General features: G+C 68.6%; 210 protein-coding genes, 4 tRNA genes and 1 pseudogene (1 of these 215 cut by a window edge). 72 read left to right on the forward strand and 143 right to left on the reverse strand.

Annotated features, from left to right (window positions below):
- Positions 1–159 precede the first annotated feature (159 nt).
- Entirely contained in the window at positions 160–2121 is a 1962-nt protein-coding gene (locus ACWEWT_RS09280; protein WP_452557824.1) for a 2-oxoacid:acceptor oxidoreductase subunit alpha, read from the forward strand.
- Positions 2118–3206 (forward strand): 2-oxoacid:ferredoxin oxidoreductase subunit beta, encoded by a 1089-nt coding sequence (locus ACWEWT_RS09285; RefSeq protein ID WP_452557825.1) that lies wholly within the window; start codon positions 2118–2120, stop codon positions 3204–3206. Before ACWEWT_RS09280 ends, ACWEWT_RS09285 begins: the two co-directional genes overlap by 4 nt.
- A 114-nt stretch (positions 3207–3320) precedes the next feature.
- Here ACWEWT_RS09285 and ACWEWT_RS09290 read toward each other — a convergent pair whose 3' ends face one another.
- The gene (locus ACWEWT_RS09290; RefSeq protein WP_452557826.1) at positions 3321–3965 is read right to left on the reverse strand and encodes a hypothetical protein; all 645 of its coding nucleotides are present in this window, start codon (positions 3963–3965) and stop codon (positions 3321–3323) included.
- Between the two features lie 323 nt (positions 3966–4288).
- Positions 4289–5548, reverse strand: coding sequence for a histidine--tRNA ligase (hisS, locus tag ACWEWT_RS09295; protein ID WP_452557827.1), 1260 nt, complete (start codon positions 5546–5548; stop codon positions 4289–4291).
- A gap of 192 nt (positions 5549–5740) precedes the next feature.
- On the opposite strand from hisS, the gene ACWEWT_RS09300 reads away from it, so the two are divergent.
- Entirely contained in the window at positions 5741–6634 is an 894-nt protein-coding gene (locus ACWEWT_RS09300; protein ID WP_452557828.1) for a peptidylprolyl isomerase, read from the forward strand.
- A 322-nt stretch (positions 6635–6956) separates the two neighbouring features.
- Entirely contained in the window at positions 6957–7550 is a 594-nt protein-coding gene (locus ACWEWT_RS09305) for a hypothetical protein (protein ID WP_452557829.1), read from the forward strand.
- Positions 7551–7620: 70 nt separating this feature from the next.
- Here ACWEWT_RS09305 and ACWEWT_RS09310 read toward each other — a convergent pair whose 3' ends face one another.
- The 23 genes from ACWEWT_RS09310 to yajC form a co-directional block, all read right to left on the reverse strand.
- Positions 7621–8046 carry a DUF4913 domain-containing protein gene (locus ACWEWT_RS09310; RefSeq protein ID WP_452557830.1) on the reverse strand — a complete coding sequence of 142 codons (426 nt, stop codon included), beginning with the start codon at positions 8044–8046 and terminating at the stop codon, positions 7621–7623.
- Positions 8043–10016: a type IV secretory system conjugative DNA transfer family protein gene (locus tag ACWEWT_RS09315; RefSeq protein ID WP_452557831.1), complete on the reverse strand. Its 1974-nt coding sequence runs from the start codon at positions 10014–10016 to the stop codon at positions 8043–8045. The genes ACWEWT_RS09310 and ACWEWT_RS09315 overlap by 4 nt, the downstream gene beginning before the upstream one ends.
- A 28-nt stretch (positions 10017–10044) precedes the next feature.
- The gene (locus ACWEWT_RS09320; protein WP_452557832.1) at positions 10045–10557 is read right to left on the reverse strand and encodes a hypothetical protein; all 513 of its coding nucleotides are present in this window, start codon (positions 10555–10557) and stop codon (positions 10045–10047) included.
- Between the two features lie 89 nt (positions 10558–10646).
- Complete coding sequence (locus ACWEWT_RS09325) at positions 10647–12272, reverse strand: peptidoglycan DD-metalloendopeptidase family protein (RefSeq protein WP_452558086.1); 1626 nt, start codon at positions 12270–12272, stop codon at positions 10647–10649.
- 67 nt (positions 12273–12339) lie between these two features.
- Complete coding sequence (locus ACWEWT_RS09330) at positions 12340–12648, reverse strand: transposase (RefSeq protein WP_452557833.1); 309 nt, start codon at positions 12646–12648, stop codon at positions 12340–12342.
- A complete protein-coding gene (locus ACWEWT_RS09335; RefSeq protein ID WP_452557834.1) occupies positions 12645–14684 on the reverse strand; it encodes a hypothetical protein in 2040 nt (679 codons plus the stop codon). The genes ACWEWT_RS09330 and ACWEWT_RS09335 overlap by 4 nt, the downstream gene beginning before the upstream one ends.
- Positions 14685–14691: 7 nt before the next feature.
- Complete coding sequence (locus ACWEWT_RS09340) at positions 14692–16182, reverse strand: SCO6880 family protein (RefSeq protein WP_452557835.1); 1491 nt, start codon at positions 16180–16182, stop codon at positions 14692–14694.
- Entirely contained in the window at positions 16179–17741 is a 1563-nt protein-coding gene (locus ACWEWT_RS09345) for a hypothetical protein (RefSeq protein WP_452557836.1), read from the reverse strand. The genes ACWEWT_RS09340 and ACWEWT_RS09345 overlap by 4 nt, the downstream gene beginning before the upstream one ends.
- Before the next feature lie 5 nt (positions 17742–17746).
- Positions 17747–18556 (reverse strand): hypothetical protein, encoded by an 810-nt coding sequence (locus tag ACWEWT_RS09350; RefSeq protein WP_452557837.1) that lies wholly within the window; start codon positions 18554–18556, stop codon positions 17747–17749.
- Positions 18553–19203, reverse strand: a complete 651-nt coding sequence (locus tag ACWEWT_RS09355; protein WP_452557838.1) for a hypothetical protein — start codon at positions 19201–19203, stop codon at positions 18553–18555. The genes ACWEWT_RS09350 and ACWEWT_RS09355 overlap by 4 nt, the downstream gene beginning before the upstream one ends.
- 31 nt (positions 19204–19234) lie before the next feature.
- On the reverse strand, positions 19235–19504 hold the full coding sequence (locus ACWEWT_RS09360) for a hypothetical protein (RefSeq protein ID WP_030521531.1): 270 nt from the start codon (positions 19502–19504) through the stop codon (positions 19235–19237).
- A 7-nt stretch (positions 19505–19511) separates the two neighbouring features.
- Complete coding sequence (locus tag ACWEWT_RS09365; protein WP_030521532.1) at positions 19512–19811, reverse strand: hypothetical protein; 300 nt, start codon at positions 19809–19811, stop codon at positions 19512–19514.
- A 96-nt stretch (positions 19812–19907) separates the two neighbouring features.
- A complete protein-coding gene (locus ACWEWT_RS09370) occupies positions 19908–20561 on the reverse strand; it encodes a hypothetical protein (protein WP_452557839.1) in 654 nt (217 codons plus the stop codon).
- A 250-nt stretch (positions 20562–20811) separates the two neighbouring features.
- Positions 20812–21678 (reverse strand): MinD/ParA family ATP-binding protein, encoded by an 867-nt coding sequence (locus ACWEWT_RS09375; protein WP_452557840.1) that lies wholly within the window; start codon positions 21676–21678, stop codon positions 20812–20814.
- A gap of 14 nt (positions 21679–21692) precedes the next feature.
- A complete protein-coding gene (locus tag ACWEWT_RS09380) occupies positions 21693–22625 on the reverse strand; it encodes a hypothetical protein (protein WP_452557841.1) in 933 nt (310 codons plus the stop codon).
- Between the two features lie 57 nt (positions 22626–22682).
- Positions 22683–24329 carry a cutinase family protein gene (locus ACWEWT_RS09385; protein WP_452557842.1) on the reverse strand — a complete coding sequence of 549 codons (1647 nt, stop codon included), beginning with the start codon at positions 24327–24329 and terminating at the stop codon, positions 22683–22685.
- Positions 24330–24948: 619 nt separating this feature from the next.
- The gene (locus ACWEWT_RS09390; RefSeq protein WP_452557843.1) at positions 24949–27345 is read right to left on the reverse strand and encodes a RelA/SpoT family protein; all 2397 of its coding nucleotides are present in this window, start codon (positions 27343–27345) and stop codon (positions 24949–24951) included.
- Positions 27346–27522: 177 nt separating this feature from the next.
- On the reverse strand, positions 27523–29100 hold the full coding sequence (locus ACWEWT_RS09395) for an ABC-F family ATP-binding cassette domain-containing protein (RefSeq protein ID WP_452557844.1): 1578 nt from the start codon (positions 29098–29100) through the stop codon (positions 27523–27525).
- Between the two features lie 199 nt (positions 29101–29299).
- Complete coding sequence (locus tag ACWEWT_RS09400) at positions 29300–29806, reverse strand: adenine phosphoribosyltransferase (protein WP_452558087.1); 507 nt, start codon at positions 29804–29806, stop codon at positions 29300–29302.
- A gap of 97 nt (positions 29807–29903) precedes the next feature.
- A complete protein-coding gene (locus ACWEWT_RS09405; protein WP_452557845.1) occupies positions 29904–31589 on the reverse strand; it encodes an ABC transporter substrate-binding protein in 1686 nt (561 codons plus the stop codon).
- Positions 31590–31607: 18 nt separating this feature from the next.
- Positions 31608–32816 carry a protein translocase subunit SecF gene (gene secF / locus ACWEWT_RS09410; RefSeq protein ID WP_452557846.1) on the reverse strand — a complete coding sequence of 403 codons (1209 nt, stop codon included), beginning with the start codon at positions 32814–32816 and terminating at the stop codon, positions 31608–31610.
- Between the two features lie 2 nt (positions 32817–32818).
- Positions 32819–34693, reverse strand: coding sequence for a protein translocase subunit SecD (gene secD, locus ACWEWT_RS09415; RefSeq protein WP_452557847.1), 1875 nt, complete (start codon positions 34691–34693; stop codon positions 32819–32821).
- 103 nt (positions 34694–34796) lie between these two features.
- Entirely contained in the window at positions 34797–35189 is a 393-nt protein-coding gene (gene yajC, locus ACWEWT_RS09420) for a preprotein translocase subunit YajC (RefSeq protein WP_452557848.1), read from the reverse strand.
- Between the two features lie 179 nt (positions 35190–35368).
- On the opposite strand from yajC, the gene ACWEWT_RS09425 reads away from it, so the two are divergent.
- Entirely contained in the window at positions 35369–35614 is a 246-nt protein-coding gene (locus ACWEWT_RS09425; protein ID WP_452557849.1) for a DivIVA domain-containing protein, read from the forward strand.
- A 58-nt stretch (positions 35615–35672) separates the two neighbouring features.
- On the opposite strand, the gene ruvB is transcribed toward ACWEWT_RS09425, so the two are convergent.
- The 4 genes from ruvB to ACWEWT_RS09445 all read right to left on the reverse strand — a co-directional run bounded on the left by ruvB (position 35673) and on the right by ACWEWT_RS09445 (position 38555).
- Positions 35673–36761 carry a Holliday junction branch migration DNA helicase RuvB gene (gene ruvB, locus ACWEWT_RS09430; protein WP_452557850.1) on the reverse strand — a complete coding sequence of 363 codons (1089 nt, stop codon included), beginning with the start codon at positions 36759–36761 and terminating at the stop codon, positions 35673–35675.
- Between the two features lie 6 nt (positions 36762–36767).
- Positions 36768–37370, reverse strand: coding sequence for a Holliday junction branch migration protein RuvA (gene ruvA, locus ACWEWT_RS09435; RefSeq protein ID WP_452557851.1), 603 nt, complete (start codon positions 37368–37370; stop codon positions 36768–36770).
- A complete protein-coding gene (gene ruvC, locus ACWEWT_RS09440; protein WP_452557852.1) occupies positions 37367–37936 on the reverse strand; it encodes a crossover junction endodeoxyribonuclease RuvC in 570 nt (189 codons plus the stop codon). The genes ruvA and ruvC overlap by 4 nt, the downstream gene beginning before the upstream one ends.
- A gap of 94 nt (positions 37937–38030) precedes the next feature.
- A complete protein-coding gene (locus ACWEWT_RS09445) occupies positions 38031–38555 on the reverse strand; it encodes an O-acetyl-ADP-ribose deacetylase (RefSeq protein WP_452557853.1) in 525 nt (174 codons plus the stop codon).
- Between the two features lie 119 nt (positions 38556–38674).
- Between ACWEWT_RS09445 and ACWEWT_RS09450 the strand changes: the two genes are divergently transcribed.
- Together ACWEWT_RS09450 and ACWEWT_RS09455 are read left to right on the forward strand one after the other, a co-directional pair.
- Positions 38675–39073, forward strand: coding sequence for a metalloregulator ArsR/SmtB family transcription factor (locus ACWEWT_RS09450; RefSeq protein WP_452557854.1), 399 nt, complete (start codon positions 38675–38677; stop codon positions 39071–39073).
- A complete protein-coding gene (locus ACWEWT_RS09455; protein WP_452557855.1) occupies positions 39070–39564 on the forward strand; it encodes an SRPBCC family protein in 495 nt (164 codons plus the stop codon). The genes ACWEWT_RS09450 and ACWEWT_RS09455 overlap by 4 nt, the downstream gene beginning before the upstream one ends.
- Here the strand turns inward: ACWEWT_RS09455 and ACWEWT_RS09460 are convergent.
- From ACWEWT_RS09460 to ACWEWT_RS09470, 3 genes are all read right to left on the reverse strand, one after another.
- Entirely contained in the window at positions 39561–40316 is a 756-nt protein-coding gene (locus tag ACWEWT_RS09460) for a YebC/PmpR family DNA-binding transcriptional regulator (protein WP_452557856.1), read from the reverse strand. The genes ACWEWT_RS09455 and ACWEWT_RS09460 overlap by 4 nt on opposite strands.
- A 12-nt stretch (positions 40317–40328) precedes the next feature.
- A complete protein-coding gene (gene pdxT / locus ACWEWT_RS09465) occupies positions 40329–40988 on the reverse strand; it encodes a pyridoxal 5'-phosphate synthase glutaminase subunit PdxT (protein WP_452558088.1) in 660 nt (219 codons plus the stop codon).
- Between the two features lie 97 nt (positions 40989–41085).
- Positions 41086–41904, reverse strand: a complete 819-nt coding sequence (locus tag ACWEWT_RS09470; RefSeq protein ID WP_452557857.1) for an acyl-CoA thioesterase — start codon at positions 41902–41904, stop codon at positions 41086–41088.
- 95 nt (positions 41905–41999) lie between these two features.
- Between ACWEWT_RS09470 and ACWEWT_RS09475 the strand changes: the two genes are divergently transcribed.
- Positions 42000–42614, forward strand: coding sequence for a hypothetical protein (locus ACWEWT_RS09475; RefSeq protein WP_452557858.1), 615 nt, complete (start codon positions 42000–42002; stop codon positions 42612–42614).
- Between the two features lie 197 nt (positions 42615–42811).
- Here ACWEWT_RS09475 and pdxS read toward each other — a convergent pair whose 3' ends face one another.
- From pdxS to ACWEWT_RS09530, 11 genes are all read right to left on the reverse strand, one after another.
- Complete coding sequence (gene pdxS, locus ACWEWT_RS09480; RefSeq protein WP_452557859.1) at positions 42812–43732, reverse strand: pyridoxal 5'-phosphate synthase lyase subunit PdxS; 921 nt, start codon at positions 43730–43732, stop codon at positions 42812–42814.
- Positions 43733–44116: 384 nt separating this feature from the next.
- Complete coding sequence (locus ACWEWT_RS09485) at positions 44117–45163, reverse strand: NUDIX hydrolase (RefSeq protein WP_452558089.1); 1047 nt, start codon at positions 45161–45163, stop codon at positions 44117–44119.
- On the reverse strand, positions 45163–46287 hold the full coding sequence (locus tag ACWEWT_RS09490; protein WP_452557860.1) for a glycosyltransferase family 4 protein: 1125 nt from the start codon (positions 46285–46287) through the stop codon (positions 45163–45165). The genes ACWEWT_RS09485 and ACWEWT_RS09490 overlap by 1 nt, the downstream gene beginning before the upstream one ends.
- Positions 46284–47255, reverse strand: coding sequence for a phosphatidylinositol mannoside acyltransferase (locus ACWEWT_RS09495; protein ID WP_452557861.1), 972 nt, complete (start codon positions 47253–47255; stop codon positions 46284–46286). Before ACWEWT_RS09495 ends, ACWEWT_RS09490 begins: the two co-directional genes overlap by 4 nt.
- Complete coding sequence (gene pgsA / locus ACWEWT_RS09500) at positions 47252–47920, reverse strand: phosphatidylinositol phosphate synthase (RefSeq protein WP_452557862.1); 669 nt, start codon at positions 47918–47920, stop codon at positions 47252–47254. The genes ACWEWT_RS09495 and pgsA (ACWEWT_RS09500) overlap by 4 nt, the downstream gene beginning before the upstream one ends.
- Before the next feature lie 240 nt (positions 47921–48160).
- A complete protein-coding gene (locus tag ACWEWT_RS09505) occupies positions 48161–48760 on the reverse strand; it encodes an HIT family protein (RefSeq protein ID WP_452557863.1) in 600 nt (199 codons plus the stop codon).
- A 36-nt stretch (positions 48761–48796) separates the two neighbouring features.
- Entirely contained in the window at positions 48797–50869 is a 2073-nt protein-coding gene (gene thrS / locus ACWEWT_RS09510) for a threonine--tRNA ligase (protein ID WP_452557864.1), read from the reverse strand.
- A 248-nt stretch (positions 50870–51117) separates the two neighbouring features.
- A complete protein-coding gene (locus tag ACWEWT_RS09515; protein ID WP_452557865.1) occupies positions 51118–51819 on the reverse strand; it encodes a (2Fe-2S)-binding protein in 702 nt (233 codons plus the stop codon).
- Positions 51792–52223 carry a TIGR02611 family protein gene (locus ACWEWT_RS09520; RefSeq protein WP_452558090.1) on the reverse strand — a complete coding sequence of 144 codons (432 nt, stop codon included), beginning with the start codon at positions 52221–52223 and terminating at the stop codon, positions 51792–51794. The genes ACWEWT_RS09515 and ACWEWT_RS09520 overlap by 28 nt, the downstream gene beginning before the upstream one ends.
- 146 nt (positions 52224–52369) lie before the next feature.
- Complete coding sequence (locus ACWEWT_RS09525; RefSeq protein ID WP_452557866.1) at positions 52370–54679, reverse strand: SulP family inorganic anion transporter; 2310 nt, start codon at positions 54677–54679, stop codon at positions 52370–52372.
- Between the two features lie 491 nt (positions 54680–55170).
- Positions 55171–57480: a SulP family inorganic anion transporter gene (locus ACWEWT_RS09530; protein ID WP_452557867.1), complete on the reverse strand. Its 2310-nt coding sequence runs from the start codon at positions 57478–57480 to the stop codon at positions 55171–55173.
- A gap of 683 nt (positions 57481–58163) precedes the next feature.
- Here ACWEWT_RS09530 and ACWEWT_RS09535 point away from each other — a divergent pair.
- A complete protein-coding gene (locus tag ACWEWT_RS09535; RefSeq protein ID WP_452557868.1) occupies positions 58164–58688 on the forward strand; it encodes a hypothetical protein in 525 nt (174 codons plus the stop codon).
- A gap of 149 nt (positions 58689–58837) precedes the next feature.
- Here the strand turns inward: ACWEWT_RS09535 and ACWEWT_RS09540 are convergent, their stop codons facing one another.
- Genes ACWEWT_RS09540 through ACWEWT_RS09565 form a run of 6 tightly spaced genes read right to left on the reverse strand, consistent with a single transcriptional unit; the run spans position 58838 to position 64299 of the window.
- Positions 58838–60208 carry an AMP-binding protein gene (locus ACWEWT_RS09540; RefSeq protein WP_452557869.1) on the reverse strand — a complete coding sequence of 457 codons (1371 nt, stop codon included), beginning with the start codon at positions 60206–60208 and terminating at the stop codon, positions 58838–58840.
- Positions 60201–60803 carry an energy-coupling factor transporter transmembrane component T family protein gene (locus ACWEWT_RS09545; RefSeq protein WP_452557870.1) on the reverse strand — a complete coding sequence of 201 codons (603 nt, stop codon included), beginning with the start codon at positions 60801–60803 and terminating at the stop codon, positions 60201–60203. The genes ACWEWT_RS09540 and ACWEWT_RS09545 overlap by 8 nt, the downstream gene beginning before the upstream one ends.
- A complete protein-coding gene (locus ACWEWT_RS09550; RefSeq protein ID WP_452557871.1) occupies positions 60800–61480 on the reverse strand; it encodes an energy-coupling factor ABC transporter ATP-binding protein in 681 nt (226 codons plus the stop codon). The genes ACWEWT_RS09545 and ACWEWT_RS09550 overlap by 4 nt, the downstream gene beginning before the upstream one ends.
- Entirely contained in the window at positions 61477–62604 is a 1128-nt protein-coding gene (locus tag ACWEWT_RS09555) for a thiolase family protein (RefSeq protein ID WP_452557872.1), read from the reverse strand. The genes ACWEWT_RS09550 and ACWEWT_RS09555 overlap by 4 nt, the downstream gene beginning before the upstream one ends.
- The gene (locus ACWEWT_RS09560) at positions 62601–63722 is read right to left on the reverse strand and encodes an AMP-binding protein (protein ID WP_452557873.1); all 1122 of its coding nucleotides are present in this window, start codon (positions 63720–63722) and stop codon (positions 62601–62603) included. Before ACWEWT_RS09560 ends, ACWEWT_RS09555 begins: the two co-directional genes overlap by 4 nt.
- Positions 63715–64299, reverse strand: coding sequence for a biotin transporter BioY (locus tag ACWEWT_RS09565; protein ID WP_452557874.1), 585 nt, complete (start codon positions 64297–64299; stop codon positions 63715–63717). The genes ACWEWT_RS09560 and ACWEWT_RS09565 overlap by 8 nt, the downstream gene beginning before the upstream one ends.
- Positions 64300–64532: 233 nt before the next feature.
- Between ACWEWT_RS09565 and ACWEWT_RS09570 the strand changes: the two genes are divergently transcribed.
- Positions 64533–66869 (forward strand): molybdopterin-dependent oxidoreductase, encoded by a 2337-nt coding sequence (locus ACWEWT_RS09570; RefSeq protein ID WP_452557875.1) that lies wholly within the window; start codon positions 64533–64535, stop codon positions 66867–66869.
- A gap of 1839 nt (positions 66870–68708) precedes the next feature.
- Here ACWEWT_RS09570 and ACWEWT_RS09575 read toward each other — a convergent pair.
- Positions 68709–68780: transfer RNA gene (locus ACWEWT_RS09575), tRNA-Val, on the reverse strand.
- A gap of 310 nt (positions 68781–69090) precedes the next feature.
- Between ACWEWT_RS09575 and ACWEWT_RS09580 the strand changes: the two genes are divergently transcribed.
- From ACWEWT_RS09580 to ACWEWT_RS09590, 3 genes are all read left to right on the forward strand, one after another.
- Positions 69091–69163 (forward strand) — tRNA-Gly (locus tag ACWEWT_RS09580).
- Between the two features lie 44 nt (positions 69164–69207).
- A tRNA-Cys gene (locus ACWEWT_RS09585) sits at positions 69208–69278 on the forward strand.
- Position 69279: 1 nt separating this feature from the next.
- A tRNA-Val gene (locus ACWEWT_RS09590) sits at positions 69280–69354 on the forward strand.
- 63 nt (positions 69355–69417) lie between these two features.
- Here ACWEWT_RS09590 and ACWEWT_RS09595 read toward each other — a convergent pair.
- Positions 69418–70632: a baeRF11 domain-containing protein gene (locus tag ACWEWT_RS09595; protein ID WP_452557876.1), complete on the reverse strand. Its 1215-nt coding sequence runs from the start codon at positions 70630–70632 to the stop codon at positions 69418–69420.
- Between the two features lie 363 nt (positions 70633–70995).
- Between ACWEWT_RS09595 and ACWEWT_RS09600 the strand changes: the two genes are divergently transcribed.
- Entirely contained in the window at positions 70996–72216 is a 1221-nt protein-coding gene (locus ACWEWT_RS09600) for a hypothetical protein (protein ID WP_452557877.1), read from the forward strand.
- A 44-nt stretch (positions 72217–72260) separates the two neighbouring features.
- Here ACWEWT_RS09600 and ACWEWT_RS09605 read toward each other — a convergent pair whose 3' ends face one another.
- The 3 genes from ACWEWT_RS09605 to ACWEWT_RS09615 all read right to left on the reverse strand — a co-directional run bounded on the left by ACWEWT_RS09605 (position 72261) and on the right by ACWEWT_RS09615 (position 76862).
- Positions 72261–73142 (reverse strand): hypothetical protein, encoded by an 882-nt coding sequence (locus ACWEWT_RS09605; RefSeq protein ID WP_452557878.1) that lies wholly within the window; start codon positions 73140–73142, stop codon positions 72261–72263.
- Positions 73143–73324: 182 nt separating this feature from the next.
- The gene (locus ACWEWT_RS09610) at positions 73325–74278 is read right to left on the reverse strand and encodes a LysR family transcriptional regulator (protein ID WP_452557879.1); all 954 of its coding nucleotides are present in this window, start codon (positions 74276–74278) and stop codon (positions 73325–73327) included.
- 7 nt (positions 74279–74285) lie between these two features.
- Entirely contained in the window at positions 74286–76862 is a 2577-nt protein-coding gene (locus tag ACWEWT_RS09615) for an FAD-dependent oxidoreductase (RefSeq protein WP_452557880.1), read from the reverse strand.
- Between the two features lie 176 nt (positions 76863–77038).
- On the opposite strand from ACWEWT_RS09615, the gene ACWEWT_RS09620 reads away from it, so the two are divergent.
- Positions 77039–77572: a GNAT family N-acetyltransferase gene (locus ACWEWT_RS09620; RefSeq protein WP_452557881.1), complete on the forward strand. Its 534-nt coding sequence runs from the start codon at positions 77039–77041 to the stop codon at positions 77570–77572.
- A gap of 27 nt (positions 77573–77599) precedes the next feature.
- Here ACWEWT_RS09620 and ACWEWT_RS09625 read toward each other — a convergent pair whose 3' ends face one another.
- Entirely contained in the window at positions 77600–78409 is an 810-nt protein-coding gene (locus tag ACWEWT_RS09625; RefSeq protein WP_452557882.1) for a tyrosine-protein phosphatase, read from the reverse strand.
- A 160-nt stretch (positions 78410–78569) separates the two neighbouring features.
- A complete protein-coding gene (gene zapE / locus ACWEWT_RS09630) occupies positions 78570–79586 on the reverse strand; it encodes a cell division protein ZapE (protein ID WP_452557883.1) in 1017 nt (338 codons plus the stop codon).
- Positions 79587–79621: 35 nt separating this feature from the next.
- Here zapE and ACWEWT_RS09635 point away from each other — a divergent pair, with 35 nt between their 5' ends.
- From ACWEWT_RS09635 to msrB, 4 genes are all read left to right on the forward strand, one after another.
- Entirely contained in the window at positions 79622–80386 is a 765-nt protein-coding gene (locus tag ACWEWT_RS09635; RefSeq protein ID WP_452557884.1) for a pyrimidine reductase family protein, read from the forward strand.
- A 94-nt stretch (positions 80387–80480) separates the two neighbouring features.
- Positions 80481–82031, forward strand: a complete 1551-nt coding sequence (locus ACWEWT_RS09640; protein ID WP_452557885.1) for an alpha/beta hydrolase — start codon at positions 80481–80483, stop codon at positions 82029–82031.
- A gap of 107 nt (positions 82032–82138) precedes the next feature.
- Positions 82139–83485, forward strand: a complete 1347-nt coding sequence (locus ACWEWT_RS09645) for a glycosyltransferase family 87 protein (RefSeq protein WP_452557886.1) — start codon at positions 82139–82141, stop codon at positions 83483–83485.
- Positions 83486–83520: 35 nt separating this feature from the next.
- Positions 83521–83973, forward strand: a complete 453-nt coding sequence (gene msrB, locus ACWEWT_RS09650; RefSeq protein ID WP_452557887.1) for a peptide-methionine (R)-S-oxide reductase MsrB — start codon at positions 83521–83523, stop codon at positions 83971–83973.
- Positions 83974–84063: 90 nt separating this feature from the next.
- Here msrB and hemQ read toward each other — a convergent pair whose 3' ends face one another.
- The 3 genes from hemQ to hemE all read right to left on the reverse strand — a co-directional run bounded on the left by hemQ (position 84064) and on the right by hemE (position 87451).
- Entirely contained in the window at positions 84064–84759 is a 696-nt protein-coding gene (gene hemQ / locus ACWEWT_RS09655) for a hydrogen peroxide-dependent heme synthase (RefSeq protein WP_063061043.1), read from the reverse strand.
- A 94-nt stretch (positions 84760–84853) separates the two neighbouring features.
- Positions 84854–86212 (reverse strand): protoporphyrinogen oxidase, encoded by a 1359-nt coding sequence (locus tag ACWEWT_RS09660; protein ID WP_452557888.1) that lies wholly within the window; start codon positions 86210–86212, stop codon positions 84854–84856.
- Between the two features lie 183 nt (positions 86213–86395).
- Positions 86396–87451 (reverse strand): uroporphyrinogen decarboxylase, encoded by a 1056-nt coding sequence (gene hemE / locus ACWEWT_RS09665; protein ID WP_452557889.1) that lies wholly within the window; start codon positions 87449–87451, stop codon positions 86396–86398.
- Between the two features lie 307 nt (positions 87452–87758).
- Here hemE and ACWEWT_RS09670 point away from each other — a divergent pair, with 307 nt between their 5' ends.
- Together ACWEWT_RS09670 and ACWEWT_RS09675 are read left to right on the forward strand one after the other, a co-directional pair.
- Positions 87759–88310: a DUF3000 domain-containing protein gene (locus tag ACWEWT_RS09670; protein ID WP_452558091.1), complete on the forward strand. Its 552-nt coding sequence runs from the start codon at positions 87759–87761 to the stop codon at positions 88308–88310.
- Between the two features lie 38 nt (positions 88311–88348).
- Positions 88349–89716, forward strand: a complete 1368-nt coding sequence (locus ACWEWT_RS09675) for an HRDC domain-containing protein (protein ID WP_452557890.1) — start codon at positions 88349–88351, stop codon at positions 89714–89716.
- Between the two features lie 47 nt (positions 89717–89763).
- On the opposite strand, the gene dxs is transcribed toward ACWEWT_RS09675, so the two are convergent.
- A complete protein-coding gene (gene dxs, locus ACWEWT_RS09680; RefSeq protein ID WP_452557891.1) occupies positions 89764–91662 on the reverse strand; it encodes a 1-deoxy-D-xylulose-5-phosphate synthase in 1899 nt (632 codons plus the stop codon).
- Between the two features lie 231 nt (positions 91663–91893).
- Here dxs and ACWEWT_RS09685 point away from each other — a divergent pair, with 231 nt between their 5' ends.
- Positions 91894–92559, forward strand: a complete 666-nt coding sequence (locus tag ACWEWT_RS09685) for an SIMPL domain-containing protein (RefSeq protein ID WP_452557892.1) — start codon at positions 91894–91896, stop codon at positions 92557–92559.
- Between the two features lie 23 nt (positions 92560–92582).
- Here the strand turns inward: ACWEWT_RS09685 and ACWEWT_RS09690 are convergent, their stop codons facing one another.
- Positions 92583–93977: a class I SAM-dependent RNA methyltransferase gene (locus ACWEWT_RS09690; protein ID WP_452557893.1), complete on the reverse strand. Its 1395-nt coding sequence runs from the start codon at positions 93975–93977 to the stop codon at positions 92583–92585.
- 6 nt (positions 93978–93983) lie between these two features.
- The gene (locus ACWEWT_RS09695; RefSeq protein ID WP_452557894.1) at positions 93984–95972 is read right to left on the reverse strand and encodes an APC family permease; all 1989 of its coding nucleotides are present in this window, start codon (positions 95970–95972) and stop codon (positions 93984–93986) included.
- A 185-nt stretch (positions 95973–96157) separates the two neighbouring features.
- Between ACWEWT_RS09695 and ACWEWT_RS09700 the strand changes: the two genes are divergently transcribed.
- Positions 96158–96823 carry a potassium channel family protein gene (locus ACWEWT_RS09700; RefSeq protein ID WP_452557895.1) on the forward strand — a complete coding sequence of 222 codons (666 nt, stop codon included), beginning with the start codon at positions 96158–96160 and terminating at the stop codon, positions 96821–96823.
- 2 nt (positions 96824–96825) lie between these two features.
- Positions 96826–97548: a potassium channel family protein gene (locus ACWEWT_RS09705; RefSeq protein ID WP_452557896.1), complete on the forward strand. Its 723-nt coding sequence runs from the start codon at positions 96826–96828 to the stop codon at positions 97546–97548.
- 53 nt (positions 97549–97601) lie between these two features.
- Here the strand turns inward: ACWEWT_RS09705 and shbA are convergent, their stop codons facing one another.
- The 3 genes from shbA to ACWEWT_RS09720 form a co-directional block, all read right to left on the reverse strand.
- A complete protein-coding gene (shbA, locus tag ACWEWT_RS09710) occupies positions 97602–98225 on the reverse strand; it encodes an RNA polymerase sigma factor ShbA (RefSeq protein WP_452557897.1) in 624 nt (207 codons plus the stop codon).
- Between the two features lie 144 nt (positions 98226–98369).
- Positions 98370–99095, reverse strand: coding sequence for a DUF3159 domain-containing protein (locus ACWEWT_RS09715; protein ID WP_452557898.1), 726 nt, complete (start codon positions 99093–99095; stop codon positions 98370–98372).
- A gap of 3 nt (positions 99096–99098) precedes the next feature.
- Positions 99099–99503 carry an OB-fold nucleic acid binding domain-containing protein gene (locus tag ACWEWT_RS09720; protein WP_449904135.1) on the reverse strand — a complete coding sequence of 135 codons (405 nt, stop codon included), beginning with the start codon at positions 99501–99503 and terminating at the stop codon, positions 99099–99101.
- Between the two features lie 90 nt (positions 99504–99593).
- On the opposite strand from ACWEWT_RS09720, the gene ACWEWT_RS09725 reads away from it, so the two are divergent.
- A complete protein-coding gene (locus tag ACWEWT_RS09725) occupies positions 99594–100325 on the forward strand; it encodes an alpha/beta fold hydrolase (protein ID WP_452557899.1) in 732 nt (243 codons plus the stop codon).
- 40 nt (positions 100326–100365) lie between these two features.
- Here ACWEWT_RS09725 and ACWEWT_RS09730 read toward each other — a convergent pair whose 3' ends face one another.
- The gene (locus ACWEWT_RS09730) at positions 100366–101280 is read right to left on the reverse strand and encodes a DUF3710 domain-containing protein (RefSeq protein ID WP_452557900.1); all 915 of its coding nucleotides are present in this window, start codon (positions 101278–101280) and stop codon (positions 100366–100368) included.
- A gap of 1 nt (position 101281) precedes the next feature.
- On the reverse strand, positions 101282–101776 hold the full coding sequence (dut, locus tag ACWEWT_RS09735; RefSeq protein ID WP_452557901.1) for a dUTP diphosphatase: 495 nt from the start codon (positions 101774–101776) through the stop codon (positions 101282–101284).
- Positions 101777–101930: 154 nt separating this feature from the next.
- On the opposite strand from dut, the gene ACWEWT_RS09740 reads away from it, so the two are divergent.
- Positions 101931–102368, forward strand: a complete 438-nt coding sequence (locus ACWEWT_RS09740; protein WP_452558092.1) for a DUF3093 domain-containing protein — start codon at positions 101931–101933, stop codon at positions 102366–102368.
- A 13-nt stretch (positions 102369–102381) separates the two neighbouring features.
- Here ACWEWT_RS09740 and ACWEWT_RS09745 read toward each other — a convergent pair whose 3' ends face one another.
- Complete coding sequence (locus tag ACWEWT_RS09745; RefSeq protein WP_452557902.1) at positions 102382–102684, reverse strand: DUF4193 domain-containing protein; 303 nt, start codon at positions 102682–102684, stop codon at positions 102382–102384.
- A 393-nt stretch (positions 102685–103077) separates the two neighbouring features.
- On the opposite strand from ACWEWT_RS09745, the gene cei reads away from it, so the two are divergent.
- Complete coding sequence (gene cei, locus ACWEWT_RS09750) at positions 103078–103758, forward strand: envelope integrity protein Cei (protein WP_452557903.1); 681 nt, start codon at positions 103078–103080, stop codon at positions 103756–103758.
- 24 nt (positions 103759–103782) lie between these two features.
- Here cei and ACWEWT_RS09755 read toward each other — a convergent pair whose 3' ends face one another.
- Positions 103783–104694, reverse strand: coding sequence for an inositol monophosphatase family protein (locus tag ACWEWT_RS09755; protein ID WP_452557904.1), 912 nt, complete (start codon positions 104692–104694; stop codon positions 103783–103785).
- A 210-nt stretch (positions 104695–104904) separates the two neighbouring features.
- Between ACWEWT_RS09755 and ppgK the strand changes: the two genes are divergently transcribed.
- Positions 104905–105663: a polyphosphate--glucose phosphotransferase gene (gene ppgK, locus ACWEWT_RS09760; protein WP_452557905.1), complete on the forward strand. Its 759-nt coding sequence runs from the start codon at positions 104905–104907 to the stop codon at positions 105661–105663.
- Positions 105664–105831: 168 nt separating this feature from the next.
- Positions 105832–107220 (forward strand): RNA polymerase sigma factor, encoded by a 1389-nt coding sequence (locus ACWEWT_RS09765; RefSeq protein WP_452557906.1) that lies wholly within the window; start codon positions 105832–105834, stop codon positions 107218–107220.
- 78 nt (positions 107221–107298) lie between these two features.
- Here ACWEWT_RS09765 and eutC read toward each other — a convergent pair whose 3' ends face one another.
- Both eutC and ACWEWT_RS09775 read right to left on the reverse strand, forming a co-directional pair.
- On the reverse strand, positions 107299–108105 hold the full coding sequence (gene eutC / locus ACWEWT_RS09770; RefSeq protein ID WP_452557907.1) for an ethanolamine ammonia-lyase subunit EutC: 807 nt from the start codon (positions 108103–108105) through the stop codon (positions 107299–107301).
- A gap of 59 nt (positions 108106–108164) precedes the next feature.
- The gene (locus tag ACWEWT_RS09775) at positions 108165–109586 is read right to left on the reverse strand and encodes an ethanolamine ammonia-lyase subunit EutB (protein ID WP_452558093.1); all 1422 of its coding nucleotides are present in this window, start codon (positions 109584–109586) and stop codon (positions 108165–108167) included.
- A 238-nt stretch (positions 109587–109824) separates the two neighbouring features.
- Between ACWEWT_RS09775 and ACWEWT_RS09780 the strand changes: the two genes are divergently transcribed.
- Complete coding sequence (locus ACWEWT_RS09780; protein ID WP_452557908.1) at positions 109825–111045, forward strand: sensor histidine kinase; 1221 nt, start codon at positions 109825–109827, stop codon at positions 111043–111045.
- Positions 111042–111704: a response regulator gene (locus tag ACWEWT_RS09785; RefSeq protein ID WP_452557909.1), complete on the forward strand. Its 663-nt coding sequence runs from the start codon at positions 111042–111044 to the stop codon at positions 111702–111704. The genes ACWEWT_RS09780 and ACWEWT_RS09785 overlap by 4 nt, the downstream gene beginning before the upstream one ends.
- Before the next feature lie 22 nt (positions 111705–111726).
- Here ACWEWT_RS09785 and ACWEWT_RS09790 read toward each other — a convergent pair whose 3' ends face one another.
- The gene (locus ACWEWT_RS09790; protein WP_452557910.1) at positions 111727–112086 is read right to left on the reverse strand and encodes a DUF952 domain-containing protein; all 360 of its coding nucleotides are present in this window, start codon (positions 112084–112086) and stop codon (positions 111727–111729) included.
- Positions 112087–112355: 269 nt separating this feature from the next.
- On the opposite strand from ACWEWT_RS09790, the gene ACWEWT_RS09795 reads away from it, so the two are divergent.
- Positions 112356–112550, forward strand: a complete 195-nt coding sequence (locus tag ACWEWT_RS09795; RefSeq protein ID WP_030521621.1) for a DUF7455 domain-containing protein — start codon at positions 112356–112358, stop codon at positions 112548–112550.
- A gap of 87 nt (positions 112551–112637) precedes the next feature.
- On the opposite strand, the gene ACWEWT_RS09800 is transcribed toward ACWEWT_RS09795, so the two are convergent.
- On the reverse strand, positions 112638–113375 hold the full coding sequence (locus ACWEWT_RS09800; RefSeq protein ID WP_452557911.1) for a TetR/AcrR family transcriptional regulator: 738 nt from the start codon (positions 113373–113375) through the stop codon (positions 112638–112640).
- Positions 113376–113602: 227 nt separating this feature from the next.
- Between ACWEWT_RS09800 and ACWEWT_RS09805 the strand changes: the two genes are divergently transcribed.
- Together ACWEWT_RS09805 and ACWEWT_RS09810 are read left to right on the forward strand one after the other, a co-directional pair.
- Positions 113603–115357, forward strand: a complete 1755-nt coding sequence (locus tag ACWEWT_RS09805) for a DEAD/DEAH box helicase (RefSeq protein ID WP_452557912.1) — start codon at positions 113603–113605, stop codon at positions 115355–115357.
- The gene (locus ACWEWT_RS09810; RefSeq protein WP_452557913.1) at positions 115357–115917 is read left to right on the forward strand and encodes a hypothetical protein; all 561 of its coding nucleotides are present in this window, start codon (positions 115357–115359) and stop codon (positions 115915–115917) included. The genes ACWEWT_RS09805 and ACWEWT_RS09810 overlap by 1 nt, the downstream gene beginning before the upstream one ends.
- A gap of 93 nt (positions 115918–116010) precedes the next feature.
- Here the strand turns inward: ACWEWT_RS09810 and ACWEWT_RS09815 are convergent, their stop codons facing one another.
- On the reverse strand, positions 116011–117015 hold the full coding sequence (locus ACWEWT_RS09815; RefSeq protein WP_452557914.1) for a tyrosine-type recombinase/integrase: 1005 nt from the start codon (positions 117013–117015) through the stop codon (positions 116011–116013).
- 253 nt (positions 117016–117268) lie between these two features.
- Here ACWEWT_RS09815 and ACWEWT_RS09820 point away from each other — a divergent pair, with 253 nt between their 5' ends.
- Positions 117269–117913 (forward strand): class I SAM-dependent methyltransferase, encoded by a 645-nt coding sequence (locus ACWEWT_RS09820; RefSeq protein ID WP_452557915.1) that lies wholly within the window; start codon positions 117269–117271, stop codon positions 117911–117913.
- Between the two features lie 512 nt (positions 117914–118425).
- On the opposite strand, the pseudogene ACWEWT_RS09825 reads toward ACWEWT_RS09820, so the two are convergent.
- Together ACWEWT_RS09825 and ACWEWT_RS09830 are read right to left on the reverse strand one after the other, a co-directional pair.
- Positions 118426–121443 (reverse strand): annotated as a pseudogene (locus tag ACWEWT_RS09825) (Tn3 family transposase).
- A 320-nt stretch (positions 121444–121763) separates the two neighbouring features.
- A complete protein-coding gene (locus tag ACWEWT_RS09830; protein WP_452557916.1) occupies positions 121764–123506 on the reverse strand; it encodes a DEAD/DEAH box helicase in 1743 nt (580 codons plus the stop codon).
- Positions 123507–123692: 186 nt separating this feature from the next.
- On the opposite strand from ACWEWT_RS09830, the gene ACWEWT_RS09835 reads away from it, so the two are divergent.
- Entirely contained in the window at positions 123693–124784 is a 1092-nt protein-coding gene (locus tag ACWEWT_RS09835) for a YihY/virulence factor BrkB family protein (protein ID WP_452557917.1), read from the forward strand.
- Between the two features lie 144 nt (positions 124785–124928).
- Here ACWEWT_RS09835 and ACWEWT_RS09840 read toward each other — a convergent pair whose 3' ends face one another.
- Complete coding sequence (locus ACWEWT_RS09840) at positions 124929–125165, reverse strand: DUF3039 domain-containing protein (protein WP_452557918.1); 237 nt, start codon at positions 125163–125165, stop codon at positions 124929–124931.
- Positions 125166–125374: 209 nt separating this feature from the next.
- On the opposite strand from ACWEWT_RS09840, the gene ACWEWT_RS09845 reads away from it, so the two are divergent.
- From ACWEWT_RS09845 to ACWEWT_RS09855, 3 genes are all read left to right on the forward strand, one after another.
- Positions 125375–125815, forward strand: a complete 441-nt coding sequence (locus tag ACWEWT_RS09845) for a DUF3099 domain-containing protein (RefSeq protein ID WP_452557919.1) — start codon at positions 125375–125377, stop codon at positions 125813–125815.
- A gap of 63 nt (positions 125816–125878) precedes the next feature.
- Positions 125879–127402, forward strand: a complete 1524-nt coding sequence (locus tag ACWEWT_RS09850; RefSeq protein ID WP_452557920.1) for a DUF7782 domain-containing protein — start codon at positions 125879–125881, stop codon at positions 127400–127402.
- A 176-nt stretch (positions 127403–127578) separates the two neighbouring features.
- Positions 127579–128547, forward strand: coding sequence for a sigma-70 family RNA polymerase sigma factor (locus ACWEWT_RS09855; RefSeq protein ID WP_452557921.1), 969 nt, complete (start codon positions 127579–127581; stop codon positions 128545–128547).
- A 221-nt stretch (positions 128548–128768) separates the two neighbouring features.
- Here ACWEWT_RS09855 and ACWEWT_RS09860 read toward each other — a convergent pair whose 3' ends face one another.
- The 3 genes from ACWEWT_RS09860 to ACWEWT_RS09870 all read right to left on the reverse strand — a co-directional run bounded on the left by ACWEWT_RS09860 (position 128769) and on the right by ACWEWT_RS09870 (position 133337).
- Entirely contained in the window at positions 128769–128951 is a 183-nt protein-coding gene (locus tag ACWEWT_RS09860; protein ID WP_452557922.1) for a hypothetical protein, read from the reverse strand.
- Positions 128952–129379: 428 nt separating this feature from the next.
- Positions 129380–132079 carry a bifunctional acetate--CoA ligase family protein/GNAT family N-acetyltransferase gene (locus ACWEWT_RS09865; RefSeq protein WP_452557923.1) on the reverse strand — a complete coding sequence of 900 codons (2700 nt, stop codon included), beginning with the start codon at positions 132077–132079 and terminating at the stop codon, positions 129380–129382.
- Positions 132072–133337: an acetoin utilization protein AcuC gene (locus tag ACWEWT_RS09870; protein WP_452557924.1), complete on the reverse strand. Its 1266-nt coding sequence runs from the start codon at positions 133335–133337 to the stop codon at positions 132072–132074. Before ACWEWT_RS09870 ends, ACWEWT_RS09865 begins: the two co-directional genes overlap by 8 nt.
- 183 nt (positions 133338–133520) lie before the next feature.
- On the opposite strand from ACWEWT_RS09870, the gene ACWEWT_RS09875 reads away from it, so the two are divergent.
- Together ACWEWT_RS09875 and galE are read left to right on the forward strand one after the other, a co-directional pair.
- Positions 133521–134210 carry a metal-dependent transcriptional regulator gene (locus tag ACWEWT_RS09875; RefSeq protein WP_452557925.1) on the forward strand — a complete coding sequence of 230 codons (690 nt, stop codon included), beginning with the start codon at positions 133521–133523 and terminating at the stop codon, positions 134208–134210.
- 3 nt (positions 134211–134213) lie between these two features.
- Positions 134214–135194: a UDP-glucose 4-epimerase GalE gene (gene galE / locus ACWEWT_RS09880; protein ID WP_452557926.1), complete on the forward strand. Its 981-nt coding sequence runs from the start codon at positions 134214–134216 to the stop codon at positions 135192–135194.
- A 17-nt stretch (positions 135195–135211) separates the two neighbouring features.
- Here galE and ACWEWT_RS09885 read toward each other — a convergent pair whose 3' ends face one another.
- Positions 135212–136342, reverse strand: coding sequence for a DUF4192 domain-containing protein (locus ACWEWT_RS09885; protein WP_452557927.1), 1131 nt, complete (start codon positions 136340–136342; stop codon positions 135212–135214).
- A 667-nt stretch (positions 136343–137009) separates the two neighbouring features.
- Between ACWEWT_RS09885 and ACWEWT_RS09890 the strand changes: the two genes are divergently transcribed.
- The 3 genes from ACWEWT_RS09890 to speD all read left to right on the forward strand — a co-directional run bounded on the left by ACWEWT_RS09890 (position 137010) and on the right by speD (position 140960).
- Complete coding sequence (locus ACWEWT_RS09890) at positions 137010–137948, forward strand: PAC2 family protein (RefSeq protein ID WP_452557928.1); 939 nt, start codon at positions 137010–137012, stop codon at positions 137946–137948.
- 73 nt (positions 137949–138021) lie between these two features.
- On the forward strand, positions 138022–140520 hold the full coding sequence (locus ACWEWT_RS09895) for a DEAD/DEAH box helicase (RefSeq protein ID WP_452557929.1): 2499 nt from the start codon (positions 138022–138024) through the stop codon (positions 140518–140520).
- 35 nt (positions 140521–140555) lie between these two features.
- Positions 140556–140960 (forward strand): adenosylmethionine decarboxylase, encoded by a 405-nt coding sequence (speD, locus tag ACWEWT_RS09900; protein WP_452557930.1) that lies wholly within the window; start codon positions 140556–140558, stop codon positions 140958–140960.
- On the opposite strand, the gene ACWEWT_RS09905 is transcribed toward speD, so the two are convergent.
- The gene (locus tag ACWEWT_RS09905) at positions 140942–141583 is read right to left on the reverse strand and encodes a DUF5134 domain-containing protein (protein ID WP_452557931.1); all 642 of its coding nucleotides are present in this window, start codon (positions 141581–141583) and stop codon (positions 140942–140944) included. The genes speD and ACWEWT_RS09905 overlap by 19 nt on opposite strands.
- Positions 141584–141749: 166 nt before the next feature.
- On the opposite strand from ACWEWT_RS09905, the gene hrpA reads away from it, so the two are divergent.
- Complete coding sequence (gene hrpA / locus ACWEWT_RS09910) at positions 141750–145934, forward strand: ATP-dependent RNA helicase HrpA (RefSeq protein ID WP_452557932.1); 4185 nt, start codon at positions 141750–141752, stop codon at positions 145932–145934.
- Positions 145935–145944: 10 nt separating this feature from the next.
- Here hrpA and nrdR read toward each other — a convergent pair whose 3' ends face one another.
- Together nrdR and ACWEWT_RS09920 are read right to left on the reverse strand one after the other, a co-directional pair.
- Complete coding sequence (gene nrdR, locus ACWEWT_RS09915) at positions 145945–146412, reverse strand: transcriptional regulator NrdR (protein WP_452557933.1); 468 nt, start codon at positions 146410–146412, stop codon at positions 145945–145947.
- A 203-nt stretch (positions 146413–146615) separates the two neighbouring features.
- Positions 146616–147074 carry a hypothetical protein gene (locus tag ACWEWT_RS09920; protein ID WP_452557934.1) on the reverse strand — a complete coding sequence of 153 codons (459 nt, stop codon included), beginning with the start codon at positions 147072–147074 and terminating at the stop codon, positions 146616–146618.
- Between the two features lie 257 nt (positions 147075–147331).
- Between ACWEWT_RS09920 and lexA the strand changes: the two genes are divergently transcribed.
- Together lexA and ACWEWT_RS09930 are read left to right on the forward strand one after the other, a co-directional pair.
- The gene (lexA, locus tag ACWEWT_RS09925; RefSeq protein ID WP_452557935.1) at positions 147332–148066 is read left to right on the forward strand and encodes a transcriptional repressor LexA; all 735 of its coding nucleotides are present in this window, start codon (positions 147332–147334) and stop codon (positions 148064–148066) included.
- A 73-nt stretch (positions 148067–148139) separates the two neighbouring features.
- Positions 148140–148823: a histone deacetylase gene (locus tag ACWEWT_RS09930; RefSeq protein ID WP_452557936.1), complete on the forward strand. Its 684-nt coding sequence runs from the start codon at positions 148140–148142 to the stop codon at positions 148821–148823.
- 79 nt (positions 148824–148902) lie between these two features.
- Here ACWEWT_RS09930 and ACWEWT_RS09935 read toward each other — a convergent pair whose 3' ends face one another.
- Complete coding sequence (locus ACWEWT_RS09935; protein ID WP_452557937.1) at positions 148903–149775, reverse strand: helix-turn-helix domain-containing protein; 873 nt, start codon at positions 149773–149775, stop codon at positions 148903–148905.
- A gap of 103 nt (positions 149776–149878) precedes the next feature.
- On the opposite strand from ACWEWT_RS09935, the gene ACWEWT_RS09940 reads away from it, so the two are divergent.
- A complete protein-coding gene (locus tag ACWEWT_RS09940; RefSeq protein ID WP_452557938.1) occupies positions 149879–150670 on the forward strand; it encodes an SDR family oxidoreductase in 792 nt (263 codons plus the stop codon).
- Between the two features lie 10 nt (positions 150671–150680).
- Positions 150681–151760 carry an NAD(P)H-dependent amine dehydrogenase family protein gene (locus ACWEWT_RS09945; protein WP_452557939.1) on the forward strand — a complete coding sequence of 360 codons (1080 nt, stop codon included), beginning with the start codon at positions 150681–150683 and terminating at the stop codon, positions 151758–151760.
- Between the two features lie 44 nt (positions 151761–151804).
- On the opposite strand, the gene ACWEWT_RS09950 is transcribed toward ACWEWT_RS09945, so the two are convergent.
- The 8 genes from ACWEWT_RS09950 to ACWEWT_RS09985 all read right to left on the reverse strand — a co-directional run bounded on the left by ACWEWT_RS09950 (position 151805) and on the right by ACWEWT_RS09985 (position 160160).
- A complete protein-coding gene (locus tag ACWEWT_RS09950) occupies positions 151805–152452 on the reverse strand; it encodes a hypothetical protein (protein ID WP_452557940.1) in 648 nt (215 codons plus the stop codon).
- A 166-nt stretch (positions 152453–152618) separates the two neighbouring features.
- Positions 152619–153764, reverse strand: coding sequence for an acyl-CoA dehydrogenase family protein (locus ACWEWT_RS09955; RefSeq protein WP_452557941.1), 1146 nt, complete (start codon positions 153762–153764; stop codon positions 152619–152621).
- Positions 153765–153936: 172 nt separating this feature from the next.
- Positions 153937–154839 (reverse strand): lysophospholipid acyltransferase family protein, encoded by a 903-nt coding sequence (locus ACWEWT_RS09960; RefSeq protein ID WP_452557942.1) that lies wholly within the window; start codon positions 154837–154839, stop codon positions 153937–153939.
- A gap of 122 nt (positions 154840–154961) precedes the next feature.
- Positions 154962–156521: a GTPase HflX gene (gene hflX / locus ACWEWT_RS09965; protein WP_452557943.1), complete on the reverse strand. Its 1560-nt coding sequence runs from the start codon at positions 156519–156521 to the stop codon at positions 154962–154964.
- Positions 156522–156581: 60 nt separating this feature from the next.
- On the reverse strand, positions 156582–157463 hold the full coding sequence (dapF, locus tag ACWEWT_RS09970) for a diaminopimelate epimerase (protein WP_452558094.1): 882 nt from the start codon (positions 157461–157463) through the stop codon (positions 156582–156584).
- An 89-nt stretch (positions 157464–157552) separates the two neighbouring features.
- Positions 157553–158386 carry a TrmH family RNA methyltransferase gene (locus ACWEWT_RS09975; RefSeq protein ID WP_452557944.1) on the reverse strand — a complete coding sequence of 278 codons (834 nt, stop codon included), beginning with the start codon at positions 158384–158386 and terminating at the stop codon, positions 157553–157555.
- Positions 158383–159366 carry a tRNA (adenosine(37)-N6)-dimethylallyltransferase MiaA gene (gene miaA / locus ACWEWT_RS09980; protein ID WP_452557945.1) on the reverse strand — a complete coding sequence of 328 codons (984 nt, stop codon included), beginning with the start codon at positions 159364–159366 and terminating at the stop codon, positions 158383–158385. The genes ACWEWT_RS09975 and miaA overlap by 4 nt, the downstream gene beginning before the upstream one ends.
- Entirely contained in the window at positions 159363–160160 is a 798-nt protein-coding gene (locus ACWEWT_RS09985; RefSeq protein ID WP_452557946.1) for a hypothetical protein, read from the reverse strand. Before ACWEWT_RS09985 ends, miaA begins: the two co-directional genes overlap by 4 nt.
- Before the next feature lie 378 nt (positions 160161–160538).
- Here ACWEWT_RS09985 and ACWEWT_RS09990 point away from each other — a divergent pair, with 378 nt between their 5' ends.
- On the forward strand, positions 160539–161927 hold the full coding sequence (locus ACWEWT_RS09990) for a DUF349 domain-containing protein (RefSeq protein WP_452557947.1): 1389 nt from the start codon (positions 160539–160541) through the stop codon (positions 161925–161927).
- 68 nt (positions 161928–161995) lie between these two features.
- Here ACWEWT_RS09990 and ACWEWT_RS09995 read toward each other — a convergent pair whose 3' ends face one another.
- Both ACWEWT_RS09995 and miaB read right to left on the reverse strand, forming a co-directional pair.
- On the reverse strand, positions 161996–162718 hold the full coding sequence (locus ACWEWT_RS09995; protein ID WP_452557948.1) for an Rv2732c family membrane protein: 723 nt from the start codon (positions 162716–162718) through the stop codon (positions 161996–161998).
- On the reverse strand, positions 162706–164259 hold the full coding sequence (miaB, locus tag ACWEWT_RS10000) for a tRNA (N6-isopentenyl adenosine(37)-C2)-methylthiotransferase MiaB (protein WP_452557949.1): 1554 nt from the start codon (positions 164257–164259) through the stop codon (positions 162706–162708). The genes ACWEWT_RS09995 and miaB overlap by 13 nt, the downstream gene beginning before the upstream one ends.
- Before the next feature lie 355 nt (positions 164260–164614).
- On the opposite strand from miaB, the gene ACWEWT_RS10005 reads away from it, so the two are divergent.
- The 4 genes from ACWEWT_RS10005 to ACWEWT_RS10020 all read left to right on the forward strand — a co-directional run bounded on the left by ACWEWT_RS10005 (position 164615) and on the right by ACWEWT_RS10020 (position 168045).
- Entirely contained in the window at positions 164615–165343 is a 729-nt protein-coding gene (locus ACWEWT_RS10005) for an amino acid ABC transporter ATP-binding protein (protein WP_452558095.1), read from the forward strand.
- A 72-nt stretch (positions 165344–165415) separates the two neighbouring features.
- A complete protein-coding gene (locus ACWEWT_RS10010; protein WP_452557950.1) occupies positions 165416–166255 on the forward strand; it encodes a glutamate ABC transporter substrate-binding protein in 840 nt (279 codons plus the stop codon).
- Between the two features lie 84 nt (positions 166256–166339).
- Positions 166340–167020, forward strand: coding sequence for an amino acid ABC transporter permease (locus tag ACWEWT_RS10015; RefSeq protein ID WP_452557951.1), 681 nt, complete (start codon positions 166340–166342; stop codon positions 167018–167020).
- Positions 167021–167154: 134 nt separating this feature from the next.
- Entirely contained in the window at positions 167155–168045 is an 891-nt protein-coding gene (locus tag ACWEWT_RS10020) for an amino acid ABC transporter permease (protein ID WP_452557952.1), read from the forward strand.
- A gap of 165 nt (positions 168046–168210) precedes the next feature.
- On the opposite strand, the gene recX is transcribed toward ACWEWT_RS10020, so the two are convergent.
- From recX to ACWEWT_RS10045, 5 genes are all read right to left on the reverse strand, one after another.
- A complete protein-coding gene (recX, locus tag ACWEWT_RS10025) occupies positions 168211–168861 on the reverse strand; it encodes a recombination regulator RecX (protein WP_452558096.1) in 651 nt (216 codons plus the stop codon).
- A gap of 79 nt (positions 168862–168940) precedes the next feature.
- Positions 168941–169978 carry a recombinase RecA gene (recA, locus tag ACWEWT_RS10030; protein WP_452557953.1) on the reverse strand — a complete coding sequence of 346 codons (1038 nt, stop codon included), beginning with the start codon at positions 169976–169978 and terminating at the stop codon, positions 168941–168943.
- 151 nt (positions 169979–170129) lie between these two features.
- A complete protein-coding gene (locus ACWEWT_RS10035) occupies positions 170130–170579 on the reverse strand; it encodes a nuclear transport factor 2 family protein (RefSeq protein ID WP_452557954.1) in 450 nt (149 codons plus the stop codon).
- A gap of 14 nt (positions 170580–170593) precedes the next feature.
- Positions 170594–171478: a pyridoxamine 5'-phosphate oxidase family protein gene (locus ACWEWT_RS10040; RefSeq protein ID WP_452557955.1), complete on the reverse strand. Its 885-nt coding sequence runs from the start codon at positions 171476–171478 to the stop codon at positions 170594–170596.
- A 13-nt stretch (positions 171479–171491) separates the two neighbouring features.
- Positions 171492–171953 (reverse strand): VOC family protein, encoded by a 462-nt coding sequence (locus tag ACWEWT_RS10045; protein ID WP_452557956.1) that lies wholly within the window; start codon positions 171951–171953, stop codon positions 171492–171494.
- Between the two features lie 151 nt (positions 171954–172104).
- On the opposite strand from ACWEWT_RS10045, the gene ACWEWT_RS10050 reads away from it, so the two are divergent.
- On the forward strand, positions 172105–172620 hold the full coding sequence (locus ACWEWT_RS10050) for a CGNR zinc finger domain-containing protein (protein WP_452557957.1): 516 nt from the start codon (positions 172105–172107) through the stop codon (positions 172618–172620).
- 22 nt (positions 172621–172642) lie between these two features.
- Here ACWEWT_RS10050 and ACWEWT_RS10055 read toward each other — a convergent pair whose 3' ends face one another.
- The 9 genes from ACWEWT_RS10055 to pgsA (ACWEWT_RS10095) all read right to left on the reverse strand — a co-directional run bounded on the left by ACWEWT_RS10055 (position 172643) and on the right by pgsA (ACWEWT_RS10095) (position 178996).
- Positions 172643–172837 carry a DUF3046 domain-containing protein gene (locus ACWEWT_RS10055; RefSeq protein WP_452557958.1) on the reverse strand — a complete coding sequence of 65 codons (195 nt, stop codon included), beginning with the start codon at positions 172835–172837 and terminating at the stop codon, positions 172643–172645.
- Positions 172838–172926: 89 nt separating this feature from the next.
- On the reverse strand, positions 172927–174090 hold the full coding sequence (locus ACWEWT_RS10060; RefSeq protein ID WP_452557959.1) for a glycosyltransferase: 1164 nt from the start codon (positions 174088–174090) through the stop codon (positions 172927–172929).
- Between the two features lie 77 nt (positions 174091–174167).
- Positions 174168–174881 (reverse strand): PIG-L deacetylase family protein, encoded by a 714-nt coding sequence (locus ACWEWT_RS10065; protein WP_452557960.1) that lies wholly within the window; start codon positions 174879–174881, stop codon positions 174168–174170.
- Positions 174882–174977: 96 nt separating this feature from the next.
- Entirely contained in the window at positions 174978–175151 is a 174-nt protein-coding gene (locus ACWEWT_RS10070; RefSeq protein WP_452557961.1) for a hypothetical protein, read from the reverse strand.
- Between the two features lie 108 nt (positions 175152–175259).
- The gene (gene pspM, locus ACWEWT_RS10075) at positions 175260–176207 is read right to left on the reverse strand and encodes a phage shock envelope stress response protein PspM (protein ID WP_452557962.1); all 948 of its coding nucleotides are present in this window, start codon (positions 176205–176207) and stop codon (positions 175260–175262) included.
- Positions 176208–176236: 29 nt separating this feature from the next.
- Positions 176237–177070 (reverse strand): phage shock protein PspA, encoded by an 834-nt coding sequence (pspA, locus tag ACWEWT_RS10080; protein ID WP_452557963.1) that lies wholly within the window; start codon positions 177068–177070, stop codon positions 176237–176239.
- A gap of 224 nt (positions 177071–177294) precedes the next feature.
- Entirely contained in the window at positions 177295–177726 is a 432-nt protein-coding gene (locus ACWEWT_RS10085) for a helix-turn-helix domain-containing protein (RefSeq protein ID WP_452557964.1), read from the reverse strand.
- A 125-nt stretch (positions 177727–177851) separates the two neighbouring features.
- Positions 177852–178367: a CinA family protein gene (locus ACWEWT_RS10090; protein ID WP_452557965.1), complete on the reverse strand. Its 516-nt coding sequence runs from the start codon at positions 178365–178367 to the stop codon at positions 177852–177854.
- A complete protein-coding gene (pgsA, locus tag ACWEWT_RS10095) occupies positions 178364–178996 on the reverse strand; it encodes a CDP-diacylglycerol--glycerol-3-phosphate 3-phosphatidyltransferase (RefSeq protein ID WP_452558097.1) in 633 nt (210 codons plus the stop codon). Before pgsA (ACWEWT_RS10095) ends, ACWEWT_RS10090 begins: the two co-directional genes overlap by 4 nt.
- Positions 178997–179127: 131 nt before the next feature.
- Here pgsA (ACWEWT_RS10095) and ACWEWT_RS10100 point away from each other — a divergent pair, with 131 nt between their 5' ends.
- Entirely contained in the window at positions 179128–179679 is a 552-nt protein-coding gene (locus tag ACWEWT_RS10100; protein ID WP_452557966.1) for an amino-acid N-acetyltransferase, read from the forward strand.
- Between the two features lie 75 nt (positions 179680–179754).
- Positions 179755–180039: a YciI family protein gene (locus ACWEWT_RS10105; protein ID WP_452557967.1), complete on the forward strand. Its 285-nt coding sequence runs from the start codon at positions 179755–179757 to the stop codon at positions 180037–180039.
- 48 nt (positions 180040–180087) lie between these two features.
- On the opposite strand, the gene ACWEWT_RS10110 is transcribed toward ACWEWT_RS10105, so the two are convergent.
- The 3 genes from ACWEWT_RS10110 to ACWEWT_RS10120 form a co-directional block, all read right to left on the reverse strand.
- The gene (locus ACWEWT_RS10110; RefSeq protein ID WP_452557968.1) at positions 180088–181092 is read right to left on the reverse strand and encodes a TerC family protein; all 1005 of its coding nucleotides are present in this window, start codon (positions 181090–181092) and stop codon (positions 180088–180090) included.
- A gap of 127 nt (positions 181093–181219) precedes the next feature.
- Positions 181220–183853 carry a DNA translocase FtsK gene (locus ACWEWT_RS10115; protein WP_452557969.1) on the reverse strand — a complete coding sequence of 878 codons (2634 nt, stop codon included), beginning with the start codon at positions 183851–183853 and terminating at the stop codon, positions 181220–181222.
- A gap of 227 nt (positions 183854–184080) precedes the next feature.
- A complete protein-coding gene (locus ACWEWT_RS10120; RefSeq protein ID WP_452557970.1) occupies positions 184081–184704 on the reverse strand; it encodes a TIGR03085 family metal-binding protein in 624 nt (207 codons plus the stop codon).
- Positions 184705–184828: 124 nt separating this feature from the next.
- Here ACWEWT_RS10120 and ACWEWT_RS10125 point away from each other — a divergent pair, with 124 nt between their 5' ends.
- Positions 184829–185224: a DUF4189 domain-containing protein gene (locus ACWEWT_RS10125; RefSeq protein ID WP_452557971.1), complete on the forward strand. Its 396-nt coding sequence runs from the start codon at positions 184829–184831 to the stop codon at positions 185222–185224.
- A gap of 67 nt (positions 185225–185291) precedes the next feature.
- Positions 185292–185852: a hypothetical protein gene (locus ACWEWT_RS10130; RefSeq protein WP_452557972.1), complete on the forward strand. Its 561-nt coding sequence runs from the start codon at positions 185292–185294 to the stop codon at positions 185850–185852.
- A gap of 73 nt (positions 185853–185925) precedes the next feature.
- On the opposite strand, the gene ACWEWT_RS10135 is transcribed toward ACWEWT_RS10130, so the two are convergent.
- Together ACWEWT_RS10135 and dapA are read right to left on the reverse strand one after the other, a co-directional pair.
- Positions 185926–187899: a ribonuclease J gene (locus ACWEWT_RS10135; RefSeq protein WP_452557973.1), complete on the reverse strand. Its 1974-nt coding sequence runs from the start codon at positions 187897–187899 to the stop codon at positions 185926–185928.
- Complete coding sequence (dapA, locus tag ACWEWT_RS10140) at positions 187896–188804, reverse strand: 4-hydroxy-tetrahydrodipicolinate synthase (protein WP_452557974.1); 909 nt, start codon at positions 188802–188804, stop codon at positions 187896–187898. Before dapA ends, ACWEWT_RS10135 begins: the two co-directional genes overlap by 4 nt.
- Before the next feature lie 149 nt (positions 188805–188953).
- Here dapA and ACWEWT_RS10145 point away from each other — a divergent pair, with 149 nt between their 5' ends.
- On the forward strand, positions 188954–189406 hold the full coding sequence (locus tag ACWEWT_RS10145; protein WP_452557975.1) for a hypothetical protein: 453 nt from the start codon (positions 188954–188956) through the stop codon (positions 189404–189406).
- A 24-nt stretch (positions 189407–189430) separates the two neighbouring features.
- On the opposite strand, the gene ACWEWT_RS10150 is transcribed toward ACWEWT_RS10145, so the two are convergent.
- From ACWEWT_RS10150 to ACWEWT_RS10180, 7 genes are all read right to left on the reverse strand, one after another.
- Positions 189431–190447, reverse strand: coding sequence for a hypothetical protein (locus ACWEWT_RS10150; protein ID WP_452557976.1), 1017 nt, complete (start codon positions 190445–190447; stop codon positions 189431–189433).
- Entirely contained in the window at positions 190440–191741 is a 1302-nt protein-coding gene (locus ACWEWT_RS10155) for a sensor histidine kinase (RefSeq protein ID WP_452557977.1), read from the reverse strand. Before ACWEWT_RS10155 ends, ACWEWT_RS10150 begins: the two co-directional genes overlap by 8 nt.
- Entirely contained in the window at positions 191741–192436 is a 696-nt protein-coding gene (locus tag ACWEWT_RS10160; RefSeq protein WP_452557978.1) for a helix-turn-helix transcriptional regulator, read from the reverse strand. The genes ACWEWT_RS10155 and ACWEWT_RS10160 overlap by 1 nt, the downstream gene beginning before the upstream one ends.
- Before the next feature lie 111 nt (positions 192437–192547).
- Positions 192548–193000 (reverse strand): flavodoxin family protein, encoded by a 453-nt coding sequence (locus tag ACWEWT_RS10165; protein ID WP_452557979.1) that lies wholly within the window; start codon positions 192998–193000, stop codon positions 192548–192550.
- A gap of 118 nt (positions 193001–193118) precedes the next feature.
- Positions 193119–193628 (reverse strand): hypothetical protein, encoded by a 510-nt coding sequence (locus tag ACWEWT_RS10170; RefSeq protein WP_452557980.1) that lies wholly within the window; start codon positions 193626–193628, stop codon positions 193119–193121.
- Entirely contained in the window at positions 193625–194377 is a 753-nt protein-coding gene (gene dapB / locus ACWEWT_RS10175) for a 4-hydroxy-tetrahydrodipicolinate reductase (protein ID WP_452557981.1), read from the reverse strand. The genes ACWEWT_RS10170 and dapB overlap by 4 nt, the downstream gene beginning before the upstream one ends.
- Positions 194378–194758: 381 nt before the next feature.
- Positions 194759–195859 (reverse strand): alcohol dehydrogenase catalytic domain-containing protein, encoded by a 1101-nt coding sequence (locus ACWEWT_RS10180; RefSeq protein ID WP_452557982.1) that lies wholly within the window; start codon positions 195857–195859, stop codon positions 194759–194761.
- 136 nt (positions 195860–195995) lie between these two features.
- On the opposite strand from ACWEWT_RS10180, the gene ACWEWT_RS10185 reads away from it, so the two are divergent.
- Positions 195996–196391: a VOC family protein gene (locus ACWEWT_RS10185; protein ID WP_452557983.1), complete on the forward strand. Its 396-nt coding sequence runs from the start codon at positions 195996–195998 to the stop codon at positions 196389–196391.
- Between the two features lie 3 nt (positions 196392–196394).
- On the opposite strand, the gene ACWEWT_RS10190 is transcribed toward ACWEWT_RS10185, so the two are convergent.
- Entirely contained in the window at positions 196395–197594 is a 1200-nt protein-coding gene (locus ACWEWT_RS10190) for an MFS transporter (RefSeq protein WP_452557984.1), read from the reverse strand.
- 90 nt (positions 197595–197684) lie between these two features.
- On the opposite strand from ACWEWT_RS10190, the gene ACWEWT_RS10195 reads away from it, so the two are divergent.
- The gene (locus tag ACWEWT_RS10195; protein WP_452558098.1) at positions 197685–198026 is read left to right on the forward strand and encodes an ArsR/SmtB family transcription factor; all 342 of its coding nucleotides are present in this window, start codon (positions 197685–197687) and stop codon (positions 198024–198026) included.
- Between the two features lie 26 nt (positions 198027–198052).
- On the opposite strand, the gene ACWEWT_RS10200 is transcribed toward ACWEWT_RS10195, so the two are convergent.
- The 4 genes from ACWEWT_RS10200 to ACWEWT_RS10215 form a co-directional block, all read right to left on the reverse strand.
- Positions 198053–199468 (reverse strand): M16 family metallopeptidase, encoded by a 1416-nt coding sequence (locus tag ACWEWT_RS10200; RefSeq protein ID WP_452557985.1) that lies wholly within the window; start codon positions 199466–199468, stop codon positions 198053–198055.
- Positions 199443–201740 (reverse strand): polyribonucleotide nucleotidyltransferase, encoded by a 2298-nt coding sequence (locus ACWEWT_RS10205; RefSeq protein ID WP_452557986.1) that lies wholly within the window; start codon positions 201738–201740, stop codon positions 199443–199445. The genes ACWEWT_RS10200 and ACWEWT_RS10205 overlap by 26 nt, the downstream gene beginning before the upstream one ends.
- A 400-nt stretch (positions 201741–202140) precedes the next feature.
- Positions 202141–202410, reverse strand: a complete 270-nt coding sequence (gene rpsO, locus ACWEWT_RS10210) for a 30S ribosomal protein S15 (protein ID WP_030521700.1) — start codon at positions 202408–202410, stop codon at positions 202141–202143.
- A gap of 185 nt (positions 202411–202595) precedes the next feature.
- Complete coding sequence (locus ACWEWT_RS10215; RefSeq protein ID WP_452557987.1) at positions 202596–203561, reverse strand: bifunctional riboflavin kinase/FAD synthetase; 966 nt, start codon at positions 203559–203561, stop codon at positions 202596–202598.
- Between the two features lie 363 nt (positions 203562–203924).
- Here ACWEWT_RS10215 and ACWEWT_RS10220 point away from each other — a divergent pair, with 363 nt between their 5' ends.
- The 5 genes from ACWEWT_RS10220 to ACWEWT_RS10240 all read left to right on the forward strand — a co-directional run bounded on the left by ACWEWT_RS10220 (position 203925) and on the right by ACWEWT_RS10240 (position 208681).
- Complete coding sequence (locus tag ACWEWT_RS10220; RefSeq protein ID WP_452558099.1) at positions 203925–204632, forward strand: metal-dependent transcriptional regulator; 708 nt, start codon at positions 203925–203927, stop codon at positions 204630–204632.
- Positions 204633–204868: 236 nt separating this feature from the next.
- A complete protein-coding gene (locus ACWEWT_RS10225) occupies positions 204869–206116 on the forward strand; it encodes an aspartate aminotransferase family protein (protein ID WP_452557988.1) in 1248 nt (415 codons plus the stop codon).
- Positions 206117–206174: 58 nt separating this feature from the next.
- Positions 206175–206669: a DUF3830 family protein gene (locus tag ACWEWT_RS10230; RefSeq protein WP_452557989.1), complete on the forward strand. Its 495-nt coding sequence runs from the start codon at positions 206175–206177 to the stop codon at positions 206667–206669.
- Between the two features lie 181 nt (positions 206670–206850).
- Positions 206851–207489, forward strand: coding sequence for a TetR/AcrR family transcriptional regulator (locus ACWEWT_RS10235; protein ID WP_452557990.1), 639 nt, complete (start codon positions 206851–206853; stop codon positions 207487–207489).
- 70 nt (positions 207490–207559) lie between these two features.
- The gene (locus ACWEWT_RS10240) at positions 207560–208681 is read left to right on the forward strand and encodes an acyltransferase family protein (RefSeq protein ID WP_452557991.1); all 1122 of its coding nucleotides are present in this window, start codon (positions 207560–207562) and stop codon (positions 208679–208681) included.
- 127 nt (positions 208682–208808) lie between these two features.
- On the opposite strand, the gene ACWEWT_RS10245 is transcribed toward ACWEWT_RS10240, so the two are convergent.
- Complete coding sequence (locus tag ACWEWT_RS10245) at positions 208809–210212, reverse strand: amidase (protein ID WP_452557992.1); 1404 nt, start codon at positions 210210–210212, stop codon at positions 208809–208811.
- Between the two features lie 14 nt (positions 210213–210226).
- The gene (locus ACWEWT_RS10250) at positions 210227–211192 is read right to left on the reverse strand and encodes a D-2-hydroxyacid dehydrogenase (RefSeq protein ID WP_452557993.1); all 966 of its coding nucleotides are present in this window, start codon (positions 211190–211192) and stop codon (positions 210227–210229) included.
- Positions 211193–211299: 107 nt separating this feature from the next.
- Between ACWEWT_RS10250 and ACWEWT_RS10255 the strand changes: the two genes are divergently transcribed.
- Genes ACWEWT_RS10255 through ACWEWT_RS10265 form a run of 3 tightly spaced genes read left to right on the forward strand, consistent with a single transcriptional unit; the run spans position 211300 to position 213463 of the window.
- Positions 211300–212019, forward strand: a complete 720-nt coding sequence (locus tag ACWEWT_RS10255) for a maleate cis-trans isomerase family protein (RefSeq protein WP_452558100.1) — start codon at positions 211300–211302, stop codon at positions 212017–212019.
- A 45-nt stretch (positions 212020–212064) separates the two neighbouring features.
- On the forward strand, positions 212065–212796 hold the full coding sequence (locus ACWEWT_RS10260) for a maleate cis-trans isomerase family protein (RefSeq protein ID WP_452557994.1): 732 nt from the start codon (positions 212065–212067) through the stop codon (positions 212794–212796).
- Entirely contained in the window at positions 212783–213463 is a 681-nt protein-coding gene (locus tag ACWEWT_RS10265; RefSeq protein ID WP_452557995.1) for a GntR family transcriptional regulator, read from the forward strand. Before ACWEWT_RS10260 ends, ACWEWT_RS10265 begins: the two co-directional genes overlap by 14 nt.
- Before the next feature lie 10 nt (positions 213464–213473).
- On the opposite strand, the gene truB is transcribed toward ACWEWT_RS10265, so the two are convergent.
- From truB to rimP, 11 genes are all read right to left on the reverse strand, one after another.
- The gene (truB, locus tag ACWEWT_RS10270) at positions 213474–214373 is read right to left on the reverse strand and encodes a tRNA pseudouridine(55) synthase TruB (protein WP_452557996.1); all 900 of its coding nucleotides are present in this window, start codon (positions 214371–214373) and stop codon (positions 213474–213476) included.
- The gene (gene npt / locus ACWEWT_RS10275; RefSeq protein WP_452557997.1) at positions 214373–215041 is read right to left on the reverse strand and encodes a 4'-phosphopantetheinyl transferase Npt; all 669 of its coding nucleotides are present in this window, start codon (positions 215039–215041) and stop codon (positions 214373–214375) included. The genes truB and npt overlap by 1 nt, the downstream gene beginning before the upstream one ends.
- Before the next feature lie 121 nt (positions 215042–215162).
- Positions 215163–216122, reverse strand: a complete 960-nt coding sequence (locus ACWEWT_RS10280; protein WP_452557998.1) for a metallophosphoesterase family protein — start codon at positions 216120–216122, stop codon at positions 215163–215165.
- Positions 216123–216192: 70 nt separating this feature from the next.
- Complete coding sequence (locus ACWEWT_RS10285) at positions 216193–217542, reverse strand: MATE family efflux transporter (RefSeq protein WP_452557999.1); 1350 nt, start codon at positions 217540–217542, stop codon at positions 216193–216195.
- A 98-nt stretch (positions 217543–217640) separates the two neighbouring features.
- Positions 217641–218648, reverse strand: coding sequence for a DHH family phosphoesterase (locus tag ACWEWT_RS10290; RefSeq protein ID WP_452558000.1), 1008 nt, complete (start codon positions 218646–218648; stop codon positions 217641–217643).
- Between the two features lie 12 nt (positions 218649–218660).
- On the reverse strand, positions 218661–219101 hold the full coding sequence (gene rbfA / locus ACWEWT_RS10295) for a 30S ribosome-binding factor RbfA (protein ID WP_452558001.1): 441 nt from the start codon (positions 219099–219101) through the stop codon (positions 218661–218663).
- Positions 219102–219193: 92 nt separating this feature from the next.
- The gene (locus ACWEWT_RS10300) at positions 219194–219484 is read right to left on the reverse strand and encodes a DUF503 domain-containing protein (RefSeq protein ID WP_030521718.1); all 291 of its coding nucleotides are present in this window, start codon (positions 219482–219484) and stop codon (positions 219194–219196) included.
- 122 nt (positions 219485–219606) lie between these two features.
- Complete coding sequence (gene infB / locus ACWEWT_RS10305; protein WP_452558002.1) at positions 219607–222579, reverse strand: translation initiation factor IF-2; 2973 nt, start codon at positions 222577–222579, stop codon at positions 219607–219609.
- A gap of 108 nt (positions 222580–222687) precedes the next feature.
- Positions 222688–223179, reverse strand: a complete 492-nt coding sequence (locus tag ACWEWT_RS10310) for a YlxR family protein (RefSeq protein ID WP_452558003.1) — start codon at positions 223177–223179, stop codon at positions 222688–222690.
- A complete protein-coding gene (gene nusA / locus ACWEWT_RS10315) occupies positions 223176–224204 on the reverse strand; it encodes a transcription termination factor NusA (protein ID WP_452558004.1) in 1029 nt (342 codons plus the stop codon). The genes ACWEWT_RS10310 and nusA overlap by 4 nt, the downstream gene beginning before the upstream one ends.
- Positions 224201–224824: a ribosome maturation factor RimP gene (gene rimP, locus ACWEWT_RS10320; RefSeq protein ID WP_452558005.1), complete on the reverse strand. Its 624-nt coding sequence runs from the start codon at positions 224822–224824 to the stop codon at positions 224201–224203. The genes nusA and rimP overlap by 4 nt, the downstream gene beginning before the upstream one ends.
- 159 nt (positions 224825–224983) lie before the next feature.
- Here rimP and ACWEWT_RS10325 point away from each other — a divergent pair, with 159 nt between their 5' ends.
- Both ACWEWT_RS10325 and ACWEWT_RS10330 read left to right on the forward strand, forming a co-directional pair.
- Entirely contained in the window at positions 224984–225547 is a 564-nt protein-coding gene (locus tag ACWEWT_RS10325; RefSeq protein WP_452558006.1) for a hypothetical protein, read from the forward strand.
- The gene (locus ACWEWT_RS10330) at positions 225544–225978 is read left to right on the forward strand and encodes a ferritin-like domain-containing protein (RefSeq protein ID WP_452558007.1); all 435 of its coding nucleotides are present in this window, start codon (positions 225544–225546) and stop codon (positions 225976–225978) included. Before ACWEWT_RS10325 ends, ACWEWT_RS10330 begins: the two co-directional genes overlap by 4 nt.
- 13 nt (positions 225979–225991) lie before the next feature.
- On the opposite strand, the gene ACWEWT_RS10335 is transcribed toward ACWEWT_RS10330, so the two are convergent.
- The 4 genes from ACWEWT_RS10335 to ACWEWT_RS10350 form a co-directional block, all read right to left on the reverse strand.
- Positions 225992–226870, reverse strand: coding sequence for a hypothetical protein (locus ACWEWT_RS10335; RefSeq protein WP_452558008.1), 879 nt, complete (start codon positions 226868–226870; stop codon positions 225992–225994).
- Positions 226871–227260: 390 nt separating this feature from the next.
- The gene (locus ACWEWT_RS10340; protein WP_452558009.1) at positions 227261–229162 is read right to left on the reverse strand and encodes a hypothetical protein; all 1902 of its coding nucleotides are present in this window, start codon (positions 229160–229162) and stop codon (positions 227261–227263) included.
- A 159-nt stretch (positions 229163–229321) separates the two neighbouring features.
- A complete protein-coding gene (locus ACWEWT_RS10345) occupies positions 229322–229510 on the reverse strand; it encodes a hypothetical protein (RefSeq protein ID WP_452558010.1) in 189 nt (62 codons plus the stop codon).
- A gap of 114 nt (positions 229511–229624) precedes the next feature.
- A protein-coding gene (locus ACWEWT_RS10350) for an NAD(P)H-dependent amine dehydrogenase family protein (protein ID WP_452558011.1) crosses the window boundary here: on the reverse strand, positions 229625–230686 show its 3' portion. 15 nt of this gene lie beyond the right edge of the window; 1062 of the gene's 1077 nt are visible here — the last part of the coding sequence; the start codon falls outside the window, past its right edge — the gene reads right to left on this strand; its stop codon occupies positions 229625–229627.

Consider the following 230686-nt stretch of genomic DNA (forward strand, 5'->3'; position numbering starts at 1 on the left):
GGTACGCCTATTCTGGTAGGTACCACACACACAATGCGCACGAGCATCTCGTTGTGCTCCCGCCGCCGACTCGGCCCCGCGCTTTTCCGGCGCGGCGACCCCGCACCGGGGTAGGTTGACGGCTGGCAGCTCATTTCGACGAGGAAGTGAAGCACGCGTATGGTTTCGCACCACGACAGCATCGGCCGCCCCGATACCGCATCCACCGGAAACGACTCCGGCACAGCAGTATTGGACCGCGTCGTCATCCGTTTCGCGGGCGATTCCGGCGACGGTATGCAACTCACCGGCGACCGGTTCACCCACGAGGCGGCGGCCTTCGGCAACGATCTCGCCACTCAGCCCAATTTCCCGGCCGAGATCCGGGCGCCGCAGGGGACGCTGCCCGGTGTGTCGTCGTTCCAGATCCAGATCGCCGACCACGATATCCTCACCGCCGGTGATCAGCCGGATGTGCTGGTCGCGATGAACCCGGCCGCGCTGAAGGCCGATCTTGGCGAGTTGCCGCGTGGTGGCACCGTCATCGTCAATACCGACGAGTTCACCAAACGCAACCTCACCAAAGTCGGTTACGCGGCCGATCCGCTGGCCGACGGCAGCCTCGATGAATTCGTCGTCCATCAGGTGCCGATGACCTCGCTCACGCTGGCCGCGACCGAATCCACCGGAGTCGGCAAAAAAGACGGACAGCGCGCCAAGAACATGTTCGCGCTGGGGCTGCTGTCCTGGATGTACGGGCGACCCATCGGCGGGACCGAGAAGTTCCTGCGGGAGAAATTCGCCGCGAAACCGGATATCGCCGAGGCCAATATCCTGGCTTTCCGGGCCGGCTGGAACTACGGCGAGACCACCGAGGCCTTCGCGACCACCTACAGCATCGCCCCGGCCGCGCTCCCGGCCGGCACCTACCGGCAGATCACCGGTAACACCGCATTGGCATACGGCCTGATCACAGCCGGTTCTCTGGCGGGTCTGCCGCTGTTCCTGGGCACCTATCCGATCACCCCGGCCTCCGATATCCTGCACGAACTGAGCAAGTACAAGAACTTCGGTGTCACCACGTTCCAGGCGGAGGACGAGATCGCCGGGATCGGCGCGGCGCTGGGGGCGTCCTTCGGTGGCGCGCTGGGGGTGACCAGTACCTCGGGTCCCGGCCTGGCGCTGAAGAGCGAAACCATCGGGCTGGCCGTGATGACGGAACTGCCGCTGGTGATCGTCGACGTACAGCGCGGCGGCCCGTCCACCGGATTGCCCACCAAAACCGAGCAGGCCGATCTGCTGCAGGCGCTCTTCGGCCGAAACGGCGAATCCCCGGTAGCTGTCCTGGCGCCGCGCTCCCCCGCCGATTGCTTCGCCACCGCGGTGGAGGCCGCGCGGATAGCGCTGACCTACCGGACGCCGGTACTGCTGCTCTCCGATGGTTCGATCGCCAACGGGTCCGAACCGTGGGCCATTCCTTCGGTAGCGGAGCTCGCCCCGATCGACCCGGGGTTCGAAACCGGCGACGAGGACGACTTCCGGCCCTATGCCCGTGATCCGGAAACGCTGGCGCGTCCACTCGCGGTACCGGGCACGGCGGGCCGGGCGCACCGCATCGGCGGTCTGGAGAAGGCCGATGGTAGTGGCGATATCTCCTACGACCCGGCCAACCACGATCTGATGGTGCGGTTGCGGCAGGCCAAGATCGACGGGATCGAGGTACCCGCCGCCGAGGTGGACGACCCCGACGACGCGGCCGAGGTGCTGCTGGTCGGCTGGGGTAGTTCTTACGGGCCGATCGGCGAGGCGTGCCGCCGGGTACGGCGCCGCGGCGTATCGGTGGCCCAGCTGCATCTACGGCACCTGAACCCGCTACCGCCCGATCTGGGCGAGGTCCTGCGGCGTTATCCCACGGTGGTGGCACCGGAGATGAACGGCGGCCAGCTGGCGATGCTGTTGCGCGCGAAATACCTGGTGGACGTCCAGCCATGGACCAAGGTCGCCGGTACGGCGTTCTCCGCCCAGGAACTCGTCGGTGTCATCGACGCGGCGCTGGACGGCACCCTGGCCGGTCTCGAACAGGACAAGGCGCGCGCCGCGCGGGCCCGGGCCACATATCGCACGAACGGGGGCGCAGTATGACCATCGTCGAAACATCGCTGACCGGAACCGAACTCGGGCTCACACCCGTATCCGGCCTCTCCGGGGTACCGACCGCGGACGGCCCGCAGAAGGCCAAGGACTACACCTCCGACCAGGAGGTGCGCTGGTGCCCGGGCTGCGGTGACTACGTCATCCTCGCGACTGTGCGTGGTTTCCTGGCCGATCTCGGCCTGCGCCGGGAGAATCTGATGTTCGTCTCCGGGATCGGCTGTTCGAGCCGGTTCCCGTACTACCTCGACGCCTACGGTATCCATTCCATCCACGGCCGCGCCCCGGCGATCGCCACCGGCCTCGCGGTGACCAGGCCGGATCTGTCGGTCTGGGTGGTCACCGGAGACGGCGACGCGCTCTCCATCGGCGGCAACCATCTGATCCACGCGCTGCGCCGCAACGTCAATATGACGATCCTGCTGTTCAACAATCGGATCTACGGCCTGACCAAGGGGCAATACTCCCCCACCTCCGAACCGGGCAAGGTCACCAAATCGACCCCGATGGGTTCGGTCGACCACCCGTTCAACACTCTGTCGGTAGCTCTCGGCGCCGAGGCGACCTTCGCCGCCCGAGCGCTGGACTCCGACCGCACCGGCCTGAACGAGGTGTTGCGCGCGGCCGCCGAGCACCGGGGCACCTCGTTCGTGGAGATCCTGCAGGACTGCCCCATCTTCAACGACGGGTCCTTCGATGTGCTGCGCCGCGGCGACAGCGAATCGCGATTGATCCGCCTACGCCACGACGCCCCGCTGCGGTTCGGCGCCGAGAACGAATACGCGGTGGTGCGAAGAGGATTCGGGCTGACGGTGGTACCCGCGGCGAATATCCACGACGACGAGGTCATCGTCCACGACGCGCATACCGACGACCCCGCGTACGCCTACGCGCTCTCCCGGCTCTCCGATCAAGACCTCGACCATGTGGTGACCGGCGTTTTCCGGTCGGTGGACCGGCCCACCTACGACGACGGTGTGCGCGCGCAGACCGCGGCGGCCCGGGAGCGGTTCCCGATGGGCCCCGATTCGCTGCAGAACCTGCTCACCGGTTCCGAGACCTGGACGGTGGGCTGACACACTGCACGATCCGACAACGACCGTCCCGAGGCTTCCGGTCGGCTGTATCCCACGGCCGGAGGGCCCCGGCGGCGGCCACCGCCGAGATCCCGGAGCACTCGGCGGCCGCGGTCAGTACAGCGTCGTGATCTCTTGATCGGTGAGCACGATCGGCGCCACATAGTCCTTGGCCCGGGTCAGTGTGACCGCCCGGTACAGCGGCCGTTCCGGAAGCGGCGCGTCGCGCGCCTCCGCGCGTAGTTGATGGACGAGCAGATCGGCCACCGCGAGTGCCGCGGGGAGTTCACTGCGCGCCAGCGCGTCGGCGAGCCGACGCAGCCCCAGCAGATGCAGTTCCCGGCCGCTCCCGGCGTCGGTGTACATGGCCAGTGGCACGATCTGGCGATCGGGGCCGGCGGTGAGCCGCAGGACCAGGCGGCTCAGCCGGCCGGGGTATACGAGCAGTTCGGCCCCGCTGACCGCCGGAACCTCCAGCGACCGGGTATGCAGCAGGGTACGGGCGGCGATTGTCGTACCGCGGAGCCACAGCCGGCGCCGCCGGACCGACGCGACGTATCCCACGGCCGGTACCGCCACCACCGCTACCGCCACCAGACCCGCGACCGGACCGAACAGAAGACCGGCGAGCGCGCCGATACCGAGCGCCAGGCCGACCGTGACCAGCGCCAGCCGCCGCAGCACCGGGGCATAGACCTCGGGGGCGACGAGGTCCAGCCCGATCGGCTGGTCGGCATCGGGCGGGGGTTCATCGGTCACGGCAGGCGCATTTCGATCCGGGAACAGGGTCGCACCGGACAGTACTAGGCCGCGCCGGACAGGGCGCGTTTCACAATGGAGCAGCGACACCCCCGGGAGCGTCGGACCATCCGGCCGCCGGTCGGCCGGCGAACTGTGTGCACGGTTCGTTCGGTGCGGGAGTACCGAAGCGTTCGGTGGCGTTCGGCGTTCGTCGAACGCCACCGGCCGCTACCGATGTGGCTCCGGTAGCGGATGGCCGCAAGGTACCGGGCGGACGCCGGAAGGGTTCTCCGCGACGCTCCGCTCACCCGTGCCCGCCTGTTCGGCGGCAGGAACGAGCACTATGCGGTCAGGGTGGCGACGATATCGTCGAGCGGGATCTGGCGCTGGTCACCGGTCCGCATATCCTTCAGCCCGATGGTCCCCTCGGCCAGATCACGGTCGCCCAGGATCAGGGTGTACCGCGCGCCCGACCGATCGGCGGCCTTCATACCGCCCTTCACCCCGCGATCGCCGTAGACCAGGTCCACCCGTACGCCCGCCGCCCGCAGCTCGCCCGCCAGCACCACCATCCGCTGTTTGGCGGACTCACCGAGCGGAACACCGAATACTTCGCAGCGAGCCGGATCGCCGGCCGTGACACCTTCGGCCGCCAGCGCCAGCACGGTGCGATCGACACCCAGACCGAACCCGATACCGGACAGGGCCTGCCCACCGAGTTCGGCCATGAGACCGTCGTAGCGGCCGCCCCCGCCGATACCGGACTGCGCCCCCAATCCGTCGTGCACGAATTCGAAGGTCGTCTTGGTGTAGTAGTCCAGGCCGCGCACCATGCGCGGATTCAGCACATAGGGCACGCCGAGTGCGTCCAGGTACGCGAGAACCTGCTCGAAGTGGGTTTTCGCGGATTCCGACAGGTGGTCGATCATCAGCGGCGCCGCCGCGGTCATCTCCCGTACCTCGGGCCGTTTGTCGTCGAGCACCCGCAGCGGGTTGATCTCGGCCCGGCGCCGGGTCTCCGCGTCGAGGTCCAGTCCGAACAGGAACTCCTGTAGCCGCTCACGGTACTGCGGACGACAGGTCTCGTCACCGAGCGAGGTGATCTCCAGACGGAACCCCGTCAGGCCCAGACTCCGGAAACCCGTATCGGCGACCGCGATGACCTCGGCGTCCAGCGCCGGGTCGTCGACACCGATTGCCTCCACCCCGACCTGCTGCAGCTGCCGGTACCGGCCCTTCTGCGGCCGCTCGTACCGGAAGAACGGACCGGCGTAGCTCAGTTTCACCGGAAGCTGGCCCCGGTCCAGACCGTGTTCGATCACCGCGCGCATCACCCCGGCGGTGCCTTCCGGCCGGAGCGTGACGCTGCGTTCACTGCGATCGGAGAAGGTGAACATCTCCTTGCTCACCACATCGGTGGATTCACCGACACCCCGGGCGAACAGTTCGGTGTCCTCGAAGACCGGCAGCTCGATATGCCCGTACCCGGCGAGTCGGGCGGCGCGGAGCAGGCCGTCGCGTACCGCGACGAACTCGGCCGAACCGGGCGGAACGTAATCCGGGACCCCCTTCGGGGCGGAGAAGCTGCTGGTCTTGGTCACGGTGAACCAGTTTCCCCCACCCGGCCCGGTCGAGTCCAACCGGTTACGCCACGACCCTGCCCCGAGCGGCCGGTCCGCGCGATATCCGGGACCGGCGCGCCGGAGATGGCAGACTCTAGAGCCGGAAGCAACAGACCAGCCGCGACCGGCCGGACCTGCCGGGTCCGGCCGCCGCACGGGAGGAACGTGGTAGTGCCCAGCAACGAACAACGCCGAGCGGCGGCGAAACGCAAGCTGGAACGACAGCTCGCCAACCGGGCCGAACGCACACGCAAACGTAAGCAACTGACCATCGCCGGATCGGCGCTCGGAGTCGTCGTGGTGATCGCCGCGGTGACCGGGGTGTATTTTCTGACCCGCGGCGGCGACAACGCCGATACCGCGGCCCAGAGCAGCGCCTCGCAGACACCGGACGCCTCGCTGTCCAGTACACCGGGCGCGGCCCCGCCGCCGCCCGCGGCCGCCAAACCGGCCAGTGTGAACTGCACCTACCGCGACAGCGCCGAGCCCGCGGCCAAACCGGTGCAGAAACCGCGCACCGAGGGAATCGCGACCGGTGACGGCAACTCCTCGCTGAGTATCAGCGTGGACAGCAATCAGGGGCCGATGGGGCTGACCCTGAACAACGCGCAGTCGCCCTGCACGGTCAACAGCTTCGCCAGCCTCGCGGGCCAGGGATACTTCGACGGCACCGACTGCCACCGGCTCACCCAGGGTGAGGGGCTGAAGGTGCTGCAGTGCGGTGACCCGACGGCCACCGGTAGCGGCGGTCCGGGCTACGAATTCGACAACGAATACCCCACCGATCAGTTCGCGCCGAACGACCCCGCGCTGCAACAGCCGATCAGCTATCAGCGCGGTGTGCTGGCCATGGCCAACGCCGGACCGGGCACCAACGGCAGCCAGTTCTTCATCGTGTACGGCGATTCGATGCTGCCGCCGAACTACACGATCTTCGGCACGGTCGACGAGGGTGGACTGGCGACGCTGGACAAGATCGCCGGTCAGGGCCAGGACGAATCCAACGGGCCCGGCGACGGTAAACCCACGCAGCCGGTCACGCTGAATTCGGTCCGGATCGACTGAGCCGGGACCATCGGCCGTCCGGCGAGTTCCGCTCACCTCGGTTTCCGGCGATATATGCTGGTCGGCGCAACGTTGCGAAGACTGTGCCCCCATTTCTCGGGTAATCTCGAAAAAGGGAGTGCGCGTGACCGAGTCGTGCTCATCGGCCGCAGTTTCGGGCCGAGGCGCCGTTCGCGGGTTCTCCCGGTGTTCGCGTCGCGCCGGGCAGACCTTCGCCGGGCGGTTCGCGGGCCGGGCGGCGGGTTCCGATCCGCCGGTTCGGGCCGCTACGCCGGGGCACCACAACATCCAATAGTGCACACCGCAGTATCGGGGAGCAGCCATGTCCGAGGAACTGGACGACATCGGCCGGGAGACCGCGGCCATGATGAAGACGATGTTGCAGATCGCGACACTGGTCGCACTCAAGGCCCGCGAACGCGGTCAACGTGAGGCCGAGATGCGCGTCAAGATGACCGAGGCCCGGGTGAAAGAGGCCCGGGAGCTGCAGATCCGCGAGGCGCGTGACGCCAAGTCCAAGGATCCGCGCAATCTCGCTCTGTCCCAGACCATCTCGCGGTCGGTCGCGGAAGTCGGGCCACCGGGTGTCGCGGTGGCGCAGCGCGATGCGCCGGGCTATCGCGGGGTGCAGCTGGAGAAGGATCGCTTCTCCATCAGCTCGTTCGCCGAGAAATCGGAGCAGGCGAGCACTGTGGCCGACGCGGTGCGCTACGACTCGGTGGAGAGACGCGCGGCCCTGGCCGCACATCTCGCCAAGATCGGTGTCGCACCGGAACTGGCGGCGGCGCGGATGCTGGTCGAGGTGGGTCAGGCCACGCCGCCGAGCGAGGCGGTACGCACCCGGCCCGATCTGGCACCGTCGGTACAACGCGCCCGGGAACAGGAGCTGGCCCGCGGCCTCGAACGCAGTCGCTGAGCCGGATTCACGGAAAACGCCCGTCCGTCGGACGGGCGTTTTCCGTATCCGCTGCCGGTACGGCAGGTATTCAGTGCTGCAGCTCGCCGGCGGCCGACCGGAGGTCCGCGGACTCCTCGCCGTTGTCCGCGGGATCGCTGAACATGCCCTGTGGCGGAGCCGTCAGCGGGAGCGGGACGAGCATATCCTTGTGCCCGTTGCGCACACTGCAGTATTTGAACGGGCCCTTCGGATCGAGCAGCACGGCCATATGCTGGTCGGCGTGGTCGAGGAACCACACACTCATACCGGTGGCGCCGTCCTGGCGGAGATGCTCCCAGGCCCGCCACATGGCGTCGAGTCGCGCGATCGCTTCCGTATGCTTCCACCATTCGGGGCACCACACGGTATCGCTGAGATCACTGACCTGCCGGCGATAGACCACGCTGAGGTAGTTCTCGACGAACTCCACCACGTTCCTGTAGGTCGGTATCTGCTGTCGGGAAGTATCGGTCACCGCGGTCGAACCTCCTGCCTCTCTCCCGGCCCGTTCTCCGGACCAGGGGGTGTTGCGCCCGGACCGTTATCCGGTTCCGTGCCTGCCGGCTTCTTGTCCAGCGTCATGGGTGCGCCGACCGGCTCCTTGTCGAGCTCGGTGGGTGCGCCTGCCGGACCGTGGTCCGGTTCCGTGGCCGGCTGTTTGATCAGCGCCGGCGACCCGATGAGATCGGTCACCAGCGTTTTGCGTTGTGGATCGTGCTGTTCGATGGATTTCTTCACCGCGGACGAGTACTCACCCTCCCACCAGGGCACCGTGCGCACCAGAACCGGCGGGGCGCCGGAGGAGAACACGATGGCCCGGCCGCGCGGCAGGGTCGCGAGGGCCTGCACGGTGAAGGTCTTCGAGGAACCCAGCGAACGCGAATAGCTCTTACCGCCCTTGGATTCCGATACCGAGGCCGAGATGGCCGAATGCTCTCCGATGGCTTCCGAACGCTCCCGCAGGAAGTTCGTATCGTCGACACCGCTGCCCAGCACTTTGATATTGGCGGCCGACCACAGTGCGTTCATCCCGTCGTCGCCCCAGCACCGGGCGCCCTGCGCCCACGACTGCAGCACCGTCATGACCACGATGCCGCGGGAGCCGAAGTGGCTGTACTGCTTGGGCAGATCCTTCCACCGGACCACATTCGCAGCCTCGTCCAGTACCGCCAGCAGCGGAATCGGCAGCCGCCCGAATGCCGAACGCGACGCCTTGCGCATGGCCACATCGATCACGGCCTCGGTGAGCGCGCTGACCAATGGCGACGCCGAACCGCGGCCCTCCAGTGACAAGCTGTAGAGGGTTCCGTTCTTCTCGATGAACTCCAGTTCGTCGAACTGGACCCGCGGCAGATCCACACCTTCCCGGTGCGGCGTAACCCATTTGTGGACATTGCGCAGTTTCAGGCAGCGCACCATCTTCTTGGCGGTACCGAAGATACCGCTGCGGGTCCGCGGATCGGCGTTGTACTGCGCGGCCAGACCGGAGGCGGAGAAGTCGTGGCCCGCGTCGCGCAGGAACTGGATGGGTTCGATGTTCTGCGGTTCGGTCACCCATTCCCAGATCTGGGTGATCGGTTTGTGCGCGATAGCGGCGGCCAGGAAGAGCCCGGCCAGCAGATCCTCGGCCTCCGGATCGAAGAAGGCGTCGTTCCGCGAATCGGAACCGCTGTCGCTGTCGGCGAAATGACCGGCCAGGCGCGCGGCGCGCATCTCGCACCCGTCGCTGTTCGCATCCACCCAGGCCAGCGGATTCCAATACCAGGTGGGATCTTCGGCGGCCACGCCCTGCGGGTCGAAGACGAAGGTACGACTGCCCTTGGCCTCGCGCACATCGCGGGTCGCGTCCACCACATCGCGTTTGTTCGAGGTGGCCAGGACCGGACCGATCGCGGTGAGGATCGCCGGGATCACCCGTGAGGTCGATTTGCCCTGGCGCGGACCCCAGATATCGAGGTGCAGATCCTCATAGGAGCCGTACAGCATCGTGCCGTCGGCGACGGCGACCCCGATCGGCACTCCCGGCGCGTCGTTGTAGCCGAGCTTCACGCCCATGTTCTGGGCCTTCTCCCGCACGCCGGCTTCGGTCAGCGCGGCGATGGCGCCACCGTTGCCCATCACATCGGCTTTGTCGTCGACGGCGAGCCGGCCCACCAGGCGTTTGGCGGTCGACCGCCGCCGGTACAGGACGAACAGGGCCAGCGCGAGCAGTACGAACAGCAGGATCACCGTGGTGCCGGTGGGCCAGTGCACCTCGCCCTTGACCATTTTCGCCACGATATCGATCGGATTGACCGGCATGTCCTGCTTCTGCAGCGAGAGCATATTGCCCAGATGCAGGGCCACCCAGAGGGTTCCCAGAACGGCGCCGCCGACGTAGATCGCGATGAGGGTCAGATCGGGCCCGACCGCGGCCGGATCCTTCACCGGTTTCTTCTTCGCCATTCCTGCCTCCTGAATGATGCCTGCCGGGTCACCGGTAGCCGTCGAGACGCCAGCCCTGGGGCGTACGTACGACGGTCGCGATAACGGTGGACGGCGCCAGGGGTTCCTCGCGGCCGCCCGGGTAGACGACGGTCTGCTCTATTCCGATCTTGAACTGCGCAACGGCGGGATCCGGGCCGGCCGGAGGGCGGTCCCCGGACGCGAAGGTGAACGCCTCCACCCGCGCACCCGCGGCGGCCCAGTCACCCCACTGCAGCGAGACGGCCGGCGCACCGGTGGTGGCCGTCGACGCGTCCAGTACTCGGACCAGACTCGGACCCAGCCATTTCCGTGCCCGCTCCAGCGAATCACCCGATTTCTCGGTGGCGGGTTCCCACTGATAGATCTCACGCAACGCCGCCACCGCGACCCCGTCGGGGGTCACCGGATCCGGGGCGGGCACGGCCTCGAGCCGCCGGGGGGTCGAAGTGGCCGCTGCACCACTCGATCCCACGTCCTCGCCACTGCCGCCGCATCCACTCAGTACCGTGATGGCCAGCATCAGCATCACCACCAGTCCCGCACCAGCACTCGTCTTCTCGTTCCAGGCTAACCGCCCGGGCCTCGTAAACGGCGCCGATCCGCGCGTGTTCACAGCACCCTCCTCGCCCGGGCGTCACCGGGTACCGCGGTTTCGGCGACTCCACCGGGCGAATCCGCGGTCAGTGCGGGAGCCGCCTGGATCATCTGCCCGTTCCCGGTGTAGATCCCGACCCGCCCCGGACCGCGTGGGCCGAACTCGCTGAACACCAGATCTCCCGGCCGGACGTTGGCCACCGGTACCTCGGTCCCGGCCTCCCACTGCTGCTCGGCGGTACGCGGCAGGGATACCTCGCCGGCGGAAGCGGCGAACACCGCGGCCGAGGTCAGGCCCGGGCCGTCGAGCCCGCCCCCGCTGGGACCCTGCGGACCGCCACCGCCCCACACATACGGTGTGCCCAGCCATTCGTGCGCGGCCTGGACCACCTGGTCACCCGCCGACCCCTCGGTATCGGGTGTGAAACGGCCCGCGGCTCCGGGAGCGCGGTATTCCGCTTCCATGGCCAGGATGTTCGTGACATAGGGCTGGGTTTCGGAGTAGTGCGCGGCCACCTGGTTCGGCATCCCGCCGGAGGCCAGTACCGCTCCCTCGCCGGCGTTGTAGGCCGCCAGCGTCAGTGCCACCACATCGCCCTGAACCTGCCCCTCACCGATCCAGCCGTTGATCTTGTGCGCGATCGCGCACATGTACCGGCCCTGTCCCACGATGGCATCACCGTCGTCCCATACGCTGGCCACACCGTTGCCGTCGGCGTCGATGACATAGGGCTGACCGTCGTCCGGATTGATACTCGCGGCGGTACCGGGCAGGAACTGCGCCAGCCCCTGTGCGCCGGCCGGCGAGGTGAGTCCCCGCCGGAAACCGGACTCCTGGCGCCCCTGCGCGGCCAGCAACGACGGTGTGACCTCGGGGCACAGCGACCCGGCGCGGCGGTACCAGATCTCCAGTTCCGGCGGCACTTTCCCGTCGGCCAGGGAACCGCCCTGGGTACCGAAACCGCGCACGCATTCCGGATCGGTCGAATAGGCGCGGGCGCCACCCAGATCGGGGGTGGGCGCGCCGTCGAGCCAGGGCATCGGATCGATCTGCCGGCCACCGGTGAAACGGCCACCCGGCACGATCTCGAAATGCAGGTGCGGACCACTGGATTCACCGGCCGACCCGACCGCGCCGATATGCTGTCCACCCCGGACGACTTGACCGACCCGGACCAGTACACCGCTGTCCCACATATGTCCGTACACCGCGGAATACGCGCGCCCGTTGCCCGGATCGACCGAATCGATGACGATCCAGTTGCCGAAACCCGAGGCAGGACCCGCGGCCACCACGATCCCGTCGGCCACCGAGAAGATCGGCGTACCGTCGGGGGCCGCCAGGTCGACACCTTTGTGCCCGCCCCCACGGGAACCGAAGACATCGGATACCGAATATGTCCCGGCGGCCATCGGCCAGGTACGGCCCAGCGGTCCCGCCCCGGCGGCCAGCGACGGTGTAGCGGTCAGCGTGGGGTTGGTGGCCGAACCGTCCGGCGTTCCGCTTTCGCCCGCGGCGCGTGGATCACCGGGCGGGTAACCGCCCAGCGGCGGCAGGGTGGTCTGGTTCGGGTCGAGTACCGAACCGCCCTCACAGGGATCGTCCACCGCCGGCATCACGATGACGAGGATGACCGTCATCAGGCCGAGTACCAGGCCGAGGCAGGTCCACAGCACGGTTTTCGCGTTCACCGGGCTCCCGCGGGGTTCACGTGTCGCGCCGGGTGTCGTTCAGAGTGTCGGCCAGAGCGCGGTTCACCTCGGCTGCGGCGGCCAGTTGCTGCTGCAGCAGGGTGACCTTGCGACGCAGCGCGGCTGCGTCCATTCGTTCCAGGCTCGGTCCTTCGGCGGCCCGCACCCAGTTGCGCACCGAATTGGTGTGCACGCCGATCTGTTCGGCGACCAACCGGCACGCTTCCGACTCACTGCGCAACTTGCCGGTCAGAGCTTGGACCTGTTCCACCGCCGCGGCCCGGACCTCCGGCGAGACCCGGCGATAGGACCGATGCGGCATCATGAATCGCTCCCGCCTACCGGTCGTGAACTGTCCGGGGCGGCGGCCCGCTCGGCGGCGTAGCGGCCCGGGTAGGAGGTGAATTCCTCGAAGCGCTGGTTGGTGTCGTGGATCCCGCTGAGCTTCTCGGCGGGAGTGAACTCCATATGGAAGGGAATGCCCGGCCGGCGGTCCTCACCGATCTTCAACAGGAATTTGCCGGTACCCGGCGGGGAAGGTCTGACCTGGCCGGGTCTGAGCGCCTCCCCGGTCAGAGCCTGCGGTGCCGACCAACTGGTCACCATATCTTCTTCGGCCGCGGTGAACGGGACTGTACTGTCCAGCCGTTTGATCTCCTCGGCAGGCAGGGCGCCGAAGATCTTGGCCCGCGCCCGCTCCAGGAAACCGAGAGCCTTGGCGATGGCAGCTTCCGAACCCAGCGACTGCAGATCCTTGATCGTATGGCTGATCATGATCAGCGCGGTCGCGATACCGCGCTGCAGACGGGTCAGTTCGTCGACCCGGTCGACCATGAAATCCCCCAGGCCCAGCACTTGCCACAGCTCGTCCATCACGACCTGGAAGTAACGCTGCGGCGCCATCCCCGCGTCGGTGAGGGTATGCGCTGCCTCGACTGCGGCGAAGCCGTCTGCCCAGCAGGCCAGCATGACGGCGGCCTTGAGTTTCTTGTCCCCGTTGGGGATATGCGAAACATCGATGCACACCGCCACCGAATCGGTGTCGATCGGCACTGATGTCTGCCCGTTGAACACCGCGCCGAACGGGCCCTGGGTAAGGGCGCGCAGCGAACGCCGCAACCCGCGGATCGCCTCATGGTATTCGGTGGGGCTGTCGGCGCCGGCGTCGAGCATCATCTCCTCGCCGCCGGCGACGATGACTTCCAGCAGATTCTCCATGATCGGCGGCTGATCCGGGGTGTAACCGCTGCCCGGCCGGTAGAGGATGCGCAACGCCGTGGCGATGAGTGTCTCCTCGTAATCGCGAACCCTGGCCCCGCGCACCAGTTCCACCAGACCGGCGATCAGCGTGACCTGGCGGGCCCGCAGATCCTGCAGCACCTGGCGCTGCAACTCCGGGTGTTCCTCCAGACGCGGCACGATATCGCCGAGTACCCCACCGGCGAGCGGATTCAGTTTGCCGTGTCCGTAGCCCAGGTCGATGACCTGGCCACCGACGAGTTCCACCAGGCGGCGGTAATCGGGTTTCACGTCGGCGAGTACCAGCGGGGTGATGTTCTGTGCCACCCCGCCGAGCACGATCCGGCGCACCAGCGACGATTTACCGAAACCGTTGAGCCCAAGCACGAAAAGGCTGGGCGCGGTGATGAAACTACCGCGCATGAACCAGTTCATCGGATCGAAGCACACCGGCGAGCCGGTGTGCAGATGAGAGCCGAGCGGGGTACCGATCAACGGTGCGCCGGCGCCGACCGACCACGGCCACAGGCCCGCGACCTGCGCGGTGGTGGCACGATACTCGACCGGCCGGCCAACTACGTTCATCCGGCCGCCGCCGGCCCCGGCGAATCCGCGTTCGGTCAGCTGGGCGGTCTGCCGGTCGAATCCGTCCTGGTACTCCTGCTCGGCGCGGGCGGCGTAATTACGGCGGCGGATATCGTCGGTGCGGACCCGGAAGGTGGCCCAGGCCGCACGGATACCGGTGCCTTCCCGGCTGACTTCTTCCAACCGGGATCGGGTGGCGGGGTCCAGGAGCTGCGGGCCCGATTGCCGGCGCTTCTCGGCCCGCACTTTCGCCCGGCGGGCCGCCTTGTCGAATTCCGGCGTGCCCATTGCCCGGTCGGCGGCCGTATCGACCCGGTTGCGGCGTGTACGCTCCCGGCCGCCTGGTTCCCCGGACCGCGCGGTACGGGTCCGGCGACCGGCACGCGAACGTTCCGAATCGCCCCGTTCGGGGCCACCGGACATATGTTGCCCGTCCCGGACGCGTCGATCGTCGTCCCGGCCCGGATGCGCTCGATCGCCGGTGGCGACCCGGGTTCTGTTGCGCTCCCGTACGGGTGGCTCGTGCTCGCGTGCCATCAGTAGTTCACCCCGCCAATGCCTTGGGAATGGTCGCGTGCTCGGGCAGGATCACCCCGCAGCCGAGCGACGCCGCGAAGGCCGCCGCCTGGTAGCGGTAGCAGCGGCGGATCTTGAGCCGGGCCTGCGTGGACAGGTCCCGGGTGATCGCCTCGATCCGCGGCAGATCACCACGGTGCGGTTCGGTGATGGTGACCAGCGCGCCGAAACGGGTCACACCGTGACCGCGCGCTTGTTCCTCCCGCGCCTGCTGGGTCGCGCCGACCCGCAGAGTGGCCGACGCCGATACGACACCTCGTTCGCTCTGCTGGGCGACCAGGGCGTTCTTGAAATCGTCGTCGACGATCTCGGCCGCGTCGGCTGCCGAATGCGGCCGGTACACAATGGCGATCCGCTTACGCGGGACCTCCGGATTCGGCGCCAGCAGCCGCTGCAGCACTCGCTCGTCCACCGCGCCCTCCGGGGCGGTGTCCATTTCCCAGGTGACCGATCGGCCGCCGTCGTGCACGAGGTGGTCCCATTTCTCGTCGTGCGATACCGGACCGGCGTCGGCCCAGTCCAGGCCGTGCCCTTCCGGTTCGCCGGCCGCCACCTCGAGATCGGCCTGCGAGGCCGGGTCGTAGCTGCGCCGGATGAACGAGATCACCTCGTCGGCCGACATCGGCTGAGCGCGGACCCCCGCTTCGGCGAGCGCCGCGCAGATCCCCGGGAGCCGGCGACCGATTTCGACTGCTTCCTCGGCCGGGTTCTTTCGGCGTTCGGCCGTGGTGGCCTTGAACGTGATCGCGACCCGGGGCAGCAATTGCACCCGTTCCTGCGGCAATTCGGTGGCCAGTTCGTACATCACCTGCTGGGCCAGATCCGGCGCTTCCGGGCGGGTGATCGTGGAAACCTCGGTGAGCAGCCTGTTTCCGGTCTCCGGGACGGTATCGATCACCGGGACGACGGCGACGATATCGCTGGTCTGGCCGACCGAGGCCAAGAAGGTGCCCCACGCCGACACCCAGCGGTCGATCACCGGTTGATCCACCGCCTCGTGGCCCTGGGGCCACGCCCGCAGCACCACGGTGTACTGCGCGAACTGCGGAAGGTGGATCATGCCGAAGCTATAACCGCCGGCATCGATCCCCTCGTAGAGTTTGGAGGGAGCGAGCAATCCCGGCAGCCGGGTGAAACCACCCGGCACCCGGGAGAACCGGCCACCGCGGTACACGTGCTCACCGCGGCTACGCGAACGCATCCAGTGGAACATCATCAATCCCGTCTCGTAGCCCGATCGCCCACCACGTCGCATGACCAGGGGCGCCATGATCACCACACCGACCCCGCCCACGATGGCGCCCCACTGGAAACCGCCGATCATGGCGGTGAGCAGCGCGGTGATGACCACGGCGAATCCGAGTACGGTCTCTTCCCACCGCAGCCCGAAAAGACCGGCGCTACGGGGCTTCTGCCATAGGCCGTAGGAGCGGCGTTCGTAGGTTTCGGTGCTGGTCATCGTGGGATGGTGCTCCTACCGAGGTCGGGGGAACGGTTGGTCCAGCCGTCACCCGCGACATCGCCCATGGCCTGGTCCGCGCGGGTCATCCCGGAAGTCGCGGCGCGGGTTGCGCCCATTCTGTTGACCGCACGGGACGCACCGGACGGTACACCGCCCGTGGACCCGCTCGATCGAGGTCCCTGTCCGCCGGACGGCGCGCCGCCACCGCCACCGCCTCGCGGTGGGGGCATCGGCCGTGGTGCGCCCCCACCGCGACTGCCACCGGGCGGCGGCGGACCGGCCGCACCACCGACATAACCGGCGCGACCGGGCGCGGCCGCGCCCTTCGCTCCGACGGCCTTGGTACCCATGGCACCCAGACCGGCTGCCGCGATGAGGGTTCCACCGGTCGCGGTGAGACCGGAGCCGCCGCTGCCGACGATGGCGACAGCCGGCGTCACCAGTCGCATCAGGGCCGGCAGGACGAACGCGACACTGCACAGCAGCACGATCGCGACCAGCATGCGCTGAGCTTCCTCGGCCTCGGGCAGTCCACCCGCGGGGGTCATCTCGTCCACGTGCCCGGCGGTGGTGAACGCGATCATGTACACGATCGCCGCCACCGGCTTCCACAGCATGAAGGCGATGATCCAGCCGACCAGCTTCTGGTACGACTGCTTTCCGGTACTCATCCCGGAGGCCGCGGCCGCCAGCGGCAGCACGCCGGCGGCGATCACCAGCAAGCCCTGCCGAACGATCGCCAGCACGATCTGAGCCAGGGCGCCGAGCAGTCCGACAATGGCGATTATCAGCACCAGACCGGGCGAGAAGGCCTGCAGCTTACTGGTTTTCACCATGAGTTCGGCCATGTTGCGGGCATTGCCGTCGGTCGAGTCCTGGATGATCCACTCGGCGAATCGGTCCGAGGCCACGGTTCCGGCCACGATGACCGCGCCCAGCATCCAGGAACTGAACACCACCCGGGTGAACATGCGGAACGATTCCGCCGCCTCCTGCATGGCCCCACCGCGTCTGGCCTCGGCCAATCTGAGGCCGGTGATGATGATAGAGGCCATCAGCAGCAGTATCTGTATCTGATACGTGTAGTCGTTGATCTTGGTGAACAGCGAACCGGAATCGCTGGCCACCTCGTTGGGCACCTTCATCCAGAACGTGAGCGCCAGGATGATGGCCTCGCCCAGGCCGTTCATCAGCGAATCGACCACTTTGCCGAAGGTCGAATCCCACGCCTTGTCCTTGACCGCGGTGGCCGCCTCACCCGGATGCGTGGCGGCGTTGCCCGCCTTGCAGACCGCCGAGGCGGCGTCACCGAGCGAGATCCCGGGAATACCGAGCTCGTCCAGGGCGTCGTGTATCTCGTTACAGGTCTCGTCGAACCCGTAGGACTGGCCGTAGGCCACGACCGGTGTCGCCATCGATACGGTGAAGATCACCGCGAGGATGGTGACGAGCCGTCTGGCCAGCGATACCCGGTGCGATACCGCGGGGTTTCGCTCCCCGCGCTCGGACGGGCCGTCTTCGCGCACTACCTGAGCTTCCACATTTCGTCCCAACATCGGAATCACCATCGAGTCCACCCCTCGAGCGATTCGACATACTCGGTCTGTGTGTTCGGCGAAGTGGTCGGCTTGAGCCGCCAATCCCCCGCGTCCCACACCATGATCAGCCGCAATGTCACCCACACCGGCTTCGCGTCGAGCGCCGGAGCACGCAACGCCAACCGCACGATCGCCATATCGTCCGCGTAATCGTCGATCTTGAACGCATCGGATGCGACCAGGTACCGGGTCACCGATTCGGGCTGCTGTTCGGGCAGCCGATCCGCTTCCAGAGCCTGGTCGTAGGCCGCGATCTGCTGTGCCGAAACCCGTACCTGCCGGACATAGAGATCACGGTCCGCCGGCCGGGCGTTGAGCCGATAGGTGATCTGCGCCGCGGCCAGCGCGGCCCCCTGCGGGGTATGCGAATACCCCACGGCCAGACCGTCTTCGATCCGCAACGGGCCGTCGGAGCTGGAGAACGGCACCGACGCGCCGTACACGCGCTGCCAGCCACGCGGGTCGGTGGTGCCCTTCGGAGCGGCGGTCAGCCAGTCCGGGTCCGTCTGCTTACGCTGCGGGGACGGATCCTGGGGAAGGACCTGTCCGGCCGGGTTGTTGGGGATATCGATGCGCCGGTTGAACACATCCACCTCCGGATCGGCAAAACCCTCGCCCACCGCCGCTGCCGGCGCCGGACCCGATTGGGGCCGCTCATCGTCCCGACCCGTCCACATGACGACGCCGACCACCACGATCAGCGCGAGAACGGCCGCGGACGCCACGACGCCGAAGGAGACGCGGTCACGCTGGTAGGTCTCCTTCCCGCTCACTTCGGCGCCTCCAATTTCACAGTGTCACTCGGTAATTCGGTTACGGAATCGATCGGTCGCGTGGTCGATTGTGGATCCGGCAGCCGTAACCTCCAATCCTGCGCGAACCACTCCACGGTCGTGTGGTTCACCGCTTTCGAGCTGTCCGAGTACTCGGTGTACACATCCACCGTCGCGCGCTGATCGCTGTAATCGGTGATCCGGTACCCCAGCAGCCGGGGCGCGTAGACCGGATCCGCGGGCCCGGTGATGGACAACTGCACCCGGTTCACCGCCCATTCGTCCTTCGCCGGGCCCGGAACCACTTCCCGGGCCGCGATACTCGACCACTGTCCGTCATCGGCGATCGACAGGCGCACGGCGTGCACCACCGCGGCCACCCCGGCGCCGGCCGGAGTCTGCTCGAAACCCGTTGCGGCACCGCCGGTTTCCGCTGTCGGACCCTGATCGGTATGAGGTAACGATACGCCCTGGAACGGCACCCAGCGCACATTCGTCGGCGGCGCGGACAGATCGGGCGGTGCCGCGGCCTCCCCACCGCCGCAGCCCGCGGCGCCGGTCAGTAATGCCACGGACAGCAGTCGGGCAGCCCAGCGGGCAGACGGCCGGCCGGTCCGGCGGACAGCCGGAATCACGGTCGAATTCATGCGCAGGTCGTTCTCCTCGCCTCGCCCCGGCTCATCCGGGCAGGAATGCCAGGGCGATACCGGAGGCGCCGCTGGCCACGATCGCGCCGAGCAAGCTCATGAGCACACCGTGTGACGCGTCGTTCATCGCCAGATCGCCCTTGAAGGTCAACCACAGCTTTCCGGCCGAAACGATCATCCACGCCAGACAACCCATGAGAACGAACCACAGCAACCAGTTCAGCAACTGCATCAACGGTTCCAACACTTCGGCCGGCATCTGCTTGTACGCCAGAACACCGGCCGCCCCGACCAGATCCATCACAACCTCACGTTCCGATGACAGCGTTCATGATGGTGCCGGCACTTGTCGCGACCACGCCGCCGATCATCGCCCCGGCCACCATCTTCGGGGACTCCAGCCCGCCGCCGGTCCATTTTTCCCACGCGAACTTGCCGCCCGCGTAGATGATGCCGCAGATCCCGGAGAGCAGCACGAACCAGGTCAGATACCGGACCAGCTGCAGGATCTTCTCCGACCCGGGCGGTGCCTCGGGCGTCGGATTGCCCACCTGGGCCACAACAACGGTGTCGTAGACCTGGTGAACCGCAAGAAGTACGGTGCTCATCGGGTGCCTTTCTCGATAGCTGAGGTGCAACATTCGGTCCGCGCGTGCGCGGGGAGCACGACACGGTTCACCTGCTCGACGGCGGCGATCACGGCATCACTCCTCTACGAATCTCGATCGGCCCCGGGCGGGGGCGGCCTCCGATTCCTCCAGCGCGGCCCGGGCGGCCGCGACGATTTCCGAACCGAGCTCCCGGATATCGAGCGGGACCTCGTCGAGTGGGTCGATCCGGCGGCGGCGCTGTACGGAGGTCGCGACTCCCGGCGTCCACACCGGCAATTTCTCCGGTTCGACCAGCGTCCACTCCTCGTACCACGGCACCTGCCACACCTGTCCGGCCAGCGAGGCGACCACCTCCCGGTAGCGCCGGATCTCCGGCGCCATCCGGCCCGGCCGCGCCGCCACCGTGACCAGGCCGAGTACCTGGCTGGGCCCGGCGAATCCGGAATGATGCTGGCGCAGCAGATCGTGCGCATGGGTCAGTCCCGCGATGGTCTCCCGCGCCACCAGTACGACGAACGGCGATTCGCGATCGAACACACCGGGCCAGCGCCGGCCCGAATCCGCGGCCGGCGCCAGCACATGGGCGAGCGAACTCGCCCCGGCACCACCGTGGACACCCAGCAGCCACACCAGTGGCGCGCGACCGGCGCCCGGAACAGGACGGTCCCAGACCGCGGCACGGCGTGATTCCGGCGGCGGTACCACTCCGGCAACAGCGTTACGGTCGGGTCGGCGAGGAAGATTCATAGCAACAGACATTTTGCCTCCCCCCGAGACGGGGCGGGTAATCCACGGAGCCCGGAGCCGGAGCGCCGCATCCGGCCCGCGGAGCTCGAAACGAACCCGACCGCAGGCGATCCGCGGAGCGCGGAGCGATCGAGCCGCATACGATCCGCGGAGCCCGGAGCGAAGGCGACTGCATACGATCCCGCGGAGCTCGAAGCGAGGCCGATCGCATGCGTTCCGCGGAGCCCGGAGCGAAGGCGGAGGGATCGCATCATGAGGCCATCCCGGCGAGTAGGCGCTCGTAGGTCTGGCGCGTCTCGTCGGCGAGTGCGATGTGCCGGACCAGTTCGCCACGCGCCAGATGCGGGTCGTAGGGCACCTCGACGATATCGCGGACCCATCCGGACAGATGCTCTCGCAAATGATCGGCGACCCGCGAATCGGCACCGCGTTGCTGATGGGAGACCACGATGGTGGTGTCGCCGACGATACCGCCGCCCATCGGCTCCGACGCGTCGCCGTACTCGTCGTCGAGCCATTCGAGCGTCACCCGCAACCGGTTGGCCGCGTCGACCCGCGCCGGGATGGTCAGGACCAGTGCGACATCCGCGTCGTCGAGCAGCGGCCGCAACTGCCGGCTCGCGATCGGGTTCCCGCCGTCGTAGACCCCGGTGTACCCGGCCTGGTCCACCGCCCGGGCCACCGTGAGATAGCTCGCGCGGCGGCGCAGCGGCGCGGCGTCACGCCACAGCAGGCCGATACCGGATGTCGCCCGCGACATACATTCCTTCAAGGGGGCCGGTTCGTCGTCGCCCCGGCCGTACAGCCATTGCTGCATGCTGATCGGGTGCAGATGCTCGTCGGCGCCGCGCAGCGCGAGATCGCCGCCCGCCGGAGTCGCGTCCACCGCGACCGTTGCCGCCCCGGAGAGACCGAGTTCGCCCGCCAGGCCCAGCGCGGTGGTCGTGGTCCCGGCTCCCCCGCAACCACCTACCACCAGGATCGGCCGGGGCGCACCGGCCGCACGGGTCCGGGCACCGCCCGGCAACCGCACCACCCGCGCCTTCCGGTCTCCGTCGGTCCCGTCCGCGGCCGAATCCGGCCCCGTATCGAGCCAGCGGCTCCAATCCTCTCCCATCGCTGCACTCTCCTCTATCCGGCCGAGATACCCGTGATGAGGGTGCGGCCGTCGATCACCGCGGTGGTGACCGTTTGCCTGCTGTAGGTCGCGGGTTCGCCACCGGGCCGGAACTCGGTGACCTCGACCGTGTACCGGCCGTCGGCCACGGTAACGATCCGCACGCAGTGCGCGGTTCCGGGCGCGACGCTGTCGATACCGGCCTGGATGATCTCGGGGGCGGATACCGGTGCGTCGGGCGCGACCGCCGCCCGTGCCTCGGCACCGGAACGCTGCACGTAGTAGGCGTATTGGAAACGCAGGATGGCTTCGGGTCCGGAAGTCGTTCCGCCGGGCCCCGCCCCGCTCACCACCTGGGCAGTCTGTTCGGCCGGGCACGCCGCGGCGGTGGGATCGGTCCCGGTGCTGCCCGCGGTGAAACGTAGTCCGGCACCGCCGTCCGGCGCCCCACCGGAACCGGCGACACCGGGCGTACCCGGTGCCAGCAGGTACAGGACCACGGCCGCGGCGATACCGAGCAATACGACGGCGGCGACGAGGACACCGGCTGTCCGCCGCCGACGGGCACCGTCATCGGGTCCGGCGTCGCGCAGCCGGGACGGAGCACGGCCTATCCGGGCCGGTTCGGCGAGTTCGTCATCGGCGTCCGTCCAGGGGAACCGGACCAGCTCCGCATCGCGGTCGTCGTCCGGCACATCCACCCAGTCCGACCAGCCGCCGGTGAACTCGGTGCGCCGCCCGGAGAGTTCGGCGGGCGCCGGGTCGGGCCGTGCGGATGCGCTTGCGGCCCCGGCGATGTAGTCGGGGTACCTGGCAGGGCCGTCATCGGCCCCCGGCACGTCCTCACCGGTCGATTCGGGCGCGCTCGCCGACACGTTCGTATCGCGCGCCCCGTCCGGCTCCAACGGGTCGTACCATCGATCGAGCTTATTGTAGGACTTCAACATTCCCCCATTCCCGTGGCGCCGGGCGCGTGATCTGGCATCATCGATCCCTCTCGGCGATCAGTTCACGGAGAACGAGTCGGTTTCGGTTGTACCGGGAGCGGGAGCGGTGGCCGCCGGACCTTCCGGGGCACCATTGTTCACTCCTGTCCCAAATGGGAATTGTCCCGTACCGGAGGGAGCGGGCGCGGGAGACGCGCCGGGGTCGGAACCTGAGAATCCACCGGGAGCGGGCGATCCTCCGTCCGGCATGCTTCCGACCTGCGGCGCCGCCTTTTCCGGGGCGGGTTCGTTACCGCTGCCGTGGACGGCGGCGAGATCCCGCGCGGCAGCGGCGAACCAGTCGGCGATGAAGCGGGTGGGCGCATCGCCGGTGGCCGAAATGGCCGCGTTGCCATAGGCCTGGTGCCGCTGGATGGTGTCCCAGTACCGGACCCAGGTCGTAGTATCGAGCAGCGCGTGATTGTCGGTGATGTTGTCGATCACCGCGTTGAAAGACTGACTCACCAGCCGGATACCGGTGGTGGGCGGCACGAGCTGCGGAATCGCTCCGAGCAGTTTGACTCCCAGCATCAGCAGCGCCGCCGGTGGATTCGCCAGGCCGGCCGTCGCCAATTCGGCGATCGCCGTGGGGTTCAGCACCGTCCGGACCACCGTGACCACGGCGTTCAGCCCGATCATGCCCACTTTGAGCAGTGCGCGCATGGCACCCGGGATATCCAGCGGAGTGCGCGGATCAGCGGCGTCGGCGAGCCGCTCGGAGATGGACTTCTTGGGTGAGATGTTCAGTGTCGCCAGTGAAGTGCCCTGGACATCCTCGTTGACCACCTTGGTGGCGGTTTTGATCGAGGTGAAGGCGAGCGCCTGCGCGATCGAGGTGAGCGAGGCGATCGGATCGCCGCCGCTGAGTTTCATCTGCCCGACGACACCGGCGACCGCCTTGAGGATCGGTGCGCCCTCGGGTGCATCGCAGGCGAGATCACCCGCGGCACAAAAGCTGGCCACACGGCCGGTGAGCTCACCGAAATTCTCCGCGGTATCGCGGTCCGGCGCGATACCACCGCCGGTGGCGGGCGTCTGGTTCAGCGCGGCGATATGCCCGATCTCGGTGCCTTCGGTACCGGGTGCGGGATCGGGATTGGCCTTACCGGGCGAACCGGGGAACAGCGGCGCGCCCGCATTACGGGTGGGGTCGCCGATCAGGGCCACGGCGGCAACCTTTTCGGCGGGCAGTGCGCCCTGCCCCTGGCCTACCTCCTGTGCGAACACCGACGCCACATGTGCGCCCTGGGAATACCCGACGATCGCGAAGCGGGTCTCCGGGCAGCGCTGCGCCACCGAGTTCGCCATGCTGCGCAGCCGGATCAGGCCGCCTTTCACCGAATCCGAATACGGTGTGGCGCTACCGCCGTCGACCCCACCGAAACTGGATTCGTAGGGCACATACGCCCGCTCCACGAGCCCCTGCTCGGGTGCCGCCGCCATCAGCGGCCGGAACACGGTGGACAGCATGCCGGTATCGGTCGTCGGCGCGGCATCAGGGGACGATTCCCCGGTGCCCTGGATCCCCAAGGCGTACAGTGCCGGACACGATGTCACCGCGAGTTCGGTGGACGGGCCCGCCGAATTGGGTGATTGAGCGTACGCCGGGGCGACGAGTGTGCCCGCTGTCGCCGTCGCCACAGCGACGGTGAGTGCGATCAGCATCCCCGAGAATCTTGTGTATCCAGCCATAGCGACCCGCAATCAGTCCTACGCAGTTACCGAACGCGACGAAACGCAGTAAACGGTAACAGATTCCGGCTATGACCGCTGAAGCGGCGAAGAGTTTACGCGACCCGCCGGGCACATCCGTACGTGACGCGGCGCGCCGAAGCCCGAACGTTATATATTTCCGACAGACCCGGATCGCCTGCCAAGCCCCCGAAACACTCCCGTGGACAGGGTCGAACCGTGGGCGTATCCGCAGTCCGCGCACGGCCGAGGCAGAGGCCCCCAGGCGGAGCGAACGGGCAGGTGCACAGAGGACGCGGCTGGAACCGACGCGGAACTACGCGGGAAGGGTTCGAACGGAGCGAACACGGAGCTATGTGGCAACGCGGACAGCCGGACCGGAGGTACGCGGGCGGGGTGGACGGTGGGTACGCCGGACGCGCACGACCGGAGCGAAAGAGTGGGTACCCGTGAAGCGCACGACCGGCGCCGACCACCCGGGTACGCACGACGCGCACTACCAGAACGAACCCCGAGGTACGCACAGAGCGCAGGCCGGAGCGAACGCGGAGGTACGCACGAAGCGCAGGCCGGAACGAATGCGGAGGTGCGCTCAGGCCGCTGAGGTGATCCGGTACACGTCGTAGACGCCCTCGACATTGCGGACAACGTTCAGCAAATGCCCGAGATGCTTCGGGTCACCCATTTCGAAGGTGAATTTGCTGATCGCGACCCTGTCGCCGTGGGTGGCCACCGACGCGGACAGGATGTTGACCTTCTCGTCGGCGAGAACCTTGGTGACATCGGAGAGCAGGCGGGTGCGGTCCAGCGCCTCGATCTGGATGGCCACCAGGAACACCGAATGCGGTGACGGCGCCCACTCCACGTCGATGATGCGTTCGGACTGCGCGCGGAGCGAATCGGCATTGGTGCAGTCGATGCGGTGCACACTGACCGACCCGCCGCGGGTGACGAATCCCATGATCTCGTCGCCCGGTACCGGGGTACAGCATTTGGCCAGTTTCGCGACGGTGCCCTCGGCGCCGGGGATCAGGACACCGGCATCGCCGGTGAGCCGCTGCCGCGACGGTGTGGTCGACGGTGTGGACCGTTCGGCGAGTTCGTTCTCGACATCGCCGATACCGCCCAGCTGGGCCATCAGCCGCTGCACCACATGGTGGGCGGAGACCTGATGCTCGCCCACCGCGGTGTAGAGGGTGGAGATATCGCCGTAGTGCAGTTCGTGGGCGACGGCGGTCATGGCGTCGACGTTCATCAGCCGCTGCAACGGCAGACCGACGCGTTTGACCTCCTTGTTGATCTGCTCCTTACCGCTCTCCAGGGCTTCTTCGCGGCGTTCCTTGGCGAACCACTGCCGGATCTTGGCCTTGGCGCGCGGCGAGACGACGAAGGTCTGCCAGTCCCGGCTGGGCCCGGCGTTGGGCGCCTTCGAGGTGAAGACCTCGACGACCTCGCCGTTCTCCAGCTGGCGTTCCAGCGCGACCAGTCGCCCGTTGACCCGGGCACCGATGCATTTGTGCCCGACCTCGGTGTGTACCGCGTAGGCGAAGTCCACCGGCGTCGATTTCTGGGGCAGCGTGATCACATCACCCTTGGGGGTGAAGACGAAGATCTCCGGCGCCTTGAGGTCGAACCGCAGTGATTCCAGGAACTCGGCGGGGTCGGCGGCCTCCCGCTGCCAGTCCAGCAGCTGCCGCATCCACGCCATATCGTCGACCTCGGCGGCATCGCCGGAGTGGCGGCCCTTGGTCTCCTTGTAGCGCCAGTGCGCGGCGATACCGAACTCGGCGGTCCGGTGCATATCGTGCGTGCGGATCTGCACCTCGAGCGGTTTACCGTCCGGGCCGACCACGGTCGTGTGCAGCGACTGGTAGACGCCGTAGCGGGGCTGGGCGATGTAATCCTTGAAGCGGCCGGCCATCGGCTGCCACAGCGAATGCACCACACCGACGGCGGCGTAGCAGTCGCGCACCTCGTCGCACAGGATCCGGATACCCACCAGATCGTGGATATCGTCGAAATCCTTCCCCTTGACGATCATCTTCTGATAGATCGACCAGTAGTGCTTGGGTCGGCCCTCGACGGTGGCGGGTATCCGGGACGCCGCGAGGGTGTTGACGATTTCCGCGCGCACCTTTGCCAGGTAGGTGTCACGTGACGGCGCCCGGTCGGCGACCAGGCGGACGATCTCGTCGTACTTCTTGGGATGCAGGATCGCGAACGCGAGGTCCTCCAGCTCCCATTTGACGGTCGCCATACCCAGCCGGTGCGCCAGTGGCGCGATCACCTCGAGGGTTTCGCGTGCCTTCTTGGCCTGCTTCTCCGGGGGCAGGAACCGCATGGTCCGCATATTGTGCAACCGGTCGGCCACCTTGATCACCAGGACACGCGGGTCCCGCGCCATCGCGATGATCATCTTGCGGATCGTCTCGGCTTCGGCGGCCGCGCCGAGGTTGACCTTGTCCAGTTTGGTGACGCCGTCGACCAGGTGGGCGACCTCGGACCCGAAATCGGCGGTCAGTTGCTCCAGCGAGTACCCGGTGTCCTCGACGGTGTCGTGCAGCAGGGCGGCCACCAGGGTGGTGGTGTCCATACCCAGTTCGGCGAGGATGTTCGCGACCGCCAGCGGATGGGTGATGTAGGGGTCACCGGATTTCCGGAACTGGGTCGCGTGCCGTTCGTCGGCGACATCGAACGCGCGCTGCAACTGGGTGAGGTTGGCCTTCGGATACAGCTCCCGGTGCACCGTGGCCAAGGGTTCGAGCACCGGCTTCACCGCAGGTATGCCGCGCTGGCCGGTCATCCGCCGGGCCAGCCGGGCGCGCACCCGCCGCGAAGCCGAACTGGGCACCGCACCGGACGAGCGGACACCGTCGGATTCGGGCGCGGTCTCCGGGCGCGAACCGGCGGCAGGGGCGGGGGTGGCGGCACCGTTCGACTGCGAGCCGGACGTCTGCTCGACATTCGCCTCGCCCAGATGCTGAGTCATGCCACCACCTCTCCGTGCCGCGGCCGATCACCGCAACGTTCCAGACCACCAACTTTAACCCCCACAGCACCGTGGGAAACCCCCACCGCAACACCATCGACATCTCTCGATATACCCGGCTACCCGGTAGAACGCCAGACCACCCTCCCACGTTCCCCGGGCGGGCGGGGCCCGGATTCACCCCATCAGTCCGGCCGGGGTCAGTTCCAGCTGCCGGGTGACCCCTATCTCGTCCAGAAACCGCTGATCGTGGCTCACCACGACCAGCGCTCCCCGATACGCGGCGAGCGCCTGGCCGAGATGGCCGAGACTCACCAGATCGAGGTTGTTCGTGGGCTCGTCCAATATCAGCAGTCCAGGCGCCGGCTCGGCGAGCAGTAATACGGCCAGCGCGGCCCGTAACCGCTCACCGCCGGAGAGCGCCGCCGCCGGCACATCGGCGGCCGTGCCACGGAACAGGAACCGGGCGAGCTGGGCCCGGATCCGTTCCGGTTCGGCGTGCCGGGCGGCCGCGGCGACATTCTCGTAGACGGTCCGGTGCTCGTCGAAGATATCGAGGCGCTGCGGGAGCGCGCGCCACGTCACGCGCGGTGGTTCGGCGGTGATCCGCCGCAGCAGGGTGGTCTTACCCACCCCGTTGCGGCCGGTGATCGCCAGTCGCTCCGGCCCCTGGACGGTGAGCGATACCAGCGGCCCGTTGGCCAGCCTGACCTCGTGCAGGTCGATGACCTGCTGCCCCGGATACAGACGGGTACCGGGCAGATCGATGCGGATCTCACGATCGTCGCGCAGCATCTCCTCGGCCTGTTCCAGCCGGTTCCTGGCGTCTTCGACCTTCTCGAGATGGTTGTTGCGCAATTTGCCCGCCGCGACCTCGGCCTGCCGTTTGCGCTGCCCCATGATGATCTTCGGCTCACGCTTGTTCTCGAACATCTTCTGCCCGTAGCGCTGTCGTCGATCGAGCTTGATCCGCGCCTCCACCAGCTCCCGCGACTGTTTGCGCACATCGCTGCGGGCGTCACGGATTGCGGCGCGAGCGGTCTGCTGTTCCTGCGCGACGGTCCGTTCGTAGTCGCTGTAGTTACCACCGAACAAACGCACCGCGCCGGCACGCAATTCGGCGATGGTGTCCATTCGTTCCAGTAGATCGCGATCGTGGCTGACCACCACGACGGTTCCGGTGAACTGCGCCACGACTTCGTAGAGGCGGGTGCGGGCAGCGCGATCGAGATTGTTGGTGGGTTCGTCGAGCAGCAACACGTCCGGTTCGGCGAGCAGTTGCGCGACCAGACCCAGCAGGACGGTTTCACCGCCCGACAGTGTGTCCAGCCGGCGATCGAGTTGCCGCACCGTACCGGTCAGGTATCCGAGACCGAGCCGTCCGAGCAGCGCCACCGCGCGCTCCTCGATATCCCAGTGCGTCCCGACGACCTCGAAATCGGTATCGGTTCCACCACCGGACTCGATGCGGTGCAGCGCTTTTCGTATCTCGTCGATACCGAGCACTTCATCGACACGGTGACCGGCGGCGAGACCGAGATCCTGGCGCAGATAGCCCAGTTCTCCCGTCACCGTGATCGATCCGCGTGCGGGCACCAGATCGCGTGCGATCAGCCGCAGCACAGTGGACTTCCCGGCACCGTTGGCTCCGACGAGTCCGATATGGCCCGGGCCCAGGACCGCGTCGAGCCCGTCGAACACCGGAGTCCCGTCCGGCCAGGTGAAGGTGAGATCGGAAAAGGAAATATCTGCCACGGCTGCCCCTGGAGGTATCGATACGGAAGCGACGCGCTGACGCGGGCCGCACGAGCGACTACCTCATGAGAGCAACGGCAGCTCCGATCCTCGGGAACAAGACCCCGGCGACGATACACCCCTGACCACCGGGAACACCAGGACATTATGTACCAGGTCACATCCGGGGTCCGGTGACCGGCCCGATGAGATCGGGAGGCTACACCGTCACGATCGACGTGACCGGGTAGCCGCCCTGCCGGGCACGGCCCTCCAGCGCCGCGAGTTCCAGGACGACCGCGGCCGCCACCACCTCGGCCCCGGCACTGGCGAACAGATCGGCCGCAGCGGCCAGCGTGCCGCCGGTGGCCAGCACATCGTCGAGCAGCAGGACCCGTCGACCCCGCAGCGCCACACCGGTGGCCGGGATTTCCAGGGCCGCCGTACCGTATTCGAGTTCGTATTCGCGGGTGACCACGGGCGGCGGCAGTTTGCCGCGCTTACGGACAGCGAGGACGCCGGTACCCAGAGTGGCGGCGACGCCCGCGCCGAGTAGAAAGCCCCGGGCATCCACTCCGGCGACCAGATCGGCGTCCGGTACCAGCGCGGCCAGGCAGTCGACCACGGTCCGGAAACCTTCGGGATCGGCGAAAACCGGTGTGAGATCGGCGAATCGGACGCCGGGCTCCGGGAAATCGTCGGCCCAACGGGTGTATCTGCGTACCATCGCGGCGGCCTGGTCGCTACGTTGGGCGACCGTGCCCGCGGCTTCGACCGCCGCATGCTTGCTCATCGAAACCTCCATCATCGGCAACCCGCGCAGCTCAGCGCTGCAGGACCCACTTGTCCATATTCCAGCCGGATCCGGCCCGGGTGGGCCCCGCGACAGCGTTCTGCAGACCACCGCCGAAAGCGATGGTGCGCGGAGTCGCGAACAACGGAACACTCGGCAGCTGAGCCCACAGCAGGTTCTCCGCTTCGGTGAGCAGATTCAGCTGATCTGTCGAGTTGTCGTCGGCCGCAAGCTGATCCGTGATCGCATCGTAGCGGCCGTTGCGGAATTGACCGGCATTGAGTCCGCTACCGCTGCGCAAACCACTGACCGCGGCGACCCCGTCGAGCGAACCGGAGGGACCGGGCAGTCCGCCCGGACCACCGAGGACGGCGTCCACGGCACCGCCGGCCAATTGCGCGGAACCGAAATCCGGGGTGCTCGCATCCTCCACCGTGATTCCCGCCTGTTTACACGAATCGGCGATCATCGAGACCGTGCGCGCGCGCCGGGCATCCGGGGCGAGATAACCGACCCGGACGGTGAGCTGCTTCTTCCCGGTATCGGCGAGCGCGGATTTCGCGCCGGCCACATCGCCGCCGGCGAACTGATCGGCAGCACCGGTGATCGACGGATAGTAGGCCGAATCGGGCTGTACGGTCCGCGAATCCGACAGACCCGAACCGAGCCCGGTCTCCGGTGCGTCGGTCACCCGGCCGAGCTGATCGAACAGCGCCTGCCGGGGGACGCACAGCGCGAACGCGCGCCGCGCGGCATCCGATTCGAAGACCCCGCCGGTGCTGAGCACCAACTGTTCGACGCCGCGGCTGGGCAATTGCTGGACCGCGAACGCGTCCAGATTCAGCTCGGGCAGCGAACCGGTACCGATATCGACCACCGCGACCGAACCGTCCTGGATATGCGCGGCGAGATCGGCCGGCTTCGGGTACACGACGACCCGGCCGGTGGCGGGCGCGTTCCCCCACCAGCGTTCGTTGGCGACCAGGACCAGACCGTCGTCGAGATCGAAGGATTCGATCCGGTACGGGCCCGATGACGGGAACGCGGTGATATCGAGATCACCGGGCGCCAGATTCCAGCCGGTGTTCCAGAACTGGGCGAGCCGGTCCAGCGCGGGCCGGTCGTCGTTCTGGACGGCGGCGACGATATCGGGCACATTCGCCGCCTGAGTGGCCACGTGCGCGGGCATCAGTTCACCGGCGCCGAACAGGGTACGCCAGGGCAGATAGCGGCGACCCGGCCGAAACACCACGGTGCCGTCCTTGGAACCGGGCTGGCATTCCACCCGCTCGATATCCTCGTAGCCGGCTGTGCTCGCCGAATCGAACCCGGGGAACCGGCCGCTGCGCGCGGCCCAGGTGAACACCAGATCGTCGCACGAGGTGGGGACACCGTCGGAGTAGACGCCGGCGGGGTTGAGCCGGTACTGGATGGTCTGCGCCTCCCCGGGAACCTCCTTGGCGGTCCCGGTATCGGAATCGGCGACCGGCTGACCGTTCGGCCCGGTGTAGAAGAATCCGGTGAGTACCCGGCCGAACACCGCCTGCGCCGCGGCCGCGCCCGCGGTCGTCCCGCCGTTGTAGCTGGTGACGGTGGTGTCGACGGCGTACCCGATCGAGGGCACCTTGTCCTTGCCGGAACATCCGGCCGCCAGTGCGGCAGCCGCGGCAGTCGCCGCGAGCAGCGCGATCGTCCGGCGCAGAGATGAGTGTCGCATCGAACTACCCCTCGTCTGTCAGTGCCGCCTCTGTCGTTTTCCGGTGGGGCGGGCGCCGGGCGGAGGTCCGCCGGGCCCGGTCCTGCGTGGGTTGCGCTGTTCCCGGTCGTCGACGACGCCCGCGGGACGCCGTCCGGGGGCCGCCGCGGCCCGATCCGGGCCGGGGACGGGTCGTCCGCTCACCTGCGCGGCACGACGCGCGTGCACCTTCTTGGTATGCGCCGCCACCGGGCCCCAGCGTTCCTTGATACTCACCAGCAGCGGGGTCGCGAAGAAGATCGACGAGTAGGCGCCGACCAGTGTCCCGACGAGCTGGACCAGCGCCAGATCCTGCAGGGTGCCGACACCCAGCATCCATACCGCGATCACCATCAGGCCGATGATCGGCAGCGCACCGATGAGGGTGGTGTTGATGGAACGCATCAGGGTCTGGTTGATGGCCAGGTTCGCCTGTTCACCGTAGGTGCGCCTGCTGGTGTGCAGGACACCGCGGGTGTTCTCCTCGACCTTGTCGAAGACGACGACCGAATCGTAGAGCGAAAAACCGAGAATGGTGAGCATGCCGATCACCATCGCGGGTGTCACCTCGAAACCGACCAGCGAGTAGACGCCGGCGGTGACCAGGAGGTCGAAGACGAGCGCGGCCAGCGCCGCCAGCGCCATATCCCGTTCGTAGCGGATACCGATATAGACGCTGACCAGCACCAGGAACACCGCCAGCGCGATCAGCGCCTGCCTGGTGATCTGACCGCCCCAGGTCTCGCTCACATCCGAGGCGCTGATGGCGTTACGGCTCGGATTCCCGCTGTCGTCGCGCGGCTGGAACTGGTCGAACAGCGCGGTCTGCAGCGCACCGAGCTGCTGGGCGTCCAGGGTCTCCGAGCGGATCAGGATGGTCTTGCCGTCACCGGTACCCACGGTCTGCACCGATTCCGGATCCGAACCGATGGTGTCGCTGTAGACCTGCTCCACCTGCTCGGTGCTGACATCACCGGCCGGCAGCTGGATACGGGAACCACCGACGAAATCGATACCGAAGGTGAAACCGCGCACCGCCATGCTGATCAAGCAGACCAGCACGATCCCGGCGGTGATCAGGTACCAGCGGCGGCGGTTGCCGACCACGTCGAGTACACCGGTGCCGGTGTAGAGGCGGTTCAACCAGCTGTGCCGGGCGCCGGACGGGCGCGGCGCGGCGGGTTTGTCCATCGTCACGGGGCTGTTCATGGTCACGCCTTCCCGACCGCGGCCTCGGCCGCCTTGCGTTCACGGGCGAGCTCCTGCATCGCGCCGAGCCCGTTCACCGACGGTTTGGCCCAGAACGTGGACCGGGACGCCAGATGGACGAGCGGCGCCGTGACCAGGACCACGACCACCACGTCGAGGATGGTGGTCAAGCCGAGCGTGAACGCGAAGCCGCGCACCTGGCCGACCGCCAGCACGTACAGCACGGCGGCGGCGATGAAGCTGACGGCGTTACCGGACAGAATGGTCTTGCGGGCACGCTGCCAGCCGCGCGGGACCGCCGACCGGAAACTTCGGCCCTCCCGCATCTCGTCCTTGATGCGTTCGAAGAACACCACGAACGAGTCGGCGGTCATACCGATACCGATGATCAGACCGGCGATACCGGCCAGGTCCAGCGTGAACCCGATCCAGCGGCCGAGCAGGACCATGATCCCGTACACCGCGAAACCCGATCCGATCAGCGACAACGCTGTCAGGAACCCGAGCATGCGGTAGTAGACCAGGCAGTAGACCAGCACCGCGATCAGGCCGACCGCACCGGCGAGCAGACCCGCCTTCAGCGAGGAGAGACCGAGCGTAGCGGAGACCGTCTCGGCCTCGGAGGTCTGGAACGACAGCGGTAGCGAACCGTACTTCAGGGTGTTCGCGAGTTCTTTGGCGCTGGCCGCGTTGAAATCGCCGGAGATCGAGGTACGCCCGCCCAGCTGGGGCCCCTGCTGGACCACCGGTGCGCTGACCACCTCGGAATCCAGTACGAAGGCGACCCGCTGCTGTACGTACTCACCGGTCAGCGAGGCCCAGGCATCACTACCGCTGCCCTTGAACTCGAGATTCACTTCGTGCCGGGCCTGCTCGGTGTTCAGGCCGGAGGTCGCGTTCGCGATCTCCTGCCCGTCGATCCGGCTCTTGTCGAGCAGGAACACCTCTTTACCGTCGGTGGAGCAGGTGACCAGCGGCAGGTTCGGATCGTCGTTACCGGCCAGCGGATCGGCCGCCGCGCAGTCCAGGGAGGCCATGGCGAGCTGCTGGGTGGTGGGATCTGCGCTCTGCCGGATGGCCTTGGCCATCTCGATCTCCTGCTGTGCCTGCTCCTGCGGCGTCAGCGACCCTTCGGCGGGCGGCTGCTGGGCACCCGGATCCTGAGGTGCCGGAGCCGGGGTCGTCTCCGCGGGTGCCGAAGGCTCGGCAGGCGGTTCGCCGGGAGCCTGGGCCGGATGGACATCGATCTCGCTCTCCGGCAGGGGCGCGGCGGCGGGTGTCTCCTCGACCGCCCCGGCATCGGGCGATGTGCCGTCCCGAGCGCCGGTATCGGGGGTGGTACCCGCATCGGGAGCCGTACCCGTATCCGCGCCGGCGCCGGGGGCCGTGCCCTCCTCGGTCGCGGGAGCGGTGGGCGCCGGCGCGGGGGCGGTACCACCCGGAGCCGGGGTGCCGGCCGGAGCCTGCTGCCCCGGGGCGGCCTGCTGTGCGCTGGGCGCCGGGGCGGAGTTCAGGACCGGCCGGATGTAGAGCTTGGCGGTACTGGCCAGGGTGCGGGCCTGCTGACTGTCCTCACCCGGGACGGTGATGACCAGGTTGTCCCCGTCGATCACGACCTCGGAACCGGAGACGCCGAGACCGTTGACGCGGTTCTCGATGATCGCCTGGGCCTTGGTGAGACTGTCCTTGCTGGGCCGGTTCCCATCGGGCGTTCGCGCGGTCAGGGTGACCCGGGTACCACCCTGTAGGTCGATGCCGAGTTTGGGTGTCGGTGATTTGTCACCGGTGAAGAACACCAGCGCGTAGATCGCGGCCACCAGCACGCCGAACAAGGCGAGCCAGCGGAGTTGGTGCGCCGATCCCTGGGACGGTGGCACAGGTCGTCATCTCCTAGGCGGAAGTTCTGGGTGGAACGGCCACGGCACATGCCTATACCACCGGTCGCCCGGGATATCCGGTCCGGTGGCCGGGCCGTGGTGATCAGTCCTTGGTCAGCCGGGTTTCGGTCTGCTCAGGGGTCTCCTCGGCGGCGGGGGCGGTCGGCGAGTCGGTGGACTCGGCGCCCTCGGCATCCGTACCGGGAGTCCCCTCGGCGTCACCGGTGGCCTCGGTGGCCTCGTCGTCGGTCCGCACATCGCGGATCGCGGCGCGCAGCCAGGTCGTCACGACATCCTCGGCGATCTCGAGATCGACGCTGGTGTCGTCGGCCTCGACCACGGTGCCGTACAGGCCCGAGGTGGTGGTGACCCGGTCACCGACCTTCAGACTGTCCTGCATCTGGGCGACTTTGTCGGCCTCTTTCTTCTGGCGGCGCATGCCGAGGAACATCGGCACCAGCAGCGCGACCAGTATGAGCGGAAACAGCAGATCCATGGTCGAAGTCAGTTCCTGATCTGGGTGAGGAGGGGATAGGTACGAACACAGTCTGCCAGTTCTTCGGATCCGCGCCACACCCGCACGCCCGAACGAGCCGTGTCCGGGCGGGCCGGTGGTAGTGGTCACCCGCCCGCAAACCGGTGTCGGCGTGGATACATCTTCGCGATAATCGGCCGATGACTCCCGAAGATATTCATCAGATCGCTTTCGCGCGAGCACCATTCGGACGCCGCGGGTATCGGGAGCAGGACGTCGACGAATTGCTCGACCTGATCGCGGCGGCCCTCGCCGGACGGGCGACGCTGACCTCCGAAGATCTGCGACGCGGTGTGCGGACGGCGCCGAGTGTGTTCCAGCGCGGCTACCACCCCGACGAGGTCGACAGTTTCCTCGAACAGGTACGCCGCCGGTTCGGCCTGTAGACCGGGCCCCGGCTCAGCTGCGCCGACCGCCCCGTCCGGAGAGCCCCGCGACCGACACTCAGTCGAACAGGTCGAGCGTCGGCTGGGGTTCACGCCCCCGCACCTCGAGCGCGCCGAACGCGAGGTCGGGTGGCGGTGTCAGCCCCAGATGCGACCAGGCGGCGGCGGTGGCGACCCGGCCGCGTGGGGTACGGGCCACCATGCCCGCGCGCACCAGGAACGGTTCGCACACCTCCTCGACCGTGGCCGGCTCCTCACCGACGGCCACCGCCAGCGTCGATACCCCGACCGGTCCGCCGCCGAAGCCGCGGACCAGGGAACCCAGCACAGCGCGGTCGAGCCGGTCCAGCCCCATCGGATCGACGTCGTAGACCTCGAGCGCGGCCCGGGCGACGGCCAGTGTGATCAACCCGTCCGCCCGGACCTCGGCGTAATCGCGGACCCGGCGCAGCAGGCGGTTGGCGATACGGGGCGTCCCGCGGGAGCGGCCGGCGATCTCGGCCGCGGCATCGGTATCTATCGCCACGCCCAGGATCTGCGCGGAGCGCTGCAGGATCAGCAGCAGTTCGGCGGGTTCGTAGAAATCCATATGCGCGGTGAAACCGAACCGATCGCGCAGCGGGCCGGTCAGCGCGCCGGACCGGGTGGTCGCTCCCACCAGTGTGAACGGCGCGATATCGAGCGGGATCGAGGTCGCACCCGGTCCTTTGCCCACCACCACATCGACGCGGAAATCCTCCATCGCCAGGTACAGCATCTCCTCGGCCGGCCGGGCCATCCGGTGGATCTCGTCGATGAACAACACGTCCCCGGGCACCAGATTGCTGAGCATGGCGGCCAGATCCCCGGCCCGTTCCAGTGCCGGGCCGGAGGTGATCCGCAATGCGGTGCCCAGCTCACCGGCGATGATCATCGCCAGGCTCGTCTTGCCCAGGCCCGGCGGGCCGGACAGCAGGATGTGATCGGGGGTACCGCCGCGCGCCTGGGCGCCGCGCAGTACGAGCGCCAGCTGTTCGCGCACCCGCGGCTGGCCGATGAACCCGTCCAGCGAGGTGGGCCGGAGCCCGGAGTCGGCGTCGCCGTCGGAGGCCAGGTAGCCGGCGCTGACCGGGGATTCCGCGGAATCCGGGGTGTCGTCGTAGTCCATGGCGGCCTAGCGGTTCTTGCCCAGGACCGCGAGCGCGGCCCGCAGCGCCACCGAATTCCCGGCATCGGGGTTCTCGGCCAGCACGGCGTCCACGGTCGGTTCGGCCTGTTTGAGCGGGAACCCGAGACCGGTGAGCGCTTCCACCACCTGATCACGCACCGGAGTCCGCACCGGCGTGACGGTGGCTGCGCTGTCCGCCGGTACCGGGACCAGGTTCACTTTGTCCCGCAGTTCCACGACCATCCGTTCGGCCCCACGTTTCCCGATCCCCGGCACGCGGGTGAGCGCCGCGATATCCCCGGCCGCCAGCGCCTTGCGCAGCGCCTCGGGTTCCAGCACCGCCAGCACGGCCATGGCCAGTCGCGGGCCGACCCCGGATACGGTCTGCAGCAGGCCGAACAGATCGCGGGCCTCGGTATCGGCGAACCCGTAGAGGGTCATCGAATCCTCGCGCACGATCAACGCCGTATAGAGCCGGGCCTCTTCGCCACGGGTGAGCCCGGCCAGGGTGGCCGGAGTCGCGTTCAGCTGGTAGCCCACGCCCGCGGCCTCCAGCACCACATGATCGAGGGCGAGTTCGAGGACTTCACCGCGAATGGACGCGATCACCCGCGCACCGCCTTCCGCTGCTGTTCCAGTCGTTGTGTGTACTGCTGCCGCGCCTGCTCGGCCAGGGCCTCGGCCCGCGCCATCCGCTCCAGCAGCGGCGCCCGCCAGCAGTGACAGATGGCGAGCGCCAGTGCGTCGGCGGCGTCGGCCGGTTTCGGAGGTGTCGCGAGCCCGAGGATCCGGGTGACCATCGCGGTCACCTGTTTCTTGTCCGCGGTACCGCTACCGGTGACGGCCGCTTTCACTTCACTGGGAGTATGGAACATCACCGGGATCTCGCGGCGCGCGGCCGCCAGTGCGATGACCCCGCCCGCCTGCGCGGTACCCATGGCGGTACGGACATTGTGCTGCGCGAACACGCGCTCGATCGCCACGACTTCGGGCCGGTGGGTCTCCATCCATTCCTCGGCGGCGTCGGAGATCCGCAGCAGGCGCCGGGCCAGATCCATCTCGGCGGGAGTGCGGACCACATCGACCGCGATCGCCCGCACAGTGCGCCCCGCTCCCCCGACCACCATGCTCACCCCACACCGGGTGAGCCCGGGGTCGACGCCCATCACCCGCACCGACTGATCCCTTCCCAGAACGAACAGTTGTTCGAAGTCTAGTGCAGGACCGAATATCTCGGCGCCAGTGACACGGACCCCGCTCGCCGGGCCCTCAGCCAGCCAGTTGCGCTGCGAAGATGTCGTAGGCGGACGCGTCGTACAGCACGAACAGCACCTCGGCTACCCGCGTCTCGGCGGTACGGACCGTATCGAGGGCGATCCGCGCCCCGTCCTCCATCGGCCAGCCGAACACTCCGGTGGAGATCGCGGGAAAGGCGACCGTACGCGCACCCAGTTCGTCCGCGATCCGCAGCGACTCGCGATAGCAGGAGGCCAGCAGCGGAGCGAGTTGCGCCGCCCGGTCACCGCGGGCCGACCACACCGGGCCGACGGTATGGATGACCCAGCGGGCGGGTAACTCACCGGCCGTGGTCGCCACCGCCTGCCCGGTGGGCAGGCCGCGGGGGTAGTCGGTTTCCCGTAGCCGCCGGCATTCGGCCAGGATCGCGGGCCCACCGCGCCGATGGATCGCACCGTCCACCCCGCCGCCACCGAGCAGTTCCGGGTTCGCGGCGTTCACCACCACGTCGACCTGCTGTTCGGTGATATCCCCGTGCACGAGTGTCACAGCGACCATATCGCCATTGTGCCGCCGACCGGCGGGCCTTCCCCGTCGGCGCGCCCACGCTCTCCCGATCGAGACCTCGGGTCCGGGAAGTGTGGACAAACGCGTAACCACATGGTTACGCTTTTGCCGTGGACGAAGTGGCCGCGGCGATAGCCGACCCGGTACGGCGGGAGATCCTGGAGATGTTGCGCGGTACCCGCCACACCGCGGGCGCGATCGCCGCGAGATTCCCGATCAGCCGGCCTGCCATCAGCCGTCACCTGCGAGTTCTGCGCGACAGCGGCCTGGTCCGCGACGAGCTGGTGGGCAGGCAGCGGTACTACACGCTGGACACCCAGCCACTGCGCGGACTCCGCGCCTGGCTGGCGACTCTGGACGCACCGGCGGCCTGGGAACACCGTCTCGACGCGCTGGCCACCGAAGTCCACCGGACCCGGCGGGACCGCCGGTCCGCCGACCACCGGCCGGAGACAGGCCCTCCGGCTCCCGGTCACCCGATAATTCACGACGAGGAGAACACCGCATGAGCATTCGCCCCACCGGACGCCTGGAACCCACACCGACCGGACACGATCTGGTCCTCACCCGGACCTACCGCGCGCCCATCGAGGACGTCTGGGCCAGTGTCACCGAATCGGAACGCACCGCACGCTGGTTCGGGCCGTGGGAAGGCGCTGGGGGAACGGGCGCGACGATCCGGGTGAAACTGTCCTACGAAGAAGGGCAGCCGTGGAGCGAGTACACCGTCGACACCTGTGAGCCGCCACGCCGGCTCGCCCTGCGCACCGTCGACGAGTCCGGCAGCTGGCATCTCGAGGTGACACTCACCGAGCGGGACGGGCAGACCGAGCTGGTCTTCGTCCACCATCTGGATTCGACCGATCAGCTCCCCGATATCGGGCCGGGCTGGGATTACTACCTGGACGCGCTCGGGGCGTCGCGTACCGATACGCAACGCCCCGATTTCGACGACTACTACCCCGCGATGCGGGACTACTACACGAAGCTCACCGGCTAGTCGGCGTCCAACTCGGCGAGTACCTCGTCGGAGATGTCGACATTGGTGTAGACGTTCTGGACATCGTCACTGTCCTCCAGCGCGTCGACCAGTTTGAACACCTTGCGGGCACCGTCCGCGTCGACCGCGACGCTCACCGACGGCTGGAAACCGGATTCGGCGGAGTCGTAGTCGATATCGGCGGCCTGGAGCGCCTTGCGAACATCGATCAGGTCACCGGGCTCACTGATGACCTCGAACGATTCGCCGAGGTCGTTGACCTCTTCGGCACCGGCGTCCAGGACCGCCATCAGGACATCGTCCTCGGAGAGGCCGTTCTTCTCCAGGGTGACGAGGCCCTTGCGGTGGAACAGGTAGGCGACCGAGCCCGGGTCGGCCATGTTCCCGCCGTTACGGGTCATCGCGACGCGCACCTCACCGGCAGCCCGGTTGCGGTTGTCGGTGAGGCATTCGATCAGGACGGCCACCCCGTTGGGGCCGTAGCCCTCGTACATGATGGTCTGCCAGTCCGCGCCGCCGGCTTCCTCGCCGCCGCCGCGTTTACGTGCCCGCTCGATATTGTCGTTGGGAACCGAGGACTTCTTGGCCTTCTGGATGGCATCGAACAGCGTCGGGTTGCCTTCCGGATCGCCACCGCCGGTCCGGGCCGCCACCTCGATGTTCTTGATCAGCTTGGCGAAGAGCTTGCCACGCTTGGCATCGATCGCTGCCTTCTTGTGCTTGGTGGTGGCCCATTTGGAGTGGCCGCTCATTCCCTACTTCCTTCAGGTCGATGGCACGGTATCGGTCGATAACGCTACGCCACGCACGAGATCGACGAACATTCGGTGCACACGGTGATCACCGGTCACTTCCGGGTGAAAGGCCGTGGCCACGACCCGGCCCTGCCGTACGGCGACGATCCGGCCCGCGGCCGGACCGCCGGGGATCCGGGCCAGCACCTCGACTCCGTCGCCGGCCCGCTCGACCCACGGCGCGCGGATGAACACCGACCGGACCGGGCCACCGGGCAGGCCGGCGAACTCGATATCGGTTTCGAAAGAATCCACCTGACGCCCGAAGGCGTTGCGGCGCACCGTCATATCGATACCGTTCAGATGCCGGGCATCGGGCCGGGTATCGAGTACCTCGCTGGCCAGCAGGATCATTCCGGCACAGGACCCGAACGCGGGCATACCGTCACGCAACCGGGCACGCAGCGGCTCCAGCAGTTCGAAGATCTCGAGCAGTTTGCTGATCGCCGTCGACTCCCCGCCGGGCAATACCAGCGCGTCGACCGCGGCCAGTTCGGCCGGCCGCCGGACCAGTACCGGGCGGGCTCCGCATTCGGCGAGAACCGCGATATGTTCCCGGACATCCCCCTGCAGGGCCAGCACGCCGATGGTGGGCCCGGCGGGAGCGGCACCGGTATCCGGTGCGGCCACCGATTCCGGGGAAACCGCAGACTCGTTCACCCGTGCGAGCTTACGAGCCGGGCCGGTGTGCCCGGGGTCACCCCGGTCTCCGGTACGCACGGCCGGGTCACGTACGGAGATTCCGGATCAGCCCCTCCTGAACCACGGCGGCGACGAGACGCCCACCGCGATCGAAGATCTTTCCCCCGGTCAGTGCGCGCCCGAAACCCGCCGACGGCGAGGACTGGTCGTAGAGCAGCCAATCGTCGGTGCGGAACGGGCGCAGGAACCACATCGCGTGATCGAGCGAGGCGTTCTGAGTGGGCTCGTCGGGGTGGGTGACCTTCGAGGAGCCGAGCAGCGTCATATCGCTCATATACGCGAGCGTGCACACATGGAACAGCGGATCGTCGGGCAGCGGATGCCGATAGCGGAACCACACCTGCTGCGGGGATACCACGCCGGGGCGCCGGGTCACCTGTTCCTGCGGTACCGGGCGGATATCCCAGTGCTCCCATTCCCGCATGGCCCACAGCCGCTCCGGGTCCATCGAGGTCTTGGCATCGGGAAGATCGTTCGGCGGCTCAACATCGGCCATCTCGTCCTGATGCGAAGGCCCTTCGTCACCGATATGGAAAGAAGCCGACATGGTGAATATCGCGTCACCGTCCTGAACCCCGGTGACCCGGCGCGTGCAGAAGGACCGGCCGTCGCGGATCCGATCGACCATGTAGACGGTGGGCTCGGCCGGGTTCCCGGGCCGCAGGAAATATCCGTGCAACGAATGCACCTGGAACCGCGGCTCCACCGTGCGCACCGCCGAGACCAGTGCCTGGCCCGCCACCTGGCCGCCGAAAGTGCGCGGCAGCTGGGTCTTGGTGGACGCGCCGCGGAAGATATCCCGCTCGAGGCGTTCGAGCTCCAGTGCCTCTTCGATAGTCGCCATCCGCTGAGATTAGCCCGGACCGTCCGTTTTCCCTCGACCCGGTCGGGAGTGATCCCCGTCGCCGGAGCCGGCATCGGAACTGCTGTGATGGTCCGGTGCCGCGTTTCTCCCCGACCACCCCCGATGCGCTCGCCGATCTCGTGACCCGGAGTCTGCGACCGCTGGACGGCCGGCGGGTGGTCGGGATAGACGGGGCCGACGCGGCGCACCCGCTGGAGTTCGCGCACCGCGCCGCCGACCGGGTCCGGGCCGACGGCCGTCCGGCGGATACGGTCTCGCTACACGATTTCGTGCGGCCGGCATCGCTGCGGATGGAGTTCGGCCGCGACGAGACCTCCTACCGCACCGGCTGGTTCGACTACGCGGCGCTGCGACGCGAGGTACTGGATTCGGTCCACCACGCCGGTACCTGGCTACCCGCGCTGTGGGACGAGAGCACCGACCGGTCCGCACGGGCGGCCCGGCGCCCGGCGTCACCCGCGACCGTGCTGTTCGTCGCGGGCCCCATGCTGCTGGGGCGCGGACTCCCCTTCGACCTCACCGTCCGGCTCGACCTCAGCGCCGCCGCACTCACCCGCGGCACCCCGGACGAGGACGCCTGGACCGTACCGGGCCTGCTCGCCCACGATCTGGCGAACTCCGAGACACCGCAGTACTTCGCCCGCTGGGACCACCCCGACCGTCCCGCCCTGCGAATCGGCACCGACTGACCGGGCGGCAGCGAACGACTCCGCCGAACCCGGAGCCGGGCGGCGCCGGATTCGGGCCGGGCGGCGGCCACCGTCCGCGTGCAGAGCGGTTCCGGTACGCCCGGGATCCGCAGCGCCGCTCCCGCCGGGTCAGCTCGGTCCGGCGTCCGCGTAGAACCAGTGGGGCAGCCCGGTGGGGCCGCAGCTCTCCGCGCGGATCACCAACCGCGTTCGGCGAGCCGATGCGGCTGCGGGATCTCGTCGACATTGATACCGACCATCGCCTCCCCCAGGCCGCGCGAGACCTTGGCCAGCACATCCGGGTCGTCGTAGAAGGTGGTCGCCTTCACGATCGCGCTCGCGCGCTGCGCGGGGTTACCGGATTTGAAGATGCCCGAACCCACGAATACGCCCTCGGCGCCGAGCTGCATCATCATCGCGGCATCCGCGGGGGTGGCGATACCACCGGCGGTGAACAGCACGACCGGCAGTTTTCCGGTTTCGGCGATTTCCTTGACCAGTTCGTAGGGCGCCTGCAGTTCCTTGGCGGCGACGAAGAGCTCGTCGGCGGGCAGCGAGGCCAGCCGGGTGATCTCCTGCCGGATCTTGCGCATATGTGTAGTGGCGTTGGAGACATCTCCGGTGCCGGCCTCACCCTTGGAACGGATCATGGCCGCGCCCTCGGTGATCCGGCGCAACGCCTCACCGAGGTTGGTGGCACCACAGACGAACGGCACCGTGAAGTTCCATTTGTCGATGTGGTTGGCGTAATCGGCCGGGGTCAGCACCTCGGATTCGTCGATATAGTCCACCCCGAGGCTCTGCAGCACCTGAGCCTCGACGAAATGCCCGATCCGGGCCTTGGCCATCACCGGGATGGACACCGCTTCGATGATCCCGTCGATCATGTCCGGGTCGCTCATCCGCGATACCCCGCCCTGGGCACGGATATCGGCGGGCACCCGCTCCAGCGCCATCACCGCGACCGCGCCGGCGTCCTCGGCGATCTTGGCCTGATCGGGGGTGACGACATCCATGATCACCCCGCCCTTGAGCATCTCGGCCATACCGCGCTTCACGCGGGCGGTACCGGCCTCGCGGGTCGCCTCGGGGGTCTGGGTGGTCTCGGGCGTGGTCACGGCAGCTCCTGTGTCTGTTGCCAGGTGTGGATCGTCGATGAACACCACGATTCTAGGTGGGGCCGGAAACCGCCTTCATAGCCAGTTGGAGCGCACTGGACTGGTCTCAACCTGCGATTATCCGCCCGCCTCCGGACACTGGACCGGAAGACGGCACCGCCGGACCGGTGGGACACCGGCCCGGCGGGCACTTCGACACCGAATCAGATCGGGTTGACCACCAGCAGCTTCGCCCAGTATTCGGCGGCGCCGGGACCCAGAATCGGCAACAGGTAATCGAACAGGATGTAGGACACGTACTCTTCACCTCCACACACCGAATCGACACAACCTCGGTGTGTCAAACCGCCTGCGACCCTATCACGCCAGTGAGCCCGGTCACATTCAACGGATGGAGCGGACCTCCGGATCGCCCGCGGCGTCGGCCGCCCCCGCCGCCTCCGCCAGCAGTTCGTCCAGGTGGTAGGGATAGACCAGCTCACCTGCCGCGACCTGGGCCCGGATATCCTCCGGGTCGCACCATCTGTTGCCGGTGATGGACCGTTGCTCCACATAGGTCAGATCGGCCGCGTCCGGTTCGAATCGCGGTACCCGCAGTGCGAAGAAGAGCTCCTCCGAGCGGATCAGATCGCCGTTGAACGGGAACACCGCTACCCGCCGCCAGATCGGGCCGCGCAGCGCGGACGGATCAGCGGTGAGGCCGGTCTCCTCGTACAGCTCGCGCACCGCGGCCGCACGCAGGCTCTCTCCCGGTTCCACACCGCCGCCGACGGTGAACCAGAACGAGACCGCCGGAGCCAGTGGATCGTGTCCGCGCATGAGCAGGATCCGGTCCTGCTCGTCCAGGAGCGCGATCCGCGCCGATACGCGTGTGGTGTCCACCTCCAGGCCGGTCGACGCCGCGGGCGTGGCACGTTCGGCGATCTCGAAGTATGTGGGCATGGGCGCGGTACCGCCCAGATGCAGCCAGCGCACGGGGCGGCGGGTCCGCAACGCGAGGGTGTCGCGGACGGCATCGTTGTGGAAGCGGCGGGCGATCAGCACCCGGGCTTCGGCATCGGCCAGCTCCGCGACCTGCTGGGTCGGCAACCGGGCGATATCGACGGCCGACAGCGCCGCCGCCAGCTGGTTCTCCACGGTCTCCCGGTCCGCGCGACCGGTGCGCTCGGCGCGGTCGGCGAGTGCGGTGAGCCGCCGGGCCGATTCGCCGGTGCCCGCCTCCGGACCGGCTGCCGCGGACAGCGATACCGCGACCGCGCGGGCCACCACGGCTCGGCGGGCCAGGGCCGCCTCGAGCGCATGCCAGGCCAGATCGGTGCGCACGTGCAACCGGTCCAGCCGGTTGGCGGTGGAATACGCCCACACACCCAGTGCCACCACGAGCGCGGCGATCAGCGCGAGAACGAGGACCGTGGTCGCGGAGAAGGTGATCATCCGGCCACCCGGACCCGCAGATCGCCGACCACCACGGTTTCGTAGACGCGCAGGATCTGTTCGGCCACCACCGGCCAGTCGTAGGTGCCGACCACCTGTGTCGCGGTCCGCACCAGATCGGTGCGCCGCACCTCGTCGGTGAGCACCGTGTCCAGAGCATCGGCCAGAGCCGCGGAATCGCCGATCGGGACCAGCAGCCCGGCCGCACCGTCGCGCAGCACCCGCCGGAAGGCGTCCAGTTCGCTGGCGACCACCGCGGTACCGGCGGCCATGGCCTCGATCAGGATGATCCCGAAACTCTCGCCGCCCAGGTTCGGCGCCACGTAGACATCGGCGCTGCGCATGGCCGAGGCCTTCTCCGCGTCGGAAACCTGTCCGAGGAAACGCAGATGCCGGACCAGCGGACCGGCTTCCCGGCGCAACCGGTCCTCGTCACCGCGGCCGACCACCAGGACTTCCACCTCGGGATGGCGGGCGACCAGCGCCGGCAACGCCCCCAGCAACACCTGCATTCCCTTACGGGGTTCGTCGTAGCGGCCGAGGAACAGCACCGTGCCGCCGGGTCGCGGGTAACCGGCCAGCCGGGGTGCGCGCGCGAAAGCTTGTACATCGACCCCGTTCGGGATCTCCACCGCATCGGACCCGAGCGCCTCCACCTGCCAGCGGCGGGCCAGCTCCGAGACCGCGATCCGGCCGCTGATCTTCTCGTGATAGGGCCGCAGCACTCCCTGGAACGTCGCCAGCACCAGGGATTTCGTGGTGGAGGTGTGGAAGGTGGCGACGATCGGGCCCTCGGCGATCTTCAGAGCCAGCATGGACAGGCTGGGCGCGTTGGGTTCGTGGATGTGCAGGACGTCGAACTCGTTGCTCTCGATCCACCGGCGGATCCGGGTGTAGGCGGTCGGCCCGAAGGAGAGCCGCGCCACCGAACCGTTGTAGGGAATCGCCACCGCGCGACCGGCCGAAACCACGAAATCGGGGAGTTCGGTCGTCTCCGCGGCCGGCGCCAGCACACTCACCCGGTGCCCGCGTTCCCGGAAGACCTGGGCCAGTTCCACCACATGCGCCTGGACGCCGCCCGGTACGTCGAACGAGTAGGGACAGACCATGCCGATTCTCATGGGGCGCGGTCTCCACCGGCGTCGACGGGATGGATACCGCGCCGCGCCTGTTCGGCGTGAATCCGGTCCAGCCGCGCCTCGGACAGATCTGTTTCCCACAGCGGCTGCAACATATGCCAATCGGCCGGATGCTCGGCGATCCCGGCGGCGAAACAATCCGCCAGGGCCTGGGTGGCCGCGGCGACCCCGGCGGAGACGTCCAGCGGCTCCTGGGTACGCACCATCCAGCTTTCACGGCCCTGCTCGTCCACGGTGAACCAGACATGCACCGGCATCAGCGCGGCACCGGTCTCCACGGCGAGCGCGGCCGGGCCGGCCGGCATCCAGGTCCGTTCGCCGAAGAAGGTGACCGGTACACCGCGACCGGTGAGGTCGCGCTCCCCCAGCAGGCAGACGATCTTGTTGTCGCGCAACCGCTGCGCCAGCGCGGTGAACGGCGGCTGCTCACCCCCGGTCAGCGGGAACACCTCGAAGCCCAGACTCTCCCGGTAGGCGACGAACCGTTCGAACAGCGATTCCGGTTTCAGTCGTTCCATGACGGTGGTGAACGTGCCGTAGTTCTGCACCAGCCAGGTACCGGCCATATCCCAGTTGCCCGAATGCGGCAGGACGAACACCACCCCGCGGCCACGGTCCAGGGCGGCGTCCACATGTTCCAGCCCGATCACCGAGATCCGGCCCGACCGGACCAGCTCGGCGTGATCCATCGCCGGGAGCCGGAACGCCTCCCGCCAGTACCGGGCATAGGAACGCATACTCGCCCGGACCAGTTCGTCGGAGACTGCCTCGGCGGGCAACCCGACCACCCGGGCCAGATTGCGCCGCAACTGGAGTGGGCCCCCGTTGCGGGCCGCGAAATCGCCGCCCCGGTCGAACAGAGTGCGCGCCACCCGGTCCGGGAGGGCGCGCACCACCCGCCAGCCCGCGGCATATCCGCGATCGCTCACGTTCGCCCGCCACCCCGTCACGACGGCTGCTCCGTTCCCTTGTCCGCCGTACCCAGGATTTCGCGGGCGCCCGGCGAGTTACGCACCGCCAGCACCCGCTGCCCCACCGTCACGATGCTCAGGACCGCCAGGATCCACATCGCCACGTGCACGGCCCAGGTAAGCCATTCGATACCCCAGTAGCCGCCGATACCGGTCAATCCGGCCCCCACCAGCACGATGACCAGGCGGTCGGGGCGTTCGATCAGACCGCCGTCGGCGGACAGGCCGCTGGCCTCGGCACGGGCCTTGGCATAGGAGATGACCTGTGAGGTCACCAGCACCACCAGCGTGGCGACGAACAGCGGCCTGCTCTGTTCGTGGTAGACCGCCCACCATGCCAGTGAGCCGAAGATGGCGCCGTCGGCGACGCGGTCACAGGTGGCGTCGAGGACCGCGCCGTAGCGCGTACCACCGCCCCGTGCCCGGGCCATGGCGCCGTCGAGCATATCGAACATGACGAACAGCCAGATGAGGATCGTGCCCCAGAACAGGTGACCGGTGGGGAACAACGTGACCGCGGCGGCGATCGAGGCGGCGGTGCCGATCAGGGTGACCGCGTCCGGCGTGAGGCCGGTACCGACCAGTGCCCGGCCCAGTGGGGCGGTGGCCTTGGCGAAGGTCGCCCGCCCGAAGATGCTCAGCACCTACCCCTCCTCTGCCCTGTGATATCCGCGTACCGGGCCGATTCCGGCGTTCGAGAAGGAGCAGGCGTCACGAATCCCGGACCGGAATTCCACCCGGTGACGCGCGGTGCGCGTGCGGGGGAGGCTGCCGCGCATCTACCCCTCCCGCTCGGTCCGGCGGGAAGCGGCGCACGGCCGCGACGAGATACGCACCCGAATCCGGACAGGCCCGGCGCGGGTGGGAAGCGGACAGCCACCCATCTAAGCCTCCTCCCAGGCAGACGCGAGCAGCGCCCGCGTCTCACGCAACAACTGCGGCATCACCTTGGCGCCACCGATCACCGTGATGAAGTTCGCGTCACCACCCCAGCGCGGCACGATGTGCTGGTGCAGATGGTCGGCCAGGGAGCCGCCCGCCACCCCGCCGAGGTTCAGGCCCACATTGAAACCGTGCGGCCGCGACACCTTCTTCATCGTCCGGATGGCCCGCTGCGTGAACTCCATCAACTCGGCCGATTCGGCGGTGGTGAGATCCTCCAGGTTCGCGACCCGGCGGTAGGGCACCACCATCATGTGCCCCGGGTTGTACGGGTACAGGTTCAGCACCGCGTAGACCTGTTCGCCCCGGGCGACGACCAGCCCGTCCTCGTCGGACATGGTGGGAATATCGGTGAACGGATGCCCGGTCGCGCTCTCGGTCGCGGCCGTGGCGGCCTCGGCGATATAGGACATCCGATACGGCGTCCACAACCGCTGCAACCGATCCGATTCGCCCGCACCGCGATCCACGATCTCGCCGGCCCGCCGGTCGGTCGTCCCGGACTCCTCGGCCAGACCGTCCGGCACCGTGCGCTCACTCATGTTCCATACCCTTTCCCCGCCCGGGCCGACCCGGAATCACTCGGGCGCACCACCTTCACCGTCCACCAGGGGGCGAACCGTTTCCGCGGTGGGCGAGGAATTGTCGCGGCGGCGGACCCACTCCACGACCGTTCGCACCGCGTCGCCCACCGGCACCCCGTTGACCTGGGTGCCGTCCCGGAAGCGGAAGCTCACCGCGCCGGCCTCCACATCCCGCGCGCCGGCCAGCAGCATGAACGGCACCTTCTGCGCGGTGTGGTTGAAGATCTTCTTCTGCATCCGGTCGTCACTGCGATCGACCTCGGCCCGCACACCGGCCGCGCGCAGCTGCGCCACCACCGCGTCCAGATGCGGAACGAAGGTGTCGGCCACCGGGACGCCCACGACCTGTACCGGCGCCAGCCAGGCCGGGAAAGCGCCCGCGTAGTGCTCGGTGAGCACACCGAAGAAACGCTCGATCGAGCCGAACAGCGCCCGGTGGATCATCACCGGCCGCTTCTTGGTGCCGTCGGAGGCGGTGTACTCGAGTTCGAACAGATCCGGTTCGAAGAAATCGAGCTGGATGGTCGACATCTGCCAGTTACGGCCGAGCGCGTCCCTGGTCTGCACCGAGATCTTCGGGCCGTAGAAAGCGGCGCCGCCGGGATCGGGAACCAGTTCCAGCCCGGATGCCTCCCCGACCCGGCGCAGGGTTTCGGTGGCCTCGTCCCACAGTTCGTCGGAGCCGACGTACTTGTCCGGATCCTTGGTGGACAGTTCCAGATAGAAATCGTCGAGACCGTAGGCCTTCAGCAGATCGAGCACGAACTGCAGGGTGCCGGTCAGTTCCTCGACCACCTGCTCCTGGGTGCAGTAGAGGTGCGCGTCGTCCTGGGTGAAACCGCGGGCGCGGGTCAGGCCGTGCACCACACCGGACTTCTCGTACCGGTACACCGAGCCGAATTCGAACAACCGCAGCGGCAGTTCCCGGTACGACCGGCCACGAGACCGGTAGATCAGGTTGTGCATCGGGCAGTTCATCGGTTTGAGGTAGTAGTCCTGCCCGGGCTTGCGCACGGTGCCGTCCTCGTCGAGTTCGGCATCGAGGTGCATGGGCGGATACATACCGTCGGCGTACCACTCGAGGTGCTTGGAGGTCTCGAACAGATGCGCCTTGGTGATGTGCGGAGTGTTGACGAACTCGTAGCCCGCCGCCACATGCTGCTGACGCGAGTAGTCCTCCATCTCCTTGCGGATGATGCCGCCCTTGGGATGGAAGACCGGCAGACCCGAGCCCAGTTCGTCCGGGAAGGAGAACAGATCGAGTTCCAGGCCCAGTTTGCGGTGGTCGCGCTTCTCGGCCTCCGCGAGCATGTGCAGGTAGTTGTCCTGCGCCTCGGTGGACTCCCAGGCGGTGCCGTAGATCCGCTGCAGACCCTCACGGTTCTGGTCACCGCGCCAGTACGCGGCCGAACTGCGGGTCAGTTTGAAGGCCGGGATGAACTTGGTGGTGGGGATGTGCGGACCGCGGCACAGATCGCCCCACACCCGTTCGCCGGTGCGCGGGTCGAGGTTGTCGTAGATGGTCAGCTCGTTACCGCCGACCTCCATGATCTCCGGATCGTCGATCCCGGATTTGTCACCGATCAGTTCGAGTTTGAACGGTTCCTTCGCCAGTTCGATCCGCGCCCGGTCCACCTCGACCACCCGGCGGGCGAACCGCTGCGCCCCCTTGACGATCTTCTTCATCCGCGATTCCAGTTTGACCAGATCGTCGGGGGTGAACGGACGGTCGACCCGGAAGTCGTAATAGAAACCGTCCTTGATCGGCGGGCCGATACCCAGGACCGCCTCGGGGAACTCCTGCTGGACCGCCTGGGCGAGGACGTGCGCGGCCGAATGGCGGATCACGCTACGGCCGTCCTCGGTATCCGCGGCGACCGGAGTGACCTCGGTATCGAGTTCCGGGGTCCAGGAGAGGTCGCGCAGCTGCCCGGCCGCATCGCGGACGACGACGACGGTATCGGGGCCCTTGGTGGGCAGGCCCGCCTCACGCACCGCGGCACCCGCCGTCGTCCCGGCAGGCACCCGGACGAGGGTGGCTGGGCTGCGGGGGGCTGTGGTGGTCACGGTTGCGCTCTCCTCGGGGTCTGCACGGCCGGTTCCGTTCCGGCTCGTTCGGGCTTCGGACCGCCGGCATCACACCGGCTCGGTCCGGTTCGGTGACGGTTCGATCCGTCTGTCGGTGACCGGGCACAGCCCGGCCGCGACCATGCTATCGGCACCGCCGGACACGCGTGTCGATGGACCGGGCGAGGTCGCTCGCGGCCCCCGGACGCTCGCCCGGCCGACGGCCGCCGCGCGGCGGTACCGGTTCCTCACCCACGCCGCGCGTAGTCCGCGAGCAGCGCTTCGCGCTCCGCCGGGCGGCGTTTGGGGCAGCTCACGCATTTCTCGCAGCCCGGCGCCTCGTACACCAGGCAGCAGGAGGCACGGCGGACGAACGTCCGGCCGCCGATCTCGACGAAGCGGGGTTCGGGCAGTACCGCACCGATGGCGTCGGCCAGCCGCCGTCCGACGACCGGTCGGCCGGCATCGACGGCCCAGCTGGCCACCACATCGGTGACCACCGCCCACAACGCGGCTTCCCGGACACCCGATACCGCCGCCAGCCGGCCGATCACCGTGGTGAGGGTCTCCCGCAATACCACCGCGATATCGGCCGCGGCGGCCGCGGCGTCGGAGCCGGTCCCGAGCTCCGCGTCGGGTACCGCGCTCGACCCGGTCGCCTCGATCCCGACCCGTTCCACCGTTCCGTCGGCGCGCAGGGTCAGCGCGAGCCGGTCCAGGGTGGGCGCCGGTATCCGACGGTCCTGCGCCAGCGCTCGCACCACCTGCTCGACCAACGCCGAAGCGGTCATACACCACCACAGCGTCGCGCCCACCCGCAGCGAATCGGTCCGCCAGGAGGCATTGAGGTCCGCGATACGCGCCGCGAGCCACGATTCGTCGGTGAGCATCCGGCCGCGCACCGGGTTCACGACATCCGGGTTCACGACATCAAGGGGCTGTGCAACCACTGCCAATCGACTCCGATCAGGTCACCGACGAATCCGAACGTCCCGAGCACCCACAGGGTGGCCACCACGAGTGCGCAGGTCGCCAGGAAGGCGATCACCTGCACGAGCGGCCCGCGCGAGATGTACCAGGCCATCCCGCGCCGATATTTGTCCCGTAACCACACCAGCGCACGCCGCGCCACCGCGAATTCGGTGGCGAGGATGCCGATACCGGCGAATACCAGCGCCCACCCGGGGCCGGGGAACGGAATGGTGATCACCCCGACCACGAACACCGCGGTACCGACGACAGCCACCCCGACCCGGTAGACGAGCTCGAGGGTAGGGCGTCGCGCGATCCGGTCCCGGTAGGCACGCCAGAAGGCAGGACCGGACCCCGCGGAGTCCTGGGGGTCGGTGGCGATATCGACCTGTGCACCGTTTTCGGCTCCGGGACGATCCGCGACGGAATCGGAACGACTTTCCACGGAAACCAGCCTACGAGGAGCCGGCTCCGGCACACGCGAAGATGACCCGCCCGGGGCATCCGGGCGGGTCATGTTCGGGTACTTCACCGGGAACTCTGCGCCGGTGCTCTCTGTAACTGCGCCAGTAAACCGTCGTTGTCCTCGATGGGGGCGATCCCGTCGTCCCGGACCTCGATCACCCGGGCGCTGGCGATATCGAAGAACAGACCGGAGACAGTGAGCCCACGCTCCGCGACGGCCCGGCGGACCGAGGGATGCCGCCGCAGGTTCTCCAGCTGTACCGCGATGTTCACCATGCTCAACTGCTCGACCGGACCGAATCCGGCGGCTTCGGCGGCACAGCCGACCACATGTCCGGCCCGGTACTGCTCCATACTCGGCTGCCCGTGTTCGAGCCACCGGTCGATACCCGGCCCCGCGGACTCACCCGAATGCAGCGCGCCCATGGCCCCGCAGGAGGAGTGGCCGCAGACGACCACGGACCGCACATTGAGCTTCTCCAGCGCGAAGACCAGTGCCGCCTCCACCGAGGCGTCCCCGTGCTCGGGCACCAGATTGCCGACATTGCGGACAGTGAACAGATCTCCCGGACCGCTGTTGGTGATCACATTCGGCACGATCCGCGAATCCGAGCAGGTCAGGAAGAAGGAATCCGGATCCTGTCCGTCCCGCAGCTCGTCCAGGTGCGGCCGCACCAGATGCGCGGCGCTGCGGTGGTACGCGGCGATACCGCTGACGAGCGGATCGCTGCTGTCTCCCGGTCCGTCCGTCGAGCCGTTGCGATCGACCTGCCACGGCCCGAGGACACCGTCGAGGGCGACCCGGCTCATACTGCGCGAAGGCGGCGCTGCCTCCACGTTCGCCATGCGCGCGGCTCCGATCTCCACGAAATCGACAGTGCCACCGTTGCTCTCGTGCTGGCGTGCCCATTCGGTGATGGCGTCGTAGGCGGCGTGATCGAGGAAATCGACCGTCATCTCCACAGTCACCGGGATACCCTGCGGAACCTTCGCGAAGGTGGCGGACAGCTTCGGCAGCGACAGGAACGTGCACGATCCGTCGACCTGGATGAGCCAGCGATCGGTGCCGCCGAGCGGTTCGGCGGTGATCGTGACCCGGACCACCCGCCAGAGCAGGAGCGCGAACGCCAGCGCCAGGCCGATGAGCACGCCTTCGAGCAGGTTCAGGAACACCACCGCGGCCAGCGTCACCGTGTAGACGAAAAGATCACCGGTACGGTGCGCGAGCCGGATATGCGCCATTTTGACCAGTTGTACGCCGATGACGATCAGCAGGCCGGCCAGTGCGGCGAGCGGGATCTGCTCCACCAGTGCCACCAGGGCCACCGAGAAGACCAGAATCCACACACCGTGCAGTACCGCCGAGGCGCGACTGCGCGCACCGGCCGCGACATTGGTGGAGCTGCGCACGATGACGCCGGTGACGGGCAGGCCACCGAGCAGACCGGACAGTACATTCGCCGAACCCTGACCGATCATCTCGCGGTCGAAATCGGCACGCGGCCCGGTGTGCATCTTGTCGATCGCGACGGCCGACAACAGGCTCTCCACGCTGGCGATGAGGGCGAAGGTGAGGATCATCATCGCGACCCCGGCCCAGTCACTGCGGGGCAGTTCGGGCAGCCCGATCGCGTCGAACAGCGAACCGTCGATGCTGACCCGTTTGACATCGAGCGAGAACACCAGGGACAGCACTGTGGCGACCACGATCGCGGCCAGGGCACCGGGGACGACCTTGACCCGTTCGGGCAGGTACTTCCAGCCGAGCATGATGGCGATGACGACCACGCCGAGCAGGACGGCCGGCCCGTGCAGCGATGCCAACTGGGCGGGCAGTTCGGTGATGTTGATCCACGCGGTGCTGTTGGATTCGCCACCGAGCAGTACGTGCAACTGCTGCAGCGCGATGGTGATACCGATTCCGGCGAGCATGGCGTGCACCACTACCGGTGCCACCGCCAGTGCCGCTCTGGCGATCCGGCTCAAGCCGAACAGGATCTGCAGGACCCCGGCCGCGACGACGATGAACCCGGTTACTCGCCAGCCGAATTGATTGATCGATTCGGCGACGATCACGGTGAGACCCGCGGCCGGGCCGCTCACCTGGAGGACGGAGCCGCCGAGCGCGCCGGCGACCACACCGCCGATCACGGCGGCGATGAGGCCGGCGGCCACCGGGGCACCCGAAGCGATCGCGATACCGATGGACAGGGGAAGCGCGACCAGGAAGACCACGATCGAGGCCGGTACGTCGTGACGCAGGACCGAGGTCAGCCAGGCCGGGCTGGGTCTTTGTCCGGACTCGGCGGGTTCACGCCCGTCCGAGTCCGAACCAGCATCCGGCGCAGTGGAATTCGTACTCTGGGTTGCCATCGTTCTCCTTCGCGAGCCCGGCCGGAGCCGAGGTCGGTTGACGATCAACATGTCGACGTGGACACAGACCGCGAACCGGCATCTCGCGGTGAAGTAGGTACCCGGCACAGCAACGGGCCGAGTCGTAAACCGTTCCCATGGTAAGGGTAATGACTTATCAAAGTCTGAGAGCCACCCCCACCGCTGGCGATAACGACCCGACCACGTCGTCCGATCGCTTCCCGACCCGGATCAGCGACGAAAAACGCTGCGGAGCGGAAGATTACGAGTGCCGTCCGACAGCGCCGGAACGACCGGCCGGAATCCGCCGGCCGTTGCACCGGCGGACCGATCCGGGCCTCGAGTTCGGTGCATCCGGTATCCCGCACCCGATGATGCCGCGCCGGTCGGCACGGCGTCCTCCCCATCGCCACCGGGGAGCCGAGCGGGCCGGGGCGCGGCCGTACCACCTGCACCGCACCACCGACCCTGCACGACATCACGCCTACACCTCACGCAGTCCCCGCCGACGCCGGTTCGCGCTGCAATTGCGCCAGCAGCCCGTCCGCGTCCTCGATCGAAGCGATCCCGTCCACCCCGACCTCGATCAGCCGGGCGCTGGCGATATCGAAGAACAGACCGGAGACAGTGAGCCCACGCTCCTCGATCGCCCGGCGGACCGACGGATGCCGCCGCAAATTCTCCAGCTGCACCGCGATATTCACCATGCTCAACTGCTCCACCGGACCGAAGCCGGCCGCCTCCGCCGCGGCGCCCACCACATGTCCGGCCCGGTAGCGCGCCAGGCTCGGCTGCCCGTACTCGAGCCACCGGTCGATACCCGGACCCGCCGATTCACCCGCGTGCAGGGCGCCCATCGCCCCGCAGGACGAATGGCCGCAGACCACCACCGTACGAACGTTGAGTTTCTCCAGCGCGAAGACCAGCGCGGCCTCCACCGAGGCGTCACCCTGCTCCGGCACCAGATTGCCCACATTGCGCACCGTGAACAGGTCACCCGGCCCACTGTGGGTGATCACATTCGGCACGATCCGCGAATCCGAGCAGGTCAGGAAGAAGGAATCCGGATCCTGCCCCTCCCGCAACTCGTCCAGATGCGACCGCACCAGATGCGCACGGCTGCGATGGTAGGCGGCGATACCGCTGGCCAGCGGACCACCTTTGGTATGGGAACCTTTCGACGCACCGTTTCGATCGAATCGCCACGGCCCGAGTACATCGTCGAGCGAGACCCGGCCCATCCCCCGCGAGGGCGGAGCCTCCTGCACATTCGCCATCCGGGAGGCACCGATCTCCACGAAATCGACAGTGCCACCGTTGCTCTCGTGCTGCCGGGCCCAATCGGTGATGGCGTCGTAGGCGGCATGGTCGAGGAAGTCCACGGTGAGTTCCACCGTCACCTCGACCCCCGGTGGGACCTCGGCGAAGGTGCTGGACAGTTTCGGCAGGGAGAGGAACGTACAGGACCCGTCGATCCGGACCAGCCAGCGATCGGTGCCGCCGATCCGCTCCGCCGTCACCGCGACCCGTACCACCCGCCAGACCAGCAGCGCGAAAGCCAGCGCCAAACCGATCAGGACCCCTTCGAGGAGATTCAGGAATACCACCGTCACCAGGGTGACGACATAGACGAGCAGATCGCCGGTGCGGTGCGCGAGCCGGATATGCGCCAGTTTGACCAGCTGCATACCGATGACGATCAGCAGGCCGGCCAGTGCGGCGAGCGGGATCTGCTCCACCAGCGACACCAGGGCCACCGAGAAGACCAGCACCCACACACCGTGCAGGATCGACGAAGCCCGGCTGCGGGCCCCCGCGGCCACATTGGTGGAGCTGCGCACGATGACACCGGCAACGGGCAGACCGCCCAGCAGGCCGGTCAGCACGTTCGCCGAACCGAGGCCGATCATCTCGCGATCGAGGTCTGTCCGCGGACCGGTGTGCATCTTGTCGATCGCGACGGCCGACAGCAGACTCTGCACACTGGTGATCAGCGCGACGGTGAGGATCATCATGACCACGGCGGCCCAATCACCGTGCGGCAGTTCGGGCAAGCTGATCGCATCGAACAACGAACCGTCGAGCGCGACCCGCTGCACGTCCATCGAGAAGGCCAGGGAGAGCCCGGTCGCCACCACGATGGCCCCCAGCGCGCCGGGCACCACTTTGACGCGCTCGGGCAGATAGTTCCAGCCCAGCATGATGACGATAACGGTCACCCCGAGAAACGCCGCGGGAGCGTTCGCGGAGCCGATCCGGCCCGCCAGTTCGGTGATGTTGTCCCAGGCGGCGCTGCTGGATTCACCGCCGAGCAGGATATGGAGCTGCTGGAGCGCGATGGTGATCCCGATACCCGCGAGCATGGCGTGCACAACCACCGGCGCCACCGCGAGCGCCGCGCGAGCGACCCGGCTCAAGCCGAACAGGATCTGCAATACGCCGGCGACGGCGACAATGAAACATGTTACGCGCCAACCGAATTGATGAATCGACTCGGCGACGACCACGGTGAGACCGGCCGCGGGGCCGCTCACCTGCAGGGCGGAGCCGCCGAGCATACCGCCCACGATACCGCCGACGACCGCGGCGATGAGCCCCGCGGCCACCGGCGCACCCGAGGCGATCGCGATACCGATGGACAGGGGTAACGCGACCAGGAAGACCACGATCGAGGCCGGAACATCATGGCGCAGGATCGATTTCAGGTCCAGCGAGGGTAGGCGGGATCCGGGCCCGGCCGTAGTTACGGACGAACCCGATCCAGGCGGTGACGCAGCGGAATTCGGGCTTGTGGTTGCCATTGGTCTCCTTCGCCGACTCGGCACGGGCCGAGGTCGGTTGACGATCAACATGTCCAGTCGGGCACAGACCGCGAACCGGCATCTCGCGGTGAAGCAGCTCCTCGGCACGGCAACGAGCCGAGTTTCAAACCATCGCTATGGTATTGGTAAAGACTTAGCAAAACCTAAGAACAGCCGTCCCTGTCGGCGACAGCGCCACCACGAAGACCGAGTGGCGGCGATCCCGCCGTCGAGTCCGCCGCTATCGAACGGTCTCGACTATCAGAATACTGTTGAAAACCCATGCAGGACAGCTGATCGAAGCTCGGCCGACAGTGAGCGGACGCACTCTTCCCGTTCACCGTCACAACCTTGCCCGTGACGTCCCATCGATATGAGATGCCACAGTCCGGCTCCACATATAGTAAAGAACTACCCAAACTCGGCAATAGAGGTAGTGAGACGAAAACGACAATCGCTACCCAATCGATACGTGTCATTGAGACTCGGTAAACCACACCGTCCCGCGACCACTCCCGTGTGGCCGGGCCATCGCTGCGATCGACTCGCCTCGATGGATACGCACGACTCTATCGAAGATCGCCACGCGTTGACCAGCGGAAACACAATGTTTACCGAGGTTGCGGGTCCGGCGGACATCTCCCGGACGGGGAGCGTAACCTCCCGGCGATATCCTCCGCGCAATGTCGGACCGGGGCATAGAGTTCGAGCCGGATATCGGCGATCCGTTCCGCGTGAAGCCGACTTCCGGACTGCCGGAGGATGTTTCACGGGCGGAGATCTCCTATCGAGTGAAGGGCGGCCTCCGGGGCACCCGTGCGGTGCGCCGCTCCGGCGCCGAGTTCGCCCAGCTGCGCACCGCCGCCCGGAGCGGCTACAGCGGATGGGGCACCCCCGAACAGCTGACGCTCCGCGGCGCGGAGCACTACCTCGAACAGGTCCGGAAGCGAATACAGGAGCAGGACAACGAGATCCGCCGGATCTGTGCCTCGATCGACCTCGGCTGCCCCTGGTGCGAACGGGAACGGACCTATCTCGGCGTACTCGGCTTCATGACCGGGGTCGCGGGCATACTCACCGACCGCCCCGCCGAATGGGGCCCGGAGTTGATCCATCAGCACGCCTACCGCTGCGATCGATGCGGCTCGATGCAGTACTTCGCCGACGGATACCTGACCCGTCCGCTCCCCGGTCGGCCCCGGGCCTGAGCCGGACCGCGTCGACCTGCTCGGCCCGGCTACCCGGGCGACTCCGGATCCCTGCGCGCCGGCCGGACACACCCCTGGTTCACGAGCCCGATACAAGTGGCCGCGTCCGGCCCCACCCCGGAGTGCCGGGCAGCCGCGATACCGTCGGATCAGCCGAACAAGGTGGTCAGCGCACTGCGGTCCACTTTGCCCCGGGGCGTACGCGGCAGTCGCTCCAGCATCATGATCCGATCGGGCAGGCTCGGGCTCGGCAGTACCGCGCGCAGTCGCTTCCGGATCTCCGCGGGGCCGACGGCATCGTCGGTCACCACGACGGCGGCCACCGGGACCTGCCCCCAGCGCTCGTCGGCGATCCCGATACACGCGGCCTCGGTGACCCCGGGGATCGCGGCCAGCGCGGCTTCCACCGCCGCCGGTTCCACATTCAGACCACCGCGGATCAGCATTTCACCGTCGCGGCCGAAGAGACGTAATCTGTTGCCCGACAGTGTTCCCCGGTCACCCACCGAGAACCACCCGTCGACCGGACCGTCCACCACACCGGCCTCGGTCAGGTAACCGGTGAAGACCATATCGCTGCGCACCTGGACGATACCGTCCCGGATCCGCACCTCGACGCCGTCGAACAACTCACCCGCCGAACTCTCGTCACACTCGCCGAGGCCGCGATCGAACGAGACGAAACTCAACTCCGAAGCGCCGTAGAAATGAGTGAGCGTGGCGTTCGGCAGTACCTCCCGCAATGCCACCCGCCCCGGCCGCGGCCAGCGGGCCGCGGAGGACAGCACCTCGCGTACGCTGCCGATCGGCCCGGCCCCCGCCCGCACCACCTCCCAGGCGATGGCGGGCACCGAGTACAGATGTGTCGGGCGATCGGCCAGCGCCACGGTGACCGGACGCAGGTCGACCGCCGCGCCTCGGGTGAGCGCGTGCAACGCGCCGTACAGGAAGTGCGTGTGGTCGAGCACGCCCGGCGCCGAGACCCGGTCCCCCGCCCCGATATCGAATGTCACGTCGGACCGGTCGAGGGTCGCCGCCCACGAGCGTTGATCACGGACGAACAGTTTCGGTTCACCGGTGGTTCCCGATGTGATCCCGGCCAGGAGTTCGCTGCCGGGCCGGGCCCGGCCGGCCGGACCGGCCGATTCCAGATCCACGGCAGTGCGGATCGGACCCGCCCAGCCGAGCCGGCGCAGCAGCCGATGATGCCGGCCGGCGGCACACACCTGCGTCGGCCGGCTCAGCGTCAGCACCCGGTCCAGCTGCCGCGGCAGCAGATGCCGGTGCAGCAGCACCACACCGACCCCCGCGTACATCGCCGCCGCCACCGTGACCAGCGAGTCGATATCGGAGGTGGGCAGTACCGCCACCCGGTTCGCGCCGCCGAGCCCGGCGGCGGTACGGCCGACCCGGTCCCAGAACTCGCCGTAGGCGATCCGGTCCCGGGTGTCGACGACGGCCGTCGCCGACGGGTACCGCGCCGCCTGCCCCGCGATCCGGTCGGCGAGCAGTTCAGTCATCGTCCACCCCGCGGGCGGCGAGCGCGTCACCCATCGCGTCGGCGGTGCGCAGGGCCCGGACCAGTACCGGGGTCGCGAGCGCGGTCACCGACCACTGCAGACCGCGGGCCCGCCGGGCGTCGGCGACCTCCCGGACTATCCCGGCCAGCAGCGGCACACAGCGGATGGCCAGCGCCAGCATCAGGCCGATCCGCTCCGGGTCGGCACCGAGATACCGCAGCGGGCCGAGCGCGCGGGTGACGGCGTCCAACATATCGGTCACCCGGGTCGTCAGGGTGACCAGCGCGGCCAGCGCGACGGAGAGCAACAACAGTCCGCAGACCACCGCGGCACGCGCGGGTGAGGTCGTCAGCACCTGCACGACGGCGATCAGCGCCAGCATCCAGACCACCGGCCGCAACTGTGCCAGGGCGACCCGCCACGGGATCCGGGCGAGCCCGAACAGTCCGGCGACGACAACCGCGAGGATTCCGATCTGTACGGGGGTCCGTACGAGAACGGTGGCCGCCACGATGGCCGTGACGAGCGACAGCAGTTTCACACCGGCGGGGATCCGGTGCAGCAGCGAGCGGCCGGGAAAGTACAGCCCGATCACTCGATCAGCTCCCGATAGGCCGGTACCGCCGCGGCGGGGGTGCCGTCGAATACCACCGCGCCCTCGTCGACGACGATCACCCGTTCGAAACTGTTCAGCAGGCCGAGCTGATGGGTCACCACGATCACCTGCTGGTCCACCGAATCCAGCGCGGCGGCGACAGCACGCGCGTTCCGCAGATCCAGCAGGGTGGTCGGCTCGTCGGCGACGATCACCTCTGGATGCCGGATCAGTACGGCGCCCAGCGCCAGCAACTGTTTCTGCCCACCCGACAGCAGATGGGACGGATGTTCGGCGTGCGCGGCCAGCCCGAACCGGTCGAGCGTCCCCGCCACCCGCTCGGCGACCTCGGCTCGGCTCAGCCCGGTACGCCGCAGCGAGAACGCCAGATCCTCGGACACCGTCGGCATGACGATCTGGGAATCCGGGTCGGTGAAGACGAAGCCCACTTTGCGGCGGACCTGGGCGCCCTTCTTCGAGGCGTCGATACCGTCCACGGTCACGGTGCCCGAGCTCGGGGTCAGCAGGCCGTTGATCATCCGGGCCAGCGTCGATTTACCCGACCCGTTGGCGCCGATGATGCCGACCCGGCGTTCGGTGATCCGCAGATCCACCTCGCGCAGTACCCGGCGCTCGCCGTAGCGGTGACTCACTCCGTCGAAAACGATCTCGCTCATCCTGCCCGCTCCACGAGTACGGCGATTCCCTGCCCACCACCGATGGCACAGGCCGCGAGTCCGAGCGCGGGCCCATCCGGCCGCAACATCTGGCTCGCCAGCCGCACCAGCAGCACCGCGCCCGACGCACCCCAGGGATGGCCCATGGCGATCGCGCCGCCCTCCGGGCAGAGCACGGATTCGTCCAGGCCCAGCTCGTCGGAGACGGCCAGCACCACCGATGCGAAGGCCTCGGTGATCTCGACTATCCCGAGATCACCGACCGAACAGCCGGTGCGCCGCAGCACTTTCCGGATCGCCGGGACCGGCCCCAGTCCGGGCAGCGCGGGATCCGAACCGCAGACCGCCGAACCGAGTACCCGGAGCGCGGGCAGTCCGGCCGCCCGCTGTTCGCTCGTCACCGCCAGAACGGCCGCACCGTCGGAGATACCGCACGAGTTACCCGCCGTCGCGGTTCCCTCCGGTCCGAAACTGGGCCGCAACCGGGCCAGCCGCTGCGCGGTCATCCCCGGGCGGATGCGCTGATCGCGGCTCACCCCGGCCACCGGTACGATCTCGGCGCCGAAATCGGCGGCCGCGGCGCGGGTATGCGATCGGGCCGCGTAGGCGTCCTGGCGTTCCCGGCCGATACCGCGGATCCGCGCGAGGTCGTCGGCGGCGGCACCCATATCGGGGTCCGGGAACCCCTCGGGAGCGAAAGGGGCCCGCGTGTAGCGCACGGGCTCGTGCTCGGGCTCCGGCGGCCAGAATCGCCACGGCGCGGTACTGGCGGATTCGACACCACCGGCCAGGATCAGTTCGTCGCCGCCGCCGCGCACCCGTAGCGCCGCCTGCATCACCGCGTCCAGCCCGGAACCGCACTGCCGGTCCACCGTCACTCCGGGCACCTGCACCCCGAGCCCGGCCCGCAGCGCCGCCACCCGCGCCGGATCTCCACCGGGACCCAGACAATTGCCGAGCACTACATCGTCGATCTCGTCGTCCACCCCGGCCGCGCGCAACGAACCGGCCACAGCTTCCAGCACCGGGGCGGCCAGATCGATCACTGTCGACGCGGCGAACCCGTGACCGGCTGTGCCGATCGGGGTGCGTCGCGCGGCGACCAGAACAGGAGCGGTATTCACGCCAGCAAGTCTTTCAATCGGCCGCGTGCGACCTTTCCCGCGGTCGTGGTGGGCAGCTCACCGACCCGGACCCAGCGGCGCGGTACCGCTTCGCGGCTCAACAGCCCGCGCGCCCGCCGCCGTACGTCCTCGATTTCGATACCGTCCAATTGCACTGCCGCCGTAATTGTTTCACCGAGCACCGCATGCGCGGACCCGATCACCGCGGCCGCCACTACACCGTCTATACCACCGAGCACCCGTTCCACATCCTCGGCGACGACGGTGGTGCCTCCGACATTGATCGCCGCCTCGCCCCGTCCACGAACCTCGAGTTCGCGGTCGTCGCCGAGCACGGCCAGATCGCCGACACAGAACCATTCGGGCGCGCCGAGCACGGTGTAGGGCGATCGGACGTAGAGCAACCCGGCGCGGATCTCGGCGTCCACCTCGTCGAGCAGACGCAGTGGACCGGGTACGTGGCGCGCCGCGACCAGCGAGACCTCGGAGGAACCGTAGTACTCGACCACACGTAGCCGGTGGGCCGCCGCCAGCGCCCCGGGGTCGGGAGCGATCCCGGCGACGACAGCGGTACGCAGCTCGGGCGCAGCGCGCACCACCTCGCGCAGCACCGCCGGTACGGCGTGCACGACGGTGGCGTGCCGCGGCTCGTCGGTCACACAGGCACCGCGCCAGAGTGCGTGCAGGGCGCCGAACAGATGCATGGTCGCGTGCAGCGGGCCGGTGAGCAGGACTCGATCAGTGGCCGTCACACCGGTGATCGCGGTGAACGCCGGGAAACTGTCGTACCAGGAGGCCGCCGTACGGGCCAGCGGGCGGGGCCGCCCGGTCGACCCCGAGGTGGCGACCAGCAGGAACGCGGTGTCCGGCCATTCGGTCCGGACCGGCCGCGCGACAGGGTCCTCGACGGCCACCGGGACACCGCGACGGGCGGCCGCGCAGATACAGACCAGCGCCTCGGCGAGCGGCAATGTCGAGGCGTCGTATCCGGCCGGGCCCGGTTCGAACCGATCGATCCAGCGGTCCACGGCGCGATCGAGTCCGGCGTAGGTCAGGACCCGCCCGCCGATATCGAGTGCGGGCGCGGCGGCGGCCCCGCCGAGTTCGCGACTAGGCACGGATCAGCCCGGGATAGGCACGGTGTACGCCCTGGGCCACCACCGTCGCGACGACCACCTTGAGCGAATCCCCCGGCAGGAATACCCCGTTAGAGGCGATCGCCGACCACAGCCCGAGATCGGTGCGCAGCAGCAGCCCCACAGTGCCGAACGAGTAGATGACCACAATGCCGCCGATCGCGTTGATCACCAGCGCCGGCATTACCGGATACTTCGGCATGATCCGGGTCGTGCACAGACCGATGAACAGCGCCGCGGGGATCCAGCCCACCAGATATCCGGCACTCGGACCGGCCAGTGCGGTCAGCCCGGTCCGCCCGCCCGACAACAGCGGCAACCCGATGATCGTGAGCGCGACGAACACCGCGACGGCGGCCGTGCCCTTACGCGGCCCCAGGATCGCTCCGGCCATGATGACACCCAGGGTCTGCACGGTGATCGGCACCGCGCTGAACCCCAACGTGACGGCACCCGGTAACCCGAGCGCCGCGATCAACGCGGCGAACACCGCGATCTGTGCCATATCGCGCGCGGTGACACCGGCCCGCGGCATCCGCTCGTTTTCGACACCGCTCACCGCGATACCTCCGCCACACCAAGACTTGAACGACGTTCAAGATAGCAATCGCCTCGACCGGCTCACTCGGGCGCCCCCGGCACTCCCCGCACCGGTACCCCCACGTCGCGACGCCAGGGGCGCGCGAACTCCGCAGCACACCGGTTCCCCGACCCGTGCCCGCCCTCGACACACCGCCCGGTCGTACCGTGATCGGTGACCGGGATCGCCGAAAGACCGCTGGAAGGAACACGATGCCGCAGCCACTGCCGACCGCGACGCATTGGGGGAACTTCCTCATCGATCGCGACACCTCGGGTGAGATCCGCGTCACTCCGTCCGGGCACGATCCCGATCCCTCGCCGATCGGCCGTTCGCTGAGCGCGCTACACGACCCCGACCATCGCGTCGCCCGCCCCGCGGTCCGGCTCGGCTACCACCGGGACCGCGAGAACAGCGATACCTCGCGACGGGGCCGGGAACCGTTCGTCGAGGTCGACTGGGACGAAGCGCTCGATATCACCGCCGGCGCGCTGCGGTCGGCACAGCAGCGCGCGGGCAACCGCGCGATCTACGGCGGCTCCTACGGCTGGGCCAGTGCCGGCCGGTTCCATCACACACAGGGACAGATCCATCGCTTCCTGCGCATGTTCGGCGGCTACACCGCGTCGGTGGACACCTATTCCTTCGCCGCCGCCGAGGTGACGATCCCGCATATCCTCGGCATGAACGCCTATTTCGCGGCCCGGCAGTCGCCCACCACGGACGAGATCGCCCGGCACTGTGCCCGCATCGTCTTCTTCGGCGGCGGGGCTGCCCGGAACTCGCAGGTCAATCCGGGCGGTTACGGTGCCCACCGCTACCGCGACCAGCTCGCGACCCTGCGCGCCGCCGGAGTCGGCACCATCAATATCGGCCCCGTCCGCGACGATCTCGACCCGGCCCCGGCCGCCCGCTGGATCCCCTGCCGGCCGGGCACCGATACCGCGATCATGCTGGCGATGGTGCACACCCTGGTGGTGGAGGATCTGCACGACCGTGCCTTCCTCGACCGCTGCACCACCGGTTTCGACCGCTTCGCCGATTACGTGACAGGTCGCGCGGACGGTGAACCGAAAACCCCGGAATGGGCGGCCGCTCTGTCGGAGGTGCCCGCGCACGAGATCCGCGACCTGGCCCGGCTGCTGGCCCGCGAACGCTGCCTCATCGGCCTGCCCTACGCGTTGCAACGGGCCGAACACGGCGAACAGACCTACTGGGCCGCTTGGGCACTCGCCGCCGCATTGGGCCATATCGGGCTGCCCGGCGGCGGTGTGCTGATGGGCACCGGCGTCGGGATGACCAACAGTATGCAGCGCCGCTACCCGCCGTTCGAGATCGCCGCCCTACCGCAGCCCGCGAACCCGGTCTCGGATGTGGTGCCGGTGGCACGGCTCACCGAAATGCTGGAACGCCCCGGCGAAACCGTCGACTACAACGGCCGCGTCCTCACCTACCCGGAGATCGACCTCATCTACTGGGCCGGTGGTAATCCGTTCCATCACCACCAGGACCTCAACCGGCTGCGCCGGGCCTGGGCGCGGCCCCGCACCGTGGTGGTCAACGAGATCAGCTGGACCTCGACCGCCCGCCTGGCCGATATCGTGCTACCCAGCACCGCCGCCGCGGAACGCGAGGATTTCGCCGCCTCCCGCACCGACCACTGGCTCTCCCCCATGCCTCCGGCTCTGCCGCCCTACGCGCAGGCACGCGACGACTACGCCGTCTTCGCCGCGCTCGCCGACCGGCTCGGGTTCGGGGCACGGTTCACCGAGGGACGCACCGCGCGCGAATGGGTGGAACACCTGTGGCAGGTGACCGCGGAGAACGCGGCGGCAGCCGGTACAGCCCTCCCCGGCTACACCGAGTTCCGGTCCGGGCAACCGATCGATCTACGACCGTCGCTGCCGGAGAGCCGTCATGTCCTCGAACGGTTCCGCGACGATCCGGACCGCCACCCACTCGCCACACCGTCGGGGCGGATCGAGATCTTCTCCGAAACCGTCGCGGCTTTCGGCTACCCCGACGCTCCCGGCCATCCCGCCTGGTTCCCCGCCCGCGAATGGCTCGGCAGCCCACGCGCACAACGCTTTCCACTGCACCTGCTGTCCCACCAGCCCGCGACCCGCCTGCACAGCCAGCTCGACTACGGCGTCACCAGCCGGGAATCCAAGATCCGCGACCGCGAACCCCTGCGCATGCACCCGGCCGACGCCGCCACTCGCGGCCTGCACGACGGCGATATCGTCCGCGTCTTCAACGACCGCGGCGCCCTTCTCGCGGGCCTCCGGCTCACCGACGCCGTCCGGCCCGGAGTCGTGCAGATGGCCACCGGCGCCTGGTACGACCCCCTGGACCCCGCCGACCCGGATTCACTGGATGTACACGGCAACCCGAACACCGTCACCAACGATATCGGCACCAGTTCACTGGCCCAGGGCCCCTCGGTGAACAGCTGCCTGGTCGAGATCGAACGCTACGACGAGGAACTCCCACCTGTACGCATTCACCGGCTGCCGGAACTGCTCGAGGCGGACGCCCGCCGTCGCTGACCGATCGGTCGTGCCGGAGCCGGAGGCCACAGCTCACGGCGCGACCACCCACGAGTCGAACACGATATTGTCCGCTCGCGGTGGCGAGTTGGTCGAACCACTCGTCCGGATCCGCGTACCGCAGCCTGTTGTACGGCGGGGAGTACTCCGTGTAGTGGAACATCGCCCGGAAAGCGTCGGGATCGAGGCGGTCCCGGATGGGACCGAGAACCCGCTCTCCGTAGGCGACTCCGGACTCGTTGGTCGGGAAATGCGGGAATCCGTTCCGGATGGGCAGGTCCGCCACCTGTCCCACATTCGGATCGAACGCCGACGATCGCGTTAGTTCGCCTGTCCCCCAACGTATCTTGTCCTGTGCCCGAACCAGGCTTTCGGTCGACTTCCGCAATCCGCCGCCGAAGCCCTCGGCCCGCTCGCGCTCGGCCACCACTCGAAAATCTCCGGCGAGCCGGGCGGCGATCGCCCGAAAATCCGCCGCGGCTTTCATCTATCCGGCCGTGCCATCGAATGCGGCGACGCGCACGGAGCGTCCAGCCGACGGCCCACGGGTGCGCGTTCCCGGCTCCGGACAGTGTGAGCCCCAGTGCACTCGAGGAGTACAGGCCGGAATCACACCATCCCATCGGGTTCGTGGCCGACGGTGACAGCGTGCGTCGGCTCCCTCGGCCACGGCGACACCCGCTACCGAACGCGGACACCCCGCGCTTCCGAATCCGACCATGCCGCGCACGCACCCGCGGGGGCAACGGGCCCGCGAGATCCGGCGGCCCGGCGGAGTCCGGCCCGGGTCCGTCCACGCCCGGTGTCCGGCGACGATTCCGGCCGGGTGCCGCGCCGGAGGCACTGCTCGACGTGGCAACCTGTCATGGCCTCGGCCGGCCGGTGGCGCCGAGACCTGAATATCGGTACGGCGACCGCGGCCCGGCCAACAGTGGGAAATTGTCGGCGCTGAAGAAATAGGACTTTCGGGATACCCTGTTCCGTGGTGGACAAATTGTGCGATCAGATCCCACATCTTGTAGACCGCCCCCGGAGCACCGGCGCACAGTTATCGCCGGTGGCCATTCCTGTTCCCGAAGGGAAATGAACATGATCCGTACCGTTGTAAAATTCGTCGGTCTCCCGATAGTTGTCGCTTCGGCTGCAGTCGCTCTTTCGGCAACTACAGCCTCCGCGCAACGCCACGATATCGCCCCGCCGCGCCCCGACCTTGCTACCGTCGCCGGTCAGTGTGTACTCAAAGCAGCAGGTCACAGCCCATTCCAGGCTTGCGTTATCGCGGCGCTCGAGTCCTGAGGGTAGTCACTGCGGCGCGCGCCCGAAGACTCGCCGGAAGCTTCGGGCGCGCGCGTCCCATGCAAACCGGAAACGCATCGAATCTCCCGACGACACGTCGAAGGCGACCGCGTCCGACAGTCCGGTGGTAAATCATGGATCGGGTCCGTACCCCGACAATCCTCCGAGACAATATAATTTTTACAAATAGTTCACCGGATATATCCATCGACATGTGCAGATGTCACAATTCGCAGAATTGACATTGTTCCCGATGCACAAATAATGAATAGCCGAAGCAGAAACTGTTCGTCGCGGACTGCGCGCCCCGACGAGCCGACCCGCAGCGGTAGCGCGCCGGCGCGGAGGCAACCGAGATCGGGCCTGCACAGCGACCGACCCCGGCAATGCCCGTGCCGCGAGCCGACCCGCGGCGAATCCGCGTGCGACACACATACCACCGAGGCCGGACCTCGGCGGTATCCGGCGGCCGATCCCGTTCTCCCAGCCGGGGCGGACACGAAAAAATCCCCCTGACCCGCATACGGGACAGAGGGATTTCAGTGGTCCCAGCTGGGATCGAACCAGCGACCTTCCGCGTGTGAGGCGGACGCTCTCCCGCTGAGCTATGAGACCGGGATGAACCGCTCGGGAGCTTTCGAAGCCCGCCGAACGAGTACGAACCTTAACACGCACCACCCGCTCGCCACCAAATCACCCGGTTGTCATTCGGTTCCGCGAGATCACCGGCCGCGCGACACCCCGTACCCGCGGGAGCCGGCGCCGATATGCGATGCGCCCGCCGGGCGGCGCAGCCCACCTCGGCCGGAAATGACATCCATGTAATTCAGGTGCCCCTACCAGGCGATTTGTAGGTTCCGCCGAACGTGGGCTAATGTTCTGTCTCGCACCACGGAGGACAGAACAGCCCCCGGGGATGCGAAATGCGGATGTAGCGCAGCTGGTAGCGCATCACCTTGCCAAGGTGAGGGTCGCGGGTTCGAATCCCGTCATCCGCTCGAGAGGTAGGGCCAGGCGCATTGAATGCCTTCCCCCTTTGCGCGGTGGAGTGGCCGAGTGGTGAGGCAACGGCCTGCAAAGCCGTGCACACGGGTTCGATTCCCGTCTCCACCTCGCGCGATTAGCTCAGCGGGAGAGCGCTTCCCTGACACGGAAGAGGTCACTGGTTCAATCCCAGTATCGCGCACCAGTTCAGAACAGTTGAGAGGCACTTTCCGGTATCCGGAGAGTGCCTCTTCGCTGTTGCCGGAGCTCAGGCCGCGTAGCGGAGAATCCCCGCGATCTGCGCACCGTCGGGCAGATCGCCGGCGCGGACGGCCAGTACCCGACCACCGGTCATCAGGACTCGGCGACTGATCTCGTCCAGGATCCCTGGGGTATCGGTGGCGTCCGGTTCGCCGAAGGTGACCGAGCCGTCGGCCGATACGGTGCCGGGGACCGAGGCGTCGATATCGACGAGCAGAGTGTCGACGGCGCCGGCGACAGCCGCCTTCGCGAGATCGGAGACATCGGTGGCGGCCCGGCCCGCGCTGCGACGCTCGTTCAGCAGATCCGTGAGTTCGGCCAGCTCGGCGGCGTAGTGGCGGTCCAGAATCGCTCGGGAACGCTCCGCCAACTCCTGATCGGACGCATGCTCCGGATTGCCGGGGATGCTCTCGGCCAGTAGGTTGTCGTAGCTGTTCACCGAGCGGAACAGGGAATCGATCGGTTCGGTCGCGGCGAGGATCAGCGGAACGCGCCGACCGGACAGGAAATCACGGAGTTCGGTATCGATGGCACGGGCGTACTGACGGGCGCGCATTTTGCGGCCCTCTTCGCCCTGCACCCGCCGTTTCGGAGCCCGGTCACCGAGGCTCGCCTTGCCGGCGTGATCGGCCGAGCTGCTCGGCAGACCCGGGATCCGCACCGTGTACGCCGGTTTGTCGGCGGTGACCTCCACCAGGCGGACGCCGCCTTCGGCGAGGGCCAGGACGAACGCCGACTGCGGGAACGTCACCGCGCGGAGCAGGCGTTTCAGGTAGAAGCGGTCGCCCACCGTTTCGGAGGCGTTCAGTTCGTTGGGTAACCGGTAGGTACGGATCCGGGTCGGGGTGGCCAGGGCGACCAGGGTGCGCGACTGATAGCGCCAGAACTCGGCGTCGTCGATGTGGAGGTCGAACTCCTCTTCCAGGGCGGTCCGCGCCGCGGGGTCGGTGACCTTGTCGAGAGCGCGCCGGACCTGGTCCCAGAACGCGATCCGGTTGCGGTCCGGATCGGCCGAATCGGATTCGGTGGGGGTGTAGATCGAGACGCACCAATCGTCGGTCAGGGCCGCGAGCGCTTCGATTTCGCCGCGGGTCGGGATATCGGTGTGCAGCACGAAATCCTCCACATCTGTCGGTCGGATCAGCGCGCCGATATCCGGTGCAACCGTGTCCGAACTCTCGGCGGCCGGTCGTAGCGGGATCTTCTCCGCTGCTGTCCGCACACGTCGGCCGGTGGATCGATGCCGCTTCGGCAATTGCTCGGCAAACCTCATTAGATCACAGGTCCTGGGCGCAGATCCGCCTCGTCGGAATCTCCGCGGCACCCGGGTCGGACGCACCCGCAACACCGGCTTCCGGCACCGCGTACCTATCAGCCATCCAGCCGCTACCGGCCCCGGAAGCCGGTGGGCGGAAGTCCCGGCCCGGCCCGCCGCAGACGATTCCCGGCCGGTCGGGGTGCTGCTACCGGTGGGGGCGCGCCGGTGGCGCCTCCCGGCGGCCGCCGGGATTGTCGGCGGACGAGGTTAAGCTGACCCGCACGAGTTCGAGCCGACCGGTCCGCCGGGTCCCGACAGGGGGTGTGTGTGCAGACGGAACCAGCCCGCGACGTGCTGCCCGACGATCCGGCCGGGTCGGAGATCGGGGACTCCTTCCCCGATGATCTGCTCGATCACCTGTCCTTCGAGTTCGAGGAATGTATCCACGAATTGGCCGGACTCGTCGACGATTACGCCGTCGACCGGGAACGGGCCGGGACGATCCTGCGGCTGCGGCTCGGTATCTCCGGAGACCGCCCGGAAACGCTCACCCGGATCGGCGCCCGGCTGGACTTCTCCCGTGACCGCGCGCGCCAGTTGCACACCAAGGCGGCGGGCGAACTGCTCCGGCACACCGCGCGCGCCGGACGGCTACCGGTCCCGGAGTACGCCCGGCGCTACCCCGTGGGCACCCGGGATTCGGTGCTGACGCGCGCGCTGCTGGCCGAAACCTATGCCACCGATACCGATATCGCGGTGAACGATCTGTCGTACCTGAAATTGCGCCTGGCCGGCCATACCGCCGCCGACGCGAAACGGGTCGCGGGCTTCGTCACCCAGCGCATCGTGGGCTGGCGCAAGAAGACGAATCATCTGCTCTCCCGGCTACGCGCCGACGGGGCGCCCGCCGGACCACCGCCGCCGTGGCCCAACCGGATCGACTGGCCCACCGGCTCCGGTTCACCCGCTCCACTGCCCACCACGCCGGCGCGCACATTCGACCTGGACGACGACGGCCGCGGCCGGTTCTATCTGCACAAGCCCGGACGCGACATCGGATTCGATTCGGGACTGGAGGCCCGGCTGCTGCGCCTGCTCGACACCGACGACCGGATCCGCACCTTTCAGGAATACCCGGACGCCGTCGGGTATCGGGTCGACGGCGAGGAATATCTGCACTTTCCGACCGTGGTCGCCGAACTCACCGACGGACGCCGGGTGCTGATCGACGAACAACCACTGGGGCATATCGGTTTCCGGATGAACCGGATGAAGTCCGCGGCCGCCCGGGCCCGGGCCCACGAGAACGGATGGGGCTGGCTGCTCTGGACGGGCAGCTCGGTCGGCGAATCGGAGCTGGCGGCCCGCCGGGTACCCGCCGGGATCGAGAACCGGCTCGCCGAACTACTCGCCGAGGGCCCGGTCCGGCTGCCCGCGCTGCGACAGTTGCGGGCGAACACCGGTTTCGGCCTCCTCGACCTGATCACGCTGGTGGTCCGCCACGAATGGCAGTGGGACCGGGCACCGTTCCGGTTGGCCGCCACCTAGCCCCGGGCGGTACGGCATCGCGCGGGTGGCGGCGCGGCAGCGGGTCAGGGTTTGACCAGCATGGTCGCCGCGATGAAGGTCCCCAGCAACAGCATCACGAAAACGACTATCAGCTGCCAGTTGTCGATGGTTTTGTGCAGGCGGCGGATGGTGTCCTCCAGCGCGCGGTGCACCCGCTCCTGATCGGCGATCCGGCGATCCACCGCGGCTACCGCCTCGGCCTGGTCGCGCGCACGCTGCGCGGTACGTTCCATCCGGGCGACCATCCGGGCGAGCTGCTGCTTCTTCTCGCGCACCGCCTGCCGCGTCACGGCCAGGGTGGTCCGCTGCGTCATCAGTTCCAGTCGCTGCTGTTCGAGCAGCTGCGCCTGGGTCCTGGTGTGCTTCTCCCAATCGGTCACGGCCGCCCATCCCTTCCGCACATGGTCGCGGTATCCCCACGCCACCTCACCTGTCACCCACTGCCGGAGGAACTCCCGCAACTCGTAGGGTCGTTCACCCGGCACTGCCAGACCGGTGGGGCCGGTTTCCAGCATGCCGGACACCGCGCGGTACTCACAGGAGACGGGAGCGAGATCGGCGATACCGAGGGCGGGCAGCTGGGACACCCAGAAACCGGGGGCGCACAACCACAGCACGCCCGAATAGCCCAGTGCGCGCAACCGGTCCGTATGTTCCTGCGCGAGTTCCTGGGTCAGTGGGCCGGTACGCACCTCGATCGCGAACTGCTCGGTACCGCGCCGCCACCACACGTCGACCGTGACGGGACCGCAGCGCCGGTCCACCACCGCCTCGTCCGCGCCGAACGCGAGCAGCCGGCTCGCCAGCCAGTACTTCAGCCGCTGCGCGTCCCACTGTGCCTCCACACAGCGAGCACAGCCGCAACCGTAACCCGATGTGGTCTTCTCCGCGGTGTCCGTACCCACCGGACCGTCGGATATACCCAGGTCGGACAACATCGTCCGGCGCCCACACCGCATTTCAGTCCGCCGCTTCGTCTGCATGCGACCACCCATCTAACCCGTCCCACCATGTCGGCCCGGCACCATGCCGACATATTCCAGGGTGCTCCACAGATGCCGGTCAACGCCAGGTTTCTGCCCAGCAGTTACCCAGATGGGACCCACGGAACCCTCACGTCCGGCAGTGTCCCGGTCACCGGATCCGAGGCCGCCAAGACCGTGCGCACCAGTGTTCGCAACCACGCGTGCGCGGGATCGGGGGTGTTGCGCGGATGCCAGGCCAGGGAGATCGTGACTTCGGGCAGCGGCAGCGGGATCTCGAAGGAACACAGACCCAGGGCCGGCAGCGCGGTCGTCGCGACGACCGCCGGGGCCGGGCACACCGCGGCACCGGAGCGCACCGCCAGCAACGCTGTTGTCAGATCGGGGACAGTGGCCACGACGCGGCGGGTACGGCCGTGCAGGGCGAGCCGGTCGTCGATGGGTCCGCGCGCGATACCGCGTGCGGAGATGCTGATATGGGCCGCGGCGGCGTAGGCGGCGACGGTCACCCGATCGGTGACCAGTGGATGTCCGGCAGCGGCGACACCGATCAGCCGGTCACCGCGCACCCGTTCCACCCGGGTCTGTGGATCGGCCTGTGCGATGACCCCGACCTGGACGTCGATACTGCCGTCGCGCAGCGCATTGGCCGAGGCGGCGGTATCACCGGGGACGAAGCGCAGGGTCACCCCGGGGGCCTGGGCACGGACCTCGGTGAGCAGCCGGGCGGCGAGTTCGGGAAGTACCGCGTCGTCGACGTGCACCGCGAAACCGCGCACCAGGGCGGCCGGATCGACGGTATCGGGTTTCGCCAGCAGCGCCCGGCCCTGTTCGACCAGCGCGCTCACCTCGAACCGCAGTTCGAGCGCCCGCGGGGTCGGCACGAGTTGACGCCCCGCACGCACCAGCAGCGGATCGCCGTACACGCGACGCAACCGTCCCAGGGTGCGGCTCATGGCCGGCGGTGAGGTGTTCAGCCGTTCGGCGGCCCGGGTGACACTGTTCGTCTCGAGCAGGGCGTGCAGCGCCACCAGCAGATTCAGATCCAGATCCGGCACGGCCGGATCAGGTGCGCGAGGACGCGCCGGTGGCCTGCGTTTCGGGCTCGGTCGAAACCGAACCGGTATCGGCGCTCACCGACTTCGCGGGCTCCGATTCGCCGGCGGCGGACGCCGAATCCGTGGACTTCGAACTGCCGGTCGGCGAAGCCGGAGCTGTGGACTTCGGCTCGGCAGCCGAGGGTGCCGCATCCACGGACTCGGGTTCGACGACAGCGGACGCCGTATCCCCGGACTCCGACTCGACGACAGCGGACGGTGAGCCCGGAGACTCCGACTCGGTGGCCGACGGTGCCGCATCCACGGATTCCGTTTCGGCGGCCGGGAAGGCCGAGTGCGCGGACTCCGTACCGGACTTGTCTTCGATACCGGCCGGCGCTGCGGTATCGGATGTCACGTCTGTATCCGCGGTCTCCGGTTCGGCCGGACCCGGTTTCGATTCGGGCGAATTCGGTGCCGGCGCGGCAGCGGATGCCTGTTCCGGGGTACGCGGTGTCGCCGGGGCAGCGGACGGCTGCTCGGGCATCGCGGCGGGGTAAGCGGCCGCGGCGGCCTGGGCCGCCCGCATATCGAGCCGGACCGTGGGGCTGTTGGATCGCGCGGCGATACCCGCCGCACGCTTCTCCGCGGCGGCCCGCCGCGCGGCATCCGGGTCCCGCACGGCATCGGCCGACGCGGCACCGGGCGCCGGTGCCTCCGCGGATTGTCCATCGGGCGCGGGTGCCGGAAACTCCGGCCGCGGCGTGTTCGGAGGTTGTGGCGCATTCACGGGCCACCGTGTGTGCACCGGCTCGGGGGCATTACCCGGGTGAGGCCGAGCCGCCGGTTGCGGGGTCTTCCCCGGTACCGGTTGCGCATCCCGGTTCTGTTCCGGACCGGACGGGCGGCCGGCCGGTACCTGGAGAATCTCGGTGCGATCGGCGGCGCCGGGAAGCGCCGAACCCGGCAACTGCACGGTCGGGGATTCGGATGCCACCGGCTGTCCGCCCGGCGATCCGGCCCGTGCCGGACCGGTGTGGATCGGTTCGGTCGCACCGCTCTGCGCCACCGTCGGCTGCGGTGGTGCCGCGGGCGCGGCACCGTACGCGGCGGAGCCCGGATCATGCGCCACCGGCGCCCGCTTCCGCCGCGACACCGCCTTGTAGTCACCGGGCCGGGCGGGGCGCACCCATTGCGCGGCGCGGGCCGCGAGCGGCAGTTTCACTCCGAGATCGGCCAGCAGTTCGTCGATATCCCGCAGTGCGTAGGGGGTGACCGAGGTGCCGTGCGCGTGATGCCCGCCGGTATGTTCCTGCATCCAGTGCAGCCGGGCCTCGATCCGCTCGTTCATCGTCTCCGCGGGCGGCAGGGACAGGTTCCGGGTGAGCAGGGCCGAGGTCCAGTGCGCACCCACTTCCGCACCCACCGCGCTGAGCAGCGACGAGTTGTAGCCGGCGAAGGTCAGATGCGGTACCTGGAGCGGCAGGATCTGCCGGTACAGCCGGAAATTGCCGTTGTCGTCGGTGAGCTGCCGCTGCACGTACGGGGTCAGGAAGGGTACACGCTGCTGGAACCCGGTGGCACAGACGACGATATCCGCGCGGACCAACCGGCCGTCGGACAGTTCGGCGTAGGGCGCGCCCTGGGTGCCGCCCAGCGCGACCACATCCGTCCCGCCGTGGACAGTGATCCGGCCGGCCGCCACCTGTTCGGCGAAACCGTCCGCGGCCAGGCCGAACGCGGCCTCGTGTGCCTGTTCGAACCGCACGGGCGGTACCAGCCCGAGTTCGGCGGCACCGGAGCGCTGCGCCACGAGCGCTTCGACCAGATCGAGATTGCTCTCCCGGAAGGACCGGCCCGGACCGTGCAACAACCGCTCGAACCGGCCCGGTTCGGGATGCGGGAAATGGGCGGCGCCGGTACGGGTGAGCAGCACCCGTTCGGCATCCAGTCCGGTGGCGAGACGGCGCGGCATCTTCCACAGCAGCCGGCGGGCGACCACCGTGGTCTCGGCGGCCACCCGGCTGATCTCGGTGGCCAGATCGCAGGCCGCGGCGCCGTAGCCGACCACGACGACCGACCGGTCGCGCACCGCGTCCACATCCAGGAACTGCGTGCTGTGACCCAATTGACCACCGGCGCGCCCGAATTCGGTCGCACCCGCGAAATCGGGAAGCGCGGGTTCGCTGAACACACCGTTGGCGATGACCAGGTGATCACAGGAGGTGCGGTGCACCCCGTCGAGGTCGCGGATTTCGAGCAACCAGCCGCCGTCGACCGGATCGGCCGCGACCACCTCGGTGCGCAGCCGGAGCCGATCGGTCAGGCCGAACGCGCGCACATAGCTCGCCAGGTACTCCTGCATCCGCGCTCCGTCGAGCACCCGCGGATAATCCGCGGGCATCGGATGGTCGGAGAAGTGGTAGGTGTTCTTGCTGCTCTGCGCACGTAAGCCCGGGTAACGGCGAGTCTCGCTCCACACGCCGCCGATATCGGGGGCTCGGTCGAACACCTCGACCGCGAACCCATCCTCACTCAGGACCTTCGCGCAGACCAGACCCGCGATACCCGCACCGACGATTGCGATGCGGTTCCCGCTCCTCATGGGCGAGAGATTACGTCGGATGTGTCCGGCAGCAAAGCTGAAGGCTCCATTACGCCTATCGCCGCAGGTCGCGAGAGGCCGGGCGCGAACCCGGACGACCTGCCCGCATGCGGCACCCGCACCTGCCGGACCTGCGGACACGCCGGTGCGCCACCGGCCTGTGGTCTCATTGGGATATGACCACTGTCACCGTGGACCGGGCCGGACTGTGGGACGCCGAAGCGCTCAGCGATGTCGCCGCCGCGACCTTTCCGCTCGCCTGCCCACCGGGTTCGGATATGGACGATATCGAGGTGTTCCTGGCCGAGGTCCTCTCCGGTGAACGCTTCGGCGAATACCTGTCCGATCCGGCACGCACGGTTCTCAAAGCGGTTGCCGACGACGAGATCGTCGGATACGCGATCCTGCACAGCGGCTCACCGGCCGACCCCGCGGTGGCGGCGGCCGTGGCGCTGGAACCGGTCCTGGAGATCAGCAAGATGTACGTGCTGCCCGGCCATCACGGCGCCGGGGTGTCCAGTGCGCTCATGCACGCGGCCCTGGCACAGGCGCGCGGTGGGGGCTGTGCCGGGGTCTGGCTGGGCGTGAACCAGCAGAACCTGCGTGCGCAGCGTTTCTACGCCAAATACGGCTTCCGGCAGGTGGGTACGAGAACTTTCACCGTGGGGCGGCAGGTGCACCACGATTACGTACTGCGCCTCGAATTCTGACGGGCACCGTTTCCGGCCCGATCGCGTTCAGCTCAGCATGCGTTGTTTCAGCGCCTCGATCTGCGCCGGGCTCAGGCCCAGGCCCTCGCTCACATAACGATCGAAACTGCCGTAGCTGCGTGCTACCTGATCGAAAGCGGCGTCGAGCCATTCCCGCTGGACCCCGCCCACCGGGTCACCGGGGGCCGCGGCGCGGTAGTGGTTGGACAGCAGATAGTCCTCGGTGACGGTGGCCCGGTCCACACCGAGCACCGTGAGCAGAACCGCGGCGGTCCAGCCCGTCCGGTCCTTGCCCGCCGTGCAATGGAACAGCACCGCCCCGGGTTCGGGGTCGGCACCGGACTCGGCGATATCGCGCAGCACTCCGGCCACTGCCCGATCGGCACCGGGGGCGGTGATGAACGCCCTGTACAGATCGCTGCCCCCGGCGAGAGTCGACATCAGTTCCGGCAGCGGGGCCGCGCCGATCATGTCGTACCAGTTGGCGCGCGCGCCGGCGGGAATCCGGTCCGGGCCGAGGGCGCGCTCGTAGACAGTGCGCAGATCGTCGACCTCACGGACCCCGAGGCGGGTCAGCTCGGCCAGATCCGCGGGGGTGAGGTTGTTGAGCTGATCGGTACGGAAGGCGATACCGGTACGCACGGTGCGCCCGTCGGCCGTGCGATAGCCGCCGAGGTCGCGGGCGTTGGGCGCACCCGCCAGATGCAGGGACCGGTCGACGGTGAGCAGATCGGCGGCCGCCGGCGGCACGGCGATACCCACCGCCGCGACGGGTCCGAACGCCATCAGAGCTCCGGTGAGAACAGCGGCCGGTACGCGCGCCGAACGATGAACCATGGCGGAACTCCCATCGTGCTCGCCGGCACCCCCGCGCGGCGTGCCCGACTCAGCAAACCAACCCGGGAGTCCCGGGTCAACCCGGAAACGGCGCGTCGCGGCCTGTCGTCCGCGCCGGCGCCACCGTGGTCCGGCGGGCCCGGCTACCGCCGGGCTGCGATCAGGCCGGGACCTCGAAACGTGAGAGCGCAAGCAGCCGGGAGATCGCGCGCAGGTACTTCTTGCGGTATCCGCCGTCGAGCATCTCCTGGGAGAAGATCTCGTCCAGTTTCGCGCCGGAAACGGTGACCGGTATGCCCGCGTCGTAGAGCCGGTCGGCCAGCACCACGAGGCGCAGTGCCACCGCCTGATCGTTCACCGGGTGCACCCCGGAGACGAACACCGCGGACACACCGTCGATCAGCGCCCCGAACTTGGAGGGGTGCAGCGTGCTCAGATGGCGGAGCAGTGCGTCGAACTCGTCGAGCGTCGCGCCGGACGTGGCCGATGCCCGCTCGTTCAACTGCGCGTCGGTACTGGGTTCGGGAGCGGGCGGCAGGTCACGGTGGCGGTAGTCGGGGCCGTCGACCCGCACGGTATCGAAGATGGACCCGAGCTTCTTGATCTCGCGCAGGAAATCCTGGGCCGCGAACCGGCCCTCACCCAACTGGCCGGGCAGGGTGTTGGAGGTGGCCGCCACCGATACCCCGCGCGCCGAGAGTTCGGTGAGCAGCCGGGAGACGAGCATGGTGTCGCCGGGATCGTCGAGTTCGAATTCGTCGATGCACAGCACACTGTTCGCCGACAACCGCTCGACCGCGCCGGCGAACCCGAGCGCGCCGACCAGATTGGTGAGTTCGCCGAAGGTCCCGAACGATCGGGGCGCCGGGGCGCTGTGGAAGATCGAGGCCAGCAGGTGGGTCTTACCGACGCCGAAGCCACCGTCGAGGTACAGGCCCGCGCCCTGAGTCGGTTTCTTCTTCCCGAAGAGGGACTTCTTGTTCACGGCCTTGTGGATGGCGGTGACCTTGTCCGCGAACGCGCGGGCCGAGGTGACCGCCGCGGCCTGGCTGGGCTCGTTCGGATCGGGAATGTAGGTATCGAAACCGACCTCGTCGAACATGGGCGGCGGTACCATCTGGGCGACCAACTGGTCGGCGGGGACCTCCGGACGGCGGTCGACGAGGCGCATCGGCATGGACGTAGCCTAATGACGTGGTGTGAGCTGTCGGTATGCAGCGTATCCCCGATGCGATCCAGCTCACAGACCTCGACAACGACGCGCTCGCCGATCTGTACGCCTACCCGGGCGGACGGGAAGAGAGTTGGCTGCGGGTCAATTTCGTCGCCAGTATCGACGGTGCCGTCACCGGTTCCGGCGGCGTCTCCGATGCCCTCGGCACACCGGCCGACAAACGGGTGTTCCATCTGCTGCGCGAGCTGTGCGACGTGGTGCTGGTCGGGGCGGGCACGGTACGCGCCGAGAGCTACGGGGGCGCGCAGACCGATACCGAGCTGCGCCGCGATCTCTTCGCCCGGGGCATCGGCGGTCATCCCGACGGCACCCCGCCCCCGATCGCGATCGTGACCGCGTCCGCCGCGCTGGACCCCGGCCACCGGGTGATCACGACCGCACGTACGCCGACCCTGATCCTCACCACGGCGGCCGCACCCGCCGAGCGGGTCCGTGCCCTCACCGACGCGGGTGCGGAGGTGATCGAGACAGGCGACGAGGCCATCGCACCGCACGCGATACCGGAAGCGCTGGCCGCGCGCGGGCTGCGCCGCGTGCTGTGCGAGGGCGGCCCGCAACTGTTCGGATCACTGGCGGCCGCGGGCGCCGTCGACGAACTCTGCCTGACCACCGCGCCGCTGCTCGTCGGCGGTACGGCACGCCGGATCTCGTTCTCCCACGAGGAATTCGGGCTCCGCATGACCCCGGCGCATCTGCTCTACGACGCGGACGGAACGCTGCTCACCCGCTGGGTGCGCGGGTGAGCAGCGGCGGCGGGAGCTCGCGGCGGTGACGGCCGCGCGGGCGTGGGACGTCCCGCTCGGGCGAATCCGATCCGGACCTGGCAGGGTGTAGCGCATGCGCTGGACTCGGGCAGTGGTGCCGGCCTCGGCACTCTTGATCATGATCGCCGGATGCGGTGCCGGTCCGTCGGACCGCCCGCACGTGGCCGTCGAACGTCCGCCTGTACCAGGCGATTCGACTACATCGGCCCAGGTACCGCCGCCACCCGCCGCCGAAGTACCGAAGCAGGATCTGCCCTGGCGTGAGTGCACCCGTGAGACATTCGACCAATCCGGGATGGGTCCGGGACCGGCCGGGCTGGTGCTGGAATGCGCCGACTTCTCCACTCCGATCGACAGCGCGGGTTCGGTCCTGGGCAACTTCCGCGCCGGTGCGGTCCGCGCCCGGCTACCGCAGACCCCGCCCGACGCCACTCCGGTGGTACTGACCTCCGGAGTGGACCGGTCCTCCGGCGCCACTCTCGCCGGACTGGCCAGCGGTCCCGCGAACGCGCTGCTCACCGCGCACCCGGTGGTCGCGGTGGACCGCCGCGGTATCGGATCGTCCCAGGCGATCGATTGCCTGCCCGCCGATATCCGCGGGGGCCTGCAGGACAATGCCCAATTCGGCCCGGGTGGTGATCCGGTGACCGGAATGTCGGACCTGTCCCGCAACGGAACCATCGCCTGCCGCGATTTCCTCCAGCCCTACGACGGCACCTTCGACGCCGCCCACGCCGCCGACGATATCGAGCAGTTGCGGCGGGAGTGGGATGTCGAGCACATCGCGCTGCTGGGTACCGGAAGCGGCGCCCAGGTCGGGCTGGAGTACGCCCGGAAATACGGTGACCGGCTCGCTCGGCTCGTCCTCGATTCCCCCACCCCGGTCGGTGTGGACACGATCACGCGGACCGAAACGGCGGTCCAGGGCGCCGAAGCAGCGCTGTCGGCGTTCGCGCAGCAGTGCGCCGGGATCTCCTGCTCGCTCGGACCCGACCCGCGCGCGGCGGTGACCGCCCTGGTGCAGAAAGCCACCGACGGACAGTTGGGCGACATCTCGGCAAACGCGGTCCGCACGGCCGTGACCGGGTTCCTGGGCAGCCCCCGCGCGGATCAGACCGGCCGCGTCGGCGAATTCGCCGACGCGCTGTCGGCCGCCGGCCGGGGCGATACGGGGGCCCTGAAGGCGATCATCGACCAGCAGGAAGCCGATATTTCGAGCGACGGACAGTTCGTCAACGGCTGCACCGATATGCCGCAGAGCCCGCCCGCGCCCCAGATCACCGATCTGACCGGTATCTGGGGGCAGAAGTATCCGGCGTTCGGACGCGCCACCGCGTTGTCGATGCTGGCCTGCTCGGCGTGGCCGGTCACCGAGGCACCGCCGGCGCTGGAGAAGCTGGAGCTGCCGGTACTGGTGCTCACCGGCATCGCTGATCCGGTCACCGGAACCGCTCAGGCGTCGGTGACCGGCGCGCTGGGCGCCGCGGGGGCCCGCAGCTCGACCATGACGTGGCAGGGCTGGGGTCATCCGGTGAGCACCCATTCCGGATGCGCGCAGACCGCGCTCGTGAACTATCTGAAGGACGGCCGGCTGCCCGGCGACGGCACCGCCTGCCCGGCCTGATCGCGGCCCCTGGACGCTTCTCGAGCAGGGCCTCCATGTGCGTCTGACCGGCGCGTCGAGGGTGGGTCCCGGCAACACCACGGCACCGCCCGGTGTACCGTGCCGTGGTGTTCCTTCGACAGCTCGAGCCCCGCACTGCTCGAACAACCGCCGACGTGATCCGGTTCGCGCTCTGGCCGCTGGCGGTCATGACCGTGCTGAACCGGGTGTTCATCAAGGCTGTCAACGGTTTCATCACCGATGACTACAAGCCGGTCTACCAGGCCTCGCTGGACTTCCTGAACGGGCGTGAGGTCTACACGGCGAATTTCGACTGGGTGGATCCGCACTATCTGTATCCGCCCAGCGGCACCTTGCTGATCGCGCCGATCGCGGTGATCGACTACGAGAAGTCGCGCTGGCTGTTCATCCTGCTCAACGCTGTCGCCATCCTGATCGCCTGGTACCTGCTGCTGCGGTTGTTCAACTACACGCTGCGCTCGATCGCCGCGCCGGTGCTGCTGCTCGCGATGTTCCTGTCCGAGACGGTGATCAACACACTCGTGTTCACCAATGTCAACGGATGCCTGCTGCTGGCAGAGATCCTGTTCCTGATCCTGCTGTTACGACGCCGCGATGTATGGGCAGGTGTAGTGCTCGGTCTCAGTATGGCCGTGAAACCCACGCTGGCGCCGCTCCTGCTGATCGCACTGGTCCGCAAACAGTGGACCCTGGTCGCCACCGCGGTAACCGTTCCGATCGCGCTGACCGCCGTCGCCTGGCCGCTCTCCCGTGACCCGGAACGGTTTTTCACCCGCACCGCGCCGTATCTGTTCGAGACCCGGGACTACTTCAACAGCGCCATCCCCGGTAACGCGGAGTACTACGGTCTGCCGCCCTGGCTCACCTGGACCATCCGGCTCACCATGGCCGTGCTGGTGCTGGTCTCGCTGTGGATCCTGTACCGCTACTACCGCTCCGACGAGCTGTTCTTCGTCACCACCGCCTCGGGCGTACTGCTCACCGCCTCGTGGCTGCTCGCCTCGCTGGGGCAGATGTACTACTCGATGATGCTGTTCCCGTTCCTCATGTCGGTGGTGTTGCGCAATTCCGTACTGCGCAACTGGCCGGCCTGGCTGGCGGTGTTCGGATTCATGTCCTACGACAAATGGCTGTCCGACCGCTGGCCCGATATCGGCCGCAACCTCGAGTACCTGCGCATCACCTTCGGCTGGGGCCTGCTGCTCGTCGTCGTGTTCTGTGTACTGGGCGAGCGGTACCTGGCGGCCCGCCGCGAGGGCCGGTTGCCGAACCTGGATCCGGTATGGATCGCGGACGCACCCGATTCCCGGGACGGCGGCACGGACGATTTCGCCGCACCGGCACCACCCGACCGGTCCCAGGTTCCCGCCGCACCGGTGGACCCGCCACCGGCCGGTACCCGGGTCGCCGAGACGCAGAGCGTCCACGGCTGAGACGCGGCGGCACACCGACCGCGTAGCGTGGGGGTATGAGCTCCGAAACGGACGCGACCGATACCTCCCTGCCCGCCCCGAAGATCCAGTTGAGCCCGCAGGAATGGCGGGCGAAACTGGATCCCGCGGAGTACGCGGTGCTCCGCGAAGCAGGCACCGAACGGCCGTTCACCGGTGAATACACAGATACGAAGGCCGAGGGCGTGTACAGCTGCCGCGCGTGCGGCGCCGAACTGTTCCGCAGCACGGAGAAGTTCGAGTCCCATTGCGGGTGGCCGTCGTTCTTCGATCCGGCGGACTCGGACGCGGTACTGCTGCGCGAGGACGATTCGCTGGGGATGCGCCGTGTCGAAGTGCTGTGCGCGAACTGCCACAGCCACCTCGGACACGTCTTCGAGGGCGAGGGCTACCCGACACCCACGGACAAGCGGTACTGCATCAACTCGATATCCCTGCGGCTGCACCCCTCGACCAGCACAGCGGAGTGAACTCACCGTTTGCCGAGCGGTACATTACGTAACCGCCACCCGGCGGGCATGCCCCCAGTTCCGGGGGGTCGCGCCGGGTGGCCGGGAAGATCAGGGCAGCGCGGCGACGAGCTGGTCGAGTTCGACCCGCGGCCCGGTGTAGAACGGGGTCTCCTCCCGGACGTGCATCCGAGCCTCGGTGGCGCGCAGATCACGCATCAGATCGACGATCCGGTGCAGTTCCGGCGCTTCGAACGCCAGAATCCACTCGTAGTCGCCGAGCGCGAACGAGGCGACGGTATTGGCGCGCACATCGGGGTAGCCGCGCGCTTCCTTGCCGTGGTCGGCGAGCATTTTGCGGCGTTCGTCGTCGGGGAGCAGATACCACTCGTAGGACCGGACGAACGGATACACACAGATGTAGTTCCCGGCCTCCTCACCGGCGAGGAATGCCGGGATATGGCTCTTGTTGAACTCCGCGGGCCGGTGCAGCGCCACATTGCTCCAGACCGGGGTGCTGGCCCGGCCGAGTTCGGTGGTGCGCCGGAAATCCGCGTAGGCCGCCTGCAGATCCTCGACCCGTTCGGCGTGGGTCCACACCATGAAATCGGCGTCGGCGCGCATTCCGGCCACGTCGTAGACTCCGCGTACCACGACCCCGCGGTCGGCCAGGCCGTCGAAGAACTCGCGGGCCTCCTTCAGCGCCGTCGCGCGGTCGTCCCCCAGGACTCCGGGCCGCACCTGGTACACGGAGAACATGAGATAGCGGATGGTGGAGTTGAGAGACTGGTAATCGAGTCGCGCCATGACCCCATGGTGCCACTCGCCCCATCTCACACAGGGCGGGGCCGGGTGATCGGGCACCTGCCCGCACCGCCTCCGTGCCGTGACTGCACCGCTTTCAGGCCGATGCCGTGCTCCCGGCCGCGGCGATACGGGTCGCGGCGTGCGTCGCCGCGGCGACGCAGGCCGGTACTCCGACTCCGTGCAGATAGGCACCGGTCACCGCGAGATCATCGAAACCGGCCAGCGCGGACTCTATTTCGGCGACTCGTTCGGTATGCCCGGGCGCGTACTGGGCGAGCCCACCCGGCCACCGCTGCACGATCGCGGAACGCGGGCCGATCGGGACCCCGGTCACCGTCGCGAGATCGGCGGTGGCGGCATCGATGAGTTCGGCATCGGACAGCCCCAGCACCGCGTCGTCCCCGAAACGGCCGAAGGAGACCCGCACCAGCGCGGTATCGCGGGCGGCCAGATGCGCCCATTTCCGGCTGGACAGGGTGAACGCCTTGGCGCGCAGCGGCTCCCCGGTCGCCACCAGGACACCCGAATTCGGCGGCAGCGCCGTATCCTTCGGCAATTCGAGCGCGACCAGCGCCGAAGAGGACAGCTCGATACCGGCGGCCGCATTCGCCGCCGCGGGCGCGATATCGACCAGCAACCGGGCCGTCACCGGAGCCGGGGTCGCGAGCACTACGGCCTCGAACTCCCCTATCGGCTCCACTGCCCAGCCACCGGGAATCCGCCGGAGACCGGTGATCGCGGTATCCCGGACGGTCGTCGCCGCCGTACGCACGGCCAAGGCATCCAGCAGTGCGCCGTAGCCGTCGCGCAGCGCGCCGAAGACCGGTGCGTCCGACGGCGGGGGCAGCACGGCCGTGACCGCCTCGGTGAGACTCGCGGCGCCCCCGTCCAGCGCGGCCGCCAGTGCGGGCAGGGCCGCGCGGACCCCGATGGAGCGGGCACTCCCCGCGTACACACCACCGAGTAGTGGGTCGACGCTGCGTGCGACGGTCTGCTCCCCGAACCGGTCGGCCACCAGCGCGTGGACATCAGTATCGGCGCCGGGCCGCCAGGTCAGCGGGCGTTCGGGTTCGGCCGCGATCCGCGCGACCGTCTCGTCGTCGACCAGCCCCGCCACGGCTGCCGCGGAGGCCGGGATACCCATCAGGGTCCGGTCGGGCAGCGGATGGGTTCGCCCGCCCGACCAGATCAGGGGCCGCAGGCCCACCGGGTGTACCAGCTGCTCGGCGATACCGAGTTCACGCAGGAGTTCCGGCACCTCCGGGCGGCGGCCGACGAACGCCTCGGCACCGAGATCGACCGGTTCTCCGGCGATCTGGCTGGTCCGCAGGACCCCGCCGATCCGGTCCCGGGTGTCGGCCACGGTAATCGCGGCCGATTCGCCCAGCAGGCAGCGCAACCGGTACGCCGCGACGAGCCCGCTGATCCCCCCACCGACCACTGCGATTCTCATACCCCGACCGTATCCGGCGTGACCACGCCGGGAGATCCCGCCCTCCGGGCACGGGAACAGTCCCCCTCGGCCGCCGGACGAGCAACTGGTCTGTGAATCCTTGCGATAACGAGCAGGTTTCGACCCGGTACGGCATGAAGAAGCCGTGAGTTCCGCCGGGTACCGACGCACCCGGCGGTGGTCTCACAGTTCGTGGATCAACTCGACCAGCGCGGTCAGCACTCCCGGATCGGTATCCGGGAGGACTCCGTGGCCGAGGTTGAAGATATGGCCGGCGGCCCCCATGGCCATGGCCGCGTCCGCCTCCTCGGCGATCCGGCGGGCCTCGGCCTCCACCACCGGCCAGCCCGCGAAGAGCACCGCCGGATCGAGATTGCCCTGCAACGCCTTCCCGGCCCCGACCCGGCGCACTGCCTCGGTCAGCGGCACCCGCCAATCGACGCCGACCACATCGGCGCCGGCCTCGCCCATCGCGCCGAGCAGCTCTCCGGTCCCGACCCCGAAATGGATCTTGGGCACCTCGGCCTCGGCGAGTTCGGCGAACACCCGCTCCGAATGCGGCAGGACATAGCGGCGGTAATCGACCAGTGAGAGCGCTCCGGCCCACGAGTCGAACAGCTGCACCGCATCGACCCCCGCCGCGAGCTGGGCACGCAGGAACACGATGGTGATATCGGTGAGTGCCCCGAGCAGCGCGTGCCAGGTCGTCGGATCACCGTGCATCATGGCCTTGGTGCGCTCATGGTTTTTGCTCGGTCCGCCCTCCACCAGATACGACGCCAGCGTGAACGGCGCACCCGCGAAACCGATCAGCGGCGTCTGCCCGAGCTCGCCGACCAGCAGCCGCACCCCCTCGGTCACCGCGCCCACTTCCTCGGGTCGCAACCGCGGCAGGGCCTGCACATCACCGGTCGTGCGCACGGGCGAGGCCACCACCGGGCCGACGCCCGGCACGATATCGAGATCGACTCCGGCCGCCTTGAGCGGAACGACGATATCGGAGAACAGGATGGCCGCGTCGACTCCGTGACGACGGATCGGCTGCATGGTGATCTCACAGACGAGCTCCGGGTCGAAACACGATTGCAGCATCCCGGTACCCGCCCGTACCTCGCGGTATTCCGGCAACGACCGGCCCGCCTGGCGCATGAACCACACCGGCCGCCGAACCGGTGCGGCGCCGGTGGCGGCGGCCAGGAACGGGGCATCGGACAACCGGCGGCGCGTATATGTGCTCATCACCCGCCATCGTATGCGGCGCCCGCGTAACCCGGTGCGCATGCCCGCACCCCACAGCGGGGACCACCGGCCGCCCCCGATCCGCCGTCCCGGGCGGGCGGCCGGCGGCCGTCCCGAACGGGTTGCGCGGTGTTTACCACGAGTGGGCGCGCACATGCAGCAACAACGGTCGCCCGGCGCGCCTCCGCACGCCCCGGGTGCTTCGGGTCTACCGTCATTCCCCGTGACACCGCTCGATATCCGCGACGGCGCACCCGACGACGGGTCCGGCGACGAACCCGCATCGTTTCGTGCCGCCGTCTCGGCGATGGGCGCCGCGTCCGTACACCCGCGGATCGAGCTGTCCCCGATCCGTCCGCCGCAGCGTCTCGCCCCCTACTCCTATGCGCTCGGCGCCGAGGTGATCCACGAGGACTCGCCCGTCGTACCGATCGATTCCGACGGGGACGCCTTCGGGCGCCTCATCCTGCTCCACGACCCCAACGGTGACGAGGCCTGGCACGGCGTATTCCGCCTGGTCGCCTATATCCAGGCCGATATCGACGGCGCGCTGGCCGCCGATCCGCTGCTGCCGGAGGTCGCCTGGAGCTGGCTGGTGGATGCCCTGGAATCCAGGGAGGGACCGTTCACCGCGCTCGGCGGAACGGTGACCTCCACCAGTTCGGTACGTTACGGCGATATCGCCGGTCCGCCCCGCGCGCACCAGCTGGAACTGCGGGCGTCGTGGACCGCCCGCAGCACCGAGATGCGGCCCCATGTGGAAGCGTTCGGGGAAGTCCTGGCCTATGCGGCGGGTCTGCCACCGGCCGGGATCACCGATCTACGTCCCTCCCCGGCCGGCGATACCGACCGTGGTTGAATCTCGGACGTAGCCCCGGCCACGTAGAGTGGCCCTTTATGCCGGTAGTAGAGGAGCCCGAACACCTGTCCGGTGACCACCCGGATGGTGGCACCGGCCTGCCTCCGGCGTCCGGTCCGGAGCCCCAGGACCACTCCGGCGCGGCGGCGCCCGAGTCCGAGCCGTCCGAGCCGACGGCCGTTCCGTTGCTGGTACCCGCCGAAGGAATACCCCCGATCTGCCGCACCGCTGAGGACGTGGCCGCGGCCGCGGCCCGGCTGGCCGCCGGTTCCGGGCCGCTGGCCGTGGACGCCGAACGTGCCTCGGGGTTCCGGTACTCGTCGCGGGCGTATCTGATCCAGCTGCGCCGCGCGGGTGCCGGCACCGTGCTCATCGATCCGATACCGGTGGCCGACGCGTTGGCACCCCTGGCCGCAGCGATCAACGGTCTGGAATGGATTCTGCATTCGGCCGACCAGGACCTACCCGGACTCGCCGACCTGGGGTTACGGCCGACTGCGCTGTTCGATACCGAACTGGGTGGGCGGCTGGCCGGATTCCCCCGGGTCGGTCTGGCGGCCATGGTCGAGCAGTTGCTCGGCCGGGCACTGCGCAAGGGTCACGGGGCCGCGGACTGGTCCACCAGACCGCTTCCGGAGGCCTGGCTCAACTACGCCGCGCTGGATGTGGAACTGCTGATCGAACTCCGCGCGGCCGTGGCCGCGTCATTGGCCGAACAGGGCAAAACCGAGTGGGCCGCGCAGGAATTCGAACATATCCGGCTACTGGAACCCGCCGCGCCGAAACCGGACCGCTGGCGGCGCACCTCGGGTATCCATACCCTGCGCCGGGCGCGTCAGCTGGCGATCGTGCGCGAACTGTGGACCACCCGCGACACCCTGGCCCGCGGCCGGGATATCGCACCGTCGCGGATCCTGCCGGATTCCGCGATCATCGCGGCCGCGAAAGCCGACCCCGCGACCATCGGGCAGTTACGGGAACTACCGGTCTTCGGCGGCCCACGCCAGCGTCGCTACTCCCGCGAATGGCTCGGCGCGGTGGAACGAGCCCGCCTGCTGCCGGACGAGGACCTGCCCCGGATGAGTCAGCCCTACGACGGTCCGCCCCCGGTGAACCGCTGGGATCGCCGCGATCCCGCGGCCGCGGCCCGGTTGACCCGGGCCCGCGCGGTGATGACCCGGATATCCGAGCGGGTCGCGATACCGGTGGAGAATCTGCTCTCCCCCGATCTGGTGCGCCGGCTGTGCTGGGACGGTCTGCCCGATTACCGCGGTGGCCCGGAGGCCGCCGGTGAGGTCTCCGCGGCCGTGGACGGTTTCCTGAAAACCCACGGCGCCCGGCCCTGGCAGCGGGAACTCGCCGCCGAGCCGCTGGCGACAGCTCTGCTCGACCAGCCCGAGGACTGACGGGCGGACGACTCCCCACGTACCCGGGAGGTGCCGGTCCCGCAGGATCAGGGTGCGTCCAGCCAGCCGGTGATACGACGGGCGATATCGGGGGCCGTGAGGCCGAGTTCCTGCCGGACCTGGGAGATACTGCCGTGATCCAGGAACTCCTGCGGGATACCGATATCGCGCGCGGGCACGTCCAGTCCGGCGGCACGCAGCCGAGACGATACGGTCGCGCCGATCCCGCCGTGCAGGCCCCCGTCCTCCAGCGTCACCACCAGCCGGTAGTTCTCGGCCAGTTTGACGACGGTGTCGGACACCGGTAGCACCCAGCGCGGATCGATGACCGTGGCGGTGATCCCGTCGGCCTCCAGCAGCTCCGCGGCCTGCAGTGCGGCCGGCACCAGCGCACCGACGGCGACGAGCAGCACATCACCGCGCTGTGCCTGCGCCGACGGTCCCTCACGGTCCGGCAACCACAGCACGTCCACCCCGTCGAGCCGTTCCATCGCCCGGATCTCGGCACCCACGTTGTCCTTGGGGAACCGCAGAACCGTCGGCCCGTCGCTCACCGCCAGCGCCTCGGTCAGTTCCTCGGCCAGAGTCGCGGCATCGCGCGGGGCGGCGACCCGGATGCCCGGCACGATGCCGAGCAGCGACAGATCCCACATACCGTTGTGGCTGGCGCCGTCGGCGCCGGTGATACCGGCGCGGTCGAGCACCAGCGTAACCGGCTGTTTCAGCAGGGCCACGTCCATCAGCAGCTGATCGAAGGCCCGGTTGAGGAAGGTCGAGTAGATGGCCACCACCGGATGCAGCCCACCGAGCGCGAGACCCGACGCGGAGGCGAGCGCGTGCTGTTCGGCGATACCGACATCGAAGAGCCGGTCGGGGAAGCGGTCACCGAACGCGGACAACCCGGTGGGCCCCGGCATGGCCGCGGTGATCGCGACGATATCCGCGCGGCGCTCGGCATGGGTGATGAGTTCGGAGGAGAACACCGAGGTCCAGCTGACCGCGGTTCCGGTACTCACGGATTCGCCGGTGAGCGGGTCGATCGGACCGCAGGCGTGCATCTGATCGGCCTCGTGGTTCTCGGCCGGTTCGTAACCGTGCCCCTTCTGGGTGACCGCGTGCACCACGACCGGTCCACCGAAATCCTTGGCATGTCGCAACGCCGATTCGAGCGCGACGAGATCGTGCCCGTCGACCGGACCCACGTATTTGAGACCGAGATCGCTGAAGAGCTCCTGTGGGCTCACCGCGTCCTTTATCCCGGCCTTCACCGCGTGCACCATCGAATACGCGGAATCGCCGACGCCCGGAATACTTTTCAGGAACCGGCGGCCGGTGTCGAGCATATGCTCGTACACCGGCTGGGTACGCAGCGCGGTGAGCCGGTCGGCCAGACCGCCGATGGTGGGCGCGTAGGAACGGCCGTTGTCGTTGACCACGATGACCACGGAACGGTCCGGGGCGGCGGCGATATTGTTCAGCGCCTCCCAGCACATACCACCGGTGAGCGCCCCGTCACCGACCACGGCCACGACGTGCCGGTCCTGCCCGGTGAGCGCGAACGCCTTCGCCAGACCGTCGGCGTAGGACAGCGATGCCGAAGCGTGCGACGACTCCACCCAATCGTGTTCGCTCTCGGCACGGCTCGGGTACCCCGACAGCCCGTCCTTGCGACGCAGGGTGTCGAACCGGTCCTTACGACCGGTCACGATCTTGTGCACATAGGCCTGGTGCCCGGTGTCGAAGATCAACGGGTCCGCGGGCGAATCGAAAACCCGGTGCAGGGCGAGGGTGAGTTCCACCACCCCGAGATTGGGCCCCAGGTGCCCGCCGGTGACAGCGACCTTGTGTACCAGGAATTCGCGGATCTCGGCCGCCAGCTCCCGCAGTTGCGGTGCCGAGAGCCGACGCACGTCTTCGGGCGTATCGACCCGGGAAAGCACTCCCACCTGATTCGCTCCCTCCGGATAGCGCAGTTGATCCGACCAGTCTAGGAGCCGCGGCCGACTGCACCACCCGGGCGGCGGGCCGTATGCACCTCCGTACCGGGCCGGAACCGCGGTCCGGCGTATCGGTCCAGCCTAAGGTGAACGGCGGGTGCCGCGCGAACCGCGTCCCGCCGCGGACCCCGGGACAGCGGCATACCGACGAGCGCCGGAGACCGAACGCGAGGAGACCGGATGACCCAGCCACAGGCGGGAACAGTGACCGTATTCGGGTACGGCAGCGTACGCGCCGCCCCCGATCTGATCGTGCTGACGATCGGCGTCGAATGCCGCGCGAGCACCGTGGCCCTGGCCTATGACCGGGCCGGCCGGAGTGTGACGGCATTGACGGCCGCACTACACGAGGACGGGGTCCCGGGTTCCGATATCGGCACCGGGATGCTCTCGGTGCGCTCGGATACCGCCTGGCAGGACGGCACCTCCCGGGTGGTCGGCTATATCGCGACCAGCTCGCTCACGGTCGCCCTGGCCGCGGCGGCCGATCCCGGGCGGCCCGCCCCGTCGGAGATCGTCGCCCATGCCGTGACCGCGGGCGGCGACGATGCCCGGCTGGGTGGTCTACGGCATACCTTCGCCGACCGGGAGCGTCTACTGGAACGCGCGCGCGACGACGCCTGGGACGACGCACTGGACAAGGCACGGCAGTACGCCCGGCGCGCCGCTCGCGAACTGGGGCCCGTGCTCGAGATCACCGAACACACCGCCGCGCCGCCCCCGCAGCAGTTCGCCGAACCCGGCGGTATCCGCTTGGTCGCCGCGTCCGCACCCACCCCGGTGCCCATCGAATCGGGGGAAACCGAGATCACCGCGTCACTGCGCGCGACCTGGCAGCTGAAGTAGACGTGCGCCGTGTCCGGGCGTACTCACCGTTCGAGGAGCGCAAGACATTCCACGTGATGGGTCGCGGGGAATGCGTCGAACGCCCGCAGCGCGGTCAATTCGTATCCGGCATCCGAATAGAGGCGCAGATCGCGGGCGAAGGACGCCGGATCACACCCGATGTGCACGATCCGGTCCGGTCCGGCGGCCGCCACGGCGTGCACCACGGGCTTTCCCGCCCCGGCCCGCGGCGGGTCGAGTACCACGACCCGGGGTGGTGGTACCCGGTGCTCCGCGGCCCACTGCTCCACCCGGCCGGCCCGTAGTTCGAGCCAGGGCAGATCGCTCAGGGCGGCGTTGCCGTCGGAGACCGCGCCCGGCGCGGATTCCAGGGCCAGCACCGCACCGGTGGATCCGACCTGTTCGGCGAGCCGGGCCGCGAATACCCCCGCACCGCTGTACAGATCCCACGCGGTTGCGCCGGTACCCGGATCTGCCCAGTCGGCGACGATATCCGAATAGCACTGCGCGGCACCGCGATGCGCCTGCCAGAATCCGGCGGCCGATATCTCCCAGCGACGTCCCGCCACGTATTGCACGGCCCGACCGCTGCCCTCGACCACCCATTCGTCGCGGTCGGTCCGGGCGGCGGCCCGCCGGGCCGCGGTACGCCGGCGCCGCGCACCCGGTGTATCCGGCTCCGTACCCGCCACCTCCGCGCGATCGGGAACGGAACGCGGGCCCCGCGCACCGCCGGTGCGCCGGTCCGCCCGGCCGCCCGGCCCGGATCGGCCGCCGTGCCGGTTACCGCCGCGACGTCCGCTCCCCGGCGCCGGTGGCGCGATTTCGACGATATGCCGCGCGCCGGTGTCGTCGATCGCGATCACCAGCTCCGCCCCCGGCGTCCAGCGGCCTCGTTCGATCCCGTCCAGGGCACCGGGCACCGGCTGCGGACAGCGGAGATCGGTCAGGACACCGGTACTGCGGTAGCGGTGCACACCGGCCCGGCCCGCGGCGTCGACCGCGAGCCTGATCCTGGTACGCCAGCCCCCGGTCTCGTCGCCGGACCCGGTGATGGGCTCCACCTCGACCGCGCGCTCGATTCCGGTGATGCGGTTCAGCTGCTCGGCCACCACCGCGGCCTTGAGCCGCCGCTGCGCCGCCGGGGTGGCATAGGAGAAATCACAGCAACCGGCCCCGCCCGGACCGGATACCGGGCAGGTGGCGGGCACCCGGTCGGGCGAGGACTCGACGATCTCCACCGCCTCGGCCCGGCAGAACGTGCCGCCCCGATCCTCGGTGACCAGGGCCCGCACGAGTTCCCCGGGCAGCCCGTGCCGCACGAAAACCACCCGGCCCTCATGGCGGGCCACGCAGAACCCGCCGTGCCCCGGCTGCCCCAGCCGTACCGTCAGCACACGATCACGCCAGGAGCTCATGCCACCTCACCCGTTGTCGCCGTATCCGCGCCGGACCGCGCCCGGCGCCGCGGGTTCGCCCGCGGTGCGCGCGCGGGCCGAGGAACTGAGCTGCCACGGCACACTGGTGACCATCACACCCGGTTCGAACAGCAGCCGGCCCTTCAATCGCAGCGCACTCTGGTTGTGCAGTACCTGCTCCCACCAGTGTCCGACCACGTACTCGGGGATGAAGACCGTCACCACATCGCGCGGCGCATCCTTGCGCACCCGCTTCACGTAGTCGAGTACCGGTTTGGTGATCTCGCGATAGGGCGATTCGATCACCTTCAGTGGTACCGGGTTGTCGCTCTTCTCCCAGTCCCGCACGAGCACCCGGGTATCGTCCTCGTCGACGTTCACGGTGATCGCCTCCAGTGTGTCCGGCCGCCCGGCCCGCGCGTAGGCCAGGGCCCGGCGCGTCGGCAGGTGCAGTTTCGACACCAGGACGATCGAATGGGTGCGGCTGGGGAGCACACCGTCCCATTCGTGCTCCTCCAGTTCCCGGGCCACCGAGTTGTAGTGGTGGTGGATCATCTTCATGATCACGAAGATCACCGCCATCGTGACGATCGCGATCCAGGCACCCGCGAAGAATTTCGTGATCAGCACGATCACCAGGACGGCTCCGGTGGCCACCAGACCCAATGCGTTGATGGCGCGGGAGCGCATCATCCGGCGCCGTTCGGCCGGATCGGTTTCCCGGCTCAGCAACCGGCTCCAGTGCCGGAGCATCCCGGTCTGGCTGAGCGTGAACGAAACGAATACGCCGATGATGTAGAGCTGGATCAGCCTGGTCACTTCCGCGTCGAACGCGATGACGAACGCGATCGCGCCGATGGCCAGGAACAGGATCCCGTTGCTGAATGCGAGCCGATCCCCGCGGGTGTGCAACTGGCGGGGCAGGAACCGCGCCTGCGCCAGGACCGAGCCGAGGACCGGGAACCCGTTGAACGCCGTATTGGCGGCGAGGACCAGGATCACGGCGGTCACGACGGCGACGAAATAGAAGCCCGGAGTGAAACCGCTGAACACCGCGTGCGCGATCTGCGCGATCAATGTTTTCTGGTGATATCCCTCGGGCGCGCCGACGAGTTGCTCCGGACGTTCGGCGAACACCACATGCGCCTGCCGGGCGAGCACGATCATGCCGAGCAACAACACGATGGCGATCGCACCGAGCATCAGCAGCGTTGTCGCGGCATTACGCGATTTGGGTTTGCGGAAGGCCGGTACCCCGTTGCTGATCGCCTCGACCCCGGTGAGCGCGGCACAACCGGAGGAGAAGGCCCGGGCGAGCAGGAAGATCAGCGCCAGCCCGGCCAGATGATCTTCCTCGGCCCGCAGTTCGAAGGCCGACGATTCGGCGCGCACCTCGTCACCCAGTACGAAGATACGGATCAGACCCCACGCGAGCATGGCGAACATACCGAACAGGAAGGCATACGACAGCAGGGCGAACGTCCGTCCGGACTCGCGCACTCCGCGCAGGTTCATCGCGGTGATCAACGCGATTGCGGCCACCGCGAACAACACCTTGTGAGTGGCGATGAACGGGATCGCCGAGCCGATGGTCGACGCGGCCGACGATATCGAGACCGCGACGGTCAATACATAGTCGACGAGCAGGGCGCTGCCGACCGTCAGCCCGGCCGTGGCGCCGAGGTTCGTGGTGACCACCTCGAAATCACCGCCGCCGGACGGGTAGGCGTGCACGTTCTGCCGATAGCTGGTGACCACGATGACCAGTACGACCGCGACGGCCAATCCGAGCCACGGGGCGTAGGCGTAACCGGCCAGTCCGGACACCGACAGCACGAGGAAGATCTCCTCGGGCGCGTACGCGACCGAGGACATCGCGTCCGAGGCGAACACCGGCAGCGCGATTCGTTTCGGCAGCAGGGTGTGGCCCAGGGAGTCACTACGGAATGGCCGCCCCAGCACCAGACGCTTGGTGGCGGTCGTCAACTTCGACACTGGACGGAGCATAAGCCCCCGCGTCCCGCGGCGCCGCGAGGCATCACCGGAAGGCGGGGTTTGACCGCCACCTGCGGGGGGAACGTGGCTGAGGGCGAGAACCAGCGAGTACGGTTCGTTTTCGCAGCAGCCACACGGCTGTTCCACATGCCGTAGGGCAGACCGAGTCAGGAGCGAGGTTCACCGTGTACGTGGTGATCATGGGATGCGGCCGGGTGGGGGCGTCGCTGGCCCGTGCCCTGGTCCGGATAGGCCACGAGGTCGCCGTGATCGACCGCAATCCGGATGCGTTCCGGCGGTTGGGCGCGGATTTCCCGGGTGAACGGGTCGTGGGCGTCGGTTTCGACCGCGACGTCCTGCGCCGGGCCGGAATCGAGCGGGCCGGAGCCTTCGCGGCGGTCTCCTCGGGTGACAACTCCAACATCATCTCCGCGCGGGTGGCGCGGGAGATGTTCGGTATCGAGCGGGTGGTCGCCCGGATCTACGACGCCAAACGCGCCGCGGTCTACGAGCGGCTCGGTATCCCGACCATCGCGACAGTGCCCTGGACGACGGACCGTTTCCTGCACACCCTGATCGGCGACGCGGGCACCACCACCTGGCGCGATCCCACCGGCACGGTGGCCGTCGCCCAGCTGCTCCTGCACGAGGACTGGTACGGGCGCACGGTCAGCGAGCTGGAGGACGCCACCGGAGCGCGGGTCGCGTTCGTCATCCGGTTCGGGCAGGGCATCCTGCCGGACGCCAGGACCGTGGTCCAGGCCGACGACATCGTGTACGTGGCCGCCACCTCCGGTTCCGCCGGTGAGGCCGTCGCGCTGGCCGCGAAACCTCCAGCTAGCAAGGACTGATCATGAAAGTGGCCATTGCCGGAGCCGGGGCCGTCGGCCGCTCCATCGCCCGTGAACTACTGCGTTCGGGACACAGCGTGATGCTGCTCGAACGCCAGCTCGACCATATCGACCGCGAATCGGTCCCCGAGGCGATCTGGGTACACGCCGACGCCTGTGAACTGCAATTGCTCGAGGACGCCGGTCTGCAAGGCTACGAGGTGGTCATCGCCGCGACAGGTGACGACAAAGCCAATCTCGTACACAGCCTGCTGGCGAAAACCGAATTCGGCGTCCGCCGGGTGGTCGCGCGGGTCAACGATCCACGCAACGAATGGCTCTTCGACGATTCGTGGGGCGTCGATGTCGCCGTCTCGACACCCCGCCTGCTCGCCTCGCTCGTGGAGGAAGCGGTGTCGGTAGGCGATCTGGTCCGGTTGATGACCCTGCGGCAGGGCCAGGCCAACCTGGTCGAGCTCACCCTGCCCCCGGATACCACGCTGGCGGGCAAACCGGTACGCAGCCTGACGCTGCCGCGTGATTCCGCGCTGGTCACCATCCTGCGGGGCGGCCGGGTCATCGTGCCGCAGCCCGACGACCCGTTCGAGGGCGACGACGAACTGCTGTTCGTGGTCTCCGCGACCGCCGAGGAGGAACTCCGCGCGGTACTGGCACCGCACGGAGTGGAATCGGTGAGCGGCGGCACCACCACCGGTCTGACTCCCGCGCAGGATGCCGAATACTGACCACCCGACAGCATTCGGCCGATTCGCCGGCCGGGTTATCAGGCCGCGACGGGTTACGCGGCGCGCGCACGCAGCTTGTTCAGCGCCCGATACTGCATGACCCGGATGACACCGGGGCTGGTGCCGATCGCCGCCGCCGTCTCGGCCGCACTCCATCCCAGCACGATCCGCATCACCAGGACTTTCCGATGCACGGGGTTGAGTTGCTGTATCAGTTCGCGGGCCAGCGCACCGCGTTCGGCGGCCAGCGCCCGCTCCTCCGGGCCGGCCGCGGTGGAGATCTCTTCGGGAAGTTCGGCCATGGGGTAGGCCGGATGGATCTGTGCGCCGCGGAACGCATCGGACACCTTGTTCGCCGCGATGCCGTACACGAACGCCAGGAAGGACTTCCCCTGGTCCCGGTAGCGTCCGATCGCCTGGACGGTGGCCATCAGGACCTCCTGCGCCACATCGTCCGCGGTGACGTGCAGATGGGCCGCCGTGCCGAGACGAGTCCGGCAATAACGCTGGACCAGGGGCTGGATCAATCGCAGGATTTCGGCCACGGCGGCGCGGTCACCCGCGGCCGCCGCCGGGACGAGGATGTCCAGTTCGGCAGAGACCCGGCGGCTCTGGGACCGTACCGGGTGCTCACACCCCCGCTCGGGGGGTGAGATCGCGTATTGCTCGGTTCGCATTCGCCAGTCCTCTCGGCAGATCGTCTTCCTGTAGAAGATCGTCCGATGAACGGCGGTCCGGAGATAGACACCAAAGGGTGGGTCCTGGTCCACCCTTTCGGATGAGACGACCCCGCCCGAACGGATGAGACGGCCGGCGCGGGATCAGTCCGTGCCGGCGGAATGCCGCCCGGACGCGGCGGGCAGATGCCCGGCGCGGCGTACCGCCCAGACCGTCACCACCAGCGCGACGGCGGTGAGCGGCCAGCCCATCCCGATCCGCGCGGCGGCGAGCCAGCCGGTGCTGTCCGCGTCGTAGAGGTGCTGCTGGACCAGGTAGCGGGCGCCGAATACGAGCACCCAGGCGACGGTCGCGATGTCGTAGAGACGGACCACTCGCGGGTCGGCACGCCAGTCGCCACCGTGGCCGTTGAGAACGCCCCACACCACACCGACCAGCGGCCGGCGGATCAGGATCGAGATCAGGAACGCGGCGCCGTAGATCAGGCTCGTGTAGATACCGAACAGGAAGAAACCCTTGGCCTCCCCCACCCGCCAGGCGATGAGGGCGCAGATACCCACGCCCAGGAAACCGGAGATCGCCGGCTGGATCGGCTCCCGGCGCACCAGCCGCCAGACCAGGACGGCCGCGGCCACCCCCAGCGCGCCCCAGATCGCCGCGGTGAGCCCGAACAGGGTGTTCAGCGGCACGAATACCAGCACCGGCAGCGTCGAGTAGATCAGGCCGCCGAAGCCGCCCAGCTGCTCCAGCAGGGTCTGCTTCGCCGGGGGCTCAGCGGTGTCGTCGGGCGGATTCTCCGCGGGGGCGGGATCCGGATCGGGCACGGCTCGGGGCAACCGCGTGGTGGCGTACTCGTCGCTCGATGGCATACGTCAGCTGTTTCCGCGCAATTCGTAGTAGGGGTTGAAGATCACCTTACGGCCTTCGCGTTCACCGATCCGGCCGCGCACCATGATGCGCCGTCCCGATTCGATACCGGGAATCCGGCGCCGTCCGATCCATACCAGCGTGATGGCATCGGTACCGTCGAAGAACTCCGCCTGCACGCTCGCTCCCGAGGCCTGCGGACAGGAGTCGACGCTGCGCAAACGGCCCAGCATCGTCGCTTCCTCACCGCGCCGGCACTCCGAGACCCGACAGGCGCCCGAAGCGTCCGCCGTCTCCGCCAGCTCCTCGGCGTCGAGCTGATCGAGATCCTCGGTCAATCTGCGGCCGAGCCTGCGAAAATATCCGGTCGCGGACTTGGCGCCCGCTTTTCTTCCTGCCGCGGAAGACATCGCCTGCTCTCCTGATGCGCGGATGGTATGGGTCGCACACCATCCGAATTTCCTGCTACGGCCCGGCTGTGGCCGTACCCGCCACTGTAGATGGGTACCGGCGGCGCCGCTACGCTCGGTCCGGTGTTCGATTCCCCACGTCCGGCCGTCGTCGTCGCTCTGCCCGGAACCGGTTCCGACGCATACTTCGCCCGGCGCGCGTTCGGTGCCGCATCCGCCGCCGCCGGCCTCGATTTCGTCGCTGTCGACCCCGATCCGCACGCGGTGATCGAGAGCTACCGCACAGCCCTGGACAGCGCCGCGGCGCGCGGCCCCGTACTGGCCGCGGGAATCTCGCTCGGCGCCGCGGTCGCCGTCGAATGGGCCGCCGGCCGGGACCCGGCCGAGATCAGTGGCATCGTCGCGGCGCTACCCGCTTGGACCGGCCCCGATACCGCGGACTGCCCCGCGACGCTCAGCGCCGCGGTGACCGCGGCTCAGTTGCGCGCCGACGGGCTGGAGCCGGTGCTCGAACGAATGCGCGCGAGCAGCCCCGGCTGGCTCGCCGAAGCACTGACCAGGTCGTGGCGGTCGCAGTGGCCCGGTCTGCCCGCCGCACTGGAGGAGGCCGCGCAGTACAAATGGCCGGAGCCCGCCCTGCTGGACGCGCTGGCTGTCCCGATCGCCGTGGTCGCCGCATCGGACGATCCGGTGCATCCGGTGACCGTAGGGCGGGAATGGGCGCGCCGGGCACCCCGTTCGACGCTCACCGAGGTATCGCTGGACGAACTCGGCGCCGATCCGGCCGTCCTCGGCCGGTCGGCCCTACCGCACTTCGTCTGAGTCCTGCTCCCGCCGACAGCGGGAACAGGAACTCCATCGGTCAGTTCCGGCCGAGTTGCTGCATCGCCGACCCCTCCGCGCCACGGCGCGGCTGCTGCGGCTGCTGCGGCGGGAGCACCGCGGGCGTCGGCGACGGCCGCGCCCCCGGCGGCGGAGTCGCGACCTGCTGCTGGGCCTGCTGTTGCTGCTGCTGATGGGCCGCGGTGAGTTGTTCGGCGAGTTGCTGCGGTAGTACCACCGGCAGCGGTTCGCGTACCGGCAGCGCATCGGTACCGCGCCGGATGATCGTTTCGCTCAGCACCGTCCGGGCCGCCACGACCAGCGGCCCGCCCGCCGCGGCCGAACCGGCCGGGCCCGCCGCCACCAGGCGGATCATCCAGCGGTAGCCGTCCACGCCGATGAACCGCAGATCGGCTCCCTCCGTGGCCGCCACCAGTTCCCGACCCCAGGGACCCTTCTCCACCGAGACCCGGGCGCCGTCCTTGCGCAGCGATTCCGCGAGATCAGCGGCGACCGTACGCCACTGTCCCTTGGATTTCGGCGCGGCGTAGGCCGCCACCGTGATGCGGCCGTGTTCGGTGGCCAGATGAACCGCCTGCGGGGTGCCCTGCGGGGTCATCTCGACCTGCAACTGCCCGCCCGGCGGTACCGGCAGGATCACCGAACCCAGATCGAGCCGGGTATCGGTGAAGTTCTCCAGCACCTCGGCGACATCGTCGTAGTCGTAGGGACCACGCCGCTGGGGTTCGGTATCGGGATCGTCGATCGCGGCGTCGTAGGCGTCGCTGTAGGCGGCGCCGCCGTATCCGTCGTCGTAGCTGTCGTCGTAGGACTCGTCGTACTCGGCACGGTGGTACCCGCCCTCGTCGTAGTCCTCGTATTCGCCGGTTTCGTACTCGCCGGTGTCGTGCTCGTCCTCGGATCTGCGTCCGCCGGATTTCCGTCGTCCGAACATGTCAGGCCTCCTTGCCGTCGGCGGCGTCCGCCCCGCCCGGCGTCAAACTCGCGTGTCCCCCACTGGATCCGTGACCGCCCGTGCCGCGCGCCGACTCGTCGAGCCGGTCCACCGCCACGAACTCGACCAGTTCCACCCGCTGCACCAGCAGCTGCGCGATCCGGTCGCCGCGGCGCAATTCGACAGGGGTGCGTGGATCGTGGTTGATCAGGCACACCTTGATCTCGCCTCGATACCCGGCGTCGATCGTCCCCGGTGTGTTCACCACGGATAGTCCGGCTTTGGCCGCCAGCCCGGAGCGGGGATGGATCAGGCCCACGGTGCCCACCGGCAGCGCGACGGCGACACCGGTACCGACCAGTACCCGCTCCCCCGGCTCCAGGACGACATCCTCGGCGGTACACAGATCCACGCCCGCGTCACCTTCGTGGGCGCGCGTCGGCATGGGAATCCCGGGGTCCAGCCGGAGCAGCGGTATCGGTGAGAGTGCGTTCACGTCCGACCAGCCTACGCGCAGGCCCGGCGTGAGTGTCGCTTAGTGTTGAGTCGTGTCCGACCAGCCTCGACCCACCGAAACCGAGCACCGCGCGGAGCGCGAAAGCGAGCACCACGCGCGAGCGGAATCCACCGTCTATCGCGAGCGCCTCTGGGTGCCGCTGTGGTGGTGGCCGGTGGGCTTCGCGCTCGCCGGTCTGCTCGCCGCGGAGATCCATATGGGGGCACCCGGCCTACGGGCCTGGCTGCCCTATGTGCTGCTGTTCCCGGTCCCTGTCTGGGTGCTCCTGTGGATGAGCCGGCATCGGATCGAGGTCGCACCGGACACGTCGGGCACCGCCGAGCTGCGAGTGGACCGGGCTCATCTGCCGGTCTCGTTCGTCGCTCGCGCCACCGTGGTGCCCAAGAGCGCCAAGAGCGCGGCGCTGGGCCGTCAGCTCGATCCCGCGGCCTACGTCCAGCACCGCCCGTGGATCGGCAGCCTGGTGCTGCTGGTGCTCGACGATCCCGATGACCCGACGCCCTACTGGCTGGTCAGCACGCGCCGACCCGCAGCGGTCCTTACCGCGCTCGGGATCCCGAGCGCGGAATGACCTCACGTACCGCTCAGGCCGCGCAATCCATGCAGATGAGCTGACCGCCGGCCTCACTGGCCAGTCGGCTGCGGTGATGTACCAGGAAACAGCTCGAGCAGGTGAACTCGTCGGCCTGTTTCGGGATCACCCGAACCGTCAGCACTTCCTCGGACAGGTCCGCGCCGGGGAGCTCGAACGACTCCGCGGTATCGGATTCGTCGACATCCACGACGGCGGACTGGGCCTCGTTGCGACGAGCCTTCAGCTCCTCCAGCGAATCCTCCGACACTTCGTCGGATTCCGTGCGCCTCGGTGCGTCATAGTCGGTTGCCATGTCGTCTTCCCCTCGTCCTTACTCCGTATATCCGGATCGGCGCACGCTGTCTGTCTCGACCGCGCCCGCCGCCCCGCCGGTGGTGCACTTCACACCCGCACCGGTCCTCTATCAGGGCGGATCCGACGGACCCACCTCCGACAGCGTCCGGACAACGCATGAGTTGCCCTGCTTGTTCCCGCGACCGAACGCCGATTTACTCATGGATATTTCGGTCTGGGCGGCCAGACAATAGCGGACGGTGCGGAAAATGTCGCAATCGAAACCCAGCCGTGTCGAAACCGCTGAGCAATCGATATGCGGCCCGGAGCGTGCCGTGACCGGCCCCGGTAACGCGCCCGGAGCGGCCCGGGTAATGCGCGGCGCGCGGCGGCGGGTACGTACAGTATCGACGTGGTTTCACTGATCACCGAAGGCAGTCCGACGGATGCCAAAGGCCGTCCCCACCCGCGTCGACGGCCGCGGCCGTGGCTGATACTCGTCGTCGCACTCGCGGTCGTTTGCGCAGGTCTGTGGGTCAAGGCGCTCACCACCAACGATGACGACCACACGCCGATGGCGTGCAGTTCGCCTACCCCGGCCACCGATCCCAAGGCCGGACCGCAGCCGCTGCCCGGCCAGCGGGTGGGGCCCGGCCGCCTCGAGGATGTGGAACCCGCCGCGATGGGGGGCACGCAGGTACGTGTCCTGAACGCCAACGGGCAGCGTGGCCAGGCCGCGCATGTCGCGGCACAACTCGGCGATCTGGGTTTCGGTAGCCCGCCCGGCGATCCTTACGGTAACGATCCGGTATACGCCAACGGTGACCTGGAATGCACCGGGCAGATCCGGTTCGGCGAGAGCGGCCGGCCGGTCGCGGCGGCAGTACAGCTCGCCGTACCCTGTGCCGAGTTGGTCGAGGACAAACGGTCCGACAAAACCGTCGATCTGGTGCTCGGGTCGCTGTTCGGTGGTGACCTCCAGCCGAACAACGACGGCGAAGAAGTGCTCCGGCTGCTGAAGAACCCGGTCAGCGGCGAAAGCCCCGCGATCGACCCCGATATGCTCGAAGCCGCCCGGACCGCTCGCTGCTGAGCCCCGGCACCCCGTACGGGGTGCTCAGGACTCCGGGATCGGGGCCGAAACACCCAGCCTGTCGAGCAACGCGAACAGTTCGTCTCCGATACCGGGTGCCGCGGCCACCACGAGCGCCCCTTCGGCCCCGGTCGTCGACATCGGCGGCAACCGCAGCATCGCACCGGCCTCGGCCGCGATGAGCGCGCCGGCCGCCCAGTCCCACGGGTTCAGGCCGTGTTCGTAGTGCGCGTCGACCCGCCCCTCGGCGACCATGCACAGATCCAGTGCGGCCGCCCCGATCCGGCGGATATCGCGCACATGCGGCAGCAGGTCGGCGATACAGGCGGCCTGCCGGGTCCGCCGCGGCACACCGTAGGCGAAGCCGGTGGCGACCAACGCCAGCTGCGTGGAGCGCACCGGGTTGCAGCGTAGTGGCGTATCGGTCCCGTTCGGCCCGACCCGCAGCGCGCCCGACCCGGACGCCGCGGTGTAGACCGTCGACGCGGCGACATCGGCGACCGCCCCGGCGACCGGCCGTCCGCCGCGCACCGCGGCCACCGATACCGCGTACGCCGGGATTCCGTACAGGAAATTCACGGTGCCGTCGATCGGGTCCACCACCCAGACCACCTCGTCGTCGCCCGCCGCGGCCGGATCGCCGCCGCCTTCCTCACCGAGGATGTGATCACCGGGCCGCAGCCGGGCCAGTTCGTCACGGATCAGCTGTTCGGTCTCGGTATCGACCACGGTCACCGGATCGGTCGGTGTGCTCTTGGTGCGGACCGCGGCCCGGGTGGCAGCGGCGGAGGCGAAGACTTCGGGACGGCGGGCCCGGACGTGCGCGGCGGCGATACCGGCCAGATGGGTCGCTATCCGGCGCAGCACATGCGCATCGGCGGGGGCGGGTTCGGTGGCAGCGGTGAGAGACCAAATCGATTCCGGCACGCCCTCCATGGCAGCACAGATCCTGCGGTCGGGGCATTCGGGCGCGCACATTAGTCTTGTCGTGCACACCACACCGACCGCCCGCGGCTCCGGAGGAGGCAGCGCGACGCGTGTGGTCGGCCGACGCCGTCCGGAGTTCCTCGCACGCGTCCCCGGCCCACACGAAAACCGGTGTGGCGCACGACCACACCAGCCAGCACAGGGAACGAGGGAACCCGCATGTCCGTTCGACGGCACGCGTTCGGTATCGATATCGGCGGTAGCGGCGTCAAGGGCGCCGCGGTCGATCTCGACACCGGGGAGCTCGTGCACGACCGCATCAAGATCGCGACCCCGCATCCGTCCACACCCGGGGCGGTGGCGGCGGCCGTGGCCGAGTTGATCGAGGCCGCGGACTGGGACGGACCGGTGGGCCTCACCCTGCCGTGTGTCGTCCTCGACGGTGTGGCGCACACCGCCGCCAATGTCGACAAGGCCTGGATCGGTACCGATGCCCGGGCGTTGTTCGCGACGGCGCTCGGCGGTCGCGCGGTGACGGTGCTCAACGACGCCGATGCCGCCGGGTTGGCCGAGGACCGGTACGGCGCGGCCCGCGATATCGATGGTCTGGTGCTGCTGCTGACCTTCGGTACCGGTATCGGCTCCGCGCTGCTCAACAACGGGGCCCTCGTACCGAACACCGAACTCGGGCATCTCGAGATCGGCGGTATGGAAACCGAGCATCGGGCCGCCGCCTCGGTCAAGGAGCGGGAGAACCTCGGCTATCCCGAATGGGCTGCCCGGGTCAGCACGGTACTGAGCGGTCTGGAGGATCTGTTCTGGCCGGCGGTGTTCGTGGCCGGCGGTGGGATCAGCCGCGACGCCGACCAGTGGATTCCCCTGCTCACCAACCGTACCCGCGTGGTCCCCGCGAACCTGCGGAACACAGCGGGTATCGTCGGCGCGGCCATGGCTGTCGATGCCGGGATCACCCCCTGAGGTTGTCCACGGCAGCGGCCAGTGCACACTGGTCGGATCGTTACAATGGAAGTACCCGGCGGTGAGCCGGACCCCCGACCGGCGTTTTAGCCGGTAAACCCGACAGACCGCTCCGCCGGAATACTACTCTGGCGTGACGCCGCACGAGACCGTCACGAAAGGGCGTACGTGGTAGCCACGAATACCCGTCAGACAGCCGAATCGGCCGACGCCGAGGCCACGGAAGTTCCCGCGGCACGCCCGGCGCGCAAAGCCGTGGCCAAGAAGGCCCCGGCGAAGAAGGCCGCCGCCAAGAAGGCTCCGGCCAAGAAGGCCGCTGCCAAGAAGGGAGCCGCCAAGAAAGCTCCGGCCAAGAAGGCCGGGAGCGCGGGCGCTCCGGGCACCGGCGAGGAGCAGATCGACGACGATTCGCTGGACGAGGCCGATCTCGGTGACCTGGAGGTCTCCGAGGACGATCTCGCCGAAGAGGGCGATGATCTCGTAGCCGAGGTCGCCGAGGAGGAAACCGAGGGCGGCGAGGCGGCCGGAGACGGCACCTCCGAGCCCACGGCCGCGGACAAGGCCTCCGGCGATTTCGTCTGGGACGAGGAGGAGTCCGAGGCCCTGCGCCAAGCGCGCAAGGACGCCGAACTCACCGCCTCCGCCGATTCGGTGCGCGCCTATCTCAAGCAGATCGGCAAGGTCGCGCTGCTCAACGCCGAGGAGGAGGTCGAACTCGCCAAGCGGATCGAAGCCGGTCTCTACGCCGCGGAGAAGATGCGCGAGTTCACCGAAGCCGGGGAGAAACTCCCGGTGGCCTCGCGCCGCGATTTCAACTGGATCATCCGCGACGGCAACCGCGCGAAGAACCATCTACTCGAGGCGAACCTGCGCCTGGTGGTCTCGCTGGCCAAGCGCTACACCGGCCGTGGGATGGCGTTCCTGGATCTCATCCAGGAGGGAAACCTGGGTCTGATCCGCGCGGTCGAGAAGTTCGACTACACCAAGGGCTACAAGTTCTCCACCTACGCCACCTGGTGGATCCGGCAGGCGATCACCCGCGCCATGGCCGACCAGGCCCGCACCATCCGTATTCCGGTGCACATGGTGGAGGTCATCAACAAGCTCGGCCGTATCCAGCGCGAGCTGCTCCAGGATCTGGGCCGGGAGCCCACCCCGGAAGAGCTGGCCAAGGAAATGGATATCACCCCCGAGAAGGTGCTGGAGATCCAGCAGTACGCCCGGGAACCCATTTCGCTGGATCAGACCATCGGCGACGAGGGCGACAGCCAGCTCGGTGATTTCATCGAGGATTCCGAGGCCGTGGTCGCGGTGGACGCGGTCAGCTTCACCCTGCTGCAGGATCAGCTGCAGTCGGTCCTGGAGACCCTGTCCGAGCGCGAGGCGGGTGTGGTGCGACTGCGGTTCGGTCTCACCGACGGTCAGCCGCGCACCCTGGACGAGATCGGTCAGGTCTACGGGGTCACTCGCGAAAGGATCCGGCAGATCGAATCCAAGACCATGAGCAAACTCCGGCACCCCAGCCGGTCGCAGGTCCTGCGCGACTACCTGGACTGAGTCCCGGCAGCGTACGCGACGGCCCCTGAGCACATCCGGAACCATCGGTTCCCGCGGTGCCCAGGGGCTGTCGCGCGTCTACCCCGTTTCGTTCTCCGGTAACTCGCCCGGGGGCCCGGCGAGCATCGTGTCCCGGGAAGTGTCCTTCAGGGCCACCCCGGAACGACCGAGCAGGCGGGCACCGGCCACCAGTGCGGCGATCACCTCGGCCGCCCGGTGGTAGCCCAGCCCCTCGGGCGGGTGGATATTCGATACGCAGTTGCGGTCGGCGTCGGTACGGCCGGGCCGCGGCAGGTGGGTCAGATAGATGCCGAGGCTGTCGGCCACCGAGAGGCCGGGGCGTTCCCCGATCAGCACCAGTACCGTCGAAACCCCCAGCGCCGCACCGATATGGTCGCCGAGCGCCACCCGGGCCTGTGTGGCCACCACCGGTGGCGCTATCGAATAGCGCGGGCGTAGTACCTCCAGGAGCGCCGCGACGGTGGGTGGACCGTGTTCGGTGAGTGCCCGGGCGGACAGGCCGTCGGCGAGGACCAGGCCGATCTCGGCGCCCGAATGCGGCGGACCCGGCCGCGGGACCCCGCTCACCGGACCCGGTTCACCGGCCGGGAGGCGGCCCAGATCGGGTCGGCGCAGGTATTCGGCGCGATCTCGCGCCCGGCTGGCGATATGCACCGGTTCACCGAGACCGAGTTCGGTCAGCCGCGCGCTCAGCAACGGTAGGTCCAACGGGGTGTGCACCGCGTCGCGGGCGGCGGCGTGCGCGGCGGCGAATTCCAGCACCCGGCGGGTGGGCAGCGCGTCGCCGGCCCGGCCGAGACCGATCCGGGCCTGGGTGAACGCCCGCAAGCCGGTCCAGAAGGCCTGGGTCTGTTCGTCGCTCATCGGCCCCCTGTCGCCGGTCACCGGTCCCGGTCGGTGGTCATCTGTACTCGGCCGGTGGGTCATCGGCCTCCTGTCAGCGCGCGCAGTGGTGACGCAGACGGCGCCACCGGCAGGATCCGGCCCATCTCGTCCAGCATCCCGAGCCGATCCAGCCATCGCGCGAACTCCGGGGCCGGCCGTAGACCCAGCACCCGCCGCGCGTAGAGCGCATCGTGGAAACTCAGGCTCTGGTAGCCGAGCATCACATCGTCGGCGCCGGGAACGGCGATGACGAAAGCACATCCGGCGGCCCCGAGCAGGGTGAGCAGGGTGTCCATATCGTCCTGGTCGGCTTCGGCGTGATTGGTGTAGCAGACGTCGACGCCCATCGGCAGGCCCAGCAGCTTGCCGCAGAAATGGTCCTCCAGACCCGCCCGCACGATCTGTTTCCCGTCGTACAGGTACTCGGGGCCGATGAACCCGACCACGGTGTTCACCAGTAGCGGGCGCAGTTCCCGGGCGACGCCGTACGCGCGGGCCTCCAGGGTCTGCTGGTCGACCGGTCTCCCACCGGTCCCGATATGCGCCCCGGCCGACAGCGCCGAACCCTGGCCGGTCTCCAGGTACATCACATTGTCGCCGACCGTACCGCGGCGCAGGGACTGCCCGGCCGCGTTCGCCTCGCGCAACAGCGCCAGATCCACCCCGAACGCGGTGTTGGCTGCCTCGGTCCCGGCGACGGACTGGAACACCAGATCCACCGGCGCCCCGGCCGCGATCAGATCGATGGTGGTGGTGACATGGGCCAGCACGCACGACTGGGCCGGGATCTCGAAGCGGGTGCGGATATCGTCGAGCAGCGTCAGCAGCTCCGCCGCGGCCCGCGGTGAGTCGGTGGCCGGGTTGACCCCGATGACCGCATCGCCACAGCCGAGCAGCAATCCGTCCAGGACCGCGGCGGCGATACCTTCGGGGTCGTCGGTGGGATGGTTGGGTTGTAATCGGGTGGCCAGTGTGCCCGGGTCACCGATGGTGGTCCGGAACGCCGAACGCACCCGGGCGGCGTGCGCGACGGCGATCAGATCCTGGTTGCGCATGATCTTGCTGACCGCGGCGACCATCTCCGGGGTCAATCCGGGGGCGAGGCCACGTAACGTAGCGGCCGGATCGGCGGTGTCCTCCCCGGCGGCGACCCCGAGCAGCAGATCCCGTAGCCCACCGACGGTGAGCGCGGCGACCGGCGCGAACGCCGCGCGATCGTGGGTGTCCAGGATCAGCCGGGTCACCTCGTCGGTTTCGTAGGGAACCACCGGTTGTTCGAGAAACTCCGCCAGCGGTACATCGGCCAGCACCCATTGCGCCGCCGCGCGCTCGGCATCGCTGGTCGCGGCGCAGCCGGCCAGTTCGTCGCCGCTGCGCCGGGGCGTGGCCTTGGCCAGTACGTCCACGAGGCCGTCGAACCGATGGTTCCTACCGCCGAGCCGCTGGGTGTAGACCTTCATCCGGATCCCGTCCGTCCGGGCCACCGCGGTCGCCCGGCCGGGTGGCATCGGTCACCGGGCCGGTCACGTAGCGGCCGAAACACAGCGTGTATCCGCAGATTACCGCCACCGGTGGATTCGCGCGCCGGACAGCGGGCCCGGTCGACGAGCGCATACCCCACAGGCTCGGCAATCGGTACCGGCACCGCTCATCACTTCGATGGATCCCGGCCGCGAATCGGTGTGCTGAGATGAACGGATGGGACGCTGGTCGACGTTATCGGCGAGGACACGTGACGTCGTAGTCGCGGGCGGGTGGTTCCTGTTCGGCGTGCTGCTGTATCTGGCCGGTTTCCACATGATGTTCGCCGGTCCGGCGGAGGCCGGTCCACTGTGGCCGCGTCTGGTGATCCTCGCGCTGGCGTGTTCGGTCCTGCTGGTGCGGCGCCGGGCACCGATCACGGCCATGGTGCTCGGGCTGATACCGCTGGCGCTGGACCTCTCGCTCGGTCCGACCGTACCGATCTGGCTGGTCTACACCGACCTCATCTACGCGGCGGTGGTGTACGGCACCCGGCGCCAGATGCAGGGGGCGGTGGTCGCCTGGCTGACGCTCTCGGCGACCGCGGCGGGTGTGGTGCTGGCGATCACCGGCGACTGGCATCTGATGTCACTGGCCCTGGTACTGGCCGCAGCGTTCGTCGGCACATCGCTGTGGTGGGGCCTGACCGTGCGCGCGCACAAGGAGACAGCGGACGCCGAGCGGGCCCGCGCCCGCGCGCAATCGCTGGTCGCCGAACTGGACCGGCAGGCGGCGGTGGCCGACGAACGCAAGGCCATGGCCCGCGATCTGCACGATGTGATCGCCGGCCACCTGTCGGCGATCGCCCTGCAGTCCGAGGCGGCGCTGGGCATCCTCGACGGCACCGGGACCGATCCACGACTGGCCGGGGTACTGGGGTCCATTCGCACCAACAGTGTCGAAGCGCTGCGGGAGATGCGGACGATGATCGGGCTGCTGCGCCGCGACGACGATGCCGACCAGACCACGGCACCGGGGCGCCTCGCCCAGCTACCGGGCCTGGTGTCCGCCGCCCGGCAGGCAGGAATGCAGGTGCGGGTCCGGGTGGAGCTGGGCGAAACCGTTCCGGCCGGCGCGGTCGACCAGGCCGCATACCGGATCGTTCAGGAAGCGGTGACCAATGTGATGAAACACGCACCCGGACAGGAGGTGGATATCGACGTGCGCGCCGAATCCACAGGATTGGCAGTGACGGTACGCAACCCACTGGCCGCCGGAGCACCACCGATGGCGGGATCGGACTCGGCCGATCCCGATCCGCGCGGGCTGACGAATATGCGCGAACGCGCGGCCGCCCTGGGCGGAACGCTGCGGGCCGGCCCGGAGTCCGGCGACTGGTGGGTCCGGGCCCGGCTGCCGATGGCGGCGATACCCGAGACCGCGGGTGGCCCGCGGTGACGATCCGGGTGCTGATCGCCGACGACCACGCCGCGATCCGCGCCGGTCTGCGCATGATCCTGGACGCGGCCGGTGATATCGAGGTCGTCGGTGAGGCCGCCGACGGTGCGGTCGCGGTGACCCAGGCCCGGGCGCTACGGCCGGATGTGGTGCTGATGGATGTGCGGATGCCCGGAGTGGACGGCATCACCGCGACCACCCGGGTCACCGGCGAGGAGCTGGCCCGGGTGCTCGTCCTCACCACGTTCGATCTGGACGAGTACGTGTTCCGCAGCCTGCGCGCGGGCGCCTCGGGTTTCGTCCTGAAATCCGCCTCCGGGCCCGCGCTAGTGGAGGCGGTGCGGGCGGTGGCCGCGGGCGAGGGCGTCCTGGCGCCGGAGGTCACCCGCGCGGTGATCGATGCCTTCGCCGGTACATCCGCCGACCGGGCACCCGAACCGCCCCCGGGTATGACCGATCTCACCGGCCGGGAGAGAGAAGTGTTCGACTGTCTGGGCGCCGGGCTGTCCAACGCCCAGATCGCGGCACGGCTGTTCATCGGCGAGACCACGGTGAAAACCCATGTCTCCCGCGTGCTCACCAAATTGGGCATGCGGTCGCGCGTCCAGGCCGCGATCCTGGCGCGCGAACTCGGTGACGGCGCCACCGGGCCGCGGTAGCGCGGCCGCTCCGATCTCCGGCTCAGCCGGACAGCGGCGCGAAGACCCCGTCGGCATCCGGCAGGTAGTCGTCGACACCGACCACCGATTCGACCGGCAGCGGACCGTACAGATGCGGGAAACGCATCGCCGGATCGTCGCCGGGCACCCCCGGTTCCCAGCGCACCGGCGCCGCGAGCAGAGCCGGGTCCAGCCGGAGCAGCAGCAGATCGCGCCGACCGGCGAACAGCCTGTTCGCGGGGAGGTGCACCTGCTGCGGTGCGGAGAGATGGACGAACCCCTCCGAACGCAGCGAATCGGGCCGATGCGCGCCTCGTTCCCGGGCGAGTGCCCACTCACCGGGAGTACAGAGGTGAACAAGGGTGTGAGTGTCACAGGGCACGGGTAACCTCCGATACACAACTCGACAGCCGGTACGGAGCAGCGGTCCCACGTTTCCCGCACTCGCCCCGCGGTGTTCGCCACAGGCGAAAATCGCTGGTCGTGTTAGGGAAAACACAGTGGTTCCCCAGTGGGAACAAAGCCGATGCCCCGAACGTCTGACAGAGTAGTTACACCACTGCTGGGAAGTAGCGGAAGCGAGCCCGCGGAGTGACCACGGGCCTCACACCAGGTGAACGGTATTGTGCCGGAAGCCAGGACGGAGGAGTCATGCCAGGAACCCTGACAAGCACCCCACTGACCGCGGTCGATCGTTGCGATCGCTGCGGGGCGGCGGCGCGTGTGCGTGCCGTTCTGCCCGCAGGTGGCGAGTTGCTCTTCTGCCAGCACCACGCGAACGAACATATGGAACGACTGCGCGAACTCGACGCCGTGATCGATACGGAGTCCGCTCCCGCTCTCTGACCCGTCCTCGCGTCCGACACAACAGCATCGAACAACAGAACACCGTTTCCGTGGCGGGCGACCATTCCGGTCGCCCGCCACGGGCGTTCACGCGGGCAGGACGCCGTCGATCAACCGCCGCAATCCGTAATCGAAATCACCGGCCGGGTCACCCGGCGCCTGATACAGCTCACCGACGGCCGCACCCACCCGGCTGGACAGCGGGAAGTCCGCGGCGGGCATGACCTGCGTGAGCACCGGGCCGTGGGCCTCCCACCAGTCGGCATCCGACTGTACTTCGGCGCTGCGCGCGGCGGCGAGCGCGGTCCGCGCGTTACCGGTCGCGAACTGCGACAGCACCGAGATCACCCGGTCCATCTCCACATCGTCGAGGCCGGCCCCGTCGACCGCCGCCAGGTACTGCTCGTACCGCCGCATCCGGCCGGGACCCAGCACCATCCGCCACGCGGGTACCTCGAACAGCCACGGATGGGCGAGGTACTCGTCCCGGACCTGCCGGGCGATCACCGTCAGCCGGTCACGGACCGGGAGTCCGGCCGGGATCGGCGGCTCGTCCAGCGCGACCGCGTCGACCATCAGTGTGACGAGTGCGTCCTTGCTCGGTACGTAGGTGTACAGGCTCATCGGCCGCAGGCCCAGTTCGGCCGCGACCGCGCGAACGGACACCTTCTCGTAGCCGTCGCGGTCGGCGAGGCCGATCGCCGCCGCCACCACCGCGTCGACGCTCACGGTCTGCCGGGGGCCGCGTCCACCGCGCCGGGGCGGCAGTTCACGCCGCCACAGTAGTTCGAGCAGGTGGCGAGCGGGATCGACCGCGCGGGTCACCGGCACTGCCGCCGGGTCGCGGAAATGACCGGTCCCGTGCGACCCGGGGCGCTGTCGCTGATCATCGAACTCCCTTTCACCGCTACCGAGACCGCCTGTGCACCGATCGGACCGTACCGGAACAAATCCGGTATCGTGCGCGTTGGTCCATTACTCCGTACGCCATACGCCGATCATAGGGGTGCACGCTGCCGACCACCGAGACCACCTATCTGCCCGACCGCCATATGTTCGCCCTGTGGACCTGGACCGGCCGGGAACCCGGACCGGCACCCGAGGGAATCGGCGACGCCGCGACCCTCGCGCTCGCCGTCCCCGGCGGAACCCTCGCGCAGGCCCGTGCGGGGAGTATCGCCCTGCAGGTCACCCCGGTCGACTGCGCACTGGTGGACCCTACCGGTCTCGCCGGGCTCGCCCCGCCCGATCCGGGCGTCTCCACCCGGGCCTGGCAGACGATCCTGGCCGGGAACCACGCGGATATCCCGCTCGCCGGACACGCGTTTCCCAACGCCCAGGGGACCGCGATCCGCACCCGCGATCACGCGCTGTCGGTCCTGCACGACACCACGGACGTCGCCGACGGCCTACGTGGCGAGCTACACGCCGAACTACGGCCCTATCAGGCACGTGGGATCGGCTGGTTGCGCGAAACCGTCGCCCGGCACGGCGGGGCGATCCTCGCCGACGAGATGGGCCTCGGCAAAACCGTACAGACGATCGGCCTGCTGCTGAGCCGGGCCGCAGCGGGCCCGCAACTCGTGATCTGCCCGACCTCACTGGTCGGCAACTGGGTACACGAGATCACCCGCTTCGCACCCGGACTGCGCCCGGTGGCCCGGCGCGGCGGCGATATCGGCACCGCGGCAGCCGGGGATATCGTCGTCACCGGGTACCCGGTGCTACGGCTGCACGGCCACCGGATCACCGGGGACAGGTGGGCGACTGTGGTATTCGACGAGGCACAGGCACTGAAGAATCCACGGACGCAGGTGTCGAAAGCAGCCCGGGCGCTCGACGCCGCGGCCGTCGTCGCATTGACCGGGACGCCGGTGGAGAACCATCTGGAAGAACTCTGGGCGCTCCTGCACCTCGTGGCACCCCGGCTGTTCGGACATCGCGCCCAATTCCGCCGCCGCTTCGTCAAACCCATCGAGCAGGGGTCCGCGTCCGCGGCCGCCCGGCTACAGGACGCGCTCGAACCGGTGCTGCTCACCCGGCGCAAGGCGCAGGTCGCCGCCGCGCTACCGGCCAAGATCTACAACGATCTGCTGTGCGATCTGACCCCGGAACAGGAAAAACTCTACGACCGGTTGCTGGACCGCGCCGTGACCGACGGTTTCGGCACCGGGACACAGCGCCGGACCCGCATCCTGGCGGCACTCACCGCCCTGAAGCAGGTGTGCAACCACCCCGGGCTCGTGGACGGCGACCGGGACGAATTGAGCGGCCGCTCCGGAAAACTCGATCTCTGCACCGATATCGTCGCCGCCAATCTCGACAACGCGGCGCCCACCCTGATCTTCACCCAGTACCGCGCCACCGGCGATCTGCTGGTGCGGCATCTGGCCGAACAGTTCGCGATCAGCGCGCCCTTCTTCCACGGCGGGCTGAGCCAGGCCGAGCGAGCGGAGATCGTCAGCGGGTTCCAGGCTCCCGGCGGGCCGCCGGTACTGGTGCTCAGCCTGCGCGCGGCGGGAACCGGGCTCACCCTCACCCGGGCCGCCGATGTGATCCACTTCGACCGGTGGTGGAATCCCGCCGTCGAAGCCCAGGCCTCCGATCGTGTGCACCGGATCGGCCAGACACGCACGGTCACCGTCACGACGCTGACCTCGGCGACCACCGTCGAGGAACATATCGCGACCATGCAGCGCCGCAAATCCGCGCTCACCGATCTCGCGGACAGCGGCGGTATCGCCGATCTGGCCCGCCTCGACGACGAACAGTTACTGGAAGTACTGCGCCGGAAACGGGGAAACTGATGGCGGACAACGAATTCGGGTACACGAAGTGGGGTATGGACTGGGTCAGGCTGGCCGAACCCCTCCGGCAGACCCGGCCCGATCCGCTGCTGCCCCGGGCCCGCAGTATCGCCCGCAACGACGGGGTGCACACCGTGATGGAGGGACGGATCGTCCGGGCACATATCCATCGCGGCGGACAGGCGTCGGTCACCCATATCGAACTGGTGCCGCTACCCCGGCCCTCGGTCACGGTGCTGACCACGATCGCCGGGACCGAACCCACTCTGCTGACCGACGAAATGCACGCCGCCGCTCTCGCGGCGGGCATTTCGGTGGCACCGGAGCCGGCGGCCATCGATTGCTCGTGCAGTGCGCGCACCGCACGCTGTGTCCATGTGCTGGCCACGTTCTACGCTCTCGCTCGCCGTATCGACGAGGATCCGCGTCTGGGCCTGGACCTGCAGGGATACGGACAACCGGATCACGATGCCGCGGCGGGCGATTCCGGTGCGGGCGTGGAAACATCGCGCTGGGTACCGCTCGGCTCGCTGGACCCCGCCCGGTACTTCGAGGTGTGAAGCGTGGCGCCGGACGGACCTCGCCGGTGAACAGGGACTAGGGGTTCCGGTAGTAACCGCCGAAAAAATCAACGGATATGGCGTAGCTGCTGTTCAGCGGCGGTTGGTGTCCGGGCCCAGGATCGAGGTCAATTCACGCATCGCTTGCGGGGATGGTTTGAAGTAGCGGCGCAGGTTCTCGGCTTTGCGGTGGCGGGACTTGGCCATCAGTTCCAGCAGGCCGGCCCCGGCTTCCCCGAGGTGGGTCAGGCCGGAATGGCGCAGTTCGTGCAGGTCCCAGCCGGTCCCGTGGCCATCGACGGCGGTGGCGGTGTCGAGCAGGTCGCGGGCCTGGTCGTAGGACAGCCGGGCCAGGTCGGTGTCGGGACAGATGTCGCGGTCGGCGAGGTACTTTCCGGGCCCGGGTCGGCGGTGGGTCACGAACACAGGCCCGCGGGTGCGGTCGCGGATGAGCCGGGGCAGCAGGCGGGCGGTGCCCGCGTCCCAGTACACGTTCTCGAGGACGTGTTCGTGGTGGGCGGCGCCGCGGCGGCGGGTGCGGGGTTTGGCGCCCTTGGACTTCACCGCCGCGGTGCGGCCGGCGAGGTCGAGGTCTTCGATGTTGAGCTGGAGCAGTTCCTCGGCGCGGGCGCAGGTTTCGTACAGCATCCGCCACAGCGTCTTCTCCCGCAGGTGGATCTCGCGGCGGGCGATGAGCCGGTCGATCGCGGTACGCGAGCGGACGGGGGTGTCGGAGTCCGGCGGTGTGGACCGCGCGGCCGAGGCCGGGACGCTCGGTGCGGTCCAGCCCTGCTCGGCGCACCAGGACAGCCATCTGGCGACTGCGGCGCGGCGCGCGTTCCAGGTGTTCACCGCGGCGGTGCCCCAGAGGGTTTCCAGTGCGGCGCCGACTTCGGTGTCGGTGACCGAGTCCAGGGCGCGGCTGGCGGCGGTGAGTCCGTCGTGGCGGGCGTCGAGCTGGTCGACGGTCTTGACGACGGCGATGCCGTAGGCGCGGCGGGTGTTCGCCGAGCCGATCGTGTCGAGGAACGCCTCGGCGGCGGTGCGCAGGGTACGCGCCGGCGGGGCGGTACGCAGCCGGGTCACTCTCGCGGCCATCGGATTCCCCTCGTCAGTACTAGCCCCGGATAACGGGGTCGCTTCGTGTGCACGCCGGAGCGGGTCCGCCGCAGGTCGCCTCTCGAGTTACCCCGGATAACAGCCCATTATCCGGGGTATCACTGCTATCGTTGAGCGGTCACGGCCAGACGCGTACCGCCGTTCAAGGTGCCTCCACCCGGCCGGGTGGAGGCACCTTCGCCGTTCCCGGGTAGCGCCGAGTCCGCCGCGATCATGGAATATCCTGCCGGTCATGACCACGGATGATTGGTTGGCCGACACCCGAACCTCTTATGACACGGTCGCGGTCAGCTATGCCGACCAAGTGCGCGGCGCCCTCGCCGGACACCAGTACCTTCGCGCGGCTCTGGCATTGTTCGCCGACAGCGTGCGGACCGCTGGCGGCGGACCGGTCGCGGACGTCGGCTGCGGCCCCGGTGAAGTCACCGCCCACCTGCATGAGCTCGGTGTCGACGCCTTCGGTATCGACCTCTCCCCGGCGATGATCGACGTGGCCCGGCGCGACCACCCCGGCCTGCGGTTCGAGGTGGGCTCGATGACGGAACTGAACCTGCCCGTCGCTTCGGTGGCCGGCCTGCTCGCCTGGCAGTCTTTGATCCACATCCCAGACGACGAGGTGCCGACTGTATTCGGGCGCTTCCACCAAGCATTGCGTCCCGGCGGACCGTTGCAACTCCTGTTTCACGTCGGCGGCGAGTCGCTGTTGAAGACAGAGGGCTACGGCGGTCACCCGATGAAGGTCCATATCCACCGCCGTCAGCCGAACCAGGTGGCATCGTGGCTGCACGATGCCGGATTCGTGGTCGAGGCCCAGATGCTGCTCGACCCGGATGCGAAAGCTCAGCAAGCGATTCTCTTCGCACGCAGTAAGTCCTAACTTCTGCATATGTCGGGCTCGCCATTCGGAACCGCGAGGTCCCCGACGTACACCGCCCGGCGGGAAGCGTGGACCTGGAGTACGCATGTCACCGACCAACGCGACGCCGAACCGCATCGCCCCCACTGCCGCGCCGCCCCTTCGGCGCCGCGGTCACCGGCCGACCAGACGCCCCGCCCGCGCAGTCGACCCAGGAGCCGGCATGGAATCCCGGCGTCACCCACAGCGAGCCCGAAATACGCCCTGCACGTCTGGACCGGCCGGGCACGGCGGGTGATCAGCCGGCACACCGGACGCCAGTGGGCGGGCATCACCGCCGACAAGCTGCGGATCGGAGTCGAGGGCGCCCCTACTCCTTCGGCTACATCGCCGGACCGCACCACTCACGGGCCTGGGACCACGACTGGACCAAGGACGGACGATCCTGCGCGGACCTGATCCCGGACATGAGGACCACCGAATGGCTCGACCACGAGCACACGAACCGGGCCCTGGGGTAACGCCGGGACCGGTCAGAACAGGGTGTCGCGCACCCGCAGCGGCCGGTAGCCCGTCGGGCCGAGCGCGGCGAGTTCGCCCTCGATGTCGACTTCGATCGCGCCGAAGAAGTTGATGTCGGCGCTGTGCGCGGGGCTGACGTGGGCCAGGACCTCGGCGTCGATGCGGTGCCCGGCCCGGCGCATCTGCTCGACCGCGAGGCCGTAGTACTCGGTGGTCCAGGCGATCACGGCGTTGGTGGCCAGGGTCAGGCACCACGCTTGCTCGGTTTCGTCGGCGAGCTGGCGGGCGCGGATCGTGCCCTCGTGTGCGTAGAGCAGGTCGCGGCGTAGTGCGTGCAGGGATTCGCCCTTGTTGAGCTGGCGGGTGATCTTGCGCCGGTAGTCCGGATCGGCGAGGTATTTCGCGGCGTAGATGGTGCGCCGCAGCGCCCCGTACTCCTTGAGCGCTGCGGCCAGGGTGTTCTGACGGCCCGAGGCGGAGAGCTTGCCGACGAGCAGGGAGGCGGTGGCGTGCCCGAACTTCAGCGAGCCGGCCAACCGGAGCAGGTCGTCCCAGTGCTCGGCGATCAGATCGATGTTGGCCTTTCGGGTCATCAGCGGGCCCGCGTGCGGGAACCGGTCCTCGGCCGCGGCGCGCGGGCCCGGCCGGTAGAGGGTGATGCGTCCCAGGTCCCGGATGCGTGGGGGACAGCTGCATCCCGAGCAGGTCGAACAGCCCGAAGTTGACCAGGGTGACCCCGTGGGTGTCGGTGGCGTGTTCGGTGATCGGCAGATCGGTGGCGTTGCCCAGGATCTCATCGAGCACGTAGTGGGCTTCGCGTTTGGTCGCCACGATCACCTTCGTGCCGTAGGTGGAGTGGGAGTCGGTGACATGGGTGTAGGTCGACAGGCCCTCACCGGCGAAGTAGCGGCTCATCGGCCGCGCGGTGGTGGATTTCCCGCGCGTGGGGAACCGCTGCCCGTCGCTCGACGACAAGGTCCCGGTGCCGAACACCGGACTCAGCGGGAGCCGCTGGTGGTAGTCGATGAGTACTAGGTTGGCCGCGCGCAGGGTTTCCTCGCGCACATACCATTCGTCGGTCCAGGACAAGATGTCGTAGGAGATGCCGCAGGCCTCGGCCATCCGGGTCAACCCGAGGTTGGTCGAGTGCGCGAGCAGCACCGCGATCAGGTTGCGCTTCAGCTCCGGCGTGCGGGTTGCCCGGCCACCGGCGTGGGTGAAACAGTCCAGGTAGCCGGTGCGCTTGTCCAACTCGATCAGCAACGACACGATCGGCGCGAACGGCAGCATCTCGGTCAGCTCGGCCTTGAGCGAGATCGCCTCGGCCGGAACATCCTCGGCGGTCAGCGGGGAGATGATCAGCTCCCCGGACTCGCCGTCCAGGCGTACCGGCCCCTCACCTTCGGCGAGCACGGTCTCGAGTTCATCGACCGCGGTGTGCAGTTCTTCGACGACGGCGGCCAGGGCGACGTCGGGATCGGCCGATCGCCCGACCAAACGGCAGAACTCGCCGCGCTGCGGTTCCCACCGCTGCGGTGTGAGCAGGTAGGCGGCCGGGTCGGCGTAGCGGCGTGAGCCGGGCACGTACACGTCCCCGCTGCGCAGCCCGTCGCGCAGCCCGAGCAGCACGCACAGCTCCCAGTAGTGCCGGTAGGCGGTAGCGCTGCCGGACTTGCGCGCCGCGTCGAGGTAGCCGCGCCACTTCGCGGGCACGAACCCGGTCGGGGCCTCGTCGAACACCTTCCGCCGCGCGGTCGCGTTGAGTTCACGCAGCATCGCGACCGCGATCAACAACTCCGTCGCCGCGGTCCCGCCCGCGAACTCCACCGTCGACAGCACCGCGGGGGTGAACTGACGCAGGTAATTGTAGGAGGAGTCCAGCGCGGCCAGGTGCCCGTGATCACGCGGCAACCGGGGTTGGCCTGCGCGATCGCCGCCCGCAGACGTTCCCACCCGATCGCATCGCCGCGGATCAACGCACCGATCTCCTCATCGGCCACCGCAGGATCGGTCACGATCGCCAGGAGGTCGTCCAGCAGGGCCTGGCGGTCCTCTCCGGATCTGCCGCGTTCGGCCAATTCCTGCTGCATCCGGCGTTCGGCGGCACCGAACTTCGCCGAGATCGCCTGATCGAACAAGGCCACGACCTCGTCGAGCACGTCGGTTCCGGACTGCGCCAGCACGGTGAGCAGGATCGGATACCGCCGCTGCGGATCCCGGCGTTCCAACGCCTGCGGGGTCGACCGGCGCCCCATCGTGGCCAGGAACCGTCGCCGCTCGGCGGGCAGCACCGACATATCGAGCCGGTCGGCACCCAGGCCGCGCAGGAACGCCAGCTTGTCGACCTCGGCGCGCACCGCAGCCGCGGACGCCTCCACCGGCCCGGTCGACAGCCACCGCAACCGCGAAACCCCCAGCGAGACATCGGTGGTCAGCAGTGCGTCCAACTCGGCGCAGCGAGCCGGGGTGAACTCGTGGGCCAGCCGGTCGCAGGTCTCGCGCTGGGCCTGCTCGCGGGCGTGGGCGACGCGTTCGACCATGGTCACCGGACCGGGCCGGATCACCCGCGCCGAGATCAGATACTCACACCCCAACCGGAACAGCAGAGTCGGGGAATCGTGTTCCATCGCCCGCGCGAGCAGGAACTCGTCGAGCTCCTCGAGTTCGAGCGCACCCGCCTGACGCCAGCCCAGATACTGGGCGACCAGGCGTAGATGGTCGGTGCGGGTCTGGGCGCGGCGGCCGTAGGAACGGATCTCGGTACCGTCGAGCCGCAGCTGCTCGGCCAACCGGGCTACCGCGACCGGCGGTGCGGTCACCACCCGATCGGGCACGAACCCCAGCCACGGCAACGTGCACAACGCGATCGCGATACCCAGCCGATCAGCCGGACCACGACCGCGGCCGGGATCGACGAACGCCAGATCCGCCGGCGAGAGCGCGAAGAACCGGAACAGCTGCTCCCGGCCGATCTCCGGGAACTCCCGCAGACGCGCCAACTCCTCATCCGCGAACACCCGCGTCGCCACGAAACCGACCTCCCAGCAACCAACCACGTTGGGAGCCAAGCCAACCAGTAACCCGCCTCCACCGCAGACCGAACCTGGCCTCACCAGCGGCCAGCTGCGGCTACGCCATATCCGTTGGTTTTTCGGCGGTTACTACCGGAACCCCGACTACAGGCGCCCGGGTCTCGTCCGACCGCCACCACTGCTCACGTACCGCACCGCCTGCCGGGCACGCTGTCCGGCGCGGTGGTCTGCGGCTGCGAAAGCCGCGTGGTTCACCGTGATCAGGTTCGGCAGCACGCCGACAGTGCCGGCGAACACGTCCGGGAATGCCCGGTCGGTCACATCCGGCGCAGCGCAGCGATCCGCTCGCCGAGCTGATCGACGGTCGCCAGCGCGGTCGGCGGGCCGCCGCACTGACGCCGCAGCTCGCCGTGGATCACTCCGTGTGGCTTCCCGGTGCGGTGATGGTGCATCGCGACCAGACTGTTCAATTCGCGGCGCAGTTCGCCCAGTTTGTCGGCGGTCGCCACCCGTTCGGCGGCATTACCCGCGGCCGGCGCGGCCGGCACGGGCGTCGCCGGCTCCGCGCTGGACCGGTCGGCGATCTGCTTGGCCTGGCGTTCACGCAGCAGCGCGCGCATCTGCTCGGCGTCGAGCAGACCCGGAATACCCAGGTAGTCGGCTTCTTCGGCGCTACCGGCGAATGTCGCGGTACCGAACGAGGACCCGTCGTAGATCACCTGGTCCAGTTCGGCGTCGGCGGCCAGCGGTACGAAGGCCTTCTCATCCTCGCCCGGTTCGTCCTGCTGCTTGTTCGCCTCGGTCAGCAGTTCGTCGTCGAGACCGTCCTTCTCCCGGTGCGGTTTACCGATGACGTGATCGCGTTGCACCTCGAGCTGCGCGGCCAGATCCAGCAGCACCGGGACGGAGGGCAGGAACACGCTGGCCGTCTCCCCCGGGCGCCGGGCACGTACGAAACGGCCGATGGCCTGGGCGAAATAGAGCGGGGTGGAGGCGCTGGTGGCGTACACGCCGACCGCCAGGCGCGGGACATCCACCCCTTCGGACACCATCCGGACCGCGACCATCCACGGTTGATTACCGGCGCTGAACTCACCGATCCGGGCCGAGGACGTCGGATCGTCGGAGAGCACCAGCACCGGACGGCTGCCGGTGAGATGCTCGATCAGTTCCGCGTAGGCGCGGGCCCGTTCCTGGTCGGAGGCGATCACCAGACCGCCGGCATCGTGCATCCCGCCCTCGCGCAGCTGCGCCAACCGCATATCCGCCGCCCGCAGCACCGCGTAGATCCAGTCACCCGCGGGATCCAGGGCGGTACGCCAGGCCCGGGCCGTCTGCTCGGCGTTCAGCGGTTCACCCAGCCGGGCCGTGTACTCCTCGCCCGCGCTGTCGCGCCAATGCGCCTCACCCGAATAGGCGAGGAAGACCACGGGCCGGACCACCCCGTCGGCGAGCGCCTCGGTGTAGCCGTAGCTGTGGTCGGCCCGGGAACGCGGCAGACCGGCTTCGTCCGGCTCGTAGGTGATGAACGGGATCTGGCTGTCGTCGCTGCGGAACGGGGTGCCGGTCAGTGCCAGCCTGCGGGTGGCGTCGCCGAATGCCTCGGCGACCGCGTCGCCCCAGCTCTTCGCATCACCCGCGTGATGGATCTCGTCCAGGATCACCAGGGTGCGCCGGTTCTCGGTACGCACCCGGTGCTTGAACGGATGCGCGGCGACCTGGGCGTAGGTGACGACCACACCGTGATAGTCGCCCGACGTGCCGCCGGTGGTGTTGGAGAAGTTCGAATCCAGCGCCAGCCCGGAACGCGTCCCGGACGCGGCCCACTGGTGTTTCAGGTGCTCGGTCGGCGCGACCACGGTGATCTGGTCCACCGTCCGGTCGGCGAGCAATTCCGCGGCGACCCGCAGCGCGAAGGTGGTCTTACCGGCTCCAGGTGTCGCCACAGCGAGGAAATCCCGGGGTTTGGTCGCCAGGTACCGGGTGAGCGCGCGCCGCTGCCACGCGCGCAGGGATGCGCCCGGAACCTCCGTCGCAATAGCACCGCTCGCATCGGTCACGGAGACAAACACTAGCGGCCGTTGCGGCCGTGGCGCCAAACCGGCGCGGCCGTCGCGACGGGTGTCACACCCGGACCGCGGCGGTTTCCCGGGCCGCGACCGGTAACCGGGGATTCACCCGTCGCCCCCGACACGTTGCCCACTGCCGTACCGCTCGGCGCCCGGGTGCGCGATGCTGGACAGACCATGCACAGTTACGGACGCGAACCCGGCGCGGACCCGTCGGGTACCGCGTGGGTGCGGCGCGCCCTCACCCAGATCGGCCGCTTGATCCGGCGGGTGGCTGTCAAAGCCTGGGACGACTCGATTTTCGCCAAATCCGCCGCGGCGGCCTTCTGGCAGACCCTCTCGCTGGTACCGCTACTGTTCGGCTTGCTCGGTGGGCTCGGATATGTGAGCGGCCTGTTCGGACCCGACACCGTGGAGATCGTGGAATCGAAGACTCTCACGTTCAGTCGTGACCTCTTCAGTCCGAGTGTGGTCACCGATCTGATCGAGCCGACGATCCGCGATGTGCTCGGACGTGGCCGGGCCGCGTTCGTCTCGGTGGGTTTCGTGCTCTCGCTGTGGGCCGGATCGTCGGCGATGGCGACCTTCGTCGACGCGATCGTGGAGGCGCACGACCAGCAGGATGCCCGGAATCCGATCTGGCAGCGCATCTTCGCCCTGCTGCTCTACGTCCAGTTCCTCATCGCGGCGATCTTCATCCTGCCGCTGGTCGCGCTGGGCCCGGTGCTGATCGGGCGGATTCTGCCGGACTCCTGGCTCGAACCGGGGCTGCGCTTGATCGATACCTTCTATTACCCCGCGGTGGGCCTACTCCTCATCATCGGCCTGGCCACGCTGTACAAACTCGCGCTGCACAGTTCGCTGCCCTATCACCGGCTCTTCTGTGGCGCGTTGCTGGCGGCGGTGTTCTTCATGGCGGCCAGCGATATCCTGCGCCACTACCTGGCCCTGGTGACCAGGACCGGGGTCACCTACGGCGCACTCGCCACCCCGATCGCATTCCTGCTGTTCACGTTCTTCCTGGGCTTCGCGGTGATCCTCGGCGCGGAGTTCAATGCCGCGGTCCAGGAGTTCTGGCCGGCCCGCGCGACCCGGATGGAACAGTTCAAAGCGTGGCTGGCCAAACGGCGGGACGCGGACCGGACCGGAGGCGATACCGATCCGGCCGATCCCGGCTCACACCGGATACCGCGGCGTCGTGGCACCCGACGCGACGACGAGTCGGGGGAAGGCCCCACCGGCGGGACACCCGCCCCGGTCACCCGCTGATCCGGCCCGGCGGTGCCGACAGCGACGCGGGGACCGGTCCCGCTGCACGCGCCGAGAGCAGCCGGACCGCCCAGGGACGCCCGGACCGATCGCACACCGATTCGCGACCGGTCGGGGGTACTGGCCGGCCGTGGCGGGGCGGGCTCAGTCGCCTTTGCGGAGGGTCTCGTAGACCTTCTTGCAGTCCGGGCAGACCGGGGAACCGGGCTTCGGCGAGCGCGTCACCGGGAAGACCTCACCACACAACGCGACCACCATGGTGCCCATAACGGCACTCTCGGCGATCTTTTCCTTCTTCACATAGTGGAAGAACTTGGGGGTGTCGTCATCGGTGGTCTCGTCGGTGGTCGTATCGGGGCGGACCAGAGTATCGGTACTCACGCCCTCCATGATGCCGCATCCGGGCGCCGCGCTCGCACGATCACCCCCGTCGACCGGGTGGCACCGGCGTGTGGAACCGCGGCCGGGCCGGACACCGACCCGATGCGAATGCTCCCCTGCGCCCCACGCGACCGCCCCCGGGGACGGAGTACACGATCGAAGCCGGACACGTTGTACACGACGGTGGCGATAGTGCAAGACTCGAAGGTATGCAGCAGCACGGCGAAGACTCCGGGCGCGGCCCGGAGCACCTCGACGCCGGTGCGAGTGGTCCCGGTGAACACCTCGGCACACCGCGGTCGGCCCGTCCCGCCCGTTCGCGTGGTTTCTTTCCCGGCGACGACGCCAAACACGCGGCGCTGATCACCGAGGCCGCGCCCTCCTTCGAGGACCAGCATCGGGCCCGGGTCCGCCGGTACAGCATCATCATGGCGTTCCGGATCCCCGCGCTGATCCTGGCCGCTGTGGCCTACTCGGCATTCGGCAACGCTCTGGTCTCGATTCTCATCATGGCGGCCTCGGTCCCGCTGCCGTGGATCGCGGTCCTCATCGCCAACGACCGGCCGCCCCGGGACAAGAACGAACCCAGCCGCTGGGATCGCGCGCGGCCGGCGCTGGAGGAACGCCGGCACGACGAGATCGACGGGTAGCCCCACCCGGCACCGGCCGGTGCGGCACTCGGGGTGCGTACCCGGAGGTGGCAGAGTACCGCTGTGCCCACATACGGATCGACCGTCCGCTCATCGCTGACCGCCCTGGCCCCAGCGCTGCGAACCGCGCTCACCAGGGTCGGGTACGACGCCGACACCTTGCTCGAGGTGCTGGGCGACGAGGCGCACAGCGCCCTGGGCCGCGGGGAGCCGGTACCGGTACGCCGCGCGGCCCGCCGGGCGGGTGAACTGGGCGTCCTCGTCCGGCTACTGCTCCTCGGCGACGCCCTGGACGAGCGGGAAGCCGCCACCGCGCTGGCACCGGTACCCATCGACGATGCCGTGGCGGCGGGATTGCTCACCCGCAGCGGCGGTGCGGTCCGTGCGGCCCTGGATCTGCGGCCGACCGATATCGGTGCGGGTAACCGCTGGATTCTGTCCGATCTGGACGATTCGATGCAGCGGCGCACCCTGACCGAGGACCACGTACTCGGGGTGGGCCACGCCTCGCTCTCGCTGTTGCGGGCCACCCCCACCGCATCCGTCGGATCGGTACTGGATCTGGGCACCGGCTGCGGTATCCAGGCCGTCCACGCCGCGTCCTACGCCCGGTCGGTCACCGCGACCGATGTGAACCGGCGCGCCCTGTGGCTGGCCGAGGCCACGGCCGCGCTCAACGACCTCGAGATCGATCTGCTCCCCGGGTCCTGGTTCGAGCCGGTGGCCGGACGCCGCTTCGACCAGGTGGTGGCCAATCCCCCGTTCGTGGTCGGTCCCGCCCGGATCGAGCACACCTACCGTGATTCCGGTCTCGCGCTCGACGGTGCCAGCGAACTGGTGCTCTCGGGCGTCCCCGGACTGCTGGCACCCGGCGGGACCGCCGCGGTGCTGGCCGCCTGGGTGCACACGGAGGAACAGGACTGGCGGCAGCGGGTCTCCGGATGGTTACCCGCGCACGGTCTCGATGCCTGGGTCGTCCAGCGCGATATCGCCGACCCCGCGCTGTACGTCGGGACCTGGCTGCGCGATGCCGGTCTCGACCCGCGCAGTCCCGAGGGCCAGCAGCGGGCCGACGAATGGCTGACCGCCCTCGAGCAGGCCGGGGTGACCGGGGTGGGATTCGGATTCGTCTATCTACGCGCCGTGGACGCACCGACCGAACTCCTGGCCGAGGACCTCACCCACGGCTTCGACGATCCGCTCGGCGCGGAGGCCCACGCCTATTTCGAACGGTCGGCCTGGTTGCGCGCAACCGCCGGCGACCCGGCACAGGTGTGGCAGTCCCGGTACCGGATCGATCCGGCGACCGCGCTCGAACGGGTGTCACTACCGGGGGTCGAGGGCTGGGAACAGCAGGTGGCGCGCCTGCACCGGGGTGACGGGCCGCGGTGGCAGCACGAAGTGGACGAGACGACCGTCTCGCTGCTGGCGGGAATGCGGCCCGAGGGCCTGCCGTTGTACGAACTGATCGAACTGCTGGCACTGTCACAGGGAGCGGAGGAGGTCGCCCCGGAGTTCGCGGATGCCGCCCTCGGCGTGGTCACCGGTTTGGTGAGACACGGGTTGATCCATCCCGTACCGCGCTAGGAGTACGCCCCGACAGCGTGTTCCGCCTTCTGGCGATGGGCTCTCCTTCTCAGGAACTTCTCAGAACGCCACCGTGAAAACCGCAGTTCAGAGCGGTTTATCCGCGCTCGGCGAGGGAACTTTCCCTATGTCGGGTCCGTTGTTCGGAGTGAGACACCACCGACAGGAGGCAAGTCATGACAAGCCCCGCCACCACTCGTGTGCGCCCCAGTGATACGGACCTCGACGCTCAGAGCCCCGCCGCCGACCTGGTACGTGTGTACCTGAACGGGATCGGCCGGACCGCACTGCTCACAGCTGCCGACGAAGTAGAACTGGCCAGGCGTATCGAGGCGGGTCTCTACGCCCAGCACCTGCTGGAGACCGGCAAGCGTTTGTCGGCGACCCGCAAGCGTGATCTGGCGATCGTCGTCCGGGAGGGCCAGGCCGCGCGATCGCACCTGCTGGAAGCCAACCTGCGTCTGGTCGTCTCGCTCGCGAAGCGGTACACGGGCCGTGGGATGCCGCTGCTGGATCTCATCCAAGAAGGCAATCTGGGCCTGATCCGCGCCATGGAGAAGTTCGACTACGCCAAGGGCTTCAAATTCTCGACGTATGCCACCTGGTGGATCCGTCAGGCGATCACCAGAGGTATGGCCGATCAGAGCCGCACCATCCGGCTCCCGGTCCACCTCGTCGAGCAGGTCAACAAACTCGCCCGGATCAAGCGCGAACTGCATCAGCAGCTCGGCCGGGAGGCCACCGACGCGGAGTTGGCGGCCGAATCGGGTATCGCGGTGGAGAAGATCGCCGATCTGCTCGACCACAGCCGCGACCCGGTGAGCCTGGATATGCCGGTCGGCAACGACGAAGAAGCCCCCCTGGGCGACTTCATCGAGGATTCCGAAGCCACCTCGGCCGAGAGCGCAGTGATCGCCGGTCTGCTCCATCACGATGTCCGCAGCGTCCTGAACACCCTGGACGAACGCGAACAGCAGGTGATCCGGCTGAGATTCGGCCTGGACGACGGCCAGCCGCGCACCCTGGACCAGATCGGCAAGCTGTTCGGCCTGTCCCGGGAACGTGTCCGGCAGATCGAACGCGAGGTGATGTCCAAGCTCCGCAAGGGTGAGCGGGCCGACCGGCTGCGCGCCTACGCCAGCTGACCGTGCCCGCGGAACCGGTGACCGGCCACTTTCGGCCGGTCACGCTGTTCGAAGCCGCGGTGGCGCGGCCCTCGGACGGCTGTCTCCGCGAGGCCGGTCGGTGGCCTGGCCACCGCGGTTCCGGCCACTCCGAATACAGTCGGCACGCCCCGCACTGATATCCCCTGCCGGCGGCTGCTCGTCGGCCGATCCCTGGTAGCAGGCGATTCGGCGATAAATGTTCAGTAGCAGTCGAGTCTTCCGGCGGCTCCCCGTACGGCACCTCCTGTTTCGTCGTGCAGCACCGCGCCATCATCGCCGATTTCCTCACCGCCCGGCAGCCGGTAGGCGCTGGGATCCTGATCCATCCGACGCCACACACGATCGCCACGCAGCTCCCGGAAACAGGGATTCGCCCCGGTCACGGCCATCACACGATGAGTTCGCAGAACGGCGAGTCCTATCGGCGACCCGTGTGCCGAGTGTCGAACAGCCGGACTCGATCCCGGCCGTATCTCCGAGCGATACGCACTCCGCGATCGACGCGGCCGTGACGGCCGAACCCGTCGGGTTCCGGCGAGGTTCCCAGCCATCGTTTCGCTCCGAGACCGCCGCCCACGGAAAGTGCCGCCGCTCGGCGGATTCCACAGCTCGGCCTCGGCGCGCCCATCTGCGCCCGGCCACGAATCCCGTTGCCGCCTCAGGTAATACGGCCGAGGGAATCAGGACTCGGCGCACGCCGGGACACTATCCGGGCCCGGCCACTCACCTGCATCGTCCGGACCGGCCGGGCATCGGACGGTATCTGGAGACAGCACCCACTGAAGAGCGCATACCGCAGGCAAGTGGGCGTTCACCCCAGGCGTCGCGGCCCGATATCGAAGCGGCTCGGCTGCGGCCCGATCCTGGCCCGGGCGTAGAGGATCGCCGCGGACTCCGGGGCGGCCAGGACCGGCTCGCAGGACAGTTCCCGCAACTCCGGCAGATCGTCGAACATCGCGGAGATACGCAGAGTGAGTTCGATCAGGGCTGCTTTGTCGACCCGCGGGCTCGCCGGGGTGCCGTTCAGCAGCGGCGCCGCGCGTGGCGCGTCGATCAGCGCGGCCGCTTCCTGGGCGGACAATGGGAGTGCGCGATAGGCACGGTCACCGAGCAGTTCGATGATCGGCCCGGACAGACCGAACTCGATCACCGAACCGAAGGCCGGATCGTCCTGCACCTTCAGCACACACCCCACGCCTTTCGGAGCCATGCGCTGGATATGCACCAGCGGATCCCCGCACAGCTCGACCAGATCACGATAGGCCTGGCGGATCGCGTCGGGTCGCCACAGGTCCAGCCGCACCCAGCTCATATCGGGGCGGCGCCGCCAACTCTCGTTGGTCGCCTTCGCCGCCACCGGATACCCCAGCTCCTCGGCGGCCGCCACCGCCGCATCCGCGTCACGGACAGCCCGGAACTCCACCACGGAGATGCCGTAGCAATCGAGCAGCAGCACGGTCTCGTCGTCGGTGAGCCAGCGGCCCGCCGGATCGGTGGCCCATTCCGCCGACAACCGGACGGCCCGCTCACTGTCGATACCCGCCGGGCGTCCGTTCTCACCATTCGGATGAGCGGTATCCGGAAGCTGGGCCGCAGGGAGATCGCGCCAGCGGGCGTAACGGTGCACCCGGGCGAGGGCACGGACAGCGCGCGCCGGATCCGGGAACGAGGGAATCGAACCCCGGACCGCGGCCGCGCCGGGACCACGTACGGCCAGCAGATTCGGGATACCGTCGCCACTGGCGAATGTGGTGAGTACCGGTTTGGCTTCGGGTACCGACGCCACGGCCGCCCGGATCGCCTCGGCATATCCGGACTGCGGCAACGGAATCGGCGGCGCGAAGATGACGATCACCGCGTCGGTCTCGTCGGATTCGAGCGCGGCGACGACAGCGGTCAGATAGTCCTCGGGTGTGGCCTGGGGGCCGAGGTCCACCGGATCGACCACGGTGAGCCCTTCACTGCGTGCGGCATCGGAGGTGAGCCAGTTGAGCGCGCTGCTGTTACCCACCACCGCCGGCCGGGGACCGCGTGGTAGCGGCTGATAGCCCAGCAGCGCTGCGCAATCGAACATCTCCGAAATCGAATCCGCCTGCACCACACCGGATTGCGCGAAGAGATCACGCACGATGGAACGGTCCAGTTCGCCGCCGGACATCCCGCGGGCAGCCAGCCGACTGGGACTCACCGCGACGATGGGCTTGTTGCGGGCCACCCGGCGAGCGATCCGGGAGAACTTGCGCGGATTACCGAAACTCTCCAGGTAGAGCAGGATCACATCGGTATCGGCGTCGGTATCCCAGTACTGCAACAGATCGTTGCCGGAGACATCGGCGCGGTTGCCGGCGGATACGAACGTGGACAACCCCAGATTACGAGTGGCGGCCTCGGCGAGGATCGCGACGCCGAGCGGGCCCGATTGACAGAAGAACCCGATCCGGCCGCGCCCGGGCAACAGCGTGGCCAGGGTGGCGTTGAGTCCCACCGCCGGATCGGTGTTGGCGATACCCAGCGCGCTCGGCCCCACCACTCGCATCCCGTGCCCGCGTGCGGCCTCGACCAGTTCGGCTTCGGCGATCTGCCCGGGCTCCCCTGTCTCTCCGAAACCCGCCGACAAGACGAGCAGGCCCTTGACTCCCTTGGCCATACAGTCGTCGAGCACCGAACCGATAGCGGCCGCCGGGACCGCGACAACGGCCAGATCCACTTCGTCCGGGATATCGCGAACCGTGGCATAGGCGTGCACGCCGCGTACCGAACGACGCTCGGGGTTCACCGGATACACCGCGCCCTGGAAGGTTCCGTCCAGCAGATTGGCCAGCACCACACCACCGACCCGCCCGGTGCTGGGTGTCGCGCCGATCACCGCCACCGAACGGGGGGCGAGCAGATTACCGACACTTCGTGCTTCGGACGCACGTTCCCGGGCGTCGCGCACCGATCGCAACGCCTCGGTGGGGTCGATGGCGAATTCGAGATGCAGCACCGAACCGTCGCGACTGCGCTCCACCTGATAACCCGCTTCGCGGAACACGGTGACCATCACCGTGTTCTCCGCCAGTACCTCGGCGACGAAGGTGTCGATGCGGTTCTCCGCGGCCGCACCCGCCAGATGTTCGAGCAGGATGGATCCCAGACCGCGTCCCTGATGTTCGTCGGCCACCACGAAGGCGACCTCGGCGGCCCGGGAACCGGTCCGGTCGAGCAGTTCGTACCGGCCGACGGCGATGATCGCCTCACCCAGGACGACGACCAGCCCGACCCGGTCGTGGTAGTCGACATGGGTGGTGCGGTACAGATCCTTCGGCGAGATCCGCGGATAGGGGCCGAAGTACCGCAGGTAACGGCTGCGCTCGGACAGGGCGGTATGGAACCGCTGCAGCTCCTCGGCATCGCCGGGAGTGATCGGGCGCAACCGCACCACGCCGCCGTCGGAGGCCAGCACATCGGCCTGCCAATGTAGCGGCGCGGGCGGCGGATCGCCGGGGACGCTGTCGCTGGATTCAGTCACGCGGATCCTCCGGGTCCAAGCCGAGCGGGCCGAAGCACGCTCGGCGGGTGGCGAGAACGGCAGTATCCACCGCGCGCTGGGCACGGTCGATCCGGGCGTCCCCGGTTTCCGCAGTACCGCCGGGGCCGTCCCAGCGCTGGAACGCGATATCCACACCGTCGCCCATGGTGCGGGGCGGCGATACCCGCGGCCTGTCGGTGTGCACGAGATCGATCCAATCCTGCGGTATCGGGGTCGCCGGGTCCACCGGACGATCGAGCGCGATACCCAGCAGATGGGTCCAGGCCCGGGGCACCACCCGGACCAGGCCGTATCCACCGCCGCCGACCGCGAGCCACCTGCCCTCCGCGTAGCGATCGGCCAGCTCCCGCATGGCGAGGAAGGCCGCTCGCTGCCCCTCGATACCCAGTTCCAGTTCGGCGAGCGGATCCTCCCGATGGGTATCCACACCACATTGGCTGACCACCAACTGGGGCCGGAAGGCCGCCACCGCGCTCGGCACGACCGCGTGGAAGGCCCGCAACCACTGGGGGTCCCGGGTACCCGGCAGCAGCGGGAGATTGATCGCCGTACCATCTCCGGCGCCGCTGCCGGTCTCTTCCGGCCAGCCCGTGTTCGGCCACAGTGTCGCCGGATGCTGGTGGATCGAGACAGTGAGAACCCGCGGGTCGCGATAGAACGCGCGCTGCACACCGTCACCGTGGTGCACGTCCACATCGAGGTAGGCGATCCGGTCGAAACCGTGGTCGAGCAGCCAGGAGACGGCCACCGCCGCGTCGTTGTAGACGCAGAAACCGGCAGCCCGGCCGGGCATGGCGTGGTGCATACCACCACCGATACTCACCGCGCGGCGGGTGGCACCCGTGGCGATGGCGCGGGCGGCGGCGAGAGTCCCGCCGACGATCACCGAGGCGGCCTCGTGCATCCGGGGAAATATCGGGTTGTCGGTGGAACCCAGCCCGTACGGCGGGTCGGTCGGTGGATCGTCGATCGTCTGCCACGGCTCCGCCGCGCGCACCGCGTCGATGTAGTCCCCGGTGTGCACCCGGAGCAGATCGGCGGTATCGGCTGCGCCCGGCTCCAGGAGTTCGATACCGTCGAGCACTCCGAGTGCACGCGCCAGCGCCATCGTGTATTCCAACCGGACAGGTTTCATCGGATGTTCGGGGGTCCACGAGTAGTCCAGGAAGCGGTCGGTCCAGACAACTGTGCCCAGTTCCCCGGCGGCGGGGTTCGGATCCGGCGATGCAGTGGCCATGATCGCAACCGTATCGGGAAGGGTGAAACCCCATCGCACGTTGTCATACAGTAGAAATACATGTATGCGCGACTGCGGCGTCGGGCCGCGCGCCGAGTGTATTCCCATCGCATCTTGCGACCCGTTCGATTGGACCGGGGTCGCTGGTGCGCAGGTAGAATTCGTGCCGACGAAGGGGCAACAGTGAAGGATCTGGTCGACACCACGGAGATGTATCTCCGTACCATCTACGACCTCGAGGAGGAGGGCGTAGTACCCCTGCGCGCCCGGATCGCCGAGCGCCTCGAGCAGAGTGGCCCCACGGTCAGTCAGACCGTGGCCCGGATGGAACGCGACGGATTGCTGCTCGTCGCTGGTGACCGGCATCTCGAACTGACGGAGAAGGGCCGCAGTATGGCGGTCGCGGTCATGCGCAAACACCGGCTGGCCGAACGGCTGCTCGTCGATATCATCGGTCTGGACTGGCAGAACGTGCATGCCGAAGCCTGTCGCTGGGAACATGTGATGAGCGAGGATGTCGAGCGACGGCTGGTGGAGGTCCTCAATCACCCCACCACCTCCCCCTACGGCAACCCCATTCCCGGATTGGACGAGCTCGGTATCTCCGCGACGCAATTGCTGGAGGAGCCGCTGAAGCGTCTCTCGGAACTGCCGCAGGGCCGTACCCATGCGGTGGTGGTCCGGCGCCTCGCCGAACATATCCAGACCGATCCCGAGGTGATCGGCCGTCTGCGGGAAGCAGGTGTGGTACCCGATGCCCGGGTCACTGTCGAGAGCAAACCGGGCGCTGTGATCATCACGGTGCCGGGCCACTCGGGGGGTTTCGAACTGCCCGACGAAATGGCCCACGCCGTCCAGGTGAAGCTGGTCTGATCGATGAAACTTCTGGTCACCGGCGGAGCCGGATATGTGGGTGGAGTCTGCGCACTCGTTCTGCGCGAGCAGGGGCACGAGGTGGTGGTCGTCGACGATCTGTCGACGGGTAATGCCGACGGTGTTCCCGAGGGTGTGGAATTCGTAGCGGGCGATATCGCCGAGGCGGCCCCGGATCTGTTGCGCGCGCGGAAGTTCGACGGCGTACTGCATTTCGCGGCGCAATCGCTGGTCGGCGAATCGGTGCAGCGGCCCGAGAAGTACTGGCACGGCAATGTGGTGAAAACCCTCGCGCTGCTCGAAGCGATGCGGGAGACCGATACCCGGCGACTGGTCTTCTCCTCGACCGCGGCGGTGTACGGCGAGCCGGAGCAGGTCCCGATCACCGAAGACGCGCCGACCCGCCCCACCAACCCCTACGGCGCCTCGAAACTGGCGATCGACCACGCCATCACCTCGTACTCCGCAGCGCACGGTCTGGCCGCCACGAGTCTGCGCTATTTCAATGTCGCGGGCGCCTACGGCGGCCTCGGCGAGAACCGGGTGGTGGAAACACATCTGATCCCACTGGTGCTGCAGGTGGCCGCGGGACACCGGGATTCCATCTCGGTGTTCGGTACCGATTGGCCGACCCCGGACGGCACGGCGGTCCGCGACTACATCCACATCCTGGATCTGGCGCAGGCGCATCTGCTGGCCCTGGAATCCGCCGCGGCGAGCACCCATCGGGTGTTCAATCTGGGCAGCGGCACCGGATTCTCGGTGCGGGAGGTCATCTCCGCGTGTGAGCGGGTCACCGGCGGGCCCATCGCCGCGGTCGACGCCCCGCGCCGCGCCGGCGACCCGGCCGTATTGATCGCATCCAGCCGGCGCGCGATCGACGAACTCGGCTGGAAACCCGAGCACAACGATCTCGACGAGATCGTTTCCACCGCGTGGAGCTACCTCCGAGGGCTCGGCTCGCGTGCACACAGCGCCCGCTGAGCCGCCCGCGCCGGGCCTCACCATGCCCCGGTGAGATCGACACCGAGTGCCGCGGCGGCGTCCCGGTCGCATCGGGCCAGATCGCGTAGGCGTTCGGGCCGCATGCCCGCCTCCAGCGCGGTGTGCAGTAGTGCGGCCATGGAGTGGTGCGGATCGGAATCCAGCGCGATGTCCAGGGCGATCCCGGCGAAGGGGCCGTCGCCCCGGACGTAGGCGAAGAACCCCAGCAGGGTCGCCGCCTCGGCTCTGTCGGCGCCGTCCAGCGCGCGGGTCAGGCGCGCCAGCAGACCTTCGGTGGCTTCGGCATGCGCTGTATCGGCCACCGCGAACACCGAGTCGCGGATCTCCCGGTCGCGCAGAGCCACCGCGATCTGGGCCAGCTCCCGCGACCCCAGTCCCGCACCCGATTCGGCGTTCGCGATCAACCAGAGCACCGTGATCAGTTCGCCGCGCAGGTAACCGGCCGGATCACCATTCCGTGCGGCGGCCACGTACCGGTCCTTGGCGCGATCGCGGGCGCCGGCCAGTTCGCCCGAAACCTGTGCGCGCAGGGCATGGTCCGGCGCGACCAAACCGGTCAGTTCTTCTCTGCTGTGGCGAATGGGCCGGCCCTCCAGGACCCGGCCCAGGGTCACCGTCGAAGCCACCGGATCGGAGATCCGCCCGTGGCGCGGCGGGCCGGTGACACTCCACCACGTCCCGCCGGCCGCTATCGAACGCGCCGCCCACGCACCACGCACCGGTACGGCGCGCGCCGCCAACTGCTTCTCCAGTTCGGCCAGAACCGGAACCCGTTGCCGCAGAGCCTGTTCGCCGTCTTTCTGCTGATCGTCCACCAGCACTACGAGCACACCCACCACTCCCGGTCTGGCACAGACACGGGTGGCCGCGGCGGCCACCGTCTCGGTATCGGAAGGGGAACCGGTATCCGGATGCCGGAGATCGAAACGCACGACGAGATCGATGACCGCGCTCTCCGCGGTCGGTGCCGCGCACAGGACAGCCAGCACCAGTGAACGCTCCGGCCGGAAACCGAGCATGGCCGGGATCGCCGCGAGTAGATCTCCCGGATCGTCGAGCCGGGCGGGCCCCGGATGGAGAAGGTGGTCGTATCCGTCGCCGGGGTGTTCGGTGCACCGAACGCGCACGGCCGCCGTGCGACCGTAGATTTGCGCGTACGTATGACGCGAACCCGGATCCGGCACCGCTCCCGATACCCGGGTGGCCGGAACGGAGCGCGCCAGTGCCCTCGCCGTGGGGCACCGCGCAGGATGACCTTCCGGTGTGCCGGAGGCAGTTTTCGGGCGGTGACGGCCACCGGACGCGCACTGCGATGACCGGGCGGCGGGAACAGCGGGACGGGAGGACGATGCGGCGGGAGTCATGGTTCGAGCATGCGGCACGGTGTACCGCCCGATCCGGCCGTGACCTGGACAGATACCCGCGCCGAAGAGGTCTGTGGACAACTCGTCGCCTGTGGACAACTCCGGGCTCACGGCGATCCGCAGCCGCGGATTCACCGATCGCGGGTTGCCGCGACGAAAATCGGGTACATCCGCCGACAGAGTGTGCCAGACTCCCCGGTGCGTCCACCGGCCACACGACCACACCGACCTCCGTCCCACACCCCGCCGGGACCGGGGAATTCCGCGGCCGTGGCCGCTGTTGTCAGCACTGAGAGCCGGTATACGGCCGGGTGTGGCCGGATATCTGCATGGGGGACAATGGACGGCGATTCGCGGCTCGCGGCGCGGCAGCGGATACGGCAGTGATGCTCGACCCGCCCGCCACGGATCGCGCAGGAAGGAGTACGCGATGGACTACGAGTCGCGAATGTACGAACTGGAGTTCCCCGCTCCGCAGCTGTCGTCCGACGACGGTTCGGGGCCGGTCCTGGTGCACGGTCTGGAGGGTTATTCCGACGCGGGTCACGCGGTCCGGCTGGCCACCACCCATCTGCGGGAGAGCTTGGAAGGCGAACTCGTCGCCTCGTTCGACGTGGACGAACTGCTCGACTATCGGTCGCGGCGCCCCCTGATGACCTTCAAGACCGACCATTTCTCCGATTACGCCGAGCCGGAGCTGAACCTGTGGGCCCTGCGCGATACCGCGGGCACCCCGTTCCTGCTGCTCGCCGGTATGGAACCGGATCTGCGCTGGGAGAAGTTCACCACCGCGGTGCGGTTGCTGGCCGATCAGCTCGGGGTACGCCGCAGTATCGGCCTGAGTGCCATCCCCATGGCGGTACCGCATACCCGGCCGCTGGGGCTCACCGCGCATTCGTCCAACCGCGATCTGATCCCGGAGAACCAGCGCTGGCCGGGCGAACTGCAGGTGCCGGCCAGCGCCGCCACGCTGCTCGAATACCGGATGGCTCAGCACGGCCACGAATCGCTGGGCTTCTCCGTGCACGTACCGCACTATCTGGCGCAGACCTCCTATCCGGAGGCCGCGCAGACCCTGCTCGAGCATGTCGGTGAGAACACCGGCCTCGAGATTCCGCTCGCCGCGCTGGGCGAGGCCGCGGCCCGGGTACGCGAACAGGTCAATGAACATATCGCCGGGAACTCCGAGGTGGAGACGGTGGTGCATGCGCTGGAACGCCAGTACGACACCTTCGTCGGTGCGCAGGAGCGGCAGTCCAGCCTCTTGGTCGGCGAGGGCGAACTGCCCAGTGGCGACGAACTGGGCGCCGAATTCGAACGCTTCCTCGCCGAGCAGGGTGGCTACGGCGACGACGACGAACGCGGCTAGTCACGCCGGATGAGGACCGGCACGCGGCCACCGTGCCGGTACCGAACGCACGGCAGCCCGTAGGGTGTCCCGGGTGGATCTGACCGAACTGCTCGAGATACCGGGGACCGACGCCGACGCACTGTACGAGTCGTTCGCGATATGGGCCGCCGAGCAGGGCACGGCACTGTATCCCGCTCAGGACGAGGCCGTGATGGAGCTGGCCGCCGGCTCCCATGTCATTCTCGCCACCCCGACGGGTTCGGGTAAATCATTGGTCGCTGTCGGCGCGCATCTGTTCGCCCTGACCCAGGGTCTGCGCAGTTATTACACCGCGCCGATCAAGGCGCTGGTGAGCGAGAAGTTCTTCGCACTGTGCGAGATCTTCGGTGCCGAGCGGGTCGGTATGGTCACCGGGGACGCGGCCGTGAACCCGACCGCTCCCATCATCTGCGCGACCGCCGAGATCCTCGCCAACCTCGCCCTTCGGGAAGGCCCGGACGCGGAGATCGGGCAGGTGGTGATGGACGAGTTCCATTTCTACGCCGATCCCGACCGCGGCTGGGCCTGGCAGGTGCCACTGCTCGAACTACCCCGCGCCCAGTTCCTCCTCATGTCCGCCACGCTCGGCGAAGTGGATTTCTTCGCCGCCGATCTGGAGCGCCGCACCGGCCGCAGCACCGCCGTGGTCGCGGGTACCGAGCGCCCGGTTCCGCTGCACTTCTCCTACGCGCGCACTCCGATCACCGAAACGCTGACCGAACTGGTAACCACCCACCAGGCACCGGTGTATGTCGTCCATTTCACGCAGGCCGCGGCCCTGGAACGGGCCCAGGCGCTGACCAGTGCGAACTTCGCGAGTCGTGCCGAGAAGGACGCGATCGCCGAGGCATTGGGCGAATTCCGTTTCTCCTCGGGTTTCGGCCGGACCCTGTCGCGGCTGATCCGGCACGGAATCGGGGTCCATCATGCGGGCATGCTGCCCAAATATCGTCGGCTGGTGGAACGCCTCGCCCAGGACGGACTGCTCAAAGTCGTCTGCGGGACCGATACGCTGGGGGTCGGCATCAATGTTCCGATCCGCACCGTATTGCTGACCGGCCTCACCAAATTCGACGGTGTCCGTACCCGTCGGCTCAAAGCGCGGGAATTCCACCAGATCGCGGGCCGGGCCGGGCGGGCCGGTTTCGACACCATGGGCACAGTGGTGGTACAGGCGCCCGAGCACGAGGTCGAGAACACCCGGCTGCTCGCCAAAGCCGGTAACGACCCCAAGAAGATGCGGAAGGTGCAGCGGCGCAAACCGCCCGAGGGTTTCGTCTCGTGGAGCGAGGAGACGTTCGATCGGTTGGTCGCGGCGGCGCCCGAGCCGATGGTGTCGCGTTTCGCGGTGACCAACGCGATGCTGCTGAACGTGATCGCGCGCCCGGGCAACTGCTTCCAGGCGATGCGGCATCTGCTCGAGGACAACCACGAACCGCGGCCGGCCCAGCGGCGCCATATTCTGCGGGCCGTCCGGTTGTACCGGGCCCTACGGGACGCGGGCGTGGTCCAGCAGCTTCCCGAACCCGACGAGCAGGGACGCTATGCGCGGCTCACCGTGGACCTGCAGCGGGATTTCGCGCTGGATCAGCCGCTGTCGCCGTTCGCACTCGCCGCGTTCGAACTGCTCGACAATGCGTCGCCGGGCTACGCGCTCGATATGGTGTCGCTGGTCGAGGCCACCCTCGAGGATCCCCGGCAGCTGCTGATGGCCCAGCAGCACAAGGCCCGCGGGGAGGCCGTGGCCGAGATGAAGGCCGAAGGGATCGAATACGACGAGCGGATGGAACTGCTCGAGGACATCACCTGGCCGAAACCGCTCGCGGAGCTGATCGAAGGCGCCTACGAGACCTACCGGGCCGGGCACCCGTGGCTGTCGGAGTTCGCGCCCTCGCCGAAATCGGTGGTCCGCGACATGGTCGAACGGGCGATGACCTTCACCGAACTGATCTCCTACTACGAACTCGCCCGCTCCGAAGGGGTGGTGCTGCGCTATCTCGCCGACGCCTACCGCGCGTTGCGCCGCACGATCCCCGACGCGGCGCGCACCGAGGAACTCGACGATCTCACCGAATGGCTGGGCGAACTCGTGCGGCAGGTGGATTCCAGCCTGCTCGACGAATGGGAACAACTGACCGGTGCGGGCGCGGAGACCGACGCCGAGCAGATCGCGTTCGGCGGCGAGAGCGTACGACCGGTCACCGCCAACGAACGGGCTTTCCGGGTGATGGTGCGCAATGCCGTGTTCCGCCGGGTCGAACTCGCGTCGAGACAACGCTGGGACGAACTGACGGAGCTGTCTCCGGGCCCGGACTGGGCGGCCGACCTCGCCCCGTATTTCGCCGAGTACGACAGTATCGGCACCGGTCCCGATGCCCGTGGACCACAGCTGTTCCGGGTGGAGATACGACCCGGTTTCTGGCAGGTGCGCCAGGTTCTCGACGATCCGGCGGGCGATCACGGCTGGGCGCTGCTCGCGACCGTCGATCTGGCCGAATCCGATGCGGCCGGCGATGTGGTGTTCGACGAGGTCACGGTGGTATCGGGTTGATCGCCGGCACCGGATTCGAGTGAGGTGGCGAATTGGTGGCGGCGGAATTCACCGGCCGGCATGTGCTGGCCGAGTTCGGCGGGGTCGAACGTACCCTCTGCGACGATCTCGGCGCGCTGGAGAGGGCGTTGCGGTACGCGCTGACCGCCGCGGGTGTGACAGTCTGCGAGATGGTCGGCAAACAGTTCGAGCCGCACGGGGTGACCGTCCTGGCGCTGCTGGCCGAATCTCATGCTTCGCTGCACACCTATCCGGAATCCGGTGACATCTTCGTCGATGTGTTCACCTGCGGTACCGCGGCGGACAGCGCCGGCCGGGTGGCCGATCTACTGCGCGCCGCGCTCGCACCCGAACATGTGCGGATCTCGACCGTGTTGCGTGGCCGGGCCGCGGCCGGCGCCCCGCCGGAGACCTTTCCTGGTCATGCGACCAGCATATAGACCATGCCGAGGTCCATGATCACATGCGGCAGCACCGAGGAGGACAGTCCGCGTCCCGCTTCCGGCGCGACAGGATGGGCGGCCCACCAGTGCGCCCGGCCGCGGCGCGCGGATACGACCACCACAGCCGCGTCCACCAGGAACAGGGCCGCGAATACGAGTGCCGGTCCGCCCCCGTGACCCACACCGTGCCCGGTATGCCCGGACATCGTGAACAGCATTATCGCGGCCGCGACGAGGTGGTATCCGATGGATGCCGCCCGGTACCCGCCCCGCGGACGGCTACCGCGATACCAACGCACGACTCTGTCACCGAGCAACAGCGTGAAGACCAGCGTCATGGCGAGCAGCACACCGCGCAGGGCGTGCGCGTGCACGCCGGCGGGAAAGAGCACCATCGCCAGCATGACCGCGCACATCAGCAGATGCGCCGCATCGGATTCGTGGTCACCACCGTGCCCGGTGCCACCGCGGTGCCCGGCACAACCCGCGCCACCGTACTCGCCGGTCACGAGCACCGGTTCGGCGAACATCACCCGGGCCAGCACCAGCAGGGCCGCCACTCCGAACGCCAGTGCGGCCAGGGCCCGCACACCGGGCTGGTCCAGTACGAATCCATCCATGCCGCACCGCCTTTCGCGAAAAGCGCAACCCGTCAATACTCGCACGACCGACAGCGCACCGGGAGCCCTTCGACCCGCCCGCGGAGCGCCGGGCGGGTCCGCACGGCCGTACCGGACCGGGCCGCGACCCGGCGGCGAGCCCGGTTTCGCTAGGCTGGTCGACGCAATGACCAGGACCGCAGTCACGCACCGGGAGCTTCGTACCCGGTTGGCTTCTCTCACCCTCCGCGACGAACACCGGCTGCAGCGACAGCTGGATCGAGTACGCGGCGGCGATCTCTCCCGGATCGCCTCCGATATCACGGCCGCCGAGACACGTATCGCGGCCCGCCGCGCGGCGGTCCCGGCCATCACCTATCCGGAGCAGCTGCCGGTCACCGGGCGTCGCGACGATATCGCCGCCGCCATCGCCGCCCATCAGGTCGTGGTGGTGGCCGGGGAGACCGGGTCCGGCAAAACCACCCAGATCCCGAAGATCTGCCTGGAACTGGGCCGGGGTATCCGCGGGGCGATCGGGCACACCCAGCCCCGCCGGCTCGCGGCCCGGACGGTCGCCGAGCGTATCGCCGAAGAACTGGGCACCGAACTGGGCGATACCGTAGGCTATACGGTCCGGTTCACCGATCACGCCGCCGAGCACACGCTGGTCAAACTGATGACCGATGGCATCCTGCTCGCCGAGATCCAGCGCGACCGGCTGCTACGCGCCTACGACACGATCATCATCGACGAGGCGCACGAGCGCAGTCTCAATATCGATTTCCTGCTCGGCTACCTGAAACAGCTGCTGCCCCGGCGGCCGGACCTGAAAATCGTCATCACCTCGGCCACCATCGACCCGGAACTGTTCGCCCGGCACTTCGCCGACGCCGCGGGCAACCCGGCACCGATCGTCGAGGTCTCGGGCCGTTCGTACCCGGTGGAACTCCGGTATCGGCCGCTGGTCCTCCCGGCGCCCGCGGAGGAGGACGAGGAGGAAGGCCACCGGCCGGTGGACCGGGACCCGGTCGATGCGATCTGCGCCGCGGTCACCGAACTGTTCGCCGAGGGCGACGGCGATGTGCTGGTATTCCTGTCCGGCGAGCGGGAGATCCGGGATACGGCCGACGCGCTCGCTGATCTGAAGATGCCCCGGACCGAGATCCTGCCGCTCTACGCGCGTCTGTCCGCGGCCGAACAGCATCGGGTGTTCGCCCCGCACACCGGCCGACGGGTAGTGCTGGCGACCAATGTGGCCGAGACCTCGCTCACGGTCCCGGGTATCCGCTACGTCGTGGACCCGGGAACCGCGCGGATCTCGCGCTATTCCATGCGCACCAAAGTGCAGCGGCTACCCATCGAACCGATCTCGCAGGCCTCGGCCCGGCAGCGGGCCGGACGCTGCGGCCGCGTCGCCGACGGGATCTGTATCCGCCTGTACTCCGAGGACGATTTCGAATCCCGGCCGGCGTTCACCGATCCGGAGATCCTGCGCACCAATCTCGCCGCGGTCATCCTGCAGATGACCGCGCTCGGGCTCGGCGAGATGGAACGGTTCCCGTTCGTGGAGGCTCCCGACAACCGCGCGGTACGCGACGGGGTCGCGCTGCTGGAGGAACTGGGCGCTCTCGCCCGCCGAGTCCCGGAGAAAGGCGCACCCCGGGACACGCCCGCACCGGCCGCCGAAGCGGAACAGAGCACGCCGGTGCCGGATTCCGCGGAACACGCCGAACCGGCCTCGGACGGCGGGAAGCGCCGCGCGGCCGCGCCGGGTCCCACCCTCACTCCGACGGGCCGGGAGATGGCTCGCCTCCCGGTGGATCCGCGGATGGGGCGGATGCTGGTCGAGGCCCATCGCAACGGCTGCCTCGCCGAAATGCTGGTGATCGTGGCCGCGCTGTCGATTCAGGACGTCCGGGAGCGGCCGGCCGATCAGCAGCAGGCCGCCGATGCGAAACATGCCCGGTTCCTCGTACCGAATTCGGATTTCCTGGCATACCTACGACTGTGGGAATACCTCACCGGGCAGCGGCGGGCATTGTCGGCCAACCGGTTCCGGCGGATGTGCCGCGAGGAATTCCTGCACTATCTGCGGATCCGGGAGTGGCAGGATCTCTACGGCCAACTGCGCACCATCACCAAGGGTATGGGCTGGTCGCTGCACGAGGTGAACGCGGAAGCGCAGGACGACCATGCCGGACGGTCCGAGCCCGGCTCACGGCGCCGTGGCCGACCGAAATCGGAACGGGCGGCCGGACGGCACACCACGGGGCCACCCGCGCCCCGGCCGGTCGAGGAGATGAGCCCGGATACCGATCCGTGGGACGGGACGGCCATCCACCAGGCCTTGCTATCGGGAATGCTCTCCCATATCGGGGTCCGGGAGGCGGAAGCCCGTGAGTTCCTGGGTGCCCGCAACGCCAAGTTCATGATCTTCCCGGGGTCGGCACTGGCCAAGAAGCCTCCGCGGTGGGTGATGGCGGCCGAATTGGTGGAAACCTCACGGCTGTGGGGCCGAATCGCCGCCCGCGTCGAACCCGAATGGGCCGAACGGCTCGCCGGCGATCTGGTGAAGCGCATCTACTCCGAACCGCACTGGTCGGCCAAACGCGGTGCCGCCCGTGCCTACGAACGGGTCACGCTCTACGGTGTCCCGCTGGTGACCGGACGCCCGGTCGACTACGGCCGTATCGACCCGGGGGTCTCGCGCGAACTGTTCCTGCGGCACGCCCTGGTCCAGGGTGAATGGCAGACCCGGCACGAGTTCTTCCAGCGCAATCGCGCATTGATCGACGATATCGCCGATCTCGAACACCGGGCGCGGCGCCGCGACATCCTCGTCGACGACGAGGTGCTGTTCGAGTTCTACGACCGCCGGGTGCCGGCCGATATCGTCTCGGTCCGGCATTTCGACAGCTGGTGGAAGACCGCCGCCCGGCAGGACCCGCACCAGCTCGATTTCACGACCGATACGGTGGTCAACGACACCGCGAAGCGGCTGGACCCCACGGATTTCCCGGACGCCTGGCGGCAAGGCGAATTGTCCTTCCCGCTGACCTACCAGTTCGAACCGGGGCAGGCCGACGACGGTGTGACCGTGCGGATTCCGGTGGCCCAGCTGGCGCATGTGCGGGCGGTCGGCTTCGACTGGCTGGTCCCCGGGATGCGCGCCGAACTGGCCGCGGCACTGATCAAAACGCTGCCCAAACAGTTGCGGCGCACGGTCGTGCCCGCACCGGATTTCGCGGCCGCCGCACTGCGTGTCCTCACGCCGCGCGCCGAACCGCTGCGGACCGGACTGGCCCGGGAACTCACCCGGCTCGCCGCCACGCCGATCACCCCGGCCGATCTCGATCCGGCCGCCCTCCCCGAACACCTGCGGATGACCTTCGCCGCCACCGATACCGACGGCCGGGTGCTGGCCACCAGCAAGAGCCTGGCGCAGCTGCGGACCCGCTTGGCCGATCAGGTCTCGGCATCGGTGGCCGCCGCCACCGCGAACGCCGAACGCGCACCGGCCGCGGTATGGACCTCGGAATCGCTGGGCACCCTGGACGCCACGGTGCGCAGCGAGGTCGGCGGACAGACCGTCACCGGCTATCCGGCGCTGGTACCGGAGGCCGAGGGAATCGCGGTGCGAGTGCTCAAATCGCCCGGCGAACAGGCAGCGGCCATGCGGGCGGGAACCCGGGCGCTGATCCTCAATGCGATCCCCACCTCGGTGCGTGCTGCCACGGCCGGTCTGTCTCCGGCCGACCGGCTGGTGCTGAGCCAGAACCCCTATGGTTCGGTCGACGCGCTGATCGAGGACTGCCGCGCCGCGGCGGCCGACCAACTCGTCGCCGCCGCCGGAGGCCCCGTCCGCGACCCCGACCGCTTCGAACGGCTCCTCTCGGCGCTGCGACCGAAGTTCAACGACGTGGTCGTCCGGATCATCCGGCTGGTCGTGCCGGTCCTGGCCGAGGCGCACGAGGTGTCCACAGCGCTGGCCGGGGTCCGGGAATCCGATATCGCCGACGATGTGCGGGATCAGCTGGCGGAACTGCTGTTCGACGGGTTCGTCTCCGAATGGGGCCCGGCCCGGCTGCGCGAACTGCCCCGATACCTGCGGGCGGCCGAGGCCCGCCTCGCGGCGCTTCCGGGATCGGCGATGCGCGATCGTCAGTCCATGACAGAAGTGGACACCGCACTGGCCGCCTACGACCGGCTACTGGACCGGCTACCGGAGGGGCGGCGGCGGGCGCCCGATATCACCGAGCTCTGGTGGATGATCCAGGAGTTGCGGGTGAGTCTGTTCGCCCAGAAGGTGGGCACACCGTATCCGGTCTCGACGAAGCGGATCCAGAAAGCGATCGCGGCTGTACGCCGCTGACCGCGCCAGCTCAGTCCCCGGCGCCGACCGCCGCCCGGGCCTGCCGCATATCCTGGATCTCGCGTTCGAAATCCGCGGCGGAGGTGAAGGATCGATAGACCGAGGCGAAACGCAGGTACGCCACCTCGTCCAGTTCGCGTAGCGGCCCGAGAATCGCCAGGCCGACCTCATGACTCGGTACTTCCGGTGACCCCTTCGCCCGCACCGCGTCCTCGACCTGCTGAGCCAGCAGGTTCAGAGCGTCGTCGTCGACCTCGCGGCCCTGGCAGGCGCGGCGTACACCGCGGATCACCTTCTCGCGGCTGAACGGCTCGGTGACCCCGCTCCGTTTGACCACGGACAGAATCGCCGTCTCCACAGTGGTGAAACGGCGGCCGCATTCCGGGCAGGAGCGTCTGCGGCGAATGGCGGCGCCCTCGTCGGCCAGTCGCGAGTCGACGACCCGGGAGTCGGGGTGTCGGCAGTACGGGCAGTGCATCCGGGGTCCTTCGTCGCTGCGAACGCTCGCGGCCGAACCGGCGCCGGTCGCAGGTCCGGCGAGCGCGGGTACCGGGCCGGTGCCCGGATACGGGTGGGCCGGTCACGCGCACCGGCTCGAGTGCATAACACACCGAGGATACCGGTACGGGGTGTGTCTTGGTTGCGCTCACCCCTGGCCCGGACAAGCGCGGCGCCGTCACGCTACCGCGATCCGGGAGCGCCGGCACCCGGACCGGGTACGGCGGCGCCCGGTATTCCGGGCGGCACCGGCTGCGGCGACGGATCGGGGGTCCGGAGATGAGCCAGGGCGAGGAAGGCGACCACCACGGTCGCGCTGATCAGTGCCGTCAGGGCGGTCGCGGCGTAGCCGGCGCGGGCCCGCTCGACCAGTTCGCCGGGCCGGGGCGGCCGGTGTTGTGGCCGGACCGCCGGACCCCGGCGCACCACCGGCCGGGCGGTCGGGCGGTGACCGCCCGACCGGTCCCGGTACGCCGTGGTGGCGCAGGGACCGGGCGGGCGGCCCCACGTGCCCGGACCCGGCAACCCGCCCTCGTCCGGGACGGTCGTTCCGGTCGCCCCCGGCGGGACCGGACCGGGCCGTACCCGGGCGGTGGCGTCTTCCCGCGTGCCGGTGCCGGTCACGCTGATCGCGGTGTTCATCGGATAGACCTCCGTGCTGGTCGCTCGCGGAACCATATGCGGTATTCGATCAAATGTTCGACGAACTGATGTTCGATTTCTACCACGCGAGAGGGATAATGTCAGTAGCAACACCGGACATGCCTCGAACAGATGTTTGATAGATCCGGGTGCGCCGACTAGATTCACTGCACGACATCAAACTTCGGGCGCAGCCGGTCCGGGCCGTCTGCCGGGACGGCGGCCACCGGGCCGGAGACCGACGAGAAAGGGCGGTTGTGGTGAGCCAATCAGACGACACGGGTGACGGGGCCGGCCCCGGCACCGAACCGGGGGCGACCGGTGTGGATCTCACCGTGCGTCAACGCAAGGTGCTCGAGGTCATCCGTTCCTCGGTGAGCCTGCGCGGCTATCCGCCCAGCATCCGTGAGATCGGCGACGCGGTCGGCCTGAACTCCACCTCCTCTGTCGCGCACCAGTTGCGCACGCTGGAGCGCAAGGGGTACCTGCGGCGCGATCCCAATCGTCCGCGCGCCGTGGACGTCCGCGGCATGGACGAGGCGGTCCGCTCGGTGACCACGCTGGCCCCCGCCGATGCCGCACGGAACGCAGCCGCGGCCGATACCACCGACCAGCCGATCCCGACCTATGTACCGGTGCTCGGACGGATCGCCGCGGGCGGACCGATACTGGCCGAACAGGCGGTGGAAGACGTGTTCCCACTCCCCCGTGAACTGGTCGGCGACGGTTCGCTGTTCCTGCTGAAGGTGGTCGGCGAATCCATGGTCGATGCCGCCATCTGCGACGGCGACTTCGTGGTCGTCCGGCAGCAGAACGTGGCGGACAACGGCGATATCGTCGCGGCGATGCTGGACGGCGAGGCGACCGTGAAAACATTCAAGCGCAGCGGTAAGGATGTCTGGCTGATGCCGCACAATCCGCATTTCGAACCCATTCCGGGTAACGACGCGCGGATCCTCGGCAAAGTCGTCACCGTGATCCGCAAGATCTGAGCCGCCGGCCGGCGCGCCCCGTCGCGGGCGCGCCGGCGACCGGCTTTCCACCCGGCGCCGGAACGAGGAGCCGATGGCAGCACCCGAGATCGGCCGAATCTGGTATGCCGCCTACGGTTCGAATGCGAACCCGGCCCGGCTGTCCGGCTATCTCGACGGGAGCGGGCCCTCCGGCGCGCTGCACTCGGCGCCGGGCGTCTCACCGAGCGGATGCCGCGACCACACGCCACCGGCACGTTCCGTCGCGCTGGTTCTCCCCGGACTGCTCTATTTCGCCACCGAATCGGTGATCTGGTCCGGCGGCCGCGCCTTCTACGATCCCACCACCCCCGCCGAAACCCCGGTGCGCGCCTATCTGCTGACCCGCGCGCAGTTCAGCGATATCGCCGCCCAGGAGATGTACCGCCGGTCCGGCACCGATCTCGACCTCACCGAGGCCGTGCGCACCGGCCGGTCCCGGCTGGGCCCCGGGCGCTACGAAACCCTGGTCTGCCCCGGCACGTTCGACGGCATACCCGTCCTCACCTTCACCGCGCCCTGGCGCTGGCGGGAAATCGGCGGGAATCCACCTGCCGCCGCGTATCTGCGCCATATCGTGACCGGCCTGCGCGCGGCACACGGTTGGTCGATCGGCGAGACCGCGGGCTATCTGGCCAGTCGCCCCGGCGCGGCCGGTCACTGGACCCCGGGGCGGGTGGCCGAACTGATCCGCGAGGAAGCGGATTCGCGGATAGTGTCGCCCGATCCGGGTCGGTGAAGACTCCTGGTATCCGGAAGCACCCGAGCCGGGCTGCCCGGCGCTCACCCGAGCGGGCGGTGGCGGCACCGGCCCCGTCTCATTCGCCGGCGGTCCGTAGTGCCACCGAGATGGCGCCGGCTCCGGCACGGACGATCTCGATATAGCGCTCCCGGTCCGCGGTACCCGCCGCCGCTCGTAGCGGCCCCAATTGGAGCTCGTAGGGCACCTGGTCGCCGTGGAATACCGGCGCGGAGACATAGCTGAGCGGCAGCGCGTCCCGGGTTCCGATATCGGCCTCGGTGTACGCCCGCGAGGTCAATCGCCCGAGCTGGCGCAACGCCTCGGCGCGCAACCCGGGTTGTAACAGTTCGGCGCCGAGCGCGCCGAGTAGTTCGGTCAGTAGATCGACCAGGCCCGCGTTGTCGGTTTCGGGCCGGAACATGGCGAAGCCGTGCGCGGTGACGAAATCGAGCAGTTCCGCCGCGCCGGGCCGGCCTTTCGCCGTCGCCAGCCAGCGTCGCCGTTCGGTGGGGGTACGCCACGGCATCACCGCGGCACCGGCGGGATACACCACCGGCACCGACTGCCCGACGGACAGCCCCGGCACGATGCGCGCGCCCGCATATTGTTTGGCGACGATGGTGAGCCGGTCGTCGGAGATCCGGCTCAAGGTGGCCCCGCAGCCCGCCGCCTCGGCCAGCGCCGCCAGTTCGGCACCCACCGCGACGGCCGCACCCACGGGTTCCGCCGGTGACAGGCGAGCCAGCGCGGGTCCACGCCGGTAGGCCAGGCTCGCGTCCCGGACCACCCAGTTCGCCTCGCACAACTCGGTCAGCACCGCAGTCACCGTCGCGCGGGCCAGCGACAGGCGTTCGACGATCTCCGAAACGGTCAGCGCCCGCTCGGATTCCGCGAGCAGTTCGACCACCGACACCACCCGGCGTGTCGGCGGCGACCCGGTTGTGGCCATATCCGCTGCTCCCTTGTCGCCCGGTAGCCCGGGATCTACACTGCACCGACTATTCGTTGAAATAACGTCGAATATTCGTCACCAGCATAGTTCAGGAGGAGCCATGATTCTGGACCGGTTCCGGCTCGACGACCGGGTCGCCATCGTGACCGGCGCCGGCCGCGGGCTGGGCGCCGCCATCGCCCTCGGATTCGCCGAGGCGGGGGCCGATGTCCTGATCGCCGCCCGTACCGAAACCGAGCTCTCGGCTGTCGCCGAACAGATCCGCGCGGTGGGCCGCCGGGCTCATATCGTGGTCGCCGATCTGGCCGACCCCGCGGCCTGCGCGGCGCTGGCGGAGACCGCGGCCGCGGAGCTCGGCCGGCTCGATATCGTCGTGAACAACGTCGGCGGGGCAATGCCGACTCCGTTGCTCGACACCACCCCGGACGCCCTGACGCAGGCGTTCGATTTCAACGTCGCCAATGCCCACGCGCTGGTCCGGGCCGCCGTCCCGATCATGCTGGACACCGCCGGCGGCGGATCGATCATCAATATCACCTCGACGATGGGGCGCCTGCCCGGCCGGGCCTTCGCGGCCTACGGCACGGCGAAGGCCGCACTCGCGCACTACACCCGGCTGGCCGCCATGGATCTGTGCCCGCGGATCCGGGTCAACGCCATCGCGCCCGGCTCGATCGCGACCTCCGCTCTGGAGATCGTCGCCGCCGATGAGCGGCTGCGCGCGTCGGTGGAGCAGGCGACGCCCTTGCGCCGGATCGGGGACCCGGCCGATATCGCGGCCACCGCGCTGTTCCTGGCCGCACCGGCCGGCGGCTATCTGACGGGCAAGGTGATCGAAACCGACGGCGGTCTGATCGCCCCGAACCTCGATATCCCGATTCCCGATCTGTGAGGAGAAACCTGTGACATACCGTGTGGTGCACTGGGGCACCGGCAATGTCGGCAAGCACGCACTGGCCGGAATCATCGACGATCCTCGGCTCGAACTCATCGGCGTGCGGGTGTCGGGCAGTGCGAAGGAAGGCCGCGACGCCGGCGAACTCGCCGGGCTCGATATCCGCACCGGGATCACCGCCACCACCGATTCCGCCGCACTGCTCGCGCTGCGACCGGACTGCGTGGTGTACACCGCGATGACCGACAACCGGCTCGTCGAGGCACTCGAGGACCTGCGGACGATCCTGGCCGCCGGGATCGATATCGTCGCCAGTGCTCCCGTTTTCCTGCAGTATCCGTGGCAGGTGCTACCGCAGGACATGCTCGCCCCGATCGAAGAGGCGGCCGCGGCGGGTGGCGCCTCGCTGTTCGTCAACGGTATCGATCCCGGATTCGCCAACGATCTGCTGCCGCTCGCGCTGGCCGGTACCTGCCGGCGGGTCGACCAGCTCCGCTGTATGGAGATCCTCGACTACGCGACCTACGACAATGCCACGGTCATGTTCGACATCATGGGCTTCGGCAAACCACTCGACGAGACGCCCATGCTGCTGCAGCCGGGGGTGCTCTCGCTGGCCTGGGGTAGCGTGGTCCGCCAGCTGGCAGCCGGGCTCGGCGTGGAACTCGACGCGGTCACCGAAACCCACGAACGGATTCCCGCACCGGAGGATATCGAGATCGCCGCGGGAAAAGTCGCTGGCGGCACCACCGCGGCCATGCGCTTCGAGGTCCGTGGGATGGTGGGCGACCGGGCGGTCACGGTGCTGGAGCACATCACCCGGGTCCGGGCCGATCTGGCGCCCGAATGGCCCCAACCGGCCCAGGAAGGTGGTTCCTACCGCGTCGAACTCACCGGCGAACCGAACTACGCCATGGATCTCCGCCTGTCCAGCGATAACGGCGACCACAACCACGCCGGGCTGGTGGCGACGGCCATGCGGGTGGTCAACGCGATCCCCGCGGTGGTGGCGGCCGCACCCGGAATCCGCACGACACTGGACCTCCCGCTGATCACCGGGCCGGGCGCGCGCAGCGGACGACCCTGACCTCCGGTGGCCCGCGCTGGGCTCGACCGGATACGGCCCGGCGCTCAGCAGAAATTGATGACGGTGCCGTTGGCCACGGAGACCCGGGCCGCTTCGTAGAACAGCAGCCATGTCTCCCGCTCGCGATACAGCGGGTGCTCATCGTCCCCGTTCTCTTTGCCGATCCGTTCGATTTCGGTATCGGAGAGCTGCTCGTCGACCAAGGCGATACCGAGATACGGAGCGACATAGACGAGTTCGCGCAACAGTCCCGGACTCGATCCCACCATCCCACCGGGAATACCGAGTTCGTCGTCCGGGAAGAGTACGTCGTCGAATTCGACCGGGACGTAATACCCCTCGCAGTCGGAATGACACAGCAGATGCGAATCGAACATGTACACCAGCTCGTCGACCGACGGGTCCTCGGTCGGATCCTCCCCGTCGGCAAGGGGTTCCATCGGCCGGTCCGGGAACTGGCGGGCACGAGCGTAGGCGCGCCGGAGATAGTGGACGAAACTGTAGGGGACACTGCCGACCGGGGCCCGTTCGGTTTCCGGCCCACGGGTTTCCGGTTCGGTGTGGGCGGGCAGGCCCTCCGCGGCCAGCAGTCGACCCAGCGCGCGCAGTTGCTCCCTCAGATAATCGGCCTCTTCGGCGTCGTCGCTGTCCAATAACTCTGCGTATGCGTGGGTTCCCACGGCCAATCCCATGCGCCGGAGGCTAATACACGCCGGTGACAGAAATCGGCTCGCCCGCCGACGCCACCGCCGCGCAGCGGAGCACCGCCCGCCTTCCGACGCGATACGGGGCGGGCACCCGTGGGTGCCCGCCCCGTACGCAGGACTCGACGCGAACGATCCGGACGGATCGGCGCAATCAGGACAGCTTCAGGCTGCGCCCGATGATCTCCTTCATGATCTCGGTGGTGCCGCCGTAGATGGTCTGCACCCGGGCGTCCAGATATGCCTGGGCGATCGGGTACTCCCGCATGTACCCGTAACCACCGTGCAATTGCAGGCAGCGGTCGATCAGATCGACCTGCTCCTCGGTGCTCCACCACTTGGCCATGGCAGCATCCTCCGCCGAGAGAGTGCCCGCGTTGAGTTCGGTGATCGACCGGTCGACCAGTACCCGAACCGCGGTGGACTTGGTCGCCAGTTCGGCGAGCACGAACCGGGTGTTCTGCAGTGCGCCGATCGGCTTGCCGAAGGCCTTGCGGTCGCGGACGTACTGGCAGGTGTAGTCCAGGCAGGTCTCCATCGCCGCGGCGGCCATGACCGCGATCGACAGCCGTTCCTGCGGCAGGTTCTGCATGAGGTGGATGAAGCCCTTGCCCTCTTCGCCGAGCAGGTTGGCGGCGGGCACCCGGACATCGGTGAAGCTGAGTTCGGCGGTGTCCTGCGCCTTGAGACCGAGTTTGTCCAGGTTGCGGCCCCGTTCGAAACCGGGCATGCCCCGTTCCACCACCAGCAGGCTGAAGCCCAGGGCGCCCGCCGACGGATCGGTCTGGGCGACCACGATGACGATATCGGAGTTGATGCCGTTGGTGATGAAGGTCTTGGCACCGTTGAGGACCCAGTCGTCGCCGTCGCGGACCGCGCGGGTCTTGATGCCCTGCAGATCCGAACCGGTGCCGGGCTCGGTCATGGCGATGGCGGTGATGAGCTCGCCGGAACAGAACTTGGGCAGCCAGCGCTGCTTCTGCTCGTCGTTGGCCAGCTCCAGCAGATACGGCGCGATGACATCGTTGTGCAGGCCGAATCCGAGCCCGGAGTACTGGCCGCGTACCGACTCCTCGGTGATGATGGCGTTGTAGCGGAAATCCTTCACCCCGCCGCCGCCGTACTCCTCCGGCATCGCCATGCCCAGGAAGCCCTGCTTACCGGCCTCGAGCCAGACGGAGCGGTCCACGACGCCCTGTTCCGCCCACTGGTCGTGGAACGGCGCCACATGCATCTCGAGAAACTTGCGGTACGACTCCCGGAACAGCTCGTGCTCGGGCTCGAACAGTGTGCGCTCCACACCAACCTCCTAGTGAACACTCCCGACGGGACCGCACCGGCCCGTCGCTGTGATCCACCGTACCCGGAGTGCGAATCGTTGTTCACTTCACTGTCGGAATTCGCTGGTGTTCCGGCCCGCGGTCGAGCAATCGCGCAGCCTTGCCATTCACCGGCGACCGGTTCGGACGCGCTCAGACCGGCAGTAGTTCGCGTATCCGCCCGCCGAGCGTCCGGCCGCGGTCGACGTTCTGATGATCGAGCAGGAAGATCAGTTCTTCCCGGACTGCCTTCTGCACCACCAGCGACAGCTGGCCAGCGGCCTCGTCGATATCGCCGGTATCGCGCCAGGGGCCCGGATCGATCGGTGTACCCGCGGTGAAATAGAACCGCTCGGGCCGCGGTATCGGAGTGACCCCGATACCGCGCACCAGCGGCGGGGTCAGTTCGGTGTGGATGCCGAGCGCCTCGACCAGCAGACGCAACGGTCGCAGCATCCGATCGTCCTTGTCGGCGACGATGTCGTAGGCATCGTCGACACCGATCATCGCCACCGGCACGATCGGAACTCCGCATTCGATCGCCATTCGCGCGAATCCCGTACGGCCCTCCCAGCGCAGTGCGTACTTCTCGCCCTTGCGGCGGATCGCCTCCCGGCCACCGCCGGGGAAGACGAGTACCACCTCGCCCTGTTCGAGCAGGGCCCGGCAGTTGTCCCGGGTCCCGCGCACCGAACCGTAGTAGTGCAGCAGATGCCGCACGCCCGGTACCGAGATGAGCAGGTTCTCGGCGAGACCCCGGATCAATCGGCCCCGCGCTCGCAGCACCTCCGGCAGCAGCAGCGGTGCGTCGATCAGCCCGAGCAGATTGTGATTGGCGACCAGTAGCACCGGTCCTTCGGCCGGGATGTTCTCCAAGCCGAAAAAACGGGGACTGCTCCAGGCCCGCAACGGCGCCAGGGCAGCTTCGAGAACCCGGAGATCGGTCGCGCTCAGGGCGACCGAAGCCGGCGCGCCGTCGCTGAGCCCGCCCCGGTCCATCAGCGCCCTGCGCTGCCGGTCGTCGCCGCTGATAGCGGTGCGGCCAGTCTGTGACATAAACCCTCCTGAAGTCGACTCATACCGATTGTGAATCGACACGGACGGATATCCCACAGGGTTATGCGATGTCCCACATTTTTGCGACCAGAGTTAGCCGGGGCGACTTCCGCCGGTAATGCTCACGCCCGGCCCGCGCCCGCGTGGGCATAGCCGGAAAGGGCCGCCGCCAGCGAACTCGGTACGCGCGCTAGGACGCGGGTGCCGTTTTCGGTGTGCTCGGAATGCGAGATCCGGCCGTCGGCGTGGATTCTGGCGAGCAGATCGCCGCGAGTATACGGAAGCAGGACGCTCACTTCCACGTCCAGACCGCCGAGTACCTCGTCAAGCCTGGTACGCAACTGCTCGATACCGAGGTCCTTGTGCGCGGAGACGAACTCGGCACCGGGCAGCAGCGCCCGCAACCGGGTCAGCTCCACCGGATCGACCTCGTCGATCTTGTTGACCACCAGCAGTTCCGGCGGTGCGGGATGACCCGATTCCCGGATCACATCGGTGATGACCTCCCGGACCGCTTTGATCTGCTCGGCGGGCAACGCGTCGGAACCATCCACCACGTGCAGCAGCAGATCGGCGCCGGTGACCTCTTCCAACGTGGACCGGAAAGCCTCGACCAACTGGGTCGGCAGATGCCGGACGAAGCCGACGGTATCGGTGAACACGACCTCGCGGCCGTCCTCCAGCTCGGCCCGCCGGGTGGTCGGGTCCAGGGTCGCGAACAGCGCGTCCTGGACCAGCACACCCGAACCGGTGAGCACGTTCATCAGGCTGGATTTCCCGGCATTCGTGTAGCCCACGATCGCCACCGACGGCACGCCGCTGGAGGTACGGCGCGCGCGTTTGGTATCGCGGGCCGTCTTCATCTCGCGAATCTCCCGGCGGAGTTTTGCCATCCGCTCCCGGATCCGCCGCCGATCGGTTTCGATCTTGGTCTCACCGGGGCCACGCAGACCCACCCCGCCGTTGCTACCGGCCCGGCCACCCGCCTGCCGCGACATCGACTCACCCCAGCCGCGCAGCCGCGGCAGCATGTACTCCATCTGGGCGAGCGCGACCTGTGCCTTACCTTCGCGGGAGGTCGCGTGCTGGGCGAAGATATCCAGGATCAGAGCGGTCCGATCGACCACCTTGACCTTGACCACCTTCTCCAGCGCGGTCAGCTGGGCCGGGGTCAGTTCACCGTCGCAGATCACTGTGTCCGCGCCGGTCGCCAGTACCACCGCCCGCAGTTCCTCGGCCTTGCCGGAGCCGATATAGGTCGCCGGGTCCGGCCGGTCGCGGCGCTGGATCAGCGCTTCGAGTACCTCCGAACCCGCGGTTTCGGCGAGCCGGGCCAGTTCGGCCATACTCGCTTCGGCCCGCGCCACACTGCCCTCGGTCCACACCCCGACCAGCACGACCCGTTCCAGTCGCAGCTGCCGGTACTCGACCTCGGTGATATCGGTGAGCTCGGTGGACAGACCGGCGATACGGCGTAGCGCACTGCGTTCGTCGAGTTGGAGTTCACCGGTGGTGGGGTCGGTGGACCAGCCGCCACGCCGGAAGCTCGGCCCGGATCCGTTCGCGCCGCGCGCGCCCGAGTCGGTATCGTCGACGGTTGCGACCGGATCCGTCTCCGTCGATTCCGCGTCGAACGATTCAGGGGACCGATCCGTGGTCCCGAAAACATCAGAGTTTCTCATACACCGTCCATGCTGCCACTGATGCGCTGGTCGGCGCATATGATTTTCCGAGCGCGGCCGCTACTGCGCATCCCACCACTGCGCGGCGAGCCGGCCGGAGGCGAGCAGTTCCGACGGCCCCCGCAACCACGCCGACCCCGCGCCGACCCCGACCCGCACTTCGCCACCGGGGACCCGGACGCCCACCTCACCGGTCCCGCCCGCCAGATCGAAACCATCGGCCGCCAGCGCCGCGGCCGCCGCGGCCACTGTTCCGGTGCCGCAGGAGCGGGTTTCGCCGACACCGCGTTCGTAGACCCGCATATCGACCCACCCGTCCGCGTCCAGACCGGTCAGGATCTCGATGTTCACGCCCCGGGGGAACATATCCGGGTCATATCCCGGAGGTGCAGTGAGATCGAGTTCGGCCAGCGTATCGGCCGATAAGCCGCCGGCCACGCAGGCCAGATGGGGATTGCCGACATCGATTCCCAGACCGGGGTATCCCCAGCCGGCCACAGTGGCGGTCGAGGCGCCCAGCACCCGGACCCGTCCCATATCGACGGTCACCTCCCCGGCGACCTCCCCGGCCGAGTGCACGACTACCGGGCGTGCGCCCGCTCGGCTGCCCACGACGAACCGGTTGCCGTCGGCCATACCGCGCGCCACCAGATAGTGCGCGAAAACGCGTACGCCGTTCCCGCACATCTCAGCGACCGAACCGTCGGCGTTGCGGTAATCCATGAACCAATCGCGCGCGTCCACTCCCTCGGGGTACGCGTCGAGGACACCGGCGGCGAGCAGTTCACCGGCCCGCGCGACCCGCAGCACTCCGTCGGCGCCGAGTCCCCGGCGCCGATCGCACAGGGCGGCCACCCGGGAGACGGTCAAGTCGAGCCGCACCTCGGGATCGGGCAGCACCACGAAATCGTTCTGGGTGCCGTGCCCCTTGGTGAACTCCACATCCTTGTCGTGCGAGCTCAGCGACTGATCGGTGCTGTCGTCCACGTCGGTTCCGGTCTCCTCGTCATCTGTTCTCAGCTCATCCGTTCTCACCGGGCAAACGTCCGGCGCTGCCGGGAAATTTCGTACAGGGCCACCGCCGCGGCGGACGGGGCTCCCAGCGAGCTGGCGCTCCCACCCATCGGGATGGTGACCGTCCGGTCGCAGGCCGCGAGCCAGGCGGCGCTCATACCGGTGGTCTCGTTACCGACCACCAGGATCGTCGCGTCGGCCAGATCCTCGTCGAAGATCGCGCGCTCACCGTTCTCGTCGGTACCCACGATCCGGGTGGGCACACCGCGCTCGATCTGCCGGTCCCGGAACTGCGCCACCTCAGTGGTGCCGGAAACCCGGAACACCGGGACCGAGAACAACGAGCCGGTGGCGGCCCGGACACAGCGCGGGTCGTACTGGTCGGCGCCGTGGCCCGACACGATCACCGCCGCGGCCCCGAACGCGTCCGCCGATCTGATCAACGTGCCGAGGTTCCCGGGTGAATTCGGCCGATCGAAAACGACCACCACCGGGGCCTCGCCCGGCTCCCCGAGCTCGTAACCAGCCAGCTCGCCGCGCGCGTACTCGGCGACCGCCACCAGTTCGGGCGGACCGCCGGTCTTCTCTCCCAGATCTGCCATAAGTTCGGGCGACAACCCGACAGCGGGGACCGTGCTGGAATCGAGGATCTCCCGCGCCCACGCGGACAGCCCCGGATCACCCAGCCGGTACAGCAGGGTCTCCAACGGCCAATCGTGCGCGAGCGCCTGGGTGATCGGCCGGACTCCGTGCACCAGGAAGCGGCGGTCCCGATTGCGTTTGGCGCGATTGTCCAGATAGGCCGTCCACACCTGAACGGCGGCGTTGCGGCGGTGGATCTGCCGGGTCACGAGCGGGTTCGCTCCTCGGGTAGACGGTCGGATGCCCGGGCATCGGGCGGCGGTGAATCGGGCACCCCAGAGTCTGCCAGCAGCGACAGAGCGGTCTCGGCCGAGGACGGATCGGCACCGTCCACCCAGCGCACCCGGCGGTCGCGCCGGAACCACGACCGTTGCCGCCGGACATATCGACGAGTCCCGATGAAGGTGCGCTCCTGGGCCTGCGCCAAGTCGTATTCGCCGTCGAAGTACGCCAGCACCTGGGCATACCCGATGGCCCGGCGTGCGGTCTGCCCCTCGCGGAGTCCCCGGTCGGCCAATGCGCGCACTTCCGCGAGCAGACCCTGTTCGAACATCGCCGCGGTGCGGCGGGCGATCCGTTCGTCGAGTTCGGCGGTATCGCGATCCACCCCGAGGATCCGGGTCCCCCACCGCGGTGCGCCGATCACCGGCGCGGAGGCGGCGAACGGCCGCCCGGTGAGTTCGACGACTTCGAGGGCTCGCACCATACGGCGTCCGTCGGTGGGCAGGATGGTCGCGGCGGCGGCCGGATCGGCCCGGCGCAGGGCCGTATGCACGGCGGTCACCCCCTGCTCGGCGAGCAGCTCCTCCCATTTCGCCCGGACCGCGGGATCGGTGGCCGGGAATTCCCACTGGTCGAGCAGCGCCTGGATGTACATCATCGAACCGCCGACCACCACCGGCACCCGGCCACGGGCCCTGATCGCCTCGATATCGGCGGCCGCGGCGACCTGATAGGCCGCCACCGTCGCCGTCTCGGTGATATCGAGTACGTCGAGCTGATGGTGCGCGATCCCCCGCCGCTGCGCGGCCGGCAACTTGGCGGTGCCGATATCCATACCGCGGTACAGCTGCATCGCGTCGATATTGACGATCTCCCCGCCCAGTCTCTCGGCCAGGTCGAGGGCCAGATCCGATTTACCGGTGGCGGTCGGTCCGACCACCGCGACCGGGCGCGGGTCCCCGCTCATCGGGCCGGGCCGGCCGGTCGCCACAATCCGGCGGACCAGCCCACTCCGAAGGGCGCACCCCGGTACCGCTCGGTCGCCACCGGCGGTGCGGAGTCCGCGGCGAAGAGTCCGGCCAGCGCCTGGTACGCGGCCCGGCCGGAGACCATCAGATCGGCACACAGAGCCTGGTCCAGCGCCAGCAGTGCCTCGGTATCACCGGTGGCGATCGCGCGGTCGAGCACCGTCTGTACGGTCGCCGACCGTTCGTCGAAATAGCCGGGCGCCGCGGTCGACAGGGTCGCGGCGCCGTCGGCGACCACCAGCACCCCGTGTGGTTCGCGCTCGGCGTCCAGCTCGGCACGCAGTTTCGCGCCGATCTCCGCGCATTTCCGCGCCGAGGTGTCAGCGGCGAGCACCCGTGCCCGCGCCGAGACGTGCGGCGCCACCGCCGCGCGCAACCACCCGGCGACGAGGACCGCCAACGGCAGATCCGGGTCGGGGTCCGCGGAACGCTCGGCCGCGGGCCCACCCAGATTCACCCGCACATCGACGCCGAATCCGCGGAAGGTGCCCGCCGTATCGGCGTCGTAGGACCGCTCGGCCGCTCCTACTCCGAGCACGGTCCAGTGTGGCGTCGCCTCGGCCAGCGCCGCACCGGCCGCGAGGACCTCCCCACGGAGCTCGATCACCGCACTCTCCGGGGTCTGCGCCGCACCCGGCTCGGGAGCGGAGCCCACGCCGGCCGCGGGCGCGCCACCACAGAGCGCGGGGACCAGGACGGGCGGCGAAGGGATCACAGCCGCTAGACAGAACACGCCGTCAACCGTAGCCCGTACCCGCCGACCAGCGACGGGGCCGGTTCGCCCACCCGCAAACAGTACGAGTGTCTCTCCCGGAAACCGGGTGGCAATTGCTAGGGTGCGAAGTATCCGGACCAGGTCCGACAGGTCCGGATCCGCAGGTCCGGCTCTGTGCCGCTACTGCCGGCGGTGTGGTTTGCGGGAGCGCGGCCGGGTTGAATGGGGAGAGCGTGTGACGGCACGGCCGACGCATGCACGACACGTCGACCCCGGTACGGCCCAGACGGGCAGACGTAGCCAGAATGAACGGGCGTAGCCAGAATGAGCAGAGCATAGCCAGAATGCGCAGCGCGTAAACCAGGCAGCCGTGACGCGCGGCAGGGACGAGGAGCAATGACCCACAGCAACGGAACCGCCAAACCCGGCCCGGGCAAACCCGGTCGCCCCTCCAGCGCTCCCAAACCCGGCAACCGTCCCAAACCCGGCGAGGTGCACCCCACCCCGGCCGCGATGAAATCGGCCGGGGCCGCCACCGAACATCCACATCCGGTGGTCGTGCCGAGTGCCACCGACCCGAGCCGCTGGGGCCGCGTCGACGAGGACGGCACCGCCTGGGTCAGAACCGCCGAGGGCGAAAGAATCGTCGGGTCCTGGCAGGCCGGGGATGCCGCCGAGGGCCTCGCGCATTTCGGGCGCCGCTTCGACGACCTGGCCACCGAGGTGGCCCTGCTGGAGGCCCGGCTCGCCGCCGGTACCGATGCCCGCAAGACCAAGGCCGCCGCCCTCGCCCTCGCCGAAACGCTGCCCACGGCCGCGGTCATCGGCGATATCGAGGGTCTGGCCGCTCGGCTGGGCGCGATCGCCGAACATTCCGACGAGGCCGCCGCCCAGGCCAAGGAGGAGAAGGAACGCACCCGGCACGAACACACCGAGCGCAAGGAAGCGCTCGCCGCCGAAGCCGAGCAGATCGCTGCCGAATCCACCCAGTGGAAGGCCGCCGGCGACCGGTTGCGCGAGATCCTGGACGAGTGGAAGACCATCCGGGGCGTCGATCGTAAGGTCGACGATGCCCTCTGGCGCCGGTACTCGAAGGCCAGGGAGGCCTTCAACCGCCGCCGGGGCGCGCATTTCGCCGAGCTCGACCGGGAGCGGGCCGCCGCCAAGACCCGGAAGGAAGAACTCTGCGTCCAGGCCGAGGAGTTGTCCGGCTCCACCGATTGGCCGGCCACCGCGGCGATCTTCCGGGAACTGCTGGTCGAATGGAAGAACGCGGGCCGGGCTCCCCGGGAAGCCGACGAAGCACTGTGGCGCCGGTTCAAGAGTGCCCAGGATGTCTTCTTCGCCGCACGCAATGCGGCAGCCGATGAACGCGACGCCGAGTTCGCCGACAACGCGGTCGCCAAAGAAGAACTGCTGAGCCGTTATGAACCGGCCATCGACCCCGATACCGATCTCGAGGGCGCCCGGGCCGCACTGCGCGACCTGCAGGAGCGCTGGGACGCTGTCGGCAAGGTACCTCGCGATCGGATGCACGACCTAGAGGGCCGGTTGCGCGCGCTGGAGAAGCGAGTCCGCCAGGCCGCCGATGCCCAGTGGCGCCGGACCGACCCGGAGGCCCTGGCCCGGGCTGCCCAGTTCCGCGAACGCGTGGCCCAGTTCGAGGAACAGGCCGCGAAAGCCACGGCAGCCGGGAAGACCCGGGATGCGGAGAAGGCTCTCGCGCAGGCACAGCAGTGGCGGGAGTGGGCCGAGGCGGCGGAGGGCGCGGTCAGCAACCTCTGATCGGCCGCACGATCAGCGATCCGTCCGCCGCGCCGTACCGGCCGCGGCGGACGGGCCCGTTTCCGGGCTCAATCCTTGCCGAATCGTTCGCGCCGCTGCCGCTCCTCCTCGCGGGTCGCGGCGATCCGCCGCTGTTCCTCGGCCGCCAGCTGCAGTGCGGTACGACTCCAGACGACTTTCACCCAGTGGAAGGTCAGCACCATGATCGCGAGCGTGCCCACCACCAGGCCGATTCCCGGCCCGGCGCCGATGTAGTTGTTCAGGCCCGGGGTCTGCCGGTGCCAGATCGAGAACACGCCGAACGCGCTGGCGATCGCCGATCCGGCCACCGCGATCCACGCCAGTACCCAGCGCCGGGTCATCAGGGCCAGCAGCGAGAACCCGATCCCGAAGATCAGCACGAACCAGACGAAGATCCGCGACGGCAACCCGATGTGTTCGGCGGTGGCGGCCTCCGACCCGAGCAGCACATCGAAACCACGCGCGCCACCGGCATGCGGCAGCACCAGCGACAGGAGCAGGACGAATACCGCGCCGGCCACCACCATGGCCCGTACGCCGGGGTCGATCTCACCCGCGATCCGGCGTTCCACCGAATCGAGATCCTCCCGGAATTCTTCGAACTGCTCGGTTTCGGCCGGATTCACTTCGCCCTCGTTTCCCTCGCCTGATCCGTCTCGCGCGGCCGGAGTGCCCGGTGTCGCGCCTGTCGGCGGTACCGCGTCCCGGCCGGTCTCCGGCGAGCGGCCCTCGTCGTCACGTTCGTCGCCGGTCCCGGTCATATCCCGCATCCGGAAGAACAACCCGAGGCGACCGGCTCCGGGGCGGGCGCACCGATCCGGGGCAGTCCCAGCCCGACCCCGACGGGAGCGGTCTTCGGCGTGGTCCCGGCCTCGTGCGCGTCACCGGCCCGGGTCCGGCGATGGTCCAGGATTCCCGCATCCGCCACCAGATGGTGTGGCGCCGCACCCGTCACCTCGACGGTGACCAGATCACCCGGGCGAATCCGCGCGGGGGCTCCGTCGGGCCGGAAATGCACCAGCCGCCCATCCCGTGCCCGCCCGCTCATCCGGGCGGTCGCGGCGTTCTTCTTACCCGCGCCGTCGGCCACCAGCAGTTCGACCCGGGTGCCGACCAATGCGTGGTTGGCGTCCAGGCAGACCTGTTCCTGCAGTGCGATGAGCCGGTCGTAGCGCTCCTGCACGACCTTCTTGGGCACCTGATCCGCCATCTCGGCGGCCGGGGTGCCCGGCCGTGGCGAGTATTGGAAGGTGTACGCGCTCGTGAAACGGGCCCGGCGCACCACCTCGAGGGTCTGCTGGAAATCCTCCTCGGTCTCCCCCGGGAAACCGACGATGATGTCGGTGGTGATCGCGGCATGTGGCATCGCCGCCCGGACCTTCTCGATGATCCCGAGGTAGCGCGCCTGCCGGTAGGACCGTCGCATGGCTTTCAGGACGCGATCCGACCCCGACTGCAGCGGCATATGCAGCTGCGGGCAGACGTTCGGCGTCTCGGCCATCGCCTCGATGACATCGTCGGTGAACTCGGCCGGATGCGGGGAGGTGAAGCGCACGCGCTCCAGGCCCTCGATGCCACCGCAGGCCCGCAACAGTTTCGCGAAGGCGCCCCGGTCACGCGGTTGCTCGGGGTCGGCGAAAGAGGCGCCGTAGGCATTGACGTTCTGCCCGAGCAGCGTCACCTCCAGCACGCCCTGGTCCACGAGGGCCTGCACTTCGGCCAGGATGTCCCCGGGACGCCGATCCACCTCTTTACCGCGTAGCGCGGGCACGATGCAGAAGGTGCAGGTGTTGTTGCAGCCGACCGAGATCGATACCCAGCCCGCATAGGCCGATTCCCGCCGGGCCGGCAGGGTCGAGGGAAACGCCTCGAGCGATTCCAGGATCTCGACCTGGGCCTCGTCGTTGTGCCGGGCGCGTTCCAGCAGCACCGGGAGCGAGCCGATGTTGTGGGTGCCGAACACGACGTCCACCCAGGGCGCCCGGCTCAGCACCGAATCGCGATCCTTCTGCGCCAGGCAGCCTCCGACAGCGATCTGCATACCGGGCCGCGACGCCTTGACCGGCGCGAGATGGCCGAGTGTGCCGTACAGCTTGTTGTCCGCGTTCTCCCGCACCGCGCAGGTGTTGAAGACCACCAGGTCGGCCGTCGCGCCGGGCGCGGCCTTCCGGTAGCCCGCATCCTCGAGCAGGCCGGACAAGCGTTCGGAATCGTGCACGTTCATCTGGCAGCCGAAGGTGCGGACCTCGTAACTACGCGCGCTCGCCGGCTCGATCCCGGTGGGGAGCGCTACCTGTCCGATCGAATCCACGGGTCCAGGGTACGGGCCGGGGTCCCGGCGTTATCCAGCAGATCCGCGCCGCCGGCCGCGGTAGCCGCGCCGAGGCACATACCGGCCGGGTCGGCCGCGTGGCCCAGCCCACATCTGCTGCGCCGGGCCGGGAATTCGGCGGCGCCCTTCCACAGGGTCCCCGGTAGGCAAATCCCGGACGAGCGAACGGATTACAGCGGATTACCATCGGGTTAAACCCGAATTTCGGCTCGGTGTGCCGCCGGGGTGTGTCGCCGAAAGGCGCGCAAAACAGAAATTTCGGCTTAAGGTCAGTTCCATGACCGACACCGACGCCGACGTGCCCGGGGCGGCCGGCGACACCACCGCTCCGCCCATGATCACCCTACGCGCCGTCGACAAGCACTTCGGTGCTCTGCACGTGCTGCGCGATATCAACCTCGAGGTGCCCCGCGGGCAGGTCGTGATCGTGCTCGGGCCGTCGGGCTCCGGGAAGTCGACACTCTGCCGCACCATCAACCGGCTCGAGCCGATCGATTCCGGCGAGATCAGCGTCGACGGGGTGCCGTTGCCCGCCGAGGGTCGCGCCCTCGCCGCGCTCCGCGCCGATGTCGGCATGGTCTTCCAGTCGTTCAACCTCTTCGCGCACAAGACGATCGTGGAGAACGTCATGCTCGCGCCGTTGAAGGTCCGCGGGACCAAGAAGGACGAGGCCCGCCGCCACGCCATGGAGCTGCTGGAACGGGTCGGGATCGCCAACCAGGCCGATAAGTACCCCGCCCAGCTCTCCGGCGGTCAGCAGCAACGCGTGGCCATCGCCCGGGCCCTGGCCATGAGCCCCAAGGTCATGCTGTTCGACGAGCCGACCTCGGCCCTGGATCCGGAAATGGTCAACGAAGTCCTCGACGTGATGGTCTCGCTGGCCAAAGAGGGGATGACCATGCTGGTGGTCACCCACGAGATGGGCTTCGCCCGCCGCGCCGGCGACCGGGTGTTGTTCATGGCCGACGGCCAGGTGGTCGAGGACACCGATCCGGAGACATTCTTCAGCGCACCGAAGTCCGATCGTGCCAAGGACTTCCTGGGCAAGATTCTCAGTCACTGAATCTGTCCGGCGGATAGACACGGCACATACTCGAGGGCATCGCGCCGTCGAGGAGATGAGGGAAGGAAACCGATGAGGATCAACCGAGCACTCCGCGTCGCGGTCGGCGCGGTCGCGGTGGCCGTCACCGCAGCCACCACTGCGGCCTGCGGCGGCGGTAGCGATAAGACCGCGCTGGAGAACGCCCAGGAAGGCGAGCTCACCATCGGCATCAAATACGATCAGCCCGGCCTCGGCCTGCGTAATACCGACGGGACCTACAGTGGCTTCGATGTCGAGGTGGCCAAGTACGTGGCCTCCAAGCTCGGCGTCCAGCCGGATGGCATCACCTTCAAGGAAGCCCCGTCCGCGCAACGCGAAACCCTGATCGAGAACGGGCAGGTGGATTTCGTCGTCGCCACCTATTCGATCACCGACGCGCGCAAGGAGAAGGTCGATTTCGCCGGCCCCTACTATGTCGCGGGGCAGAGCCTGCTGGTGCGAGCCGACAACAACGAGGTCACCGGTCCGGAGAGCCTCAAAGGTAAAACGGTGTGCTCGGTGACCGGCTCCACGCCCGCCCAGAACATCCAGAAGAAGTACCCCGACACCCAGCTGCAGACCTACGACACGTACTCGCTGTGCCTCGAAGGTCTCAACAGCGGTGCCGTCGCGGCGGTGACCACCGACGACATCATCCTGGCCGGTTACGCATCGCAGTCGCCGGGCAAGTACAAGGTCGTCGGCGAGAAGTTCACCACGGAGAACTACGGGATCGGCCTGAAGAAGGGCGATCAGGACACCCGTAACAAGATCAACGACGCGATCGAGGAAATGATCAGCTCGGGCGCCTGGGACACCGCGTTCCAGGAGACGGTCGGTAAGGCCGCGAGCTACGAAACCCCGCAGGCCCCGCAGGTGGACCGGTACTGACCACCGCGTCGGCGGGCCGGGTCGCATTCGCGACCCGGCCCGCCGATCCCGGCCCATCCCGCCGATCGGAGGCGCGCAACCACCGTGTTCGATTTGATCTCGGAATACGACACCCAGCTGCTCGAAGCATTCTGGATGACCATAAAACTCACCCTGCTCTCGGCCGTGGGTTCCCTGGTGCTGGGCACCGTCGTCGCCGGAATGCGGGTATCGCCGGTCCCCGTGGCCCGCTGGGTCGGCACGGCCTACGTGACCGTGTTCCGTAACACCCCGCTCACCCTCATCCTGGTGTTCTGTTCGCTGGGTCTCTACTCCACGCTCGGGATGAACCTGGCCTCCGAGGGCCCCACCTCGCTGGCCGACAACAATTTCCGCTGGGCGGTCATCGGCCTGAGTGTCTACACCGCGGCATTCGTCTGTGAATCGCTGCGGGCCGGTATCAACACCGTGCCGATGGGCCAGTCCGAAGCCGGACGCTCGCTGGGCCTGGGCTTTCTGCAGAACCTGCGGATCATCGTCCTGCCGCAGGCGTTCCGTTCGGTGATCGCCCCACTGGGCAGTGTCTTCATCGCGCTGACCAAGAACACCACGGTCGCCTCGGCGATCAGTGTCGCCGAGGCATCGTTCCTGATGAAGAACATGATCGAGACCGAGGCGGCGCTGCTGGCGATCGGCCTCATCTTCACGCTCGGTTTCGTGATCCTGACGCTGCCCGCCGGTCTGCTCTTCGGATATCTCGCCAAACGATTCGAGGTGGCCCGCTGATGCAGTCCCTCCGCCTTCGCTCCGGGCCCCGCGGAACACATGCAACCGATTCGTGGGAGGCATGCTGATGCGATCCCTTCGCCTTCGCTCCGGCCTCCGCGGGCCGCGTCGATTTGCTTCGTGGGAGGTTTGATATGCGGGAGGCATCTGTTCTCTACGACGCGCCGGGTCCTGCCGCGCGCGTCCGCAATATCGTGTATTCGGTAGTCGTATTCGCGGTCGTCATCGCCGCGGGCTGGTTCGTCTACCGCGGCTTCGCCGATAAAGGGCAGTTCACGGCCGAGAAATGGGAACCGTTCCTGGACGGGGCGGTGTGGAGCACCTATATCCTGCCCGGCCTGCGTGGCACCGTGGTGGCGGCCTTGCTCTCCATCGTGTTCGCGCTGGTGATCGGTATGGTCTTCGGTATCGCCCGGCTCTCGGACCATCGCTGGGTGCGCTGGACCGCGGGCACGATCGTCGAGATCGCCCGCGCCGTACCGGTGCTGATCCTGATGATCTTCCTGTTCGCCCTGTACTCCGAATACGACCTCTTCGAATCCGAGTACCTGGCGCTCGGCGCCGTGGTGACGGCGCTGACCATCTACAACGGATCGGTGATCGCCGAGATCGTGCGCGCCGGAATCCTGTCGCTACCCAAGGGACAGACCGAGGCCGGTGTGGCGCTCGGCCTGCGCAAGGGTCAGTTGATGCGGCTCATCCTGCTCCCGCAGGCCATCACCGCCATGCTGCCGGCACTGATCTCCCAGATGGTGGTCGCGCTGAAGGATTCGGCACTGGGCTACGTGATCACCTATGAGGAGGTCGTCCGCAGTGCCCAGCAGCTCGGGGCCGCGGAATCCAATACGATTCCCGCGCTCATCGTGGTCGCCATCATCATGATCGTGCTGAATGTGCTGCTCTCCACGGTCGCCACGGGTGTGGAGAAGCGCCTGCGGGGCGGCCGCCGCAAACGTGGCGGCGCTGTCGTCGCCGCTGATTCGGTGATCGGGGACGCGGTCCCCGGAGTGGATATCACCAAATAATCCGATCCGCTGTGCCCGGCCTCGTACGGTCGGGCACAGCGGACACGGCGCCTATCCGGTCGAACCCGAATCGACCGGGATATCGCCGCCGAGCGACTGGCGCGCTGTATCGATCCGGATACCGATCCGTGGTGGTGCCGAGTTACGTGCGCTGTCGATACGGTGTCAATCCGGCGGAGCGTCTTCGTCACCGGACTCGGACCCGTCCCATTCGGCTTTCACCACCGCGTACGCCACGGAATGCCCGTAACCGCGGCGGGCCAGCATCCCGACCAGCCGTCGGATCGCCTTCTCCCGGTCCAGCCCGGCGGGCAGGCTCCGCAGTTTGCGGCGCACCAGCTCGGTGGCGCGCTCGTATTCGTCATCGGGCGTGACGGTCTCCAGCGCTGCGGCCGAATCCTCCTGTGACACCCCTTTGCGCCGCAGTTCCTGCTCCAGGGCGCGGCGGCCCTTACCCGAGAAACCGTGCCGCTGCCGCACCCATTGCCGCGCGAAATCGGCATCATCGATCAATCCGACCTCGGCCAGCCGCTCGAGCACCTGCTCGGTCACCTCGGGTGAGTAGTCCTTGGCCGACAGCCGCTGTGCGAGTTCCGCCCGGCTACGCGCACGTACCGCCAGTAATCGCAGACATGCCTCTTTGGCCTGTTCGATACCGCTCTCGGAACCACCACCGCCGGGTTCGCGAGAACCGCTTCGGCGACCGGGCGGCCCGCCACCCGGCGATCCGAGATCGGCCGGACGAGCCCGCTGCGGATCGGGCTCGTCCGGCCGTGAGCTCCGGGCGGAACCGGGGGCTGCGCCACCCGCCGCCAGGAGTTCGTCGAGTCGGCGCCGCACCTGCGCCACCGGATCGGTGGTCTCGGTATGCGCCCCGGCCCGTTCGTCCATCGGATCAGAAATCGGCCGGGGTCTCTTCCGTCGCGGTCACATCCGCGCCGATACCCAGCTTTTCCTTGATCTTCTTCTCGACCTCGTCCCGGATATCGGTGTTCTCCAGGAGGAATTTCCGGGCGTTCTCCTTGCCCTGCCCGAGCTGATCACCTTCGTAGGTGTACCAGGAGCCGGATTTACGGATGAAACCGTGCTCCACACCCATATCGATCAGCGAACCCTCCTTGGAGATTCCGTGACCGTACAGAATATCGAATTCGGCCTGTTTGAACGGCGGCGAAACTTTGTTCTTCACGACCTTGACCCGGGTCCGGTTGCCCACCGCGTCGCTACCGTCCTTCAGCGTTTCGATACGGCGCACATCGAGCCGCACGGACGCGTAGAACTTGAGCGCCTTACCACCCGTGGTCGTTTCGGGAGAGCCGAACATGACGCCGATCTTCTCGCGCAGCTGGTTGATGAAGATGGCGGTGGTACCGGAGTTGTTCAGGGCACTGGTCATCTTGCGCAGGGCCTGGCTCATCAGGCGGGCCTGCAGGCCGACGTGACTGTCACCCATTTCGCCTTCGATCTCGGCGCGCGGCACCAGGGCGGCTACCGAGTCGATGACGATGATATCGATGGCGCCGGAGCGGACCAGCATATCGGCGATCTCCAGTGCCTGTTCACCGGTGTCCGGCTGCGAGACCAGCAGCGCGTCGGTATCGACGCCGAGTTTGGCGGCGTAATCGGGGTCGAGCGCGTGTTCGGCGTCGATGAAGGCGGCGACGCCCCCGGCGGCCTGCGCGTTGGCGACGGCGTGCAGCGCCACGGTGGTCTTACCGGAGGATTCCGGTCCGTAGACCTCCACGACCCGGCCGCGCGGCAGACCACCGATACCCAGTGCCACATCGAGCGCGATGGAACCGGTCGGGATCACCGATACCGGCTGCCGGGCCTCCTCGCCGAGGCGCATCACCGCCCCTTTACCGAAACTCTTCTCGACCTGCGCGAGTGCGAGTTCGAGCGCTTTGTCGCGGTCGTAGGCCTGTGGCGCCATCGTGACTCCCCTTTTCACCGGGTGGTAGGTAGGTGGTGTGGTTGGCGCCCACAGTAGAGGGCGGCACCGACAAGTTCCGGCATCAGCCTAGACGAACAGATGTTCGAGTCAAGCAACGGTTACGCGAGTCGTGGAAGTGCGCCGAGCCGGTTCACCACTGCGGGAGTTCGGTCGTATCCCCTTCCGGCCGAGGCCCGTGGATACGCCGCTGCGCCGCGACGATGGGCACATCGTTGATACTCGCCTCCCGACGCGCCATGAGACCGTCCGGCGCGAACTCCCACTGTTCGTTGCCGTAGCTGCGCCACCACTGCCCCGTCTCGTCGTGCCATTCGTATTGGAAGCGTACGGCGATCCGATCGCCCGACCAGGCCCACAATTCCTTACGCAGGGCGTAACCGTTCTCTTTCGCCCATTTTCGCGTCAGGAAGTCCACCACGGCCGGGCGGCCGGTGAAGTACTCGTCGCGGTTACGCCAGACCGTGTCGAGGGTGTAGGCGGCGGCCACCACCTCCGGATCCCGCGTGTTCCAGGCATTCTCGGCCACACGCACTTTGGCCGCGGCGCTCACGGCATCGAACGGGGGCAGGGGTGGTCGCATCCGAGCAACTCCTTTCACGGATTGACAGGTGACAGTTCGGGTGGGCTCCAGCGCAGCGGTCCCGCGGTACGTTCGGCCACCGCGTGCACAGTGAATTCGACACCGGCGGGGCCTGCGGCTGCCGGACCGTCCGCCCAGGACACTTCGGCCGTACCGGTGAGCTGGAGCAGACCGCCGGTGGCCCAGTCCGGGATCAGCACACCACAGCGGGGCTGCACCGCGAGGTTGCCGAGAGTCATGAACATCGAGTTGCCGCGATACTCCGGCCAGTACAGCCGGGTCGGCGAGCGCACCTGCAGGAACCCGGGATTGCCACCGCGGTGGGACGCGTCGGCCCGCCCCGCCGCATCCGTACTGCCCACGAAAACGGCATCGGCCGCGGCTATCGCGGCCTGCTGCCGGGCGTTCAGTTCGGCGCCCCGGCGAACCTCACCGCACGGCGGTGTCCGTACATCACCCGAGGTGATGTAGCGCCGCGAGATATATTTCGGGCAGTTCGAGTAGACCTGCTCCACGGTCATCCGCAACCGGTCACCGATGCGCCGGACGGTACCGTTGGCCCGCATCCGCCGTCGGCGCTCCGGTTCGATGGCGATGAGCCCGAGACGCCACGACCCGGCGGGCGGATACAGCGGATCTCCCGCTTCCGGTACCGCCGCGATCTCGAGGGTTCGTTCGTCGAGGGTCCGCACGAGGCCCGGCGTACCGGTCAATTGAGTGACCCACGGCCGCCCCGCTTCATCCGTCGCGGCGATCACGACCATCGGCTGCTCGGCCAGGAAGCGAGCCGCGGCGTCGGGAATCGTGGTGCGGATCGTCCGCCCCACCTTCTCGGCGATACCCGCCTGCCCGGCGCGGCGCTGGATCGCCAGCTCGCCCGGATGGAAGACACTCGTCACGCGATCGTCCCGCTCAGAAGAAACCACAGGTAGGCGCCGCGCCGCTCGGCGCCGGCGCGGATTCGGCTCCCGACGGCGCGAAGACCTCGAGCCGGATACCGTCCGGATCGGCGAAGAAGATACCGCCGGAACCCGCCCCCTCGCTGTGCGCGACCACACCGTCGTAGAAGAAGGTGACCGCGCGTTCGGTCAGCGCGGCCTCCACCTGTCGCACCTGATCGAGGGAGGAGACTCCGAACGAGAGGTGATGGAGACCGGGCCGGTCCACCGCGAATTCTCCCGCGCTCTGCTGCCACAGCGTGAGTACGAGCTCTCCGGCCGAACCCAGGAAGGCCCAGCGCCGATCGGCGTCGGCGCCGGTGGCGAGCACCTCGAAGCCCAGGATGTCGCGGTAGAAACGCACCGAGCGGTCCAGTTCCGCGATGTTCAAGCCGATATGCCCGGTGGTGAGCTGTGGTGCGACAGCGGTGGTCATGTTCCATCCTCCAGTTTCTAACTGTTCAACTCTTTTGAACAGTTAGAAACTAGCGTGATCGAACAGTCGTCGTCAACCGGTGAAATCTTTTTAGGCGGTTACACTGGACTCGGACACCCCGACCCGAACAAGGAGACCGTTACCCTCAGGCATGCTCGATCCACGCCCCCACCTCGGTGAACCGCCGGCCCTGGACCTGCTGAACACGCGGTGGATGGAGCATGGCCCACGTGACCTGCTCACCGATGTGGCGGGACTGCGGATCTGGCTGGCCTCGGCGGAACTGCCCGGTGCGACCGTCGCGGACGAACGCACGCTGGAGGCCGTGCTCACCGCCCGGACCGCGGTGTACGACACCGTTGTGCACGGCACCCGCGATGCGCTCAACGAGGTACTCGAGCACGGCCGGATCCGGCGCCACCTCACCCGAACCGGCCCGGCGGCGACACCCGAGGTCACCGATCCGGCATGGCTACCCGGTTGGCTGGCCGCCGACAATCTGCTGACGCTGCTGGCCGACGCCCCCGACCGCATCCGCCGCTGCGCCCACCCGGACTGTGTTCTGTTCTTCTACGACACGTCCAAGAACGGGACTCGCCGCTGGCATTCGATGGCCACCTGCGGCAACCGGGCCAAAGCGGCGCGGCACCACGCCCGCCGGGTGTGATCCGCCCGGCCGGCGAGCGGACTCACCACCGCGAACGCGGGACGTCGAACTCGGCACACAACGCACGCCACACCTCGCGAGGGTCGACACCTGCTTCGATGGCGGCGGCTCCGGTCCGGCCGCCGAGCGCGAGGATGGTGTGATCGCTGAGCAGCGTGTCGCCACGAGCCTCGCCGAATTCGGTGTGCATGAGTTCCTGGAATTCCGTCAACCGCACCGTGCACAAGTTACTCGCCCCGGAGCCGCGGCCGCGGCGCGGTCGGCGCGATCCGCTGCGGACCCGATCGACGCATCGCCGAGACGCGCTCAGGGTGTGCGTACCGAATCGAGCACCCGATGACAGATCCGCACCGGGTCGGCGACCTCGGTGGCCCCGGCGGCCGCGGTGCGCGCCGCCACGGTGAAACCCGGTTCGGCCAGCACACGCGACACCGCCTCGCGCACCGCCGCCGGAGTGAGCGGCCGGACCAGCAGCGAGGAACCCTGGCGCTGGGCACGATTGGCGAGCTCCCACTGATCACCGCCACCCGGCACGGTCACCACGGGCACTCCCGCCGACAGCGCCTTCGCCAGCAGGCCGTGCCCGCCACCACCGACCACGACAGCGGCACGGGTCAGCAGTTCGTCCTGCCGCCCCAGGCCGGCACTCGCCCACGGCGGTAGCGACCGCGGCGGTTCGTCGAGCATGGAGATCGCCACCCGGACTCCGGCCCCGTCCAGGGCCTCGAGCACGGTCTCCGCCATTCCCGCGACCCCGGTGTGCGCGGTGGACGGTGCCACGACCACGAGGGGGCCGTCTCCCGGCGGCAGGTCCAGCCGCCGCTCGGTGGGTTCCCACAGCAGCGGCCCGACCAGTTCGGCCTCCGCCGGCCAGTCCGGACGCGGGACCTCCAGCGCCGGCAGCGTCGCGACCAATCGCGCGGCCGGTCCCGGATCGGTCGCCGGCAGACCCACCCCGGCCCGGGCGGCCTCTCGTTGCCGCAGACCGCTGCGCACCGCACGCGCGGTGAACATCCGGAGTACCGAATCACGGGCACGCCCGCGCACGCCGGCGCCCGGCGCGAGCCCGCTCCCGATGGGCGGCAGCCCTTTCGACGGCAGATAGAGCGGATGCGGCGAGAGCTCGACCCACGGCACCCGCAGTCGCTCGGCGGCCAGACCGCCGCCCGCGGTGAGCACATCCGACACCACCAGTTCCGGCAGCATCGCACTCAGCTCGGGCAGGATCTCGGTCGAAATGTAGGCGGCCCGTTGATGGATCCGCGCCCCGGCGTCACCGTCGTCGTCGGTCGGCCTGGGCGCCAGCCCTTTCAGCCGCCGCACCCCGATACCGGCCGCCCGCGCGGCCTCGAACCAGCGGGGGCCGGTGAAGAGAACGGGATCGTCACCCGCGTCCCGGAACCGCAGGCACAACGCGATAGCGGGAAACGCATGACCCGGATCGGGACCGGCGACAACAGCCACTCGCATCGGGCCATGCTATCGGCGAGCCGGTGGGCACCCACTCGAGGCCCCGCGATTCCGAACCGCGACGCCGCGAACCGGCCTCACCCGGCGAAGGTGAACAGTTCGAAGCCCACGGCACGTTCGGCGTCGAACCCCGCCAGCGGTGCCGTCGTCATGGTGACCACCGCACGCACCTGTTCGGCCACCGGCTCCGGGCTCAGCACCTCCAGATAGCGGCGGTGTTCGGCCAGTGACGCCTCGGCCGCGGATACGGTGACGGTGACATCCACCGCATGGGTGGCGCCGCCCGGGACGGCCACCGCCGCCCAGCGAGCAGTCCACGGTGGCGCATCGGTGATCTCGGGGAATATCCATTCGTTGCCGGCATCGGAGACCGCGTCGAGGGCCGCCCGGCCGACAGCCCGGTGATCGGCGCTGTTGACGATCCCGGGTGCCCAGGTCGGCCCGAAATGGCCGAGCACCACCAGCTCCGGGCGGTGACGGCGGATGGCCGCGGCCAGATCGCGGCGCAGTGCGGGGTTCGCTTCGATCCGGCCGTCGGGATGGCCGAGGAACTCCACCTCGCCGACCCCGACGACAGCGGCCGAGGCACGTTCCTCCGCCTCCCGCAACGGTCCGGCCTCGGCCGGCGGGAGACCGGCGATTCCCGCCTCTCCGGAAGTCACCAGCACATACCTGACGTCCTTGCCCTGACCGGTCCAGCGGGCCACCGCGGCGGCGACCCCGTACTCGATATCGTCGGGGTGCGCGACGATCACCACCGCGCGCTGCCAGTCCTCCGGAAGGTGCTGCATGGCGCTATTCAAACATCGCCCCGCATCCGATGACACGGAAAACCGGATGACTCTCCAGGAGGAGGGCCATCCGGCACGAATCCGGGCGTGGGGTGGTCAGACCTTGGTGACCGAGTTGTCGTCCGAGCCGGCGATCGCCTTGTAGAGCAGATACAGCCCGAACACCACCGCGCTGATCACCAGGATCGGGAACAGTCCTTTGATCAATGCGCCGATCACCGCCAGCGCGATCCAGACGACGGCGACCACGCCGATGATCTTCCACAGCATTTTGTGCCTCCCAGCGGTTGTCTCCTGCTTCCAGCATGGCACCGCCCAGACGGGAAATCACGAGGTGAAGGGCGATATCCGGGGAAGATCAGGGTTGTCCCTGAGGGGTTAGCGACGCAATCGATACCCGGGCGACTCCGCCTCCGCCGGCGACTGCCACGGGACCTGTCCGGCAGTCGCCGGCGGCAGGTGACCGGGGGCGCGGTCGGCGAGTTCGGTGAGCGCCTGGGCCCAGCCGTCCATCCGGTCGGCAGCATGTCGCAGATCGGCGACGATACCGTCGAATTCGTAGCGGAGCGCACCTGTTTCGTCGACCGCCAGAACCCGGGTGGCCGCCGCGACCACCTGCTCGTATTCGACGACACCGCCGTCGAGCCGGACGACGATCGACTGGAGGGTTTCGCGGAGTCGGTGGACGTCGGCCGCATCGGTGATCTCGGCCGCGCCCCCGCTGAGGGTGCGGACCGCTCCCTCCATCGTGGCGATATCGGCGGCGAGTGCGGTGAGTGCCGCGGCACCGGAGCCGGCAGTGGCCACCAGATCTTCCAGCTCGTCGGCGGGCAGCCGCCGCGAACGCGCGATCTGACCGGCGACCTCGTGCAACGCTCGTTCGGCACGGGCCAGCCGCGCGATAGCGGGGCGCGCCGCGGATCGGGCGGCGGGGAGTTTGCGCGGGACGTACCCGGCCGGCGGGAGCGGGGCCCGCCGCAACCGCAGATAGCGGCGAGTGCTAACGGCGGCCCCGGTGACCAGGGCGACCGCGCCACCGCCGAGCACCACGACGGCCCAGGCGGGAGCGGACAGGATCACCAGCCCGACCGCTCCGGCGGTGGTGAGACCGGAGGCCGTGCCGAGACCGATACTGCGCCGCCGGGCCCGGCGGCGGCGCCGGAGTTCGCGTTCACGTGGATCGGCCCAGCGGCGGACGGCGACGAGCGCGTTCTCTCCGGCATCACGCAGAGTATCGGCGACGTAGGCTGCCTGCGGCTGCCATTCGGGCCAGGCACGGGCGAATTCCCGGGACCCGGTCGGGAATCGGGGCCTGTCAGACTTCATCGCTGTCCTCGCCGAACTCGGTGGAGCCGCTACTGCTGCGCGGTCTGGCCTTTGTCCATCTGTGGTTGTGGCTGTGCGGGTTCGGTCGCGGACTTACCGGCGTCGATCGCCGAATTGGTATTGCCGGCGGGCAGCGAATCGCCACGCATGGAGGCGCGGATCTGCTCGAGCCTGCTGTGCCCGGCCATCTGGACGCTGGCCTGCTGTACTTCGAGCATCCGCCCCTGGACGGTGTTCTGGGCGAGTTCGGCCGACCCGAGCGCGGTGGCGTAGCGGCGTTCGATCTTCTCCCGTACCGCGTCCAGGCTGGGCACACTACCGGGCGCGGACAGGGTACTGTCCATCTGCTGCAGGGAGGCGCTGACCTGCTCCTGCATCTTGGCCTGTTCGAGCTGGCTGAGCAGTTTGGTGCGCTCGGCGACCTTCTGCTGCAGCAGCATCGCGTTCTGTTCCACCGCCTTCTTCGCCTGCGCGGCGGCCTGCAGCGACTGGTCGTGCAGCACCTTCAGATCCTCGACAGACTGTTCGGCGGTGACCAGCTGCGCGGCGAACGCCTCGGCGGCATTGGTGTACTGGATCGCTTTCTCGGCATCACCCGCGGCATTGGCCTGGTCGGCGAGGACGACGGCCTGGCGGGCATTGGCGTTGAGCTTCTCGACCTCGTCGAGCTGCCGGTTCAGTTTCATCTCCAGCTGGCGCTGGTTGCCGATCACCGAGGCGGCCTGCTGGGACAGGGCCTGGTGCTGACGCTGAGCCTCTTCGATAGCCTGCTGAATCTGGACCTTCGGATCCGCGTGCTCCTCGATCTTGGAATCGAAGAGGGCCATCAGATATTTCCAGGCCTTCGTGAACGGATTAGCCATCGGTTGATCCCGCCTCCATCTGCTGTGCCGCCTGGGCGACTCGGAGTGCGCGACCGTCACGCACTCGATACATGCCTATCCTCCACCATGCGGTGCCGGGTACCGGCCACCGAACGACGCCGCGTCTCACCGAGAGCGGCCCGCGCCGGCGCATACCTACGAATCTATCCGCTCCCGTGCACCGCGCGCATTGTCACGATCGGGTATACCGCCGCTATAACCGGTCAGGCGGCTTCGACCAGGACCAACGGTCCGTTGACGGGTGCGGGGATGACAATCCTGGTATCGCCGTCCACCTGGGTCCGGGTACCGGACGCGGCCGATGCGGTCGCGACTGCCGCCGTCGAGGTGGCCGGCTCGGCGGGCTCCGGAACAGCGGCGGCCTCGGCCGGATCCCCGGCCGGGGCGGTGGTCACGGGCAGGTCCTCACCGGCGATCGTGGTACTCACATCCCAGAGCACCCGTGACAGCGGGACATCGAGCGCCTCGCAGATGGCGGCCAGCAGTTCGCTCGAGGCCTCCTTACGACCACGCTCGACTTCGGAGAGGTAGCCCAGGCTCACCCGCGCCGAGGTCGATACTTCGCGTAGGGTCCGGCTCTGGGCGAGGCGCGCACGCCGCAGACTGTCCCCGATCGCTTCTCGCAGCAGCGTCATCGAGTTCTCCTTCTCCCGGTAGGCTCTTCGCCCTCATATGCCGCAGCCCACGGCACGCACGCGGTTCTCTCCTGGCACAACGTCGGAACCGGCCCGATGGGTTCCCGGGCCGGTTGCGGAACTGCTCACCGGGTGGGTGAGCCGCCCCGCACACACCGCAGCAGTTCCTGTATCGCCGCCTGTGTCGCTGTGACCCTGATGTTCCACCGGTCGCCGGATAGTTTCAACCGCATCACTTCGGTATGGCCGGGCCCGGCGAGCCCGAGGAAGACGGTGCCGACCTCGATCCCGTCCTGTGGGTCGGGGCCGGCGACCCCGGTCAGGGCGATTCCCCAGTCGGCTCCGCAGCGGATTCGCGCACCGACCGCGAGCTGTTCGGCGGTACTCGCGGCCACCGGCCCCTCGCCTGCCAGCACCTGCTCGTCGACCCCGGCGAGACTGTGTTTGAGATCCGTCGCGTACACCACCAGCCCACCACGCAGCACCACGCTGGCGCCGGGCACCCCGGCGATCGTGGCCGATACGAGGCCCGCGGTGAGCGATTCGGCGGTGGCGACGGTCTGTCCGCAGGCCCCCAGCACGGCGACCAGTTCGCCGGCGACGCCGCCGGCGGTCAGTGGGCCGAGGTGCTCGGCTGTCATCCGCGGGTGCGGTGGGGTCCGGCCAGCCAGAGTCTGGCGGCCTGGCCGACGTAGTCCAGTCCCGTTACCACTGTCAGCACCAACGCGATCCACATCAGCGTCATTCCCGCGGTCGCGAAGCCTCCCGACAGCGGGAGCAGCAGCACACCGACGGCCACCGACTGGACGAGCGTTTTGAGTTTGCCGCCGCGACCGGCCGGGATGACTCCCCGGCGCACCACCACCAGACGCAGCAGAGTGACTCCGATCTCGCGTGCGCAGATGACGACGGTCATCCACCACGGCAGATCCCCCAGCAGTGAGAGGCCGATGAGCGCAGCGCCGATGAGCGCCTTGTCCGCGATGGGATCGGCGAGTTTTCCGAAATCCGTGACCAGACCGTATTTGCGGGCCAGCTGACCGTCGAATCGGTCGGTGACGGCGGCGAGTGCGAACAGTACGGTCGCGGTGATCCGCCAGCCGGTCTGGTGTCCGTCGCCGGCGAACAGGGCCAGTACGAACAGCGGTACCAGCGCGATCCGGATCATCGTGAGGATATTGGCGATGTTCAGCAGCGGGACCGCCGATTCGGCGGGCGCGGGCACGAGGTTGCCGCGCGGTGGCCCGGGCACAGTGAGACGCCGGTCCATCTCCTCGGGGTGCACGCTCATGGCCGCCTCTGCGCCACCGCGCCACGACAGACGCGCAGGGTCGAACGGGAGGGCGGAGTCTGCGGCACACACTCAGACTATCGGTAGCCCGGCCGACTACTGTGCACCCCATGACCTCACGGGGACCACTGAGTGGTTCGACCAGCGACGCGCCCGGTACGCAGACCGCCACCGTGCGGGTGCGTCGCGCCCGCACCTCCGATGTCCCGGCGATCAAATCGCTCGTCGATGTGTACGCAGGTCGCATTCTGCTGGAGAAGAACCTCGTCAACCTGTACGAATCCGTCCAGGAGTTCTGGGTGGCCGAACTCGGCGACCGGGTGGTGGGCTGCGGAGCGCTGCACGTGCTGTGGGCCGATCTCGGTGAGGTACGCACGGTGGCGGTACACCCGGAGGTCAAGGGTCACGGTGTGGGGAAACTCATTGTGGAACAGCTGGTCGATGTGGCCCGGGAGCTGGAACTGCACCGCCTGTTCGTGCTGACCTTCGAGGTCGATTTCTTCGCCCGGCACGGCTTCACGGAGATCGAGGGCACGCCGGTGACCGCGGAGGTGTACGCGGAGATGTGCCGGTCCTACGACACCGGTGTGGCGGAGTTCCTGGATCTGAGCTTTGTGAAACCGAACACGCTCGGCAATACCCGGATGCTGCTCACGCTGTGAGGTCACCGGGCCGCCGCTGATCACCATCCCGGTCGGGACGATTCCCCCGGACGGGCGCGCATTAGAGTCGACCGGGTGCCCATCTTCGCTGTTCACTACACCTATTCCGAAGCCACTGTGCCCGCTCGGGACACCCATCGACCGCGTCATCGCGCCTGGCTGACCGACCGGCTCACGGAGGGCGCACTGCTCAGCAGTGGCCCCTACCCGGACGGGTCGGGTGCGCTGCTGCTGTTCCGCGCGGCCGATGCCGCCGCATTGGACGAACTGCTGGCGCAGGACCCGTTCGCTCAGGAGAAGCTGATCGACGCGGTGCGAGCGGTCGAATGGCAGCCCGTTCTCGGAATATTGGCCGAGTGAACCGCGCCGTCCCGTCCGGGTACCGGCCCGGACGGGACGGCAACAGCACTACTCGCCGGGGCCGGCGGCCGATTTCGGCCGGGCCTGTCCGCGGGTGCGCAGCAGGCTGGCGACAGTCGCGACGACCAGGATGCCGAGGATCACCGAGAGCGATACCGCCGTGGAGATCTCCGGAACGCTCACATGTTCGCCGCCGTTGATGAACGGCAGATTGTTCTCGTGCAGCGCGTGCAGCACCAGCTTGACGCCGATGAAGGCCAGGATGGCCGCGAGACCGTAGGACAGGTAGACCAATCGGTCCAGCAGGCCGCCGATCAGGAAGAAGAGCTGGCGTAGCCCCATCAGCGCGAACGCGTTCGCGGTGAACACGATGTAGGGCTCCTCGGTGAGGCCGTAGATGGCCGGGATCGAGTCGAGCGCGAACAGTAGATCCGCGAATCCGATGGCCACCAGTGCCAGCAGCATCGGCGTGAGCGCGCGCCGGCCGTCGATCCGGGTGACCAGCTTGTCGCCGTCGTAGGTCTCGGTGGTCGGCACGAAGCGCTTGATGAGCGCGACGATCCGGCTGTCGCGTCGCTGTTCCTCTTCGACCTCGTGCCCGCTCTCCTTCAGGAGCTTGACCGCGGTGTAGACCAGGAAGAATCCGAACAGGTAGAAGACCCAGCTGAAGGCGCTGATGGCGGCGGCGCCCACCGCGATGAAGATACCGCGCATGACCAGGGCCACCACGATGCCGATGAGCAGCACCTTCTGCTGGTAGATCCGGGGCACCGCGAAGGTGGACATGATGATCAGGAAGATGAACAGGTTGTCCACCGAGAGCGCTTTCTCGGTGACGAAGCCGGCGTAGTACTCACCGGCGAAGGTACCGCCCCATTTCCAGGCGATCACCCCGCCGAAGGCCAGGGCCAGGCCGATGTACACCGCGGACCAGAAGCCGGATTCGCGGAAGGTCGGTTCGTGCGGGGTACGCACATGGGCGAAGAAGTCGAAGACGAACAACCCGAGGATCACCACGATGGTGATTCCCCAGACGAGAGCGGTTACCTGCATACGGCGATCCGTTCAGCGGTACGAGTCATGGCATCAATCATGCCCGATATGCCCGATTCACCCGACTTGCGGGGCGGTTGCCCGCTATCGTCGCATATCCCGACCGTACCGACCCGCAGCGCGCCGGTCATTCATCGTCCGGCTCCGGCGCCTCGTCATCGCCCCCACCGCGGATCGACCAGAGCAGCCCGTCCAGCTCGTCGGGTTTGATCAGCACATCGCGTGCCTTGGAACCTTCACTCGGCCCGACCACACCCCTGGTCTCCATCAGATCCATCAGCCGGCCCGCCTTGGCGAACCCGACCCGCAGCTTGCGTTGCAACATCGATGTGGATCCGAACTGGGAAGTGACCACCAGTTCCACCGCCTGCAGGAAGACATCGAGATCGTCGCCGATATCCGGATCGACATCTTTCTTCTCGCCGGCCTTGGCCGCGGTGACGCCCTCGGTGTACTCGGGTTCGGCCTGGTTCTTGGTGAACTCGACGACCCCGTGGATCTCCTCGTCGCTGATGAAGGCGCCCTGCAACCGGGTCGGTTTACCGGCGCCCATCGGCAGGAACAGACCGTCGCCCATACCGATGAGCTTCTCGGCACCGGGCTGGTCGAGGATGACACGCGAATCGGTGAGCGAGGAGGTCGCGAACGCCAGCCGGGACGGCACATTGGTCTTGATCAGACCGGTCACCACATCCACCGACGGCCGCTGGGTGGCCAGCACCAGATGGATACCCGCGGCCCGCGCCTTCTGCGTGATCCGGACGATGGCGTCCTCGACATCGCGCGGCGCGGTCATCATCAAATCGGCGAGTTCGTCGACAATGGCCAGGATGTAGGGGTAGGGCCGGTACACGCGTTCGCTGCCCAGCGGCGTGGTGATGGCGCCGGATTTCACCTTGCGGTTGAAATCGTCGATATGACGGACCTTGCTGGCCTGCATGTCCTGATACCGCTGCTCCATCTCCTCCACCAACCAGGCCAGCGCCGCGGCGGCCTTCTTCGGCTGGGTGATGATAGGGGTGATCAGATGCGGGATCCCCTCGTAGGGGGTCAGTTCCACCATCTTCGGGTCGATCAGAATCATCCGGACCTCGTCCGGGGTGGCCCGCTGCAACAGCGAGACCAGCATCGAGTTCACGAAACTCGATTTACCGGAACCCGTGGAACCCGCGACCAGCAGATGCGGCATCTTGGCAAGATTGGCCGAGACGAATTCGCCCTCGATATTCTTGCCGAGGCCGATGACCAGCGGATGGTGGTCGTTGCGGGTGGACGGCGCGGTGAGCACATCGGCGAGCCGGACCAGTTCCCGGTCGGCATTGGGCACCTCGATACCGACCGCGGACTTCCCGGGGATCGGCGCGAGCAGGCGAACGTTCTCGGTAGCCACGGCGTAGGCGATATTGCGGGTCAGCGCGGTGATCTTCTCGACTTTCACGCCCGGCCCGAGCTCCACCTCGTACCGGGTGACGGTCGGCCCCCGCACGAAACCGGTGACCGCAGCGTCGATCTTGAACTGCACCAGCACCTCGGTGATCGCCTCGATCATCGATTCGTTGGCGGCGCTCCGTTTCCGCGGCGGCTCGCCCTCGACGAGCAGGTTGATCGGCGGCAGGGTGTAGTCGCCCTCGATGACCCGATCGGCGACGAACTCCGGGTCCGGCAGCTGCGGCGGGGTCTGATCGACCACCGCGGGTGCGGCGGGTTTGCGCTTCTTGCGCTTCCCCGGTTGTTCGCCGTCCGGGGCGGCGGTGATCGGTTTGGCGTCCTGCAGTGGCGGTTCACCCGCACCACCGGCCGCCGGCCCGACGAATTCGTCGGCCGGGTAGTTCTCCGAAGAAGTACGGCTACGGCGGCGGGACCGGGTGGGAGCGCCCCCTTCGGCCTCGTACTCGTCGACCGGATCGTAGCCGTCCCGGTAGTCCGCCTCACCCTCGTAGCCGGGCGCGCCGAAGAACTCGCGCAACCGCTGCGGCGCCTCCCGCACCGTCGTCCCGGTCATCAGCAACACACCGAACACCATGGCCAGCAGCAGTATCGGCACCGAGAGCCAGGCAGTCAGACCATCGGTCACCGGACCACCGATGACGAGGCCCACGAACCCGGCCGCGTCGGCACGTCCGGCCGCGTCGGTGGGTCCGCCGTCGGCGATATGCCACAACCCGAGCAGCGGCAACCCGATCAGCAGACCACCCAGCACCAGCCGGGGCCGGATATCCGGACGGGGCTCGGTACGCATGAGTACCACCGCGATACCGGAGGCGACGAACGGCAGCAGCGCCGAAGCCGAACCGGTGACCGCGCGGATGACCGTGTCCACCGCACGTCCGATCGGCCCGCCCGCGGACAGCCAGACCGCCGCCGCGATCACGGCGCTGAGCGCGATCAATCCGAGCGCGGCCCCATCGCGCCGATGGCCGTGTTCGATCTCCCCCGCCCGGCTGATGGCCCGGGTGGTGGCGCCCAGCCCGCGGGCGGCCATGGTCCAGCCGCCACTCACCATCCGGCTGAACACCGCCAGCGGAGCCGTCTCGGAACGCCGGGCCGCGGCGGGCCGCCGGGTCGCCGCGCGGCGCGGACGGGCGCCGGCGGCCGGGCGCGCCGCCGCCTTACGTGTGGTTCTACGAGCCGGACCCTGGGCCGCGGCCGCGCCGGCCGCACCACGTGAATTGCCCGAACGAGAACGCGCCGCGGTGGTCCGCCCCCGAGCCGATCCCGCCCGCGTACCAGGTGTGGTCGTGCCGCGGGACTTACCTGCCATGGCCTCAGGCTAGCCGCAACAACCCCATCCGGACCATCCGCAACACTGGTTACCGCCGCCGCGACGGTGTGAAATGCCGGTCCGCGGCTGTGGGCGCGCCGGTCGCCGCGGGGTGATCGGCCTGGGCGATTCGCGCCCCGACCGCGGTCGATATCCGGAGGCTCCCCCAGCACGCGGGCCGGTGGTGTGCCGCGCTACCGCACCCCGATCCTTCCACTGCGGAGTGTTCAGATGGAACGGTCGAGTTCGAGTACCTGCCGGACCGCGCCCGGCTCACCGGACGATTCGATCCGGACCTGATCACGCCCGAAGGCGTGCAGCAGCAGTTCCGCCGGCTCCCCGATCAGGGTCACCGCGGGACCGGGCCCGTCCACGATCCGCACCGGCTCCCCGCCGGGGGTCGAGATCTCCACCGGTACCGGCGATTTCCGATACGCCAGCTTCCCCATCTTGCGCAGGGCCGACCAGAGCCGCCGCTGGTCCTCGGTGGGCAGTTCCCGCGGTTCCCAGCCCGGGCTCGCGCGCCGGACATCCTCGTGGTGGACGAACATTTCGCTCAGATTGGCGATCGCATCCACCGGGCGCAGCGGCGACCACCAGGGCGGGCCCGTACGTACCTGCTCCAGCAACTCGTCGAAATCGCGGCCGGCCGCCTTGTCCTGCACCTTCTGCAGATAGCCGGCGAAGGGGCGCAACATGATCCCCGGCGCGGCATCGGGACGTCGCTCCCGCACGACCAGGTGAGCCGCGAGGTCGCGCACGGTCCACGCACCGCATAGGGTAGGCGCGTCCGGGCCGGTGCCCTTCATCGTTTCGACCAATGCACGGCGTTCACGCTGAGCCATGTTCACACGATGAATCTAGCCGAGACCCAGCCATCGGGGAGGGAATGCGTTACCGATCCGGTTGCTCCGCGGCAGAGATGCTCTGTACTTTGTCATTCGGTCCATAAGGGTCGTGGATCGAAACGCACAGATGGGAACACCTTTGAAGAAGTTTCTCACCGTTGCCGCCGTTCTGGTGGCGACCATCGGTTCTATGTTCGTCGCTTCGGTGACGCCGGCGCACGCTCAATACAGCAGCTACTACGGCGCCATCGCGGTATCGCTGTCCACCGGTAACTACGGCTGGTCCTACGACTACGACAGCTACGCCGAAGCCGAGCAGGCCGCCGAGAGCAGCTGCGGCGCCGCCGACTGTGTCGCCAAGATCTCCTGGCGCAACGGTTGTGGCGCGCTGGCGGTTTCGGACAACTGGCTGAGCTACGGATCCGGCTCCACCCGGGCCGCGGCACGCTCGGAGGCGCTGGCCAACAACCCGGGCAATGCCAGCATCGAGCACTGGAACTGCACTTCCGGCTACGGCCTGTGAGTTCGTACCGTCCATCATTTCCGGCCGGCGCCGAACTCGCCGACAACTTCGTAGGGGAATCAGAACTGTGAAAATTCGACCGATCCGGGTCGCGGCCGCTGTAGCGATGGCCGCCGCCGCCCTCACCTTCACCGCGTGCTCGTCCACCGAGGACACCTCGACCGACGCCGCCGCCACCAGCACCGAGGCCGCCGCGGAATTCGAATCGGGTAAAACCCAGGACGGCCGCGAGGAAGGTAAGGCGCCGACCACCACGCCCGCGCCCAACCTGCCGAAGCCGACGGCCGAGGAACTCAACGACAAGATCAACCGGGCGCTCGACGGTTCGGTCAGCGAAGAAGAGAAGCTGGTCTGGATCGAGGACGCCGAACAGGATCCGCAGCTGGTCGACAAACTGGTCGAGGCGGCCAAGAAGAACGAAGTCACGGTCAAGATCACCAATGTCGGCGAACCCGTCGACGGCAAGGTGACCGCCGACGCCGATGTCAACATCGGTGGCAGCCCGGTCGAGAACGCGACCGTCGATTTCGTGGCCGAGGGCGATCAGTGGAAGATCGCGCACGGGTTCGCGTGCAATATCGTGAAATCCGCGCAGCTGGATTCTGCGGCCTGCCAGGAAGATTCCTGATCCGCGGGTAGTACACCGGGAACGAGAAACCGCCGGAGGGCTCAGCCCTCCGGCGGTTTCTTCTGTTGCGGGCTCAGACGCCGAGAACGGTCGGCACGATCATCGGGCGACGCCGGTAGGTATCGGCGACCCAGCGGCCCACGATCCGGCGCACGGCCTGCGCGATGCGGTGTGTATCGGTAACGCCCTCCCCGGCCAACCGCAGCAGTTCGGCCTCCACCAGTTCGGCCGCTTCGGCCAGTGCGGTGGGATCGTCGGAGAAACCGCGGCCGCTCACCTCCGGCGGGCTCACCGCCTTACCCGTGGTCTCGTCCACGGCCACCGTGATAGCGATGAAACCGCCCTCGCCGAGCACCAGGCGATCCGACAGCGTGGATTCGCCGACATCACCGACCGACAATCCGTCGACGTACACATGCCCGACCGGCACCCGGCCCACGATCGAGGCGATCCCGTCCACCAGATCCACCACCACACCGTCCTCGGCCAGCACGACGCGTTCCTCGGGCACTCCCGTGGCGACCGCGAGTGCGGCATTGGCGCGCAGATGGCGCCATTCGCCGTGTACCGGCATGGCATTGGTCGGCCGGACCGCGTTGTACAGGTACAGCAGTTCCCCGGCCGAGGCGTGCCCGGAGACGTGCACCTTCGCGTTCTGCTGGGTGATCACCGTGGCACCCAGCCGGGCCAGGCCGTTGACGACGGTGAACACGGAGTTCTCGTTGCCCGGGATGAGCGAGGAGGCCAGGACGACCAGATCGTCGGCCCGGATATGGATCTGCCGGTGCTCGCCGCGGGCCATCCGGGACAGCGCCGAGAGCGGTTCGCCCTGGGAACCGGTGGAGATGAGGACCAGTTTGTTACCGGGCAGGGTGGCGGCCTGATCGAGATCGACCACGAGCCCGTCGGGCACCGTGAGATAACCCAGGTCCTGGGCGATCTGCATATTGCGCACCATGGACCGGCCGACGAAACACACCCGGCGCCCGTACTTCTGCGCTACATCCACCACCTGCTGGATCCGGTGCACATGGCTGGCGAAGGACGCCACGATCACCCGGTTGCGCGCCTTGCCGATCACCGTATCCAGCACCCCGCCGATCTCCCGCTCCGGCGTGACGAAACCGGGAACCTCCGCGTTGGTGGAATCGACCAGGAAGAGATCGACACCTTCGTCACCGAGGCGGGAGAATCCGGCCAGATCGGTGAGCCGGCCGTCGAGCGGCAGCTGATCCAGTTTGATGTCGCCGGTGTGCAGGACGGTCCCGGCCGGGGTGCGAATGGCCACCGCGAGGGCGTCGGGAATGGAGTGGTTGACCGCGAAGTACTCGCATTCGAACGCGTCGTGCTCGGTACGCTGCCCCTCGGTGACCTCGAGCAGCTTCGGATGCAACCGGTGTTCCCGGCATTTCGCGGCGACCAGCGCGAGGGTGAACTTCGAACCGATCACCGGGATATCGGGGCGCAAGCGCAACAGGAACGGTACGGCGCCGATATGGTCCTCGTGCCCGTGCGTCAGTACGACCGCCACGACATCGTCGATCCGGTCCTCGATCGGCCGGAAATCGGGCAGGATCAGGTCCACACCGGGCTGCTGGTCCTCGGGGAACAGCACACCACAGTCGACGATCAGCAGTTTGCCGCCGTATTCGAAAACGGTCATATTGCGGCCGATCTCGCCGATTCCGCCGAGCGCGAAGACCCGCAGGCCCTGCTTCGGCAGTTTCGGGGGCAGCGAGAGCCGGTCCTGCGCGGCGGCTTCGGGGGTGACCGGAGGTGCGGAACGGGCCGGTTCGTTGCGCCCGCGACCCGATTGCCGGCCGCGACCGCCACGACGCGACCGCTGGCCGCGGGCCTCCGGGGCGGCTTCGGTGACGGACTCGGGTTCGGTTGCCACGGTCTCGGTTTCCCTTTCGACAGTGGATCCGGCGGGTTCGGCGACCGGAGCGGCGGGCGTTGGCTCGGGCTGCGGTTCCGGCGCGGGGGCGGCCGGGCCCGCATCGCGCCGCGCGGTGCGGCGGGGACGGCGGGCAGTGGGTTCGCTCATTCGAGCACCCCGGCCGCACGCAGGTCCGCGGCCAGATCTTCGAGCTGTTCCGGGCTGGGCATTATCTGCGGCAGCCGCGGTTCACCCGCGTCGATACCGAGCAACCGGAGCCCGCCCTTCGTCATCGCGACACCGCCGAGCCTGGCCATGGCGGCGTTGAGCCACAGCAGGCTGGTGTTGATATCGCGGGCCCGGGCCACATCGCCGGCGCCGAACGCGTCCACCATTTCGCGCAGGCGTTCCGGGACCAGATGCCCGATCACACTGATGAAGCCGACCGCGCCCATGGCCAGCCACGGCAGATTCAACATATCGTCGCCGGAGTAGAAGGCCAGATCGGTTTCGGCGATGAGCGCGGCACCCGCGTTCAGATCGCCCTTGGCGTCTTTGACCGCGACGATCCGTGGATGTTCGGCGAGCCGGCGAATCGTATCGGAGGCGATCGGGACCACCGACCGCGGCGGAATGTCGTAGAGGGTGACCGGCAGGTCGGTGGCGTCGGCGACCGCGGTGAAATGCGCGTACAGGCCCTCCTGGGTGGGCCGCGAGTAGTACGGCGTCACCACCAGCAGGCCGTGCGCGCCCGCGCGCTGTGCGTTGTGTGCCAACTCGATCGAATGCGCGGTGTCGTAGGTGCCGGCGCCGGCGATCACGGTGGCCCGATTGCCGACCGCGTCGACGACCGCGCGCAGCAGATCCGCCTTCTCCGATTCGGTGGTTGTCGGCGATTCGCCGGTGGTTCCGGAGATCGCGAGCAGGTCGACGCCCCGATCGACCAGACGATGTGCCAGGGAGACGCCGGTGTCTATGTCGAGCTTGCCCTCGGCACTGAAGGGGGTCACCATCGCGACACCTACTGTGCCGGACGCGCTCAACACCGGGGGCGTCGATTCACCGTTCGTCATGGTCAGAAAGGCTACCCGGTCACCTGATATGCCTCGACACCCTCGTCTGTGTTCTCGGCCGCCACCCGGCCGTCCCGACGGCATGATACCGCCAGCATGTCGTCATATTTTTCCTTGAACGACATCAGTTATGGCGTCACACTGGTGTCATGGATCTGACCAGATATACCGCCCGCATCCGCGAAGACCTGGTGGCCGCCGCCGCGCTGGGCGACGAGAAAACGCAGGCCACAGCCGAGGCGCTGGCCACAGCGGTGGAGAATTCGGCCCGGCTGGCGCTGCTCTCGGCGCTCACCGAGCTCGCCGATACGGTCACCACCGAATTGGGTGACCGCACCGTCCGGGTCTCGCTGCACGGCACCGAGGCGAGCGTCGAGGTGCGGCGCGCCCCGGCCGGCGACAACCCCAGTTTCGAGGAGATGACCGGTGATATCAGCCGGGTGACCCTGCGACTGGTCGAGCAGGTGAAGTCCCGCGCCGAGGAGGCCGCCGCACAGAGCGGGCAATCGCTGAACTCCTGGATGTCCGGCGTCGTCTCCGGGGCGCTACGCGACCAGATGCGCGGCGGCTACAACGCGACGAAACGCGACGACCAGTCCTGACCGCGATAACGAAGCGCCGGGAGCTCATTCGGACACCAGGACCTCCCCGGACCTTCCGATATCGGTACGTCGATCTCCGTCCGGGGCGCTGACCAGCACCGTCGCGATATTGCGGCGGCCGGCGGGTAACACCCGCACCGTGACAGCGCCCCCCTCGGCGGCGTCCAGGGCCCGGACCGCGAACTGTACGACCCGATCCCGCACCTCGGCGGTGACCTCGGCGAAACCGCCGTCATCGAGCAGCAGCACCTCGACCCCGCGGGACCGGGCCCCGCGTGCCGCGCTGTTGAGGCCATCGGTCACCAGCTGCGGCGCCCGCAGGCCGTCGCGTAGTTCGGCTTCCAGCAGCCGGCATTTCTCCCGTTCGGCGGCGGACAGATCGGCGCCCCGGGCGATCCGTTCCAGCATGGGCCGCGCGACCCGGTCCAGCCGGGCGAGCTGACGGATCCGCTCGGAATGTTCCGCCGCCATCGTCGCCTCGGCCGCCGCCCGCATCGCGGCGTCCTCGTGCAACAGCCGCAGCGAGCGCTGCGTCGGGCGCAGGATCAGTGCGCACACCGAGGCACCGGCCAGGGTGGCCAGGGCGACGACCGGCACGAACAGCGAGCCGAACGCGACATCGAGGAAGATATCGGCGGCCACCAGCGATATCACCGCCGCCGCCGCGCCCACCCACGCCGCGCCGATTCTGCTGCGTATGGCCACTACGGCCAGGACGAACGAGAACGCGAAGGCCGCCCACGGTTCCCGGACCGCGCCCGCATAGGGATTCACGGTGGTCAGCACCACCCCCGCCACACCCGCCAGTAGCACCGTGAGCGTGGCCCGCCGCGGTAGCGGATCACCGTCCACCAGGAGCACGATGGCACCGGCTCCCAGCATCGCGGCGAACGCGGGGACCGCCTGCGCGGCCGGGACGATGCCGAATGTCGGGATCATATTCAGCGTCACGATCATGGCGAGCCCGGTCAGGAAGAACCAGCCGCCCGGACCCCGCATCCCGAGCAGTGCGCGCAACTCGGTATCGCTGTGCTCAGACATCGTCGCCACCGCCGCTGGCCCACACCACCGTCACCGTGGTTCCCTTACCCGGGACCGATTCCACGAATGCCGCACCGCCGGGCAGCTGCCGCATCCGGCCCAGCACGCTCACCGAGACACCGAGCCGGTCCGCCGGTACGGCCGTGCGATCGAAACCCGCGCCGTCGTCACGGACCACCACCTGCAATCCACCCGCGCCGACGGTGACGGTGACAGTGCGCCGAACAGCGCGGCCGGGCACCGCCGCATGCCGCAGACTGTTTCGGGTCGCCTCGGCCAGTGCCGCCGCCAGCGTCCCCGCCGCCTCGACCGGAATGCGCAGGGTGGCTCCGTCGGCACCCCGCCGGGCAGTGAATTCGACGCTGCGATTCACCTCGTACACCGCAGAACGCAGGAATCCGATCGCGGAGTCGGCATCCAGCGTGTCCGGATCCGACTCGGCGAACCGGGTCTCGTCGAGTTGGTCGAGGGTGCGCTGGGCCTGTTCGCGCAGGACCGGTGAGGTGCTGCATTCCCGGGAGGCGTCCAGCAGGGTGGACAGCACCGCGTCGTGGATGAGCGCGGCGAACCGAGCACGTTCACGCTCCCGGGCCGCGGTACCGGCGACCGCCGCGGCCTGTTCGCTCGCCCGCACAGTTTCCCGGTCCACCCGCACTCCCGCGCTGCGGGCATAGGCCACACACCACAGGAGCAGCATGCACAATCCGATCTGCCGCGCGAAACTGACGAGGACGTTCATCCACGAGGTGCCGTCGAGCAGGAGGTACGCGACGGTGCCCGGAAAGGCCGCGGCCACCACGAGATAGACGCCGGCGAACAGCAGGCGCCAGGACAGCGCGGCCGCCAGCACCCCGATCGCGACCAGCCGATACACCCAGATCGGTCCCGGCGCCGCTTCGATCTCGGCGAAGTAGGCCAGTACGAGAACCATGGCGGCCAGGTAACCGAGCGCGGCTGCCCCCGCGACCGGCCGGATCAGCTGCGGCCGGGCGACCGACGCCACCACTGCGAGCACCGGTAGCAGACCGAACGCGGTCGATACGGTGACCAGAGTCCAGAACAGCGGGACTTCCCGATGCTGCACGATGATCTCGGGAAGTTCGAGCAGACCGGCGATCGTACCGACGAGCCCGATCGCCAGGCCGAGACCGCGCAGCACCCGATCGGCGGCGGATTCGGGGCCGGTATCGCGGTCCCGGACCAGTAGGGCGCGGCGTAGCCACCGTGCGCCCCCGGACCGGCTCCGGCCGGCGCGCGCGGGCGCGGTCACCGGCGCCACGGTGGGCGCGCCCATCAGCGGCGGCGTTCGGGGACCGGTAGCCAGCCGTCCTCCACCGCCCGCTTGTAGAGATCGGTCTTGGTGGGGGCGGGGCGCCCCGCATCGGAATACTTCTGCCGGATCCGGCCGAGATAGTCGTTGACGGTCTGCTCGGACAGTCCCGTCAGGCGCGCCACCCGAGATGCCTTCTCCCCGGCCGCGTAGAGGGTGAGTACTTCTTCCTGCCGGGGACTCAGCCCGACACTGGACAATTGCGGATCACCGTCGATGGCGGCCGCCCAGTCCGTTGTCACCACCTGCTCCCCGGAGGCCGCCCGCCGTACCGCGGCGACGACCGCGGCCACATCCTCCGATTTGCGGAGGACGCCGAGCACACCGGCCCGCGCGGCCGAACGCACCAGAAAGGGGTTGTCCGCGCCGGTGAACACCAGGACCTCGACTCCGTTCTCGCGCAGTGTCCGTACATTGTCTTCCGGAGCGGAATCGTCGGCGAGCCGCAGATCGAGGACCACCAGATCCAACGACCACCGGTCGCGCAGCAGGCATTCCGGATCCGCCAGCAGTCCGGCGACCGTACCGGCCGTCGCGACCAGCGCCAGATCCGGTTGAGGGCCGAGCATCGCGGCCAACCCGATGGCCACCGATTCGTGGTCCTCCACCAGTCCGATCCGGCGTGGCACCCTGTTCGCTTCCGCGACGCTCTCCGTCACCACACAACTCCCATCACGCACGATCGAACCAGCCTGCTCAGCAGTATGGCGGTCCGCGCACGGTCGGGTCAGCCCCAGATTCCAGGGGGAATGCGGGCGTCGCCGGGCGAGTCAGCCCATGAGCTGGGCGGCCACCGTGGCACCCAGCTCCCAGCACCGTTCGAGATCGTCCTTCGCCGGTTTACCCATCACCACAACCGAACTCGCGGCCTGGACCCAGCCGAGACCGGTCGTCACCGATGCCACACTGCGCTCGGCGCCCTCGGTCCCCTCGTTCCCGTGGACGTACAATCCGTACGGTCGGCCACGGGTGCTGTCCAGGCACGGGTAGTAGCAGGTGTCGAACGCGTGCTTCAACGCGCCGGACATATAGCCCAGATTGGCCGGGGTCCCCAGCAGATAGCCGTCGGCGGCCAGCATCTCGTCCGGAGTCAGGGCCAGCGCTGCCCGCCGCACCACCTCCACACCTTCTATCTCCGGATCGGTCGCTCCGGCCAGGACAGCTTCGAACATCGCCTGCATATGCGGAGACGGGGTGTGGTGGACGATCAGCAACCTGGGCACCGCACCGAGCCTAACGACTCGGCCGCGCCGGGGAAGCCCGCCGGTGCCGGGTGGCGGCGGCACCGCGGAGCGCGCGCCGCCGTTCGATCGTCATATCCGGCGCGGACCGGGTGGGAGTTCAGGCTCCGCCCTCGCGTTCGTGCTTCTCCAGTTCCACCGCGCGGCGCATGGCATCCCGAGCCCGGGAGCGGTCACCGGCGTGATCGTAGGCGCGGGCCAGCCGATAGGAGATCCGCCAGTTGTCGGGATCGGCTTCCCACTCCTTCTTGATCGAGAGGAACAGCTCGTCGGCGGCCGTTCGCTCGATCCGGCCCGACGGCCGGCGCGGCAGATCCGAGACATCCAGTTCCAGACCCTCGTCCCGGATCCTGCGGGCCAGCCGCTGGTGATCCAGTGCGGACCGGATGGTGGAGCCGACCATCCACACGCCCAGCAGCGGCAGGATCAGCACGCCGATACCCAACGCGATGGCCGCGCCGCCACCGGAGGCGATCAGTTCCACCGCGATCCGGCCCAGCCACAAGAAGTAGAAGACCAGCACGAAGACCAGTGCCGCGATCAGCGCCAGAACTTTGAGTACGGCGCGATCCGGCTTGGCTTCGCCCGGCTCACCGGCGGTTTCGTTCACAGGTCCAGGAAGGGGTCGAGCCCGACGGTGAGCCCCGGCCGATTCCCGATCTGCCGGACACCGAGCAGTACCCCCGGTGCGAACGACGAACGGTCGATCGAATCGTGGCGGATGGTGAGCGTCTCCCCCTGGGTTCCGAACAACACTTCCTGGTGGGCGACCAAACCCGCCAGGCGCACCGAATGCACCCGGATCCCGTCGACTTCGGCCCCGCGAGCACCGTCGAGTTCGGTGCTGGTGGCGTCGGGAACAGGGGCCGACCCGGCCTGTTTACGGGCTTCGGCGATAATTCCCGCCGTCCGGTAGGCAGTGCCGGAGGGCGCGTCCGCCTTGTTCGGATGATGCAGTTCGATCACCTCGACCGATTCGAAGAACCGGGCAGCCTGTTCGGCGAAGCGCATGGACAGCACCGCCCCGATCGCGAAGTTCGGCGCGATCAGCACCCCCACCTCAGGATGGCCGGTCAGCCAGCCGCGCACCCGGTCGAGCCGGGCGTTGTCGAAGCCGGTGGTCCCGACGACCGCGTGGATCCCGTTCTCCACCAGGAACTCGAGGTTCCCCATCACCACATCCGGATGAGTGAAGTCCACGACCACCCGGGTACCCGAATCGACGAACCGGGTCAGCGGATCGTCCTTGTCGACCGCGGCGGCGAGTTCGAGGTCGGCGGCCGCCTCGACGGCCGCGCAGATGGCCTGCCCGACCTTGCCCCGTGCTCCCAGAACACCGACCCGAATCGGTTCCGTCACCTCACCACTCCCTACCTGTAGTCGGACTGCGAATCGAGCCTACTGTGTTCCTTCCGCGCACAACTCCGGCCCATGCCGGCCCCATGAACCGGGCCTGCGGAAGCGCCGCGTCCGACCCCGAGGAGTGCGCCGTCCACAGATGAGCGACTCGAACACATCCGCGCCCGCGAGCCGAACCAGGCCCCACCGAACCTGACCGAGCGGGGCCCAGCACACCTCACAAACCCTCTGTCTCCTCCGAATGGCCTACCTCAGTGGGCGGGGCCCGCCCCGGTTCTGGAGCGACGTAGCGAAGGAGCGCAGCGACTGAGCGAAGGAGTGAAGAACCGGGGTTAACAGGGCCCCGCCCCGCGACGCCGGAGGCGGCGCCATAGACACAGCTCAGAAGATGATCACCTGTCGCAATGCGTGTCCTGCCGCGAGTTCGTCCATGGCTTCGTTGATATCCGCCAGCCCGATCCGCGCGGAGATCAGTTTCTCGACCGGCAGCCGGCCCTCCCGCCACATCCGGACGTATTCCGGGATATCGCGGGCGGGGACCGCCGAACCGAGGTAGCTGCCGACGATCGTGCGGCCCTGGGCCACCAGCCCCAGGGGTGAGATGCTCGCGCGAGCGTCGGGGGCGGGCAGGCCCACCGTCACCGTGACACCACCGGGCGCGGTGGCCGCGACCGCGCTCTCGAAGGCGCGCGCGGAGCCGACCGCTTCTACGACGACCTCCGCCCCGATGCCCTGATCGGCGATTTCGGCCGGTGTGTACGCGCTTCCCGCGCCGAGTTCCCGGGCCAGCGTCAGTTTGTCCGGCACCGTATCGACGGCGATGACCTCTCGGACGCCCAGCGAGACCGCCACCAGGACTGCGGCCATCCCGACACCGCCGAGCCCGACCACCATGACCCGGTCGGTGGCGGCGGGTTTCGCCGAATTGAGCAGCGCGCCGCCGCCCGTGAGTACCGCGCACCCGAGCACGGCGGCGACCTCCGGTGGTACATCGTCGTCGACCGGCACCACCGACCGCCGGTCCACCACCGCATGGGTGGCGAAACCGGATACGCCGAGATGGTGGTGCACCTCGGCGCCCGCGCGGCGGAGTCGCCGGCCGCCGGCCAGTAGTTCGCCGGCGTTGTTGGACGCACTGCCGGGCACGCAGGGCGTCCGGCCGCCGGAGGCACAGCCGGGGCAGTCACCGCAGCGCGGCAGGAAGGTCATCACGACGCGCTGCCCGATGGGGAGATCGACGCCCGGCCCCGCCTGGACTATCCGGCCCGCGGCTTCGTGACCGAGCAGCATCGGGACCGGCCGCACCCGGTTGCCGTCGACCACCGACAGATCGGAGTGGCAGAGTCCGGCGGCTTCGATACGCACCAGGATTTCGCCGGGGCCGGGGTCGGCGAGTTCGAGTTCGCCGACGGTGATCGGCGCCGAATCGGCGTACGGTGCCGGCGCGCCGATCCGGTCCAGGACTGCCCCACGAATTCTCATAGCACCACGGTAGGCCGCGCCGAGGATTTGATCATGATCCGGTTCGGACTATCCTCGGATGCCGTGATGGTGCTCCCGTTGGCCGCCTTGTACCGAGCCCGGGGTCGGGACCATCACGATTCGAGGAGATATTCCTTTGTCCGTTCAGTTCAACCACACCATTGTCGGATGTCGTGACAACCGGGAATCGGCCGAGTTCTGGGCCGATATCCTGGGCCTGGAACCGGGCGCCCCGTGGGGCCCGTTCATACCGATGGTCACCGGTAACGGGGTCACGTTCGATTTCGCGAACGTTCCCGGTCACATCACCGAGATCCAGGGCCAGCACTACGCGTTCCTGATCTCGGAGCCGGAATTCGACGCCGCCTACACCAAGATCCAGCAGTACGGTCTCGAGCACTGGGCCGATCCGCACCAGCGGACCCAGGGCGAGATCAACCGTAACGACGGTGGACGCGGCGTGTACTTCCTGGATCCCAGTGGTCACTACATGGAGTTGATCACGGTCCCCTACGGGGGATGGCCGCAGTAGCCGCTATCGGTCGCCGCGGCGCAATCCCAGCGTCGCGGCGCCCAGGCAGGCCACCGCCACGATGCCGACGAACCAGGGGAACACGGTGTGCAGGCCCCAGGTGGTGGCGGCCCATCCGGCGAGCACGGTCGGCAGTGCCATCGATGTGTAGGCCAGCAGGTAGTAGGCCGACATGGTCTCGCCCCGCCGGTGTTCGGGCACCACCTGGGAGAGGTGGCGCAGCGACCCGCCGAATCCGAGACCGAAGGTGGAGCCCAGCAGGACACCGGCAGTGAGCACCACCGCCCAGTTGTGCGTGGCGAGTGCGGGCACGGTCAGGACCAGCGTCACCGCCATACCGATATCACCGGCCACCGCGGCGCGCCGGGCCGGGATCGCGGTGGCGAACAGCTGTACGACGGCGGCCGCGGTGGCCGTCGCCGCCACCACCACACCGCCGAAGACGAGATTGTGGATACCGGTCTGCTGGGCGGCCAGCGACGGGTAGAGCGACAGCAGCACACCGAGTACCGACCAGGCGGCCATCACGCCCATCGCCGCGAACCAGAAGTCGGCGCGGATCTCCCGCGGCACGGCGGGACGGGCGATCCGGATCCGGCCGGCGACCCGCGCGGCATGCGGTTCGCGCAGTGCCAGCACACCCGCGGTGACGAGCAGGCAGATCACGCTGATCACCACATACGGTGTGCGCAGCGGATGGGGTGCGTACTGGGCGAGCAGTGCCGAACCCATGATCGCCACGGCCATCCCGACGTTGAACGCGACACCGGTGAGCTGGCCCGAGCGCGCGCCCCGGTGCGGTCGCAGGTCGAGCAGTGCCGCCGCGCCCGCGACCACGGTGGCGCCGACGGCCATTCCGTGCAGGGCGCGGGCGAGGAGCAGCATCGGGACGGTATCGGCGACGACGAACACCACGAGGCCGGCGATCATCACCGCGAAGGCGCCGAGCAGGACGGGTTTGCGACCGACCACATCGGAGATCCGGCCGGAGACGAGCACCGCCCCGAGGGCGGCGATCGCGTAGACCGCGAAGACGACGGTGGTGGTCAGCGGCGAGAGGTGCCACTGCTGTTCGTAGAGTCCGTAGAGCGGCGCGGGCACTCCGGATACGCCGAGCGCCACTCCCGTCGCACCCAGGACCAGCCCGTAGGCCCAGGGTTGGATCGTTCTGTCGTCGGTGAGTACCGCCGCTGTCGCTGCCATGAGAACCCCGAAACAGGTAAGTTTGACGTTGATCGAACTGCATCGAGCCTAACCGAGGTTCGATGATCATCAAACCTGAGCGAGTAGATGATGACGCAGACCACACCGGCCACGGACTCTCCGAACCCACCGGTCGCCCCGCTACCCGTGGTCCTGGCCGCACTCCAGGACCCGGTGCGCCTGGAGATGGTCCGCCGCCTGCACAACGCGGACGAGGTCGTCCGCTGTGCCGCCCTCTACGAGGTGATCAACAAATCGACCGCCACCCACCATTTCAAGGTGCTACGCGAAGCGGGCGTGACCGAACGGCTGATGATCGACGGGCAGACCCACCAGCGGTTACGCACCGCAGATGTGGACCGCGCCCTGCCCGGCCTGCTGGACTCGGTGGTCGGCGCGGCCAACCGGGCCGCCCGAGAGACGAACGACTGAACTCGCGGGCTCCGGATACCTCCGGATCAGCTCGCCGCCAACCGGCGTACCGGGGCCGGCAGATCGCGCACCCGCTGATACGGTCCCGCGACCGAGGCCGCGAACGGCCGGGACAGCAACGCGGCCGCCACCGCACCGACCTCCTCGGTGGTCACCGCGTCGATCCGGGCCAAGGTCTCGGAAACACTGCGATGGTTACCGTAGCTCAGTTCGCTGCGGCCGATCCGGTTCATCCGGGAGGCCGAATCCTCCAGTCCCAGTACCAGCCCGCCCCGTAGCGAGCCTTTCGCCCGAGCGCATTCGGCATCGGTGATGCCATCGGCGGCGATCTCGTCGAGCACCCCGCGGGCCAGTGTCGCCACCTCCCCGAGGTTCTCCGGCTGGCAGCCCAGATACACCGAGAAGGCGCCGGTATCGGCGAAGGTGTCCACACTCGAATACACCGAGTAGGCGAGCCCGCGTTCCTCCCGGATGCGCTGGAACAGACGGGAACTCAATCCACCGCCGACCACGGTGTTGAGTACCGACAGCGGCCACCGCAGCTGTCCCTCGTGCCGACCGTAGGCGCGCACCCCGAACACCAGATGCGCCTGTTCGCTGTCCCGGTTGGACCAGCTCAGCCGCGGCTCCTCCCGGGTGCGGAAACGGCCCTCACGCCGCGGCGCCGGCAGCGCACCGGGATCGAGCCGATCGGCGACCGCGCGGTGCACGAGTTCCACGGTGTGCTCGTGTTCGATATTGCCCGCCACCGCGACGACCATCCGGTCGGGGGTATAGCGGCGCTGATGGAAGGAACGCAGCTGAGCGGCCCGCATCCCCTCGATCGATTCCACCGATCCGATGATCGGGCGGCCGATCGGATGGTCACCGAACAGCGCGGTGAGAAAGGCGTCGCCGACGAGATCCTCCGGATCGTCGTCGCGCATCGCGATCTCCTCCAGCACGACCTGCCGTTCCACATCGACATCCGCGGCCCGGCACAACCCCTCGAGCACCACATCGGTGACCAGGTCCACCGCCAGCGGCAGATCCTCGTCCACGACATGCGCGTAGTAGCAGGTCTGCTCCTTGGCGGTGAACGCGTTCAGCTCACCACCGACGGCATCCATCGCCTCGGCGATATCCAGCGCCGAACGGGTCGGTGTGGCCTTGAACAGCAGATGCTCGAGGAAATGCGCGGCACCGGCGACGGTCGGGCCCTCGTCACGCGAGCCGACCCCCACCCAGACGCCGACGGACGCCGAACGGACACCGGGTACCTGCTCGGTCACCACCCGCAGACCACCCGGCAGGACGGTTCGCCGCACCCCGCTGTCGATATCGACCGTTTCGCCGATCCGCCACGCCGATGACGAACCCCCCTGCCCACTGGGGCGCAGGGGGGCCGTCGTTTTCTGCTCCGTCACACGACCAGTACTACTCGGTCGCTGCCGCGTCCGCATCGGCGGGCGCCTCGTCGGCGCTCTCGTCGACGGGGACCAGCGAGATCTTGCCGCGGTTGTCGATATCGGCGATCTCCACGCGCAGTTTGTCGCCGACGTTCACCACGTCCTCGACCTTGGCCACGCGCTTACCGTTGCCCAGCTTGGAGATGTGCACCAGACCGTCGCGACCGGGCAGCAGCGAGACGAACGCACCGAACGCGGTGGTCTTGACGACTGTGCCGAGGAACCGCTCGCCGACCTTGGGCAGCTGCGGGTTGGCGATGGCGTTGATCGCGTCGATCGCCGCCTGCGCCGACGGACCGTCGGTGGCGCCGACGAACACGGTGCCGTCGTCCTCGATGGAGATATTGGCGCCGGTGTCCTCGGTGATCTGGTTGATCATCTTGCCCTTGGGGCCGATGACCTCGCCGATCTTGTCGACCGGGATCTTGATCGCGGTGACGCGCGGCGCGTACGGGCTCATCTCGTCCGGGGTGGCGATGGCCTCGGCCATCACGTCCAGGATGGTGGTGCGGGCGTCGTGCGCCTGGCTCAGCGCACCGGCCAGCACCTGCGAGGGGATACCGTCCAGCTTGGTGTCCAACTGCAGCGCGGTGACGAAGCCGCGGGTACCGGCGACCTTGAAGTCCATATCGCCGAACGCGTCCTCGGCGCCGAGGATATCGGTCAGCGCCACATAGCGGACCTCCTGCGCACCGGCCTCGTTGGTGACGGTGTCCGACACCAGGCCCATCGCGATACCCGCGACCGGCGCCTTCAGCGGCACACCGGCATTGAGCAGCGACAGAGTCGAGGCACAGACCGAACCCATGGAGGTGGAGCCGTTGGACCCCAGCGCCTCCGACACCTGCCGGATCGCGTACGGGAACTCTTCCTGGCTCGGCAACACCGGCATCAGCGCCCGCTCGGCCAGCGCGCCGTGCCCGATCTCGCGGCGTTTGGGCGAACCGACGCGACCGGTCTCACCGGTGGAGTACGGCGGGAAGTTGTAGTGGTGCATATAGCGCTTGGAGGTTTCCGGGCCGAGCGAATCGACCTGCTGCGCCATCTTGACCATATCGAGGGTGGTGACACCCATGATCTGGGTTTCGCCACGCTCGAACAGCGCCGAACCGTGCGCCCGCGGCACCACGGCGACCTCGGCGGACAGTTCCCGGATATCGGCCAGCCCGCGGCCGTCGATCCGGAAGCCGTCGGTGAGGATGCGCTGCCGGACCAGTTTCTTGGTGACCGAGCGGAACGCGGCCCCCAGTTCCTTCTCCCGGCCCTCGAACGATTCGCCCAGCCGGGACAGCACCTCGAGTTTGATCTCGTCGATCTTCTCGTCGCGCTCCTGCTTACCGGCGATGCTCAGCGCCTCCGACAGTGGCGCCTTCGCGGCCTCCTCGACCGCGGCGTACGCGTCGTCGGCGTACGGCGGGAAGAGCGGGAATTCCTCGGTGGGCTTGGCCGCGAGTTCGGCCAGATCCTGCTGCGCCCGGCACAGCCGCGCGATGAACGGTTTGGCGGCCTCCAGGCCCTCGGCGACGACGGCCTCGGTCGGCGCCTGCGCACCACCGTCGATCAGCTCGATCACCTTGTCGGTGGCCTCGGCCTCGACCATCATGATGGCCACATCACCGGTCTCGGTGACCCGGCCGGCCACGACCATATCGAAAACAGCCTTCTCCAGCTGTTCGACGGTCGGGAAGGCGACCCACTGGCCGCCCTCGGCGGTACCCACCGCGGGATCGTTGATCAGGGCGACGCGCACGCCGCCGACCGGGCCGGAGAACGGCAGGCCCGAGATCTGGGTGGATGCCGAGGCCGCGTTGATCGCGACCACGTCGTAGAGATCCTTGGGATCCAGGCTCAGCACGGTCACCACGACCTGGATCTCGTTACGCAGGCCGTCGACGAACGACGGGCGCAGCGGCCGGTCGATCAGCCGGCAGGTGAGGATCGCGTCGGTGGAGGGGCGGCCCTCGCGGCGGAAGAACGAACCGGGGATCCGGCCCGCCGCGTACATCCGCTCTTCGACATCGACGGTCAGCGGGAAGAAATCGAACTGGTCTTTGGGATGCTTGCCGGCGGTGGTCGCCGACAGCAGCATGGTTTCGTCGTCCAGGTAGGCGACGACCGATCCGGCGGCTTGTTTCGCGAGCCGGCCCGTTTCGAAGCGAACCGTGCGGGTGCCGAACGCGCCGTTGTCGATCAGCGCGACGGATTCGAAAACACCCGGTTCGACCTCGATGGCCGAGCTCTTCGAGCGTTCAATCGTTTCTGGCATTTCTCTGTTCTCAACCTCTCGTCTCGCCGGATATCGGCGCCCGGTGGCGCGATCCGGCTGTGTCAGCCGTACCAGGTTCGAACGCGGCGCGTCGGCGGAACCGCGGTGACCATCGGGGTCAGCGGTAGCCGTATTCGTGCTGCGGCGCGTACACCCGGCCGGGCTCCCCTTGGAGCCGGCGACGCGGAGGCGGTCATCGATCGAAGCTCTCCGGCGTATCGCATCCGGGCCGAAAAGCCACTACCGAAGACCGACGCCACGAGCGCGGGTGTGCACGGCTGGTTCTGTCGTTCCGTGCCGGGGAAGCCCCCGGTACACGAAAATGCCGACGAGGCGATTGTATGCGCCCCGTCGGCACACGTACCGCCCGGCTCGTGGAACCGGGCGTGTTCAAGATCGATCAGCGCCGCAGGCCGAGGCGTTCGATCAGGCTGCGGTAGCGGTTGATGTCGTTGTTCTGCAGGTACTTCGACAGCCGCTTGCGGCGACCGATCAGCGCCATCAGCCCGTGGCGGGTGTGGTGATCGTGCTTGTGCACCTTCAGGTGCTCGGTGATATCGGAGATCCGCTTGGTCAGCAGCGCGATCTGGGCTTCCGGCGAACCGGTGTCCGTCTCGTGCAGACCGTACTCCGCGAGAATGGTCTTCTTCTGCTCGGTGGTCAACGCCATGGGGCATCCACTCCTGTTTCTCAGTTCCGCGCGCGAGGACCCGGTGACCGCAGCATTCGATACTCGCCGAAAGCGCTTATCGTGGTGATCCGGCCGGTTATCCGGGATGGGCGCCACCGCGGACCGCAGCAGACCCGACGAGAAACCTTACCCGAGGTGCCACCGCAGACCCGCACGGGGCCGGATCAGCCCGCCGAGCCGAGGATCTTGCGGGTGGTATCCACGTCCCGGCCCATGACCGCGACCAGTTCGTCGACCGAGTCGAACTTCCGCATCCCGCGCAGATGGTCCACGAAATCCACCGCCACATGCTGCCCGTAGAGATCGGCCTCGCGGTCCAGGACGTAGGCCTCCACGGTCCGGGCCCGACCGGAGAAGGTGGGGTTGGTACCGACCGAGACGGCGGCCATGACCGGCTCGCCGGGAGTCACGGTGCCGATGGTCGGGCCGGGGCCCAGCACGGTGAACCAGGCGGCGTAGACCCCGTCCGCCGGAATGGCGGCGTGCATCGGCGGGGCGACATTGGCCGTCGGGAAACCCAGCGTGCGGCCGCGGCCGTCACCGCGCACGACCACACCCTCGACCCGGTGCGGGCGGCCCAGGGCATCGGCGGCGGCGGCCATATCACCGGCATCCACGCACGCCCGGATGTAGGTGGACGAGAAGGTCACGGCATGCTCGCCCAGCAGCGTCACCGCGTCGACCTCGAAACCGAACCGGCCACCGAGTTCGCGCATGGTGGCCACAGTGCCCGCGGCCTTCTTACCGAAGGTGAAATTGTCGCCGACCACCACTTCACTCACATGCAACCGCTCCACCAGCAGATCGTGCACGTACTCGCCCGGGGTGAGTTTCATGAAGTCGTGGGTGAACGGCATCACGCAGAAGACGTCGACCCCCAGTTCCTCGGCCAGTTCGGACCGGCGGGTGAGCGTGGTCAGCTGCGCGGGATGGGACCCGGGCCGGATGACCTCCATCGGATGTGGATCGAAAGTCATCAGTACCGCCGGGACGTCACGCGCGGCAGCGGACTTCACCGCCCGGCTGATCAACTGCGCGTGCCCGCGATGAACACCGTCGAACACGCCGATCGTGAGAACGCACCGCCCCCAGTCCGCGGGTACGTCGTCGAGACTTCGCCACCTCTGCACAGACGACAAGCCTACGCAAACATGCGTCCGTACCGTATTCGGGTGCGGCGGGTGTTCGACTACGCAACGCGCGGGCGAACACAGGGTTTCCCGGAGGCGGCCCCGGCGCGGGCGCCCGGGTGTACCGCCGGATCCGCGCCGGCCGGGCGCGGACCGGGGGCGGGCCGGGTCCGACAGCGCTGACCGGGGCGTACCCGCCATTCCCTCCAGCCGTGCGCGGACGGGGGCGAACTACATCCCGGCAGCGCCGACCGGATGTACTCCACATCCGCTCCGGTCGTACGCCAACCGCGCCCGGCAGCGCCACCTAGGTGGATCGCCGCCGAAGTGCTTAAGCTCGTGATCGTGCCCGGAAAACGAGATATCGCCACCCGACGGGACCTCGCCGACGCCGGGGAATCGGTCGCTCCGGGACTGTCGTCGGTGGCCCAGGACTATCTGAAAGTCATCTGGACGGCCCAGGAGTGGTCGCAGGAGCGGGTGAGCACCAAACTGCTCGCCGAGCGAATCGGCGTCTCCGCGTCCACCGTGTCGGAGGCCGTGCGCAAGTTGTCGGACCAGGGCCTGGTGGAGCATGCGCGCTACGGTTCGATCACGTTGACCGAGGAGGGCCGCCGGGCCGCCATCGCGATGGTCCGCCGGCACCGCCTGATCGAAACTTTCCTGGTGAGCGAGCTGGGTTACGGCTGGGACGAAGTGCACGACGAGGCGGAGATCCTGGAGCACGCCGTCTCGGATCTGCTGATGGCGCGGATCGACGCGAAACTGGGTTTCCCGGATCGCGATCCGCACGGCGATCCGATCCCCTCGGTGGACGGCGCGGTGCCGACGCCGCCTGCTCGCCGTCTGATCGATTTCGAGGCCGGCGATTCGGGCCGGGTGGCCCGCATCTCCGATTCCGATCCGGAGATGCTGCGGTATTTCGATTCGGTGGGTATAGCCCTGGATACGGTGATCGTGGTGGTCGAGCGACGCGATTTCGCGGGCACCATCGCGGTGCGGATCGGGCGCGAGGAGAATCTCACCGATCTCGGGAGTATCGCCGCCGAGGCCATCTGGCTGCGGGACTGACCCGCGTCTCCGGCCGCTGGCACGGAAGCGAATCGGCGGACCGCAACGACGCTTCCCTCGCTCCGGCGGACCGCACCCGGAGACTCGCGAACCACGCGGTGTAACCATTGCCCTCGACCCGGCCGCCGTGCTATTCATATTGTCAACAATCCGACAATTTCCGAGTGGCTCTCACTCGGCCTCGCACACCCGTCGGTCCGGCCCGCCGTACCGACCGTCCCGGGAGGCGGAACACCATGGCCGAACTTTCTCCGATCCTGAAGCAGGCCACACCGGTCACCGTCGATCACGGTGCCGGCTGCTACCTCTACGACCTCGACGGCCGCCGGTTCCTCGATTTCACCGCCGGTATCGGCGTCACCAGTACCGGGCACTGTCACCCCCGGGTGGTCGCGGCGGCACAGGAGCAGGTCGGCAAGCTGATCCACGGCCAGTACACGACCGTCATGCACCGGCCGATGCTGGAACTCACCGAACGTCTGGGCACCGTGCTGCCCGAAGGGCTCGATTCGGTGTTCTACGCCAATTCCGGTAGCGAAGCCGTGGAAGCGGCCCTGCGGCTGGCCCGGCAGGCGACCGGCCGCCCCAATGTGATCGTCTTCCACGGCGGCTTCCACGGCCGCACCGTCGCCACCGCGACCATGACCACCTCCGGAACCCGCTTCTCCGCCGGTATCGGCCCGCTGATGTCCGGCGTCCACGTGGCCCCCTTCCCCACCGCCTTCCGGTACGGCTGGACCAAGGCCGAAGCCACCGCCTTCGCACTGCGCGAACTCGACTACCTCTTCGCCACGCTCACCTCACCCGCGGAAACCGCCGCCTTCATCGTGGAGCCGGTGCTCGGCGAGGGCGGTTATATCCCCGGCAACCGCGAGTTCTTCCAGGGCCTGCGCGAACGCGCCGATCGGTACGGCATCCTGCTGATCTTCGACGAGATCCAGACCGGCTTCGGCCGTACCGGAAAGTTCTTCGGCCATCAGCATTTCGATGTCCGCCCCGATATCATCACCATGGCGAAGGGGCTGGCCAGCGGCTTCCCCATCTCCGGTATCGCCGCATCGGCAGAGCTCATGGGCAAGGCCTGGCCCGGATCGCAGGGCGGCACCTACGGCGGGAACGCCGTGGCCTGCGCGGCCGCTCTGGCCACCCTCGACGTAATCGAATCGGAGGGGCTGGTCGCGAACGCGGCGACCCGCGGCGAACAGCTACTGGCCGGTGTACGCGCGGCCGAAACGAAAGCCGTCGGCGACGTCCGAGGTCTCGGCCTGCTGGTGGGTTCGGAGTTCACCACCCCCGACGGCACCCCGGACCGGGAAACCGCGACCGCCGCTCAGCAATCGGCCGCCGCCAAGGGGCTGTTGCTACTGACCTGCGGCGCCCATATGAACGTGGTGCGGATGATCCCACCGCTCATCGTGTCCGAGGCCCAGATCGCCGACGCCTTGACCATCTGGTCCGAGGTACTCGCCGAACTGGGCGGCTGACCCGCGCGCTCTCCGGCAACGTCGCCGACCCCACCCGTACGACGCCCAGGACGGATACATGGCCCGCTACCTGACGATCACCCTCACCAAGGCCGGACTCACCTGCCGTGCCCGATTGCTCGACGACGAGGCGCCGCGCACCTGCGCCGCGGTATGGGAGGCCCTCCCCCAGGAAGGGGATGCCTTCCACGCCAAGTACGCCCGTAACGAGCTGTACACGCTGGTGCCCCGGATTCCCGGCGCCCCGCACCGGGAGAACCCCACGGTCACCCCGATCCCGGGTGATGTCTGCCTGTTCGATTTCGAACCCTGGGAGATCGGCAACCCCGCCTACGGGTACGAACCGGGGTCGGCCGCCCACCACGAGCAGGGCGCCACCGACCTCGCACTGTTCTACGGCCGCAACAACCTGCTCATCAACGGCGATCTGGGCTGGGTGCCCGGCAATGTATTCGCCACCATCGAGGAGGGCCTGCCGGAACTGGCCGACGCCTGCAACACGCTGTGGCTGCACGGTGTCGCCGGGGAAACGCTCTCCTTCGCCCGAGCCTGAGAACCCGGGGACCCGAGCTCGACGCCCGTGCCTCCGAACGCCGACCCGACCGGTCGATGTACGGAGGTGCGGGCGTCTCCGTACAGGTCCGGCAACCCGGATATTCGTGTCCCGCCCACGTTACTGCCGAGATTTCAATACTTCTGGTATTCGATACTTTCGGTATGCTAATGTCACTGGTGTGACACCGACAGACGACCTCGTATCCGAGCCGATTCCGCGCGTGCCACGAACCGAGGTACGCCGCCGGTTGTTGGCGGCGGCCGCACGGATCTTCGCCGAGCGCGGATACGCCGACAGCCGACTGGAGGACATCGCATACGCCGCGGGCTTCAGCAAGGGCGCCGTGTACTCGAATTTCGGCGGCAAACAGGACCTGTTCGGCGCGATCCTCGGCGAGCGCGCCGATACCGAACTCGTCGCCGTCGTGAACGACGCCGACGACGGCCGCGACCTCGGCGAAGTGGCCGGTCACGCCGCCCGAGCGGTGGCCCGCCGCATCGTCGAGGACACCGAGCGGGGCCGCCTCGGATTGGAATTCGCGGCGCGGGCCGCCCGCGACGAACAGGCCCGATCGGTACTCACCCCGTTGCGCCGTGCCCAGCGGGAAGCCGCGGCGCGGGCCGTCACCCAGGTGACCGAACGCGGCGGTATCCGCCCCGCGGTCGATCCCGAACTGGCGGCGTTGATCCTGCACTGCCTCACCAATGGGCTGTCGATGGAACATCTCGCCGACCCCGAAGTCGTGGACAGTGCGACGGCCGAGCAGGCGCTACACGCGGTTCTCCGCTGGCTCACGAACGCACCGCCCACGGACTGAGCCCGTACCCGGGACACACCGCGCCGGCGCGGTCGGCGTTCTCCTCCGGCTCTTCAGGAGGCGCATCACCATGCGCAAGATCTATGTCGATTCGTTGCGGAACACCGGAATTCTGTTCCTGTTCCCGTTCCACACGGCACGAGTATTCAACGACAATCCGTCGTTCTACGTCAAAGGCGCGCCGAACACCTTCTCCTCCATGCTGGTGTACTGCTCGTCGTTCTGGTTCATGCCGCTGCTGTTCCTGCTGGCCGGTATCTCCAGTTTTCACGCGCTGCGCACCCGGACCGCACGTGGGTACCTCCGCGAACGCGGTGCACGCCTGCTGGTGCCCTTCGTCTTCGGCTGTCTACTACTCGTCCCGCCACAGGCGTATTACGCGCGCCGGTTCCAACTGGGCTACCGGGGCAGCTATCCCGAATTCCTGATCCAGTACTTCACCGATTTCTCCGGCTGGACGGAGACGACCGGACTCTCCCCTGCCCACCTGTGGTTTCTCCTGTACCTGTTCCTCATCTCGATCGCGCTGCTACCGCTCATGCGCGCGATCGTCGTCCGCGGATACGCGGCGGCGTGGCCGGCCGACCGGCGATTCCTGTTGCTGCCCTTCGTAGTTCTCGCCGCTGCATCCCTGCTTCCCGCGCCGGGTGGCCAGAACATTTTCGTGTACGGCGTCTATTTTCTGCTCGGATTCCTCATCGCCACCAACGACGAGATCATCACCACCATCGAGCGACTCCGCCGCATCAACCTGGTGATCGCCCTCGCCGGTACGGCGTTGTTCCTGGTCGAGATCCACCGGCTCGGAAAGCAGACGACACTGCTGTTCGCACTCTGGCATCACCTGTTCTTCTGGGCGGCGTTGCTGGCGATGCTCGGCTACGGCAAGCGCTACGCGAACAGCGGATCGCGTTTCATGGACTATTTCGGCCCGGCAGCCTTCCCGGTGTACATAGTCCACCAGACCTATCTGGTCATCATCGCCTACTACGTGGTGCAGGCAGTCGAGCACGGCGCGATACCTTTCGCGATGGTCCTACTGCTCGCGTTCGGAACCAGCCTCGGCACCTACGAGGTCATCCGCCGGGTCGGCCCGTTGCGCCCCCTGTTCGGCCTGCCACGACACAGTCGGCCGCGGGCGCCCGGGTCATCGAACCCACCGGCGGCGGCCGCACCGGCGCGACCGCGGTGACCGGGCACCGCACTCGGGTACACCGGCGGTTCCGCGTCCCGGCGAAGGCCGTGTCCACCCGGCAGCCCGAGTCCGTTCGTGAACCGGTGGCAGAGCGGCGGTCCCTCGGTGCCTGCCGCGCACAAGGTCAGCGCCCGGCGAGCACGGCCTCCGCGAACCGCCCGATCGCCAACACCAGATCGTCGGAGTGCCGGGGCCCCACGATCTGCAGCCCGACCGGCAGGCCCGCACTCGTTCGCCCGGCCGGAATGCTGAGCGCGGGCTGTTGGGTGAGATTGAACGGGTAGGTGTAGGGCGTCCAATCCGGCCAGTCCGACATTCCGCTGCCGGGCGGCACATCGTGCCCCGCCGCGAACGCCGGGATCGGGACCGTGGGGGTGATGAGGATGTCGTAGGCCGTGTGGAACGTACCCATGGTGATCGCTACCTGAGCGGCGACCGCGCGGGCATCGAGATAGTCGGTGGCGGTGAGAGTCTCACCGTGCTCCCAGACCCGGCGCAGACCTGGATCGGCATTCTCGCGCGCGCCCTCCGGAAAGTTCGCCAGCATGGCGGCGGCGCCGGCGGCCCACATGATGTCGAACGCTTCCCGTGGATCGGTGAAGCCCGGATCGGCGGCCGAGACGCGCAATCCCGCCGCTTCGAGTGCGTGTACGGCCCCGGAGACGATCGCCTCGACCTCCGGGTCGAGCCGGACATAGCCGAGCGTCGGGGAGTAGGCGGCGGTAACGCCGCGGACATCGCGCTGAATCTGGCCGCGGAAGGTGGTCAGCGTGGGCGCGAGAGCGGTGGGATCGCGCGGATCCGGCAGGGCGAGAATATCGAGCAGTAGCGCGGCGTCCTCGACTGTGCGTGTGAGCGGCCCGGCATGGGCGAGCGGGCCGAACGGGCTGGCCGGGTAGAGCGGGATACGCCCGTGCGTCGGTTTGAAGCCCACGATTCCGCAGAACGAGGCAGGGATCCGGACACTGCCGCCGCCGTCGGTACCGACCGAGACCGGACCCATCCCGCCCGCGACCGCCGCGGCGCTACCGCCGGAGGATCCACCGGCGGTGCGGGTGGGATCGACAGGGTTGCGGGTGATCCCGGTGAGCGGGCTGTCCGTCACACCTTTCCAGGCGATCTCGGGGGTGGTGGTCTTACCGACCATCACCATGCCGTCCTCCCGGACCCGGGCCGCGACCGGGCTGTCCACCGGCCAGGGCCCCTCCGGCCCGATGCTCAGGGATCCACGGCGGGTGGGCCAGTCCTCGGTGAGGAAGATGTCCTTGATCGAGATCGGGACACCGTCGAGCAGGCCACGGACATGCCCGGACTGCCAGCGTGCCTCGGAATCCTTGGCCTGCACCAGCGCCCGGTCGGGGTCGACGAGGCAGAAGGCGTTGATATCGGTATCGCGCGCGGTGATGGCGGCGAGCACGGCCTCGGTGGCCTCGACCGGGGACAGGGTCCCGGCGGCGTAGGCCGAGACCAGTTCGACCGCGGTCATCTCGACGGGGTCGGTCGGTCGGGGGGTCTCGGGGTGGCTCATTCTGGGGCCCTCCTTCAGCCGGGCACGTACCCGAGCGTTTTGTCGACGACGTTGTCCAGCGGACGGCCGGCCGACCAGCGGTCGAAATTGGCGGTGAACGCGGAGACCATCTCGCCGCGCCAGCCGACGAAATCACCGGAGTTGTGCGGCGTGACGCGCGCGGTGGGCAGTGTCCACAGTGGATGGCCGGACGGTAGCGGTTCCGGGTCCACCACGTCCAGTGCGGCACCGGCGATTCCACCCGAGCGCAACGCGGCGACGAGATCGTCGGTCACCACCAGTTCACCGCGCCCGACATTGACGAACCGGGCGTGCGGCTTCATGGCGCCGAACGCGCGGGCGTCGAACATGTGCCGGGTTCGGTCGGTGAGTGGGGCGATGGCGACGACGTAATCGGCGCACGGGAGTTCGGCGTACAGATCGGTGGTCACGACACCGAAATCCGGATCGTCGTTGCGTGCCCGGCGACCGACCGCGCGCACCCGCATCCCGGCGGCGCGCAGCAGGCCGGCGACGGCACGGCCGATCGCCCCGGTCCCGACGACGAGTGCCGTGGATCCCGCGATGCGCTCGGATTCGCGATGCTGCCAGATCTGTTGCTGCTGCAACCGATTGGAACCGGTGAGATCCTTGGCGAAATCGAGGATCTGACCGAGCACGTATTCGGCGATCGCGGTGTCGAAGACACCCCGGGTGTTGGTAACGGTCACATCGCTGGCGCACAGTTCGGGGAACAGCACGGTATCGACACCGGTCGCGGCGACATGCACCCAGCGCAACCGGTCGGCGGCGGCCCAGGCATCGGGCAGCGCCCGGCTCTGGAAGTCGTAGACGAACAGCACCTGAGCCCCGGACAGCGCGTCCGGCAATCCGGCGGCGTCGGTGTACCGCACCGTGGCCCGCGCACTCACCGGCGCCATGAGGGCCGGATCGGGCGGTCGGCCACTGTGCACAACGGTGACAATTGGGCCCGATTCCATATTGACACGGTATTGTCACATCGTATGATTGTCAACAATCCGATCGTTCTCGGAGGTCTTCCCGGCTGAGTGCGAGAGGGGCCGCAGTGGAGTTCGATTTTCCCGATATGGAGGGCCCGGTCGCGCAGCGGGGCATCGGTGTCATCGCACCGTTCGACCTGGCACTGGAGCGTGAGCTCTGGCGATGGGTGCCGCTCGAGGTGAGCCTGCACCTGGCCCGTACCCCGTACGAGCCGGTACCGGTATCCCTGGCCATGGCCGAACTGGTCTCCGACGCGGTCCATCTCACCGCCGCGACGCGTAATGTGCTGCACGTCGAACCCGAAGTCGTCGCCTACCTGTGCAACTCCGGCAGTTTCATCAAGGGGATCGAATACGAACGGTCCCTGTGCGACACGATCTGCCGGGCCGGGGCCGCCAACGCGGTCACCACCTCCGGTGCCCTGCTCGAGGCCGTACGGCATCTCAATATCGGGCAGATCTCGATCATGACCCCCTACGACGAGCTCCTCACGGGCAAGCTACGCGATTTCCTGGACGAAGCCGGCTGCACCGTGGTCCGGTCCGAACATCTCGGACTCGGCGGCGGTATCTGGAAGGTCAACTATCGCACCATCGCCGAACGTATCCTCGGCGCCGACGATCCCCGGGCCGAGGCGATCTTCGTCAGCTGCACCAATCTACCCACCTACGACATCATCGAACCGCTGGAGAAGATGGTGGGCAAACCGATTCTCACGGCCAACCAGCTCACCATGTGGGCCTGTCTCGGGCGGATGAAGCTGCCGATGATGGGGCCGGGCCGGTGGCTTCTGGAAGTCTTCTGAAACACCATGCCCTCGAACGGAATCCAGCACACGAACGGAGCCCACATGCCGGTACCGACGATCGGTTTCATCTACCCCGACCACGCCGCCGAGGACGACTACCCCCGGGCGGAGTCGATACTCGATGTCCGGCTGCCGGTCGCCCATATCTACGGCACCGACCTGCACGCTGTCCCGGAACTGCTGGATCTGGGCAGCCCCGGCAAACTCCGCGACGGGGCCGCGCTCCTGGCCCCGCACGAGCCGCAGGTGGTCGTCTGGGCCTGCACCTCGGGCAGCTTCGTGCGCGGCCCGGACGGCGCCCGCGAACAGGTCCGTGAGCTCGCCGAGGCGGCGGGGGTCCCGGCCACCAGCACCAGCTTCGCGTTCGTGGAGGCGGCCCGGGCACTGGGCGTGCAGCGGGTGGCGGTAGCGGCGAGCTACCCCGACGAGGTCGCCCGGCTGTTCTCCGATTTCCTGGCAGACGCCGGGATCACGATCGTGGCATTCGGGAGCGCGGGTATCGAGACCGCCGCCGAAGTCGGCACGCTCACCACCGATCAGGTGCTTGAACTCGCCCTGGCGGGTGACCATCCCGAGGCGGAAGCGCTGCTGATCCCCGATACCGCAATGCATACGCTCGAGGTGCTGCCGCGGCTGGAGGCCGCGCTGGGCAAACCGGTACTCACCGCCAACCAGGTCACGATCTGGGAAGGATTGCGGCTCGCCGGCGCGACCCCTATATCGTCGTCGCTGGGCGCATTGTTCGCGGAAAGGTCTGTCCATGTCGGTGGTTGATTTCGAACCGGTCAATCAACGGTCCACGGCCGAGATGATCGCGGACAAGCTGCGCGAGGCGATCGTGCGCGGCGGACTGGAACCCGGGGCACAGCTGGGTGAGGCCGATCTGGCCGCGCAGTTCGGGGTATCCCGGGGACCCGTGCGGGAGGCGATGCAGCGACTGGTTTCGGAAGGGCTGCTGCACAGTATCCGCAACCGCGGGATCTTCGTCATAGAACTGACATTCGCCGATGTCGTCGATATCTATCGGTCCCGGACGGCGATCGAAGGCGGCGCTCTCACCCTCATCCTCGACGGCCGGCGCGAGATCGCGCACGAGGCGCTGGCACCGAGCGTCGCGGTCATGCTCGGCCGGGCCGAGGCCGGTGACGCCGCCGGCGTCTCCGATGCCGATCGGCAGTTCCACGAGGCGCTGGTCGCGGCCGCCGGAAGCCCGCGGCTGGTCCGGGCCGCGCGAACGCTGCTGATCGAGACCAGGATGTGCCTCGGCGCCCTGCAGACCACTTACCCGGATCTGCGGGAACAGGCCCAGGAGCATGTGGCCCTGCGCGAGGCGATCGGGGCCGCCGCCGACCCACGGGTGCACCGGATGCTGCGTGACCATTTGGACGACGCGGTCCAGCGGCTGCGCGTCCGGTACGCCGGCGAACCGATCCCCGGCTGACCGGAAGCGCTCAGTCGATCAGCCCACGTGGGCGCACCACCAGCACCGGTGCCGCGCGATTGCCTTTCTCCTGGAGCAGGGCGATCACTTTCTCATCCGCCGTGAGCGCGGCATATACGCCCGCCTGCCCGACCGGATCCAGCCATCGACCGTCCCGCAGCTTCTCCGCCTCGCCGGTATCGATCGTCCGCTGCGGAAAGGACAGCCGCACCGCGGCATCGATATCCAGGCTGGGCGCCGGATCCTCGGCCAGCTCCTCCAGCGTGCGCGCGTGCTCCAGCGTGAACGGCCCGACCCGCGTGCGCCGCAACGCGGTCAGATGGCCGCCCACTCCGAGCGCCGCCCCGAGATCGCGTGCCAGCGCTCGAATATAAGTACCCGACGAACAGTCGACCACCACGTCCAGATCGACCAGACCTTCGGCCGGGAGATCGCGGCGCGCGAGCACATCGAACCGGGACACGGTGACCGGTCGCGCCGCGAGTTTCACCTCCTCACCGGCGCGATGTCGCGCGTAGGCGCGTTCGCCGTCGACCTTGATCGCGCTCACGGTGGCCGGAACCTGCTGGATCGCACCGGTGAGGGTGGCGACGACGTGCGCGATCTCGGTATCGGTGACCGCATCGGCCGCCGCGGTGGCGAGCACCTCCCCCTCCGCGTCGTCGGTGGTGGTGGACCGGCCCAGGCGAATGGTCGCGGTATAGCTCTTCGTGGTGAGAGTGAGCAGCCCCAGCAGTTTGGTGGCCCGTTCCACACCGAGCACCAGGACTCCGGTGGCCATCGGATCGAGCGTTCCCGCATGACCGACCTTCTTGGTGCGCAACAGTTTTCGCGTCTTCGCCACGATATCGTGACTGGTGGGACCGCCGGGTTTGTCGACGATCAGCAGACCGCCCAGGAGATCGGCCATCAGCTGTGCGCGATCGCGGTCAGGATGAAGCCGCCGGTGATCCGCCAGCGTCCGTCGAAAGAGGTCAGTGGTAGTCCGCCGTCGCCGGTCTGCCCGGGTACCAGCAGCTGGGAGCGGAAGGTGCCCGCACCCGAGGTGTCCGTCGCCTCGTCGGTGGTGAACGTGATGTGCGCGTCCTCGAATCCGAGCCAGCGGGTGGTCAGCGGGAACCACGCCTTGTAGGTGGCTTCTTTCGCGCAGAACAGCAGCCGGTCCAGATGGAGCGCGGAATCGCTGGTACGCAACCATTCCCGCTCGGCGGGCAGGCTCACCGAATCCAGCACACCCTCCGGGAGGGTGTCGTGCGGTTCGGCATCGATTCCGATCGAGCGGTAGCGCATCTTGTGCGCCAGTGCCGCACCGCGGAATCCGTCGCAGTGGGTGAGGCTGCCGACGATGCCCCGCGGCCAGACCGGAGCGCCCCGCTCCCCCTTGCCGATGGCCACCGGCGGTTCGCCCAGCTCGGCCAGCGCGAGGCGGGCACAGTGCCGCGCACCGATGAAGTCACGCCGCCGCTTGTCCACCGATTTCGCGATGAGGTGCGCTTCGGCGGGATGCGGCTGCAGATCCTCCGGATAGTCGAGCAACTCGGAGGTGGCGACATCGGCGGGCAGGATTGTCTCGATCATCGCCGCCGAGCCTACTGGGTGCGGACCCGGCGACGACGAGCGCTCCGGCCACCGGCCACACCCACCGCCGGACCACCCGGGCGCCCGCCCGCCCGTGGCCGCCGCGAGCCCGCCGAACCGCTCAATCGAGGCCCCGCCGCCGCTGCGCCTTGGCCCGCATCTCCGCCGCGGCCGCCGCCATCTCGGGGGTCACCCGGAAATGGCCGCCCCATTCGTTGAGATCGCCCGGGGCGTACTCGGGATCGGGCAGAATCTGGCGCAGCAGTTTGTCGGGCATACCGCGTTTCTGCCATTCCCGGGGATAGCCGAGCGAGACCTCTTCGAACCGGACGCCGTCGTGGAACGTGGTCCGCGGGATGTGCAGATGGCCGTAGACCGCACACAGCACGTTGTAGCGGGTGTGCCAGTCGGCGGTGTGCTCGGTTCCGCACCACAGCGCGAACTCGGGGTACCAGAGCATATCCGTCTGTTCGCGTAGCAGCGGGAAATGGTTGATCAGCACCAGCGGGGTACCCGCGGGGAGATTGTCGAGCTTGCGCTTCGTCACACGCAGCCGGGCATCGCACCAGGCGTCGCGAGTGAGGTAGGGATCGGGCGAGAGCAGGAATTCGTCGGTGGCCACGACATTGTGCTCCCGGGCGATGGCCAGGCCCTCGGCCTTGGTGCGCGCCCCCTCGGGCCGGAACGAATAGTCGTAGAGCAGGAACAGCGGGGCGATGGTCACCGCACCGCCGTGGGCCTCCGCGCCCGCCCCGGTCCATACGGGGTACGGGTCCTCCGGGGTCAGCACATCCAGATCCCGGCACAGCGAGACCAGGTAGTCGTAGCGCGCCGCCCCGTGCATCTGCACCGGGTCCTTGGCGGTGGTCCACAGTTCGTGGTTACCGGGCACCCAGATCACCGTGGCGAACCGCTCCCGCAGCAGTTTCAGTGCCCAGCGGATATCGTCGCTGCGCTCGGCGACATCGCCGGCGACGATCAGCCAGTCCTCCGGGGAATCGGGACGGATATCCTCGACCACCGGTTTGTTGCCCTGGTGACCGACATGAATATCGCTCACCGCCATCAACTTGGGTATCACCACACCCACCTTCGCATATCGCGTGTCCGGTCCGGTACATCCGTACCGGACCACCTATCGTGTCCCCCGGTCACGACGGGATTTCGGCACCGACGCGAATCCAGCGCCCCGACAGCGCCCGCCCACTCACCGCCGCCAGCCGCAACAGCATGAACGCGACCAGGCCGCACCAGATTCCACCGATACCCCAATCGAAGGCCAGCGACAGCCAGATCGCCGGTAGGAACCCGATCAGCGCCGCACCCAGCGTCGTGGTGCGCAGATAGGCCGCGTCCCCGGCGCCCAGCAGCACCCCGTCCAGCGCGAACACCACACCGGCCACCGGGATCAGGGCCACGAAGTACCACCACACCACCCCGGTCCGGTCCAGCACCGCCGCGTCATCGGTGAACAGTGGCGGGATCAGGGCCGCCCCGGCCGCGAACAAACCGGCCAGGCACAGGGCGAACACCTCCGACCATCCGGTGACCCGGCGGGCCACTGCCCGCGCACTTGCCGCGTCGCGGGCGCCCAGCGCCGAACCCACCAGCGTCTGCGCCGCGATGGCCAGCGAATCCAGGGTGAGTGCGAGGAAATTCCACAACTGCAGGACGAGCTGATGCGCCGCCACCGATGCCGCCCCGAACCGGGCGGCGACCGCGGCGGCCGAAACGAAGCAGGCCTGGAAGGCGAGGCTGCGGGCGATCAGATCGCGACCGAGTATCAGCTGCTCCTTCATCACCGGAGGCCGCGGCACGAGCGGCACCCGGGCCCTTACCAGCGCGCCCAGGAACAGTCCGCCCGTCACCGCCTGACCCACCACATTCGCCACCGCCGACCCGGGCAGCCCGAGCCGGGGCAAACCGGCCAGTCCGTGTACCAGCAGCGGGCACAACACCGCGGACAGGCCGAGGCCCACGACGACGTAGGTGAGCGGTCGCCGGGTCTGCTGGACGCCGCGCATCCAGCCGTTACCGGCCATGGAAAGCAGGATCAGCGGCACCCCGAACAGCGCGATCCGCAGCCACGCCAGTGCCTCGCCGGCGATCTCCGAGTCCCCGGCGACCGCACCGGTGATCGGTACCGCGGCCAGCTGTACCACCAGCAGGATCGCCAGCCCGATACCGGCCGCGAGCCAGCTCGCCTGCACCCCCTCTTCGACCGCGCCGGGCTCGTCACCCGCGCCGTGCCGCCGGGCCGACCGGGCGGTCGTACCGTAGGCGAGGAAGGTCAGCTGCGAACTGACCTGCGCCAGCACCAGACCGCCGACGGCCAGCCCCGCGAGCGCCAGCGCACCCAGCCGGCCCACCACGGCGAGATCGAACAGGAGATAGACCGGTTCGGCCACCAGCACACCGAGCGTCGGCAGTGCCAGGCCCAGGATCCGTCGTGGTCCGGCCACCACCGCCGGGGCCGGCGATCCGGTCAGCTCCGTATGCATCTTCCGCTTTCCGTCCGTACTCGCCCCGCGCGCGGCCCTTTCCGCGCCGGGTTCCGGGCGCCGGTCCGTCTCCGCGCCCGTCCCCTCCCGCTCGTACGCTAGCCCAGCGCCGCCTGCAACTGCGCCAGGATCTCCGTCGGCTCACCGTAGGTGGTGTACCCGGCCGCGTAGCGATGACCGCCGCCGCCTAGCGCTGTGGCGACCGCCGCGACATCGGCACCGTCGCCGGTACCGGGACCGCTGTCCTTGGATCGCAGCGACACGGTCCAGCGCCGACGCTCGTCGGTGGGCCGGGCTTCCTTGAATACCGCCGCGATCCCCGCCTCCGCGGTCGCGCGCACGATATCGACGACACTCTCGGCCTCCTCCTGGCGCACCTCCGCGAGGTCGGCGGCCAGCACGAACGCCGCGACCAGTCCGGTCCCGCCGTGCGCCGCGGGTTCGAGCCGGGCCGAGGCCAGCACCGTGGACAGCATCTGCAACCACGCGAAGGGATGGGTGTCCATCAGGGTGCGCGTGATCGCGGCGCCGTCGATACCGGTGGCGAGCAGACGTTCGGCCAGTGCGTGCGTACCCGGGGTCACCCAGCGGAAGGAACCGCTGTCGGTGGCCAGCCCGGCGAACAGGCAGTGGGCGATCTCGGCGTCGATCGACTCGCCCCACGCGTCCAGCAGCGCTGTGATGACGCTGGCGGTGGACACCGCATCGGGATCGATCAGGTTGATCTCCCCGAACCGGGTGTTGGACCGATGATGATCGATCACCAGCGTCCGGGCCGCCCCGGGCAATCGGTCGGCGAGGGCACCGAGCCGGCCCGCGCTCCCGCAGTCCACCGTGACCAGCAGATCGACCTCGTCGGGTACCTCGGCGGGCGGTACCAGGAACCTCGCCCCGGGCAGGGTGCGCAGCCCGGCGGCCGGCTCCGCCGGTTCGGCGAAGGACACCCGCACCGGAACGCCGCGACGGTCCAGTACCGCCGCCAGCGCCAGGCCACTGCCCAGGGTGTCGGCATCGGGCTGGATATGACACAGGACAGTCACCGAACGCGCGCTGTCCAGCGCCCCGACTGCCGCGGTGAAATCGACGGCGGCCCCGGATGTGGTCATATCGGCCGCGACTCAGTCGTCGTCGCGAGGTGTTTTGTACGGGTCCGCGTCACCCGCGGGAGTGGCCTCGGCGGCCACCCGCGCGACTTCGTCGTCGGCGGCCCGGGCCCGGGCCAGCAGATCCTCCATCTGCCGTGCCGCATCGGGCACGGTATCGAGCATGAAGCTCAGCGTCGGAGTGAACTTCACCCCGGTACCCGCGCCCACCTTGGAACGCAGTACCCCCTTGGCCTTCTCCAGACCGGCGGCCGCGGCCGCGTAGTCGGGTTCGGCGTCCACGGTTTCGCCCATCACCGTGTAGAAGATGGTCGCATCGTGCAGGTCTCCGGTCACCCGCGCGTCGGTGACGGTGACGAAACGCAAACGCGGATCCTTGATCTCGTATTCGATTGCCGTGGCCACGATCGCGGAGATCCGTTTGGCGAGCCGGCGTGCCCTGGCTTGATCCACCATGGCCGCTCCTTTCCTTTTCAGCGACGGTGGGACGATCCGCGCGAAATGCTGCCGCGCGGACCGCGGCCACCGCTGATATCACTCGCGGCCGGTCAGTCCTCGGGTCCGAAGACGCGCCGGCGTACTGCCAGCAACTGTAACTCCGGACGTGCCGCGACATGCCGCTCGCATCGATCGAGCACGGCCGTCAGATGGTCCATTCCTGCCGATACCATCGCCACCCCGAGCAGGGTGCGGCGGTACCGGTCGTGTTCCCCCGCCTCGGCGGTGCTCACCCCGAAACGCTGGAGTTCGGCCAGGATCGGCCGGATCACCGAGCGCTTCTCCTTCAACGAGTGCACATCGCCGAGCAGGATGTCGAATTCGAGTGCACCCAGGTACACGCGACCCCTCCCGGTTGGAGCGAGGATCCGGCCCGGCGGTACCCGTCCGCCGGGCAGGCCCGTCAGTGTGTTGCCGATATCGATGGCCGGGCCGGGCGGTGATCCGCCCGGCCCTGTTCACGTCAGTCGCGCGGCTTCTCGCGCAACTCGTAGGCCTCGATGATGTCGCCTTCCTTGATATCGGAATAGGTCAGCGTCATACCGCATTCGAAGCCCTCGCGGACCTCGGTGGCATCGTCCTTCTCGCGACGCAGCGAGCTGATCGTCGTGGATTCGGCGACCACCACGTTATCGCGGAGCAGACGGGCCTTGGCATTGCGTTTCACACTGCCCGAGGTGACCATACAACCGGCGATGAGACCGATCTTCGAGGAGCGGAAGATGGCGCGGATCTCCGCCCGGCCCAGTTCCACCTCTTCGTAGATGGGCTTGAGCATGCCCTTGAGCGCGCTCTCGATCTCGTCGATGGCCTGGTAGATCACCGAGTAGTACCGGATGTCCACGCCTTCGCGGTTGGCGAGCTCGGTCGCCTTGCCCTCGGCCCGGACATTGAACCCGATGATGATCGCGTTCGACGCCGACGCCAGGTTGACGTTGGTCTCGGTGACACCACCGACACCGCGGTCGATGACCCGCAGCCGGACCTCGTCGTCGATCTGGATTCCGAGCAGGGCCTCTTCGAGCGCCTCGACGGTACCGGAGTTGTCACCCTTGAGGATGAGGTTCAACTCGCTGGTTTCCTTCAGCGCGGCATCCAGATCTTCCAGGCTGATCCGCTTACGGCTGCGCGCGGCCAGGGCGTTGCGCTTACGCGCATTGCGCCGGTCGGCGATCTGGCGGGCGATCCGGTCCTCGTCGACGACGAGCAGGTTGTCGCCGGCGCCGGGTACCGAGGTGAAACCGATGACCTGCACCGGACGCGACGGCAGGGCCGCCTCGACATCCGCACCGTGCTCGTCCACCATGCGGCGGACGCGACCGTAGGCGTCGCCCGCCACGATCGAATCACCGACGCGCAGCGTGCCGCGCTGGATGAGCACCGTGGCGACCGGGCCGCGACCGCGGTCCAGATGCGCCTCGATGGCCACACCCTGCGCGTCCTGCTCCGGATTGGCCCGCAGATCGAGGGCGGCGTCCGCGGTGAGCAGCACGGCTTCCAGCAGGGCTTCGATATTGGTGCCCTGTTTGGCGGAGATATCGACGAACATGGTGTCGCCACCGTATTCCTCGGCCACCAGGTTGTATTCGGTCAGCTGCTGCCGGATCTTCTCCGGGTTCGCGCCTTCCTTGTCGATCTTGTTGACCGCCACGACGATCGGCACCTCGGCCGCCTGCGCGTGGTTGATCGCCTCCACCGTCTGCGGCATCACACCGTCGTCGGCGGCGACCACCAGGATCGCGATATCGGTGGCCTTCGCACCACGGGCACGCATGGCGGTGAACGCCTCGTGACCCGGGGTGTCGATGAAGGTGATGAGCCGTTCGTCGTCACCCAGATGGGTCGGTACCTGGTAGGCACCGATGTGCTGGGTGATACCGCCTGCCTCGCCCTCCCGGACGTTGGCCTTACGGATGGTGTCCAGCAGTCGGGTCTTACCGTGGTCGACGTGACCCATGACGGTCACCACCGGCGGACGCTGTTCGAGCTCGTCCTCGCCGCCCTCGTCCTCACCGTAGGTCAGGTCGAACGATTCCAGCAGCTCACGGTCCTCGTCCTCGGGGCTGACCACGTGCACGACGTAGTTCATCTCGCCGCCGAGCAGCTCGAGGGTCTCGTCGTTCACCGACTGGGTCGCCGTGACCATCTCACCCAGGTTGAACAGGGCCTGGACCAAGGCGGCCGGGTTCGCGTCGATCTTCTCCGCGAAATCGGACAGCGACGCGCCGCGGGCGAGGCGGATCACCTCACCGTTGCCACGGGGCAATCGCACGCCGCCGACCGACGGAGCCTGCATCGAATCGTATTCCTGGCGCTTCTGCCGCTTCGACTTGCGACCACGCCGGGGCGCGCCACCGGGACGACCGAATGCACCGGCCGCACCACCGCGGCCACCGGGACCACCCGGACGGCCACCGCCGCCACCGGGACGGCCGCGGAAACCGCCACCACCGGCGGGAGCACCGGTACCGGCGGGGGCGCCGCCGCCACCGCGGTAACCGCCACCGCCACCACCGGGCCGGCCACCGCCGCCACCGGGACCGCCACCGGGACGACCGGGGCGACCACCGGCGGCCGGACCCGGACGGGCCGAACGCTGCGGCATCGCACCCGGGGTCGGACGCGGCGGCATGGAATTGGGACTGGGACGCGGGCCACCGGGGCGGGGACCACCCTGCGCAGCCGCCGGACGCGCGCCACCGGGGCCGGGACGCGGGGCGTTCTGGCCGGGACGGGGACCGCCCTGCGGACGCGGGCCACCCTGCGCCGGACCCGGACGCGGGCCACCCTGGCCCGGAGCCGGGCGCGGGCCCGGCTGCGGACGCGGGGTCGGGCGCTCACGCTCGGGAGCCGACGAGAACGGGTTGTTACCGACGCGCGGGGTCTTGGGACCGGGTTTGGGCCCCGGACGGGCCGGGCTCTGGCCGGGAGCGGCCGGACGCGCCTGGCCCGGACGCGGGCCGTCGGACGCCGGACGCTGGCCGGGGGTCGCCGGCCGGGCCGCGGGAGCCTGGGCCTGCGGCTGGACCGGTTCCCGGACGGGAGCCGGACCCGGTTTCACCGCGGGGCCGGGACGCGGGCCCGCGGGCTTCGGGGCGTTACCGGCGGCCGGAGCCGCGGAGGACTCGGCGGTCGGCGCGGTATCGGCCGGGCTCGGTGCCGCGGGGGTCCGGGGGCCGGGACGCGGGCCGGGCGCCGCGGGTTTCGCCGCGGTCGGCGGACCGGGACGCGCGGTGGTCTTGGATCCGTTGGATCCGGACTTCGCCGGGGCGGATTTCGCCGCGAAGGATTCGCGGAGCCGACGTGCGACGGGTGCCTCCACCGTCGACGACGCAGACTTCACGAACTCGCCCTGCTCCTTGAGCTTCGCGAGTAGTTCTTTGCTCGTGACACCGAGTTCTTTGGCCAACTCGTGCACGCGGGCCTTGCCTGCCACTGCTCTCCTCACTGAGAGGTCGAGCAGTGCCTCCCGCCTGCTGGCGGGGACCCGCACGACCTCGGGTTAACTCCGATGGACGTTCATCGTTGGGACTTCACGGTGTGCTCATGAGTGCTCGTGCCTGTTCTCGAGGTGATGCTCAACGGCTGAGATATCCAGATGTCCGGACACTCGTAGTGCTCTGCCGATCGCTCGGCGCCGTACCGCTGTGGTCAGACAAGCCGAAAGGGGGTGCAGCCACGCACCCCGCCCGGAAAGTCTGCGCCGTGGATCGGGGACGACCGTGACGACGTCCGTACCGTGACCGGTCGAACGCCCGCACGCCACGATCCGCAGCAGTTCGGGGGCCGGTTCGCGTTTCCGGCAACCGACACACGTTCGCACGGGAGTCGCCGGGCGCCGCAGCGCCGCCGACTGACCATGGCGTTCGCGGTCGGTAACCGAAGACTCGGACCGAACCTCGTACCACTCTACCGCTGACCACTCACTGCCCTCCAACCCCGCCCCCGATGACGTAGCGCGGGACGAGTCGGCACGGTGTGTTCGCTGGTCGCGTGACAGTGATCGCGCGGACGCGGAGCCGGAGTCGGATGTCACCGGCGATGCGCCTCCGTCCGTACCGTTCCACCGGCGTCGGGGGCGGCGTCGCTGCGGATATCGATGCGCCAGCCGGTGAGCCGGGCCGCGAGCCGGGCGTTCTGCCCCTCTTTGCCGATGGCCAGCGAGAGCTGGAAATCCGGTACGACGACGCGAGCGGCCCGGGCGTCCGGATCCACCACTGTGACGGAAACCACTTTCGACGGCGAGAGTGCGTTACCGACGAAGGTCGCCGGATCGTCGGCGTAGTCGATGATGTCGATCTTCTCGCCCGCGAGTTCGCTCATCACATTGCGTACCCGCTGCCCCATCGGACCGATACAGGCGCCCTTGGCATTCACCCCAGAGACGGTGGAGCGCACGGCGATCTTGGAGCGGTGTCCCGCCTCCCGGGCCACCGCCACGATCTCCACCGATCCGTCCGCGATCTCCGGCACCTCCAGTGCGAACAGGCGCCGGACCAGATTGGGGTGGGTACGCGAGAGGGTGATCTGCGGACCGCGCGGGCCGCGCGAGACCCCCACCACATAGCACTTGATCCGATCGCCGTGCTCGTAGCTCTCCCCCGGCACCTGTTCGGCGGAGGGGATCAAGCCCTCGGCGCCGTGCAGTTCACTGCCGATCCGCACCACCACCGTGCCGCGGGCATTGGCACGCGCGTCGCGCTGCACCACACCACCGACGATATCGCCCTCGTGGGTCGAGAACTCACCGAAGGATTTCTCGTTCTCGGCATCGCGCAGGCGTTGCAGCACGACCTGCCGTGCGGTGGTCGCGGCGATACGGCCGAAACCCTCGGGGGTGTCGTCCCATTCGGAGATCACATTGCCGTCGGCGTCGAGTTCGGTGGCCATCACCCGCACGACACCGGTGCGCTGGTTGATCTCGACCCGGGCGTTGGCCTGATGGCCCTCGGTGTGCTTGTAGGCGGTGAGCAAGGCGGACTCGATCGCGGAGATCACGGTCTCGATCGAGATCCCCTTATCGGCCACAATGGCGCGCAGGGCTTCGATTTCGATGTTCATTCCATGGTCCCTTCGGTCGAATCGGACGCGGCGACAGCAGTTCCGGTGAGCTCCGCGGCGTCCGCTCCCGCGGGTGGGCGGCCGGCGGCGACGCCCCCGGCCAATTCGAGTTCGCGCGCATTCGGCGGAGAGAACTCCACTTCCACCACAGCGCGGTCGATATCTTCCAGGCCGACGGTCACCAGCCGCGGTCCGGGTCTGCCACCCAGCACCAGCGCGATCCGGTCACCGTCGAGAGCGCCGATCCGCGCGGTGAACTGCGCCGGCAGGGCGGGCTCCGGCGGCGCGGCACCCGGCTTCAGGGTGATCTCGGCCCGGCGCCCGCGGGCCCGGCGCCAGTGCCGAGGGGCGGTGAGCGGCCGGTCGATACCGGGGGTGGTCACCTCGAGCAGATATCGGGCGGCCTCGAATTCGTCGTCCGCTTCGTCCAGACAAGCCGACACCTGCGCACTCAGCTCGGCGATGGTGTCCAGGTCGGCGCTGCGGTCACTGTCCACGACGACCCGCACCCGGGTCTGCCCCGCCGCGGTCGAAACCTCGACACCCTCGAGATCGAATCCTCGACCGGCGACGAGCCCGGCGACGAGCCGGCTCACCCTCTCCTCGGTCGGCATGGGCATATGGGCAGCTCCTGGTTCAGTTGTCACGCGGACGGAAATATTCTGTGCCGGTGACCTAGCGTAACGCGCCCGGAGAAGGTAAAGGACCAGCGGTCGGCGGTAAGTCCACCGGGTGGTGCCCGTACCGGGGTGACGCCACCGGTCTGGCACGATGGTCCGGTGACCGAGCGCGTTACCGACCGGCCCGCGGCCGGGTATCCCCGCGGCCCCTCTTCCGACCGGTACGGCGGCGCCCTTCGGGTGAATCGCCGCACCGCGCTACGGGTCGCGGGCGGCGGTACGGTCGGATTGTTCGCCGCCGGGGCGCTCACCGCCTGCGCGGAAGACCCGATCACCGAACCGGATGTGCTTGCCGCCCAGGAATTCTCGGCTCGCAGTGATGCCGCGGCGGCCACTGCCGCCATCGCGATCGATCCGCAACGCACCGACGCGCTCACCACTGTCGCCGCCGAACGCACCGCGCACGCACAGGCGCTGCGCACCGAGATCGATCGGGCGATCGGCGTCTACGGCGACGGTACGACCCCCGCCGTGCGCACCCCGGCGGCCACCACGACACCGGCTCCCGATACGCCGCCGAGTATCGCCGGCCTGCGCGACCAGCTGGCCGCCTCACAGCGGGCGGCCGCCGATCTGGCCGTCGAGCAGTCCGGCTACCGGGCCGGACTGCTCGCCTCGATCAGCGCCGCCTGCGCGGTTCAGGTGGGGGTGCTGCTGGTATGAGCGGGACCGAACAGCAGGCCCTGCGCGAGGCGCTCGCCGCCGAGTACGCCGCCGTCTACGCCTACGGCCTGATCGCCTCCCATACGAGCCCGGACCAACGCCGCACGGTCAACGAGCACACCGCCGCACACCGGGCCCGCCGTGATGCCACGGTCGATCTCGTCACCGGTGACGGTACGGGTGCGCCACCTGCGGAACCCGCCTACACCGTGCCCGTCGAGGTGGTCGATCCGGCGTCGGCGGCGCAGCTGGCCGTGGTGGTGGAAACCGACAGCGCGGTGGCCTGGCGCGCGGTCGTGGAACGCGCTGCCACCGAGACGACCCGGCGCACGGGAGTGGAGGCCCTCATCGAATCCGCCGGTCGGCGGGCCGTCTGGCAGGCGGCGGCCGGTATCGCACCGGCGACCAGCGCATTCCCCGGGCGGCCCTGACCGGTCGCCTACGTCACGGCGGAGCCCATTCGGTGCGGTTGGTGGAGTCCGGCCGGCCGGTCCGCTCCCTGGGCCGGGGGAACACGGTTTCTTCCTTGGTCCCGCGGCCGCGGGACCAGGGGGCGCTGCCACGCGGTGGGCGTTCCTGCGCTTGCGGCGGACTGAAGCCCCCCGGCATGCCCGGCGGGTAGGGCATCGACGAACCGGTACCCGAATTCCACGGGGTGGAGCCGGGTGTATGGCCGTTCCCTTCTCCCGACCCCGCGCTCGGAGTCCACGGGGTGTGCCCGGCCGACGCGGGTGCCTCGGCGATCGGGTCCATCGGCGGCAGCGGGGTGTTCCGGCCGGAATCGTCGGCCGGAAGAACCGGAGCCACCGGATGCTGCGCGGACCGTGGCGGCTCGGCCGCGGTTCCGGGTGCTTCCGAACCTGCCGCGGTGGCCGGAGCCGGATGCGCCCCGGCCGCCGCGGGTGGTGCCGCGTCGGCGGGCTCCGGACGCTCGTGCTGCGGATCGCCACCCGCCGCGGGCGCGGCCGGACCAGCAGACGCGGCCGGATCGGCGGGTGCGGGTTCGGAAGGCGCGACGGGCTCGGCGGACGCCGGTGGATCATCGGACGCAGTGGGCGCCGGGCGGGCACCGGACCAGGCACGACTGTCGTCCGCACCGGGGCGGCCGGGACCTTCGGCCGGGGCAGCAGCCGCGTCGACCGGTTCGACGTGTTGCGCACCCGCCGCATCCGCTTGGACCAGCAGTGCGACGGTCTGCGCCCCGCCGGCCGCGTCCCGGACGCTGCGTTGCACGGCTTCACCGGCGACCCCACCGACCGCCCCGAGTCTGGTGGTGAGTTCTCCGGTGACGGAGTCCACGGACGCGCCCTCCTCGGTCATCATCACCGCCTCACTCAACCGTCGGCCCCGGGGAACGGCCGGCTCGACCCCGGCCGTCGAAATGTGCACAAACCTGCCGCCGCCGGTATCGCACGAAAACCGGCCGGTACACGTGAGCCCGGACACCACGCGATATCTGACACGTAACCACCGTTATGTCCCGCTGATACCACCGGGAGTGGGAAGTCCCGCAGAGTGGAATCCCGCGCAGCGACGGCTTCTACTCACCCCGGGACAGTGGAGCCGCCCGGCCCCCGCAGGGGCAGAACAATGTGCAGGCCGAGATAGTTGTGGAGCCGCCCGGGAGGGCCGAATGGGGGACACGATTCCCGCGTGGGCGGCGGCAGGCTCTACTGTGCGGCGCCGGGCACCGTGCGCAGATCGCGGCCGCGACTACTTCGCCGAGTACGACGCGACCCCGACCGGCCCTGTACCCAGGCACACCACCGAGCCCGGCGTCCGGTTCCGGATGATCAGAGCCGATCCGCTCCCGGTGACCCGGGTATAGACCGTGTGCAGACCGGCCCGGACCGGAGCTTCGGCCCGGTCGCCCCGTTCCAGCCCCACGGTGAGCGTCGCGTCGCGGTCGGCGAAATAGTTGAGCTGGGCCGTCCACTCGTGGGCGATCATCGGACCGTCGAGCGGGACCCGGACCGAACTGTCGCCACCGATCCGGTACCCGCAATCCGGGTCCGGGCCCGGACGGATACCGCGGTTCCACCACACCCGGGCATCGGCGAATTCCCCGGTATCGGTGATCATGCGCAGATGATCCGTGGCCGCGGCGAAGGCGCCGGGCGGAGCGATCGAGGACAACACGCGGCCGGCGTCGTTCTCCGGATAGGCGGTCGGATTCAGCACGTTCCACGGCACCTCCTGCGCGAGCAGCGGCGACCCGTCCCAGTGCGCGAATTCCGATTTCACCGTGGTCACATAGGTTTTCGTCGGCCCCTCGGACCAGCTGCGTGAAAAGGTCCAGGTCGACCAGAGGCTGCTCAGGACGAATACCGCGACCGCCAGAGCCACTGGAGCAGGTCCGCGCCACCAGGGCATCCGGCTGCCTCGCGGCATCCGGCCGCCGGCGGTGCCGGTCGCCGCGCGTGGACGTGTGAGAGCCCGCAGTATCAACGCACCGGCCGCGGTGAGGACCACCGCGGCATCGGCCAGGTAGCGCAGCGACATCATGAGCTCGTCGACGGTGTTCGGCCCCGCACGCATCAGCACTACGGGGATCTGTACAGCCGGTATGTACACCACCGCAGCGACCCATACCGGCCAGACCACGCGCCGGGACCGGACCGTCAGCAGTATTCCGGCGGCCAGCAGCAGCCAGGCCACCCAGGCCGCCCAGCCGGGTGCGACCGCCCACGGCGCGGAGGGCACCCATCGTTCCCAGCCCCACGGCCCACCCAGCAACGCGGTCACCAGGCCGGCCCAGGCCGCGCGGGGCAGCATATGGGCCAGATCTCCCGAACCGCCCGCACCACTCGACAGCCCGGCCGCCGCCAGATAGAACACCGCCCACAGCGCGATAATCGCCGCGCAACCGCCCCAGAGGACCGCGCCGCGCCGCAGCACCTCCTGTACCTCCGGTCGCCGGCCGTCGACGTAACGCCGCAGCAGCACCACGGCGAGCGCCACGAACGGCACCACGACCGCCTTCTCGAAGAACAGCAGCCCCACGGCTGTGACCAGGACGCCGGAGACCGCGTAGCGGCGGCGCGCGGTGCGGTCCAGCAGTACCGCGTCGGCCACCACCCAGGCGAGGGCGATCTGGAGTGGCAACGCGTTGAGCGCGGCCGACCACCACGCGAAGGCGGGCAGCGTCAGCGGACAGAACAGATAGAACGCCAGCGGGACCAGCAGCGCCCGGCGCCGGCCCAGTAACACCAGCAGCATGCGCAGCACCGCGAGCGAGGCCGCGAGCTGGCCGATCAGCAGAACCGCCGCGGTCACTCCCCAATCGAGTGGCGCGGCCGCCGAGACCAGCCAGGACACCGCGAAAGCCAGCGGCATGAAATGCCCGTCGTGATCGTGCAGCAGCAGATCCCCGGACAGCAGCGGCAGGGTTCCGGCACGGCCGGCCAGGATCAGATCGTCCCAGTAGAAATAGCCGTTCGCGAGGACCCATGCGCGGATGCCGAGTTGGCTCACGATGAGCGCGGCCGCCGCCCACAACACCGCGGCTCCCGGAGCGCGCAGCCGGCTCCGCAGCGCAGTTCGCGCCCGTGCCGGGGTGACTGCCCGGTTCTGGATAGACGTTCGCTCCGGAGTGACAGCCGGAGCGGTTCCCATATCGACCCACCCTACAAGTGACCCGGCCGGAGTACCGGTGGGTCGCTACTTCGGCCGGGTCGCCGACGGTTCGCGCGGGGCCGGGCTGTTACTCGTCGCCCTCGGCGCTCCGTTTCTTGTCGCCTTCAGCGCTGAGCTACTTGTCGCCTTCGGCGCTGGTTATCTGTCGCCCTCGGCGCTCTGCTCGGCGTCCACGCCGAGGTCGTATTCGCTCAGGTCCACGGCATCGGTGCGTTCGTCTCCGATATCCAGCAATTGCGCGACGGCGTCGGAATCGCCGTGCGCGGCCCGTTCGCGCAGTTCGGTCAGGTTCGGCTCACGTGGGCCGGACCGTTCGGGCTCATACATACAAGCGCACCTTCCCTGGGGGTTCGGCGCCGAGCCAGCGGCTCGTACGCTCCGGTATCCGAGCTTAGGTGCGCAGCCGGATCGCCGCCGAATCCGTGGGAAGGATTCCACTGGTCAGGCGGGGGCGGTGAATCCGGGGCCGGTGTACAACGGCAGGTCACCGGTGGTTCGGATGCCCGGTTCGGCCGCCACGACGGCAGGTATGGCGTTGACCACCCGGCCGACTCCGGCCAGGATCGCGGCGTAGTTGTGGTCACCGTGACGGCTGGACGGACAGATATCCACCGCGTAGGAGGGTTCACCGGTGATCTCCACCCGATAGGACCCACCGGGTTGCGCCGGTCGCGCCCAGTCCGGTCGCAGATCGTCGCGCAACCGGGTGATGTGCTCGATCACGATCGCGGGGCGACCGGCCGCATGACCGGTGATCTCGAACCGCAGCGCCGCCTGCGTACCCTTCGCGACCTCACCCACCGCGACCTCGAAACTTTCGGGTGCCGGCTCGCGCTCGTAGCTTTCGGTGATCTCGTCGATCTGTACGCCCAGCCCGGCCGCCAGAGCCCGGATACCCGCGCCCCAGGCGATACCGAGCACACCCGGTTGCAGCAGCATGGGAGTCCGATCGAGCGGTGTCCCGAAGCCCATCACATCGAACATGACGGTGGACCCGTCGTAGGTGGCGTAGTCCGCCAGTTCCAGGCAGCGCACCTGTTCGACCTGCCGGCAGGTGGAGGCCAGCGCGAACGGGATCAGATCGTTGACGAAACCGGGATCCACCCCGTTGACGAAAAGGCTCGCCTTCCCCGCCGCGGCCGCCGCCTCGACCTCGGCGAAGAACTTCGGCGGCAGCGTCCCCCACGGGTACATCAGCAGACCGGGCGCGGTGCCCACCACATTCACCCCGGCCGCGAGGAAACGGCGGACATCGGCCGTCGCCTCGACCAACCGGGTATCCCCCATCGCGCAGTACACGGCGCAATCCGGCCGGGCGGCCAGCAGTTCGTCGAGGTCACCGACCGCCTCGATTCCGGTACCGATGCCCAGCCCGGCCAGTTCTCCCGCATCGATCCCGATCTTCTCCGGGCTGGAAACCCAGACGCCGACGAGGTCGAAACGCTCATCGGTGATGAGCTGCGTCAGGGCGATCCGGCCGGCATTACCGGTGCCGACGAGGAC

Source organism: Nocardia sp. NPDC003963 (assembly GCF_053605105.1).

What these genes read in the sequence shown, in the direction of transcription:
- ACWEWT_RS09320 (WP_452557832.1), bottom strand. Translation starts at nt 10,557, where the DNA reads ATGCTGGCCATCACGGTACTGAGTGGATGCGGCGGCAGTGGCGAGGAC.
- ACWEWT_RS09550 (WP_452557871.1), bottom strand. Translation starts at nt 61,480, where the DNA reads ATGAGCGAGATCGTTTTCGACGGAGTGAGTCACCGCTACGGCGAGCGC.
- ACWEWT_RS09370 (WP_452557839.1), bottom strand. Translation starts at nt 20,561, where the DNA reads ATGAATCTTCCTCGCCGACCCGACCGTAACGCTGTTGCCGGAGTGGTA.
- truB (WP_452557996.1), bottom strand. Translation starts at nt 214,373, where the DNA reads ATGGCCGATCTCCTGGGCGGTCTGCTGATCGTCGACAAACCCGGCGGT.
- ACWEWT_RS09805 (WP_452557912.1), top strand. Translation starts at nt 113,603, where the DNA reads ATGTTCGCCCTGTGGACCTGGACCGGCCGGGAACCCGGACCGGCACCC.
- ACWEWT_RS09285 (WP_452557825.1), top strand. Translation starts at nt 2,118, where the DNA reads ATGACCATCGTCGAAACATCGCTGACCGGAACCGAACTCGGGCTCACA.
- ACWEWT_RS09855 (WP_452557921.1), top strand. Translation starts at nt 127,579, where the DNA reads ATGACAAGCCCCGCCACCACTCGTGTGCGCCCCAGTGATACGGACCTC.
- ACWEWT_RS09525 (WP_452557866.1), bottom strand. Translation starts at nt 54,679, where the DNA reads ATGGCAACCCAGAGTACGAATTCCACTGCGCCGGATGCTGGTTCGGAC.
- ACWEWT_RS09685 (WP_452557892.1), top strand. Translation starts at nt 91,894, where the DNA reads ATGACCCAGCCACAGGCGGGAACAGTGACCGTATTCGGGTACGGCAGC.
- ACWEWT_RS09615 (WP_452557880.1), bottom strand. Translation starts at nt 76,862, where the DNA reads ATGAGGAGCGGGAACCGCATCGCAATCGTCGGTGCGGGTATCGCGGGT.
- ACWEWT_RS10190 (WP_452557984.1), bottom strand. Translation starts at nt 197,594, where the DNA reads ATGGCAGCGACAGCGGCGGTACTCACCGACGACAGAACGATCCAACCC.
- ACWEWT_RS10060 (WP_452557959.1), bottom strand. Translation starts at nt 174,090, where the DNA reads ATGCGAGTGGCTGTTGTCGCCGGTCCCGATCCGGGTCATGCGTTTCCC.
- ACWEWT_RS09625 (WP_452557882.1), bottom strand. Translation starts at nt 78,409, where the DNA reads ATGGTTCATCGTTCGGCGCGCGTACCGGCCGCTGTTCTCACCGGAGCT.
- ACWEWT_RS09775 (WP_452558093.1), bottom strand. Translation starts at nt 109,586, where the DNA reads ATGAAGGTCTACACCCAGCGGCTCGGCGGTAGGAACCATCGGTTCGAC.
- ACWEWT_RS10345 (WP_452558010.1), bottom strand. Translation starts at nt 229,510, where the DNA reads ATGTATGAGCCCGAACGGTCCGGCCCACGTGAGCCGAACCTGACCGAA.
- ACWEWT_RS09990 (WP_452557947.1), top strand. Translation starts at nt 160,539, where the DNA reads ATGACCCACAGCAACGGAACCGCCAAACCCGGCCCGGGCAAACCCGGT.
- ACWEWT_RS10135 (WP_452557973.1), bottom strand. Translation starts at nt 187,899, where the DNA reads ATGAGCGAACCCACTGCCCGCCGTCCCCGCCGCACCGCGCGGCGCGAT.
- ACWEWT_RS10260 (WP_452557994.1), top strand. Translation starts at nt 212,065, where the DNA reads ATGCCGGTACCGACGATCGGTTTCATCTACCCCGACCACGCCGCCGAG.
- ACWEWT_RS09315 (WP_452557831.1), bottom strand. Translation starts at nt 10,016, where the DNA reads ATGGCGAAGAAGAAACCGGTGAAGGATCCGGCCGCGGTCGGGCCCGAT.
- ACWEWT_RS09400 (WP_452558087.1), bottom strand. Translation starts at nt 29,806, where the DNA reads ATGGTACGCAGATACACCCGTTGGGCCGACGATTTCCCGGAGCCCGGC.
- ACWEWT_RS09950 (WP_452557940.1), bottom strand. Translation starts at nt 152,452, where the DNA reads ATGGGATTGGCCGTGGGAACCCACGCATACGCAGAGTTATTGGACAGC.
- ACWEWT_RS09280 (WP_452557824.1), top strand. Translation starts at nt 160, where the DNA reads ATGGTTTCGCACCACGACAGCATCGGCCGCCCCGATACCGCATCCACC.
- dapA (WP_452557974.1), bottom strand. Translation starts at nt 188,804, where the DNA reads ATGACGAACGGTGAATCGACGCCCCCGGTGTTGAGCGCGTCCGGCACA.
- hrpA (WP_452557932.1), top strand. Translation starts at nt 141,750, where the DNA reads ATGACCAGGACCGCAGTCACGCACCGGGAGCTTCGTACCCGGTTGGCT.
- ACWEWT_RS09375 (WP_452557840.1), bottom strand. Translation starts at nt 21,678, where the DNA reads ATGGGAGAGGATTGGAGCCGCTGGCTCGATACGGGGCCGGATTCGGCC.
- ACWEWT_RS09780 (WP_452557908.1), top strand. Translation starts at nt 109,825, where the DNA reads ATGGGACGCTGGTCGACGTTATCGGCGAGGACACGTGACGTCGTAGTC.
- ACWEWT_RS09470 (WP_452557857.1), bottom strand. Translation starts at nt 41,904, where the DNA reads ATGGCGACTATCGAAGAGGCACTGGAGCTCGAACGCCTCGAGCGGGAT.
- ACWEWT_RS09730 (WP_452557900.1), bottom strand. Translation starts at nt 101,280, where the DNA reads ATGTTCGGACGACGGAAATCCGGCGGACGCAGATCCGAGGACGAGCAC.
- pspM (WP_452557962.1), bottom strand. Translation starts at nt 176,207, where the DNA reads ATGAAGTCTGACAGGCCCCGATTCCCGACCGGGTCCCGGGAATTCGCC.
- ACWEWT_RS10020 (WP_452557952.1), top strand. Translation starts at nt 167,155, where the DNA reads ATGCGGGAGGCATCTGTTCTCTACGACGCGCCGGGTCCTGCCGCGCGC.
- ACWEWT_RS09940 (WP_452557938.1), top strand. Translation starts at nt 149,879, where the DNA reads ATGATTCTGGACCGGTTCCGGCTCGACGACCGGGTCGCCATCGTGACC.
- galE (WP_452557926.1), top strand. Translation starts at nt 134,214, where the DNA reads ATGAAACTTCTGGTCACCGGCGGAGCCGGATATGTGGGTGGAGTCTGC.
- shbA (WP_452557897.1), bottom strand. Translation starts at nt 98,225, where the DNA reads ATGCGAACCGAGCAATACGCGATCTCACCCCCCGAGCGGGGGTGTGAG.
- eutC (WP_452557907.1), bottom strand. Translation starts at nt 108,105, where the DNA reads ATGAGCGACGAACAGACCCAGGCCTTCTGGACCGGCTTGCGGGCGTTC.
- ACWEWT_RS09815 (WP_452557914.1), bottom strand. Translation starts at nt 117,015, where the DNA reads ATGGCCGCGAGAGTGACCCGGCTGCGTACCGCCCCGCCGGCGCGTACC.
- ACWEWT_RS09505 (WP_452557863.1), bottom strand. Translation starts at nt 48,760, where the DNA reads ATGAGTGAGCGCACGGTGCCGGACGGTCTGGCCGAGGAGTCCGGGACG.
- ACWEWT_RS09405 (WP_452557845.1), bottom strand. Translation starts at nt 31,589, where the DNA reads ATGCGACACTCATCTCTGCGCCGGACGATCGCGCTGCTCGCGGCGACT.
- ACWEWT_RS09810 (WP_452557913.1), top strand. Translation starts at nt 115,357, where the DNA reads ATGGCGGACAACGAATTCGGGTACACGAAGTGGGGTATGGACTGGGTC.
- ACWEWT_RS09540 (WP_452557869.1), bottom strand. Translation starts at nt 60,208, where the DNA reads ATGACTGAACTGCTCGCCGACCGGATCGCGGGGCAGGCGGCGCGGTAC.
- hflX (WP_452557943.1), bottom strand. Translation starts at nt 156,521, where the DNA reads ATGAGAAACTCTGATGTTTTCGGGACCACGGATCGGTCCCCTGAATCG.
- ACWEWT_RS10340 (WP_452558009.1), bottom strand. Translation starts at nt 229,162, where the DNA reads ATGGGAACCGCTCCGGCTGTCACTCCGGAGCGAACGTCTATCCAGAAC.
- nusA (WP_452558004.1), bottom strand. Translation starts at nt 224,204, where the DNA reads ATGAACATCGAAATCGAAGCCCTGCGCGCCATTGTGGCCGATAAGGGG.
- ACWEWT_RS10205 (WP_452557986.1), bottom strand. Translation starts at nt 201,740, where the DNA reads ATGCCAGAAACGATTGAACGCTCGAAGAGCTCGGCCATCGAGGTCGAA.
- ACWEWT_RS09870 (WP_452557924.1), bottom strand. Translation starts at nt 133,337, where the DNA reads ATGGCCACTGCATCGCCGGATCCGAACCCCGCCGCCGGGGAACTGGGC.
- ppgK (WP_452557905.1), top strand. Translation starts at nt 104,905, where the DNA reads ATGTCCGTTCGACGGCACGCGTTCGGTATCGATATCGGCGGTAGCGGC.
- ACWEWT_RS10155 (WP_452557977.1), bottom strand. Translation starts at nt 191,741, where the DNA reads ATGGGCGCGCCCACCGTGGCGCCGGTGACCGCGCCCGCGCGCGCCGGC.
- ACWEWT_RS09455 (WP_452557855.1), top strand. Translation starts at nt 39,070, where the DNA reads ATGAGCATTCGCCCCACCGGACGCCTGGAACCCACACCGACCGGACAC.
- ACWEWT_RS10110 (WP_452557968.1), bottom strand. Translation starts at nt 181,092, where the DNA reads ATGCAGGTAACCGCTCTCGTCTGGGGAATCACCATCGTGGTGATCCTC.
- ACWEWT_RS09345 (WP_452557836.1), bottom strand. Translation starts at nt 17,741, where the DNA reads ATGTTGGGACGAAATGTGGAAGCTCAGGTAGTGCGCGAAGACGGCCCG.
- ACWEWT_RS09305 (WP_452557829.1), top strand. Translation starts at nt 6,957, where the DNA reads ATGTCCGAGGAACTGGACGACATCGGCCGGGAGACCGCGGCCATGATG.
- rpsO (WP_030521700.1), bottom strand. Translation starts at nt 202,410, where the DNA reads ATGGCGTTGACCACCGAGCAGAAGAAGACCATTCTCGCGGAGTACGGT.
- ACWEWT_RS10290 (WP_452558000.1), bottom strand. Translation starts at nt 218,648, where the DNA reads ATGACCACATCCGGGGCCGCCGTCGATTTCACCGCGGCAGTCGGGGCG.
- nrdR (WP_452557933.1), bottom strand. Translation starts at nt 146,412, where the DNA reads ATGCACTGCCCGTACTGCCGACACCCCGACTCCCGGGTCGTCGACTCG.
- ACWEWT_RS10195 (WP_452558098.1), top strand. Translation starts at nt 197,685, where the DNA reads ATGACGCAGACCACACCGGCCACGGACTCTCCGAACCCACCGGTCGCC.
- ACWEWT_RS09535 (WP_452557868.1), top strand. Translation starts at nt 58,164, where the DNA reads ATGTCGGACCGGGGCATAGAGTTCGAGCCGGATATCGGCGATCCGTTC.
- ACWEWT_RS10265 (WP_452557995.1), top strand. Translation starts at nt 212,783, where the DNA reads ATGTCGGTGGTTGATTTCGAACCGGTCAATCAACGGTCCACGGCCGAG.
- ACWEWT_RS10115 (WP_452557969.1), bottom strand. Translation starts at nt 183,853, where the DNA reads ATGGCAGGTAAGTCCCGCGGCACGACCACACCTGGTACGCGGGCGGGA.
- ACWEWT_RS10180 (WP_452557982.1), bottom strand. Translation starts at nt 195,859, where the DNA reads ATGAGAATTCGTGGGGCAGTCCTGGACCGGATCGGCGCGCCGGCACCG.
- ACWEWT_RS10225 (WP_452557988.1), top strand. Translation starts at nt 204,869, where the DNA reads ATGGCCGAACTTTCTCCGATCCTGAAGCAGGCCACACCGGTCACCGTC.
- ACWEWT_RS09920 (WP_452557934.1), bottom strand. Translation starts at nt 147,074, where the DNA reads ATGAACACCGCGATCAGCGTGACCGGCACCGGCACGCGGGAAGACGCC.
- ACWEWT_RS10125 (WP_452557971.1), top strand. Translation starts at nt 184,829, where the DNA reads ATGGGAACACCTTTGAAGAAGTTTCTCACCGTTGCCGCCGTTCTGGTG.
- ACWEWT_RS10050 (WP_452557957.1), top strand. Translation starts at nt 172,105, where the DNA reads ATGCTCGATCCACGCCCCCACCTCGGTGAACCGCCGGCCCTGGACCTG.
- ACWEWT_RS09820 (WP_452557915.1), top strand. Translation starts at nt 117,269, where the DNA reads ATGACCACGGATGATTGGTTGGCCGACACCCGAACCTCTTATGACACG.
- ACWEWT_RS09325 (WP_452558086.1), bottom strand. Translation starts at nt 12,272, where the DNA reads ATGACGGTCATCCTCGTCATCGTGATGCCGGCGGTGGACGATCCCTGT.
- ACWEWT_RS10145 (WP_452557975.1), top strand. Translation starts at nt 188,954, where the DNA reads ATGGATCTGACCAGATATACCGCCCGCATCCGCGAAGACCTGGTGGCC.
- ACWEWT_RS09720 (WP_449904135.1), bottom strand. Translation starts at nt 99,503, where the DNA reads ATGTCTTCCGCGGCAGGAAGAAAAGCGGGCGCCAAGTCCGCGACCGGA.
- hemE (WP_452557889.1), bottom strand. Translation starts at nt 87,451, where the DNA reads ATGAGCACATATACGCGCCGCCGGTTGTCCGATGCCCCGTTCCTGGCC.
- ACWEWT_RS10250 (WP_452557993.1), bottom strand. Translation starts at nt 211,192, where the DNA reads ATGGAATCGGGCCCAATTGTCACCGTTGTGCACAGTGGCCGACCGCCC.
- ACWEWT_RS09890 (WP_452557928.1), top strand. Translation starts at nt 137,010, where the DNA reads ATGGACTACGAGTCGCGAATGTACGAACTGGAGTTCCCCGCTCCGCAG.
- ACWEWT_RS10065 (WP_452557960.1), bottom strand. Translation starts at nt 174,881, where the DNA reads ATGCAGCACCTTCCGGAGGACTGGCAGCGCGCGGTGGTGATCGTCGCG.
- ACWEWT_RS10150 (WP_452557976.1), bottom strand. Translation starts at nt 190,447, where the DNA reads ATGTCTGAGCACAGCGATACCGAGTTGCGCGCACTGCTCGGGATGCGG.
- ACWEWT_RS09425 (WP_452557849.1), top strand. Translation starts at nt 35,369, where the DNA reads ATGACTCCCGAAGATATTCATCAGATCGCTTTCGCGCGAGCACCATTC.
- ACWEWT_RS09530 (WP_452557867.1), bottom strand. Translation starts at nt 57,480, where the DNA reads ATGGCAACCACAAGCCCGAATTCCGCTGCGTCACCGCCTGGATCGGGT.
- ACWEWT_RS09690 (WP_452557893.1), bottom strand. Translation starts at nt 93,977, where the DNA reads ATGAGCTCCTGGCGTGATCGTGTGCTGACGGTACGGCTGGGGCAGCCG.
- npt (WP_452557997.1), bottom strand. Translation starts at nt 215,041, where the DNA reads ATGATCGAGACAATCCTGCCCGCCGATGTCGCCACCTCCGAGTTGCTC.
- ACWEWT_RS09390 (WP_452557843.1), bottom strand. Translation starts at nt 27,345, where the DNA reads ATGACTCAGCATCTGGGCGAGGCGAATGTCGAGCAGACGTCCGGCTCG.
- ACWEWT_RS09675 (WP_452557890.1), top strand. Translation starts at nt 88,349, where the DNA reads ATGCCGGTAGTAGAGGAGCCCGAACACCTGTCCGGTGACCACCCGGAT.
- yajC (WP_452557848.1), bottom strand. Translation starts at nt 35,189, where the DNA reads ATGGATCTGCTGTTTCCGCTCATACTGGTCGCGCTGCTGGTGCCGATG.
- ACWEWT_RS09335 (WP_452557834.1), bottom strand. Translation starts at nt 14,684, where the DNA reads ATGGCACGCGAGCACGAGCCACCCGTACGGGAGCGCAACAGAACCCGG.
- ACWEWT_RS09340 (WP_452557835.1), bottom strand. Translation starts at nt 16,182, where the DNA reads ATGACCAGCACCGAAACCTACGAACGCCGCTCCTACGGCCTATGGCAG.
- ACWEWT_RS10285 (WP_452557999.1), bottom strand. Translation starts at nt 217,542, where the DNA reads ATGCATACGGAGCTGACCGGATCGCCGGCCCCGGCGGTGGTGGCCGGA.
- pspA (WP_452557963.1), bottom strand. Translation starts at nt 177,070, where the DNA reads ATGGCTAATCCGTTCACGAAGGCCTGGAAATATCTGATGGCCCTCTTC.
- ACWEWT_RS10045 (WP_452557956.1), bottom strand. Translation starts at nt 171,953, where the DNA reads ATGACCACCGCTGTCGCACCACAGCTCACCACCGGGCATATCGGCTTG.
- ACWEWT_RS09835 (WP_452557917.1), top strand. Translation starts at nt 123,693, where the DNA reads ATGCACAGTTACGGACGCGAACCCGGCGCGGACCCGTCGGGTACCGCG.
- ACWEWT_RS10200 (WP_452557985.1), bottom strand. Translation starts at nt 199,468, where the DNA reads ATGCGGACGCGGCAGCGACCGAGTAGTACTGGTCGTGTGACGGAGCAG.
- ACWEWT_RS09620 (WP_452557881.1), top strand. Translation starts at nt 77,039, where the DNA reads ATGACCACTGTCACCGTGGACCGGGCCGGACTGTGGGACGCCGAAGCG.
- ACWEWT_RS09935 (WP_452557937.1), bottom strand. Translation starts at nt 149,775, where the DNA reads ATGGCCACAACCGGGTCGCCGCCGACACGCCGGGTGGTGTCGGTGGTC.
- ACWEWT_RS09640 (WP_452557885.1), top strand. Translation starts at nt 80,481, where the DNA reads ATGCGCTGGACTCGGGCAGTGGTGCCGGCCTCGGCACTCTTGATCATG.
- hemQ (WP_063061043.1), bottom strand. Translation starts at nt 84,759, where the DNA reads ATGGCGCGACTCGATTACCAGTCTCTCAACTCCACCATCCGCTATCTC.
- ACWEWT_RS09755 (WP_452557904.1), bottom strand. Translation starts at nt 104,694, where the DNA reads ATGGAGGGCGTGCCGGAATCGATTTGGTCTCTCACCGCTGCCACCGAA.
- ACWEWT_RS09845 (WP_452557919.1), top strand. Translation starts at nt 125,375, where the DNA reads ATGCAGCAGCACGGCGAAGACTCCGGGCGCGGCCCGGAGCACCTCGAC.
- rbfA (WP_452558001.1), bottom strand. Translation starts at nt 219,101, where the DNA reads ATGGTGGATCAAGCCAGGGCACGCCGGCTCGCCAAACGGATCTCCGCG.
- ACWEWT_RS09380 (WP_452557841.1), bottom strand. Translation starts at nt 22,625, where the DNA reads ATGTTGAAGTCCTACAATAAGCTCGATCGATGGTACGACCCGTTGGAG.
- ACWEWT_RS09445 (WP_452557853.1), bottom strand. Translation starts at nt 38,555, where the DNA reads ATGGTCGCTGTGACACTCGTGCACGGGGATATCACCGAACAGCAGGTC.
- ACWEWT_RS10100 (WP_452557966.1), top strand. Translation starts at nt 179,128, where the DNA reads ATGACCTCACGGGGACCACTGAGTGGTTCGACCAGCGACGCGCCCGGT.
- ruvB (WP_452557850.1), bottom strand. Translation starts at nt 36,761, where the DNA reads ATGGACTACGACGACACCCCGGATTCCGCGGAATCCCCGGTCAGCGCC.
- ACWEWT_RS10085 (WP_452557964.1), bottom strand. Translation starts at nt 177,726, where the DNA reads ATGACGCTGCTGCGAGAAGCGATCGGGGACAGTCTGCGGCGTGCGCGC.
- ACWEWT_RS09745 (WP_452557902.1), bottom strand. Translation starts at nt 102,684, where the DNA reads ATGGCAACCGACTATGACGCACCGAGGCGCACGGAATCCGACGAAGTG.
- ACWEWT_RS10240 (WP_452557991.1), top strand. Translation starts at nt 207,560, where the DNA reads ATGCGCAAGATCTATGTCGATTCGTTGCGGAACACCGGAATTCTGTTC.
- rimP (WP_452558005.1), bottom strand. Translation starts at nt 224,824, where the DNA reads ATGCCCATGCCGACCGAGGAGAGGGTGAGCCGGCTCGTCGCCGGGCTC.
- zapE (WP_452557883.1), bottom strand. Translation starts at nt 79,586, where the DNA reads ATGCCGATGCGCCTCGTCGACCGCCGTCCGGAGGTCCCCGCCGACCAG.
- ACWEWT_RS09460 (WP_452557856.1), bottom strand. Translation starts at nt 40,316, where the DNA reads ATGAGCGGCCACTCCAAATGGGCCACCACCAAGCACAAGAAGGCAGCG.
- ACWEWT_RS09795 (WP_030521621.1), top strand. Translation starts at nt 112,356, where the DNA reads ATGCCAGGAACCCTGACAAGCACCCCACTGACCGCGGTCGATCGTTGC.
- ACWEWT_RS09715 (WP_452557898.1), bottom strand. Translation starts at nt 99,095, where the DNA reads ATGCCATCGAGCGACGAGTACGCCACCACGCGGTTGCCCCGAGCCGTG.
- ACWEWT_RS09660 (WP_452557888.1), bottom strand. Translation starts at nt 86,212, where the DNA reads ATGAGAATCGCAGTGGTCGGTGGGGGGATCAGCGGGCTCGTCGCGGCG.
- ACWEWT_RS09725 (WP_452557899.1), top strand. Translation starts at nt 99,594, where the DNA reads ATGGGTACCGGCGGCGCCGCTACGCTCGGTCCGGTGTTCGATTCCCCA.
- ACWEWT_RS09330 (WP_452557833.1), bottom strand. Translation starts at nt 12,648, where the DNA reads ATGATGCCGCATCGGTCCTATCGCCGGGTCTCGCCGGAGGTCCGGGCC.
- ACWEWT_RS09355 (WP_452557838.1), bottom strand. Translation starts at nt 19,203, where the DNA reads ATGAATTCGACCGTGATTCCGGCTGTCCGCCGGACCGGCCGGCCGTCT.
- ACWEWT_RS10010 (WP_452557950.1), top strand. Translation starts at nt 165,416, where the DNA reads ATGAGGATCAACCGAGCACTCCGCGTCGCGGTCGGCGCGGTCGCGGTG.
- msrB (WP_452557887.1), top strand. Translation starts at nt 83,521, where the DNA reads ATGAGCTCCGAAACGGACGCGACCGATACCTCCCTGCCCGCCCCGAAG.
- ACWEWT_RS09365 (WP_030521532.1), bottom strand. Translation starts at nt 19,811, where the DNA reads ATGAGCACCGTACTTCTTGCGGTTCACCAGGTCTACGACACCGTTGTT.
- ACWEWT_RS09995 (WP_452557948.1), bottom strand. Translation starts at nt 162,718, where the DNA reads ATGCGGGATATGACCGGGACCGGCGACGAACGTGACGACGAGGGCCGC.
- ACWEWT_RS09960 (WP_452557942.1), bottom strand. Translation starts at nt 154,839, where the DNA reads ATGTCACAGACTGGCCGCACCGCTATCAGCGGCGACGACCGGCAGCGC.
- ACWEWT_RS10330 (WP_452558007.1), top strand. Translation starts at nt 225,544, where the DNA reads ATGAGCGGGACCGAACAGCAGGCCCTGCGCGAGGCGCTCGCCGCCGAG.
- ACWEWT_RS09360 (WP_030521531.1), bottom strand. Translation starts at nt 19,504, where the DNA reads ATGGATCTGGTCGGGGCGGCCGGTGTTCTGGCGTACAAGCAGATGCCG.
- pgsA (WP_452558097.1), bottom strand. Translation starts at nt 178,996, where the DNA reads ATGGACCGGCGTCTCACTGTGCCCGGGCCACCGCGCGGCAACCTCGTG.
- ACWEWT_RS10070 (WP_452557961.1), bottom strand. Translation starts at nt 175,151, where the DNA reads ATGCTGTGGAAGATCATCGGCGTGGTCGCCGTCGTCTGGATCGCGCTG.
- ACWEWT_RS09670 (WP_452558091.1), top strand. Translation starts at nt 87,759, where the DNA reads ATGGGCGCCGCGTCCGTACACCCGCGGATCGAGCTGTCCCCGATCCGT.
- ACWEWT_RS09905 (WP_452557931.1), bottom strand. Translation starts at nt 141,583, where the DNA reads ATGGATGGATTCGTACTGGACCAGCCCGGTGTGCGGGCCCTGGCCGCA.
- miaA (WP_452557945.1), bottom strand. Translation starts at nt 159,366, where the DNA reads ATGAGCGGGGACCCGCGCCCGGTCGCGGTGGTCGGACCGACCGCCACC.
- ACWEWT_RS10230 (WP_452557989.1), top strand. Translation starts at nt 206,175, where the DNA reads ATGGCCCGCTACCTGACGATCACCCTCACCAAGGCCGGACTCACCTGC.
- ACWEWT_RS09385 (WP_452557842.1), bottom strand. Translation starts at nt 24,329, where the DNA reads ATGCTGATCGCACTCACCGTCGCTGTGGCGACGGCGACAGCGGGCACA.
- ACWEWT_RS10255 (WP_452558100.1), top strand. Translation starts at nt 211,300, where the DNA reads ATGGAGGGCCCGGTCGCGCAGCGGGGCATCGGTGTCATCGCACCGTTC.
- ACWEWT_RS10035 (WP_452557954.1), bottom strand. Translation starts at nt 170,579, where the DNA reads ATGCGACCACCCCTGCCCCCGTTCGATGCCGTGAGCGCCGCGGCCAAA.
- ACWEWT_RS10005 (WP_452558095.1), top strand. Translation starts at nt 164,615, where the DNA reads ATGATCACCCTACGCGCCGTCGACAAGCACTTCGGTGCTCTGCACGTG.
- ACWEWT_RS09705 (WP_452557896.1), top strand. Translation starts at nt 96,826, where the DNA reads ATGAAAGTGGCCATTGCCGGAGCCGGGGCCGTCGGCCGCTCCATCGCC.
- ACWEWT_RS10090 (WP_452557965.1), bottom strand. Translation starts at nt 178,367, where the DNA reads ATGACAGCCGAGCACCTCGGCCCACTGACCGCCGGCGGCGTCGCCGGC.
- ACWEWT_RS10335 (WP_452558008.1), bottom strand. Translation starts at nt 226,870, where the DNA reads ATGATGACCGAGGAGGGCGCGTCCGTGGACTCCGTCACCGGAGAACTC.
- ACWEWT_RS09930 (WP_452557936.1), top strand. Translation starts at nt 148,140, where the DNA reads ATGGCAGCACCCGAGATCGGCCGAATCTGGTATGCCGCCTACGGTTCG.
- ACWEWT_RS09635 (WP_452557884.1), top strand. Translation starts at nt 79,622, where the DNA reads ATGCAGCGTATCCCCGATGCGATCCAGCTCACAGACCTCGACAACGAC.
- recA (WP_452557953.1), bottom strand. Translation starts at nt 169,978, where the DNA reads ATGGCGCCACAGGCCTACGACCGCGACAAAGCGCTCGAACTCGCACTC.
- ACWEWT_RS10245 (WP_452557992.1), bottom strand. Translation starts at nt 210,212, where the DNA reads ATGAGCCACCCCGAGACCCCCCGACCGACCGACCCCGTCGAGATGACC.
- secF (WP_452557846.1), bottom strand. Translation starts at nt 32,816, where the DNA reads ATGAACAGCCCCGTGACGATGGACAAACCCGCCGCGCCGCGCCCGTCC.
- ACWEWT_RS09570 (WP_452557875.1), top strand. Translation starts at nt 64,533, where the DNA reads ATGCCGCAGCCACTGCCGACCGCGACGCATTGGGGGAACTTCCTCATC.
- ACWEWT_RS09490 (WP_452557860.1), bottom strand. Translation starts at nt 46,287, where the DNA reads ATGAGAATCGGCATGGTCTGTCCCTACTCGTTCGACGTACCGGGCGGC.